Genomic DNA, 230,686 nt, shown 5'->3' on the forward strand with positions numbered 1-230,686 from the left:
CGACGCGCCTACGGCGGCGTACACCAGGCGGCCCACCGTGCCGCCCAGGTCCGTCGCGGTGCCCGCGTAAGCGTGCAGCAGCGGCCAGTCGGCCCGCTGACTCACGCCCAGCGCGACCGCGTCGGTCGTGGTGCCGGTGGCCGCAAGCCCGTTCTCGGCGTCCGTCACGCCGAGATCGCCCAGCGCGGCCGTCTTGGCCTCCGTCGCCGTCATCACGGCGTTGACCATCGCCGCCGGCGTCAGCCGCCCGTCCACGGCCAGCAGCACATTGATCGTTCCCGGCGTCCACGAAGCCGGGAACGTCGTCCGCCGAACGCCGGCCCGCGCGGCGTTCGACGCCCCCGCCGTCGCGCAGCAGAAGACGGCGAAATCGTCGCCACGCTCCTCCGCCACCGCCGCGTAGCGCATCGGCACCGCCGTCAGCAACCCGGCCGTTTCTTCGGCCGGGTACCCCCACTGCCCCAGCAGATCCGCGATATCCCGGACCGGATCGTCGCAGCGGTAATGGCGGTCTACGTAGATGTTAACCATCCGGCGCAGCTTGCCAAAGCCGCCGCCGTATACCGCGCTGCTCAAACCGTCCATCGCCTGCGGCGCCTCCAGCATCAAATGCCGCTCCCCGAACTCCAACTTCAGGCCAGGCCAAACTTCGGAGGCATAAACCTCGCCCGGCTTCGCCACCATAAAAGGCATTTCCATCGTCATTTTCCCCTTCCTCCCCTTATCCTATCTCACGCTGATGAGGTTTCATTTATCCAGTTACGATTATCATGAAATTTACACAGGCCATGACCCAACCCCTGCCTCATGTATTCGAATTCCCCTTCAGCAAATCTCTCCGGTCATCGCCGCTGCCTAGCACAGCCTCCAGCTCCCGCAGCAGCTTGCTGCAGGCCGCTTCATCCTTCACCGCCAGCCGGATGTCCCGCTCCGTCAGTCCCGGGTACATCGCGCAGCTGCGCACCAGCACCCCGCGCCGCCCGAGCGCGGTCTGCATCGCTTCCGCCTTCCACGGCTCCGGCAGCCGAACGAGCAGAAAGTTCGCTTCCCCCGGCCAGGTTCGGCAGCCGAGCGTCGTCAGCTCGCCTATCAGCCGTTCACGCTGCCGCTTCACCAGCGCCAAAGTCGCCTGCTCGTACGAAACCTCCGCCCCCAGGCATACTTCCCCCGCCAGCAACGCCAACGTGTTGACGCTCCAGGTCACCTGCTTGTCCCGCATGCGCCGGGCCGTCTCGGGATGCGCGATTGCATACCCGAGCCGAAGCCCCGGGATCGCATAAAACTTCGTCATCGACCGGATCAAGACCAGATGCGGATACTTTCCAAGCTCCGGCAGCAGCGTCCGGCGCTCCGGTTCCGGAATAAAGTCGATAAACGCCTCATCCACCACCACATACGTGCCGTAACGCTCCCCGGCCGCGGCGAACCGCCGCAGCTCGTCCATGCCGTATTGCACCCCGTTCGGGTTGTTGGGCTGACCGATGAACGTCAAATCCGTCTCCCGGATCAACCGTTCTACTTCCTCCGGCGCAGCCTTATACGCCCCCTCCTCCGTTCCGAACACCGACCGCACCCGGGCGCCAAACTGCTCCGAGAGCGTCCGGTATTCGGAGAAGCAGGGCTCCACGATCCCAACCTTCTCCGGGGCGAGTCCAAGCAGCGCCAGCGCCATGTTTTCCGCCGCCCCGTTGCCGACAACGAGCGCCCCCTCCTCCACTTGCAGGCGGGAGGCCAATTGCGAGATCAGCTTGCGGTGCCCGGGATCCGGATACCGCACAATCCCCGGCAGCGCCTCCCGAAGCGCATCCAGCAACCCGGGCGGAGGCCCCAGCGGATTGATGTTCGCGCTAAAGTCCGTCCACTCCCCCGCCGCCACACCGTACCTGGCCGAAGCCGTCAACAGGTCGCCGCCGTGGCCGTAAACTTCCAACTCCATGACCGATCCCTCTTTTCTTCTGTTCCATACAACCTTACGCGGATTCATCATCAATTCCAAAAAAGTTCAGGTGTCCCCATTATCTGTTCCCGCTCCCCTTCCGTCAATAAGGAGGGCAAACGTTCTTTTTCGGCAAAAAAACCTGCTGCCCCTTTGGTTTCGACACCAATTGGTTTACAATAAAATGAGAGGCGTGCAGGACTACATACCGGGGCCTGAGAATCAGGCTGCCGACCGCAAACAGGAGGATGGAGAACCATGCTGTTTATCGATAACGAAGGCATTACCGATGCGTCCGTCAATCTGGCCATCGAAGAATATGCCCTGAGACATTTGCCGCTGGAGGACGACAGCTATTTGCTGTTTTATATTAACGCTCCTTCCATCATTATCGGCAAGCACCAGAACACGATCGAAGAAATCAATCAGGAATACGTCAAGGAGAACGGCGTACAGGTGGTGCGTCGTCTATCCGGGGGCGGTGCAGTGTACCACGACTTGGGGAACCTGAACTTCAGCTTCATCACCAAGGATGACGGCGAGTCGTTCCATAACTTCCGCAAGTTCACCGAGCCGGTGGTGCAAGCTTTGAAATCGCTGGGCGTGAACGCGGAATTGACCGGACGCAACGACCTTCAAGTCGGGGAGCAGAAAATTTCCGGCAACGCCCAATTTGCCACGCGCGGCCGCATGTTCAGCCACGGTACGCTGATGTTCAATCTGAACCTTGACAACGTACAGGCCTCGCTGCATGCCAATCCGGAGAAATTCAAATCCAAGAGCACCAAATCCGTGCGCAGCCGGGTCGCCAACATCATCGACTTCCTGGACCGCAAAATGACGATCGAGGAATTCCGCGCCGAGCTGCTGCGGCATATTTTTGGCATGGAGCCTCATGCGGTGCCCCAATATAAATTGACGGAAGCGGATTGGACGAAAATCCATGAAATTTCCGCGCAGCGCTATAAGAACTGGGATTGGAACTACGGTTTGTCGCCGGAGAGCAATGTCAAGCACGCGAAGAAGTTCCCGGTCGGCATTATCGACTTGCGCATGAATATCAAGGACGGCCATATCCAGGACATCAAAATTTACGGCGATTTCTTTGGCGTCGGCGACGTGGTCGATATCGAAGATAAGCTGAGAGGCGCGAAATACGAGGAAACGGCGGTTAGGGAAGCGCTCGCCGCCATCGATATCAAGCATTACTTTGGCAATTTGGAGCTGGACGACTTTATCGGATTGGTATTCCTTGAAGAATAACGAGGCGGCGCTATCTTGGAAAAAACCTCCCGTGAACCGGATCCGTCTGGCCGATTTAGGGCTTTTGTCCGTGGCTTTCATGTGGTGGGGCTGCACCTTCCTGATCGTACAGCATGTCGTGCGGGTGCTCCCGCCCTGGCCTTTAACGGCATTCGCTTTATCAGAGCGGCGCTGCTCCTGGCATTGATCATTTCCGTATTTTATCGGCGGGAAGGGAAGCTGTTATCCTCATTGTGCATCCTGGGCGACATGCTGCTGGCGGAATTGAAATCCGCCGGATAGAGAGAGATTTTCAACCTCAAAGGAGAGAAACCATGTATAAACTGATTGCCATCGACATCGATGACACCTTGATCAATGACGACAAGGAAGTGACACCTGCGACGCAGCAGGCATTAGAGCAAGCGGTGGCCCAAGGGGTGGTCGTAACCCTGGCTACCGGCCGCGCCTACGCATCGGCCCAAGCGATCGCCCGTCAGACCGGGCTGAACGTGCCGATCATTACGTACCAGGGGGCGCTCGTCAAGAACCTGATGGACGAAAAAGTGCTCTACGAGCGTTACGTCCCGATGGATGCAGCGCGCAAGCTGTTCGAATACTGCATCGAACGCAACCTGCACCTGCAAACGTATATCGACGACAAGCTGTACGCCCGCGAGGAGAATCAGAAGCTGATCGACTACACCACGCTGAACCGGACGCGGTATTACGTGGAGCCGGATTTCGCCAAGCTGGTGGCCCAACTGACCCCGAAAATGCTGATCATCGACGAGCCCGATTACCTGGACCAAATCGCGCCGGAGATACGCGAGCTGCTGGGGGACGGCGTTCATATTACCAAATCCAAGCCGAACTTTCTGGAAATCATGCATGCGGAAGGCACGAAAGGCCACGCCCTGCGATTCCTGGCGGCCCATTTCGGCTGCGACTTATCGCAAACGATCGCCATCGGCGATTCGTGGAACGATCATGAGATGCTGGAGGCTGCCGGCCTGGGCGTAGCGATGGGCAATGCCATCCCGGCCTTGAAGGAGATCGCCGACTTCATCACGCTGAGCAACAATGAGGATGGCGTGAAGCACGTGATCGACAAGTTTGTATTGAAGGTTTAGCGCGAAAAAAGACTAACCGGAGCTCTTCCAGTTAGTCTTTTTGCATATACTCGATTTTTCGCATATAAATTGCCGCTTACGGCCCAATCTGCGAATTCTATTCGATTTTTCATATAGAATCAGGGCATTTGCGCCCGGTTGGGGCGAATAAGCACGAAATTTCATATATATGGGGTCCAAGTGACCCAACATGGGTGAAATGTATTCGAATTTTCGCATACATTCGGCAGAAAGTACTCCCCATAGATCCCGCTTCGGAACCGCTCGCTCGGAGATCCGCTCGAACATCCGCTCGGTACTCTCCTTAATCCTCGGCTTGGAAGTCCAACCGGACATCCGATCACACATCTGCTCGAGTGCTCCCTCGGACGCCATCCTCCGCCATTATTCCCCCGCCTGCAGCGGCACCCTCATGCCCGTCGCGGCAAACGCCACGCCCTCCGGCAATCCGTAATCACGGCGAAGGTCGATGTCGTGCGACAGATGCGTAAACAGCGTCCGCGCCGGGCGGATTTCGCGCAGCAGCTCCAGCGCCTCCCTCACATCGTACACCGAACGGGTCGCAAACTCCGCCTGCTCATGATAGAAGCTCGTGCCCAACACGAGCAGATCGAGGCCGTGCAACGGCTGTTTTTGTTCCTCAGGCAAAGCGATCGAATCCGAGCAGTAAGCCCAGGTGAAGCCGTTTTTCTCCAGGCGGTAGGCATACGAAAATCCGTTTTTGCCGTGGAACACCTTCCACGCACGGATTTGCCACCCGGCCAGCCGAATCCCCTCGTCGCCAACAGCATGCAAGTCCAAATGGCCGCCCAGCCACGGATACTGCCGGATGATCGTCTCCAGCACCTCCTGCGGCGCGTAGAGCTGCCCCCTTCTGCCCAGCCAGCGGCAGGCGTCTGCCCATTCGGGCAATCCCCCGATATGATCGAAATGAGCATGCGTGACCAGGATCCGCTCCGCAAACCGTTGTCCCCGCCGCTCCATGCCGGACCGCCAATCCGGTCCGCAATCGATCAGGAAGCCCCCTTCCTTGCTCTCGACCGCAACCAGAGCACGATACCTCCGGTTCACACCGCCGGTGCTCCGCGCTTCCCCGCATATCTCACAATCGCAATACACCCTTGGAACCCCCATGGCGTCCCCGGTACCGATAAATTCAAGTTGATCCATTCCGAAAAGTCTCCCTCCCGACAAGCTGCCTATCTAGCTGCCTATCTAGCCGCCTATCTATAAGTTACGAAATCTCCCGCCATCCAACTGCATCCAGTCTGGAGGTAGACCCTACTTCTGCGAGATATACTTACCGCCCCAGCAAATCCAACGAGATAGAGTTCAGGGCCCTGTCGAGATCCGGCGCGCCATAGGCCGGTTCGATCGTCAATTCCAGGCTGTCGCCATACCCCAGCGTCTTGTCCTTGACATAGAGATGCGCCCGATTGGCGTGATATTGCAGCAATCCCAGACTGTCGCGAGCGCCCTCCTTCACGATCCAGACGCGAATCGTCTGCCCTCTGTCCGGAACGAGCCCGCCAACCAGCATCAGCATCTCCCGGGTGGCGGCATTGTACCATACCCTCCCGTTCTCCGGCTCCCTACGGCCCATGGCGAGAGGGTAAGAGATCGTATCCGGCTTGAACAGCACCGGCAGCGCCTCCGGTTCATACGTTTGTACATAGCGGTCCCAGCCAGCTGCGGGTTGATTCAGGCGATCGATCGCAACCCCCATGCCGATCAGCACCATAAGAGCTGCGGCCAGCGACACCGTCCATTTCCAACGAGCCGTCAGCAGCCGCAACGCCCGGCGTTGCCATCCGATTCTTCTTACCCGGCGCCGCAAGCTGCGCCGAATCCGCTCGGAAGGTACGGCCTCTGTCCACAGACCGCCCCGCTGCAAGGTGGGACCGGAAGGTTCGGACGTAGGCATCTGCAAGCGCGATACTCCCTGCCCTTGCGCTGGCGTCAGCGGTTGCCTCCATGCCGACTCACTGAGGGCTGCTCCCCCGGGGCTGTCCGACACCTCCGTCAGCGGTTCGTGTTCGCTGCCGATCCCCAGGACATCGCTCCAATACGACTTCTGCTCCGCACAAATCGTACAGGTGTCCAGATGCATTGCCATTTCGGTTCGCTTGGGTTCCGGGTGCTGGCCCAGCAGCCAATCGATCCACTCCTGTTCAGAATACATCCGAACGCACAGGTTCTCTTGTCCCGCACCGCCAACCTTGCGATCACGATCACCGGCTTGCCCGATCATGCTCGTTCCCTCCTTCCAGCGGTTCTCCCCAGCCTTGCTTCTCCAACTGCTTACGCAAATTCGTTAATCCATAACGCACCCAAGACTTGACGGTACCGATCGGCACGCTCCAAGCCTCCGCCATTTCACGCTGGGTCTGCAGAGTGAAATAGGAGCCCATAATCGCCTTCTTCTGCGACTCCGGCAATGCATAAATCGCCGTACGGAGCGCCTCCCGTTCCAACCGCGATAACGCCTCGTTTTCGCCGGAGCCGACTTCATCCACCGTATCTCTGTGCAGCGCCTCGTCGCCCGGATAGTGCAGCCGCGCTTTGCGCCGCAGGCGATCCAGGCTGCGGCTGCGGGTCATCACCGCCAGCCAGGCTTTGATTGAGCCGCGGGACGGATCGTAGTCCCGCCCCCGCCGCAGCACCTCCAAGAATACTTCATGGCAAATATCCTCGGCCTCCATCCGCTCCCCTACCAGACGGCCGGCCACCTGCATGACAAAGGGAGAATAACAGGCATAAAACGCATCGAACGCTTGCACCGAACCGTCGCACATTTCATTCAATTGCCTGGTCATCTCTTCATTTTGCAGGTCCATGTTTGTCCCTCCCGCAAAATTTCTCCTCTTCTTACCTCCCGTTTTATCAGAAATAATTTCGATTGAAAACCCCCAAAAAAATTTTTGACCGGATAAATCCAAGATGGCGTTTCATGCGTACCCTTGATGAACATCCATATTTCATAGGGGGTATAAGAGATGCGTCAAACCTATCGAAAAGCGGCGTTCCTGCTGCTCATTCTGGTCACAGCCTTAGGCGGGGCTCTATCTGGAGGGGGCAGCGCCTCGGCGGCGGGCTCACTGGAGCTCTACACGCCATACTTAGAATGGTCCGCCGCACCGGGCGAATCCGTGTCTTATACGATCGATCTCGTCAATCATGGCGGTAGTACGGCTTCGGCCAACCTCTCTTTGGAGACGCAAAGCAAGGATTGGAAATACGAATTGACCGCAGGCGGACGCGAGGTGTCGCGACTGGCCGTAAAGGCTGGGGAGACCCAAACTTTCAATCTCGACCTGGACGTCCCTCTGCAAATCAATAAAGGTCGGTACGTATTTAACCTCAAAGCGGATGATGCCACATTACCGCTCGTCGTCAACGTTTCGGAACAGGGCACTTTCAAAACCGAGCTGACGTTGGACCAGTCCAACATGGAAGGGCATTCGGATTCCACTTTCACGTACAGCGCAGTGCTGCGGAATCGAACAACGCAGAAGCAGACCTATGCTTTCAGCGCCCAAGCCGAACAGGGCTGGGACGTTCGCTTTAAAGCCGACGGCAACAGCGTGACTTCGGTCGAAGTGGAGCCTAATGCCGAGAAGAACGTTACCCTTGAAGTCAAACCGCCGGAGCAAATCAAGGCCGGCACGTACGAAATTCCGATTGCAGCAACAAGCGGCGATACGACGGCGAACGCCAAAATCGAGGCCGTTGTGACCGGGACGTACGACATGAAGTTTTCCACGACCGATGACCGGCTTAGCACAGACGTTGGAGCCGGCTCCGAGCGCAAGTTGACCTTTGTCATCCAAAATACCGGTTCGGCCGAGCTCCAGGATCTTTCGTTCTCCTCGTCCGCCCCGACGGATTGGGAGGTATCCTTTGAACCTTCGTCGATCACGACACTTGCGCCGGGTGAGAGCAAGCAGGTTCAAGCCACGATCAAGTCGAGCAAGAAGTCGCTTCCCGGGGACTACGTGGTCAGCCTGACCGCTTCCTCCTCGAACAAAAGCGCCAACGCCGATCTGCGCGTTACTGTGAAATCGTCTGTATTATGGGGATGGGTGGGGGTTCTCATCATACTGGCCGTCTGCGGGGGCATCTATTACCTGTTCCGGAAATACGGGAGAAGATAATCCATGATGAGCGAAATCGGCATGACTCCCACCCCATCGGCTGCTGGCGAAGGTGCCGTCGTTGAACTGGTTCAATTGACAAAAAAATACGGGGAAGCTACGGCCGTTGATCATCTGAATTTGAGCATCGCCCGCGGGGAGATATTCGGTTTACTGGGCCCCAACGGCGCGGGGAAAACCACAACCATCCTGATGATGCTGGGGTTGACCGAGCCGACTTCAGGACTGGCGAGAATTTGCGGCTTCGACCCGACGCGCGAGGCGCTCAAGGTGAAGCGGAAGGTTGGTTATCTGCCCGACGATGTCGGATTCTATGAGGATCGGACGGCGCTGGATAATCTTGTGTACACGGCAAGGCTGAACGGCGTATCGGAACAAGAGGCCTTGCAGCGTGCCAAAGCCCTGCTGGAGAAAACCGGGCTGGCCGACAATGCCGGCAAAAAGGTCGGGGCGTTCTCCCGCGGGATGCGGCAGCGCCTGGGCCTGGCCGATGTGCTCATCAAAAACCCGGAGGTCATCATCCTTGACGAGCCTACGCTCGGGATCGACCCCGAAGGGGTGCGAGAGCTGCTTGCCCTCATCTCCTCGCTGAGCCGCGATGAGAAGCTAACCGTGCTGCTGTCCTCGCATCATCTACATCAGGTGCAGCAGATCTGCGATCGCGTTGGCTTGTTCGTCCAAGGCCGGTTGATCGCCTGCGGCGACATCCGGTCGCTGTCCAAACAGCTGGATGCCGACGGCAACGTTTACGTCGAGGTGGGTGCCAAGGGCTGGACCGATGAGTTGGCCCGGCATCTCTCAAGTTTGGACGGTGTCCGCGACATCCGTTACCCGAATCAAGGGGACGATGAGCTGGAACAAGGCGTGACCGCAACGGTCGTTTGCGAGCGCGACCTCACCGCCCAGATCGCGGAGGCCGTCATTCATGGAGACGCGGAGCTCGTGTACATCCGCCGGAAGGAATACGGATTGGACGACATCTATCATCGCTATTTCGAGAGAAGGGGTGAGCAATGATGCAGCCTAATAAAGCAGCTGACAGGCGTTCGCTGAGGGAGCTGCTGCGCCTGAACGAATGGCGGAAGCGAGCAGCCAAGCTATGGGCGGAGCTGCGTCCCGCCTCTGAAGGGGACCGGCCTCGGGAACGCTCCTCTACCTCCTTTTGGGTGATGGTGCAGAAGGAGATCGGGGATCACTTAAGCAGTTGGCGCTTCGGGATCCTGATGGGCATCATCGTGCTGGCCTGCATCGGCTCGATTTATTCGGCCGTTTCGGCAATTCGGTCAGGCGGCAGCACGGCGGACGGCGGAGCGGGAGACATGTTCCTGTTCCTGAAAATGTATACTTTAACCAGCTCCGCCCTCGCGGTTCCCTCCTTTGCCACGTTCCTGTCCTGGCTCGGACCGCTGATCGGGATCACCTTAGGTTTCGACGCTGTCAACTCGGAACGGAATAAAGGGACGTTGGGCCGCTTGTTGTCACAGCCGATTTACCGCGACGATTTTATCAAGGCAAAGTTTGTGTCCGCTTTGGCGGTTATCGCTGTCGTCGTATTTTCGCTGGGCCTGCTGGTGATGGGGCTGGGCTTGTTTACGATCGGCTATCCGCCGACGCCGGAGGAATTTGCCCGCATTCTGATCTTTCTGCTGATTGCGGTGGTCTATATCGGCTTCTGGCTCTGCCTGTCGATCCTGTTCTCCATCTGCTTCCGGCAGGCGGCGACGTCGGCGTTGTCGTCTATCGCCATTTGGCTGTTCTTCACGATCTTCTACAGCATGATCATCAACATGATCGACAGCGCGACCGCCGTATCGCAAATGGCTTCGCCGGAGGCGCAGCTGCGGCAGATGAACCTCGTGCTGACGCTCAACCGCTTGTCCCCAACGGAGTTGTTCTCGGAGACGATCTCGACGATGCTCTCCCCCGGCGTTCGCGCCTTGGGGCCGCTGACGATGGACCAGCTCGTCGGAGCGATCGCAAGCCCGCTGTCGCTGGGTCAAAGCCTGCTGCTGGTCTGGCCGCAGCTGACCGGCCTGCTGGCCGCCACGATGATCTGCTTCGGCCTGTCCTACATCCTGTTCATGCGCCAGGAAGTCCGGTCGAGAGCCTAATTGCAAAGAAGCCGCTGAACGGTTTGTCAGCGGCTTCTTTTGATTTTCACTCAAATAACGGTACTTTTGGGCCTTATTTCGCTCTGAACGTCCCTTTTCGAGGAAATAAGGCCCTTTTAGGGTCTTATTTTCGCCGAACGGCCCTTCTGAGCGGGTAAATCGGCTCACTACCGGAGAATAAGGCCATTTTATACCGCTATTTGTCAGGTAATTCGGCTTTACCGGAAAATAGCGGTACTTTTTACCCTAAAGCCCCCTCCCCACCAAATCGCCGTGGATCCTGACCTTCATCGCCGGCTGGAACAGCTTCCTGCGGGTCCGCCGGGTTCGCCGGGTACCCCTCTCTCCGGCTCCCTTTACACGATTATCCCGTATGTTCAGGTTACAGCGTAAAGCGGCTGCAGCACAGGCTGCAGCACAGGCTGCAGCACACATGGGCCCCATGAACTTCCGAGGCTGCGTCCCCCCCACAGAGGAAGGTGCAACCTTGATTCCCGAGGAAGCGATATTATTCACTTTCAACAATCTCCCCACAGACTCCTGAACTAAAGGGATAATCGTGAAAAGAGGCCGAACCGGACATATCCCTCCTGTATTAAATGATCACGCTCAGCGGGTTGCGCTTCAACGGATTTTCGAGAATCCAGCTCCGCTCTTGATCGAAGAGATAAGCGCGGTGCACCAGGACGCGAACCTCCTGGCCAGCCTTCAAGGTCTCCTTCTCCAGCGAGCGGAACGTTGTCAGCGTATGTCCGCCAACCTCCACTTCTACCAGCCACTCACTGCCGCGGAAATGCAGGTGCTTCACCACGCCGGGGGCGGTTGCGGACAACAGCGTAAATTCGTGTTCGGTGCCCACCTCGATATATTCCGGACGAACCAAGGCTTTCGTGTCCGGCCCTCCGCTTTCCTCCTCGAAGCCCTTCAGGTCGGCGGCATGCTCTACCAGCGTCGACTGCCCGATGAACGAGGCCACGAACGGCGTCTCCGGCTCCTTATAAATATCCCAGGGCGTCCCTTTTTGCTCCAGCCGCCCCTGATTAATGATCATAATCTCGTCGGCCACCTCGATCGCCTCATCCTGGTCATGGGTCACAAAAATCGAGGTGATCCCCACCCGCTCGATCAACTCGCGCAGCCACGAACGCAGCTCCTGACGAATCTTGGCATCGATGGCGGCAAACGGCTCATCCAGCAGCAGCAGCTGCGGCTGCGGCGCCAATGCTCGGGCAAAGGCAACCCGTTGGCGCTGCCCCCCCGACAGCTGATGCGGATAGCGGTTCTCGAACCCCCGCAAGCCGGTCAGCTCGACCAACTTCATCACTCGCTCCCGAATCTCCGCCTTGGACACCTTCTTCACTTGCAGACCAAAGGCAATATTATCGAATACGGTCATATGCTTAAAGAGGGCATAACTTTGAAAAACAAACCCGATCCCGCGATCCTGCGGCGCCAGCTCGTTGACGCGCTGCCCATGAAACAGAATCTCCCCGTGATCCGGCTGCTCCAGACCGGCGAGCATGCGAAGGATCGATGTTTTGCCGCCGCCGCTTGGCCCCAACAAGCCGATTAATTGCCCCTTCTCGATGCCAAAACTAACATTCTGGACGGCATGGAAGCTGCCAAAATGCTTATCCAAATTCCGCACTTCTACATGCATGCCAAACCACTCATCCTTTCCGGTTTCGAAAGCCCCAGTCAAGAAAATATTATTTATTCTGATGAATTTACTTGGAATTGTTTATACGAATAGATTATCAAACCGTAAGCCTTCCGTCAATCTGAAAACAAGCAGGAGCCAAGCGGTATTTTCGATATTTTCGGTTTTTTTTCACTGCACAATGAGCGAAAACCGGCCTGCCCCGATCGTCTGAATACGGGATGGCCGGTTTTGTCAATTAGTGTTATAAAGTATTGATGCTATGATGGTGTAATTGGATAAAGCGTAAAGTGAAAACAAAAACGCCTTATGACGTTATGCGGTAAATACTGTGGCTTAACATTTTGACGTGCGCGACAGCGGCCGGCTTAATCTCTTCAAAGGTCAGCCGATCCTGGATGTAGTAAGAGATAAATCCATGCATACCCAAAAACATACTGAGCGGAAGAGACGGATTATTCTCCAGCGGGTGCCTCTCCTCCTGCAGAAAACTGCGGATGATGGACTCGAACATATTGAAGCATTTGGCCTGTTCGCTGCGACAGTATGCCAATATTTCCTCATCCCTGAGCATAAACATGATTTCGTATTGATGCGGATGATCCAAGCCGAATTTGATAAATTCCAGCATGAGCTGCTCCGCTTTGGTCAGCCCGTCGGTTGGCGGCCGTTTGGTCACTTGCTCGCACAGATGGGTCAGGGACTCGAAGTCTTTTACCACGATGGCGTAAAACAACTCGGCCTTTTCCTTGAAGTGATAATAAAGCGAGCCGTGACTGTATCCCAAATGCTGACCGATGCTCCTCATGGAAATCCCGCGATACCCTTTGGTGATGAACAAATGCCGGGCCGCTTCCATAATTCTTTCTCTCGACAACTCCTGATCAACTGCTCTTCTTGCCATAGGCATTATTCCCCTTCAATAAAATAAACCTGTTCACCTTCCGTCATCACGGCCTGCCCTCCCGTCAGATCGGTCATCCAATCCTTGAAGGCCTGCGCCTCCGGATGAAGCGGCAGACAGCATAGAGTCACCTTATCCGCAAACCCCGTATCTCCCGTACGGATGCCGCGGTTGCGCAGTTCATTCTCCACTTTACCCAGCCAGGTGTAATCCAGCTCCACGAACACTTCCTGATGAAGCACGCGGGTAATGGCTTCCCCCGCTTCGATTGCGGCAACGGCTCCGTCTGTATAAGCGCGGATCAAGCCGCCCGCCCCCAGCATAATGCCCCCGAAATACCGGGTTACGACGATCGCGACGTTCTTGAGGCCCTGGTTTTTGATCACCTCCAAAATCGGCTTGCCGGCTGTTCCGCTTGGCTCCCCGTCGTCCGATTGCTTCTGGATTTCATCCCGTTCCCCGATCATGTACGCGGAACAGTTATGCGTGGCGTTCCAGTGCTTCTTCTTGATCTCCTCGATAAACTGAAGCGCATCGGCTTCGGTTGACACCGGCTTCACGTGTCCGATAAACCTTGACTTCTTGATGACGATTTCCTGTTCTCCGGCTTGCCTGACCGTCTTGTACTTTTCCAGCATATGAGACCATCCTTATGAATGTGCCAAGAAGCAGCTCCTCCGGTAGTTCCGGCGAACTGCTTCCTGGCAAACTAACTTGAACGAAATGGGCCTGCCCTTATTCGGAGAGGCGGGCTTCCAGTTCGGCCTTTTCTTTCTCGTAGCCCGGCTTGCCGAGCAGCGCGAACATGTTCTTCTTGTAAGCTTCAACGCCCGGTTGATCGAATGGGTTAACGCCTAGCAGGTAACCGCTGATGCCGCAGGCTTTTTCAAAGAAATAAACCAGATAACCAAAGGAATACGGCGTCATATCCGGCACATTCACAACCAGGTTAGGTACTTGGCCGTCGGTATGCGCCAGCAGAGTGCCTTGGAACGCTTTCTTGTTGACGAAGTCGAGCGTTTTGCCAGCCAGGAAGTTCAGGCCGTCCAGATCCGCAGGATCGGATTCGATCGTGATGTGACTAGGCACCTCGGTCACTTGGATGACCGTTTCGAAAATGTTCCGGTTACCCTCCTGGATGAATTGCCCCATGGAGTGCAGGTCGGTGGAGAAATCGACCGAAGCCGGGTAGATCCCTTTGTAATCCTTGCCTTCGCTTTCGCCAAACAGCTGCTTCCACCATTCGGATACGTAATGCAGGGAAGGCTCGTAGTTGACGAGGATTTCCGTCACTTTGCCTTTGCGATACAATGCGTTGCGGACAGCTGCGTATTGGTAGCTGGCGTTCTCGGCGAGGTTCGGGTTGCTGAATTCCTTCGCCGCGTCGGCCGCACCTTGCATCATTTCTTCAATATTAATCCCGGCGGTCGCAATCGGCAACAGACCCACGGCGGTCAAGACGGAATAACGTCCGCCCACGTCGTCCGGAATGACAAACGTTTCGTAACCTTCCTCGGTGGACAGCTTCTTTAGCGCCCCTTTGGCTTTGTCGGTCGTCGCATAAATCCGTTTACGCGCCTCTTCCTTGCCGTATTTCTTCTCCAGTGCCGCACGGAAAATACGGAAAGCAATGGCCGGTTCCGTCGTCGTTCCCGACTTCGAAATCACGTTCACGGAGAAGTCCTTGCCTTCGATCAGCTCAAGCAGATGATTCACGTAGGTCGAGCTGATGTTGTTGCCGGCGAAGTAAATTTCCGGCGTCTTACGCTTGTCCTTCGGCAACAGGTTGTAGAAGGAATGGGACAGCGATTCGATTGCGGCGCGCGCGCCCAGGTAGGAACCGCCGATCCCGATGACGATCAGGACGTCGGAATCGCTCTGAATCTTGGCTGCCGCTTTCTGGATGCGGGCGAATTCTTCTTTATCATAGTCCGTCGGCAGGTTGATCCAACCCAAGAAGTCGGAGCCTGCGCCGGTGCCTTTATGTAGCTGTTCATGAGCCGCGCGAATCGGCTCCGCCAAATAATCGACCTCATGCTGCCCGATGAATTGCAGGGCTTTGCTGTAGTCAAACGTCACTTTTTTGGACATTGCTGAAACTCTCCTCCGTCTAATATTTATCACACTGACCTATCCAAGAGGAAACGTTCAAATGCTGCTGTTTGGTAAAAAAAACCGGTCTGAACGCCGCCTCAAACAACTTAAAACTAGGATACTGTAAATTCCCGGCAATGACAAGGGCACAATATACACGTTTCCACGCGCCGTGCTAAAATAATTAAATGATGTTCAATTCTTTTGGAAGATGGTGACGAACTTGAAAAATATCGGATTTATCGGCCTCGGGACGATGGGGGCACCGATGGCCTCGAACCTGCTGAAGGCAGGATACCCCGTGACCGTGTTTAACCGAACCGCATCCAAAACAGCGCCCCTTGCCGAGCAGGGAGCCGCCACGGCATCTTCGCCGAGAGAAGCCGCCGCTTCGGCGGACGTCGTCATCACGATGGTCAGCAATGATGCGTCCATCGCTGAAGTGTACGAAGGCGCGGACGGCCTATTAGCCGGCATCCGGCCCGGAACCGCCGTGATCGACTGCTCGACCATCTCGCCGGCGCTCGTCAAGCGGCTGGCCGCGCAGATCACCGCGCTTGGAGGCGCGTTCCTTGACGCCCCGGTCACCGGCAGTTCGCCGGCCGCGATCGACGGAACCCTCGTATTTATGATAGGCGGCGCTGCCGACGCGCTGGAGCAGGTCATGGACTTGTTCGATACGATGGGCAAAAAAGTGCTGCACATGGGCGACAACGGCAGCGGCGCCATCGCGAAGCTGGCCCACAACACGATCGTCGGCATCAACAACCTGGCGCTGGCTGAAGGGTTTGCCATCGCCGCCAGATCGGGTTTGCCGGCCGAGCGCTTCCTGGAGCTCGTGCAGCTCGGTTCCGCCGGCAGCAAGGCCGCAGAGCTCAAGGGTCGCAAAATCATCGAGCATGATTTCACGAACCAGTTCTCGCTGGCGCTGATGCTGAAGGATCTGAAGCTCGCGTCCGCGCTGACCGACGGCTCGGGCATTCCGGCGCCGATGCTGAGCTTGGCCAAGAGCCTGTTCCAGGCGGGGGAAACCCAAGGCTTCGGCGATGAGGATCTCTCCTCGATCGTCAAAGTATATGAAGCCTGGATCGGCAAGCAAATCGGCGAGTAAGCGAAAGCGGACGCCGCGGAGAAATGAACATAAAGGCAGGTACAGCGAAGGTGAATCGCTGATACCTGCCTTTTTGGATTGGCCAAGAGGCCGCCGCGCCTTAAGCTCCCGCCCCGTAAGAGCAGCAGTAGTCGGTGACGCTGCGTACCTCCAGCTTGAAGGAAGACTTGGCGGGAACGGTAAACGTTCCGCGCCCGCTGATTTCCCGCCACAGCGTTTCGCCCGGAAGCAGCACCTTCAGGTCTCCGGACAAAATGTCCATCACTTCCAGCGAATCCGTGCCAAATTCATATTCCCCGGGGAGCATGATCCCCAGCGTCAGCTTGCTTCCATCCGGAAGCCAGACGGTCCGGCTCGTGACTTTGCCGTCGAAATAAATGTTGGCTTGCTTCTCTACGGTCACGTTTTGCAATTGCTGTGTCACGTTCCCCTCTCCCCGCTAAAGGTTGTTCAAAAAGTCGTCTTTTGAAAAATTTACTTCAATTGGGCTTTCACGTGGCTAACCACGTTCTCAACTGTAAAGCCGTACTCTTCGATCACTTTGTCGCCAGGTGCGGATGCCCCGAATTTGTCGATGGCGATGATCGAACCTTTCTCGCCGACAAAACGCTCCCAGCCGAACGGATGCGCCATTTCTACGGCAACGCGGGCTTTGACATCCGGCAGGATGACCGAATCCTTGTACGCCTGATCCTGCTTGTCGAACAGATCCCAACTTGGCAAGCTGATGACGCGAACCTGGATGCCTTCCTCAGCCAAAGCCGCTTGCGCTTTCACCGCGAGCTGCACTTCGGAGCCAGTGGCAATAATCTGCGCAACCGGTTTGCCGTCCTTCGCATCGGAGACGACGTAACCGCCGCGCTTCACGCCTTCGCGGGCCGCTTCCGCTGTTTTCTCCAGAATCGGCAGGTTTTGACGAGTCAGCACCAGCGCGACCGGGTTCGATTTATTTTCCACCGCATATGCCCAGGCCGCCGACGTTTCGTTGCCGTCCGCCGGACGGATGACCGTCAAGCCCGGAATGATACGCAGGGAAGCCAGCTGTTCGATCGGCTCGTGAGTTGGGCCGTCTTCGCCGACCGCGATGCTGTCATGCGTCAATACGTAAGTCACCGGCAGCTTCATCAACGCAGACAAACGTACAGCCGGACGCAAGTAGTCGGTGAATACGAAGAACGTACCGCCGAATACTTTCAAACCGCCGTGCAGCATGATGCCGTTCATCGCTGCTGCCATGCCGAACTCGCGCACGCCGAAGTACAGGTTGCGGCCGTCGCGGGTTTCCGGCGTATACATCGCCAGGTCGTTCAAATGCGTCATCGTCGAGCTCTCCAGGTCGGCGGAGCCGCCCAGCAACTGAGGTACGTTCGGTGCAAGACCGTTGAGCGCATTGCCGGAAGCTACGCGCGTAGATACCGCTTTGTCCGTTGCGCTGTATTTCGGCAGCTTCGCATCCCAATCGGAAGGCAAATCGCCGGCGATGGCCCGTTCGAATTGCGTAGCCAGCTCGGGATATTGCGCCTTATATTTATTGAACGTTTCTTGCCAAGCTTGATAAGCGGCAATCCCGCGTTCTTTGACTTTGGCAAAATGCTCGCGCACTTCTTGCGGAACATAGAAATCCTCTTCATAAACCCATTTGTAGTTCTCTTTGGTCAGCTTCGCTTCCTCCGCACCCAGCGGGGAGCCGTGCGTACCGCCGTGGCCGCCTTTGCCTTGCTTGTTCGGGCTGCCGTAGCCGATAATCGTCTTCACTTCGATCAGGGTCGGACGTTCGGTGTCGCGTTTCGCTTCTTCGAGCGCTGCTTCAATCGCCGCCAGATCGTTGCCGTCTTCCACGCGCAGCGTTTGCCAGCCGTAAGCTTCGAAGCGTTGACGCACGTTCTCCGAGAAGCTGAGGTTCAGTTTGCCGTCCAGCGAGATATCGTTGGAGTCATACAGGAAAATCAATTTGCCGAGCTTCAGGTGGCCGGCAAGCGAGGCCGCTTCACTGGCAACGCCCTCCATCAGGTCGCCGTCGCCGCAAATTCCGTACGTGTAGTGGTCGATCACTTTCAGATCGCCTTTATTATAAGTCGCTGCCAGTTGAGTTTCCGCAAGCGCCATGCCCACGGCCATCGCCAAACCTTGGCCAAGCGGACCCGTTGTGGCATCAACGCCGGCAGTGTGGCCGAACTCCGGATGACCCGGGGTTTTGCTGCCCCATTGGCGGAATTGTTTAATTTCCTCCATCGGGAGATCATAACCGGACAGGTGCAGCAAGCTGTACAGCAGCATGGAGCCGTGGCCCGCGGACAAGACGAACCGGTCGCGGTTGATCCAGGTTGGTTCGTCCGGGTTATGGTTCATCGTTTTGGCGAACAATTGATAGCCCATCGGAGCCGAACCCATCGGCATGCCCGGATGGCCGGATTTCGCCTTCTCGATCGCATCGATCGCCAGCGTACGAATGGTGGTGATCGAGAGATTGTCGATCGTATTGTTGTCTGCAAGTGGCATTCGTGTTTCCTCCTTATTATGAAAAAATCATTGAAAACCATGAAACTTTTAACGTTCCGATTACAAAACAATCACTTTGAAAAAATCATTTTGACTTTATCTATTGTAGCACTTCCTACTCCCCATTTCCATACCATTATTCCATTATTCCATTATTCCCAACCGGAAGTATATTCAGGACTTGCCCGAGATGGAAAAGGTGTTTTTCGAATATTTTGAGCAAAACCATTTCCCCGCCCGCATGACCTCCACCACGGAGTTTATCGACGGCGACTGCCTGTTGATGATCGACGGAGTCGCTTACCGGGGAGCCGAATAAAATCAAAAACCGGCATCACCCTGACGCGTCGTCCGGGATGCCGGTTTATTCTTGGAGTGCAGTCGATTAAGGCCGGTTAGTTGAACACGACCGTCTTATTTTGATGCACCAAAATGCGGTCTTCGATATGCCATTTCACAGCCCGGGCCAATACGACCCGCTCGATGGTCCGCCCGATTCGCTTCAGCTCGTTCACGTCATCGCGGTGGCTGACGCGCTGCACGTCCTGCTCGATGATCGGCCCGCCATCCAACTCCTCGGTGACGTAATGCGCGGTGGCCCCAATGATCTTGACTCCGCGGTCATACGCTTGCGCATACGGCTTGCCCCCCACGAACGCCGGCAAGAACGAGTGATGAATGTTGATCAAGCGGTTGCGGTACGGCTCGATCAGTGCCGGGGATACAATTTGCATGTATCTTGCCAGCACGATCAAATCGACGTTGCCGCCGACGATCTCCAGCTGCTTTTGTTCGGCTTCGCGTTTCGTCTCCGGAGTAACTGGGATATGATAATACGGAATTCCAAACGATTCGACGTATTCTTTCATATCCGGATGATTGCTCACGACCATGGAAATTTCGGCGTCCAGGTCCCCGGCTTGCCACTGCCACAACAGCTCGACCAGGCAATGGTCCTCCTTGGATACGAAGATCGCCAGCTTCTTCTTCCGGCTTAGCTGATAGAGATTCCACTGCATCTGGAACTGCGAGGCGATCGCTTCAAAGTCGCTTCTTAATCCCGCAATTCGCCCATCCAGTCCATCCAGATCGAATTCCACCCGCATAAAAAACATGCCGCCCTCCGGGTCCATCGTATACTGGTCCGATTGCACGATATTCGCTCCATGCTCATGCAGGAAGCGGGATACCGCGGCGACGATCCCCGGCCCGTCCGGGCAGGAAATCAGCATGCGCGCGCGGTTGCTCTCATAAGGTTTGGCGGGTTGTCCCCCCGTTTTGATGTGCATATCCATTTCTCTTCCATTCCCCTTGCCGAATGATGATGTCTTTGTTATTTCCCCGCGCCGGCGAACCAGGCTACCAGGCGTTGGTTCACCTGCTCTTCCGTCAACTCCGGGAACAGGCTGGCTTCCATCGCGAGGTCATACAGCCGTTCCATCGGCTCGCGCGGATCGGCCTTTTTGGCTTTGGCGTCATTCTTGAGCAGATTCCACGTATCCAGCACGAAGGAACGGGAGTCTATATCCTGTTTGGTGAAAAAATCACCCAATCGCTCCACATCGCTCAGGAATCCTTCACCGAACCGCTCGACAACATTCCCGCGCAGCAGCGCAATTTCCACTTCATACATCGGACGTTGGGTTTTCGCATCTTTCCCGACCCAAGGCGTCTCCAGAATGAACGGCCGGCCTTGCAGTGCCTCGTGATGCACAACGCGATGGATGGCATCGAACCCGATCCAGCCGGAGCCGATCGGCGTATGGCGGTCTTTTGCCGCACCTGCCGGGTTCTTGCTGTCATTGATATGAACGACTTCAATTCGCTTCAATCCGATCGTATCGTCGAATTTCTTCAGGACGCCGTCCAGATCGTTCACGATATCATACCCGGCATCATGGATATGACAAGTATCGAGGCAGATGGTCAGGCGCTCGTTGTGCTGGACTTTATCGATGATCTGAGCGATTTCTTCGAAGCTGCGCCCGATCTCCGTTCCTTTGCCGGCCATCGTTTCCAGCGCAATGCATACCTCGGTTTCGCTCGTTCCGTTCAGCACTTCGTTCAGGCCCTCCGCAATGCGGTTTACCCCGTACTCGGCATCCTTATCCGTAAAAGCGCCGGGATGCAGCACGATATTGCGCACGCCTAGCGCGTGGGTCCGGCGGATTTCCTCCTGCAGGAAGTCGACGGCCAACTGGTACGTGTTGGATTTGTATGAACCCAGGTTAATAATGTAAGGCGCGTGGACGACGATTTCGCCGATCCCGGCTTGCGCCATCGCCGCTTTGCCTTCTTCAATATTCATCGATTCGATCGGTTTACGCCGCGTATTTTGCGGTGCCCCGGTGTATATCATGAAGGAGCTGGAGCCGTAGGTTACCGCCTCGGCCGTAGCGCTGGGCAGACCCTTGTCCGAGAACGAAACATGGGAACCAATTTTCAGCAAGATGTTTTCCCCCTTTTAGACATTAAATCGCTAAACAAACCTATTTTAGCTTGAATGCTGAAATAAATAAAGAAATAAGGTATAATTTTAGCTGATTCTCTTGAATTTGAAAGATTCAATTTCTTCTATCATAATATCTGAATTTTTAACGAAAAGCGAAATCTGTTCCGAGGTGATGAATTGTGCTGCAAACTACCGTTTACATACTGACCGCTCAAGGGCCAAATCGCTGGTTTATGAACAGCATTGCCTTCTGGGGCTTCGTGCTGCTTGGCATGATGGCGATCGGCGGCTTCTTTATGTTCCGCAAATTTTTGAAAGTGCTCCCGAAGGCGGACGGCATGTCGAAGCTGGACTGGCAGAACCATTGGGTCGAGCAAAGCCGCCATCTCTGGACGGACGAAGCCAAAGCGTTCCTCGACCGGCTGGTTGAGCCTGTGCCCGGCCCGTTCCGGGATATCGCCAAGCATTCGATCGCCGCGGAGATCGGCAAAATCGCGCTGCAGGAGAAAGCTTCCGAAGTCACGCAGGAACACTGCATCCGAGGTTATATCGTTGCCACGCCGAAACGCGACAACAAGTTCCTCGTCAAGTTTCTGGAGAAGAACCAGATCGATTACCGTCCTTATCAGCATTTGATGAATAAGTAAGTTCTTTCGCGCATGGATGACATCCAGCTCCCTTGTCCTACACTAGGTAGCTGGATGTTTTACGTAAAGGAGATTGCGGTGACATGAAGACGGCTATCTTCGGGGGATCGGGATTTATCGGCCGGGCGTTGGCCCGGTTTTGGCTGGACCAAGGGTATGAAGTGATGATTGTCACGCGAGGGGATGCCGGGAGACATCGTTGGCTGCGAGACGCGGCGGCTTCCGAGGTTCGGCTTACGTCCGTAACGTGGACGGAGTTGGAGAGGAATCCCTCGCGGCTGGAAGGGATTTCGACGATCGTAAACCTGGCCGGAACGACGTTGAATCAGCGGTGGTCGAAGCAGGCCAAACGACGGATCCTGGAGTCCCGGCTGGAATCAACCCGTGCGGTTGCCCGCGCCGTTGAGCGGATGAGTCAGAAGCCGGAGGTCGTCTTGCAGGGCTCTGCAGTTGGAATCTATGGGACCTCGTTCACGAACACGTTTGACGAGAACTCGGCCGTTCTCTCCCCTCCCTCCGACTTTCTCGCCGAAGTGACGGCAGCCTGGGAGCAAGCGGCGGACCGGGAGTTCCGCGGCGTTCGGCTGGTTAAGCTTCGCACCGGGGTCGTGCTGGGGCAACGCGGAGGCGCTTATCCGTTGATGCGCCTCCCCTATCGGCTTGGCATCGGCGGCAGCCTCGGCAGCGGCAAGCAATGGGTCCCTTGGATTCATCTCCGGGATATGGTGAGGCTGATCGATTACTGCGCAACGCATCCAGAGGTCCACGGCCCGGTGAACGCGGTGAGTCCGCAGCCGGTGACGAACGAAGCGTTTGGCCGTACGGTATGCCGTATCCATCACCGCCCCTTCTGGCTGCCTTTGCCCGCTCCCGTACTCCGAACCGCGTTAGGCAAGATGTCGCTGTTGCTCCTCGAAGGTCAGAAGGTCGTTCCTCGAGTTATGCTTGACGCCGGATTCACTTTCACTTTCCCCGATTTGAATTCGGCCGTCGCCGATTTGAAATAAAAAAGCTCGGAGACTGGAATTCCATGGAAATCCAACTCTCCGGGCTTTTGTCTTTATTGTCATTTGCGCATTCAGATCCGCGATTTCGTCAATAGATACAAGAAATAAGGCGCCCCGATGATGGCCACAACGATCCCCGTCGGGATCTCGGCCGGCTGCAAGATCCAGCGGCCCAGCGTATCCCCCAGGATAACGAGCAGCCCCCCCGCCAGCGCGGAGGCTGGAAGCAAGTACTCGTGCTTGGGTCCGACCAAACGGCGGGCCAAATGCGGTGCGATCAGTCCGACGAAGGAGATGCCGCCGCCTACGGCGACGCAGGAGCCGGTTAATCCAACCGCCGCCGCCAGAAGGCCAAGACGCGAACGTTCCAGCGGGGTGCCAAGGCCCGTTGCGGTCTGATCGCCCAGGTTCAGCACATTCAAAGCGCGAGCCTTCAGGAACACATAAGGCAGCAACACGATCAGCCAAGGCAGCAGAGCCAGGACATATTTCCACGACGTTCCCCAGATATTCCCGACCAGCCAGATTTGCAGCATCTGGAAGTTCTCCGGACGCAGCCGAAGCTGCAGCACAATCATGGCGGCATTGATGCCGGCGGCCACCGCAATCCCGACCAGCACCATTCGGATCGGGAGCAAGCCGTAATTTCTCTTATAAGAGAGCACATAAATCAAGGTCGCCGCTCCAGCCGCACCAAGCAACGCCAGTACGGGCATCAGATACACGGGCGCACTGGCCGTTGTCGGATAAAACGAAATAAACAACGTTACCGCCAGGCCTGCTCCGGCATTGATGCCAAGCACCCCGGGATCGGCCAATGGGTTGCGGGAGATCCCCTGGAAGATGGCGCCCGCGACCGCCATCCCCATCCCGATCAGCACGGAGATCACGATCCGCGGCAACCGAAAATCGTATAGAATCAACTCTTGCTTATCCGTCCCGAAACCGATCAGCGTCTTGAAGACATCCAGCGGTGAGAGTCGGATAAATCCGGTATTCATGCTAAAGATAAATACCGCGAGAATGAGCAGCGCAAACACGGTCATGACGAGATAAGCCCTACGGGCTCTTTGCCGCAAATGCAACGGGGCTTCGATGCGGTTCATTCCAATCCCCCCTTCTGCTTCATGGCGAGGTAGAGGAAGAACGGCACCCCGATGACAGCGATTAATGCACCGATCGGTGTTTCATGCGGCGGATGGACCATCCGTGCGAGAATATCCGCGAACACCATCAGCAAACTGCCGAGGATGGCCGAAGAAGGAATCACCCAACGGTAATCGACCCCGACGAGGAAACGAGCGACGTGCGGGACCATTAAGCCGACGAACCCGATCGCACCAACGATCGAAACGGCGCTGCCGGCTAAGACCAGCACAATGATCATGCCCAGCGTCTTGATTAATCCTGTTCTCTGGCCTAGACCGGTGGCCACTTCTTCCCCAAGGCTCAGCAGGGTAATGGACTTCGACAGCAGTAAGGCGCAAAGCAGCCCCGCGAACACCCAGGGGGAGACCAGCTTGATCTGCAGCCAGTTGGCGCCGGCGATCGCACCGGCATACCAGAAGGCAAGATCCTGTCCGATCTTGAAATAGATCGCGATCCCTTCGCTGATCGCCGTCAACAGCATGCTGACGGCCGCACCCGCCAAGGTGAGCCTAACCGGAGACATGCCTCCCTTGGTCAGGGAGCCAATGCCGAATACAAGCCCGGCTCCCAGTCCGGCGCCAATAAACGAATAAAACATCGTAAGCAGGAATGAAGTCCCCGGCATCAGCGCAAAACAGAGGGCCAAGGCCAGGCCAGCGCCGGCGTTCAGTCCGAGCAAGCCGGAATCGGCCATCGGGTTGCGGGTCATCCCCTGCATGATCGCTCCGGCCACCGCCAGCGCTGCGCCGATCAAAGCAGCCGCCAGAGCGCGCGGGAGCCGCAGCTCCAGAATGATTTGATGCTGGGTTAGCTCCGGCTGAAAATGGAACAATGCATCCCAGACCGTTGCAAGTTTAATATCCGCCGCCCCTACGGAAATCGATAGACAGACGGCAAACAGCAGCAGCGCCGCGCCGCCGAACAGGATCAAGGTTGCCGCAATCGGACGGGAGCGGAAGCGGGGTTTGGTAGATTGGGTTAATGCAGACATGTCGAGAACCATCCTTTAATCATTTTTGCAGTTGATCAGTGCCTGTGAGATGTAATTGAGAATCATTCTCGTTTATTATACCTGCTTTTCCCGTGAGAATCTACGCCTAGTTCAAATTTGATTGATAATGGCCATCCAACCTCATCGTCGAACTCCCGACAACCTCCGAAGTCAAGCGGCATCCGCACCGAGCTTAAAGCTTGTTTCCGCTAAAATGAACACATCATCTGCCTGCAGCGGATACTCTTTATAAGGCGCCACATTTTCTCCGTTCAGCCGGGTTCCGTTCTTCGAACCGAGGTCCTTTAATACACAACCCTGCGAAGTAACCAATATCTCCACATGGGCACGGGAGACACCTGCAGTACTCTCCACATATTGGGCAATGTCCTCGGAACGACCGATCACGAAGCTGCCCGGTGTCAGCGGAATCCGCTCCGTCGCGCCGCCGGCGGGTTCAGAACGATCCAAGTAATAACGCGGGACACGGTCGGGAAGCGGGTTGTCCTTTCCCTGCAACATAGACCGGCTCAGCAGCATCGTCGGCGGCGATATCTCCGCTTCAGATGCGGGAGCGGGATCAGGAATTCCCGCAACGCTCGGCTCCAGCCTCGGATTCAAACGCTCCGAGACGTCAGGATATCTGTTCGATAATGCGGCACCCACTTCCCGCCCCTCGGATAAGCCCAGCAGTCCCGAAACTCCGAGCAGCTCCGGAGCTTCCTCCGGTAGGGTTGGGCTTCCTTCTTCCAGGTTGGCGGAACCGCTGCGAAGCTTGCGCCACAACATGAATCCACCTGCCCCTAACAGCGCTGTAATCGCCGCACAAAGCGCTAATCCCAAGGCGCCGGTACGATCAAAGTAGAGCAGCTTCCAGCACAAAGCATCCACAAGGAGGAAGCTGAGCACAAGGTAGGTCGTTTTCAGCGACGGTTTGTTCGGCATCGTCTCCTCGTCCAGACCGGGCCACTTCTCCCGTATTTCAGGGAGCTCTGGGGATTCGGCGCTCGCCCATGCCCCTGCCGCCGCCGGTTCTCGTGACGGTAAATATTCCTTCACGACAGCCGAGCGAGGAGTCCTTCCCAGTAGTTCCGAAGATCGTGATTCCGGAAGCCTCGAAGCGGAATGCCGTGGTGACGGCTCGTTTCCAGCGGAATGCCCCTCCCTTGCCGCTTCTTGCATCCCCGGCTTGGCATCCGGATCGTCCGACAACAAACGCAGCAGCATTTTCTTAAGCTCTCCCAAAGAAAAGAGCTCGTCTCCGCACAGCCTAACCAATTGCGGAATTCCTTCCCCCTCGACCCGGGCGACGCAGGTCAGCAGCCGGGTAATCAGCGATAAGAGCGCCTGGGATAGCGAGGTGGCGGACGGAGCTATTTTCCAAGGGATATAAGTAAAATACAACGTCCCGCTGGACAAAGGCTCTTCCACAAAAATATGCGCCTCATCCAGCAAATAACAAGACGGCGATAGCATATACCTCTTGCTGTCCTCAAGAACACCCACAATCTGGAGCAAAATCCCATAAAATTCCGGCATGCTGATCCGATCGCTGCGAAGACATTGTGAGAGCATTCTCTTTCCGGTGATGTCGTAATGCAAGCTGATTCGATAATCGATTTCGCAGATGTCGAGCCGCAGCAAATTCGGCACCGCCACCGCCGTCAGCATGGAGCGCTGGACGCGGTTCAAATCTTCGGGCCGCAGCCCCTCCTTGTCCTCCAGGATCATGAAGGTCCCGCCGTCCCTGACAAAATCAGCAACCAGCTCCGGCATATCACGCCCTCCCCTTCGTTACATATAATAGATCGCCAGCATGGCTCCCGGCATTACGGCCAACATGAACGGAAACTGCAGTTGACCTTTGGCCACCGTCTTAAGGGGAGCCGTAGTGCGCAATACGGCCGCTCCAAGCATACCGCCTGCGATCCGGCGCAGACGGATTCCGGTTTCCCGGCGCCAAATCAGAAGAATAACGCCAATGCACCCTGCAGCCAAGATGGAATACATCATCGTCGATAAGGTCAGGCCGATGCCCATCCAGGCCCCAATTCCTGCAAACAGCTTCACATCGCCGCCTCCGACTGCGCGCAGCAAATACAGGACAAACATCAGCCCAAATCCCGCCGCTGCCCCACCCGCAGCAAACCACGCTCCCCTCCATCCCTCCATCAACAGGTGATAGGAGAGTCCGGAGCACATCCCCGTAATGGTGATGACATTAGGGATTTTCATCGTTCGCAGATCTGTGACAAACGCCGCAAGCAGCATCAAATAACATCCCCATATCGCGATCATCGATCCTTGATTCCCCTTTCTATTCCGAATGCGGACTGGCCACCTCGAACACATCTGTCGTCTTCAAACCTTCCTCTGTCTCAATCACGAAACTCCACGTCCCCGGCGTGGTGTTTCCTCCAACCAACCAGGTCCAGGAGATCCTGCCTTGACTGTCTGCCGTCGCTTCTCCCAAATATTTAGCCTGGCTGACCCCGCTTTTGTAATAAACGGTCAGTTTGGCGCTTGTCCCCGGAGCGACCTGCGCCAGGATCGTCGCCCGATGCCCGGCGTACGCCGGATCAGGCTTGGCGGTCACAACCGCCGCTTGCCCCGTTTGCCCCTGACCGCTTCCGGTCCCAGGATTCAGCTCTCCGGTATCGCCGATCCACAGCCGCTCCTCCGCTCTCGTTTGCAGCACCAGTTGCCGTCCGGTAAACGGAACCTTTAGCGGCAGCTCGTAACTCAATTCCAGCCCGAAATAAGGATGTTTGCCTGTCTTCAAATCCGGAACTGTGACGCGGCTGACGTGCAAGCGTTCTTCCTCCAGCAAGGTTCCTTGCAGAAAAGGACCCAGCAGCGGCTTGATCAACGGGTCCAGGACGGCCTCCGTCGCATTTGCCTTTATCTCCTGTAGCGGTTCCTCGCCTTTCCTCGCGGCATCGGTCACCCATGTCGACAGAGGCGCCGGCAAGGTAGCGGCATATTGTTCCGCCCATTCCGCCAGCGACAGGGAGGGCATCCGCCAGGAGAACGGGCCGTTTCCCGAACCCTTCCCATTGCTGCCGGCTCCCCCCTCCTCGTGCTGAACCGCGGGAACTTGGCCCGCCTCCGCCGTTGGAGTCTGCGTCTCTTGCCGCCCGCTGCTCTGCGCCTCGACCGCCAACGCCACCGGGTAGATGTGTGCGGAGATTTGCTTAACGGCATTCGCTGCCGCCGCATGCATTTGACCGGACAGCAGTGTCATATGGACGAGAAAAATAAACCAGAATACGACCATCACGAATACGGGAGTGATCAGAGCAGCCTCAAGGGTCATGCTTCCCTCCGATTCCCTCTCCCGCAAACTGCGGGCCTTCAATCGCTCAATAGGAAAAGTCCGCTTGTTTGACAGCATAATACCGGCTTCCTTCCACGTTTCCCTTCAATACGCCGGCCTTCCCCAGCGCTTTACATACTCCGGGCAAGAACCATAACGGCAACGCCACCGTCACCTCTCCCTTGACGTAAGTGGCCCGCTCTGCCGGATCGATTCCGGTATTCATCGCAATGACGGCCAGCATGCGTGACAACCGTTTCTCGCTGCGGCCATGCAGCAGCAGGAATAACCGAAGGTGGTCCCGATACGTCAGATCAACCTTGAGATAGTCGCTTAACGGGATTTTCCCGTCTCGGGTTAATGCAATCATATCCTGCAGCGCATGCTGCGTTCCGTAGAGCAGTGCGGAGGCAAACACCAGCAGCGGGTTCCCTTTTGCCGCATGCTTGCCAAAGCCCTCCATCGTCCGAATCGCCAGCCGCATGGCAAAAATCTCCCCGAACGCAGCGGCGATGTTCCCCCCGGGGTTGTGCGCCCCGTACAGAATATACTCGACCTCTTGATGCTCCGGAGCCAGTTGCTCGCGGATCGCTTCCAGCTTATCGTCTAAGCCTTTGCCTTCAAGCAGGCCGTTCAGGACGCTAACATCCAGGAATCGAAAATAACTGGAGACGTATTCCATTTGGAAGACGGAATCCGACATCCCGCCCATCATCCCCGCCAGACCGCCGTACAAACCGTCCATGCCGGCCATGGACGCCCGCCCCGCCTCGCTCGGATCATCATGAATTGCGACGGCGACCGATGCCTCATCGGCAACCGATTGGTTAAAAGCGCGATTCGCTTCCATCTTCGTTTCCAACTGATCAAATTGAGTTTGCTGCTCCTTCAAGCCCTTCTTGAGCTGTTCCATCTCCCGAATCCATCCGGCTGCCTCCTTCAGCTTGGCGCTTGCCGCTTGTTCCGCCGCTTTCCGCTCCTTGTCGGAAGCGCGGTGGGCCTCCAGCCTGCGGGCACTCGCTTCCAGGACATTGCCTGGGCCGGGGACGACAAATTGCCGCAGATAGGTGTCGCATGCCCGGGCGGTGCTGCTCACGCCCGAGGTGAAGGAACTGGACGAGGCGGTTGCCGACAATACAGAACCGCTTTGCGCCAGCAGTGAGCTTCCGACGCTTCGGAGTTCGGCAAACGCCGCCGACTGTCGGTCGATATCCGCGGCGAATCCGGCAAACAACTCCTCGGACAACAGCAGGGAATCCGCTTGGGCACGGAGATCGGCCATCACTTCGCCCCCGCCGACAGGATCGGAGCTGCCGCTCGCGGTGCGCGTCCCGGCGGATACTTCGTTATAGCCCGCCTGTTCCGGGCGCTGCTTCGCCTCGGCGATCGTCTGCCGCATCTGCTCATTGATCCGCTGCGCTTCGTCAAGGAGGATCCGCGCCTGTGGCAGCTGCGACGCATGCTTCTGCTCCGCGCTGCGTTGATCGCACTCCAATTGGGTGAAGAGCCGCCCTGACTCGGAGCGGTAGCGGCTGATTTCCGCTGTATACATCCGATCTTCGGGTTCCTTGCCCGCATCCGCCTCAACGTAGCTGACATAATCGGAATACCCGGCTGCGGCATCGCCCAGCGACGAGAGGCTGCCGCTCCAGGCTCCGCCTGAAGTTACGCCGCTTCCCGCCGACAGGACATTCGCGATAGGCTCCACCCTTCGGGCTGCTTGCCGCTGCTGCTCCAGAAGTTCGTCCAGCTTGGCCTCCCTTTGATCGTACAGCTTCTGCAATTTCCCCAACAGATCTACCGTATTCGAAGCTTCCTTCATCACCCCGGCCATCGGCTTGAAGCGATTTAACAGCTCGATGGCAACGGCGATGGGTGCCCGGTATTTCATTTGTTCACGAATCTGCTGCTCGAACACCGAATAAGTTCCAATGGGACGCAGCAATTCGACGGAAGAGGAGTCCAATCGAGCCGCCAGCAGAGGCAACCTTTCGCTTCGCTGAGCGAGCTCGAACTGGTCCTGGAGCACCTTGGACATGATATAGCTCCCGTCGGTTTGTCCATAAGCAAACAGGCCGTACCGCTTCGCCAACTCGCGGTCATAAGCGGACAAAACCGATCTTGATGCGGCATGCGCCAGGGTTTCCGCTTGGGCCTGCAGCGCGAACATTCGGGCAAAATCGATAAATAGAGCTACGAAGGCAAATACCGCAGCAAAGATGACGATGAAAAATACCGTAACCGCACCTTGCTCCGCACGTTTCCGTTGAAACACTGAATCTTTCGCCCCCTCTCCGCCCTGCGGCTATTTACCAAATCGCTTTAGCGCTTCCTGCGCCTCCTGCTTGTTCATCCCCCCGGCAGCCCCGCTGCTTCGGAATTTCTCACCGTAATAACGCGCAAGCTCGACGGTCCGGATCCATTCCACCGGCTCAACGATATAAGCTTCTGCGCGCCCGTTCTGATTGACATTATCTAACCAACCCTCCAGGGGCGCCAGCGGGATGAGCCGATTCAGAGCTACACTTACCTTGCGCAACAGCAGTCGGTTGTCGTAGCGGAGTTCCCCGCGAATTCCCTCAGGTATTTCACTCCCCGTTCGGCTCAGCTTCTGATACGGGAGCGACTGCCCCGCCTCCCCGGCACCCGCCGGCAAATCCAGTCGGGCGGTGCCGCCTTCGCCGCTTCGGTCAAAAATGACCTGCAGCATCCCGTCGTCCCCCATTCGCCAATAGAGGGAATCGCGCTCCTCTTCGGCAAAAGCCCCGGTGATGACATCCCGCTGGCTGTTATCCCAGGTATAAGCGGTTCGTTCGGCAGCGACGGCGGCAACCTGCCCTAACAACGTTTGCTGGTAAAGGTAGAGGCAGAAGAAAAGGAGAATCAGCACCGTGTAAAATATCAACGGGAGCACCAAAGAAGCTTCCAGCGTAAAGGCCCCTCGTTGATCTTGCAACGAACCCATTCCTAGTTCCCGTCCATGAAATCTTCCGTCTTTGACTTGGCCTTCCCGAGCAAGCTCTCGATGATGGCTTTCAATTGGCTGCGGAAAATTACGGCAATAATGACGATCACCGCGATGATCAGGATCATTTCAAGCATTCCAAGCCCTTCTTCATTCCGCCAAAACCCTTTGATTTCCTTACGTAATACAGTTAACATGTGGACTCCTCCTCAAGTTGAGTTATAAATTCATCATCATAAATGCCGGTGCCCCCACCAGGATGAGTATGGCCATGAACAGCAATACCATGGGAAACACCAGCTTAGACGAAGCCTGCTCGCCCAGCGTCTTGCCGACGGCCTTGCGTTTCTCCCACAACGAATGGGACAAGTCCCGCAAGGCCAAGGCAAAATCCTGCCCGCCGCGGCGGTAGTTTAGCAGAACCGACGTCGTAAAGGCCGATACTTCCTGAATTCCGCAGCGTTTGCTGAACCCTTCCATCGCTTGCTGAAACGAATCGCCCCCTTCCCACTCCTTCTGCATCTGCAGCAGCTCCCGGTATAACGGATGACTGGCCTGCTCCCGCTTGCGCTCCAGACACAGCTTGATCGCCTGCTGGACCGTGGAGCCCGCGCCAACCAATAACACGATCTTGTTCAGCAGCTCCGGCAGCTCCAGCAAGATAGCCTGCTCCCGCCGCTGCACCTTGCGGGCAAGGTCGTTAAGCAGCGCCATCGGCATCAGTACGGCCAGCAGGCCGCCGATTACCAGACCGGCAGCGCCATTGCTTAGCAGCGTCATCAAGCATCCAAAGAGGAGAAACAGATAACCGTACGTGAGCGCCTCTGCCAACCATAACAGCGCCATTTCACCGCTGCGCCGGGGGCCGCCGATCTTCTGCACGGCGCGCTGGACCTTAAAGAAGAAGCCGGGGAATCGCTGCGATACCTTCACTCGCTCCAGAAGCAGCAGCATCGGCGGCGAGAGGCGGACGAGCCTTAAACCATCCATCGTCAGTCCTGCATCCCTGCGATGATGCGGACGGGATTGTTGATAGGCGTAAAGCCAGCCTCCGCCTAATGCGAATAACAGTACGCCCGATAACAACTGGTATAAATCCACTCCGCTACCTCCCCCTTATCCCTTATATCCGAATATCGATAATCTTGAGCATCAGCCAGGCACAGACCGCATATAACGCCAAAGCAATGGCTGAGATCAACAACCCGGCTCCTTGATGCAGCGGACGCATATAATCCGGTGAGGTCGTCTGCATAAATACGAGAAACAGAACGGGGGCCGCCAGCATCGCCTTGGCTTCGAACCGCTTCTGGGCGATCATCACGCTGATTTCCTGACTGATCTCCAGCTTCTCGCCGATAAGGCTGGAGGTCCGCCGGACGACTTCCACCAGGTCTCCGCCGGAACGCTTGCAAGTCGTAAACACATCTGCAAAATTGTCGATATCCTCCAGCGCAGCCCGGCGGCTGAAATCCAGCAAGGCTTCCTCAACCGGCTGGCCGTAATCCATACGGGCGCAGATCACGGCAAGCTCCCGCATGACATCGTTGTCCCCATCCGGGTACAGGAGCTTTAAATCGTCGACCGCCTCGCGGAATCCGTTCTCCACTGAGCGGCCAGCCGCCAGGGAGGAAGACAATGAGTAAAGCGCCTGCTTGAAATGCACGCTCAAGTTCTCCCTTCTCCGGCGAAGCAAATACCTGCTCCAATATTTCGGCGTATACATGCCGGCCAGGGACAGGAGGAGCGCCACCGGAACAACCCGGAAGAAGATATACCCTAAAGCAAAAAAAGCCGCGCCTCCAACCAACATACAGATCCCCTTCTGCCGCAGGGACAAGGGATATACCCGATAGTCCGCCAGCTGAACCGGTGGATCCGCGGCCCTCAGCCTATCTTTCCAGCGCTGTAAATCGGCCTTCTCTTTCAGCAACAAACCCGCATCTCCTCCTTATCCATCAGGGGATCGACAATCCGGCCATCCGCAACTTATCCGTATGGATGAGCCCGCCCCCACTGCTCTGCAGGGCACCAACGATCCGGCCGTTCTGCTCCCCGTCTTCCCGAAACGTATACAGCGGCCGAAGCACCACCTCCCCTTCCTGCATACCTGCGACTTCGGAGATCTCCATCACCCGGCGCGAACGGTCGCGCAGACGTGACAAATGCACAAACACATCGATGGAAGAGGCAATCTGCTGCCGCACGACCGGAAGCGGTAATTCGGCTCCGCTCAGCACCATCGTCTCCAGCCGGCTGATCATATCCGCCGTACTGTTCGCATGCCCGGTCGAGAGACTCCTATCATTGATATTGTGTATATCATTTTCTTGATTAAATTGACCTCCACAATACCCATGATGGGGAACTATCATGGGTTTTGTGGTATTAAAAAAAGCCTCAGCTATTTAGCTGAAGCTTTTTTTATGTGCGTTATACTTTCATATGATTTGCTTGCCTCTTTTGTGTTGAATTGGTTTCCCGCACGACCATGCAAAAACAGGGCCGTACAGCAAAACTGAGGCCCCGTCCTGCACTTCTATTTTTGGCGACTGATTGTATTAACAGCATCATTTATTTTTTTGCTGACAAACGACTTTGTGAACGAACTCTCAGAGATCTTTTCCCACTCTGGAGCGCAGGATCTTAAAAAATTGAACTCATCTTCGTTCAAGTCTCTTAACTGCTCATCCTTGTAACGATCAATAAGTTTAAAAGACTGATAAAGTTGTATGGTTCTTATAACCAAAATACTGTTTGTTCTTAATAACTCCTTTTTTGCCACATCATACTCACTAAATTTTAGTTCCTTAGTAAAATACACTATTGTACCTTCTGTTTTAAATACTTGATATCCTTTATCAAGATATGTCTTGAGATACCTCACCTTTTTAGCGTTATATGATATTTCATCACTCAAAAAGGCATGAATGGCATCGATTGCTAGATCATTCCTCTCTTGTAACGCTTGGGATGAGGCCTCCTGCTGCGCATTTATTTGCATTTTTGTAGCAAAATAAGAAGCTGCACCACCGATTACTGCCCCTAAAAGCGCCCCTATAAACCCTATCCAGTCATTCATAAAAAGCCCCCATTATTTATAATGCTCATCAACTTTCGACAAATTGGGGTAATTTCCTGCAAATATGTGTTTGAAAAATAATAAGCCATCCTTTAAGAGACACTTCGATTTTCATGTATTAACCCCTCTCTATTTCATATTTTGTGTCATATCAGTAACCGGATTGTTCATTTACTGATTATTTCATCTTTATAGAAGATAGTTCGACATCTGATTTCAAATAAACTTTCATATCGAATCTACGATATAGGGAATTTCAAAATGAAAGGAGTGATCCCTATATGAATATGATTCGAAAAATCGAAATCAAAGTTTTTCTGATTCTCTCAAATCACTGGCTTTTTTGGCTGATTTGGGACAAGCAGGTAGAAATCATGCGTTTAATGTCCAATACAATTGCACCTTTCATAATGTAAGCCCAAACTGGGCTTATTACATATTTTTTTGTCAATTATGCAGTTATAAAGTAATCAACCAAACTGTTCCATGTCTTTAATCATGTAATCAAGACGATTCGAAACAAATTGTTTACTCGTTGCCCCTTTCTGGCATAACTGTCCATATGGACTATCCACGGAATACCGATCTATTAGAAACGATTCTGCCCATTCACCAAAATGCTCTTCTGTCCACCCTTGCTCAATGGCATGATCAACAACTTGAAACAGGCTTCCAACATGAACCTTTTTTAACACTTTACGCTTTGATTGATCCCAATTTCTGAATGCTGCGTCCATATAGTCAATTTTCTGTTCAATAAGTTCCACAATATGGGCTTGAACCTCATCCAAACCGGATATAAATTTATTCAGACTGGCTCCCCCAAAATCAATATCCTGCTTTGTCGCTGAAGCAATGAATTGCCAAATTAGCTGTTCGTCCACATACCGATTGCGATCCGCCTTGGTAAAAGCAATTTTCTCGAAGAATAAATGCTGTCCCAACTCTTGTACAGCTTCGCGCACAGCAGGACTCACTTTGACTCTAGTCTTCTCTGTTGAGGTCAACGGAACCGACTGATTCACCCGATAAAACATCTCTTCCACTTCTTCAAAGGTACATTCTCGAAATTCTGTTACCGTGAAATTGTATGTGAGAAACTCAAACTGCGTATCAGAAGATAGTTCTTCAAATTTCTTCCCAGCAATGATTTCTCCATTGAAATCAGCAGTTCCCTTACTGAGCTTGTAGTCACCGACAGCAAAGAAGAAAAGAGATTCAAGGCGTTGTCGCCCATCAATGACCCAAATATATCCGTCTCCGTTATCCCAGACCAGAATGTTTGGCACGTAGCGATCTCGAATAACAGAATCAACCAGATATGAACGACGATCATTTTTCCAGACGCTATTACGTTGAAACGGAAGATCAAAACGAATTCGATCCCGCATATTCAAAAGGCTTTTTGTTGTACGTTGAATACTTGATCTTTTCATATTTAAATAACCCTCCCTAAAATAAAGAACAGGACAGAAATAATCTGCCCTGCTCACCTCAAATTTCAAACGCCTGATATACCGACTCATCTTCAAAAGTTGATGCTCTTACAATCCGATCTGAAAAACCTTCTACTCCTTGAATAGACTCCCTTCCAAGCAGTAAAGATAAGACTGAAAATCCCTTCCTGTGCTTCAATTCATTCCACGACTGTAGAAAATGCTCATTCACATGTGACTCACCATCTGTTACAAACACAATATCCGCTTTATTAAAACGGCTCTGTTGGATGATTTGACTGGCCTCATAAAGCGGAGGCTCAAAGCTTGTTCCTCCACCCAAAAAAATAGTGGCAAGCTGTATCATATCCTGAACGGAAATTTTTCCACGCTCATAGATTATTGGGGCAGCAGCATGTGAAGAAAAGGGAATCCATGCAAAATCTCTTCTTTGCTTACGGGCAATACTCATCAAGGCAAGAGCAAATCCTTTGGAGATGGTATCTTGTCCACTCATACTTCCGGATTGATCTAGACACAAGATGATTGGCCCCTTACCAAGCTGCTCAGGCCCTTTTGTATCATATTGAAGCGTTTGACCCTCGACATAACGCCGTAGGAAATCCATTTTAGTTATTGGGCTGGCATAACTGCCAAGTTCCATCGGCAGTAGCTGCTCTACACTATTCCCTTGCTTGATGCCATTACGGTTAACGGCATCCTTATGCTTCGAACGCTGCTTCCGATTAGCAATCACTTTCATACGACCAGCCCACCTTGCAATGTCCTTCATCTTTCTATCGTGGCTCAACCTTTCAGCTAGAATGAGTTGATCTTTCAACGGAACTTTTTTCAGTTCACTATCGCCACTTCCTGCCTGCATACCCCCCAAAAGAGATTTTACATTCTCCTTGGCTTCTGTTGCTTCTTGTGCAGCCTTCACCAGCATCTTAGATAGTTCATTGCCACTTTGATTCAAGGCGGATGATAACGCTGCTGACGCTTCTTGTGAGGCTCCTGGTTTTCCATTCATGTAGTTTTGCAGCGCATCCGCTAAGTCCTGATCCCTTTGCGCTTGTTCCTTCACCCAGCCAAGAACAGTCTCACTATACTTCGTCGTGCCAAGTGCAGCGGCCAGATCATCCAGACGAGTAAACTCACGAAACTCCTGATAGCCTTCGTCTGACATGACTCGTTCCATAAGTTGATGGTTCATCTCTAGCCCTTCTGGAACCTCTTCCAGCAACTCAGGCTTCATTTTAAATAGACCTGCCCACATGTCACCCATTAAAGGCTGGAAAGAGGGAAATATATTACTTCCCTCTTTACCAACTTCTTTGAGCTTTTCAGACATCTCCAAGAGTTGCCCAAAACGTCTCCGATCATATGAATCAGTGTTTAAAACAGAACCTTTAATCTCCTTCATCTTCTACACTCCCAACACTTGGGATGCGATATCAGTTAACGACTTCTGGACAAGAGCAACAGCTTGCTCAACTTCTGTCCGGTTCGGATTATCCTTCTGTAGCTTTTTAAGTTCACTGACTAAGCTCTTAAGCTTTTTCGTGCTTTCTACAGCCATATCTGTAGAGTTGTTGGACTGTTCAAGTCCCTTCAAAATATCATCAGCTTCAATTTCAATCTCTTCAACACGTGTCTTCACCGCATCCTGAGCATGATTGCGAACGATCTTTGCGACCTTATCACGCTGCTCTGGCTTCTCCCACAGACTATGTTTAAGAATTATTAGATCTTCAAGTTCTGCGTAATCTCTGCCAGCCAATACAGCTTTAGCACGAATCACGGCTAGTACTTGCTTGAAACGCCGATCTGAAGGACGAATACCTTCATCCATCAACTCGCGTCTGATCTTACTCAGCGCTTCGAAAACTTCATCAGGAATAGTGACCGTATCACTGAAGAACTGGAGTTCAAATAATTCATCAATGCTCATGTCGGCTGTAGATGGTGCAGAACCTTTCAGCATCGAAATAAAGGATTGATCTTCACCTATATAGTCCACTTCATATCGGAGCAAGAAACGATCAAACAATGCCTCTAGTCCTTCACCTTCTTCGGGATATTCATTTGAACTTCCGATTAAGGACATTAAGGGAACCTGTGCCGGGGCGCCATCGTTGTAGAACACTCGTTCATTGATGAGAGTCAGCAATGCATTCAAAATTGCACTGTTGGCCTTGAATATCTCATCAAGAAATGAAGTGTGAGCTTCCGGCAGCTTTCCTGTCGTATTCCGTTTGTACACGCCTTGTTCCAGTTCCTTAAGCGAAACAGGGCCGAATAATTCCTCCGGTGTACTAAAGCGGGTCAGCAGCCATTGAAAATAATTTGCTCCTGTTATTCGTTTCGTCAGATCACTTACAAGGGCGCTCTTTCCAGTTCCAGGCGGCCCGATCAACAAAGCATGCTGACGGGCGATCATTGCTACCATCAGCCCTTCTATCACCTCTTCACGCTCAGCATATTGATTATTTAATGCCAACTGGATATCCTTAATTTTCATTTAGATCCCTCCATTTTAGATATAACAAAAAGAGCCGATTCTTCTTTATAAAGAAGTCATCAGCTCTTCGTTTTATAAATCCTCAGTTACTGCCTAAACACTCCTGTTTTAATCAGCCATATTTGTAAGGGCATCCGTAATCTTTTTACGGATAAGCGCAACGTATGTTTTCATCTCTTGCAAATCCCCAGTAACAATCGCCTCGTAATCTTTCACATTGGATACAACCGCCTTAGCATCCTCAAGGATGGCCTTTAGCTCATTCTTCTTAAGCTGATTAGTTACCCCATTTTCACATGCAGCAAGAGTGCCGCGAAGATGATCTAAAAGCTTCCGTGTAACCATGTTTTTCATATCCATGGTGTTCATTACGGGAACCTTCTCCGCTTCCCCTTTTTCAAGAGATGAAACGAATTGAACCAATGCATCCAAGTTGCCTTCAAACTGTGCCGGTATGAAGTACACGCCGCCAGATGGTCTGACTGGGGTGGGTGACATGCTCTTTAAGACGCTGGTTATAAGCGTGCGTAGTGTAGTGGATCCATAATTGTTTCGATAAATTTCAAACTGCAACGCAGCATTATTAACTAGTTGCTGCGCCATTGATGAAATATAGCTGGTCTCTACTGTCTCCGTTTTTCGATCTAATACCAGCGCTCCTACGTCTGGAACATATTTTAATCTTCTACCTTTTGTATCCTTGGTTTCGCAAACTAGGTTTCGTTGAACGAAAGTGCTGGTAGAAGCCACCTCTCGGAACATGTAGTTTTCATAGACTCCGGGTGATACTTCACGCTTGAATTTTTCGCTTGTAGCTCTTCTGAAGGCATCCGGGAGTCGGATATCCTTCGGCATCCAACCAGCCCCTAATCCAGAATCAACAAGCTTTTGTTTTAGCTCATCCGGGGTAATCAGCATGTTGGATAGAGAATTCCAGGTTAAAAATCCAATCGTGTTGTCTTTACTGGATGGTACAGCAACTACATCCTTTAAAATGGTACTCATAAGAAAAAACCTCCTCATTTTTTAATAAAAAAAGACCAATTCCTAAAAAATTAAAAGTAAGGAACCAGCCTTTGCTTAACATTTAATTTGGTTAATGGCCTACGCCCGAAATACTTTCTCATTCAAATCAGAGATAATGAGGCTATTTTTCATCTGCTGTGTCAGACTAGCCATTTCGGTTATAAGTTAAGTGAATTCGGATTGAACACAATTTCCTTTTCTAAATAATTTGAACATGGGTTCATTCATCCTCTCATTTTTATTAAAAAGCAAAAAAAGCCGATCCCTGCACAGAATAATCCATGCAAAAATCGGCTTTTAAAAACAGTATCCAAATTTCTAAAGGCGCATGTGAATGCGTAAAATAAAACTTTTATCAGAGCCTTTCGGTACTCTTCAATCCTTTTCTTCTGCAAACGGAAGTGACGGATCAAGTGAAATTGTCCTGCATTTTTCCTCTCTTCATATCTGGAATTTCCAAATAGAAGCTTACAGGGGAGGTAATAAAACTACTTGTCCTTTCGGGACAACAAGCTCTTGTCTCCAGCAAAATTGGGAGTATAGAGGTACATATAATTACAAAATTATTATAACATTCGCCCTTCAGAAATACAATCGTATGTTCGCTAGAAAGTCCACTGAAACCAATATCAGTTATTACTTTTATAATGTATCACGCCTGATGATTAACCACTAAATGGTAGAAAAAGAGCCCGTAACTCGATAAAATGATTATACCCCTACAAACGCAACCTAAAGGTGAGGTAACAACGCCATGAAAAAGTCTATCACGATCCAGTTTACCCTTCAATGTAAGCGTCAAACTGCCCCCACCTTCAATCAGCAGAAGATGCGTGAGACAATGAAGATAACCGAAATCACAAGGAGGTTGTCTCATGACGACAAGCGAACAGCTGCGACAGCAGTGGTACGCACGCATCGCCGAGTACCGGGCCAGCGGCCTAACCCTGAAAGCTTGGTGTGCGTCCAATGGCTGTAAGGTCGATCAAATGAAATATTGGATCTTCAAATCTTAAAACGCGAATCTTCCGTCGCGACATCTTCCGTTGCGCTTTCTGCGGCGGCGCGCTTCATCCCACTGGCCGTGACGGATAATGAAGCAACAAGTCCTTCGCTCATCCTCCGCGTTGGCCCGGCACAGATCGAGCTTCACGCCGGTTTCGACCCCAGTTGCTCCGCGAAGTCGTGCAAGCGCTGGCGGGGGCTGCGCCATGCTGACGATCCCGAATCCCGAGAACGTTTATTTGGCTTGCGGCCCCATAGATTTGCGCAAGTCCATCGACTCCCTCGCCGCGCTCGTGCAGTAGGGCTTCGGCCTGGATCCGTTCTCGCCCAGCCTCTTTGTGTTTTGCAACCGCCAGCGCAACAAGCTCAAAATGTTGCTCTGGGATCACAACGGCTTCTGGCTGTTGTATCGGCGGATCGAGCGCGGAACGTTTCAATGGCCGACCGGCCACGAGGGAACGGTCACCGTTTCCAGCCGCGAGCTGCACTGGCTACTGGACGGGTTGGCGCTGGAACAACGTAAAGCGCATCCGATGGTTCGGGCCAAGACTGTCATTTAGCAAAAAGCGTAAGAACCAGCGTGAAGTCAAGCTGGAGGGCCTGCGCACCGAGCGGGTGGAGTATCGTCTCCCGGAGGAGGAGCAAATGTGCGCCTGCTGCGGGGGCGCAATGCACGAGATGAGCACCGAAGTCCGGCGCGAGCTGAAGGTCATCCCGGCCGAAGTGAACATGTTCGCTATGTCTACGGTTGCCGCCACTGCGAGCGCAATGGCATCGAGACGCCGATCGTCACGGCGTCGATGCCTCGTCCCGTCCAGCCGGGCAGCCTTACCTCGCCTTCTAGCGTGGCGTACATCATGAGCCAGAAGTATGTGGAAGGGATGCCGCTCTACCGTCAGGAACAGCACTGGGCCCGTTTCGGCGTTCAGTTGTCCCGGCAGACGATGGCCAACTGGATGCTTCACGGCGCTCAGTGGCTGGGTCACGTGTACGAACGGATGAAGGCGCATCTGCTGCAGCAGGACATCGTCTACGCTGACGAGACGACGCTGCAAGTGCTGCGGGAGCCCGGACGAACAGCGGAGCAGAAATCGTACTTGTGGCAGTACCGAACCGGCCCATGGAGTCCGGCGATCGTCCTGTACGAATACCAGCCGACGCGGGCAGGTGAGAATCCGAAGCGCTTCCTGTCGGGCTTCACCGGTTACCTGCATACGGACGGATACGACAGCTATGATAAAGTCGCTGGCGTGACGCGCGTTGGCTGTTGGGCGCACGCCCGGCGCAAGTTTGTTGAGGCGGTCCAGACGCTGCCGAAGAACGTGCCGGCGGCCGGCACAGCGGCGCAAGAGGGATTGGACTTTGGCATGGCTACAGGAGCAACAACCAAGGATGCTGCCCAAAAGTCTGACCGGGGCGGCCATCACCTATTGCCTGAATCAGTGGGAACGGTTGAAGGGCTATATCTTGGACGGACGACTGGAGATCGACAACAATCGAAGCGAGCGTGCCATTAAGCCGTTCGTCATCGGGCGGAAGAACTGGCTGTTCGCCAACACGCCGCGGGGCGCCCAAGCGAGCGCAACAATCTACAGCCTTGTAGAGACAGCCAAAGAAAATCGGTTGCATCCGTTCTATTATCTGACGTACCTGCTGGAGAAGCTGCCGCAGTTATCCAATCCACAAGATCCCGAGGCGCTGGATATGCTGCTTCCCTGGTCGCCATCGCTACCTATCATCTGCCGCGTGTTTTCTTCTACCAAATAGGATAACGAAATCCCCATCTGATCGCTAGGTGGGGACTATTTGACGCTTACCAATAAACAGGCTACATATTCAGAGAAGATCCCCTGTTACAATATTTTGATCGGTGTAAATCCTTTGAGCAGAATTCCTAATAAGTACAGTGTTTTCAGTAAGGATTGCAAGGAGATCAAGCGTATTAATAAATCTTTTAATAAATTCGGTAGCGCAGCGAGGATTAAGGAATTGTGTAACTCTAGTGTTAAGAGATTTTGTGATGAACGAGATCACAGTTTCTTTGCAATGGAATACAACATTGGTCAGGCGCTCGATATCGAGTGGGAAATGCTCTTGTGGGGTATCTATAGGAATCCTTGATCGTTTTATTTGAAAAGGGGGTATTCGATGGCGAGTATTAACGAACTCATAGATGCCATAGTTCAGGTACTACTTGAGGAAAAGGCATACGACATACCGACTGTTTGCACTAAATATGGATTGGAAAGCGGAGATGAGTCTGAGGCGTTTAGCAGTAGAAGGGTTTACGTCCAAAAGAGGCTCAAAGGTAAGGATCAATTATTCCTCTTGGACTTAGCTAAGCGGATTATAAACGACTACGGCTCAAAGGCAAACTCATTATCAAAGTTGGTTCTTCGACTTAATCCAACGGGACTTTATACAATCAGTGAGATCACAAGGCGAAATATCATGGATGAACTCCATGCCAGAAATAATATCCCAGGTAAATACGAATTGGTCGACTTCTTGAATCGGGTATGGGATTTGGACAGCATGCCTTCAACTGATTCCCGCTTTAAGACTGCTTCAGGTGATATATGGCAACATATGATCAACAATTCAGACTGGGATGAAGTCTACTTATATGAGAAGTACTTAGAGCTAATGATAGCGCCAGATGATGTGTTTATTAAATTCTTGGAACAGGTCGTACATCCATTGGTTCGACAGCAAGACGAGCAGGATGAATACATTGAATTCATCAATAAGCATTTAGGAAATGATGGATATAAGTTTAGTCTGGCGGACAATATTTCAGGGTTTCCAGTTTACCGTATCGATAAAGTGCTTGATGGGGTAAAAGGTAATGTGAAAAATTTGATATTCGCCGCGGTGGGTCAGAAGCCTGAAATTGTAATTAGTGACTCGATCAATAACGACATAAGAATTGTAAAGCATGAAAAAAATTGCTTAGTCTACGACCGCACTATTCCGAATACAGGTCTGTATTGGGCTGACCTAGTATCGTGGTGGGCTGAAATGAATGGGGTATCAGAGCCAAATTTAGAGACCGAAAAACAGCTCTATGTGCGTTTATTTCAAACATTATCTTCTCCACCAGAGAAGCTGCTATTTAAGAGTTACTTTAAATGTTTTAAGGATTTGTTCGATAAGAACTTCCCTGCACTAATACCTCAAGTCTATTTACATTATGATCCCTACACGATAAAACAGCGAGCAGGAAAAGCGTATTTACCAAGACAGCGTATGGACTTTCTCCTACTGTTTTCAAACAAGCAGCGTATTGTACTTGAAGTAGATGGAAAGCAACATTATTCTGATGAAGATACATCAAGTCCCAAAAAGTACGCCGAGATGGTGCAAGCCGACAGGGAATTAAAACTCAATGGGTATGAGGTCTATCGATTCGGCGGGTATGAATTGATGGACGAGGAAGCGGGAGCAAAGATCGTTAAAGAGTTCTTCGAAGGACTGTTCAAAAAGCATGCGGTTAAGCCATCATAACTTTCAATGCAAAATGACCCCCATCGATAAATCTTGAAATTAGTTAACCGGCATTGAGTAATGGATAAGCAATGAATTGATACGAAATTCAATAGAAGTGGCTATCCTAGATGGGTAGTCAATCTTTCTTTTCCCGAACGTGTTTTTTGTCGATTCGTACTTTTGGAGCAGGAGTTAAGACCTTTGTTGGTGAATTTTTACAAATGCTAGTGAATTCAAGGTTTGGAGTGATTGATCGATATGACATCGGAGATACAATGTCCGTTATGCGGATATTATGCAGTACTAGAAAGAGACGGTTCTGAGGTATACCAGATAAATTGTCCGAGTTGCGGTGAGTTTAATATTACCCAAGATTGCTTTGATGATTTACCAGCTGAACGTAAACTTCAGCCGCAGTTGATGAAGGTTTCGGCATTTATCCGATCCCGAGCTATCAATAAAGATCCTATACCCACATTATTCATTGATGATCCAGGCGATCATTCCGAGGGGTATTCGATTCAACAAATCATTGACCAGTTCCCATCCATTACAGATCGTAAGTGGAAAGCCCTGAGTAATCTTAAAGGACTTTCAAAATATTTTGGCGATGCAGTTTTGATCGAAACCAAAGACTACCCTGTTTTCTACCCTGAGGTAAATCATGAACAGCCTTGCCTAATGATGATGAAAACATTGGTCGGTGAAGGTCTGGTTACAGGTGACGCAAAGTTCCCAACTCATCTCACAGTAACGGTAAAAGGTGTATCCCAGCTAGAAGCTCAAGCTTCTTCTACAGCACCAGTAGTTACCCTTCCAGCACCTAAGGCTCCTGTAATTGAAGAGCCAACTCAAGTTGCTGTTCAACCGAGTAAATTGGAGGGGCTTCACCCAAGAGTGCTGGAGGTCGCCCAAAAGCTTTTCCAAGATGGACATTTCCGTTCAGCTGTCCTCGATACGTATGTAGCATTGGATAATGATGTTCAAAGGAAGAGCCGTCTTACCGCTACAGGTAAAGCTTTAATGGATAATGCATTTTCTAAAAATAGTCCTGTTCTAAAGTTAAGTGATGCTCCAGACGCGCAATTAGGTGCGATGTTACTATTTTCGGGAGCAATTATGGGAGTTCGGAATGTCTTAGCGCATGATCAAAAGGCAAATCCATCAGAACAAGAAGCATTAGAGCTGCTTCACTTTGCTTCGACTCTGTTCAGGAGACTAGACCAAGCGGTGAATGTTGAAGCAGAGAAGCTTATGGTTGAAATTTCTCAGCTTTCGTTTAAGCTTGACGGTAAAGCATCCTATTCGAACAGCGCCCAAATTAGGAAGTACCTTGCTCCTTCAAGGGAGTATGTTGACAGTGGGTTGCATAGGATATGTTTCGAGAAGATCCTTATGTTAATTAGAAGCGGATACTTCAATGACCAAAATGCGGGTATCGATTTGTTACTGGAGTGGGATGAAACACTTCTCGACCATGTAACCGATGATGATCATATTGAATTAATCACTTACATTTATAAGGCAGCTGGTGGCTCATATCCGTCGAACTCTGCTGTAGATTTGATTAAAGGTGGCTTTAAGCCAATAGCGAGGAGTCTTAAGTTATTTCAGAAGCATTTACTTTCTAGCCCTGAGTTATTTCATGAGATATTGGAGAAGATTTGGTGGAAGGACGCCTTTTTCAGATCGATCGCAACATATGCTGATATAGAGTTTCTGGACGCATTCCTCAATAAAGTAGTCGATAGAGAGTTTGTGTTAAATCGATCTGACTTGAATAATCTGAGTTATGAGTTGAATCACGTAGGAAGAACGGGGATTAGAGAACTAACTGACAAGATCGACAAGATGAACAAGGAATCTTAATATTGTAGCAAGAAGTCACTAGAGAGATATATTCCACAGCTGTCGTGAAAATCGGCAGCTATTTCTTTTGTAATGGATGCTTTATTGTCGTTAAGGCAGCTTGAGGTCTTTATTTAATCCCAATCTTCGACTCATATATTCAATCACATCTGTGAATCACATATCTCCAATTACTTATGCAAATGCTTCCAGTTCAGTATAATGAGCTTATGACAATATTCTAAGGGGGTTAACCGGATGAAAGCATCACAGGACTTTATCAAGCAATTGGAGTTATTGTATGAACAGTATGAGCAAGAAGTAACGGAGAAGCTGAAAGCGGGTATTCTTAAAGATACCACCGCTAAGACATACCTAACCCATTCAAGCAACTTTGTCAGATGGTGTAGAAATGATTTTGTGCCTGGGGACAGAAATAAGTAGTGTAGCCGTGTTAGCCGCGGCAGACTAACAATATGCTGTTAGCCATGCCAAATCATCTGCAGATTACAGAACCATATGCAATGATATGGAAAATACGGGATAAGGGGGTATCACAATGCCTGTTCCAGATAAGAAAATTGTCGTTAGCAAGTTGGAGAAAAAGTACGGCTGTTCCTTCTCTATGATTAAGGGGAAGAAAATTATGTATCAGGGAATTGTGGATGAAGAACAAATCGTAGTTTGCACGAAAATGCCTTCTCGGCGATTATTGGGGTGTTTTAAAATGTCAAGAGGAATGTTTGTTCGCACTCCTGTTTTGGGGGTGAAACAATAAAAGACCTTGGCCAAGGGCCAGGGACTGACCCCCGTTTGTGAGACAGGGATCAAAACACCTTATTTACTATACAGCCAGTTGCCGAAATTCAATCGGTGACTGGTTGTTTAGTTTCGCTTGAATACGAATTGAGTTATAGTAATGGATGTACTCTTGTACCGTTTGTACAACGATTGCAGTCGTCGTACGAGTGAGATTATCTAGGTAGAACGTTTCAGACTTTAGAGTGGAATGAAACGATTCGATGAGGGCATTATCAGCGGGTGTACCCTTACGGGACATGCTCATGGTAATGCCCTTTTCCCTGATTGCTTTCTGATAGTCGTTAGACGTATAAACGGAGCCCTGGTCGCTGTGTAGCATCGCTCCGTTCACTTCAGGCAGTTGCTCTAGCGTGTCCAAGACGAACTGAACATCTTGCTTATCTCCAATACTGTAGGCGACAACTTCGCCGTTGTACAGGTCTAAAATGCTCGACAAGTACATCATGGTGCTGCCGTAAGGTAGATACGTAATATCGGTAACTAGCTTTTGCAGGGGCTGTTCTGCATGAAATTGCCGCTTCAGTAGATGTTCTGCTACGTGCGCAGGTTGTCCCGTATGCTTCCGTTTCTTTACCTTCACACGGCATTGCCAACCGTGCTTTTGCATGATCTGTTGTACGCGCTTGTGATTGACGGTCTCATGGCGCCGTAACTCAGCGGTGATCTTCCGGTACCCATAACGAAAACGATGTTTCTCACACAGCTCCTGGACGCGTGAGACAAGCGTGTCAGGCGTTGTAGGTAGTCCTTGCTTCTTCCAGCGATAGTACGTAGACCGTGGCAAGCCGATCCACACACAGGCCTGCTGTACTGTGGTTAAGCTTCGAATACTTTCCATCCATGGAATTACAACTTCAGGCGACAGCTCCTCTCCAACTCCTTGAACTTTTTTAACACTTCTATCTGTTGCTTAAGGAAGCGATTTTCTGTTTGTAATTTCTTAATCTCAGATTCGTACTCCGGTCCTTTGCCATAACTGTATTGCTTGCCGACAGGCTGCTCAAGGCGGTGTAATTCACCCGCTCGATACCAACGCATCCACGTTTTCAATTGCGTTACATTCCTTATGTTAAGTTGCTCCATGACCTCCTTAACGGGCACATTTGCTAATCTCATCTCGATAGCCTTCATTTTGATTTCAATGGGATAGCTTACTCTAGTTGCCAACGCAAAAACACCTCCAAAGTTGTCCCTATCATCATAAGATGTTTTGGGATTCTCTTGAAGGTGTTTTGATTTGTCTTACGTTAGGGGGTCAGTCCCCCAAAGCCGGTGCGGAGTTTTTAATTCCGAGAGGCTATATTTATAGTGGGAGGTGATTTGATGCAATCTTTGACTGTTAAGATTCGCATTTTTCCAAGTTGTCCTGACGATTTACGGAGACTTGGAAAAGAATATATCCGTGTCGTCAATCAACTAACCGAACATGCCCAACAGATTGGCAAGTTTCCAAAAGTCACTACAAAGGACATCGTATGTTCTCTTCCTTCTGCGGTCTGTAATCAAGCCATTCGAGATGCTAGAAGTGTTTTCAGCAGAAGCAAGAAACTTGGAGTGCGACCAATTCTAAAAAAGCCCGTTTATTTTGTTAACAACCAAAATTACACAGTTACCGATAATACGGTGTCTTTTCCCATCATCGTTGATGGTAAGACAAAGAAGACAACATTTCTTGCTACTCCAACGAATCGAGACATGAAGCTGTTAGCGAAAGCTAAACTTGGGCTGATGCGAATCGTTGAAAAATCGGGAAAATGGTACGCTCAAATATCGTTAGAAGCTCCAACAACCGAATCGAATGGTGAATGCATGATGGGGATTGATCTCGGTCTAAAAGTTCCTGCTGTTGCGGTTACTTCCACAGGAAAAACTCGATTCTTCGGTAACGGGAGAATGATTAAGTATGTTCGTAGAAAATACCAATCTCGCCGAAGAAAATTAGGTGAACTCAAAAAGTTGACTGCTATTCGTAAACTGGGCAATAAGGAAAGCCGTTGGATGCGAGATCAAAACCATAAGATTAGTCGTCAAATTGTCAATACAGCCATTCAAGAAGGCGTGTCGGTCATCAAGCTTGAACGACTGGAGAATATTCGCAAGACGGCAAGAACAAGCCGTAAAAACGCAAATAATCTGCATAGTTGGACGTTCTATCAACTGCAACAATTTATCGCCTACAAAGCCAATCTTGTAGGCATAAGGGTTGTGGAGGTTGACCCTGCTTACACTTCCCAAACATGCCCTGCCTGTGGGAGAAACAATAAAGTTAAAGATCGGAGATACGAATGTTCATGCGGATTCAACGCTCATCGCGATCGGGTTGGAGCCATCAATATCATGCGTCAACCTGTGGCAGATGGTAACAGTCTGCCAGCCTAAGATGCTATATGCACTGTCTTAGGACGGGCTGATGAGACAGCCCTGAACTTGGGGAACTACGGATAGCAGAAATGCACTTCCAACTACCACCCAAGAATCCCGCTGATACCGAAGGTATCAGATTGCGGCTTTAGCCGTGGGAGTCTCAAACCGGGATAGGTCATCCGGATGAGGTTTGCCCCACATATTTCCGGAGTATACAACCATCGAATGATAAGGTGGATGTGAAAAGATGAGGTCGGCTCCAGTAGGAATATCGTCCGTTAGTGCATTCCATCCACCAAATTGAGGATTCAAATCCAAGGAATTGAGCGGATACCTTTAGATTTAGCCACATCCGCTCCTGTACCCCCACCGGCGAAGACTTCAACAAAGCGCTTTGGCTGGTAATAATCCAACAAATCGGCGATTAAAGTTTCCTCGATATTTGCTGCTTCCATACGGACCACGGTTAGGGTAAGAAACAATACTGCTGTTCATTCTCCATTCCCCTCTCATGTGAAAAAAGCAGCTCTCCAATTCCATGGAAAGCTGCTTTCATCTTTGAATTATCTATTCTCTACGACTATTTTCATTCCAGCGACTTTGTCACCCTTCGAATCTGCAACCATAAAAGAAGGGGTACAGACCATGTCCACATTATGCACAATTGATTTCTGAGCAATAGCTACAGCTTTCACAGCCTTACTGATGGCGTTATCTCCTACGGCTTGCAGTTCGATCACGCCACACTTGCGAATTACATTTGCGATTCGCTGGGCTGCGTCAACTGGATTGGAATGAGTAGAAATTCTGCAAATAGTAATCATAGAGCTAGAATAAAAAGTGGACACTAAGTCGACAGGGGGGGTAAGTCATAACTTCTCTCGCCGCTTCTATGAAAGACAACAGGATGGGTGAAAGCCACTTGTCTTTATGCCACAACATCTGTGTATACACACGCAGATCGGGAATTTGCCAGGGAAGGGCAACAAGTTCACCGCGCTCTACCTCGGCTTCCGTTACGATTTCTGGGAGAAAAGCTATACCGATTCCCGAAATGGCGCATTGTTTAATGGCTTCTGCACTTTGAAACTCTAAATACGTAATGCTGTCAATGCCCTCTTTCTCAAATGACCGGTCAAACATGGTTCTATAAGGACAGCCTTTTTCATTCGTCAGGAACACTTCTCCGTGAAAATCCTCCAGCTGCAGCTCCTTTTGCCTAGCAAGCGGGTGATCCGGAGCAGCAAACAGGCGGAAGGTTTCTTCCAGCAGCGGTTCTACGGCAAGTCCGCTCGAGCGAATGGGCTCGTCAAGCATGAAGACGATATCTGAGTTCCCCTCAAAAAGCGATTGTTTGAGCTCTTGATTGGGAACGGAGCGGAAGATCAGACGAACGCTGGGATGCTGCGAACGAAAGTGCCGAAAGACAGCAGGAAGCCGGTACGCACAAATAACCTCATTGGCACTTATCGTCAGAGTACCGCTTAAAGACTCGTTATCATGAACAACGCTGCGTGCTTCGTCCAATTTGTCCAGAACGCTCCGGGCATGTATCAAAAAACGTTTACCCGCTGCGGTGAGAACCAACTGCTTGCCCAAGCGGTCAAAGAGACGAACATCCAGCTCCTCCTCCAAGGCTTTTATTTGCATGGTAACGTTAGAGGGTACGTAGTTCAGCACCTCTGCGGCCCGAGTGAAATTTAAGGTTGACGCAACCGTACAAAACGTATTCAGTTGACGCAGCTCCATTTATCGATCCCCCATACCTTCAAAATTATTGAATACTATTGTGAATTATGTTCACTTTCCCTGAGAGTATCACGACTCTATACTAAACACAAGAAATCACATCTGACCTTGAACATGTGGTTTCATTTAGAAGGGAGGCCTCTAGGATGGATTATGAAATTTTTAATTTGGGTGATGTCACCATGCAATCAGGAGTGATTTTGCCGAACGCTTTTCTAGCATATAAGACTTATGGGACACTAAATGCACAAAAAGATAATGTTATCGTCTATCCGACTGCATTTGGTGACCAGCATACTCAGAATGAATGGCTGATTGGCAGCGGAATGGCCCTGGATCCGGACAAATATTTTATTATCGTTCCCAATCTACTGGGCAACGGGTTATCTTCATCTCCCAGCAACACAGCCCCTCCGTTTGACCGAGCTCATTTTCCCAAGGTAACCCTCTATGACAACGTTAGTTTCCAGCATCGGCTGGTGACCGAACAATTTGGCATTCAAAAGATCGCACTCGTAGTGGGCTGGTCCATGGGCGGCATTCAAGCCTTTCAGTGGGGGGCAAGTTACCCGGAGATGGTGGAACGAATTGCGCCTTTCGCGGGAATTGCCAAAACTTGGCCTCATACTTTTGTGGTGCTGGACAGTCTGAAGGCCGCGCTACTGGCAGGAGTAGGCTTTGATTCAAGCAAGCTAAACCAGCTGACTTCCGAAGACATGCGCGCCGTTGGCCGGGTTTATGCCGGATGGGGACTGTCGCAGGCGTTTTATAGGGAGGAGCTGTACCGGGAGTTAGGCTTTGACTCCTTGGAGGCCTTTGTGACCGAGGTCTGGGAACATAGCTTCATGAAGATGGATCCGCATAATGTACTGGCCATGTTAGAAACAGGCCAGCATGCAGATATTAGTGCGAACCCTTCATACAACGGGGATTTTGAGAAGGCGCTTAAAAGCATTAAAGCCCTAGCCTGCATCATGCCGGGGAGCACGGACCTCTTCTGCTCAGCCGACGATAATGCATACGAAGCCAAGTTTATGCCTAATGCCGACTTTAAGCCAATTCCGTCCATCTGGGGCCATTTTGCCGGCCGTGGAATCAACAGTGCGGATAATCTGTTTATTGATGATAACCTGAAACGCTTGTTAGCCCTTAGCCCTCACGAATAAATGATCATTGACTGGGCTCTAGCTGAGGGGACTGTCTGCTGAATAACTTCCTGAAGAGCAGAGCAGTGAGCTTCGTTCCTCAGGAAGTTTGTTTGTTGCAGCTAATCGCCACCCGGAATAATCACGGCTGCTGCAGGGCCGCCAGCTGCTAAGCCTAATGCTGAACCTACTTGACGGAATAACAGACAGTTTAGAATAAGTCCCTTGGCTTAGATTTTCCTTTTTCTTCAGCCCATTCATATAAGCATCCAGCTTATATACACCACAGAGTCTTTGTCGTGTTATACTGCCCGTTCAGCACCACCGTGTGAGTCTAAAACTTAATTTCACAGTCTACAACTTATTTTTCCTAGTCTAATACTTTATTTTTCAGTCCATCATCCCGATTCCTGACCCATCATTTCACGAATTAAACCAGACCCTCCAGGCTCCTGCATTCGACAAGTTTCCGAATATGCAAAAGAAGAGCTCTCGATTCACCATTAAGGTATATCGAGAGCTCTTCTTCGCGACATCGATGCGGTCGAGAGGACAATGGTATCAATCTAACGCAGCACAATCTTGTTCAATGCCGTTTGTATATCTTCCTTTCATGCTTTTCCCAAACGGTTTAATAAAATAAACCATTCTCATAAAAACAGTTTTTCTTCAAAGAACTACCGTCATTTTCTTAGCAATCTCAGATAATTTTTGGTTTTTTAAAAAGTCCTCCATTTTCTCTTCAGCCGATACCATCACCTTCTGAACTAAACACTCTGATCCATGATTCATTTCACAGTCGAATAAGGAGGCGGAGCCTTCAATGGCATGAATCACGTCGAGAAACGAGATTTCTTCCCAATTCCGTTTTAAGCGATATCCACCATTGGCTCCTGAAGTCGATTCAATCATTCCTGCCTTGACCAGCTTGGTAAGGATTTTGGATAAATACGTTGGAGAAACCTCTTGTCTCTCCGCCAATTGCTGTACGCCGATAAGTTTGTTCGGCGGGAATGCGGCAAGAAAGAGCATCGTATGAAGAGCATAGTTTGTCGCTTTAGAAAATTTCATAACGTGATGTTCACCTCAATTATGGACTTTATGTGCCCATAATAACTTTTTATATTGGCTTATGTCAAATATCGCCTCCCTTATTACTCCTTTATTCGTTGTAACTGGCAACACTCCAAGACCTACGATTCCACTGAACCTTTACCATATGGAACAAAGAAAGTAAGAAGAAAACCACTCGCTGCAACGAGGGCTAGTGACCAAAACGCGGCTTGAATTCCTTGATGCATATTGATCGGAAAAGAGAATGAGCTATAATCTGCGGTAATTGTCACCAGGGTGATGAGCAGTGCCCCGCCCATTGACATGCCCAATGTACGTATGGCCGTGGTCATCGGCGAAGCGTAATTCATCATCGAATTCGGCAAGCTCGCCATGGCAAAAGCAGTAATTGGGGTCATCATAAAACCGACCCCGGTCATAAGCAACGCATATAACCCTACCAACAGACCATACGGAGCGTGAATCGATAGCGCTATCGTTAATAGAGCCGTTACGGCGGCTATCCCGAAGAAGCCGATCCGAATCAAATAGCGACCGCCATAACGGTCGTAGATTTTACCCGATACCACTCCGGACACCCCCATCAGCAATGCACCTGGGAGCAGCATTAGCCCCGATTCTCTAGGCAGTAGTCCCCTGACATTTTGTGCATATATCGGGAGCAGCAGTTCCACCCCGGCCATCACAATGAACAGGACTACGCCTATAATCGATGCATAAGTAAATCTCGGGTAACGAAATACGTTGAAATCAAGCAAAGGGACGGCCAGTTTGAATTGGCGCTTCACAAACAGAAACGACAGTGCGAATCCCACGATAAGGAAGGTCAGCGCAAGCTGAATCCCTTTTCCCTGATCGCTAAGGATACTAAATCCATACAACAGACTGCCGAAGCCCAAACTTGAATAAAGAATCGATCTCCAGTCCAATTTCGCTTTATGCGTATCCCAAACGTTTTCCAAGCAATAATAGGCGACAAACAGGTTCGCGATCGCTATGGGCGCCACCCCATAGAATAAGATTCTCCAAGAATGATGTTGAATCACGAAGCCGGAAATCGTCGGCCCCAGTGCAGGGGCGAGTCCCACAATGAGACTGGCCAGTCCCATCGCTGCCCCGAGTTTTTCCTTTGGGAACACTAGGATAATCGTATTCAGGAACACCGGTACCAGCAATCCGGCGCCAATCCCCTGAATAATTCGTCCGCTTAGGATCAATGTGAAGTCGACGGAGAAGCCGGCAATTAGCGTCCCTGTCGTAAAGGCCCCAGCGGATGCGAAAAACAGGGTTCGCGTCGAGTATTTTCCGATCAGGAATCCCGTCACAGGGATGACAATTCCAGAAACCAGAAGATAGACGGTGATCAGCCATTGCGCCCGATTAACCTGGATTCCAAGGTCAAGCATCATTTGTGGCAAAGCCGTGTTCAGCATGGTTTGCATGAGTTGTGCCAAAAAATTCGCGACGATTAGAGATGCGACAATGATTACAGGTTTTCTTTTCATAACGTTCCTCAATTTACTACGACCACTCCTTCTGTCTGAACCAGCCCATGAAATGTAGAATCTGTTGCGTGTAGAAATGCCATGAATATAATCATCCCTTAACAGTTTGTAGATATTACAGATATTTTTTATCCATTATACAGTTAAAGAAATTACTTATGGGGAAATTCTTGGACACCGGTGTACATGCTCTGATCCTTCAATTGAATAAGCACCTTGCCAAAACGCCCACCCTGCTGGATGACCACCTTATCCGTCGGATAAGTCCGTTCCAAATAATCGGCTACGATATTCCTGTTCTGGTCATCCGCAGGCAAACCGAAAATTCTCAGCCATTCCATAACCTCCTGGAGCGCCGTTTCTCTAGATACCTCCGTGGTTTTCATTTCCCGGGTTACGAGCGACTCATAGGAATACCCTTTGAGATACAGCAAATGGAGCAAATAAGCCATCTCCAAATGTTCCGTTTTCATGGGCTGATCAGTGACCAGAGGCCAAATCTCTTTTATCAGACTGTGCTCCCTGGAGCCGACAGACAGGCTGATATAGCAATACTGTCGTGCGCAGCTCAGCACTTTCTCCACACTGTCCCAATCGACAATAACCGGGCACATGGAGACAAATACGAAATCAAAGGCTTTTTCCCACCCCTTTGCTTGAATATCAATGTCTTCAAAAGGCTCAGCCACAATCTCTACATTCCCGTTCTTTAATCCCGTTATATTACTTTTCAATAGCTCAACTAATGGAAGACTAGGCTCCACAGAAGTAACACTAGCCCCTCTCTCCGCAAATGGCACTGTAAATCCGCCTGAGGCCGCTCCAATGTCTAATATGGAGGTATCTTTAAATGTCACACCCTGCCCTTCCAGCCAATTCATTATCCGTTTTGTTCTTCGCCTGCCTTCTTCGTTAAACGCCTGCTCGTTAAATGACTTTGCCCTGTGGTCAAAAGTGTGTGCTGGATCAATTCCGGCTTTTTTCATTTTGCTGACTGCTGTATCTGGATCACTCTTCCAAGCCTTTTCCCAAACGGCATCATTAAAAAAATCGTTCGTCATAATCCTCCTCATCCCTTTCTGTAATATGTAACCATTTCAATTATGACTTTTGAAAAAATGCCCTTCTCTCTAAGAAACTATTTCCCCATACATCCACTGCCCGCCGCTGTAATCGCTTGACGATATTTGTGATCTTGAACATCGCCGCAAGCAAAGACACCCGGAATATTCGTCTCAGCAGACCCCGGATTCACAATAATGTAGCCATACTCATCGGTAGAAATTCAGCGCCAAAGCGTTTCGCCTGCATCCGCATATTGTCCATCAATTCAGGCCCCACTTGCTAAAGCGATACATGTCGGCTTTTGTGTGTTGATTTATTTGGAGGCAACAAGCTGCTGCAGGGCACCTTTCGGCAATATGCCTAATTCTTTATATAGAGGCTGTCCATCTTTGAATATAATGGTTGTCGGTATGCTCATAATCTGAAATTGTGAAGAGATTACCGGATTTTCGTCTACATTAACTTTAACGACTTTAATGGAATCATTTGCTTCCTTTTCAAACTCCTCTAATACAGGTGCAAACATTCTGCATGGACCGCACCAAGCAGCCCAAAAATTCACTACTGTTATACCTTCCGTTTGCACCATCTCTTTAAAAGTAGAATCTTTCGCATGTTGAATAGCCATCGTGATCTTCCTTTCAATTAAATATACTATGGATATATAATATCTTTAATTTGTCATAAGATGGGTCTTGTAATCTTGTCCGGCGTTGTTGCCACTAAAAAATAGAACATCACCTCAAACGCATAATCAGTTGCTTGTGAATTTTCATAGTACTCCTCCATTTCAAATTAAAGACTTTATGTATCTATGATAACTTTGTTTTGGATAAGATGCAAGTCAGTCTCATGAAAATTTAGCCAAACCAAGGCCAGTTGCATTCTTTTGGCCTGTGATCGAGCCAACAACAGCGGACAGGCTAGGGTCTTTTGCATCCTAGTCTGCCGCTGTTGCTCTTATCGGATCGGTATTAGTTTTCGTTAAAATTGATCGGCGCAATGCCTTCCGCTCGCCACACCGTGCCTCTTTTCTCGTACTCGAATAACTTTTCTACAGCATTTGCGATTTGGGGACCTAACTCACGATCAACCAAATACAAGGCCACATCAAGACCCGAAGTCACGCCTCCCCCGCTTACGAAGCGAGGACCATCTTCAACGACTCTTGCTTCAATCGGAATTGCACCGAGAGATCCTAACGCTTCCATGCCTATTTGATTGGTAACCGCATGTCTATCTTTCAACAAACCTCCCATCGCAGGCAGTAGTGTACCACCGCATACTGTAGCTACAATAACATCCTCATTGTTAAAAGCTTGTTTCAATTTTTCCGACAAGCCTGTCTTCATGGCCTTCTTTAATATATTTGGAATGGCATCTTCCGAATTTCCCGCTGGCTTGCCCGAAGCCCCAGGCACCAAAATGATTCCCGGACGCTTTGGGTCTAATGCAGCTTGCGCTTCGAGAGCGGGCCCGTTCAGACCGCTCGGGACAGAACGCTTGCCTTCTGCGGAAACCAATTCCACAGTAACTGCTCCTTTTGAGTACATTCCCGCAGCAGCGAATACTTCGTATGGTGCTAATGCGTCCAGCAGATCGAAACCATCGAACAAGACGATTTGAACATGCATCCTTTTGTCTTTGAATGGATCATTATTTTCTTTTGAATTCGCACTTGCTGTAGAGGTAACTAGACATAGAACTAGTACAAACGACATGAGTACTCCTATAATTTTTTTCATCCTACACTGCCTTTCTGGATCGATTGATATTTCTGATAATGATGTTAGGAATGATCAACAGCAGCACAATAGAGCCGTAAACGCCAATTGTATAGCTGGTAGCGTAAATGAGACCAAATCCCTGATAAAAAAGGGAGGTGATGAGATGAATTGTCATGTTCGTAAAACAAAAGGCGTAACTTCGGATCATCCAGTTCCGGTGCCGAATGATACGTTTCTTTTTGATTTGTACAAGCGCCATAATGGTGATAAACAGCCATATTATATTAAGAGCATTGAACCCCATACTGCTTATTTTTCCTCCAGTAGCATAAGGAGCCATATATCCGGAAGTAATCACGACAAGAAGGACGGATACTAAATAAACGTAGCCGTTTATACGGTGGAGCTTGCGGCTTTTTTCAAAGACGCGGTTGGAGAAGTTCAGCAACCCCGTCGCCATGGCGATGCAGGCAAACGCAACATGAACGTGCATAACGTTGATCCAGACTGGAAGATTTAGTTCGCGCTTCAGGCCGATTTTATGGCTTAAAAACGCCTTGGCTCCAGGATCGATAATAAAATTGGCCACCAAAGCGTAAAGGATAAATAGAATACTGATGCAGGCCAAAAGTCCGTATGTTATTTTCCATTCCTTCATGCGATCCATCCCCTCATTTTTATGACCAATTCGCATTTATGGGTTAGGTAACACGCTTGCCTGTTAATTTGGATGCAGGCAGTATGCCTGCCCTGGCAAATCCAATCATGTCATCTCCACGCACGATAACTTCGAATTTTAGATTTAACCGCATAGGTTTCGTGACGCGCAGCGACCAGGTAAGCTTATTGTCCTGAAGTAAGGGGTTTATAAACTCGACCGTCTCATCCCCTTGTGTGGCCTGGCCTTGGATCAACCCATTCCTTATGGAAATGGAGAGCTTGACCTCCAGTTTCCCAACAGGCGTAGCAATTGTCGTATCCCAATCCCCGTCGAATTCAGATTCTCCGGGTAATTTGATTTCCGAGGTATCATAAATCATCCCCGTATTGTTCGTCGCGATGTTCGTTTCTTCGTCGGTCTCTGCCTTGTGAGAGCTAGGCGCCCTTCCTTCTTCCCGCCAGACCGTTCCTCTCCGTTCATATTCGAACAGCTGCTCTACCGCGTGCGCGATACGCGGTCCAAGCTCGCGTTCCACCAGATACAGCGCTACATCGAGTCCCGAAGTAACGCCGCCGCTAGTAACCAGATCGCCGCTATCCACTACGCGTGCCGGGACGGGAATGGCTCCGGTTGCTCCAAGTACATTCATGCCCAGATGATGCGTTACCGCCGGTCTGCCCTCCAAGAGCCCCCCCATGGCCAGTAACAGGGAACCGCCGCAAACCGTGGCAACGATGATGTCTTTTTGCCCGAGTGCTCGCTCAATCAATCCAGCCAATTCCGTATTCAATGCCCAAGACAGAATGGCTGGGGGCGAATTCGGCCCATCTCCTTCGACGTCACCCGACGCGCCAGGTACGAGAATGATGCCCGTACGTTCCGGGTTCAGTCTGCCGCTCGCTTCAATTTTTAACCCGTTGATGCCGCTGGTGACGATTCTCGGCCCTTCAGCGGTGACGAATTCTACGCTTAACGCGTTTTCAGCATACATTGCCGCGGCACAAAAAACCTCGTAAGGCGCAATGGCATCCAGAAGGTCAAAGCCATCAAAAAGCACGACTTGAACCGTTAACATCCACAAACCTCCTCATATTCAAAGTCAGTAGATTGATCCTCGAACCTGCGGATCGTATCAGGGAAAAATTATTTTGTCAGAAAATCCTTCAGCCTGTGATATTCCTTCTCGTCGATCTCACCACTAGCCATCCGGCCTTTTAGAATCAATGTGATGTCACGGTCTTTTTGATTGGAAACTCTGTAGCGATGATTAATCGCATAAATTCGAACTACCATAAAAGAAAAAAGTGTAAGACAAAATAGAGCACCGAATGGAAAAAATGAGAAACTTCCGTATTCCAAGTTTATGTCAACCTCCTTCATCCGTTTTTGCGTAGAACGGGCCCTAACTCGCGATATTTGCTGTCCGACTCGGCAAGAAGTATCGTAACAAACGAGTATCTCAAATGAAGTTGTATAAAGGTCACAAAACAATAAACAAATCATCACAAATTAGGTGGTTCTGTTTGTTGCATGGGGTTAAATGATAAACTAGTTTTCAAAGGTGGGATATCATGAGTGAAATCAGTACCATACTGGTTGTTGACGATGATCAAAGCATTGTCGAACTATTGAGCGACTTTTTAGAGTATGAAAATTTTCGCGTTATAACCGCTTGTGATTCTGTTCAAGCTTGGACTTTGTTTGAGCGGAATTCCATTCATTGTATTGTTCTTGACATCATGATGCCGGGGCAAAACGGGTTTGAGTTATGTCGCCGGATTCGTGAGAAGAGTAATGTTCCGATCCTTTTCTTGAGCGCACGCAGCGACGATGTAGACAAGATTCGTGGCTTGACGCTCGGCGGCGATGATTATATCGTAAAAACCGCTTCACCTGGCGAGATCGTAGCCAGGATAAAAGCTGTACTACGGCGTTCTGTTTCCCAACTGCAAATGAGTGAGAGAATCTTGGATTTTGGCCGCATCAAGCTAAATCTATCCACAAGAGAAGTATTCGTGGATGGGAAGAGTGTAGTGCTCACCCCGAGGGAATATGAATTATTGCGATTATTTGCCGAACACCCTAGGCATGTTTTTTCATATGAACAGATACTTTCGAAATTTTGGAATGGGGTAGGTGACAGGCATACGATTCGGGTGCACATCGGTCGACTTCGCGAAAAAATTGAATCCGATCCGAACCATCCTCAATACCTAGTCAACGTATGGGGAATAGGGTATCGCTTCGAGGGAGGTTAAGATGAGAACACTTCGTATTCGTTCGTTTACTATACTGCTTTTCTTTTTCTTAATGTTAGTGCCGTGGATCTTTTATGTGACAACACACTTCATAGAGACAAAAACGCTCAGCTTCGCAAAAAACGGAGCTCAAGCCGAGATTCTGCAAGGACAATGGATCGAGAAGATCGTACAGCTGATCGAAACCAATTCGGACAATTGGAGGGATCCGAATTGGCAAAACCAATTGCATCATGAGTTGCAACAAGCGAAAATGGAAGCGGCTATTCTATCTGCATCAGATCAAGAAATTTACCGTTCTAATCCGCAGAGCCATGGCATATTGCCTTCTACCGAACGGTTCTCCATTATAGAGGACGGTCATTTACTTGGAAAGGTCATTATTTATCTTCCGAAGTCAAATGCGGCTAAGTTCATTTCGATATTTACCGGGCTATTGTTAGCTTTTTTTATTGTCGGTGTTGAAATGCGAAGGTTTCTTCTTAAGCCTCTCGAAAAGATGAGCTTTGCAGCTAGAAAAATCGCTGCAGGAGATTGGGACGTAGAGTTGCCTAAATCCTATATCACCGAAATCTCTGAGGTACGCGATGCATTCGAAGTGATGGTGAATGGAATGCAAAAAGCTTTTCAAATACAAGCAGAATTGGAAGAAGAGCGCCGATTCGTCATTACAGCTGTCGCTCATGATTTGCGTACCCCGTTGTTCGCTTTACGAGGTTACTTGGATGGTCTGGAACAAGGCATTGCCCAATCCCCGGATAAAATAACCAAATATTTGGCCGTTTGTAAGGAAAAATCGGCGCAATTGGACCGGTTGGTAGAGGACCTTTTCACATTTACAAAGATGGAGCATGTGCAGATGGATCTTCATAATCAGAAGATTGATTTTAAACTCATCATCCTGAAATCGATTGACAGTTTAAGTCCGCTAGCTCGCCAAAAGAACATCTCGATTTCGACCCATATTGAAGACGACTGCTTCATTAACGGTGATGTGCATTTATTGGAACGAGCGATGAACAATTTGTTGGATAATGCCGTCAGACACACACCCTCGTATGGTGAAATTGTTGTTCAATGTTATAAAGAAGGTAACAAAATAAAGTTTATGATCCGTGATACAGGCCCGGGCTTCTCCTCGGAAGAACTACAACGAGTTTTTGAACCTCTATATCGTGGTGAAGCATCTAGAAATCGTTCAACTGGAGGTAGCGGATTAGGCTTGACCATTTCACAAAGAATTGTAAGGCTACACGGAGGTGAACTTTCCGCAGGTAACCATTCGGAAGGTGGAGCGCTGCTAACGGGTTGGATACCTGTAACTAATCCAAGCTAAAATCGAAGAACGAACGTTACCGGACAATTTTCCTAATCACAATAAGGAAACATCCCCTGAAGTTCTTTGCTTTGTGGGATAGCGCCAGCGGATAAAAGGCATACCTCAAATACCCTGATTGGAAAGCCATGATACCAAAAGAATTACAATTAGCCATGGAGCCTCTGTCTTGGACGCAGTTCCCGCTCATGTTATAATAACTTGAACAACACGAATCGTTCCCGAAAGGTTGAGATTTCCTGCCATCGGTAATGACCATTGCAATGAAGCTCTTGGGAAAAGATCCTGAGAGCTTTTCATTGTAGATGAACAGAAAAGGAGAAATAAACATGCTTCGGAAATCAGCATTGATTGTGTATCTGATCATTTCTTTCGGTTGGACATGGGGGTGTTGGATTTCAGCTTATTGGTGGAGCAGATCGACAGACCATTTTTTACGAACGGATATGACGATTTTTCATCTTGCCGGCAATTTTTCCCTGGTTCAACTGTTATTCGCACTAGGCGTGTTCGGCCCCTTGCTCGGATTCCTTGCGATCCGTACCCGTGAGGGAGTTATACTGTTCAGACGTCCGGATCGAGCTGATATCCGTTTCGCATTATCTATTCCGATCGTGATCGCAATTCCGACGTTCGTACTCAGCATCCTGCTCAGCAGTTTGGCGGATGCAACCTGGCAAGCGGTTGCGTTATCCGTAATCGGATATTTCATTTCAAATGTGCTGACAAGCGGAACCGAGGAGTTTGGTTGGCGCGGATATCTGTATCCTTATTTGAAGACGAGGGAACAAGATTTCTGGCGCGCTGCATGGAAGGGGGGCTTCATCTGGGCATTATGGCATTATCCGCTGCTCTTTATTTTGTATGCGGACGCGGGGCTGGCTGTTCTTGTGCCTTCTCTGATTGGATTTACAGCGTCCATCGTCGCCATGAACTATATCACGAATTTTATCTTTGAACGATCAGGCTCCATCCTGCTTGTGATGGTGTTGCATGCCTTGAACAATACGGTCAGTTTTACTTTGATCAGTCTGTACCCGGAAACACCGTTCACGATTGTGAGCAGTCTGATGGCGTGGGCGGTTGTCGGATACTTGGAGAAAACATGGACAACTGGCGGCTGGCCGAGGACGAGTGAATGAACAGATCAATATAGTGGTAATCTGGCAAGATAACTACTGCATGATATCCCGTTTCAGTCATTCGGCGTCCATTTAGCCGTACAGTGGTGAGAGCGTGAAACGCCGCGTTGATCATGCGCCACAAGGAAAACCGCCCAAAACCAGGTCAATAGCGGCGTATGGGATTTATGCATAATGGTGCCAGCGGTCACCGAAGCCTGATGCTTGCAGCGCGTACATGGATACAGCTTGCGGTGTTCCAGAAAGTAAAACGCATCGTGCGCGCATTTGGGACATCGAAAGCCGTTCGGCCAGCGGCTCTGGAACAGATGCTCGCGGCATACGTCATCCGAATGAAACTTCTCTTGAAATCTCTTTAACGTCATCGCTTCTTGTTGGGCCATGACAACCACTCCCGAACATTCGTTTGTACCCAGTATATCGAACGAACGTTCACATGTGAAGGGTTTGCTGAAGCAACTTGATATTCAAATTATTCTATTGTGCCGTCAGGATTTGTGGACCTTCAGCCGTGATGGCGATCGTATGCTCGTATTGGGCGGCAAGCTTGCGGTCCAGCGTCCGCGCGGTCCAGCCGTCCGGATCGATTGTCATGTAATAGGTGCCTTCGGTGATCATGGGCTCGATCGTGAACACCATGCCTTCCTTAATGCGGAGACCTTTGCCGGGATTGCCGATATGCATATAAGTCGGCTCCTCGTGCAGGTCACGACCGATGCCATGGGCGAGAAGGTCGCGCACGACGCCGAAGCCGTGCGACTCCGCATGCCGCTGGATCACACTTGTCACGTCACCGAGCCGATTGCCGGGCTGCGCCTGCGCGATGCCGAGGTCAAGGCATTCCTTCGTGACGCGCATCAACTTCTCGGCCGTAGGCGAGATCTTCCCGACCGCATAGCTCCAGGCCGAATCGCCGAGCCAGCCGTCGAGCTCGGCGACCGTGTCGATCGTCACGATATCGCCTTCCTCAAGTGGCTTATCGCTAGGAAATCCATGCGCGATCACGTCGTTGACGGAGGCGCACGTCGCATATGGATAGCCCTTGTAGCCCTTCTCGTATGGCTTGGCGCCATGCTTCAAAATAATGTCCTCGAATATGCGATCAATCTCGTTCGTCGTGATGCCCGGTTTGATGAGCGGGGCGATCGTGCGATGGCATTCGGCCACCACTTGGCATGCCTTGCGGATGGCCTCAATTTCATGCTTGCTTTTTAGGATAATCATGTTCGTATCAGGACTCCTTCGTAATAGCTTGCATTGCGAGCTGGGCGATTCGATCGACGTCCAACCCGGAAGCGCCCGTATAGTAGCGTAGCCCGCTGCAGCCGACCAGCACGACAAGCATATAGTCGACGCTGTCGTCTTTGCGCCGGGCGATCGATTGGAGCGGGACGTACAAACGTTCCATGAATCGTCTCTTGGCGAGGTGCCGATCCTTCTCAGGCAAGCCTGCATAATGTTCCGCCGCCATTTTGTAGACGAGATATGCGCGGGCATCCGACTGCCACAGCCGGAGCAACGCCTTGCAATACGTCAACAACTGTTTGTCATCCGAGCGGCCGCCGTTGGCGTGCGCCCATTCTGCCAAGGCTTGCTCGCATCGCTCGAAGCCGCTATCCAGCACATCTTCGATTAATAAATGTCGGTTGGGGTAATAATGGTATACCGTGCCGTAACCGAGTTTGGCCTCGCGGGCGATGTCGCGAATATCAAAGCTGCCTCCCGTGCGGAAGTAGGCGTGCGCGGCGGCGTCCAGGATCTGTTCTCTGCGCTGTATGCGGATCAGCTCATTTTGTTCTTTGGTACGGGGGCACATGGACGAATGAACCTCCTTGTTTAGACCTGCAAATTTGTCGATGAAAATATAATAACGCATGGGGCGAGGAGATGCAAATATTCAGGCGGCAGTAGCAGCATTAAGTTCCTCACGGATAACGATCGTTGAACTTTGCTCAGCTGCGAATCTCGAAAAGCGAGCCCCATGTAGAGAAAGGGATCTCGCTTTATTTAACGATGATTTTGTCTTTCGTTGTGTCATAAAAGCGAGGCAGCAAGTTGTACAGATCAGGGCGTTTTTGGACTCATATTAAAGTCGACCGGCGCAATACCTTCCGCGTTCCACACCGTACCTCTTTTCTCGTACCCAAATAACTTTTCTACGGCATTAGCGACTTGGGGCCCTGATTCGGGCTTGCTGAACGATTTTTATCCCGCGCTTCATTCAGCAAATTCAGATCGGTCGGATACGCCACATCCGCCGGGGCGCAGGTGGCGTCCACCAACAGTGTCCCTTGATTCGGTTGTTCTGGCGTTTCCGACGCCACGGTGGAATCGATGGCCTCATCGGTCTCAAGTTCGGACGCTTCCGGTGGCGCCGCCGCTCACGTTGCTTGGATCGTTGTCATCGTCTCTCATTTCCTTCGCGCCCTCGGTGGCGATGATCTCGTTCAGCTCGGCCAGCACATCCGTCAGACGTTTGCGGAAATGCGTCATCATGGAATGGTGGAACGGCGGCTTCATGACAAATCCGGACAAACCGATGAAGTATTGCATATAGGGATTCTCGCTGATCGACGCCAGGGTTTCTCTATCGGTCAACTGCATGCGCTCCTGAATGATCAGCGCGCCGAGCCCATCCGCAGGCTGATCGTTTGCTGACCGCGGAAGGTGTCTTTGAAGAAACGATCGTATTTCTGTTCAGCCGCCGCCCACGACACCAACTGAGCCAACTGAACCCAGCGATTCCCTTCATCCAGTTTTCCGCCGAAGGGAAGAAAGAAATCATCAGGCAGGATCAATTGATTGTCGAGATGCGCGGTCGGCTTGAACATTTTCATCGCTCCTTCTGCAAGGATTTTGGGCTGTTTTCCGAAGATTCCTTTGCATATGATTTCGACATACAAATCCCGAATCCCTTGTGCTTAATCGACCGAACCCCATAATACTGGAGGTAGTCTTCTTTTTCAAAGTTCAATATAATTCATTACAGGAATAGCTCCTTTGAATGGTCTCGTCTTTAGTATTGCAATACTTAATTCATTGATGGTATAATTTAGTTGGCTTTTGGCAGCGAAAGAAGGTGATGAATTGATTGAATCGTTCTGGAATATCTGTCTGCTCCATGATATATCAACACGTGATCAGTTGCTTCGCGAAGCCATTCGAGTGAAACGGACGCAACAACTTCTGGAACAACAACAGTTGGCCGAAACGGAGCTAATGACAGAACCTGAGAAGCTGTTTCAGTGGATGAAGGAACGAGCCTTAGACAAAGAATTAGGCCATTTTCCCGGCGATCGGGATTTATTTTATAAATTATACCATGCAGGCAAGGACATGGACTTGTTGGAATACGCCATGCTAACCATCCAACAAGATCGGGTTACAGGGAGCATTGTCGTCCATCCGGGAATCGTCGAGCGGTTTGTCGATCAGTGTGAGCGACATGGTTGCACGAACATTCTGTTTGCAGAAGCTGAAAAGTATATCAAAGGACTCATCGAAACGAAATGTTACCATCGACCATGGACCATCACATTGTTAACGGAAAACTACATCGTAGGCAGATTGTTCAGAACGTATTTCGAGTCCTATTCCAATATCCGCATCGTGCAAGGGTCCATCTATCAGCCGCTGCCCGCAGAACATCAATTCGACGCGATCCTGGCGATGCCGAATTTCGGGATGAAAATGAACGATGTCGATGTCGCGGTTCGGGAATCCGAGGGCGCGGCGGCCAGCTACCTGCTTCCACTCTTGCAAGACGACGGGAGATTGAGCTTGACCTTGCCCGCGCGAATGCTGTTTCAATCCGGCGCGATCGCCAGCTGGCGGAAGCAAATGAATGAACAGGCGCCGGTGCAAACGATCTATTCGCTTCCGGACGGCTTGTTTCGTCCCTACACTTCCATCAAGACCTGTCAGGTTGACTTCGGCAAAGCACCTGTAGAAGAAGTGATCCTCGGGCGGCTCCATATGGAGAAGTCAAAGCTTGTGGCGGAACGGGAGATTGCCATCCATCCCGACCGGTTCCGAGAGCTGGATTATTGGCGAATTGAACTGCTGCTGGATGAAGATCAGGATACACTTCGTTCCTTCCGACAGGCGGCAACCCCGAAGGTGAAGCTGCGCGATGTGGCAGACATTTTTCGGGGAAAATCGATTCTTAGGCAGGATCTAAAGCCTGGGAACATTAAGGTGCTGAATATATCCAATCTGGATGACGGCGAAGTGCGATTGGATCAGCTTGAAACGATTGACGAGAAAGAGCGGAAAGTGAAGCGTTACGAGATTCTCCCGGGTGACCTGGTCATGACATGCCGCGGCACCGTGAACAAGCTGGCTGTATTTCCGGAGGCTCAAGGGATGGTCATCGCTTCCTCGAATATGATCGTGATCCGATTCAAGTCGGCCATCAAGAGCCATTTTGCCAAAATGTTTCTGGAAAGCCCTGTCGGAACAGCCCTTATTCAAAGCTTCCAGCGGGGGACGACTGTAATGAATCTGAACCCGGCGGATGTGGCGGAAATGGAATTGCCTCTGGTACCGGAAGATAAGCAGCACGAGTTAATAGAGCAATATATACGGGAAAAAGAACGATATAAAGAAGTTGTTCGGGAAGCGACGAATCGCTGGGAACAAGTGAAGAGCCAGTTATACGAGGAACTCTACTGAGGAGGAATTAGGATCATGGCAACAGCGAACATTGGATTCGAGGAAAAATTATGGAGCATGGCCGATAAACTGCGCGGCAGTATGGATGCAGCGGAGTATAAGCATGTAGCTCTCGGCCTGCTTTTTCTGAAATATGTGTCGGATGCATTTGAAGAAAAATATGAAGCATTGAAAAATGAACCGTATGCCGATCCGGAGGACCGGGACGAATACGTGGCAGAAAATATATTCTGGGTACCGAAAGAAGCGCGCTGGAGCCATATCAAGGATAACGCGAAAAAGCCGGAAATCGGGCAGATCATTGATAATGCGATGATTGCCATCGAGAAGGAAAATCCATCGCTGAAAGGCGTGCTGCCGAAAGATTACGCCCGCCCGGCGCTCGATAAAACCCGTCTTGGCGAAGTGATCGATTTGTTCTCGTTCAAAGTCGGCGATGAAGAAAGCCGTTCGAAGGATGTACTGGGGCGGGTATATGAGTATTTCCTTAGCAAATTCGCCAGCGCGGAAGGCAAGAACGGCGGGGAATTCTATACCCCGAACAGCGTTGTGCGCCTGCTCGTCGAGATGATCCAGCCGTTCAAGGGCCGCGTATATGACCCCTGCTGCGGGTCCGGCGGCATGTTTGTTCAGAGCGAGAAGTTTGTAGAGGAGCATCAGGGGCGCATTGGCGATATCGCGGTGTACGGGCAGGAGTCGAATCCGACGACGTGGAAGTTGTGCAAAATGAACCTCGCCATTCGCGGCATCGACGGCAACCTTGGGGAGCATCATGCAGATACGTTCCATAACGATTTACATAAAAATCTGAAGGCCGATTACATCTTGGCGAATCCGCCATTCAATATCAGCGACTGGGGCGGTGAACGGCTGACAGAGGATGCTCGTTGGACGTATGGGGTACCTCCAGTTGGAAATGCCAACTATGCGTGGATTCAGCATATTGTGAACAAACTAGCGCCCAGCGGCGTTGCAGGCTTTGTACTTGCGAACGGCTCCATGTCGACTAGTACGACGGCGGAGTTCGAGATTCGCAGCAAGCTGGTTAATACCGATCTGGTTGACTGCATCGTGACCTTGCCGGGGCAATTGTTCTATTCTACGCAAATTCCGGTTTGTCTTTGGTTCATTGCCAAAAATAAAGCGCCAAAGGGCCTTCGGGACCGCCGTGGTGAAATCCTGTTTATCGATGCTCGCAAAATGGGCCATATGGTGGATCGGACACATCGCGAGTTGAGTACGGAGGATATCCGGAAGATCGCCGATACGTACCACGCATGGTGGGGACAGATGGATGCTGGACAGTATGAAGATGTGAAAGGTTTCTGCAAAGCGGCGAAACTTGCAGAGGTACAAGAGCACGAGTATATCCTGACACCTGGGCGTTATGTAGGCATCGAAGATGTGGAAGAAGACGGAGAACCGTTCGAGGATAAAATGGCACGGCTGACATCGGAGCTGGCGGAGCAGTTCGCCAAGTCCCGGCAATTGGAGGACGAGATTCGCAAGCGGCTTGGGGGGATCGGGTTTGAGTTTTGAACTGAAAAAATATAAACTTGCTGAAATTGCTGATGTTCAGACTGGTCCCTTTGGTAGTCAATTGCATAAAGATGATTACGTGCCCCATGGTACCCCGATAATCACCGTTGAGCACCTAGGGGAGAATTTTACTATTCACGAGAACACCCCCAAAGTTTCAAATGATGATGCGTTAAGATTATCGAAGTACAGCCTCTGCGAAGGTGACATCGTTTTTAGTCGTGTTGGGTCTGTTGACAGAAGAGCTTATGTTTCAAAAAAAGAACATGGCTGGCTCTTTTCTGGAAGATGTCTAAGAGTTCGGGTTAACAAAAAGGATAAGATCGACCCTAAATATTTATCTTACTATTTTGGTCTTGAAAGCTTTAGAGAGTATGTTCGTAGCATAGCAGTAGGTGCAACAATGCCTTCACTAAACACTAAAATCATGTCTAGTCTTGAGATTCAAGCACCGGAATTAAATGTGCAGGTGGCAATCTCCAAACTTTTATCATCCCTTGACAAAAAAATCGAGCTCAACAACGCCATCAACAAAAACCTTGAAGAAATGGCTCAAGCCCTTTTTAAGCGGTGGTTTGTGGACTTCGAGTTTCCAAATGAAAACGGCGAACCGTATAAGTCAAGCGGCGGCGAGTTTGAGGAAAGTGAGTTGGGGTTGATTCCGAGGGGATGGAGGGTTGGGAGAGCAACCGATATATTCGATGTACAGAGTGGAGGTACACCGAAAACGAGTACATCCGAATATTGGAATGGTGAAATCCCCTTCTTTACTCCAAAAGATTGTTCGAACTCCTTTTATGTAATCGAAACAGAGAAAACCATTACTGAAGATGGGTTGAACAATTGCAACAGCAAGTTGTACAAAACTGATACTGTTTTTATTACCGCAAGGGGAACGGTTGGAAAAGTCGCACTCGCAGGTAGAGACATGGCAATGAACCAATCCTGCTATGCCCTTGTCGCTAAAAGTGGTTATACCCAGAAGTACGTCTTTCATCTGACACAACAACTTATTAATGCTTTGCGAAAAAGTGCCAGTGGAGCCGTATTTGATGCAATAACAGTTTCAACTTTTCAAAATTTGAAAACTATTCTGCCAGATATTGAACTGGTAAGACATTTTGATGGACTAGTCAATGGACTCTATTCATTGTTACTTGAAAAGGCAAATGAAACCCAAACTTTACGGCAACTCCGCGACACCCTTCTCCCCAAACTCATGTCCGGCGAGATCCGTGTCCCTGTCGAGCGGGATAACAGCGCTACCGATCTGCCTAAGGTTGCGGAGAGCAATGCAATCTATCAACCCTAATCCAAAGGAGGTGCAACGATGGCCTACTATACGACGTCCTACACCGAAAGCGACCTTGAACAGGCCGCGCTGGAATGGTTCGAAGAACTGAACTACGAGAAAGCTTACGGTCCGGATATTTCTCCCGAAGGGGAGTACCCCGAACGGCAATTTTACCATGACGTCATCCTGAAAGACCGGCTGCGCGAGGCGCTTATTCGCATCAACAAGCATGTGCCGCGCGAAGCCATCGAGGAAGCGATTCGGGTCGTTGAAGTGCCGCGCAGTCCCAGCTTGTTGATCAATAACAAGGCGTTCCAGAAGATGATTACCGATGGAATCGATGTGCAGTATCAAGCCGCCAACGGCGAATATCCGACAGAGAAAGTATGGCTGTTCGACACCGACCCGGACCGGATCGACAACAACGACTTTCTGGTCGTCAACCAGTTTACCGTCGTTGAAAATCAGGGAGAGAAGCGCCCGGATATCGTCGTGTTCGTAAATGGATTGCCGATCGCCGTATTTGAATTGAAAAGCGCCTCCAACGAAGAAGTCGGGATCAGCGATGCCTACAATCAGATGCAGACGTATAAAGGAGCGATACCGTCCCTGTTCACGTACAACTCGTTCCTGGTCATCAGTGACGGTGTGAATGCGCGGGTAGGCACGTTGACCGCCAATGAAGATCGGTTTATGATGTGGCGCACGATCGACGGCGATGACGTGGCGCCCTCCTCCCTGCCCCAGCTTGAAGTGCTTGTGAAAGGGATGTTCGAGAAAAGTCGGTTGCTCGACATTATCAAGCATTTCGTGCTGTTTCAGACCGATGGGGAGCATCTGTTCAAAATATTGGCGGGATACCACCAATACCATGCCACCAACAAGGCAATTGCAAGTACGGAACGTGCGACGATGGACGAAGGTGATCGCAAAATCGGCGTCATCTGGCATACGCAAGGCTCCGGTAAAAGCTTGTCCATGGTTTTCTACGCGGGAAAACTTGTTCTGACGCTGAACAACCCGACGATCGTCGTGGTGACGGACCGGAACGATCTGGACGATCAGTTGTTCAGCACGTTCAGCAAGTCGAAGGACTTGCTCAGGCAAACGCCTCAGCAAGCGGAAAATCGGACTCATTTGCGTGAGCTTTTGTCGGTGGAGTCGGGCGGGATCATTTTCACAACGGTTCACAAGTTCACTCCTGATGAAAATGAAGACAAGTATCCTGTACTTACGGAACGCCGCAATGTGATCGTGATCGCAGACGAGGCGCATCGCAGCCAGTACGGGTTTCAGGCGGAAATGGTCGCCGGGGAAGACGAAGCGGCCATTAAGTATGGCTACGCCAAGTATATGCGCGATGCGTTGCCGAACGCTTCTTATATTGGCTTTACCGGAACGCCGGTCGAACTGACAGACAAAAATACGCCTGCCGTTTTCGGTGACTACATCGATATTTACGATATGACCCGAGCCGTAGAAGACGGAACCACGGTCAGAATTTATTATGAAAGCCGCATTGCCCGCCTGGATTTGTCGGAGGCGGAGCGCCCGGTCATTGACAGCGAGTATGAGGATATTACGGAGTACCAGGAGTACACGCAGCGGGAGCGTCTGAAGTCGCGTTGGGCCAGGCTTGAAGCGTTGGCCGGTGCAGAGAAACGGGTCAGGAAAGTCGCGCAGGATGTCGTCGAACATTTCGAGCAACGGCAGAAAGCCGGCTTCGGCAAAGCGATGATTGTTGTGATGTCGCGGCGGATCGCCATCGATATGTACAGAGCGATTGTTGCACTCCGGCCGGATTGGCACAGCGATGATGATAACGAAGGCAAAATCAAAATCGTCATGACCGGAAGTTCCAGCGATCCGGAGGAGTGGCAACCGTTTATCGGCAACAAGCGGCGACGCGAACATCTCGCGAAGCGGATGAAAGATGTGAACGATCCGCTTCAGATCGTCATTGTCCGTGATATGTGGCTGACCGGTTTTGACGTGCCGAGCATGAATACGATGTACATCGACAAGCCGATGAAAGGCCATAATCTGATGCAGGCGATCGCCCGCGTGAATCGGGTATTCCGCGACAAGCCGGGCGGTCTGATCGTCGATTATATCGGAATTGCGGACTTGCTGAAATCGGCGCTTCAACAATATACGGAAAATGACCGAAAAACTGCTGGTATCGATACAGACCAAGCCGTTGACTTTATGCTGGAAAGGCTGCAGCTCATCCGCGAATTGCTTCATGGGTATGACTACAGTAAATTCGCTTCGGAGAAAGCAGCTGAACGGATGAAGGCCATTGTTGAGACGGTCGATTACGTACTTGGATTAGGTGAAGAGAGCAAGCGGAACTTCCTGAATTGGACGACGGAATTGGCAAGAGCCTTCTCGCTCTGCGCGACGACTCCCGCCGCGGAGGAAGTCAATGTCGAAATCAGTTTCTTCAAAGCGGTTAAATCTGGTATAATTAAGCTGATAACAGACGAAAACAAGAGAAAAACGACGAAAGAACTCGATGCCGAGTTGAATCAGCTCATTTCGAAATCGGTCGTATCCGATGAAGTTGTCGATATTCTGGAAGCTGTAGGCTTGCAGAAACCGAACATTGCGATACTTTCGGATGAGTTTCTGGAACATGTGCGCGGGTTGAAGCAGAAAAATCTGGCTGTGGAACTTCTCCGCAGGCTGCTTCAGGGGAAAGTGAAGGCCGTTTCCCGAACCAGTATTATGCAATCGAAGAAATTTTCCGAGATGCTGGAGGAAGCCATTCGGAAATACAACAACCGCACCATCGAGACGACGCAGGTTATCGAAGAACTGATCCAGATGGCCAAAGAAATGAACGCAGCCGTCAAGCGCGGCGAAGATCTCGGTCTGATCAAGGAAGAGCTGGCTTTCTATGATGCGCTCGCTTCGAATGAATCGGCCAAGGAACTGATGGGAGATCTGATGCTGAAGCAGATCGCACATGAACTGACCCAAGCGATCAAAAGCAACATCAAAGTCGACTGGACGCTTCGTGAGAATGTACGTGCTCAGATGCGAATTACCGTCAAGCGGCTGTTGAAGAAATACGGTTACCCGCCGGATCTGGAAAAGATGGCCATTGATCTGGTGCTTCAGCAAGCTGAATTGATGGCACAGGCGGAGATGGAAGAGTTTACATATTAACGGATAACAAAGGCGCAGGACATCAAGTTTCAAGTTTGACTGTTTCTGCGCCATTTTTTTTGAGAATATCCCCATTGATCTGTGTCCGAATGTACACTTCCCGAGAAAGTCCCGTTTTTTCACTGCAATGGCTCCGTCCATTGAGCAGCCTTTGATAGCTTATCCTTACACAGAGAATAACTTGAGTTAATTACTTCACTACCACCCGCTGGTTTTCATCTTCATAAGCGAAGCCAAGCTCAATAGCACTTTGAATCCCCGATTTAATCGACTTCTCCAGAGCATTCCCGGATCTGGCGTATCCGAGCGCCTTAACGACTTGTTTCGTTATCTCATTATATGGAAGACTAATTTGAGAAGACAGAATGGATTTCACGGCAACCGCTACTTCTTCCGGCGGTAAATCCTCGGCCATTCGCCGCTGAGCGTCATCTGTGGCTACCCTGTAAATGCCATACTCGGATGGTTTTATTCCCTCTGGCCAGAAGAAGGTTATTCCGTTCACTTCCGTATGTTCAGGTTGTATCTTCATCAACAACTCTGTAAACCTCTGATCCAATCGTGCCCCAAGTCGGGTAATGCCCCATGCGTGTAAAATGCGTTTTGTAAGCAAACTCCGGCTAATAGGTCCCTCTTCTTGAATGACCTTTCGGATTTGATCCAAAAGGAGCTCGGTCGATTCTGGGGAATGAAACCAATCCGCCCCTAAAGAAACAGCGTCCAGAACGCAGACATGGTAAGGCTGCACCTCTTTCGGTTTCTGAGGCTGTGCAGGTTGAACATGTTGATCCTTATCCATGCTTATCGGAGGATTCTGTGAACGATCAAATGTCACTTGTTCATGAGTCGCTGCCGCTTCAGCTTGGGACTGAACCCGTAGCTTCCTGACCTCTCTTCCTCGCTTAACAGCCTCCACAATACGGCTCACTACGGCTTCTCTATTGTCCCACCAATCCGGACTCCACACCCTCATCAAATTCCAGCCAAGCTGCTTAAGCACTTCTTCCCGCAGAATATTACGATCCCGGGCAGATTCTGCATTTTGATACATCGGTCCGTCAAGGAGAATCCCTAATGCATAATGACCGGATTCAGGGTCCAATACCGCTAAATCAATGCGATATCCCGATGCCCCGACATAGAGATCTGCCTGGTATCCGCGCTTTTTCAATTCAGCGGCCAGACTTCGGTGAACATGCGAAACCTGAAGTGCTTGAGATGACGCCTCGCTTGCAGGCAAGATCCGTTTTCCTTTCTCCGCATACTCAAGGAACGCTTTTAAGCCTAGTACACCTTCGCTGCTGATCCTGCTCGCATTCAGGTGATGGGCGTGCAGTGTTGAGAAGACCAGCATTTCATACCTGGCTCTTGATACGGCAACATTTAACCGTCTCCAACCTCCCTGCCGGTTTAATGGACCAAAATTTAGGCTTACCTTACCGTTTGAGTCAGGCCCATATCCTACTGAGAACAAAATAACATCCCGTTCATCCCCTTGAACATTCTCAAGGTTTTTGATGAATAGGGGTTCCGGCATTTGCGTCATCAGCATTTCCACTTCCGGTTCTTGCTTCAGTACATCTTCAAGCATATCCTCAATCAAGGTTTGCTGAATGGAGCTAAACGTGACAACCCCCAAGCTCTGTTGGCGCAAGACCGGATCCTTGATGCGGCGGACAATCTCAGCAACGACAGCCTCACCCTCGGCTTGATTCTGTTTCGTACGTCCCCGATCATAATATCCTTCGACAGGGCACCATCTCACACTCGAAACGGGTTCATCCGGAGATGGGAAGGTCATTAACTTATTTTCATAGTAATGAGCGTTACTGAAAGCGATCAGGCTTTCATGCCGGCTGCGATAATGCCAGATCAGATGTCGCTCCGGCATTCCAAGCGCCAAACAATCATCCAATATGCTCTCCATGTCTTGCAGTGCCGGTTCCTCTTCCTCCGTTTCCTGACGACTCTTCGAAAAGAAGCTCGTTGGTGGCAGCTGTTTCGGATCACCTACGATAACAGACTGTTGTCCCCGTGCCAATGCCCCAACCGCTTGTGCCGTTGGTACCTGAGAGGCTTCGTCAAATATCACCATATCGAATGAGGATCGTTCAGGATCGAGGTACTGCGCTACAGAAATCGGACTCATCAACATGCAGGGCACTAATCGCGGCAGCAAATTCGGAATCTGTTCAAACAGCTTACGAATCGACATATTTCTACCGCCGCTGCGAATCGCCCGCTGAAGAATGCCAACTTCAGAGCTTTGCGATGCTTCCTGCGTCATTTGAGGAACCCTCGAAGAAAGCCTGGCCACAATTTCTTGTTGAGTCAGTCTCATATACTCCTCGTCGGCTTCCTTGAAACGAAGAAGAGTCTCTTCAAATACATTGCCGGAGAATGACACGAATTGCTCATCACGCGCAATGATGTAATTCGCTATTTTTTTATAGAGTCCACGTTCAAAAGCGTCCTTCAACTGACCATTAGATAGACGCCCTTCTTCGTATGGAATGACAAGTGGCAGAAGTCCTTGCTCCTCCGCCTGCAATCGTACTCTTCGCCACGTACACCAATCTCTCAGTACATCCAGATAGGATATCCAACCATTTGCTTTTTCCAGGAGATATTCGTGCCAGTCCAAATCTTGTGACTGATGGGCCATGCGCTCAAAGTCAATCTGTAACAGATCGCGGAGTTCCTTCTCCTGATTCTTCACTTGTTCATGACTACGGAATACAGACTGCATCGATTTGTTCAAAGCAGCATTCCCACGAAGATCAACCATAAAATCTGCAATCTGTGTTCTTGCGTGATAAGCATCGGTAGTATTTTCAAACCAAGCCGTTAACGCTGCATGCAATCGATTCAGCCACTCGCAAGTCTCCATGATGTCGTCCCACTTGCCTTCGTCATCCCAGATCAGCGAGGAACCAAGGAATGGTGTGGCTTCCTCCCTTGCCCGATTTAACTTCTGTTCCTCTTCCTGCAGGGAAATGATATCCCGCAAGTGAGATTTGACATCCTGCCTGGCTATCCCTTGACCGGGAACCGTCATTTTCTTCAGCATATTAAAAATGCGATTTTGCCCAGCCCATTTCGGAAGGAACCATTTCAGCTCCAAACTATCCCAAGTAGATAACATCATTTGGGCATCTAAACGATGAGCCTCTGAAATGAACAATTTGGAAACCTTACCTCTAATCTCGTCTCGGCGTTTGCCCTGAAGTGCTGCGGCCTTTAGCCTTTCGACTGATTCTTCGACATTGATCTCTTGCATGAGAGCAGGTTTAATATCCGGTACACGGCTAGCCAGCTCACACAACTGTGCAAGTATGGAGATTTTGTCTTGAGTCATCGGAAGAACTCCAAGCTTGAAATGCTTCAGCGCTTCATTCATCGCTTTCTGACGTCCCTCAAGCTCTACAATGTAGCTCTTTATTAATACTTCTGCGTTTGCCTTCAGTTCCTGTGTATAGGATGTAACCTTAGAGTCCGCCCAAGGGTGCGTGCCCGGGTTGCCAATCGCAGTCCCGGCTGCGATTAATTGAGCAACCGTGTCATTCCATGCAACCAGGGTGTCCGGGTTCAGTCCTTCAATTGCTGCGTCATTGAACGTAACGACATCCGGTGCTTCACCCGCCCTCTCATACTCCGATATCGCTTCAAATAAAGATAAGCCAAAAGCATATTTTCGATGAAGGGCTTTTACATAACCGTTTAACGTCTCTCTCAACTGGAACAAACGATCTGCTTGTCTTTTCCAGGACTCGCCAGACTGGATCCGTTGCACATCAATCACATGGCTTAATTGGTCAAGGACTGCTCGCTTTGTGCTTTTGTTAGAGTGAAGTTCCAGGCAAAAAGGGCCCAATCCGATTTGTTCTAATCTTCGCTGAACAACAGACAGCGCTGCCATCTTCTCCGCTACGAACAGCACTTTTTTTCCATCGGCCAGAGCACCAGCAATCATATTCGTAATCGTCTGAGACTTCCCGGTTCCTGGAGGGCCGTGCAGCACAAAGCTTTGCCCCTTAAGCGCCGCGCGAATGGCCGACAATTGTGAAGAATCCGCACTGACCGGAATCAACGAATGAGCCGGATGCTCTTCATCGAGCGGCTCGAGCTTGATTTCCACCGATTCCTTTAGCTGTAGTTGTCCCTGAATAAGGCTTGCCACCACCTGATTCTCCGCCAATTGATCAGCTCTCGTGCGAATGTCATTCCACATTACAAATTGCCCAAACGAAAACAACCCGAGATTAGCCGTCTCCTCGATGTCAAAGCGGGATACTTGAATTAATGCATGTCTAATAACGTTAAAGATTTGTTTCAAGGCAATGCCTTTCTCATCCCTCGGAAGTGGATCCAGACCATCAATGCCAATACCGAAATCCTGCCTTAGCATCTCCAGCAGTGTAATGTTAATCTGAGGCTCTTCATCCCTCGCCCGAATGACATATCCTTGTCGTGAAGATTTTCGCAAAATATCTACAGGAATCAGCACAATCGGGGCATACCGGGGAAGTTCGCTAACCGGTGATTCATACCATTTCAAGAGACCCAAAGCAAGAAAAAGCGTGTTAGCCCCATTCTCTTCCAATGAAGTTCGGGCAGAACGGTAAATATGTACAATTCTTTTCTCCAGGTCCTGAGCATTCAAATCGGCTCTCAGCCGTCTCCGGACGAATTCCTCCTGTAACAATTTAACAATGGGGTGATTGGTATTCACACTTTGATACAAGCTGGCGTTTCGCCCGTTATCCTCCCAGTCATTGGGCCTTGCCAACAGTTGAAATTCATCGCCATCAGCCAGCGCATCTTCCAAATCTCCCAACTGGGCAGAAATGACCGGAATACACGATTTGGTCAAGCGAAAATTGAGCAGTGAATTACGAAGCGTCAAATCCAGCAGCTTACGCTCCCATTGCTTTTGCCTCGTTGCCGGATGCAACGAATCAACTTCCAACGGTTTTTCCAACACCTCCAGCAGTTCCGGAGCAGCACTTTCATAGCTCTTCGTGTCACGTGTCTCCTCAATGACCCATCCATTTGTCGCTTTCGTACGCAGTGGTAAAGGTCGTATGGCTGCTGCACGTGCTCTTCGAATATCGACCAGGCCATCGAATGAATCTGGATCTCGCAGATGCTCCTCGGCTAGCATAGCCGCTTGGTCAAATGGAATCCGATCCCCTTTCACCATAGCCGTAGACTCAACCACACAGATTTCATTTATTCCCGCTGCGAGCCTTTTCGTTAATAACGATATATCATCTTGAACCGTTTCCGAGAACGTCTCTTCTACAAGCCAGACTCCGGCAAACGCATGCCCTGTCGTGAAAATGATCAGAGGATGTAGACCCACAGCCTCCATACAAGCAGCATATAACATGGAAAGATCCAGACAATTTCCCAGTCCATGCGTGAAAATGGTCTCGGGAAGACGAATACGCTGACCGATTAACTCAAAACTAGGAGGAGCTACACAGTAGGAAATCTCGCGATTCTGCAAAGCCGAGTAGATCGCAGCCGCCTGCATACGTACCCGATTGGGATCCTTACTCTGATAAGCGGTAAACGAAGGGCTTCCTGACCATTGCTCCAGAATGGTGCCCGCCTCCCGTACGATCTCGGCCACTTGATGATGATTCGGCGTGACAAAAGCAGCGGTCATCTCAGGCAATACGGCAAGCCCACTCCATTCATCAAAGGCAAGGACGGAAATCGAGCCGCGCTGCTTGAACAATTCGGTGTCATTCTGCCATACCGTCAATGTCAATGTACCTGATATACGTTCCGACAAATCCCCCAAAAATGAGGTCGACATATGTAAATCAATCATCCCCATGTCCAAGGATTGCCCTGCTGGAAGTATGTCCAAATCCCTCTTCCATTCATATGCAAATTGCGGCTCAGATTCTAGCTTCACCGTAATTCCCTTGATATCTTCACCCGTTGTATTCGTTAAGATGATGCTCTTCATAACAGGAACATAGTTCTGCTGCATAGCGTAGTTCACGGTTTCACTGTACGACCATTCGCATGAGATTCTGTTCTCCACTTTCACATCCTCCTATAATTCTTGTCTTGTTTCTCAGTACTGCAGACCTATATTGATTTCCATTTAGTTCTATAATAGCACTAAATAATGGGTGAATCTGTTTTTTTCGACATGAAAACACGGGAAAATAAAAAAATGATCCTGAAGTTCGAAAGTATCGCTTCTTGAAAATATGTAATTTCTATCTAATTTTCAGTTAACTCATGTGATTTATCTGATTAAAATAAGAAAAACGCCTGGCGTCCTTTTAAGTTCGTTCAACTGAGTTCATACGTGTAAAATGGCCGGGTGTGGGAGAAAAACTTATACCCGGCTATTTTCTTACATCGCTAATCCTGTACTCGTAACCATGAATTCCCTCGTAATATTCCGGGTACATGCCTCCTCCACATTCTTCGCAGCTGAATTGCGGAGGTACGGTTGGATCTCCATCATCCATCGCATCGAAATTTCGAACGACATTCAGCGGAATCTCTTCTGTTGTATGACATTGAAGACAGATGTAGGTTACTTTCGCTTTGCTATGCAGCCCGCTTTGCGGCTTTTTCTTTTTCTTCGCTACCTTTCGTTTCTTTGACACCGGCGACATCCCGTATCATCCTCTCCAGACATGCCTTTGAGGTGGAGCACACCGCGTACTTCACCTTCAACTTCCCATCCTCAAGGCAGGCTTCTCCCTTGTATTCGTAATAACTTTCGCATTTTGGGCAACATGGCGGCTTCCCCGTCTGCTCCTTGATCCGTTCACTCCACGTTCTGCGTTTTAATATCCGCTTTGCCTTGACAATCCATCTTCTCGCGGCTTTTTGCCACTCACTGACTAACTTCTTGCACAGGCTCTTGATCCGCCGCGAATAAACCCCGTAGTAACGGATCGTTTTGAAGTTTTCATCCGGAATATGCCGCACAAGTCTACCCATAAATTCTTCTACCGAAATCGTCTCGGTCTTCTCTTCCCCGTCATTCTTATCCCGGTAACGAAATGTCACCTTTTCTCCGTCATACGCTTCGATCCGGCTAACCGCTATCGCTGGTCTTCTCATGTATCGCCCGATATACCCGAGTTGCTGCTTGACGTTCCCTTTCTGTTTCGGAGCATGCACATAAAAGCCTTCTCCGTTCTCGCAGTAAGCTTTTTGCAAACGGGACTGCACTTGCTTTTTCTCTTGTTCACTTAACTTTCGTCGAATCAGCTTCAAAACAACCGTCTGCCATTGCTTACGCAGCATCTCGAACGGAATAAAATCGTATGTTTTCCACTCGCCGGTCTTCTTCATTCCTCCCATCGTTACAAGCATATGTACATGAGGATTGAAGTTAAGCCGTGCCCCAAACGTATGCAACCCGGCTACGATTCCGGGAGTTACCTTATGTTTCTTCTCAAAATGTTCTTTGACTAAGCGTACCGCTTCATCCATAAATTCTTTGAGTAATTTTGCCCGATGGAGCAGAAAGATTTCCCGTAATCCTTCGTCGATCGTGAAGACGACATGGCGGTGGTTGACTTGGAATACATCTTGTTCCAGGAGACGTGCCCATTCCTCTGTTTCTCCGCATGAACAGGTCGTACAGAATCTTCCTTTACAACGATACGGAACGAGCCGTAGGTCATGACATCCTTCACATACCATCAGCTTAAAACCGTTTCTGGGATCCCCGCATCGACGGAATTTCTCTACTTCTTTCCGCACATTGGCACGCAGCTTGCCACCATGTTTTGCCACAAACCGATCCCAGTGCCCTCGCTCATCAAAGAAGATTCGTTTCAAGATGTTCGTCTCCATATCCTAACCTTACCAAAAACAGAAATAAGGCGGAAGACCTGCTTCCACCTCGAAATTTTATAAACCTGAATTTCGAAAGCCCGTCTTTACAGTAAACATGCTGCAAATCCGCGTAGACAGAGTTGTAAACTATTGAGAGAATTCCCAAACGATTCGATGGAATCCGTCTTCGTTGAATAGTCGTCCCCCCTCCCCACAGAGCGGGCTAGCGGGATTTCCAAGTAAAGTTTTACCAGTTATCATTCCAAGACGGCGATTCTCTCTTCTATTCGTTTCCATGCGTGTCGGTTGGAAAAGTCTTTCATCAGCTTGAGGACGACCGAGCGACTGTGCCGAATAATCGTCGCCGCGCAATGAAAGAATTCCAAACGGAATCGGGCGATCGTATACCCGATATGCATCGGTTCGCAAACGTTGCGTTTAAAGTGCTCGAACAAATTATAGGCCAGCAGCTTAATCAGCAAATCCAATTCATTTGCTTTGAAATCGCCGGTTGCAATCCGATCGATGGAAAAGCTTTGTTTCGCTTCTTTGATGTAATTTTCCATACAGCAGCGTTGATTGTAGAAGCGCAACAGATCTATCGGTTCCCACTCCAGATTGGTTACAATTGCTTCGTACGTCCAGTCCGAATCGAATACGATCCGGCCTTGCCCATCATCGAAGATTTGCGCTTTGCGAATCACCGCCACACGGCGTGACGTTTCCCAGGAGGTCGCCTTGTAAATCAACGTGATGCCTTCGATGATCCAGTCTTCGTCGACATAGCGCGTCCAATAGCGGCAGGCCTGCACTTCTCTGGCGAGCCGCTGAGTCCACTTTAGCTTGCCGACGTAGCCGACTCCCTTGTTCTCCCACAAGCTGTAAAAGTGTTCGCCGCCAAAGCCTTTGTCAAATCGGGCGTATTTCACGCGGCGATCGCCAAGGAGTTCAAAGGTTTGCTCCAGAAACGCGGCGGCATCTGTAGATGAGTGAGTGTTGCCCGGCCGAAGCGTCGCATTCAGATTCAGCCGTGTCTGCCCTTCGAAGACCAGCAACGGGTGGTAGCTGTTCCGTCCCGGCTTGTGCGGGTTGGTTCCTTTGGCTGCGCCTTCTTGATTGCCGTACACGGTTTCCACCGATGAATCCAAATCGAGAATCAAGCCGACAGGCAAGGCGGGACGAAGGATCTCCTGATTCAGTGCCCGTAGCTCGGCTGGCAGCGTCGGACAGGTTCGGCCCCATCGAACCAATTCCTTGTATAACAAACTATGATGGGGACAGCGACCGCCGAGAAAACGGCGTAACAGGACGTCTTGCTGCAATTTGCGAAAGTGGAAGATCCGCTCACATCCGAGCATCCATCCTATGATGAGATACAACACAATGCGCTGAATAGGGAAAACCGCATTGATCGCTTTGCCGCCGGAGAGATATCTCATCGCCTCCGAAAGCTTGATTTTTTCAAGGTAGGCCAGAAATATGTTAACACCGCCAAAACTCGTGGCGTTATTCAGCGAAAATTCGCTCTTGATCTTGCTCATGATTGTGGTAGACTTCACCTTAAGGGTGCTCCTCTCTTGGGATGATGTTGTCTTCGCAAACACCATTATACCAAGGATCTGGGGCACTTTTCATGTTTTCAAAGAGTTGTACTTTCGAAATTCAGGTTTAGTAGTTTTATGGAAAATATAAGGCTTATTAAACAGTGAAATTTGTCGCTCTTCTGTAGAAAAGATGAATGTACTTGAGGGGGGCATGTAAATACCACTTCGTTTTATCAGTGAGACAATCGGAGCCAGTGTTGTTTGGGATAAGTCTAATTGGACAGTAGATATTAATGTAGACAAGTTTGTGTCATGTTAAGATCATAAGCCTGTGGACGAAATGGATGCCACAGGCTTATCAATTTTTTATGAAAAGTGCGTAGAAAGTATTTTAATTTCATTAGCTACTTGAAGCATTCATACCCATCTTTCCATCCTTGCGCAAAGTTTTCACCGTAACTGTACTCAAAACTTCAGGAGGGGCTGCAAGCAACAACGCAGCTACCCACCGTTCCTTACCATCCCTCTTCAAAAGCTCATTTAAAAAGCGATCCTTGGCTGTCATATCATGCCCTGCTCCTTTAAAGAAACATATCCTTCCGTTCCGATAACAACATGATCCAGGACATCGATGCCAATTATTTCACCGGCTTGTATTAGTCTTTCGGTCAATTTCTTATCTTCAGAACTAGGAGCAGGATCACCTGAAGGGTGATTATGCACACAAATAATGGATGCAGCTCCTTTAATGATTGCAGGTTTAAAGACTTCACGAGGATGCACGATTGCAGAATTTAACGTACCGATAGAGATAACCTCTTTAGACAAAATTCGGTTCTTTGTATTTAAAATAAGGATCATAAAATGTTCCTTATCTAATCCAACTAAATCGGTAGCCACAGCCTGAAAAACATCGGCTGGTGTATGGATATAGTGATCTTTCTCCCCCTCCATTACTTTTCGAATCAGTTCAAGCAACTTCTCAGCCTGTTTGCGTCTTCTAGGTGGCAAAGCATTCAACTGAGATTCCATCACCATAAAATCTTTCATTTTTACTCCTTCCCGTTTACCCCGAGCCGCCTTACGGCGGTGTCGGAAATAAACACCGCCGTTTAACGCCGGGCGAGAGGCGAAATTATTTATAACTATCTCGAACCATAATTTACTCTGAGAACTAAAGATGCAATTAGACTTTTCTCGAATCGAAACGCTTCGTTTCTTTCAACGTGCCATATTGGGACAAAGTAGCTTCATCCCAGCCGAGCTTCTTAATCGAAGTAGCCGGAAGACTAAGGAACTCCCAAGCATTCTTTCCTTCTGCTGTAATCGCTACGGCCAGTTCCTTCAAACTATCGGCTCCAAACTGCCAAGAAGTCGAAATGCTGTATCCCCAAACTTTGTCTCCTGCATGAAGCGGCCCATTATCATCAACATAAGCCTTTAAATTTTCTTTCATTTTCTTCAGCGCTGCTTCAGTACGTTCTATTTCCAGTGCCAACTCGATTGCTTTTTCCTCTGTCAACTTCTCAATTACTCCTGTAGTCATTTAATACACTCTCCTCATTTTTGGCCTGCTTAATAAAATAAAAAGAAAAAAGACGAACAAATCCCCTGAAGGAAATTGTTCGTCTTTTTTAAATTATACAGTCAAACAAACATTGAACTTGCTACACGCAATACACTTTCTAAATCAGTGGATTGCAATGTACCTATCTTCACTTTTAAAAATGTCTTATGAAAAGAAGTTAGCTTAGAAACACGAATACACGAAGCGCGATCCAAGCCAGCGTCTTCCCAATAATCTATAACAACATCATAATCATTTCGAGGACGCGCACTGGTGATCGGCGCTAAAATAATAACATCGTCCGATTCATTTAGCATATCGTTTGAAATGATAATTACAGGTCTCATTTTATATTGAGTTGGATCTTCATAGTACGAAAACTTAGCCACCCAAATATCTCCACGACAATACCTAGTCCCGATACTTCTCGTCATAAACATCGTCCTCAGTATTTTCAAACCACCACTCATAGCCTGGTCCTAATACAGTGACATCTTTCGGAATAGGTGCACTTTTCTTAGCAACGTTGCCCGTGTTCTCCACTGACTTTTCCTCCTTGTTCATGACGATCCTCCTTCCGCTCGGTATTGTTAAGCTCATTGTAACCAAACGGAAGGAGAACATCAATGTATCAGTAATTAAATGTGGCAATCCACTACGACCAGATAGTGGTTAGGATTAGAGGATTTAATAAACGTTTCATAGTATGACTTGTTGAAATTGCGCGCTTCTTCTGGCGTTTCAGAACCCATACCAAACCATCCCATATCCCCTTTGGCATGCCACTCTCCATCCGGTGTAATCACCGCGTAGGTTGAAAAACTCAACATTTCACGAATATAAGATTGCTTATCTCCGTATCTTTCAAAGATATATTCCGGACGGTAAAGGCTTTTTCCAGCCAGCATTTCTTCCCAAGCTTTAGTTGCCTCAGCCACCATAATTTCGAATTTTGGTGCAAGAGATGCTGGTACTTGATACCCCTCAACCTCTACGGTGAGGCCCTCATGATCGGTTTGCTCAATAAAGAAGATATCCTTAATTTGAGCAGCATCCGCTCGTTCTCCCGACTTCAGCAAAAGTGAACCTGACCATCTGCCACCAATGGAATACCAGTCCCATTTAGCATTAGGATTCTCCCAGTAACCGTACTTTCCTGTTTCTTCATCACGTGATGTGTATCCTCCGTATTCGACCATGAAATCATCAAAAGAAGGATACACTTCCGTATGCCGAATCTGAACTCGTTTTAAGTGACCCGGCACTTCATATCCGATTACACTGCCACTTGGAGTTACTTTTCTGAACACCTTATCATATGGCGATACGATACGCCCGTCTTCCAATTGAATTCGTTCTGAAGACTCATTTTCATAAATCTTGCGGTACTCTTCTTCAACATCATGAAATTCCAGATACTCTTTCGGACAATCTCCCATGTAGTTTTCTTGATAAGGAGCCAGCAAATCCTCAACTTTATCCAATGACTCTGTAATCACCGCAACTGTAAAATGACTCATTTATATCATCCTCTCAACTTAATTCTTCGAATTTTGATAACACTCCAGCACAAACGGACAATGCTTACATTGGCTGCCTGGAGTAGGCGGAAACAAAGAAGAAGCCATATCCGGGAATGATTCCAGACAAGACTTCTTCATTTCAATTTCTTCCGCCAAACCACGCGCCCATTCTCTAGCTTCATTGGCATCAGACTCGTTATATACAAACGATTCTGCTTTCCTGAAGCGTAGAAAGTACAATGTCCCCATGACTTGCCGGAGTCCTCTCATTTTCATAATTGCCCAAGCATATAATGCAAGCTGCCTTGTATCATTTGCTCGGTACGGCCGCCAATTCGATTTCCAATCCCAAAATCGTTCCTCTTCCAGAAGATCAATGTAGCCTTGAAGTTGAATACCGTCTCCAAGTGGAAGTACAAAATGAACTTCCGTTTGTCCCCTGACTTCCGGAGCACGCTGCACCAATGAAGCAATCTCTTCATAAGTCACTTCGGGATGAAAATCTGATTCAATAATTGCCTCTATAATGGCTTCATGCTCAGATACTCCATTGATCTTTAGCTCAATCGCTTTATGAACTGCTTTTCCAAGAGCTAGTGGTTTAGTAACTGGCTCTTTTTTACCTAAAATGTACTTTTGGTAAAATCGATAAGGGCAAGTTTCATAAAGCGAGAGCCGGGAATAAGAGTACAGCATTAGAATGGCAAATCGTCATCAGAGATGTTCCATCCATCTCCGGCTGAATTGGTCCCTTGATTATTTGTCGAATTTTGACGACCATTACCGGTTTGAGAAGTCCCGTTAGATGTGTTAGTAAGGAATTGAACATACTGTCCAACCACCTCCGTTACATATACACGACGGCCTTCATTGTTCTCATAGTTACGAACCTGAATTCGGCCCGTAATTGCAACCTGGTGGCCTTTCTTCACATAGTTAGCTACATTTTCAGCGACTGCCTTCCATACTACAACAGGAATGAAGTCTGCTTCGCGTTCTCCATTTTGATTCGTGAAGGGACGATCTACAGCCAATGTGAATTGTGCCACTGCTACACCAGAAGGTGTATAACGTAGCTCAGGGTCCTTTGTCAGTCTTCCGATTAATACCGCTTGGTTCAAGCTCATCTTTTATCCTCCGTCTTCATGCCTGCCCTTTCAGGTTCAGGACTTACAGATTTAAAATTGCAGACAGATCTTTCAGCGTCTTCCGTCCACTTAGGACGTACTGAACAAGAATAAATTTGGAGCACATCGTCCAATAAGGGAGCTTCAATTTCTTTCTCGCGTTGTCGGATACGCTCAATGTACTTTTGATATTTAAAGTTCTTTATCCCGATGATCAGCCAGAGATAAGCGCCTTGCCGTTCTGTTTCCAGAAACTCATTCCACTGCTCCCAAAGAAGATCCATAGAACGCATGTAATAGGCAAAATCTCTTTCTCTCATTAGCTTCCAATTAGGCTCTTTGCCTCCTGTGTGTTGCCTCAATAACTTTCGTTGATTTCGGCTGAGTCGTTCAGCTGGATGCACAATTTTCCGCTTACGATATCTCTGCCGGACCTGTTCTTCCGGAACTCCCTCCAAAAGAGAAATAAAGCGAAGTACTCCCCCACTCTCCCCACAAAACCAACATTTGAACACCTGGTCTTTGGTGTTGAGAGAAAGGTAGTATCTTCGCTTTTTTCCCGGTTTAGAATCCTCATGGCAAAATGGACATTTACAGAGAACTTCCTCCCTCGATTGAGAGGAAGGCTTAATAATAAGTCCGTTCTGGTCTGCAACGTCCAGAATGTCAGGAAGCATGGTCGATCACTGCCCTTAATTGTTCTTCTTGGCTAGGTGGAAGTTGTATCTGCTCCCACTCCGACGAAAGAACAATTTTGCGCGTAACCGTGTGAATCTGCTTTTTAGGTTCCCACCACTGCCAACGCTCGTAAGCTTCCGCAGCCATTTGAACATGCTTGCATTGCTTGTGTCCAAAATGACATGCAGGGCAGTCATGCGTAATAATCAAATCGTTGTAATGAGGCTCCACTTTCACGAGATACACACCGTTTTGCTTACTGGATGGGAACGCACAGATTAGCGCCTTCCCATCCGTAAAGGTCGTCAGACTCATGCAGCTTCACCTACTAACTGAATCGATTTCACAATTTTGAAGCCATTGCTCATTTCAAAATCAATTTTAAATTGCGTATTGTTTGAAATCGCATTGACCTGATCAAGCGTTTCTGCTGTATTAGCAAGCACAATGGATTCTTCACCAGTACCCACATTGACTACTTTCAACTTGGCGAATGTTACTCCACCCGGAGAGGTTCCTGTTGCCATATCCAGCATCTTGTATACTTCTCCTGAGTTCTTTTGATTCAAGCTTGAAGGCATTCCACCCGAATTATTTTTCTTACCTTTATTTTCAATAGTCTTTGAATCAGGATTGGACGGAGCGCTATCAGAAGACGACTTTTTCTGAATTTGATTGTTCGTTTGAGCAAGCTCACCCACTTCAATCCGTTCAGCACCTTCAATGGTTTCAATCTCACTTTCGTCCATCATTCCAAGGCCGGATAGTGACAGAGTTACCCGCCGCTTCGCTTTTGTTTCTGCTTTCATAATGGCATTAGCAAGTTCGTCTGCTGTCAAAGGGAGAATATTTCCTGTAGGGACTTTGCATCTACGCATCTCGTCCCAGATCTTCTCCTCTTTCATTAAGGAAACAGCACCTATGGATTCATCAGCACGACCGTCTTGAGTCGTTCCACGAGCTGTCACACAGTAAACATCACCAATGCGTTCACGGCTGGTTATTGTGATACTGATTTTGTGAATTTTACGAAGCTGATCCGTAGCATCGCGCTTAGCATAAAGCACTAACTTTCCATCCAGTTTCAGATAATCAAACGGCTTGGTGAGGGGATTAAGTCCAACGCTCTCACAAACTTTCGTGTAGTAGATCAAACGTTCCTCAGGTTTCAATGAAGAAAGATCACCTTGAACTACTACCTTTTCCATAATCGACAAGTCCATTTTTTAACCTCCACCCGTCAATTGACGCCTGTGCTGTTTATACCCGCACAGAAAGGTAAAATAAAAAACGTCCTTCCTCTATCAGGAACTACGTTTGTTCACCATTTTTACTGTTGTTTGCTTCAATCTACATGGGTATTTTAAGGATCACGACAGTGTCATGAAGTTGATTTACTGTCAGAAAGGGATGTCCTAATATTCCGCCCCTCCTGCCGTTCATTTGCTTTTTGGTAATTCCCCCGCTTACTCAATATGCTATTGGAAAATGGGAATCTGATTTTTATTAAAGTGTATAGCTCTTCACAAGCTCATCCAGATCACTCCAGATTTGTTGGAGCCTCACTTTGAGCATTCCATCTGTTTCGACACAGGCGTCATCCAATAACGATAGAGCCTCCTCAAGCATCCCTTTAACTCGGTCAAAGGCTTCTGCTTCAGCCTGAATAAGACTTTGCTCTAAAGAGCTATGCTCATTTCTGGATTTCTCCCACATTAGCTTCAACTTCGTCCATTCGCTCTCATTAGGCAGAACCAGCTTATGACGTGAAACTAATGAATCTTGCCGCTTGCCCTTTTTAAACCAGTGTTTAAACACGCTTCGATCACCCTTTCATTTTTTTGAGAAAATAAAAAAAGCCGATCTCTGCACAGAATAATCCATGCAAAAATCGGCTTTAATTCACATTATCAGTACATTAAATTACACATGCGCGTGCGGCTGAAGCTTTATCAGAGCCTTTCGGTACTCTTCTTCCCTTGTTCTCAGCACAGGAGATGTCGGGTTATTTGCTTTATCCTACTTTATCCTCAGCTATAAAGCTTTGTAGGGGAGGTACAACAATTATCGCCTATACAGGCAACTCTTCTCTCCGGCAAATGGGAGTGTAGAGGTAAATATAATTACAGGAATATTATAGCATTGTGATTTTCGAAATGCAATCATACGTTCTCATACTATCCAGCTGCAATTTCCTGATCTTCATCTTCTTTCAGTACCGGTTTCAGTTCTACCTCAGATCCGCGGATCTCACTGTCGATTTTGAAAGCTACCTCCGGATGCTCCTTTAAAAACTGCTTGGCATTCTCCCTGCCTTGCCCTAAACGATCACCGGCATAAGAAAACCACGAGCCTGACTTTTCAATCACATTCAGTTCAACTCCGAGATCAAGAAGGGTTGCTTCTTTCGAAATGCCTTCACCATACATCATATCAACCTCAATTTGCTTAAACGGCGGTGCAACCTTATTCTTAACGACCTTAATACGAGTCCGGCTCCCCACCGTCTCATTACCTAATTTGATTGTCTCCATACGACGTACATCAAGACGAACCGATGAATAGAATTTCAACGCACGGCCCCCAGGAGTTACTTCCGGACTTCCAAAGGATACACCGACTTTCTCCCGGAGTTGATTAATAAAAATAGCGATCGTCTTGGATTTACTAAGCGAACCGGATAATTTTCGCATCGCTTGAGACATGAGCCGGGCTTGAAGTCCTACATGAGAATCCCCCATCTCTCCCTCGATCTCTGCTTTAGGAACAAGGGCCGCTACGGAATCAACAACCAAAATTTCTACCGCTCCGGTTCGTACTAAGGCATCTGCAATTTCCAGCGCCTGTTCACCGGTATCGGGCTGGGACAACAGTAATTCATCAATGTTTACGCCTAAATTCTTAGCGTAAAGAGGATCAAGTGCATGTTCCGCGTCAATGAAGGCAGCTTGTCCGCCCAGCTTCTGAACCTCTGCAATTGCATGAAGCGCCACTGTTGTTTTACCGGAGGATTCTGGACCATAAACCTCAATAATTCGTCCTCTTGGAAAACCTCCTACACCTAAAGCTATATCAAGAGCAAGATTGCCGCTCGAAACGGTTTCAACTTGGACATGGGACGCCTCCCCTAATTTCATGACAGCCCCTTTCCCATAAGACTTCTCAATTTCCTTTAAAGCCTTTTCTAGTGCCGCATGTCTGTTTTCTTGGTTGTCCATAGTCTAAAACTCCCTCCTATAATGCGAATGTATGTTCCTACTTATAGGAACAATTTACCATACATATGTTCGCATTTCAATAGGGAAGGAGAATTTTACCAAGACATTTACTTATTTACCCATTCTCCCTTGATCTGCCTGTAGAAACGATAATCTTGTTTCAGGTCAGTGTCCAGTAGTAACTTCGCTTCCTTCAAAAGTTCATTCAACGGCATAACTGCTTCAAGAGATTCTGATATTGCGATAATGGGATACGACGAGTGCCGTAATGAAGCATGCAAGTGACTGGTATCACCACGGATCACCAATACATTTCTGGATTCCGCTCCAATCTCAACCCTCCCCGTAAAGGGATAAGGAGCGGCATGAATTTGAAACGCTTTTTGTTTATCCCGCATGGCACAGCAAAACTGAAAAAACACTAAATGGGACAAAATCTGTTCCAATGTCCATGTCCTCCAGAACTCATGTGACCATTCCAAGTTGAGTAATTGCGCAGCTCGCGGGCCAATCGTATAGACGGGTATCGTATTCTTGTTCTTGAGAAGTAGGTGCTGAATCAGCTTCTTCTCAGCTAACATGCGCCGAATCTGATGCCGCTTCCATTGGAATAAACGGCCCATTTGTACACTTCCCATACAGCCGATTAAACCAAGCGATCTGAGACCATCTGCTTCGGTAGCAGCTCGTAATGGAGCATATCCCGGTACAAGCTCCTCCGGAAATGAAGCAGGTTTAAACGTCCATTCATGTGTAATCGAGAATGGTGATGTTTTCATACAAAGCTCCTTTCTAAAACTGAAGTAAGGAAAGAGGCGAGAATCGCCCCTTTCACTTTTTTGGAATAATCCGTCCATAAATCCGTTCTTGCTTTGGATCAACCCCGCGGACCCGAATATAGACTGTGTCGCCCCGCTTCACTTTTCCAAACCGGATATGCGGAACCAGAGCATCGACTCCGCGCTCAAGATTAACGAAAATGCCGTACTCCATTACACCGGATACCTTACCTTTGTAGGTTCCTTTGGATACATATCGTTTTACGCAATCCGGCCATGGACTTTTCTCTGTTGCCTTCTTGCTAACCTTCACGATTTTATTTTCTTTATCCAGTTCTACCACCTTTACTTTGAGGTGATCCCCGGCGGTAACTTCTTCACGAAGATCATCTACCCATCCATAACCATATTCCTGAACCGGCAGTTCCGTTGTAATACCGCCAATATCCAGCATCAATACCTTGGGAGTAACATTACGTACTACCGCTGTAATTACCGCATCTTGCTCCAGCCATTTCCACGTCAAACCTTCCATATGTTCCAGGGCTGCTTGACGGGATGCGATGAAGGTATCTCCATCACGATCATAGCTCAGGATTTTAAAGGCAACTGGTTCTCCAAGTAAACGCCGAAATTCATGGGCATCCTTCGTACCAGAGAAATCCTGTGGGATATATCCTCTGACTCCACCGACTAATACCACGCCACACAGCTTGTTAAGCTTTGGCTCAAGACCAATTAGTTCAGCTTGCAATACAAGATCATTCTGCCGGGCACTATAAATCTGTGCCCAGCCTTCATCATAGCTGCTCTGCTCCAACTTTTCCTCGTTATAACCTTCAATCAACACTTTCTTTAACTCTTCACTCATGTTCATTACCTCCATAAATTTGTTTTTGGATGTTTTTGGATATTTGAAAAACCTCAACACAATTAGCGCTGAGGTTCTTACTCAAATGGATCTTCTTCTGTGTTTGTCGTTGTGTAATCGAAATCATCTTCGTCTACATACGGTTCATCTTGGATAGGGTCAGATATAAATTTCAAACGAGAAGTAAAAGTTTCTTGATTAGGCTGCGCATCGAATGCCACATTTCCATGTTCAAGTTTAGCGCCCCTGCTCTTGATTACGGCACCAAATCCTCTCCACCATCGCCGCTTTACTTCCCATTCCCGCCGCTCTTTCCAGTCCCTCGGAACAAATGAACCTTTGCCTATTTTCGGCGGTAAAGGTGTGCCATCGTCCAGCAGCTTCGCCACGTAATGGAATTTGGGTAGTCCATCCATCATCTGCGTGTAAAAAATACGGTCTTCTTCTTTTTCCGTGTCCCGGTAGTTCTCCGGCAAAAAGTTAGGGAGTAATAATTGCTGTTTAAATGTGCTTTGACGCATTATGATTTGTTTCTTCCCAAATTCCCGACTAAATTCAACAGCATCTTGATAAGATAGACCGCCAAAAGCGATTTTGTTTCGGCAACTCGTCATAATGGATTGCTTCATGGCCTTAGCATTGATCTTGCCAGATTCGACTTCTAGCTGTCCCAGAGACTGGATAGCAAATATTCCGGCTGTTCGATATTCGGCTGCAATGGATAAGAACAACTCCACATCAGGATTAATATATCGGGAATACTCATCCACGATCATAAAATGCGGTACGCGCGTGCGCTCTGTGCCCGGCCTGCGGAATGTTCCGCTCTGCAAATGCATCACGACGAACTGACCAAAGGCATCCCCGGCTTTCCGCAATTTGCCCATGGCCGTATTTACAGCTAATACACCGCCAGAAGCAAAATGCTTGTCCATGTCGAAATCGGATTGTCCGGTCAAGATTGGCTCCAAATGCCGGTTAGACGTTAAGTTCTCAAGCTGGGCGCGAAGCCCGATAACAAATTGCTGGTATTTTTCTTTTTGCGCTCCAAGCAGTTCCGATTGGAAAAACTGAACCAGATCAGATTCACCCTCTTTAAAACGAAGTTCCTGTACCTTATCCTCCAACAACCGTTGATCTCGCATCGTTCGGAGTACATCGCCCAGGTTAACATCATCCAGGTAAAGACGTTTTAAAAGCTTGGTAATATTCCGTCCGGCTAGCTCCTGCACTGTAGCAAAAAATGCTTCCTGTTTCCCGAACATAGATTTAAGGACAGTAACCGTAGCTTCTGCTACGTCGTCCTCGTCGCCTTTCATCACCGGAAACCGCGCGCTATGAGTTATTGTGGGATCAACATGGACACAGGGCATATCCATCTCACCGCACATTTCTACTACCATTGCCGCAACATCACCTTTAGGCTCCACAACAGAAAGTCCTAGTGGAACCCCCTTCTTCTTCAGAAGCAGCAACTGATAAATCATTGGCTTGAGTAAAGTGGCTGTCTTTCCACAGCGGGTAGGGCCAACAACAAGCATATGCGTGAACATATCACTGCCTCCCCATTGAATCATGCTCTCACCTTCCTTTCTATTGATTAATTTATTCAATAATTGTGGTATAATAGATTGCAAAGGGGGGTGATTTCCTTGCTTTGCACGATGAAGATCAAACTGTTGACGGATAGTGAACAACATCGAAAGTTATTGGACACCATGAAACGATTCAATGAAGCGTGTAACTACATCAGCAAAGTTTCTTTTGAATCCAAAACGTTCGGTAAAATTGGTATCCAAAAGCTTTGTTATTACGACGTCCGCGAGCGCTTCGGTCTGTCGGCGCAGTTGGTTGTCCGCTCTATCGGAAAGGTTGCAGAAAGTTACAAAACTGAACGCAAGTCCGTCCATGCCTTCCGCGAATTTGGGGCCGTCGTGTATGACCAGCGTATTCTGTCCTTCAAAGGGCTGGAGTACGCATCTATACTTACACTTGAAGGACGCATTGACGTCCCTATGATTATTAGCGCCTACCACAAAGGCGTATTGCAGGGCCGCAGGGTTCGCGGGCAAGCCGACTTGATTTTACAAGACGGATCATTTTATCTCCTCCTTGTGGTTGATTTGCCGGACGGAACACCGTTTGAGCCAGAAGGCGTAATTGGCGTTGACCTTGGTATTGCGAATATCGCTGTTGATTCCACGAGCGAAGTATTTTCTGGTTCAAAGGTTAACAGCATTCGCGCTCGTCATCGTCGTTTGCGAAAGAAACTGCAAGCGAAAGGCACCAAATCTGCTAAACGCTTGCTTAAAAAGCGTCGCCGCAAAGAACAGCGTTTTGTACGCGATATAAACCACTGCATTTCCAAGAAGATTGTTGAGAAAGCCAAAGGCACTCGGTCTATGATTGCTCTCGAAGACCTCAAAGGTATTCGGGAACGGACGGAGAAGACGGTTAAAAAGGCTCAGCGTGCGAAACATTCTTCTTGGGCGTTCTATCAGCTTCGCCAGTTTATCGAGTACAAGGCTAGACTGGCTGGTGTACCAGTGGTTTTGGTTGATCCGCGCAACACATCCCGAACATGTCCGGAATGCGGACTGATCGACAAAAAGAACCGAGCGACCAGAGATACATTCCATTGTCAATGCTGTGGGTACGCTGCTCCAGCCGACAATGTGGCTGCTCGTATCATTGCGAGCAGGGCTACTGTCATATAGCCAAACGCGGCAGATTTATTCTAGCTGCAAGCTCACGGCTTTAGCCGTGTGGTTTATGACCTCAATCCTTCATAGGTATTTCTTCACCCAAATTCAGCCGAATCTCTGTCTTGGAGGAAATAAATAGACGTTTAAAACTTTTCCAACGATCGGCTGCCGTAGGTTTGACATGGACAAGTTGTTGCTTGCTCACATTGCCTCGACGGTTTTTCAAATTGTGTTCGAGTCTGCAATTGGCAAAAGTAAGGAACGAGGACAAAATGAGTGCTGCTATAAAGGCTGTGTGCACGGTTCCTGTTATCGAAAACGGAAAGGATAGAGTCGCTATAATCTCCTCTTTCAGTCTGAGACACAACGCTATCCCAATCCAAAGCAGGCTGGTGAAGAAGTAAATTAGCTTATTCTCCCGTTCTAACACCCAACCGTATAAATAGATGATTAAACCGACGATGCTAAGTGACCAAGGAATAAATAACGGCCAACCCGGTAAGCGCCAATACAAATAAGCCCACCCGCCAAGAGTGAGCAATAAGCTTACGAATCTGATCATGGCATATAAGTTTCCTTTCAAATCTTCGTTCAAATGAATTCAAAGGGAATTCTTTGAAATACCCACAATATCCACATGTGCTGCGGTTGATAACTCCTGCTTGTAGTGTTCAACTTCCTCCTCATAACAAAAAAGAAGGACTCTTCGTCCTACTGTCTGGCTTACACCTATGGAGTAGTTGGTTAAACATCGTTTCAAAGTCATCATGTTCATCGTCAGGAGTTCGATGACATAGGGGTCTTTCCACGGACCAATCCGTTCTTTTTGCACCAGTCCGTATTCAAATCCGTATTTGCTGGAATGGCCAACTTCTTTCAGTTCTCCGTATGGTTCAAGCAATTTCTGTAGCTTTAAAAACGTGTTTGTCAGGATGTATTCCCTCGTGATTTGAATCCCCCACTCATTGAACGGCAGCAAGTGAACCGGGATACCACCTGTAACTAAATTTAGCTTCTCACTCATGGTTTCAAAAGCATGTTTAACGGACTCGCTCTTGTAATAAACCAGGAATCCTCGCAGTTTCATGTGCTTTTTGATCTCGTTGATGATCTTGATTAACGTTTGTTCCCTGGCATCGGGCATTAGGATGTAGATCATATAATCCCCTTTGTCACTTCTGAACCCACCGACCGTTAGATTACCACGGTTGAGATTGTATTTGCGCTTGATCTGGCGAGAGTCCATATACGGCACTTCGGGGATCTGCACGAATAGCTCGTTCGCATCGGTAATGTACTGCCGTTGTTGAATTGACAGCCCCAAATCCCTTGCTCGATAGTTCTTGCTGTCCAATAAGCCACGTTCTATTAACAAATCCATTCCCGCTTCGGTTAATCGAACATACGCCGCCGTAACTGTTCGACCTGCGGTTCTCTTACCGTACACATTCGTAGTTATGAGTCCTTCCTTCTTCATGATATATAACCGTTTATGTGCGTACTTCTCACTGGCAAAATGCTTCATCGTAATTTGCTTCTTCGTCATTTCCCGTAATTCATACAGTTCCTGCAATATACTCAGGTCTCGGTCTGTCCATTCACGTTGTCTTGGCATGTTTACCTCCTTTCTGCTGGAAATTCACTGCCCCGCTTTCTAAGGCACATCGTCTTGTCAGGGACGGTTTATGGGTTAATGAACGGGAGGCGTAGGACGGGGTGCTCAGAGTCTAACGCTCAACTGCGTTTCGCGGTAGCCTCTTCCCACCTTTCCGCTCCAGCCTTGATTTCTTATCGGGTACAATCCAATATCCAGCACTTATTTCTAAGAAGTTCTTTCTGAAAATAACGGGTTCAACTCATAGGGGGTGTTTATCGGGTTCAAACATACCCGAAAAATCATGGCCGGCCCGATACTTTTCACGAATATTTTCAATCATTTTCATAGCATTTTGGGAAGGTGTAACAAAGACTTGAACATGGTTTTTACGCTTCACATCCAAGAATCCCGATTCCATAATTTCTATTTCCTTCCACGAATCATCTTTGATCAATCCAGCATATCGAATCGCGTTTATTATTGCGCTACGGTTACGATTGTCTAGGTCACGAATCAATAAATCCTCAAAAAAATGACAGATATAAATAAAGGCCGAACTCAGAACAGGAGTTTCTGTTTGGGAAGCCGCTACTGCTTCCATTGTGGCCTGAATAGTAGCTTGAGTGTAGTAGTCCTTAATTTGATTGCCGTAATACTTGTCTTTCAGATAAAGCGGCAGCATCCCTTGATACGAGAAATGATAAACTGGATTATCTCCCAGCATGTACGTTCTATAGATACATGGTGGATACGCCTTCGGATCAGGAGAGGTACTTTCTGGCAGCATCGTCCTCCATTCTGATAAAGCCGTTCCTAATTTGAAAGAAAGCTCTACTGCCTGTTTGTACATCTCCTCCAACTCTTCAGTTCTTTTTCGAGTACGCTGCTCCCAAAACGACATCTGATTCACTCTCCATTTTGGTACTAAATTGTATGTGCATCACTTATCACTTTTATCTGCCGCATTATCTGCTGCACATAGGCACATCTGAAGCGTATCACTTCAGGCTGTTTAAAAAATCAAAGGGATCGGATTTCTCTTGGGCTGTTTTTGGTGCAGGTTCTTCTTCAAGCAACGCCTCCAGATCAACTACCGCTTTCTTATCCCTAGACTTGACTCGTGCTAGCGCCTCTGCAATGGTATCCGTCTTCTGGCTACGTTCTTCCGCTCTGCGCTCCAGTTCGGCCAGCTCTTCCGTCAGTGTTTTCACGCTATCGGGAAAATTCAACCCTGCAAACACACTATAGACTGTTACTTGCCCAGGCTGATCTCCAACATAGGTAGCCACAGGGTTCTCATCCAAAATAGGAGTACTCTCTTTCAGGAATGATTGAATCTGCTCCACAAAAGCATGAGTGAACAAGCGCTTTGCCGTAGAACTATCGGCTACAATACTAATTGCGCTGCTTGTTGCGTCCTGAAGATCGTAACCGGCTGACAACTCTCCGTTTAGCACACTTTGCTTGATCGCTTCCATATATGTTACTGGAGAAGCCAGGTCAACAGACTGAGCGGAAAGAATGCACTTACCGATGTGTAAGCAGCCACCTGTCTTAAGCATGTTCAACCATTCCGAAGCATCAAAGTGATAGCTACCATATGGCTTGTAGCTGGCTGTGACAGTGTTCAGATCGTGGAGCAGCCGTGCCACATGGCGATTACATGAATTCATGAAATCCTCCACACTCTGATTTTTATTCAAGCCAGTTTGGAACAGCTTTTCATTGTCCACTACAACAATAGCTCCTAAGCCTTGCATAGCCCGCTTAATCACTTGCAGACGTTGCAAGGCATTGTCTAGAACCTTCCGGCCCTCGTCTCGACGTGGCAACGTAAGCAACAAACCAAAGCGTCCTGCAAAGCCCTTTCCGTGAAGCAGGCGAATAGCTTCAATAACCGCACCTGTTCCTGTACCGCCGCCTAAACCACAGCAGATGAAAATGTAATCCCGGTCATTAAAGTAGCTCTGCACAGTCTCTGTAATAGTTTCCTTGTGAACATTGAATGCTTCCTGCCCAAGCTGAATATCCCGACCTACTCCACGTTCAAATCCTGGCAGCTTGATTTTCTTGATATTTGGATAATCTGGCAGTTTGAGAAGATCCATCTCATTACTGTTGATCAACAAGGCCGTATAAGGACGCTGCTCACTTTTGGCAGATAACCGCATTCCAGCACATGCATGAGCAATAGAAGTACCTCCCATCCCTAACCCCAGAAATCCATACTTCAAACTGATATTCATTGCTCCGCTCCCTTTCGTTTGATTCGTTCTTGCATCAGCTTATATTGCCTATAGTTGAGTAGTTCTTCCCCTAACGGGGATAATGTGTATCGTTTGGATTTTGCTACTTCAGCTACCTTGACCAGCGATGCTCCCTCTAACATCGCTGCTGCTTCATCCAGCAAATGCCTTGATCTAATCGGCAATTTTTCTTGCCCCGCATCAGGATGTATCTGTTTGTACAAGGCGTTGGTTACATCCCTTAGCTGCTCCTTCTGTACAGGTCGTTCTGCCATCCTGAGAGCTGCCAACATCCACATCATGTTTTCGTTCTCAGCGGTAGCCGATAGTAGCGCATCCAAAATGGCTTCTCTGCTCATCAAGATTGTTCACCTCCCTTCACCTATTAGCAAAAACCAAAAAAGCCTCTACCCGAAGGCAGAGGCTATTGAACGGTATTTGTTCATCTTCTTATCAATCTTCTACGTTGCTCTTCTAACATTTTACGCATGGTTTGCTCTACTACACGATCTTTTTCATCTACTAAGAAATACATCCAAAGTTCTTCTATTGTATCTGCATCCAACATGGGTAACAATTTATTCCACCAAAGTAAAACACTCATGTCATCAGACCAATCCGGTTCAGGTAACATTTTGCGTTTTAATACTACATCTCTTAAATGTTGGAAGTAATATCGTTTTAAATATCGGTCTGACAGCGTAAGTTTTTTACCGGATTGCTCTTTATATTTCAGGATACTGAGTTGTAATTCATCCTTTTTGGCTTCAATACTCTGCTCCATCTGTTCCAGCATAGCGTACTCTTCAAGTAATCTTTTCATTTCATTATCATGTAAAGGCTCGTTCAGACTCTTTTCTTCCTTACTCATCAATTGAGCACGTAATTGAGCATTGATAAGTCTGGCTTCAGCATTCATCCGTTGTATTTTAAGCTTTTCGTGCTGTAAGTACAGGTTTTCTGCATTATCTTTTAAATCGTTTAACCCATCAAATATTGACGTTTCTAAAATACTCATTTTTTTCTCCTCTCCGTTAATCCTGCCGCCAATGGCGGTGTAGGATTAACACCGCCATTTTACGCCAGGCGAAGGGCGAAATTTATTTTTGTAAAAATAGAAAAAGCCAATGATTACAGAGGTTTCCTGTACATCGACTTTCAAAAAACAAAATATCAGATATTTATAAGTTTTCGACTTACGAACGAGCCTTTGCCGAACGTTCAACCTTCATTTTAGCGATGGCTTCACTGATGGTTCTGTCACGTTCTAGATTGTCACCAGGAACCGACGAGACAACATAGTGTCCATCAGTTAAACGGCGAGCTGCTTCATCAATACTCTCCTCTGGATACTTCATTCTTTCCATGATCATCACCTCTTATCTTAAGTATAACATAACCAGTTTTCTGGCGTTATCTTCATTAATAATCATTCGACCACTGCCTATAGGCGTTGCCAGCATATTTCGAGCATAATAGGCAATCAAATGTGTCTTAGCATCAAATGCTACAAACCCCTCTAAGCCAAGATCAATGCTACGTTGACATGCAAAGGCAACTAAAGTCTCTCCTACAAAATCGAATATCTTGTCAAAGCGATTATGAGGTGCGCTTTCGATCAAATGAATATACACATGATCTACTCTTCGTTCCAACGCAATGACTCCTTGTATGTCATTATTCCCTCGAATTACTAATTTGTATAATTCTACGTTCTGGTAACTAAAATAAATACTCCAATTAAATGCCTGATCCCAGCTTTTCATACCTCGTTTTACATCTACAGGTTGCAAGGGAAGAAAGTCAACCGGATACAGTTCTCCACTTTTGACGTGCAACAGCAAATGAATTACCTCCTCAGATAACTCATCAAACAAATACGAATGGCGCACACTCCTTTCATTAAATATAAAAAGCCGATCTCTACACGGAAGATCCATGCAAAAATCGGCTTTATAAACTAAAATCAGAATTTCCATAGGTGCATATAAAAGCACAGATAAATCTTTTATCAGAGCCTTTCGGTACCCTTCTTCCCTTGTTCTAAGCAAATGTAGATTTCGGGAAATAATATACTGTCCTACTTTTTCCTCGGCTTGAAAGCCTGTAGGTGAGGCATTACACTTATTTGTCCCTAAGGGACTAAACTCTTGTCTCCAGCAAAATCGGGAGTATAGAGGTAAAAAATAATTACAAGTGTATTATAGCATTAGAAACTTGAAAGTGCAATCATATGTTCCCATAATAGAATGCTTTCTTTTTTTTACTAACTCATATTCCTCCAATTATAAATAGAAAATATGCCATTAAATAGAACGGTGCTAATGGAAGTTTTTCCATTTCACCAGCCCATTTGAAAATTATAGCAAATAGACAAGCAAACGTGAGCATAATCATTAGAAACAACATTGCTTGCTGCCAGCCAAGAGCCATACCTACGGCTGCCATTAGCTTAATATCTCCACCGCCGAATGAATCAGTTTTTAAGACAGCAAATATATAAAGCAAGCCTGCTCCAATTAAAACACCTAGCAAGTAATAATAAAAAGGTTGTTCATTATGGAATAGCCGAAATATAAGGAAATATCCAATCCCTATACCACTCAACCAATCAGGTATGATTCTATATCGCAAATCTGTATACGTAGCTATTCCTAGAATAATTAATAGCAGAATCGACTCCAGTAAATTGTTCATGCTCTTCCTCCTAACCCTCTACTAATAGAAAAAGCAGCCTCCGAAGAGACTGCTGATGTTTGTTCATGCTATAATTGAAGATGCAACAGAAAGGCTATATGGGCGGTCGGCTAACCTCTCGGAAGGGAGGTGATGCCATGGAAGTTAAAGACGCTTTAACAATTATGATCGGTTTCAGTTCGCTAATTATCGCGCTACTGACGCTGGTAGTTACAATTGTTTTAGCGATCCTTAACCAAAAGAAATAGACCGCCCCTCCTGAGAAAAGGTTTCGGTCTTATTTCTTAATAAGCATTATCTTTTCTTAATGCCGAACCGCCCTTAAAAGCGGCTGTTGCAGGGGACGGTTACCGCCGCCCCTTTCTTATTTTTATTATAAATCTGAAATTACATACATGCAATGCCCTTATTTGTACCACTCCGATGTATCTCGCTTCGTCTGCCAATCATCATACATGCTACCGTAAATGGTTATTTTCTTGATGATGCAAGAGGATAAGTCATTCTGTCCAGCGTGCATGGCTACAATTTTAAACGTATACTCTCCATCCGGGGCTTTGACATCCGTATAGAATTTTCGTTCATAGATGTCAAGAAACTTCGATTTGAAATGTTCTTCTGGAAGCTCCCATGTTGCTGTTTTATCATTTCCACTTGTCTTAACTAGACCAATGCTGGTCACATAATCACCGTTGGTGTCCCAAATATAGACCCTAACCTCAGTAGGCCCTTTTAGCTCACCCCCAATGGGTTTAGCCGTCCCTTCTAAGCCTTTAGGGACTTTGGTTTCCCAATCTGTGGTGTATTTTGTCGTTGCTTTGATCTCTACACCATAACCGGCACGCGTAACCTCATTTGGATTCAAGCCATTTTCCTCAGCCCAAGGAATGATTTCCCACGAACCTCGGCTTTCACGATCTGATTCCTTCTCTTCTTCCGGCTTCCAAGGCGGGGCTGTAGGAATTCCCTGCTTTGTATTCAGTTCAGCCGAAACGGTAAGCTTTTCATTATAGGTTACTTTTCGATTCTCCCAAATCGGGTCGCTGTAATCCGTGTAGCTTTCCGTAGAAGTATGTCGTTTACCTTCTGAGTCCGTCCAAGACACCGTTCTGGTCTTGGTTGGATAGCCTGTAATCAATGGATATGTCACATCCCACGTTGCCTCCGGCTTCGTGGTATCACAATAAGCATCGCCGCCATTCTTGGTTACAGAGCAACCAGTAACGGCTACGTTATTAGAACGATCTTTATCTTGTTTTTCCTTCTCGGGGTCTACATGAACGCTTAAGGTATGGATACCCGTATTTCCTGTCCACTTGAAGCCGCCTACAGTAATCGGCGTATTAGCAGGCATGTTCTTTCTGGTTTCATAGATGGTCTTCTTGCCATCTTCCATGAAGCGTATCAGGACATTGGAAACATCCGTAGTCCCTACATTCTTCACCTTTGCTGTCACGGTAGACGATTGACCTACAGTCAGCGCCGATGGGCTGGCGGTAATGGATTGGGCGATCAGATCGTTCGCCGCCCCCTTGCGCTCGATCGTCCAGCCACCTTTGATCTCGTTATTATGGTACGCCTCATTCGGTGATTCCAGCGCTCTGTCTGGATGATTTGGGTTGTTTATCGTGACATCAGCTTTGATGTAATATGTGCCTGGATCATCGCTGATCTCGATCTTGCCAAGCATATAACTGTACTCTTTCCCTACAGTGAATTGCTCTGGCAAATCCTTGTACATGGACGAGAGGTTAAAGTTGGTAGAAACCGCACCGCCGATAGTAACCTTGGCTGTCATTGGCATTCCACGTTCACTTGCATAGTCACCGGAGATAATGTCTTCATCGCCGTCATAACGGAACTTGACCCAAAGCTGACCACCTTCAGTTAGCGTGAGCTTGGTCGGAACATAGTCCATATTGATATCATCTGCCAGTGTCACACTCTCTATCTGAGTACGTCCGTAGCCATCGTCCACGATAATGTCTACCTCATTTCCAAGTACACGTGACAGCTCTTTACTGGCGATCTTAACGGTATTGCTGTACTCTGTATCGGTTGTGGTGATTGATGTAAGCTTCACACGCTTAGTCATGTCAGGGAATGCACCTTTGGGCAACGCATATACATCAACTTGGCGCAGACTGTTATTAACCCCAGCAGTTGTGAAGCTTACTGTTAGTTCCTCGCCTTTCGTGACTTTCAAGATAGGCCAAGCAGTAACATTGAAATAGGCATGGCCTTTGCCATCAACCTTTTGGGTGCGGTCAAACTGGACACCCATTCGGCTGACGATACCAGAGGTGCGCAGAAACCTGTAATTCCATTCCAAAACATAGTAGTAATCATGATCAGAATCATAATCCGTTCCGCGTACAGTAAAAGTATCTCGAAAGTACTGTTGTTGCTTCTTAGATACATTCATGTTACCTGACCATACAGCATCGAATAGTTCACCTACAGCAGCCTTACTTTTGTATGTTAGGCCAAAGCCGTTTTTATCCGAGAACTCAGGATCTCCCGGTTTTTCTTTTACCGCGAATACATCGTAGTTATCTATAGTTTTCTTTTGACCGTTTGCAAAATTAAAAACAGCTTGCCATTGATAAAGTTTCCAGAGGTTATCTTTTGCATCTCTACCCAATGCCGGAACAAACCCCACAAAACTATCTCCGGTTTTACCGTATTCCCATAATCCAAAGGCGTCATTTACATGCTTTTGTAACATTGGGATTCCAGCAGCGTAGACTATTGTTGATATCAGCATACTTATTAGTAGTATTACAATGCTTACTTTTTTCTTCATTCACATTCTCCTCTACCAAAAACTGAAAAGAAAAAGAGCCTACGACTTTTAATCGCAGACTCAAAATGTAAATTGAATCGTTTAGCTTATTCTAATTTCTGTGCAAGCTTCTGTACTTCGGTCAATGGCGCCGCAGAACCATCACCAGTATTTACTACAATGGCATCGTTGACATTACTGAACAATGCCTCCAAATCTTCGTTTCCACTACTATCTAAACTTATCATATATCCTTCTTTTTCATCTCTGCCCGGATATATTTTTGTAAGCATGATGTATCCCTTCCCTTTTCCAATATCAAAGGAATACGTTTTCCCAGGAACAAATTTAGTATTCCCCGCATATCCTTGCGCTCCTTGTGGAAGGGTAAAAGTCAGCTTTCCATTCTCGACCTTCATATTATCAATAAACAACTCTTTTGCTAGCTCTGTATATCCAGCCTTCCACTTAAAGTCCGTGCTGTACATGTTATCATCACTCGGAACCGGATCTGGATCGGTCACTTCTTTTCCTGTACTAATGCTAACCAACTTATTGCTTTGATTCCAATTAACTGTGGCGCCAAGTGCTTCACTGACAAAGCGAAGCGGTACAAACACCCGGGAACCTTGAAGCCGGGCTGGTACATCCAATTTAACGATTGTGTCTCCAACCAATACGATATCGGAATTAACCGGCATGCGAATCATCTTTCCGTTGAGTTCAACGTAAACCACTCGCTCTACCCGACTACCTGTTGTCTCCTTTTTATAGTCAACTTTTGCACCTAATGCCTCAGATACAAAACGGATTGGGATCAACACTCTATTGTTTTCAAAATAAGGCTTTTCGTCCGGAAACTTTACTGTCTTCCCGTCAACCTGCACGGTTACATTTACTTTAGCTGCTGATACAGAGGATACAGCAAAACTAAATACCATAAGTACACTCATCAATATTAAATATACTCTCTTTTTCAAAATCATCATCTCCCTTTCACATTTAGGGGCATACGCATACCCTATTGATTTCTAAAAAACTCCGAATACACAACATAGATTCCATTATAATCCAAACGACAATATCACTCAATTACCTTCAATTAATTCTCCCTCCTCTATATTGAAGCCTCTATAAAATGCGAAAAGCTCCACCGGACCTAAGCCAGTGGAGCCTAAAGATTTGTCATTTGTAAATGTCGCCGCGTATTTCAATCCACGCACTCACAAGGAGTGCGACGATTGCTTCTTTATGGTAAGTCAACCTGTAGCCCGAATTCACGCTTAGCTTCCTCCCCTGAAACAAACTCAGTCAAAGCTTTTAGTTGTCTCAGTTCTTCGTCGCTCAACGGTTCATTATCTGGTTCCAACCTGCTTATTTCATCCCAACCCATTTTATTCTCAGAACGGTCAATTAGGTATCGAAGGAAATCATATGCAGTGTTCTGATCTTGCTCATTCAGATGATCAATCAATTTGTACAAATCCCTTTACGAGCCACCGTAGTCCTATCATTTCATTACTTAACATCTCGCTCATTGTATCATCATTTGGTCACTAAAAGAAAATACCCTCCAAAAATGAGGATATCTAAAATGTAAAATAATTCCATATTTTGATTTACAGCTTCGCTACTAGTTTAATTCTATTGTATACCTTGTGACGAGAAAATGCAAGATCGTTTGTTCGCATATTAGAACCGAGATGATTGTGAACATAATATCCGTGTATATGGTACATGCTGAAGTGAATAATATAAATTGGTGAATAACATCAGCGTGGCTAGATGACATGCCTTCCCCCTGTTGTAAATAGGTCGTTTTTACAACGGGGAACGACCAGTTGGGGCAGGACCAACATGTTATTCACCCCTTCTTTTTCTGTATCTTTGACGACTTATTATTGATTTTGTACGATAGGCAGGGTTGTTTTTAAAAAACGCCTCGTTAAGTCTTTGAGTTTCTTTATAATCCATTTCCTTAAAGATGGCTGCATTCGCAACCAGTCGTTTTATCATAACTTTAAGTATGGGCTCCTTAGCAGCATCATTCATTTTTATCGCAGCATTTACAAAATCGTTAGCACTTCCCTCAAACTCTAATGCAAAAAGTTTTTGTAATTCATATAGATGGTTAGTCTCGCATCTTTCCGGGTAAATAGCAATATAATTAAATGTGTGCTCCTTAACAGCTTGTTTCATTGATACTTTGTATAACTCCAATAAGAAAGACATAGCTATCCACTGAAGACCCTGAACAAGATCCTTAGTTTTAGCAGGCTTTTGTTTAATATATTGCTTATCAGAATGGTATTTGAAATAGTTTACATAATTCTCAGCTTCTTCATCTATTTTAGTAACCCAAACATGGAATATCTTATTAGGTAATTCATAGATTTGCTTAACAAAGTTTTCCTTTTCCTCTTTTCTCATCAGATGTTCAAAAATTGGGAGACATCTTGCAACAATAGATAACAATTGGATTGCTCTTATCAATTTATTTCCAAACTCTTCTGCTTCCTCTTCGGAATAATCATATATATTTAATACCTCAATTTCGCTCAGCGCTGATTTCTCATCCTTAATTACAGACTTTTGGTGTTGTGTAGTCGCATCAGCAGCAGGAAGCTCTACTTTATGATCTTTACTCCACTTCATAAAGTCAGGGATGTTATCTAATCTGAATTCGATCCAACTTTCGGTAAAATTATTAGCCATTTCTAATATGAATCTAAGAATACGAACATTATCAGTGATCAAGGTTAAGAACAATAATATGTCACCGTTCATCCCGAAACAAGCATTCTTAATGATGTATTGTAAATCTTTATCATTACCTGTTTCGTGATATTGAATATTTAGATGACGTGCTACAAAAAAAGCTATATAACTATTATTGGAAAATACATATGAATTTTCATCATCAACTAGAGGCGTTAATATCTGTGATTTTATAAACAAATCAAGTGCTTCATTTACATTTACATTAGTACCATATTCTTGGTTATAGTTTTCAATACATCTAAAGATCATTTCGCTTGGTATTGGATATTGTTTTTGAAAATGAACATTATATGCTATTGCCGATAACAACATAAATGCTTTTTCAACGGAAATTTTCGTCTTGAATCTACTAAGTGCATTTACCAAATTAGCCTCAAATACCTTACTAAAAATATTTGTAGTTCGTGAAGCAGCGTCTCCAACATTCTTACAATAATACGACACATATTTTAAAATAAAATCGGGATCCAGTCTGATAAGTCTTTTCTGAGAGTTTACTGTATCAGAAATGCTACGCACTATTTTATTTTTTAATGTAGGTTCTGTTATATGACAAGCCACTGATTTTTCTATTAATTCATTTCTCTTGTCTGCATAAAACAATGTTAATTCATATTTGAAAATGGAATCAGATGTTTTCAAAAATTCTTTCATTTGCTCAATAACATCTAAGTTGTAGTTTTTTTTCGAGGAAAAAATAAAATAAGAAAACTCATTTTGTACTGCCTCAATTAGTCTTTCAAAATGATCCGGCACAAGAAGATCTACATCATCAATTATAAACACCTTTTTTTCAGTAGGTATCTGCTGGAATCTTTGAAAATCAGATGGATTTTCACCGTAAATATCCTCGAAGCAGTTTTTCAAAATTCGTCTAGGATTTCCCTTCAAATTCTCTGTACCGCAAAACACCGGCGTATATCCTTTTTCGGATAAAGATAGAAACAACCATTTTAATAGCGTAGTTTTCCCAGTATTATACTGGCCATAAATCATTACTTTCTTCTTAACTAATATCTCATTTACGAATTCTTCATCTGTTAAGAATTCATTACTTTGGCCAGTCGATAATTCAGCGCTTTCAATCCGTGGAAATACAAAGTATTTTGTAAAGTCATTAGACGATTCTTGTTTGATATCATTAAGCAGTTTTAAACGATAATCTGAACTCATAACAAGTGTTCGTTCTTTAGATGGTTTATTAATAAGTTTATAATCGTTCCCAAAAGTAACTTCATATTGTCTTTGTTGCTGATTCCATTTGTAGTTTTTCAAGGAATAGTTATGCTCTTTCTCTCCATCTCCTTTTACACTTAATTTTCCAATTAGGAATTCACTGTTGCTCCAATCTCTCCTTTCACTTAAACAACCTCCAGCATGTAAAAGTGCCCCTCCTCCATGTTGATTGGATACCACTGAAGCACCCTGATAATGCTTATGACCATAAAAAATCAAGCTGCTTTTAGTATAAAGAACATTTTCCAACTCTTGCATTGTTGGATCAAGAAACCAATCAGTTGGATGATGCATTACAGTAAGAACGAAATCAGCCCCAGTAGGATTGTTTATGCTCTGAATAACATCCGGTGGAAGATAATGGAGCCCCTTATCTTCTTCCAAAGTAGAGAATATAGCACTGTTTAGCAAATTAACTTCTACAGTAAAGTTTGTATCTAGTTTATACAATTTCTGACAGTATAACTTGTTTTCTAAAAATAAATTATTGCGCTTTGCGAAATTGAAGAAATGAGTTTGACGCTGCAATTCAACATCAATCTGTTTAGTGTATCCACCACTCCTACTCAATTCAACAAGATCACTAGTACGAAGTGGAGAATCTGACATGTCAACATCATGATTTCCTGGAACCACCAAGATGTTTATCTTATGATGATAATCACATTCATCTTTTATAAGGCTTATCAGTCTTCCAACCATTTTGTAAGCAACATCGTATTCATTAGCTTTACCTGAATTAGCTACATCACCAGATAATATTAAAAATATTGACTCAAACGGTTTGTGGGATCTGACTGCATCGATAATCTTCTTCAAATGAAAATGATTTAAACTAAATTTACTTTCCAGATGAATGTCACTCAAATGTAAAAATAATATGTTCAAAGAAATTCTCTCCTTAACATTTTTTTTGCACTAATATTTTCAATCAATATTTGCTTGATATACAATAGCTATATCTCTTTAAGAAGAGTGCTAGGTACACTTTCACCAAAACATTATCATTCGCTTCTAAATCAGATTTACTGGAATGTTCTCCCCCCCGTTGCCCGTTGCAGAAAATTTTAGAAGTATTTAATAAATATAGTCATCATTACGATGAAAATGACTGCTGCTACAACAATTAATAGAATTATTTTACCTTTCCCGTTACTCTTTGATCCAATATAATGGCTCACTGTTTCCTTGTCTGATATATATGGTGTTCTTTGCTCACGAACCACATATCTAGTCTCATTCCTGTATTGCCCCAACTTATCAACTAGAAACTGTGCTGCCTTAGTCGGAGTTGTTTCACAGCGATCCGCTACCTGGTCAGCAAGTGTAAAATTGCTCGTATGTCCTAAGCCGGTAATTACTGGTATTGGGGAATTATAAATTTCCTGTAAGACCTCAATGCTATCAAACACAAGAAAGTCAGTATCCCTACCTCCGCCGCGAACGAGCATTACCACATCACAACCAGATTCTGATGCTTCAAATATTCCTGCAGCAATACTCTTGGGATTGTTAAGTTTCACTTCATATAAGCTGTACACAACACCTTGCCGCCTTTTTAATACTTCCTCTACATCATGAATTGCCTTTGATTGGGCTGAGGTAACTAGAGCCACGTGGCATTCCTGCCTTCCCAAAAAAGAAGAAAAATCATCTTTGTACTTATTCAGGTACTGACTTTCAATAAGTTCTCTTGAAGCAGCCTGCTGCTGCATTGTCCTAAAACTGCTCCCAAATACTTCAATCTGCTGTGGTTTAAATTGTAGAGCACCAAACTTCTCTGAGTAACCGACTTCAAAGTGACCAGTGAATATGTAGGTTTTCTCACGCTCAAGTTCATTAGCAAGTTGTTCTGCCACCTTCATTTGAATCTCTGTACCATCTTCATCAAAAACAGTAACAAAGCTTGTCCCATACCTACCCTCATTAATAAACTTAACCTCAGCAACAATGGTATACCTTCGTTGCTCTAAGGAATTTCCAACGATATTCCTGATTTCTTTCAGTTCTCTCTTATATGCCTCTGATAGGTTGTCCTTAGATAAAAGAGAATTACTCATTTCTGTATCTACTCCAATTCATGTATGCTCACCAAGAAAACATATCCTACCAAAAATCAACATTATCTGACGCTCAGTATGTATTTTCGCCATAAGGAACCATTTTCCTGCTGTTTTAATGAGTCTATATACCTATTTTTAGACCTCGAGACTATCTCAATGAGATGATAGAAAGTTAATCAATAAAACATCCAAAAAGAAGGACTTCATGCAAATATATGGAATGAAGTTACAGGGAGGTGAAATAATGCTGACTTACATAGCTAAGGCAATAAAGGAGAACAAAGAAGTTATCCTTACACTCAAAGACAATTCCAAAATTTCGGGACTACCAAGTTGGGGGGAGGATCGCAGTAGAATTAAGATTAAATCAGATGAACGGTCAATCTGGATACCGTTAAATGAAATCGTGCATGTTACAACCATAATTAACTTCTGCACTACATCTGATACATATGCTACAAAAGAAGCTTCAAACTAATGTCTGGATACATCTTCCTTTATTTGATAGACTTAGGTCAAAAGGATCATTCACGGAGGATGATTATGAAGAAGAAACTCACATCATTATTCTTGCTATTAGCATTGATTGTTTCATTCATTCCGGCAGGGGCTGACGCTCATCCAGGAAGAACCGATTCCAAAGGCGGGCATACTTGCAGAACAAACTGTGCCAAATGGGGCCTTGAAGATGGGGAATATCATTATCATAACTCGGATGGAACGATAAAACGGACAAATACTACAAATGAAGCCAAAAGCACTACAACTCAAAAGAAAGAGACACCTACCAAGAAAACAGATTCAAAGGCTGCTGAAATTGTATTACCCAAGAAACAAGCAAGCGGAACCTTACAGGTATACTTTTTGGACGTAGGCCAAGGGGATTCCACATTAATAGTAACCCCCAAGCATCAATACATATTGATTGATGCTGGAAATAACGATCAGGGAAAAAATGTGGTGAAGTACCTGACTCACCTTGGTGTTAAAACCCTTGATGTAATGATTGCTACTCATCCAGATGCAGATCATATCGGAGGTCTTGACGATGTACTGAAGGCATTCGATGTAAAGGAGGTATATGCCCCTAAAGTGAGTCATAACACAGTGACTTTCGAGGACTTTCTCACTGCGGTAAAGAATGAAGGACGTACTATCAAGACAGCGAAAGCTGGAGTTTCTCTTGAACTTGAAGGAATAAATGCTGAATTCCTCTCTCCTATTAATGATTACGGGGATGAGCTAAACGATTGGAGCGCTGTACTGAAGGTAACTTATAAGGAAACAAGCTTTCTATTTGCTGGAGACGCAGAATATTCGGCTGAGAAAGACATGTTGGCTGGAAACAGCAATCTAAAGGCAGATGTTCTAAAAGTAGGACATCATGGTTCAAAAACATCAACGAGCAAGGCTTTTGCTGATGCTGTTAGTCCCAGATATGCGATCATTTCAGTTGGAAAGAACAACTATGGCCATCCAGATTCGGGCATCCTAGCTAGGATAAAAAATATAAATGCTGTAGCCTACAGAACCGATAAACAAGGCACTATTACAGCGGTGAGTGATGGTAAAAAGATTACATTTGTTACAACAAAACAATTGAAATAAGGAGCCGATTCACTGGCTCCTTTTTCTTCATCTACTTTTGCGATGTCATTTATGGTCGCTTAACTTGTATATATACTGTTGGCAACATTTCAATCCACGCACCTGTGTAAGGTGCGACAAGCACCGCTTCAATAAGAGGTCTCCCCATTACTGAAGCGGTGCTTCCGCTTTTGAAGTATTCGATTGATGTAGTAGCCAATTATTGATCAGATGTCAACTAATCCAGTATGCCCAATGCACGATAGATTAGTGCAGCACATTCAGCCCGCGTCAAGTCGCGCTTTGGCTTAAACGTCTGATCTGGATAACCGGTTATAACTCGTTCAGTAGAGAGAGCAGCTACCTCCGGTTTCGCCCACCAAGCAATTAACTTCGCGTCTTTATAGTTGGCTTGAGCCGCGGGGACATTGCCTTGATATGCCGCATTAGCGATCATCTTAGCCGCTTGCTCCCGTGTGATTGGGTCTAATGGCCGGAACTCCTTCGCGCTGATCCCTTTGGCGACGCCATTTAGCACAGCGGCGGATAGTTCTGGTGCATACCACGCCGTCCGTTGTACGTCCTCAAAGGTAAGGGCTGCATCAGAGGCTTCTTGTAACTCCAAAGCTCGTACGAGCATTGAAGCAAACTCCACGCGAGTCACTTGGCGGTCCGGTTCAAAACTTGTTTCGGATACCCCTTTGACAATTCCCTTTTCGTAAAGGGCAAGAATTTCGTCCTTAGCAAAGCTCTGGTCAATGTCCTGAAAGCCTGGCTGGCTCGTACCAGTTTGGGAATCACTCCCTGTATTCGGAAGCGTAGATTCGTTCTCATCTACAGGTGTCTCCGGTTTCAATGGGCTGCTTCCACCACCTGATCCACCAGATGATGGTACAGGTAGTGTCTGGCTGGTTGCCGATTTAGGCTCTGTTTTATCCCCAGCACTATTTTCCGTCCACACCTTAAAGGTATAACTTTCGTTGGGCGTGAGATTTCGAACAGTGAAGGTTTTGTCCTTCCCACGATGTAACTCTTTACCATTCAGCGTATAGACGAAGGTTTCGTTTACAAGTTGACTATCAATCTTAATTGTCAACGTCTGCTGTGTAGGGTCAACAACCGACACAGCAAAGTCAGAGGACGGCAGCGTTACAAACGGTGGAATCGGGGCTGCTTGACCTTCTCCAGCATCGTTAATCGGGATGATTATCCAATCATTGTATTCCTTCGCACTTTCCAGGCCTCCGATCTCTTTGGCCGTTTCCGGGGCTGTGATAATGCCAATAACATTGCCATCACCATCGACGACCTTGTACTGATCAGCACCTTCAACTGGATCGACAACGATCACTACAGAGTGCTCGCCTCGGTCTCCAACAGTGATTGGTTGACTCGATTCCGGATCGTTCGGATCGATTCCCCATTCTGCCGGAAGAGTGCGTTGCGTGAAGCTGGATTTTTTACCTTCGCCAGTCTCATTCACGGCGGATACGTAAACAGTGTGAGTGGAGCCAGGCTTCAGATTTGTGATAGTGTAACTAGTTTCTTTTGTCTCTCCAATGATTTCATCCTGCTCGTTGTGAACTACATACTTCGTTGCGCTAAAGACCTCGTCCCAAGCCAAGGTAAACTGAGTGGCTTGAACATTGTTTATCCGCACATCGGGGCTGGCTGGCAATGTTAATAACGTCTCAGCAGCAGCCTCCCCATACCCCGAAGCATTACCGGCTTGCACCTTCAGCTGATAAGTTTCCCCAGCCCGTAAGTCGCTGAGCGAAATGTCAGTCCCAGATGTCTCAAAATACACGTCATCCGTTACTGTAACTTTGTATTTATCCGCTCCTGTTACTGGCTGCCAACTAAGCTTCGCCGTTGTATCGGAAATGTCTGTAATCAATAATTCACCCGGTTTGTCAGGCAAAGTGCGGACTGTTACTCTGTTGGCTACGCCAGTACCGCTCCGGTTTTCAGCGTAGACTTCAAATGTGTATTCAGTGCCTGAATTAAGAGAATCGATTTCAAATTGCTTTGTTTCAGGAGCCAATTCCTTTTCCTTCACTCCGTTCACCAGCACCACATATTTCTCAGCACCACGAACCGTATCAATTGAAAAGTTGACCACATCTTTACCAATCTCATCGACAGTAATCTTCGTCTTGCCCGGAAGCGTCAAAACCCCATTAAGATAAGCGATATCACCGAACCCAGATTCATTCTTAGCTGAAATCGAGTAATCATACTCTGTTCCGCTTTTCAGACCGGTGTCAGTAAAGGATAGATCAGACCCGCTATATCGACTTACTGCATCACGCAGCACTTCATACAGCGCTGCGGTTGGCGATGCCGTCCATGACAACTCCACTTCTGTTTCTCTGATCTGAACGGATTGGAATTCGCCCGGAGCTGCTGGAAGAGATAAAAAGCCAAGTACACTACTCTGACCAGCGCCACTTGCATTATGAGCAGTTACAATTACAGTATACTGCTTGCCTCCCTCTAGTCCTGTTACTTGATGTGTTCCAGCGGTGTTAAGCTCCTCCTCATAAACAATATCAGATCCCTCTTTGATAGTGAGTTGGTAGCTTACAGCGGACTCAACATCATCAAACGAGACATTGACCTTCCCACTGTTATTTGGCACAAATGATACCTTCAAACCATCAACAGGAGCCGGAAGAGTGAGCACTTCAAACTGATCACTCCATTCCGTCGTCCCTACATAATTAGTCGATTTAATGCGGTATTTATAAGTTGTTCCAGCAGCCAAACCATCTTCTCTAATACGGTCTGTCGGATAATCCAACGTCCAAGATTGTCCAGTTACAGTGTTCTCAATTTCGTAACGATATCCACCGCCAAATGAACCGCTTGGCAGTGACCATCCGATTTCAGCCCAATCATCCCCGACTGAGTTCAAATGTAGTGTGGGAGTTACTGGTTGCTTCTGATATTGATACGGCCCGGATACTGTAGTTACTTCATTTCCTGCTAAATCTGCTGCTTTTGTATGAAGATACCATTCACCTTCGCCGGGAATGCTCAACTGTAATTGATCAGAGTCAGCTGTTTCCCAACTAGTAGGAGCCGATTGGGAGTTACTTAACTTATACTTTCGCTCATTTACGTTAAGGCCAGAGAGTTGATCCGACCACCGAAAAGTCAAGCTTATTGGATAACTGGTCCACTCCTGCTTTTCTGGTGCGGTTGAAATAATCGGTGCTGTCTTATCAAGAATGATGGTGCCGGTATAGGTTATCTTGTCGATTCCCTCATGACCGTCATCTGCTTGAATTGAAATGCCGGTATACATACCTTCTGGAATCTCACTTGTTGACCACTCCAACTGCCAATCCCCCGAAGCAGTTACACTTGTTGAATTAGTGATACCTGCCAATGCAGCGGTAATCCTAACCGAATCTCCGTCTGAATCACTGACTGTGCCTTTGAGTCTAATCTTACTTGCAGACTGATTCGCCGTAATATCAGAGGAATCCACCGTAAGCACCGGGAACATATTAGATGTGGACTTTCGGACATACCAATAACCATCTGAATGAATTCCGTTATCCGGGTATGTTCCCTCTTTATCTACGACATTTGATTGTACTAACGCCCCCCTAGTAGGTACATCAACACTGTTGACATATTTGTTATATACCTTGATATAAGTACCTGTACGAGTTAATTCCCCTGGTGGCTGATAGTAAGTAATATCCCATCGTCTTAAGTAGTGAATATTTTGGTTATCTACTGTCGCGTACAAAGTATATAATTTATCATCTCGACTTGTGTAAATGTAACTTTCCTTCCCCGGTACTGTGTACCTGCCACTAATCGGGTCAAAGTTATACGTTATTGGCCCAGTCCATATAAAACCATATTTAAGATCTTCATCACCCTCATAAACCCAATCAGTCTCTATATAATTATGAGTTTTTGATACAGTATACTTATCCCAAAAAAATAGGGGTGTTTTGTCTATAGTCAGAGAGCCATTGTAACTAGTTGTTACTACACCGCCACGCCCATCATCTGCTGTTATCATAATGTTCGAGGAAGTTCCTGTGGCTGAAAACTCCGCCGTCCGCCAGGTTAATGACCAATTTTTAGCCGATGAAGTATTCGAAACGAAAACTTGCTTTTGAACGCCATTGATTGTTGCTCTTATTGAAAGAGTATCATTATCCGAATCAACTGCCGTACCGGCGATAGTAAATGTGTCAAACCCAGATTTCAAATTTATACTTTTATTTCCGGATTGAATCACATCAATTTGAGGCAAAGAGTTAGGAACTTCTGCACCTTTTACATACCAGAAACCATCCGAATGGATACCATCATTGGGATAAGTACCATCGATAGCTTTTATATCTGAGGCTACCAATGTCCCGCGTGTTTTAGGAGGGTTGGTTGTTAGTTGATATACACTGTAACTTGATCCCTCGTTAGATGATTCGTATGGTTTATAGAACTCGATTCGGACTGGGGTATAATAAACATTATCCCTGTAATAGGCGGTGTTAGAGTATCTGGAATTTAGTCCTCCGCCCCATCCATATACATTGAAATTTCCCGATCCATCCACTGATATATAACCATACCCGTCTTTCCAATAATCATTGTAGATCCTGTAATAGGCTTCATTTGAGTGCAACCAATCACCGCTGTAGACACCTGAATCTATCCAAGACTTGTACACCTGCCCTGATGCAGTACCATCATTGATAAGTGACCACCCGGCTGTGTTTACATTGTACTTATTGTAGTAATAATAAACGGCTGCATCACTCTTTCCAGCTCCAACGAAAGTCATCCCCGAAAGTACGATTGCAAACGAGAATATCAAGTACGCTACCTTCTTAAACCAATTCACCTTATATCCCTCCTGCCTTCTGCTCAGTCAAAAATTAATAACCTCCTAATCATTGTGTAGGAGGTTCTGTGTCCGTAGGAACAGGGTTAAACTTTTGTTCTTCTACTTCTTGATTGTTGAGATTCATTTCACCACTGATCTCCACGCCAGTCGGAGTAAAATAAATTTCTCCTTCTTCCTGATACTTAATCAGTGCTGCTGCCACATCTGGATTAGTAGTCTCTACGACGGCAATGGCTGGGATCGGATTCTGATTCCCCGATCCTTCCCTCTGAGGTTCATAACCGTTCTGGTTCTGTCTATCTTTAATGAGTAGACCTTTAAGCAAAGGATCATCAGCAGGAGTGACCAACTCGGATGGCTGTCGATCTTGTCCCTTGATGTACACATAAGCATCAACTATAGTTCCCGGCTTAATCATGTCGCCAGCACTCTTAACCTGGTCCGTCTTGACACCAACAAACATTGCTCCGTCTTTTAATTCAAGACTCTCTCCAAATTTGCTTTCCTTAGCTGGGATAAGCATCGACTTGGGAACTGGTATTCCTTTAGGAATTCCAACCTCAGTTGTTACCCAAGATTCGCCTTCCAGCTCCTTCAAATCCCGGATAGCATCATCTGGAATTTCACTCTTTACAACATTGCGTTGTACGAGCTTACCTTTCACCAGACTATACGGAGTTAAATTATCTGCTGCTACATAAACCAATTCCGTTGTCACCTGCTTATTGACGATGCTGCTCTGAATAGCAACGGCTACTCCAGCCAAAATTAAGGCGACAAATACGATGAGCAATCGTCGTGTGGCCTTATTCCATAATTTTTTCAAAATACATTTCACTCCCTGTTACTTAAATTCTCCAAGATAAGGTGTGTGGCGCTTGATAGTTAATGGATAAGAATTAAATCCTAAAATCCTACCCGCAACGAGTTTCACACGAGTATCAAACTGAGCTTCAATTCTTGGCACTTTTGATGCTGTGTTCAGGTAGGAAATTGTTGTCACCAAGTGACTATTCGAAAAAAAATCATTGGTTAGGTCGGTGTTTAGTTTCAAATTAGTTTTCAAAATGTTATGAACCGTTCTTTGAGCTATAGATTCATTTAGTTCCAACCTCCCTCTCTGGTGCTCTATTTCTTCGACACCAGCAATAATCGCTCCATCAAGCGCTTGTTCCACAGCCTTCTCAATTTTGATATGGGCGTTGTAGACTACCAGAAAATCAGTGAGAAAAAACAAAGCAAAGGCGCCGAATAATATCAGCGCCAGATTTCGGAACATATTAGATCACTTCCCTGTCATCGGAAGAATGTACGAGCTAAACCATCTTGCTTTACGCGTATCGGGAGCTTTACCGTCTTTCCCAGCGGTTTTAGACCGATGCATTCATATTCCATACTAGCCTCAACCTCAACGGTATTTCCTCTTTCCACAAGTTTCGGAGTAGCCGTGAGAGTTACTCTAGCCGGATCAATACCAGTCTTTTGAATAAGCCTATTGAACTGCTCGCGATTCGCACTATCGTAACCATTCTCGGCCTTGATAACTTCAAGCAACTCATTTGTAGCAACAGTCAATTTCTGCTGCTGTACGATGTAACCGTACAGGTCGATACCAAGATAGAGAAAAATGGCTGCGACCAGCGTGAAAAACATGAGTGGAATGGAACCTACAGCTCCACGGTTATTCCTGAGCGGAGCTAGCCATGTTTTAAGCACCGAACTTCTCTCCCCTCCCGTGGCTTTTTTTGGTATTAATCATTAAGAAAGGTTGTCAAGTTTCCCTGTGATGGATTGCCAGAAAGTAGGGAGCCAGCCTTTGATCAAGCCCCATACAACCACAATAGCAAGTACAGCTAACAGGGCGTAACCCAAAATTTCTACGATTGAAGCCCCCTGTTGATTTTGTAAAGGTCTTGCCAGTCTGAGTACAACTGTTTCAGTACGAACTACCAACTTCTCAGCCACACCATTTTTCCAAGTTACCACTTTGTTCATAAATCTTTTCATTCCAATTACCTCCTGAATTTTATAAGTTTTGAATTTGTGAAAAAATATCAATAAAAGCAATAATGACGGCTGCAAAAGCGTGAAGAGCCACCAGAATATATAGCGTCTTAATCTTCTCTGGCTGGCTACGGGTGACTTCCTTTAGCGCAGCAAGCCGGAGTTTCCGGAGATCCCCCTTAATGCTGTCGAAGTACTTCTTGGCTTCTCCGTAACCGCTATTAATCCCAATCTTTACCGCAGCAGCAAAGTCCCGCATGACGGGAACATCGGTTTCAGCTGCAAACAAATCTACGGCATCGGTGAGTTTCATAATGCGGATGTTGGCATTGAGCCGTGCCAGCATTTTCTTCATCCGGGGACCACTCGTTTCCTCCAGCCTCTGAATTGTCGTCATGAATGACTTACCTGTTTCGAGAGCGATCATCATTTTGCTTATGAGCTGCGGCAAATCCCTTGTGATCTCTTCCTGCCTGCGCTTATAGGCCTTGGTTATTTCACCAAGTTGCGCAAAAAAGAACACAGCTACTGCCAACGGTATGGCTAAAAACAGAACTGGAAGATCGAGCAGAAAAGGAAGCACTAAAAAAGGAAGGCTCCCGGCAAGCGATTTAACCGCTTTGTCAGCAAGCTCTTCCTCAAAGGTGTTTTCTTTTCCAAGCAGATTGTACATCCGACGAAGCTTCCCATTAAAAATTGGCAGCCGAAGATTGAGTAACTTCGGCATGAGCCTTTCTGCAAACATAACCGTGATTGGGTCCATTTTCAGTTGCCGTAACTCTCTGTGATTTTTCTGAAGTAACGCTGCCTGATTCGCATAGCGCTTTTCCATATCGAAACTGGGCAACAAAACTTTTAATGCCAGTCCGGAAATAATCATGACGGACAGAAACAGCAAGATATTAGATACAATCAATGGACATCCCCCCTTTTTAAACTTTGTCGAGATTAAGCGACAGGTAATCGTCGCCTTTTCCTATAGAAAACAGCGTTGCGGCTGCAAAGGAAACTATATAAATCTGACCATGCAAAGTATTTAAAAAGACATTTGCATTGCCATTGTTCATAAAGGACATCATGACTGGCATCATCCACGCCATACCGATGACAGTAAAGAGCTGTTTTCGTTTGCTTTTAGCTTCAATGTCCAGTTCCTGAATCTGAGTGATATCCTCTCCAATCTCATCCACGGTTTCCTTCAAACTATCCAATGACTGAGGATGAAATCCTTCCATCTGAGCCATTCTGAGCTTATCCAAGAAGTCTTCCATCTTTCTGATCTTCAGTTCACTTAACATCTCTTCAAAAACTCGATCAATCGGAAGCCCCACGCGTAATTGATTTGATGCTTTTTCGAAGATCGGCTTAGTCACACCGTCCATATCAAGCACTGCATTTTCTAATGCTTTCTGGACGTTCGGAAAATCAGTTAGCTTGCTGATAAAAAGACGCAAGTTTGAAGGAAGATCGAACAGGACGTTTTGTCTGATTTTTCGTTTCACTTTCAGGACAATCGTTCTTGGCAATGTAAAAGACAATACGGCTCCCAAGGCAATAAAAAAGTAGTTTCCTGTGAACAAGGCAATCAAGCCGATCAAACCAACGGAAAACATAACCAGGAAAGCGAACTCCCGAAAGGTGAGTGACCACCCAACCGTCTCCGCTTCCTTACGCACCTGCTCATAACCAAGAAACTTGGAGAGTGTGAATCCCTTACCTGCATTGGCATTAGGAATGACCAGTAGCAATGTTACAAGAGACAAAGCAAAAAAGTAAATGAAACTGACCCATAATGACATTACTCACTCCTCCTCACACCAACGAGATATTGTTTCTTCAGGAGCGCCTTCGGCAATCAGTTTTCGTTTTAGCTTTGTCAGCTTTCCCGTCTGATTAAATCGACGATGAACTGGATCATATTGAAATATTGGTTGAATGATAGGCTTATCACCTTCAAAACCAATCAATTCACCAATTTCAGATACCACCCTTTTCCCAGTACTCGCTTCATATTTCTGAAACAAAATCAGGTCAAAAGACATGACGATCTGTGATGCAGTCATAGGATTATTTCCTGAAAGTTGTAAAAACCGCACAGCAGCCTCTTCTGTTCCATTAGCATGTATCGTTAGGTGGACAATATGTCCTGTGTTCGCAGCCACAAGGGCTTGGCTGGCAGCAAATTCATCCCGTACCTCACCGATCAAAATAACATCGGGATTTTGCCGAAGGCTCGTTTTTACAAGTTTCGGAATTGGATAAGCTTTTCGCTCATCCTCATGTTCCTTTACAATTACGGAAGCAATATTGGGATAATCCTGATAGCTAAGCTTAGCTTTGAGTAACATTTCTTCGGAATCCTCAATACAGAAAAATCGGGTCAATGGATCGTAGTACTGTGGGAAGCGTATGAGTTGAGTTGTCTTCCCGCTATTCGTTCCGCCCGCGATAATGCAGTTTACCCCATAGGGGAGAACATCCTTAAGGAATTCGGATATTTCCCTTGACAGGTTGCCATAAGAAATACATTCATCGTCTGAAAATACATCTGGCGGAAATTTGCGAATAGAGATGATTGGGCTGTGGGTACTGACCCCTCCCCTAGTCACATCCATAATTACATTGATACGGAATCCGCGATAATTCGCGTCAATAACAGGCTCATTTGCAGTAAGCGTCTTACCAATTGGCATTAGCATTTTATCAATGGTCTGATAAATATGATCGTTATCACGAAAACGGATTTCGGTCATATGCACAGGAAACCCATTTCGCTCTACGATCACTTCTGCGGGACCGTTAATCTCAATACTGCTAATTGCCGGATCATCTAGTGCCGGCTGCAACACGCCCATCTCCGTAATTTCAGTACGGATATAGTCAATAACTTCGCCAATATCCATGCTAAATTTCAAGTCTCGCTGATCCCGGATAAAGTCTGAGATATGGTATTTGACCCTGTTCCGTGCTTGCTCATCAATGATTGCCCGGACAAACTCATCATTGTAGTTTGTGATAAGGTATTGCTGCGTCCGCTCCAGCAAAGTCTTTAGGTTTTCGTCGTCCGTCTTGCTGCGAGTACTGGTTGCCTTAATTTCAGGCCGACGGTACTGTACGAACTCTGCCGGATTGATCAACCCGATAGCCATTCTCTTCACCCTCCCATCTTGCAAATAGTTGTTCTGGACGGCTTAGAATAGGTTCTTCTTTAAAGTCACCATTTCTAAACTCATTGCTAAATAAATTGATACGCTGTACGTTATAATCTTGTCTCAGAGCTTTGTAGGTTGCATAGGAGCGAATAATTTCAACAGGCTCATTCATGCCGAGCACTACATGATCTGCTTCCCGTAATGCGAAGAAAGTCATTGGATGAATCAATTGACCTTGTAACACCACAAAGATGTAGTGATAGCCTGACAAATGAACTTTTAAATACGCTGGCAATTCACTCAATGTCGCCTCTTGTTGAAGCTTAATCAGTGTTGGACTGTCCGGCTTACTTTTGGGCTGAATCAGTAATCCATCAAACCCATCAAAATGCTGCAAATACTGGTGAATCCCCTGCAACATGCCCCGATCATAGTCAATCAGTAATTGATCTACCGTTTGTCCATGCCCGAGTTCCGATACCCCCAACCGATAAGCGACTCGTGGTAGCCCAAGACACGGCAGCTCAACGACTACGGCCGTTTCTTCTCGCTTTTTGACATGACTCAACAGCTTTTCAAGCAGCAAAGATGCATCGCTTCCCGCCGGGTTCCACAGTGCGACCATAAGACCTTTTGCTGAGTTCGTTGCTTCTTTTTCTTTCTTCCTTCTAAACATCCGAAGCATTTCTCCTCTCCATGTATATTTAGGGGAGAATAGACGTTCCCCTCACACTTAATAAAAAAGCCTCCACTCCAAATTAAGAGTAGAGGCTTCAATTACTGTACAAACCATCGTTTTCTTTTTTCCTTGGGCCGTAGCCAACAAGCAAGTTCCCCTGAATCCGTAAATGGATTGGCTTCTAAAGGATTCATAATAGAGGTTATAGATGGTAACATCTCTCTAAATTCCTTGATCATGTCTTCATCTGCATAATTGATAATGAATGATGATTTTCTCAAGAGAACAGAGAGTTCATTTAAATGTTGAACAATATAATGCAAATCCCATGGTGCAGCCGACAGGGTAATGAATTGGAATTGAGAACGCAAAAATTCTTGCGCAGCCGAATTCATCACTAATCTTCCTTCGTTTTCATCCACCAATACACCAAGGTCAAGAATAACTGAGTCATATCCGAGCGTGTAGACTTCGGCTACATCAAATGGTGAACGATTAGGGAAGAAATCAATACCGTGTCGCTTGAACTTTAAACCGTCAAAATCTGTAGCAAAACTCACGATGTCTGATGGTCTGGGCTTATTTCTATATTCAACAAAAGCCGTTTTCAATCCCTTACTCGCTGTCTCATAGGCAATCTGGAGGGCTGTGTGTGTATTACCACTCCTACGTGCTAGTCCCCCAACTGCAACGATGTAGGGCTGGGATACATGATAGATCGGCAACTTCTCCGGTTGAGAATCGGTTTTGTTCTGCATATCCCTGCCTACATATTCCTGTTTTTCTTTTATAGTCACAGGACTCTCTATATGATCTGTTAACTCAGGGGCTTCTCTCTCATTGCTTTCATCATTTACCGGTACAGTTACTTTTTCAGCCCGTTTAAACCCCCTTGTCCAGTCGGATAACAGAGCCTGAACCTTCCCTTTATTCTTCTCTAAAGAGAATCCAACTTTCTTCTCGACTTTCTTTTGAGAAGACGCAGGTAATTCAGAATTAAAGCCAGGAATATCCGCCAATGTTTTTTTCGTTTGAATCCATTTTTGTATATCCTCTACTCCGAATTGTTCGGCGGCATAAACATCATATATACCGTACATCCCTAAACTTCTTTGCCACTCGCTATCTACTTCTGGCAAGATAACAATCAGTCTTGTATCTGGTACGCGCATGCGCACTTCCTTCAGGAAGTTCACACAGTCCTGTCTATGTACTACTCCTAGCCCTCCATCAACAATTGCAATTTCCGCATCTACCTGCCCTGCTGATGCAGCAACCGCAAACTGCTCAAGCGTTACATCCGTACCAGCAATAGAATAACCTTGTGCTTCTAAAGCTTCAGCAAGTGGCGTCAGAATGGACAAATCAAACACCAGGTGTAGTTTCACTGTTCGCTCCTCCCATCAAACAACCAATTCAAAATAGACATAACCCCGTCAAATATCTGCGGCCAGAAATTGATGATTAGATATCCAATAATGGATAAAAACAAGAGTAGAAAGGCAACTGAAAGCAGCTTTCTATAGAAGAGACCACCGATAAGCAAGATTAGGAAAATGCCAAGTGCAAGATATACATAAAAGTTACTTCCTGATTGAACGGCAGAAAAAAGCTCTTCCCCCTTTTCATTTAAGCGATTCCCCACTTCCTCAGGATCAAATGTCTTAGAATTGTCTTTGATCTCCTGAGTTATAGATGCTTCAATAGATGCATTATTTGAAGCAAAAGCCGTATTTAAAGGGACATGGCTGACCAGTAAAATAATCGCCATTAACAACGCCCGTACTTTTAATATCATCTGTACCCCTCCATTTTATAGCAAAACAAAAACAACCCCTGAATATAGAGGTTGTTGTTTTGGAATATTTTTACAATTAAAAGAATATAGCTTCGCTAAGGATACTATTATTTTATCTCGACTTTGGATAACCGTCAATCCCCTAATTTGGATAATTGTTCATAAATACTGGTTACGTTCCTAACCCAATTTGAACCGGTAGCATATACCCCGTTTGGATTTTCAGGATCGCTCAACCATGCGATAGGACTAACTGCAGATGGTTTCCCCCTCGAAAGCTTTACTATCGTCTTGGCTGCAATTATAGCAGCGTCCTTAGTGGTTAATTCAGCTCCCTTCCCCTCTTTCCAGCTTCCAAAGACATTCCAGGGATTCTTCACAATCTTATCCGCATACTTATTGCTTTTTGGAACAAAAGATTGTTCTGCTCCAGTGATAGCAATTAGCAAATAAGGATCAATTCCTTGAGCTTTTGCCGCATCATCAATCATGGTTAATATCTCTTTTGTAGCCAACATTGAATTTCGTTTGCCTAACCATTCAAGTAATACAGGTATATCCAAAGGGCGGTAAACCAATATATCGGATGATTCTTCATAACCGAAATAAACCAGCGGATTCACAGGCTCTCCATTTACCCGTACTTCAAAGTGCAAATGCGGTCCCGTTGAACCGCCAGTATTCCCCGACTCTGCAATCTCTTCCCCTGCCTTTACCGTTTGTCCTGATTCCACCTTAACCTTATTCAGATGATAGTACCGCGTCTCCATACCGCCATCATGTTGAATCATAACCGCATTACCTGCGGTGCCTAAGTAGTCAGCAAAGATCACTTTACCGGATTTCGCAGCATAAACAGGTGTACCAATCGGTACTCCAATATCAACGCCCGCGTGCAGTTTTATTAGTCCTGTGATTGGATGAACTCGGCTTCCAAAAGTTGATGTGATCTTACTTCCCTCTGTTGGCCAAACTATTTCCCCAATAACTGGAGACCAGCCAACTAGAGGATCTCCTTCGCCATCACCATCAGAAAGATATGAAAGCCAGTATTCTAAAAGAAAGTCCTGATCTTCTACTCTCTTTGCACCATGAGCAATAAGGATTTCTCTTAATGGCTCCCAATCTTCGCTGTACATCGGTTCAATCCGTTGTAATTTGTCTTGGGTTACAGTTGTCGTCAGATCACCGCATGGAGATGGGGAAGTTTCAGTTGTTGTTTCTGAATCATAAGTATAGACATAATCATTTTGAATCGTCTCTGCCTTTTTCAGAAGAAGAACGGGCTGACGTTCAGTCACTGTTGACTTTTCGTACGTAACCTCACCATCCTCATCTTCATTTCGAAGACAAACCTCTTTCACCGTAACAATCTCAGAACTTTTCCATGTGAACTTGGGGCGTACTTCTTTAAAAGTCTCCTCTGGTTTCAGCACTACTTCCTTGACGTTTTCATCTAAAAATGTGTTAAAAAAAGATGGATCGTTGAGTGAACGATCCACCTGAGCCAGCCACTGCCAATTCAATGCATAGGTTTGGACTTGAGATTCTTGCTCTGCTGTTAACTCTTCATGCCAGCGGTCAGCAATAGCCTGATACTCATCAAACAACTGTTCATCTGAGTCTTCTTTGGTACCATAGAAAAAACCAGATGTACGATCCTTGATTGTATCGAACGTCCCTATCACTGACTGCTTCGGAAGCTCAAAGATCATAAAATAGAGCAAAAACAGCAGTAGTGCAATCCCTCCAATAGCCAGTACATAAGGAAGGATAGCTTTCAATATCGGCTTTAATGCTTTGTTAAGGAGTACTCGTCCTCCTTGCTTTAGCATTTTTTCAATATCCATTCTTTCCCCCTAAACATAATAATTATAGTGCTTACCTCCAGTTGATGGAGACTTATCAGGCCCTGATTTTGGAGACGGAATATTTTCTCTTGAAGATGAATTTACAGTTTCACCATTCGCATTCTTGATTTTATTGGCATCCATGACCCCTCCTGTGACTTCTCCACCATCTGAAATAATGTTACCTTTAAAATTTTCACCGTTGGTTCTAACACCCCGGTTTACGGCAACATTTCCAGAAGCACTTCCGGATCCACGAGCACGAGTCGGCTCAGTCTCAGCAAAGTTGGACTTACCCTGTGTCTTTGTTCTATCCCCATCAAACTTCCCGCCATTTATAGCTATACCTTCGTTGATAACACCTACACCTTTTGCTTTTGTTCTAAAGGGCTGTTCAGGCTGTTCAGTTACAACAGTTAGCGAACGTTGCATAGGCTTTTCTTCATACGGCTGATCGGTCACAAGTATGGGTTCCTCTATAGCTTCCTCTCTACCGCTGTTAACCCAATCTGCGACCTTCTGTGCACCGGAGTAAGTTTTCTTGCCTAACCACATACCGCCTTTTCCTACCAACTGAGCACTTTTTCCAACTCCTCCTCCAACAGCCCCACCTACAAATGCTCCTTCTAATGGCTTACCCGCCATTAATCCAACTGTGGCTCCTAAAGCGGCCCCAACGCCTTTTGCTCCTTGATTTAGAGCAAATCCAGCAGCCTTCTTACTTATATTCGTCGCCCTATTTCTGAAACTCGGCTTTGCACCAGACATTACCCTAGATGATGAGCCGCTAGAAACAGCTCCTGCTGTACCAGCGGACGCAACATCACCAGAAGACGTATCGCCCATCAATTCAGATGAGCCGCCACCAGCCGACTGTGCTTTTCCCGATTTCTTTCCAGAAAACATTTTACCCATTGCAAGTAACGTACCAAAACCTAATGCTCGACCCATTTTGGTATCTGGTTGCTCTGTTCCCAAGAGACGTTGAACAAGATTTTGTATGGAGGAAAAGCCAAATAAGTACGCCACAATCACCCAATTAGATACACCATCGCTACTAAAATAGAGCAAGAAAAAAAATAGCCCTAATGCCAAAGCATGGGCAACGGGCAATATCATATTGGCAACAAATTGATCCCACCATGTTTGCAAAGCGTTGCGATAACGAGGAAACAAGGTCAACATACAGCATGCAACAAACGTTACTAGTAGGATCATTAGATTAATAGATCGCATGGTATAGTCATAGTTTAGTTTTGCTGTCATAAGCGCAGCCATCAGAACCAAAATGGAAACGATAAATCCCCGATAGCTAACCATATCATCATACCCAGCTTCACCTGTCCCCCAAATCGTATTGAGGAAGAGTCCTGGCTGAAGTCCGTAATCGACCATAACCGCCCAGATTAAATCCGTAAACCAGCTAACAATCGTAGCAACGAACTTCCACAAATACACACCAAATCTTAAAGATATTAGTCCAACAACAAAGGCTGTTGCATAATCTTTGGCCTTTGTTCTGCCTTCTCCAGTGTATCCGTGCCAGAGAAGTAAAAAAGCCATCAGTATAAGAGCAATAAAAATAGGATACGGTATAAAACGTTCCAAAGCAGTATAGATCGCGTCTATCGCATCCATCATTCCCTCGGAAAATACTCCAAGGTATAAACTTGATCGAAGGTCTTCCGTACCCCCCTGCAAGAACCCATCATTGGATGTTTCGGGATTTTTGCCGAATACCAGCAAAGTTACATCTTTCATATTAAATTTTTTTATCAAAAAATTAGCCGCTCCAATGAGGACATCAGAAAGGGTTCGCTCCATCAATCCCGGCTTGTTATCCTCGTCCGAATAATATTCCTCGACTTGCTTACCTATAATACCCTTTTCTTCGGCTGCAAAGGCAGGAGTTGCAAGGGCAAAACTGTGAACCAGCATTAGAAATAAACACGAAATGATCGTAATGCGGCGCAAGCTTATTCTCTCCCTTCCTATGCTGTTCCCTCAGCCCTAGTTCTTTCCTTGATATATCGTTTACGCTCCGCGTATAACGGATCGTTCGGGTCTGTGGTAAACAACATATGCTCATATGGGGATGCATCTACATGTACGATAGCCGATTGATTATCAACTTTGACGAGCATATCTCCCTTGCGAGCTTGATAAACAAGGAAGTCGGCTTCTCCTTCAGTTAACGCTAGTTTTCCGCGCACAGCATCAATATCCAGCGCCTCCTGAATGCCGATAATCTTAATCGGGCTGTTTTTAATGGCAGCCATTCCAGCTTGAGAGCGAGTAAACACCTCCAACCCCTGAGTAACAGGAACAATCCCTGTATTAGTGGCGCGTCCTTCACGAAACGCACTTTCTGCCCAAACAGCTCCAAAATCTTCGTCAAGAAATATATTCTGGCATTCTTCAATGATGAGGAGTTTCTTAACCTCTGGATGTTTCTTCGCCCAGCGTTCCATCATCCAGCGTTCAGTAACAAATAAACCGATAGGACGCATGATTTCTGGATCAAGGCGATTAATCGCAAAACCAAAGATTGGTGCATTCTTCAGTTCTACTGTAGAAGGACCATCAAAAATAGCGTATGAACTCATTTCACCCTTGCGGGTAAATGGTTGTAATAACTCACTCGCCTTTCTAATGGCTTCGCTTTTATGATTGCTCATCTTATCATACAGCCCAACTAGTTCAGGCATTGCTTTTCTTACTTTCCCAGTCCGAAAAATGCCATCTTGTACAATCTGATCCGTCGTGTACAGACTCTCAGGGTCTGTAGTTATCTCGTACTCCGCATACTGCTGTCTTATAGCTCGACCAATAAATACTTTCACTTCGCCGGTTAATACACTTCGGTCATAAACAGAAATCATTTTAAAGACTAATGCCTGTACAGAATTCGCCGCTTCTTCGATATCAACAAATCTTGTCCCGTCTGCAAGTTCTGTAATGTCAACATCATATGGATTGATACGATGCTTAGAATGCTCGTGGAGTTCAATAAATGGGCAGCCCAAAGCACGAAGAAAGTCGCCGTACTCTCCCTTCCAATCAATAATTCCAATTTGCCTTCTTAGATGTGAGGAACGATGTGTAACTAACATGGTCACAAACGTTTTCCCGGCACCAGAACGTCCAATGATGCACATATTATAATTCGCTAGTTCTGGATGCCAGTTGTCCAGCCACACCGGACGTCCCATACGATCTTTACCAATTACAACACCACTACGATGATTTAAGCTACCTCCACCCCATGGAAAAAGATCAGCCACGTTAGAGCTTTCCAATGATAGAATGTGCTCTTTTTGAACTGCCGTAGCTTCGGCAGTAGGTAATACGGATTGCAGCGCTGCAAGTTGTTGACCATCGGCTGATCGGAGATAGATCGACTTCCCAGCAAAGCGCTGAACAAGTGAGCGACACAGTTTCATGAGTTCTTTCCATTCAGGGGCGCTGACGATTACCTGAATAGACACTCGAAAACTTCGTTCAACATTCAATCGAATGCGTTTTTGTCGCTCTTTCAAGTCTGCAATTTCGTCTCTCATGGCATCAATCTTACGAACATCTTTTTCATCAGCCAAATCTGATAACAATCCTGCTATCCGTCTGCCGATCTCATCTAGTTCTCGATCATTTGATGACGGCTGAACATGGATCGCTAAGTCCACATCCCCTTTACCATGATCTGCTCGAATTAAGGAATCCAGCATCCCTGCCCAGGTATTGCCCGAAGAAATCTCAGCATAAAAACTACGAAAATATCGAGTTGGTGTAATTGTTCCACCGACTTCTACCGCATAGTCATCAAGCTTAATTTGGTTAGCACTTTTATCTTTCGGAATTGTTTCTCTAATAAATGAAGGGGCAGCGAAGTCAGCTCCACTAGCTTTCCCGGTATCAAGATGAGACTGGGTTTCATTTCCCAGCCCCTCACCTTTTTTATTCCTTTTTATAAAATTGAACACTTCCATTCCACCTTCTTATACCGCTAATTTATCTCCACAAACTTTACATGTACGGACAAGCTGACCGCTTAAATAGCTCAGTGAAAATCTTACACTCCCACAAGGACAAACTCCGGGCCTACTTGGAACTTGATCAATTTCATTTTGCCTGACCTTTTTAACGGCATCTGACCAGGTTCCTTTACGCATTTTGCAACTCTTCCTGTGTTAAAGAGTGCTTTGATCTTTTGAATGAATCTGATCGTATTGCATCAATCATCCGCGCTTGTGGAGCCAGCTCACGTTGTAAGGTTTGGTAGGTATAGTTCCATATTCCCGCCTTATCCAGACGCTGATATCGCATTCCTACTTGTTCACAGAAGCCATATAAGATGTTCTCTACCTCTTCTAATACTTGCAATGCCAGATCAGATTGCTCTTCTTCCGATAAGTTATTTTTCTTAGGAGCGGCTTTGTCCAAAATCGCATTCATTCTCCCTGCCCCTGCCACACCTGTCTCTGCCTTCAAAGGGTCGTATTCAAAAATAATATATCCGTGATAATTTCTGATCGTGCCTTGATCCAAACTCTCTATCAAATATTGTCTTACCAATCCTCCCGTTTTCTTCAGGTCAGGATATTCATCAGGAAGCTCTTGAACCGATTGTCCGTAAGCATCCGTATAATCCTTCATCTCAAACAGTTGGGATTGCGTGATAAATGTAACCGGTAATGAGATCGTGTTAATGAGGCCAAGAAAGTTAAGCCATACAGCTTTGTTTTCCTCAATCGAGGCATTATCCAGATTAATAGGTTCGACTTCAACTACTAAGCGATATTTATTGCCGTTTTGAGCAAGCCCATCCCATGTGATATTGGATTTATTCGCTCCGATTAGTTCCTGAACGGTAAGTGGTTTCTCTTTTTTTTGATAGTTCATAAAATAGAGCACTGCTGCCGCTAAAGCTAAAATGAGCATCAGGACCATATCATGCTCCTCCTTTCTTGTACAAATATCTTCTTCGACGCAATCTCAGTCGAAGTATCAGATAATAATATTTCCATACCGGGAGGTTAGTCCCGGTATGTTTGAAATAGCAAAGATACATGCAGAATAAGAACGGTATAGAATAGTGGAGCCTTGAATAGAACCAGTCTGTCCCAATGCGCGGAACCACCTTGGACATTTGAACAGACAAATACCCTCCAACTGTCCACCATGCCGCTTGACTGAGACTTAGGCCAATGCCAAAGATTGTAATGAACTTTTCTTTGATCGCACTTTTGTACGGTATCGGATGATATTGTCCCCACATAGCCAATTCCTCACAGTTTGGATAGGTCTATGCCAAATAATTTGAAGACCGCGCCCAAGATATCTTCTGTCCAAAACGACAAAACTAAGAAAGCAAGGAAAAACACAATTTTCCCTTTCGTCTCTCTTAAAGTGTCCGGGGAAAAACCTGCCCGGAAATAGCTGATAGCAAGCCACAGCCCGAAGATAATTGTGAGTGTCACAAAAATGCGCCGCGCCATATCAACCCCCGCAGTGGTTGATTCATCTACCTTTTTCTCCAAATTAGATACTTCGCTACCTTGGCTACCCTGAATTCTCTCCTTGATGCTCTGTGCATGTACTGAATTCTGAAGAGGGGTAGCACTGAACATAAACAATAAACCTGCCATCATAACAACTAAAATCTGCTTTAACCTTTTCAAGTGAATGACCTCCCTATTTGCATACTCCTACTCGTTTGTCTTTCCGGAACTCACTTACCGACCACGCAATACCATACTTTTTGCTAATCCAACCTGCAAACATGCAATCCCCTCCCTTCATATGTTCTCGATAAAAGCAAAAAAGCTCCCACAACAGTGTGTAGAAGCTTTTGATTATATTAAGCGATATAAAAATGACTATAACCACCTAGTACCATCCATGCTCCCCAAGCGGCAATTGCAATAGTCTCAACAAAAACAGGTGGGATTCCAAATAACGGAACACCACATTTCCAACGATGCGGCCATAGCAAGGCAACTTTGCCTGTTATTACATCCAACATCAGATGGGATACGTAACCAATTAAAAAAGGCCATTGCCAGCTTGAATGAATGCTAAGCAATAACCATACACAAATTCCAAAAATGATGCTGTGTGTCAATGTTCTCTTTCCAAAAGTAGCCTCTATGACACTCGGCAAAACAGGAATAAAACGCCCTAGTAAGCTGTTCTGACGATCTATATCCGGCAATAAGGATGATACCGCTACAACGGCAAGCTGGGCTGGAGAGTGGATGCCAAGCACCATTGCGGCAGTCACTCCACCAACTAGATGAGAAGCCCCATTCATACCGCTACACCCTCTGCCATCATCTGCAAGAATGCTTCAACCACTCTTGGATCAAACGCCTCTCCACTTTGTTCTTTAATATAATCTAGCGCTTTATCTACAGGCCACGCTGCCTTGTACGGCCTATTTGAACATAGGGCATCAAATACATCACATACCGCAACAATACGACCATACAGCGGGATTTCTTCGCCCATAAGACCGTGAGGATATCCTTGTCCGTCCCAACGCTCATGATGTGAAGCGACAATCTCCCTCGCCGCTTCAATCTCTTCGCCTGTATGTACAGATAGAATGGATAATCCGTACTCTACATGCCGTTGCATCAACTTACGTTCCTCTTCATTAAATTTTTCTTGTGAATCCAATAAGTACGTAGGAATAGCTATTTTACCAATGTCATGGTACAAAGCTCCCTGACCAATAAGGGAAACCTCATGTTCACCTAACCCCAACTGACGAGCCAGTGACATTGAAAGATGACTGACTCGTCTGGCATGATCACGATCAAGCATATTAAGCACGTTTTCTAAAATCAATCTTCTTCCCCCTCGAACAACTGTTTCAATTCATTTTCAAACCACTTGGCAGCCTCGCTTCCGGTATCCAAGAGCTTTTGTACAGATACCAATAGTCGTTGAGCCTTCTTTTGTTCCTGATCTTCATCTTGCTTAACAATGTTATTGGCTCCTTCCTGTTCTAAAATGACCTTGCGCAAATCCCTTGTACTCAGGGCTTCGTCATTTGCCTTCATCAATAAGGCAGCCGGTTCGCTTGAATGGCTAGCTACCCGATGGTGATACCAACTGAGTGAAGGGATACGAGATTCTGGAGTTGGGAATGTACGGTACACATGAACAAGTTCACGAATTTGCGCAGGGCTGATTCCAATTTGCGAAGACAAGAATTTTTGCTTGGCTCCAGCAGCTAGCATTGCATCCAGAAGCTGCCCTTTAGCAAACCTCGTTTCCTGTTCCTGTTCATCGATCTGAATATAGGCTTGCAGTAGTTCCTCTATTTTGGGCTGGGGAGCAAGCTGAGCTGGAGGCGGCTGATAGCTCAGTTTCAAGATATCCGCCACTTCCTCTGGTGTCAGCCCTTCACGTTTAGCGACGATTGTAATTAATTCATTTCTGTCCAAATTTCCGTCATGAAACAATCGGCGATGCCAACCACACAAATGAATCAGATTCTCCCTGCGATCATCTCCCCCAGATCCACGAGTGCGGATATGATGTGGCTCCCCCTCTGCTGGATGACTACAACGTTCTCCAGTAGCAGAGTCAATGTACTCACAGGTATGTCCAGATTCCTCACGTATGGTCTGGATGTTTTCTCTACTGCGAATTCGTTCAGACTTTGTTAATGTATTCATATGAACGATTCCTCCAGGCTATTTATTGAGTTAATGACAATATTGGAGAAGAGCGGCGCAAATCTATGGCCTGTAGCGCCACAAGGTATAGCTCTCTATCCCAAGAGCACAGACCCACGGATAAATCAAAATCACGACCATTCCAAAGGTTCAGGCCAAGCTCCAACAAGCATCTAGTTTGTCCGGTAAGCGGAGCTGTATCACCAGTTGTTTCCCCGCAATCTCTTCGTATGACAAAATTACACGGGTCAACTAAATAATCAAAATACCAGTCAAATGGCCCATGTACTTGTTTTTCCAAAGCGAAACATTTGAAAATTTCAGGATATGCTCCGATGTAACAAGCAGCGCAATAATCTCTTGCCTTTTTTACGTCAGGAAATTTCGCTGCAATACGTTGAAAATTAATTTTGTGTTGTTCGTTAGCAAAGTACATCCTTCCCACCCCTTTCCACTTTCCAGAAAGTTTGTCATTGATCAATGGCTCTCAGACTCGACAATTAGCTTCATGGCAGTTCTCTGCTTTCCTTCAATCATCACATCCACAAAAGCAGGGATACAAGTCAGATTGATACCTTGGGATGATACATACCCCCCTAGCTACAGCTACAGCTTTAAGCGCCTGGTTGACAGCTGCTGCACCAACGGCTTGTAATTCCAGCTTCACCTTTCCATCGCGGATGCCACCAGCCACAGCACCAGCTAGTGCATTTACCGAAGATTTTGAAGACACTTTAAATACATTTTCAGACATATTAAGTTCCTCCATTTGACTTTTTTAGAGTTTCCTCACTCTCTATAAAATACAAAAAGCCTCTGACCTGATTAACCAGTCAAAGGCTACCTAATTGTATTACATTAAATTTTCGAAACACTAATTTGATCAAATATGATATAATAATACTACTAATTATTTCTTTTTCCAGGCTCCGCTCCCGGAGTCCGTCTTGGTCTTGGTCCATAGTGATATCCCAGCGAAAATCATTAAAAAGGGAGTGGTTGTTATGAAAGAAATGTTTACGAGTCTCAAAGGTATCCTGATAGTTCTTCAAGTCATCACATTGTTCGTCAACATTGCAATCTTTAGTAACTCCATCGCTGGGGTGCCTGGAAAAGGAAGTAATTAACTGCTGAGTTAAATGTGTCATCAGTGCAAAAATAGGCTTTTAGATATTGGGCTGATAGGACTAGGGAGGGGATTGCTCCATATCTGCCTGAAACCACCATGCCTGCTCAGCGCTCCCCGTTCCTCCCCCTAGTGCCCCTCAGCCCATTCGCCAAAAGTGACACTCACCACAGCCGGTGCTTCAAAGACTGTTCATAGTGCGCACGCGCATGCTCTGAGATTTAAGGATCATCCTCCTCAACTTCAATCTCTTCCCATGTATAACTCACATTCTCCTTGATCCATTTTTGCACAGCTTCATCCAACGACGTCCTGACCTCTGTTTCTGTTGAGTTTGACGCTTCCCATGATATTTGCAGATCAACATCGTATGTATCTTCATCTAGCTCACCAAAGATAAATTGAATACGCACATCTTTTGTGATTATCATTCATCGTCTCCTTTTAGCAACTTAGCCCCTGAAATCCATGGTCACTGTAATTTATATAGATTAAGAAAGAAGACCACCCGCTGAAGTCAGGAAACCCTTGATACATAAGCATTTTTCAGCATTTTGGGGTGTCACCTTTTCGTGACACATGTGTCTCCTTTTGGTGACACCCCCTACTCACAGAACGCCTGCTTTTTGAATGATAATTATTTGATCCGCTTACTTTTTTGCATTTCCAAAAATTTTTTCCTCTTAACCAACTTCCCATATTGTCCATGCGGATCAACAACGGCTTTGATCGGCAATTTCACACCAGCCTTTTCCAAAACGTTGTAATGAATCATCAGTTGAACAATCCCGCTTTGAAGTTTATTTTTGTCTCCACAGCATATAATCTCTGGATTCAAGAAAAATGGCCGCCTTGTGACATGGCGGCCGTGAATTTTAAGTTCATGAATATTGGCAAACTCAAACATAATCCCCTTCTTAATTAAATCAGAAATCATCTCACTTGTCTTTTGCCGACTTCGCTTCAGATACGTTGCAATCTCCGACACGGAACAATATTGCCCCGATGTAGGATCAACAATAGCATTAACGTTCATTTTAAGCATAGGAGCCAGTGTAAAGATGAAGCTAAACTCAGCACTAGTTAAATATTGAGTCTGACATAAATAGGCTATATTTTCATCAATGGTTTGAGAGAATCTTGTTTGATTTACTGCTCTCTGCCTTTTGCGTACAATCATGAACCCTTGTTCATTGGCTTTGGCCTCTTCATCATTGACCTTACCTAGATCAATCTCAGTTCGCCTTTTCGCCTTCAATTCTGCCTGTTGAAGTGTCTGCTTTAACGCCCCAATCTTATCCATATACCTTCCTCTGCCCTGTAGGAATACTCTGCATATTACTCTCAATCCGCTCCCTTAGTGCTGTATTACGCTGTACCATCTTGTTGTTGCTTATAGCCTTACTAAGTGCCTTACGAGTTCCAATCATGACACAGACATCCTCAGCTCTCGTCAGGCCAGTATAGATCAGATTTCGAGCCAACATAACGTAATGGCTGGTAGAGACAGGCATAATAACTACAGGGGCTTGTCCACCTTGAGCCTTGTGTATGGTAATGGCATAGGCCAAGAGTAAGTCTTTTAATTCATGCTTACTATAGACCACTACTTTTCCTTGAAAATCACAGGCAAGCCCTATTTCATCCGTCAACTCGCCTTCTTCATCCTTTACTAAGGCTGTACCTATGACAACGCCAATATCACCATTTAAAACCTTTTTCTTATAGTCATTACGAATCTGAATAACCTTATCTCCTTGACGATATATACGCCCAACGGTCTTCATCTCGGCTTTATCTAATGCCGGAGGATTCACCGCCGCTTGGAGTGCATTATTCAGTTCCTCAGTGCCAATTACACCTTTCTTCATTGGGCTGAGAACTAGAATATCCTCTAACTTATGCCCCTTGTCCAAAAATCTCAGCACACTGAGCACAACCAGATGAGCAATCCGTTCAGGCTCAGGCTGCTCGATGAAAAAGAAATCGTCTTTATTTTTATCAATGACGACCTGTTCTCCATTATTTATGCGATGAGCATTCATAATGATTTGACTTTCTTGCGCCTGACGGAATATCTCTGTTAAACGAACATGAGGTATTCCTGCTGTAATCATGTCGTGCAGGACATTACCCGGCCCCACAGATGGGAGCTGATCGGTGTCTCCTATAAGGACCACTTTTGTATTTGGCCCGATTGCCTGAAATAGATGATAAGCCAATTGCAAGTCCTTCATCGACACTTCATCCGTGAAAATCAGGTCAAACGGCAACGGCATATCATCCCCATACTCTGGTTCTGCTCCTGGTCGGAAGCCAAGCATCATGTGAATAGTAGAAGAGATCATTCCCGTCAGTTCTCCAAGCTTACGAGCTGCACGGCCTGTAGGAGCACATAGCCCAACGGATGCTTCGGGATAGTGCTTTTTATATATGTCGATCATAGCCTTTACCACAGTTGTTTTGCCTGTGCCTGGATTTCCTGTAACAATTAGAATCTGCTGACGAAACATTTCTCTAATGGCTTCACGTTGCTTATCAGCCAAAACTATACCATGCTTCATCTGATACTGTTTGATTGAATTTTCTATAGAAGGCATAGCTCCGCCACTCCGGGTTGCCATGCAAGCCAGCTTATGAGCAAGTTTATTCTCATAGATATACAGGTGCTTCGGATAAATCTTATCTTCTTCCCATATTACTTGTTCATGAGCTGCCATTAACTGAAGTTCTGTTTCAATATCCTGTTCTGAAACGCCACTTAAAAGCTCTTTAGTCCGATCAATTAGATCCTGTTCAAAGACAAAGCAGTGACCACCCTTATAGCATGTCTCGTTAAGAACATGCTGTAACGCTGCATTTAAGCGATATGGCGAGTCTGTACTAATGCCTATTGTCATAGCTATCTCATCAGCCTTAAGAAACCCGATTAGATGAATCTCCGTGAGTCGATATGGATTACGCCGCACAATATCAACACACTCGTTCCCCCATTGCTTATACATTTTCGTTATAGTATCCGCAGAAATTCCGTAGGGCAACAGCGTCATCATAATCTGCTGAATTTCAAAATTGCTTTTAATGCTATCTGCAATTTTCACTGCACTTTTCGTGCCAATCCCCTTAATACCCATTAGACAAGCGGCACCTTCATGCATAATCCGTTCAAGCGTCTGATCACCAAGCTTCTGAACAATCAGCTCAGCCGTCTTCTTCCCGCATCCCTTCACAAATTTTGAACTGAGGAAGTAAACAATTTGATCTTTGGTTTTAGGTAGGGGCCGCTCCCAATGATCTACAGCAAATTGCAATCCATATTTCGGATGAGTCTCCCACTTACCAAAAACAGCAACTCGTTCGCCCTTATTAACTCCATACAGATTACCTTTGATAGCAAACGGCTCACCACCGTCTTCCGGTTGCCAACGAGCTATACCGAAGTTGTTCTCCTCGCTCAAGCTGCCGTTACGCGGATGAATAAAGTACACCACATGGCCTGTGCTCGTTTCTAGTAATGGTGCTTCCATCAGCTAACACCTGGCTCACGAAGATATTTAAACAATAAAGTTATCAATGATCGCGGTGATTGCAGCCATTTGCTTTGAAGATCAACAGAGTATATAATTTTGTCCAAAAAGGTTCTTGGAAAACTCACAATTTCTTTGTTATTTCTTACAAATGCTCGCACCCTTTCAGCCATTCGGTTCTTATGTTGCTGAATGCTTTTCAGTTCCCTTGCCACTACTCCAACCGGCTCTTCAGCCCCCTTTTCAAGCTGTTGTATCGCACTCATTGTGAGTTTGTGGATGGCTGAAATTGCAACATCCAAAGCTTTTAGTGCTTGTACGCGCTCTTCCTTAGTCTTGGCCATATTGACCTCATGCAGAGCATTCTTCATATTTTTCTCAACTTCATCGACTTGAACCTTTTCTTCCGTAGATCCAGGTGCCTCTTGTTCTTGAATAGGCACTGCAACTTCAACTTGTTGTTCCTCTGGCTCAAGCCCTAACATCTTTTGAAACTCTTCGGCTCCGATAACTTGTCCAGAGCCAGTAAATTGTTTTATTACTCCGGGGATACTCTTGATGAGATGCCACACATCGGCAGGTAAATGCGCCGAGCAATTATTTTCATCGACTGAGTAATTCATTTCAATAAAAATATAACCGGGCATAATAGCACGTTTAATCTCTTTTCCAAGCTTTCCCTGACCGAGCAATCGTCGAGTAGTTGTTGTAAATGTATGTACTGCCTTGATCCAATTTTGAGCGGATTCATTTCGAGCAAACGCCCACTCCATCAGCTTTTTAACATTGTTCTCTTTACCAGTCATAACCTGTATTGCAAATGCAGCTCCCATCAGAGTACCTCCTTCATCGTTTTACTCACTACATAGCTTTTTCTTGCTTTGCTTTTCGGCTAGCTTGAATCTCAGCAGCGTATTTGATATTTAAAGCTGCCAGCATTTTGTGCAGCTTATTCCAAGCTTTTTCAGATAAACCAGGGTTATATGGTTTTGAGATTTGCATTCTAATAATCGCCTCCAACAAAGTTTCTATAAAGAATACTTTTTTGAAATTATGTTTTCATTTAGTTTACTTTTGAGGTAAAAAAATATCATCAGGATACATATTAAAAAATGCTGCTATTTTTACTGCAAGATCATAGTAAAGTTTCCTTTTACCGTTCTCGATTTGCCAGTAGTAAACCTTACTTATCCCTACAGCATCAGCGACTTCCTGACAAGTTTTATTATTATTTTTTCTTATTTGCTTTAAAGTCAAGAGCACTATGCAGCACCTCCTTGAATAAACCATTAGTGAACTATACCCAGTATATGTTAGCGTTTAGTGAATTGTCAATGAATAATTTCTATTTAGTTAACTACATTGAAGTTAGCCGCTTGTTAACTTATTATTAAGTTAATTGAACTTGTTCTGGAGTGATTAAATTGTCTTTTCCCTATCGTTTAAAGCAACTTAGAAAAGAGCATAAGTGGACACAAGAAGAGCTAGGTGCAAAACTGAACCTAACTAAAGTTTCCATTTCAGGTTATGAAAATGGAAATAGAACTCCTGACATGGACACCCTCATAAAAATATCAAACGTCTTTAATGTGTCTATCGATTATCTCGTAGGAAAATCAGATGTACGTTCTGTTGATTCACCCATTATTTCCGGACAAGTCTTGAAGAATTCAATCACTAATTCTACAAAACCACCACTTCTTGAACAAATTTTTTTCGATGGTTTTTTAGAGGCTTCAAACGAAGAAAAGGAAGAAATTATTCGCTACTGGCATGAAGAAATCAAAAAGAAAAAGAAAGTACCTCCTACAGAAAAAGACACTGACGAATCCGCTTGGGATTTGAAAGATAAATAATTCTATAGCCCTTTAGGGCTTTTCTTTTACAGTTTAAACAGAACATACGTTCCGTTTAAACGTGTTTTCAAAGCTTAGAACACCATAATCACCAAGAAAAAGGACGATGTTTCATGAACTTAAACTTAGAGCAGCAAGTGAATAAACTCTTGAATTATCTCAATATCCACTACCCACACGAAATCGACATCGAAGCCATCGCTTATGCTTGTAAAGCCGAAGTCTTTCCAACTTCAATCCGCAGTCATTGTATCGCCCATCCCACAAAAATAGGATGGAGCGGTTTATATATCAACGATCAGTTATCTCTGCCTGAATGGCGACAGACCGTAGCCCATGAGTTGTGTCATCATGTTCTACATGTAGCCTCCCACTTAGAAATATCGAACTTACATATCCAGCGCCACGAAATACAAGCAGCACATTTCGCAGAGTATCTGCTTGTACCCCTTCACATGATCAATCATGACGATATTGCACACATCAATTACCTTGATGAAGGTATTCGCTGGATTGCTGAAGAATTTGTCGTTCCACTCGACTTAGCCAAAAATAGATGGGAAGCCTGGAATGCACAAAACATTAATGTTTAAGGAAGCGATGTATAAATGCGTGTTGCTATCTATATTCGTGTATCAACAGACATGCAAGCAGAAGAAGGTTTTAGCATTGAGGGGCAACGTAGTCGTTTAATCAGCTTTGCAGAATCACAGGATTGGGTCATACACGACTTTTACGTTGATGATGGCTATTCAGCAAAAGACTTAAAACGCCCAGATATGCAGCGTATGTTGGAAGATATGGAGAAGAAACTGTTTGATGTTGTTCTCGTTTACAAACTCGACCGCCTTACTCGTTCCGTAGGCGACCTACACTCCCTACTTAAAACATTTGATCTTTATGGCGTGAAGTTTAAGAGCGCTACAGAGATTTTTGAGACGACGACAGCAATGGGGAGGTTCTTTATCACCCTTGTCGGTGCAATGGCTGAGTGGGAGCGTGGGACGATCTCAGAGCGTGTACGCTTCGGAGTCGAGCAAATGGTTGCGGAGGGGCGACGTCCAGGTGGCGTAGTGCCCTATGGATACACGCAGGACGAGCAACTCATTCCTGAAGAGGCTGCACTGATTCGTGAAGTCAGAGATTTGTATATGAGTGGTAAAGGTTATAAATCTGTGGCTATGATTATGAATCGCTCGGGTAAGCTTCGAAGAGGGCGAGAGTGGACTGATGCTACCGTTGCCTACACATTAGAGAACCCATATTACGCAGGTATCATTAGGATTGGTTCAAAGACCCCTGCTGGTACATACGTTAACAGCAAACGAGATGAGAGGGTAAAGTGCGTATATGGTAAAGGATCACATGAACCTATTTTTACTCAAGAGGAGTATGAAGAACTCAAGAAATACATGAAACGGAAATCTCAAGGCGGATTCAGCAAAGTTGGTGAATACTGGTTTAGTGGCGTTTTACGTTGTGGTCGTTGTGGAGCAGCTATGTTTGGACGATTGACAACAAAAAGAACAACAACCAAAGGGATTGTCCGTACTCAATACTATATTTGCTCTAACCGTCATCACAGTAAGACGTGTGATCTCCCTATCTTTCGCCAGACACACATCGAACATTTGGTGTTCCAGTACATTAATCAAATTCAAGAAGATATGGAAAAACTTAATGAAGAGGCTATGAAAATATTTGCTGATGAAGGAAAAAAGAAAAGTGCAATCGACAGCGCCAAACGCGAGCTTTCAAAGGTAGCTGAACGTAGGGAAAAGTGGCAGTACATGTTTGTTGAAGGCTTGATTGGGAAGCAGGAAATCCGTAAGAGAATGGCTGAAGAGGATAAGCGTGAGAAGGAGATTCGCCAACGGATTGCACAAGAACAAAAGGCTTTTTCTGGCATACCTCGAATTGAAGAACTGGTTGGACTAGCAGAAGGCTGGGCGTATTTCGATGATCAAGAGAAAAAAGAAATTATTCATACTGTCTTTGATAAGATTGTAGTAAACACCGACTTACGAAAAATTAAAGGTGTGAAAAACAAGTTTTTTGATGCTTACATCCAAGAGATCTCGTTCAACTAACGACTCCATGTCTAATTCACTACCACAATACCCACGATGGACTGCCGTCATGGCCGGTATTCATCGCCTGCAGCATATCCAGCGCTTCTGCCCCCCGCACCTCCCCGACAACAATCCGATTGGGCCGCATCCGCAACGAGGATCGGATCAGGTCGCGCACGGTAATTTCGCCCTTCCCTTCCGTATTGGCATTCCGGGTTTCCAGCGACACCAGATTAGGCACCGTGACGATCTGCAGCTCGGCCGAATCCTCAATCGTGATCACCCTCTCGTCGGGGGGAATGAACTGGGATAAGGCGTTCAGGAACGTTGTTTTCCCCGAGCCCGTCCCGCCGCTGATAAAGATGTTGTATTTGCTCCGCACCAGCCGTTGCAGCAAATCTGCCGCTTCCTCGCTGATGGAGCCGATCGCTACCAGTTGCTCCATCGTCAGCGGACGTTCCGGAAATTTGCGGATCGTTATCGTCGGTCCCTTCAAAGCGATGGGAGGCAATACGATATTAACCCGCGAGCCGTCCCGAAGCCGGGCGTCCACGATGGGCGACGATTCGTTCACCACCCGGTTCACGCCGGACACGATCGATTGGATGATATCCTCCAGGCGTTCCCGGGATTCGAAGCGAACGGGCATTTGCTGAACCTGACCTTCTCGTTCGACAAAAACCTCCTCATGGCTGTTGATCATAATTTCCGTCACACTGCGGTCCTCCACGAGCGGTTGAAGCACATCCAGCCCGCGAAACGAATCGTACAGCCTGCGCACCCATCTGCGCTTCTCGGCTGCGGTTGCCTCGCGCAACCGCCGGTCCTCCAGCACGCGCCGCTCGATATACTCCAGCAGCTGGTCATCGTTCAGAACGGAGGTGACATCCAGTCCCTGACGAATTTCACTGCGCAGCGCTGCAAAGTCCGCTTCCTCCATCTCTTATCCCTCCATCGCCAGGGGAACCATCTCCTCGCCCTGAAGCTCTCGGCAGAGCCGAATGATATCGCGTTGGTAAAGCGGGGAATGCAGCAATTCCCCGTGTCGGCTGCCCTGGCTCCAGGCTGGAATATAAGATAACGTTGCCTGCAGCTTCAGCTCCGGCCTCGGTAAATCCGCCGACCGCTTGCCGGTGTACCGATTAAGCGCAAATCGGGACTTCCCGAGAAGCAAGCGGTAAACCTCGGGACGGGTGCGCTCCAGATGTGTCAGCCAACCCCCGGTCTTGCGCATCACCCCCCAGTCATCCGTGAGGATCCAGACAATGCGGTCCGCCCGCTCCATCACCGCTTCCGTCCGGCCATCCGGAAAGGAGTCCATATCAACGATCACCGCATCGTACAGTCCGCTGCCGGCGATATAGTCGAGTAACTCCGCCGTATCCTTGCGCTCCATCTCCAACAGCTCGTTGAGATTATCCGGAGGAACTAGCGTATCCCCTTGTAAGACCGGATGCCGGTAAGCATATGCGGAAATCGGAAACCGGGGCGGTTCCCGCCGATCATCCGCTGCCTTCAAGTCATACAGCAGCCGGGCCAGCCCCGACTGCCCCTCCCTTAATCCCTGCCCGGCAGATGGCAGTTCGCTGCTGATCGTCTCGAGGTTAAGGTAAAACACCTTCCCCCCTTCCGTTGCCAGCTGCCGGGCTAAATGGAGGGCAACCGTCGTCTTGCCGCAGCCTCCAACGCTGGAATAAACCCCGATGACCCGCGACTGCCCCCCAGGCCGCACCGTCTTCCCCATCCCTCCCCGAACGAGCTCGATCACCGCAGAGAGCAACTGATGCAGCGGCTGGTACTTCCCCACAGTCAGGCCGCCGGAATCCTGCGTTTCCCCGCCCTCCCCCAGCTTGATGAAGCAAAGTCCCGGCTGCTTCAAGGAATCCACCGTCTCAAGAAATGCCGGGTCACCCAATACCGCGTCAATCTCCCCGCCGGATTCCTGTACATATTGAGCCAAAGCCTCCTTCCGCCTGAACGCCGTCACCGTCACACGCCGGTCAAACTCGCTTGCATGCACATAGCGCAAAAAGGGGGCGATATACTCCTCCTCCTGCACGGCCAACACCAATTTGATCGGAACCACGATCCGCCCTCCTTCTAGGGAACGAAAACAAAAAAACACCGCCCAAAACCCGACATATAGTCGGATCATGGACGGTGCTACCGTTCCCGTATTCCTGAAATTTACAGTTAGAATATCACAGTTTTGGATATTGGGCAAGCCCTGTTTCTCGGCCTGTTGTTCTTCTGTGATAATGTCACCCTGTAACTGTTCTGAGATAATCACTATGGGACAGGAGACATTAACATTGACTAGAGCAGAATTAAAGAAGGTAGTTGTGGTGGAAAAAATCCTTGGGGGACATATGACGAATAAGGAAGGAGCAGCAGCCCTAGGGCTGACTGAACGGCAGGTGATTCGATTAAAGAAGAAGTATATCGCTGAGGGAGGAGCGCAAGGATTGGTTCATAAGAACCGGGGAAGGAAACCGATTCATGCCTTAGACAATGAACGAAAGAAACAGGTGACGGAATTATATCAGAAGAAGTATTACGGGAGTAATCATTGTCATTATGCCGAGTTATTGGAGGAACATGAAGGGATCCAATTGAGTGCTTCGAGTGTAAGAAGAATCCTCATGGATCAGGGAATCAAGCAGGCTAAACAAAGACGGCGTACAAAGGCTCATCAACCCCGTCTACGTAAAGCTCAGGCAGGCATGCTGTGGCAGATTGATGCGACTCCTTATGCTTGGCTTGAAGACCGAGCCCCTGCCTTTGCGCTGCACGCTGCCATTGACAATGCGACAGGAATTGTTGTTGGCGCTATGTTCCACAAGAACGAATGTCGCGAAGGTTACTCTCTTGTGATGCAGCAAGGCATCCAGAACTACGGCGTGCCGCTGGGTCTGTACAGTGATCGGCATACCATCTTCAGATCCCCTAACGAGAAACTTACGATAGAGCAGGAACTTGCAGGTGTGTCCAAGCCCCTCTCCAACTTTGGTAAGGCTATGTCAGACCTACATATCGAGCATATTCAGGCCGTTACACCTCAAGCGAAAGGACGTATAGAAAGACTCTGGAAAACGTTCCAGGATCGTCTGGTGATTGAACTGCGACTCCTGGGTGTAAAGTCGATGGATGAAGCAAATAGCGAGCTTCCCCTTTTACTTGACAAGCACAACAAAAAGTTTGCTGTCTTGCCGACAGAGGCTCAATCCGCTTATATCCCGGCGGATCCTTCCGTCAATCTTGAGCATATCTTTACCATTCGTGAACACCGCCAGATGGGTACCGGCAATACACTTTCGTACAACGGAAAGATCTATACCCTCGCAAAACCCGGTCCACTCCGACTCGATGCAAAATCCACTGTCGAAGTGCGTGAGACTTTAAATGGCGAGTTGCTGTTGTGGTACCAAGAGCAAGCCTTGCCCTTGAAAGTGACAGAAAAGCCTGGGCGAAAGGCTGAAGAGACAAAAAGGGCGAGTTCTGCGCAGCCCCGCAAACCCGCCCAAAACCATCCGTGGAAATCCACGTATGGCAGAAACCAAACAAAGCGTACCACAAAACAAAGCTCATTCCAAGATGCTATGTATTCGCAGCATAATAGCTATTCGGAGGTCTCCTGGTAGACAGGAGACTCCGACAAATAAAGTGACATTTTCATAGCACAGTTAAGATGACATTTTCACAGACGATTGACAGCCCTGTTTCTCGGCCTCATACATTCTCATTTAGATTAATGAATTTTTCGTATAAATTCGTGTTCTACCCATCACATTTTGTAGGTGAAATAATCCTATATTACCTAATTCTCGATTTTCTTAAATTCCCTCCTGAAATATATAAAGCCGACCTACTCTCTATGTCAACTGGTCGTCACCAGATTTTTCGTTCACGATAACGATCGCGGCAAGTAGCCACTCGTTGCGGACAATTTGCAGATAATTCCTGACAATATTAATGGTCGGGCTATTTATCTCAACAAATACTTTACCTTTCCATCTTCCTTATCGGGGAAGCGTATTAGCGAAGATAAATAAAGGTCAATCATGGTGATATCTGACCATAATCGACCTGTCTAGCATAACGGAATACCGTTATATAGGGTATAAAAGTAAAGCATTTGATGTGCGTACAGAGAGTTTGAGAAATCTTTATACAGGTATTTACTTTACATAATCTATCACTAATGTATAATATGGAAGAATAATATCATTTTTCCAAGGAGGATTTTGTAAATGAAACGTCGCCTAAAAACAGCAGTGTTGGTACCTATTATGTTATTATCGATCACCGGTTCCGTTTTTGCTGAAGATGCAGTGATTACGAACAATGGTGAAAGAGAATCTCTAAGTCCTAATGTTCGTCTTTCTGCTGGCTTAAAAAATTCTGTAACACCTGAAATTCTACCAAGTGAGTTGACCGTAGTTTCTCAAGACTTTGAAGTTCTTAATCAACAAAAGAATGTTACAGTTTCAAGGGACTTTTCAGCAAATGAAACTATTCCCTCATCCATTGTATATTCAGAGGATAATGGAAGCCAAGGGAGATGGGGTGGGACCCTTTATAGAACAAATGACCCTGCACCAGTAGCACTCCCTGGAGGAGGGCTTAGAGTTTACTACAAAGGTACCGTTTATAAAGATATTGATTAAACATACAGGCTGTCGAGAAAGTCTCGACAGCCTGCTTTATGTATATTTATTTTAAGACGACACCGCGTTAATGTTGTATTATACAGGTAACTACTCATGAACGGAAGGTGTTTTGGAATGCTGAGATCTGAGAAAAACAACAAAGCTATGAATTCGTATCGATCGAGGAGTTGGTTCCGCAGGATCACTTGCTCCGGAAAGTGGATAAATATATTAACTTCTCCTTTATTGAAGACAAGGTTCGTCCTCTATATTCCGCAGATAACGGGCGGCCGGCCATCGATCCAGTTGTTCTGTTTAAAATGAGTTTCCTCGGTTATTTTTACGGCATTCGCTCGGAACGCCAGTTGGAGCGCGAGATTCAAACCAATGTCGCTTACCGCTGGTTTTTAAGTCTGGGTCTAACCGACAAAGTCCCGGATCACTCCACCATTAGCTGGAACCGGCATACTCGGTTTAAGGATACCGACATTTTTCAGGAGATTTTTGACGAAATCGTCCTTCAAGCCATTTCGCACAAAATGGTGGGTGGACGTGTACTCATTACGGATTCGACTCACGTCAAAGCCAATGCCAACAAACACCACTATACCAAGCAGGAAGTCCTGCAAAACACGAAAGACTACATAGACGAACTCAATGAGGCTGTGGCGGAGGACCGCAAAGCGCACGGAAAAAAGCTCTAAAAGCACGAGAGGAAGTGAACGAAACCAAGGAAATAAAAGTGAGCACCACCGACCCGGATAGCGACTATATGATTCGCGACGCAAACCGGAAGGGTTCTTCTATCTCGATCACCGGACGGTGGATCTGAAATACAACCTGATTACCGATGTCCATGTCACGCGGGAAATGTCCATGATTCGGTTCCGTATTTGTCCCGATTAGACCGCCAAAGAGAACGTTTGGATTCCAGGTTGAAGCTGTAGCCCTGGATTCGGGTTATTTGACAATGCCGATTTGCCGAGGTTTACAGAAGCGAAAGATTTTCTCCGTTATTGCTCACCGGAGATTTCATCCGAAGTAAGGTTTGTTTGCCAAATGGAAGTTTACTTACAAAGCTGAAAGTGACTCTTATACCCGCCCGGAAAAACACCAACTGATACCGAACAACCGACCGGAAGGGTTACCGGCAGTATGCGTCAGACCCGACGCATTGCAAGACTTGCCCGATGCTTGCCGATTGCACTCACTCCAGAAACCACCTGAAGGTACTGACTCGGCATGTCTGGGAAGACTGCAAAGATGAGGTCCGAAACAACCGGCTAAGCCGAGATGGCAAGCAGCTATACCGAAAACGAAAAGAAACGATTGAGCGAAGCTTCGCGGATTCTAAAGAGCTCCATGGGTTTCGCTATTGCCGTTTGCGTGGACTCTCAAACGTCAGGGAACAGGCGTTGATGACGGTCGCTGTGCAGAACATGAAGAAGATGGCGATCCACCTGGATCGCCTGGAAAAGGGGTCTGTCAAGAATTTTGTGTAAACACTCCTAGAGAAATCCTACATCCTACTTAAGGTAGATGAGGGCCGATGCGGTCGGGAAAGAAGACCGAGAGCTGAAGCAGGATCTGTCCCCAGTTTTGAACACGGCCTGTCCATTTGCGAGTAACGTCCATTGTCGCGAGGTAGAGCATTTTGAGCAAGGATTCATCCGTCGGGAAGATACTCTTTCCCTTCGTTACCTTGCGGAGCTGGCGGTGATAGCTCTCAATCATATTGGTCGTGTAGATCAGCTTTCGGATCTCCGGAGGGTACTTAAAGAACGTGGCAATCTCGTCCCAGTTCGTACGCCAAGAACGCACGATCAGCGGGTACCGGGATCCCCAGGTCTCTTCAAACCGGTCCAGCTCAACGAGGGCCATATCCTCCGTAGTAGCCTTGTAGATTGGCTTTAGATCAGCCGTTACTTTCTTTAGATCTTTGTACGAAACGTAGCGAGTGGAATTGCGGATTTGGTGAATCACGCACTTCTGAATCTCCGTCTTCGGAAAGCACGCCGAAATCGCCTGAGAGAAGCCCGTGAGGTTATCTACGCAGGTAATGAGAATGTCGCCCACGCCTCGGTTTCTGAGGTCGTTGAGCACGCTTAGCCAGAACTTCGAGGACTCATTCTCGCCAATCCACATGCCGAGGACGTCCTTGTTTCCATCGAGATCAATGCCGATGACCATGTAAGCTGCCTTGTTCACGATGGCGCCGTCTTGCTTGACCTTGAAGTGGATCGCGTCCATAAAGACAACGGCATACACGCCTTGTAACGGTCGATTCTGCCACTCTTTGATCAAGGGAATGAGTTTGTTCGTCACGTTCGAGATCATCGTCGGAGAGACCTCAGTCCCGTACAGATGGTTCAGGTGATCTTGAATGTCACGGGTGCTTACGCCCTTGGCGTACATCGCGATAATCGGGTCCTCAATGCCGGTTACGTTCGATGGATGCTTCTTCACGATCATCGGTTCAAACTCACCGTTGCGATCGCGAGGGACGCGAATCTCTTGCTCTCCGTACTCGCCGGTGATGGTCTTCTTGCTTTTTCCGTTACGGCTGTTGGGGGTTTGCTTGTTTGCTACGTCGTGCTTCTCGTAGCCCAACTCGTGGTCTAACTCCGCCTCCAACATCTCCTGCAATGTGTCGGCAAACAACTCTTTGAGAGCGGATTGAACGTCCGCCATTGTCTTCAGTTCGTTGTCCTTGATGAAGGCCTTGACTTGATCCTTGCTGAATTTCGGAGCCACTGTGCTCATCCTTTCAATCCAACCTTTCCTGTTAGTTTAATAGATAGATTGGAGAGTTTACACAGTTAATTTTACACACCCTGGATAAGCGGGGGTAACCCCCTCTTTTTTTGGTTTTCATGCAACTACGAATGAAAAAAGAGAAACCCAACGTCTCAAAGACGCGGGTTTCTCGACACTCTGACCTTGAAGGTAAGCACCTTCAAGGTTGGAATCATGCTGTTGATTATTGATACTTTATCATTTTTTCTGCTATAACCTTACATTCTTCGATGGACTTGGTAAATTCTTTGCCAAAGGAATTCTTGAAAATACTAAAAACTTCATCTGCTAATTCTTCAATTAAATTGAGTTTCCCCATTGCTTCAACTATTTTTTTTGATTCAAAATAGTACTCATCCTCTAACAATGGATATATTTCTACTGGATTCCACTCGTTAATTATTTTGATAATCTTATTCCCCATTGGCTACCTCCTTATTCTCCAAATAAAAGTTGAGACAGTGCCTTGTATGCATCGTCATACTTACTCTTGGGAATTACGGTTACAAGTGTTCCATCATTGGCAACGACAGCTGCTCCTTCCTTTGAAAAGAATAAATGCTTACTGCCATTATTCTGAGAAAGGGCCTTACCATTTTCAACCCAAGATTCAGCCATTTTCTTCGTCACACCACGTTCATTCATTCTTTCTAAAGCATGAGTAGAGACTTTTGACCAATCAATTTTAGTGCCGAGATTTTTCACGAGTGTTCCGGCTTTCCCGAAACTATCGCCAATTTTTACACCACTACCTATCCCCTTAGCACCACTTTTGGGACCGGTATACCTTCCACCTATGCCACCCGCCATTCCAAGAGCAAATAATGCGACATATTCTGCCTCTTTCGATTCAAAATACGCATCTACCCGTTGTTCTCTCGCCTAACTTGCAGTACCAGCATTATTGGTATAGGCACTCGTCCCCGTAACCAGACCGTATAAGTAACTATATTGATTTTCATCCATGAAGGATTCAAAATCGTCGCGATCCCAGATGAAATCTTTGTATACCCGATAATATTTATTCTTCGTGCTGAACCCTGATTTCTCCCGGGCCTCATCCAATAAGCTTACGAGCTCTAAGATACTGCAGATCCGTCACGTTATCCCAATACTCTCCCGAGTAACGGAAGACGTTCGGAACCGTCTCTTCTTCGGTTTCCGGGTTGCCCCAGATGTCGTAGGTGCAAGTGTTGAGTTGGTTGCCCTGGCTGTCGGTCAGGCCAACGACGTCACCGTGGTCATTGAGCTGGTAATACTGCACCTCGCCCGTGGCCTGGTCTACGCGAGACCGTAAACGTCCGCTCAGGTCGTAAAGATAAGTATACGTCACGCTTGGCGTGCCGCCGTTGACGTTGACCTCGGCGATTAGCTTGGCGTTCTCATCATAATAATACCGGGTTCGGTTACTTCACTATAGATTTATCTCTATACTAGGAAGAATGAGTCCTGCACATGCTCGCTATTTTTCAAAGAAAAACTTATCTTTGCTCATTAAGCTGACTTTCAGGAGAAATTACCTTACGGTCGGCTCTAATGGCTTCATTCTACGCTGGCTAGCCCCCTACAAAGAAAAAAACCTTGAAGGGCATGAAGCCAATCAAGGTTATACAACTCAATAACTATCCTCAAAAAGACAATTGAAAATGGTAACATCCTCTTCTTTTAACTCTAATGAGATATTTGGCACAACCACATTAAGAATTGTTTCGTCCAGGATTTGAATTCCATTATTATTTAAAATTTCTATAGTCCTTTTGCCAATTCGCTCTGTTTCATTATTAAGTGGAGAATATTCTTCATGTAGTTGTACAGCTCCATTACTGTAGTTGTACCTAACATATTTCACCACTGAATATGGAGCAATTGTTGAAATTAAAACCATGACCCCCGTTATCTCGTGCATTTCCTTTAAATAATCATTAAATTCATCGCTACCTATTCTAAAGTTTGGACTCAGCGATGATTGAATGAATTAAGAAAAGCATGTTGAATAACTAAAGTCAGTAAGATTGTCAATGAAAATCCGTTCTATCTCATCATTGAACTTACTAATCCAACACCCCTTATCAATATATTTCGCTAGAATATATTGAAAGTCACCTTTCCCATACAATCTGTTAATTGTATTTAGCAAAATTTCTTTCATATGCCCCTCCATTATTGTACAGGATAGCCGTGTATATTACCTTTTGAATCAATGTGAACTTTAACTCTAGTTTCTCCATTTGGTCCAACTGGCTTACCAAAATCATAAGTTTTTACACTTCCATCGGCTTTTACTGGAGTACCCTTCATCCATGCTTGCTGTGTTAACTGTACACCATTTTGGCCTGAAGGCCACTGCGACTTGGTTGAGACGTTATTCCCATGACCTGGAACATGCTTACCTTGCTTTCCTGCATCCACCTTAGGTGCCCCTTTTATACCTGCGTCAACCGTACCTTGACTCGGTAACTTACCAGAATAACCCGTCCCCTAAGTTGTAATCTTAAACTTGGGAATAAAGAAGGTGGCAATCGGGTTCTTCCAATTACCACCCATTATATCAGCTTGCTTGGCGTTCTGTTAGAGTTGCCGCCCGATACTCTGTTATGGGGGGACACTATGCCAATCCGGTTAAGATTAAAGGAAATCCTAGAAGCACAGGGTATCAGCCAACGTGAACTTGCACGAAGGATGAACATAAGACCAAGCACGGTCAGTCATCTTTGCTCCGATAAAGTTAATGCGGCATACTTCGATACGTTGGAGCAGATTTGCAGAACGCTTAACATCAGCCTGAACGAACTTCTTGTACTGGAAGATGACTAACCTTACCTGATAGAACGGCACAGGGGTTTATTGCTTCCTGCCATTGCTCCGCCGCTACTTCATTCAAATCAATAACATCCTGCGTTTTCATTTGTTCTTGAATCTTTTTGCGGTAATAAGGAGTCGTATCCTGCGGTAGAAGTTCGCCTTGCTGAATCTCCTGAACAAGTTGCCCCACCTTCGGGGCAAACTCGGACAAGTCCGTCAGCACAGCACATAGATATTTAGTGTTAAACTGCGGCGGATACTGGACTAGTGAATCAAGCGGTATCCTAACCCCCTTCGGAGCATATACAATCTCCATCCTCGTTTGCTCCCCTATAATTTCCTGCCGCCTTGTCTCCGACAACTGACGTTTCTTGTCGTACACCCGACAATAGCCGTTCTCCCTCCGTTGGTGTCCCCCGTTGTAGTAACGAGTTCCCCGAAATAGCCTTAGCTTGCGCCCTGTCAGTGACAAGGTAAACACATCCTTGATGTTGTAAGGAATGTCATATGCAACATCACACCGAACGAAAAGGACTTCCTTGGCTTTTGTCTGAATCTGCATCAACCAATCCTCGAAGTATGCCAATGACTCAGGGTACGCTTCGATTCGTAGAGTGTGCTTCCTAGACTTGGGGGCAAAAGCCAACTGATAGGAGATATGCAAGAAATGTTCTCCGGTATTGATGTTGATATGATAGATAAAACCCTTCTCCTTCGTATACATCCTGACTCCGTAGAAATGACATATTCGGAGCATGAAGGGATTGAAGAAATCCCAGTATACTCCTGTGAAGTCAATGACAATACGGTCAATGGATACAGTGACCCCGTTCATATGCCGCCCCTCCCGATTTTTTCATGAATTTCGGGCTATATTAGAGGGGCAGGTGGCTAGCCTTTAACACATGACCTTCCCGTTGTAGAATTTTCAGTTAAGTCCTGACAATATAGTTGTCGTGGTATCCTTGGATTTGTTGCGATGCTCTCGACACTATATCCATCGGGGTATCTATTCGCAAAGTTGCGTTTAATTTGAAAAAACCGCAAGAAAACGAAGATAACAAAAAACAGGTCAATCATGGTGGTATCTGACCATAATCGACCTGTTTGGCGTAACGCTATAGCGTTATTCAGGGTATAAAATTCAAGCATTGATGTGTGCGTACAAACGGAATGACGAAATTTTTATACGGGTATTACATGGGTCATATGTGTTATTGGTTGAATGATGGATTCATTCGGCACTGGGTAGCCCCGTCAAAAGAAAGGCGGTTAACTCGTAATGAGTAACCGCCCACACATCAATATAGCTTAGAAACTTTCGGTTCGTATGCGGCAATAATATCCACGATAGAATCAACTGCTAAGATAGAAAAGTGATGTACTTGCTCTGAGTCAGCTATACCGAAAGACTGTAATGATAGCCATTGAATGTATTCCGAATTTGTCACCTTGAAAAAAGTACGGTCTTTATAGAACTCAGTCCCGTATTGCTCATCAAGCTTGTTTATTGTACTTTGCCTAAAACTTTCATCAGTACTTCTATAGGCATGTACCGAATCCTCGAATAATATCTCCACTTTCTTAAACTCATCGTTAGCATCAGAAAGTAATATGCGGAATCCCTCAATAGTATCATTTATGGATTCAACATAATATTTTGATGTCACGTCATTTCCGACTTCCCAAATTCCCCAAGATTCTTCCAAGGTAGCCCTCCTTAATCATCATAACGTATTTTAGTTGATTTTTTCCCATCATAAATTTCAAGTGTAGGTCGTCCATCAGAACTTTTTTCTCGAACATTGACCGTTCTTCCATCAGGTAACTTCCCTACCTTGCCTCCCGGAATATCTTTTACTTCGGTTACACCCATGCTATTAAAATCATCTAATGCTTGGTTGTAGCCTCCTGACTTACCGTATTGTGTTGCTTTTCCTTTGGTAGCCCGACCGGGACTAGCCCCTTCCAATATATCATCTACAGATTTAATTGAGGAACTAGCACCATTTCCCGTCCCCTTAACAGGCTTTTTGACACCCACAGTTTTTTTGGGGCCTCTTCCTATCCCGCCCGTTATTAGCGCTATTATGCCATTTATAGTTCCTTGATCTTTCCGCCATTCACTATAATTTTTAAGTAACTCGCCCTTGGCCCAGTATGCTTGTTTCTCACTATTACCATAGGCACTGGTCTGGGTTAGCTTTCCGTATAAAAATTTAAATTGATTGTTATCCTCTTCATTATAAACGGGTTGAAAAATTGAACCTAATTTTGATCGATACAACCAATATAAATTACTATTAGGGGATGTATATTGCATAGCATCGTTAAGTAAAGACTCAACATCCAATACCGACTTATACTTTCCGCTCGGATCCGTATAAATCAGCGGATTATTCTCCACATACGTATACAAATTCAAGCTCTGCGGATTCGTAATTTCCCCTTCATACGTATCCTGACTCACAAACCGCCCAAGACTCGGGTTAAAATATCTCGCCCGCGCGTAAGAGAGACCGCTCGCGGCATCATAGCCGAGCCCCGTGTAGCCGAACAGGTATGCTTCCCATTGTAATAACGAGTGCCACTTTCGACTCGTCTTAGACATCGTAAACACGTCTTGGATAGGCGCAGGGATGTCATAAGCAACATCACATCGCACGAACAGCGCTTGCTTCGCATAGTCTCGGATTTGTTCGAGCCAATGACGGAAGTAAACAAGAGACTTCGGATAGGCTTCAATCCTCAGCGTGTTCTTCTGAGTTCTTGGAGCATAAATCAACTTGTAGGAGATATGCAGGAAGTGTTCTCCTGTATTGATTCTGATGCGGTATTGAAATCCTCTTTCCTCCACCGCCATCCCGACCCCGTAGAAGTGGCAGATACGTTTATGGAACTCATTGAAGAAATTCCAATGAACGCCTGTAAAATCTATGACAATGCGGTCAATGGATACAGTGATACCTTTCATGTGCCGCCCCCTCCCGATTTTTTTGATGAATTTCGGGCTTAATTAGAGGGGCAGGTGGCTAGCCTTTAACACATGATCTTCCCGCTGTGAAATGTTCAGTTAAGTCCTGACAATATAAGAGTCGGTCTATCCAAGTGATTAGATGTGATGCTCCCTACACCATATCCATTGGGGTATCTATTCGCAAAGTTGCATTAGATTTAAAAAACTGTGAGAAAACGAAGATAACAAAAAACAGGTCAATCATGGTGGTAACTGACCATAATCGACCTGTTTGATATAACGGAATACCGTTATTTAGGTGATAAAAATCAAGCATTTATGTGCGTACAAATGAAATGACGAAATCTTTATACGGGTATTACATGAGTTAGATGTGTTATTGGTTGAATGATGGATTCATTTCGGCACTGGGTAGCCCCCAACAAAAGAAGCGGTCGTCCTGTAAGGGACAACCGCAACTAATTTAATAAATATACAAATCAATATAAAACTCAGATTTAATATCATTAGCAAATTCAATAAACTTGCTGTTAAAGTACATTGAAGGTTTCTCGTTGTTTTCTACATTCACTATTATTGCAAATAAAAAATCCAAGTTATTCATAGCTTTTATTTCTTTTAAGGCTTGAGTTTTAGAACTTATTTGTTCTATTACTTTATCCAGTTGCTCATTAATATCTAAAGACTCTTCATATCCCGTACTGATAATCCAACAAGAATCTTTTTTAGTGATACTTTTTCCCTGTATAGCTTCTCCTTTTACCCAGTATTTGTGGGGATTCATTCCTAATTTTTTGGTCACTAGATTTGGATTTAATTCGTCGCCTGTAATGATAAATTCAACCATGACATTTGATTTATCCAAGTAAACAACACCTCATTATTTAATATATTCTGGAGTTGTCAAAAAAGTGCAGTTTGAAAACACACTCATGAGAACCCCATGATTAAGCTGCCTGTGACAGCATTCTTTCGCGATAAATAGTTGGGGGCCAGCCCCCTGGATTAGAGGTGTAGACCCTCTGTCTGTTGTAATAGACCATGATGTATCGGAAGATGACCGATTTAATATAGGCCATCGGGTATTGCTCGGTTTTGATCTTATATAGCTTTTCTTTCTTTAGCGTAGCAAAGAAGCTTTCCATTCTTGCGTTGTCATAGCAGCGCCCTGTGCCGCTCATGCTTTGAACGACATCTCGTTTAGCCAGACACGCTCGGAATGCCTGGCTCGTGAATTGGCTGCCCCGGTCGCTGTGATAAATCATTCCACGAGCATTTCTGGCCTTGCAGGCGTTCTCAAAAGCTTGGATGCAGAGTTCCTTGCGCATGTTGTCATCCATGGCCAGACCCACGATCTCCCATTGAAACAGTCCAATACGGCGGACACATACAGCTTACCGTCTAAACAAGGTACTTCTGTGATATCCGATAGCCACTTCTGGTTGGGGGCTGAGGCGCTGAAGTCTCTCTGGATCAGGTTCTCGCTCTTTTGAGCTGTAGCATCCTCACGTGTAATGCCGTTTGGATGACGCCTCACTTTCTTCAGCAGACCGTGCTTCTTCATGATGCGATAGACGGTGCTGTAGCTGGTCACGATCTCTTTTTGCGCTAGAGCCAGCATAATCCGCTGGGCACCGTAATTGCTGTTGTCTTCATATTCTTCGATGATTTCTTTGATTTTGACCAGAAGGCGTTCTTGCCGCTCTCGTTTGGGTGTGGGCTTCAGGCTGCGGTAATAGCCTGACTCGCTGACAGCAAGTACTTTGCACATCTCCTTGACGGTCCATCGATCCCGTCGTTCACGGATGTAACCATAGAGCTGGCATGCCTTTACCGCTTCCGGTCTTTTGCGAAAAAACCAAGTGCGTCCTTGAGAATCTCATTCGCGCGCCGCAACTCGCCTATTTCTCTTTCTAATTCGATTTCACGCGCAGTCTTATTGGCAGATGCATAAGCGCGGCCACTTCCGATATGCGCTCCATCACCGTGCAGGGTTCTTCGTTTCCTCCAGTCCTGCAAGGTGTGGTAGGCTACACCTAACTGCTCGGCGGCTTTCTTGGGCCCGATCTCATCGCTTAACCTTACCGCTTCTTCTTTGAATGCTTTGTCGTACCGATTCATTCTCGCTCATCCCCTCATTAGCTTTCATTTTATTTCATACGAGGGTGTTTTTCGACTGCATTTTTATCGTAGCACTCCAATGTACGGCCAGATTATAAAACAATCCATGCAAGATTCGATTGCCTTGCTCACTCTTCTTCTCCTTACCCTTCTTCTCACCTGAACTGAACTTCTTAGGTGCGACTCCTGCAAATCTTGCGAGTTTCTGGACTGGAAAAACGATGAACATCGCCGATTTCGGCTATGATCGACGAAGCATTCACCAGATCAATGCCGGGCATGGATTCTAATTTATAATCCAGTTGTTGCATGATCTGTTGCAGTTCATTTTCTACCTTCTTGATTTCTCGCTTCTTGAACCGCAAATCTCGCACATGGCTTTGAATCAGAAAGTTCCGTTGCTCCTGATAGTTTCGCTTGGTCTCACCATCTGCGGCTATGGACTGCAATATTTGCTCCGCTTTCCGAGTGGAACATGTGTTATGGCTGACTTGCCGCAGAAATAAAGCAAGCTCTTTCGCGCTTACATCATCTAGCATATACGGTGCAGGGTACTTGTGCCAGAATGCCAAAGCGCATTTGCCATCCAAATCACAAAAGAATTTATTGTAGCTTGGATAATGGTAACTCAATTGTGAATGAAGTTGATTTTTAATTATCGCATGAGACTTCATAAGTGTATTTCGTCTACCAACAAGTTGGCTAATCGTCCAATAAATATCTTGCGGATTTGCGTCCGGTAAGGTATCCAACTTTTGCAGCACAATCTTGGCTACGGCTTCTGCATCCCAACTGTCTGATTTTTGCGTTGTCGGATAGCTTTTTCGCTCCAAATAGGGCAGTGCTGGATTGACTTCCTTGACGATCTGTTTATGCTCCACTAGATATACGGCTAACGCTCTTCCATAACCACCTGTATCTTCAAGTCCATAGATAGGAGTCATTCCGTTCAAGCCACAGTTCTTCTCATAAGATTTCAAGCACTTGTTCACGTAGACGGTAAGTTCCTCGAAAACAGAGGGCTTATTTTCAAACTGAATTTCGCCCAATTTCTCATTCCAGCAATTAATGACGACTGCTGTATGTGTTCGTTTATGAAGATCGACTCCCACACAGTCGAGTCGGGCGAAAGTATTTTTACTGGAACAACAACAGGTATACCAGTTAAGAAACGATATTACTTTAACAGAATCGGCAATCATCTTCGTTAAGCATAAATTAAGTAGTGTTGATTTACACTTAATTCCAACCACAAAAAGAAACCTTGAAAGGCACGAAGCCAATCAAGGTTGCACAGTTATTCGATAATTCCAACGTTCTTAGCTACTAATCCCACTAATTTATTTTCTAAAAGTAAATAACTTAATCTATCCTGTGATATTTCTTGTTCAACCCTTTTCTCTTTCGTGAACCAAATAATAAATCCATTCTCAATCGGTTCAACAGTTACATCAGCATCAAATGATGTCACAATAAACGAAGGTGTGCCTTCATTCAACACTTTTGGCTGTTCATAAAATGAACCCTTTTCATCAAGAAGTTTTGGATAGATGCACTCTGCTTCACCAATCTGCCCTTTTTCATTCAGCCAAATGCAACACCCGTTTCCAAATTGAACTGGCTTGTTATCGTCGTTCATATTCTCCGTAATAATATTATAAGTTTTTACAGACGGAGTATACGTACATGAAACAGTGGAACCTTCATGATTCAAGTAAACTTCTTTTAGCAATAGCACTACATACACTCCTTTCCGACTTTATTTGAAGCTACCAGGCTGAACACCAACGATCTCTTTACTTGTTGGATTGACGTAGACCTTTGTACCAGTCGACGGATTGGTGTAAACCACGCTCCCCGGTTCACCCGGAGTAGGTTTTTTACTTAGTGCTGTTGTTATGTCATCAGGCATAATATCTTTGCGACCTGACTTAAAGAGACTGTTGTAGGCATGTTGATTCATCTTAAAATCTTGGCCATTGACTTTCACACCATTCTCCATCCAATTGTCAAATGCAGGGCGCCTAGTTGCTCTTAATTCAGCATCTCCTCCTGCACTGAAAATTTTAGTTTCTGCTTCTCTCGCACCCTGAGTTGTAATCTTAAACTTGGGCATAAAAAAGGCGACAACCGTTTTACCAATTGTCACCATTATATCAGCTTGCTTGGCGTTCCGTTAGAGGACTGGCCGCCCTATACTCGCTCTTGTTCTTCATCATACTGTAGATGATGTTTACGAGTCTTCTCATGACGCATATGAGGGCTTGCTTCTTCGTCTTGCCTTCAGACAGCTTCCGTTGGTAGAACTCGTACATGAGCGGATTACGCTGCCTCTTATTGCTTCCCTTAGCGACTTGGATTTGCTGAACGGCTAGGTTATGGAAGATGCTGTTCAGCACTCGGTTGCCTTGTCCACTCGCTTCATGCTTGCCCTTGCCGCCCGAACCAAAAAACTTCGGGGCAATTCCTGCAAAGCAAGCTAGCTTATCGGCATTGGCGAAACGGTTAATGTCCCCGATTTCTGCAATGAGTTCTGCCGCTGTTACAGTACTGATTCCGTCCATGGATTCTAGCTTGTAGTCGGTCATGGCTAACAAGTGCCGAAGCTGTTCCTCAATCTCCTTGATAAGTTCCCGACTTCTCCGCATGTCGTGAACCATATTGACGACTAAGAAATCTCGTTGCTCTTGAAGATTCCGCTTGGTTGCTCCGTCTTCGTTCACTAGTTCAAGAATCGCTGCTGCCTTACGGGTAGAGCAAGTATTATGACTTGCTTTGCGAAGGGATTCAGCTAGTTCTTCCGCCCCCACCGATGATAGATGATGCGGAGCGGGGTACTTTTCCCAAAAGGCTAGGGCAGCCTTTCCGTCGATGTCGCAGAAGAACTTCTTGTAAGATGGATAATGATAACTTAACTGCTGATGAAGCTGATTCTTGAGCATAGCGGCATGTTTGACGATAGAATTTCGCCTTGCCACCACTTGTCCGAGCGTCCAGTAAATGTCCTGCGGGTTCGCATCGGGCAGTTCGTCTAGTCTTGCAAGAAGCACTTTGGCGATGCAGTACGCATCCCAACTATCGCTCTTTTGCGTAGTCGCATTGCTCATACGCTCGCTATAAGAGAGAGCGGAATTGACTTCCTTAACGATTTGCTTGTTCTCGACAAGGTGAACGGCTATTGACCTGCCGTTCCCGCCCGTATCCTCCAAGCCATAGACAGGGGTCAAGCCTTTTGGCGTATGCTTCTTGACGAACTTCATCAGTTCATCGAACGCAGACGGTTTATTCTCGATTTGGATTTCGCCAAGACGCTCGTTCCAACAGTTAATGATGACTGCGGTATGCTGAGCCTTATGTAAATCCATTCCGACATAGATGTACGTTTGCTTATAGTGCTGTGACAAAAGGATTCACCCCTGTATACGGATTTGTATTTCTGTCTGACGGTGGGTAAAGAATGGGTGCAACCTCAGTTCGAGCGTTAATCTTTCGATTCGCAATGGTGCGCAAGCATCTCCATTCAATTCTCCGTCAAAGGATGGCTTGGTGTAAGCCCTCCGCTGATATATCTCCATAGCGATAAATACCGCTATAAAAATCACGTCTGTCCAAGATTCGTTTGACTTGCACTTTCGTAAACATGCTGCCTTGCTGTGTCGTAAAGCCTTCTTCGTTCAGGGATTCAGCAATTTGCGTTAGTGTCCATGAAGGATGCTGTTCCTTTAGCTGAAATACTCTACGAACGGTCATAGCTTGCTTCTCGTCCACTTGGATACACTTCTGACCTTTCTTAGCTTTGTATCCGAAGGTGGCTCGTCCTCCTGCATAGCCGCCCTGTTGGGCTTTCTTGCTCCGCCCCCGACCTAGCTTCAGGGCGATTTCGAGCCGTTGGTATTGGTCAAGCAGTTCCATCAAGCCGTTAATCAGGAAGTCATTCGGGTCTTTCTTGTGGATGCTGTAGGTGGGCTGCTCGATGCTCCGAACGTCCACCCCATGTTTCTTAAACTCTCGATGCACTAGCACTTTCACGATGTCAGAACGCCATAAACGGCTTGTGTTGAGCACGACAACGGCATCAATTCTGTGAGTGGATAGAGCAACCAACATGCTCTGAAAGCCGATTCTGTCCACCTCAAGGGCTTCTTCATCGACCTTTGCCCCACTGATACCTTCGTCACTGTATATGTGAATCAGATTCCATCCCTGCTCCTGACAATAGGAGCGGATTTCATCTTGTTGGTACGCTAGACTGTAACCGTCTTTTGCTTGTCCTTGCGTCGATACTCTGACGTAACCGATAACATTCACGCTGTTTCCTCCCCCGCCGTTACAGAAATTGTGATTATTGTAACGCTACGCCGCTACAACTCAATTATATATCGCATTACCGTTGCAGTAAATACGGTTACGATGCTATATTCTAAGAAATACTTAGTCTATCGCCGTAACGGTAATGCGATGCAAAAAGACGGGGGAATAGTAAATGCCTATCCGAGTACGATTGCAAGCCATATTAGATGAGCGGGGGATGTCTCAACGGGAACTAGCCCGATTGATGAACATCCGTCCGAATACGATAAGCCATCTCTGCTCCGACAATGTAAACTCAGCCTACTTCGACACGTTAGAGCAAATTTGCAGGACACTCAACATCAGCCTGAACGAACTTCTTGTATTGGAAGATGACTGACCTTACCGCATATCAAAGCACATGGAGCGGTCATTAAATCTGCCCAGTGTTGAGATGCTAAGGCATCGAAGTCAACTGGCTGTTGCAATGCCATCAGTTCTTTAATCGACGCTCGGTGATGCTTGCTCAGTTCATCAGGTGTCATTAAGCCATGCTGTATAGCCAATATCATGGCTCGTTTCTCCGCTCGAACGGCTTGCAAGTCAGTAATGACGCTACATGTGTAGAAGTCATTGAACTTGGGCGGGTATTGGATGATGTTCTCTAGCGGAATCTTCTCAGCAGGTCTGTAAACCAGTTCGACTCTCGTACAATCACCCTCTTCTTCCACCCCCTTACTGATTCGTTCAGCCCTCTTATCGTAATTACGGCAGAAGGCATGGGATTTGCTTTCATATTTCATCCCATAATATCGACTACCTTCGTAGATGTTCATATTCCGCCCCGTATTGGAAGCAATGAATACATTGCTCATCGGATACGGAAAGTCATATGCCAACTCGCATCGGGAGAAATGAACCTGCTGTGTGTGAGCGTAAAGGGCATCTATCAAACGTTGAAACTTAGCCAAGTGGTCAGGATGCGTTTCGATTTGAAGCGTGTACTTCCATGTTTTTTTCTGATACCAAGGTTGATACCTTAGATAAAGGTAAGCATTGCCTAGGACGAGATGCCAATGATATACGTACCCTCTGTGTTTGATGCAGGGCTTAATATCAAACCAGTCTCGGAATGACAATGCTATTCGGTTGTAGAAATCCACCGTTACGTTATGATACTCGACAGCAACTTTATCAATGGAAAGTTGTACGTTGTTCATGCGTTCCCCCACTGGCAAAACTTTTGACGGATTTGCCGCTTGTATTATAGGAATGAGGGAGTCGGTGGCTAGCCTTTACACATGACCTTCCCGTTGTAAAATGTTCTGTTGCGTCCTGACAGTATAAAAGTCGGGCTATCCCTCCGATTAGTTGCGATGACTTTTCGGCAGGCTGCCTTTCCAATGTCCCTATCGTGATGAAGTATTGTTCGGTTGCGATGGATTTTGGAAAAAACGCAAGAAAACGAAGATAACAAAAAACAGGTCAATCATGGTGGTATCTGACCATAATCGACCTGTTTGATGTATCGGCATAGCGATATTTAGGGTATAAAAGTAAAGCATTGACGTACGTACAACAAATTCATGAAATCTTTATATGGGTATTACATGGGTTAGATGTGTTATCGGTTGAATGATAGATTCATTCGGCACTGGGTAGCCCCGCCAAAAAGAAAACCTTGAAAGGCATGAAGCCAATCAAGGTTTAACCGTATACTACCCCGAATGAACCTCAAAACAAAAGTACCCAAAGGCTAAGTCGTCCTCCACTAATGCCATTTTCGATCTAGATATCTCCATTAGTTTCGGAATTAACACGTCTAAAAATTCCAAATATGCTTCTAGTGCCTTTTTGAAAGTAGATGCATCCTCATGTTTACACAATGGATATAAAACATGACCATACGTAACTTCCTCACTACTCATGTCTGTGTACTCTCTACCAACGCATGCCCCAATATGCTCTTTTAAATCGTTATCATCAAACTGATCTCTACATTCCATATAAAACATGTAGTCATCAAATTCAATTTGACGGTCTATCCTTTCGTTCACGTAAAAAGGAGTAAATCTAATATAGTTGGTTGTAGAATTTGATTCTATTATTTCACGAATCAATTTTTTCAAATTTGTAATTGTTGGATAGTACCTATATTTCCCGTTGTGGTAAGCAGTGTTATCATAAATAATTCCGTTTACGATTCCTTCTTTCTTCTCCATATGATCACCTCTACTTTGTTAGATCCATTTTCCAATCAGCTTTGTTTAAATCCGCCACTTGTATTACTTTGCCTGTCCCATTATCAACTGCTACATAATGAACATCATCAACATAGTATAGTGTAACATCATTTCCTGTGTATGGATTCTTCGATGTTCCTGTCTTTACTGGGTTGTTTCTCGCATCAGCAATAGAATCATTCGTCCACCCACGATCAGCTACTTGGTTTTTATACGCGGGTTTACTGAATTTATCGCTGAATGTGATATCTTTACCAGTTAGTTTAGCAGCAACATTCCCCGCACCCTTAACCCCATAGGACGTACCATAAATTCCGAGAGCGATTGAATCGATTTTAAAAAAGGTACTTGATAATTCAAAACTCATTTGATCTAACTGCCCTACCGTCAGCTTAGATAAATCTTGACCATCCTTTCGTAGTAAATATAACTTGGCGACGAGATAGGAACTATGACTTAAAGATGCTTCATCTAGTCGATCAAACGCTTTTGAACCGTTATACCACAATGATTGATATTGTTGCGCCTCATACAAAAGCTCGGTATGTTTCTCAAAATAAAAATTAGGAAGCTGTTGCCTTAATTCGCCTAATGTAAGTTCTGTTATACTTTTATTTCTAATTGGAGCTTGAAACCTTCCGTCAGTCCCAGCTCCCTCATATTGCTTGTACCCACTAGGATCAGTATATCTCAATGGGTTATTACTTACATACGTATACAAATTCAAGCTCTGCGGATTCGTAATTTCCCCTTCATACGTATCCTGACTCACAAACCGCCCGATTTCAGAGTCAAAATATCTCGCCCGCGCGTAAGAAAGACCGCTCGCGGCATCATAGCCGAGCCCCGTGTAGCCGAACAGGTTGTCCGGTCCCGGATAGTTCAAATCGAACTTCTCCGGTTCTCTCGGTGTGCCGAACTCGTCGTAATGATAGCGAAGCGCTACCTCTCCACTTCGGTTCAGCAAGGCTAGCGGGCTGCCCAGCATGTCGTTCAGATAGTACAAAGTTTCAGGCGCCGTGTTCGGTGCGGCTCCACTTGCCCCAGGAGTTGGCTCCCAGTCGGTGTTGCTGTCCGCACTCGGCAGATAGCTCATGCTGAGCCGTTCCCCGGCTGCTCCGTAAACGTAAGATTGCTCCCATTTCGTGCCGCTGGCATCTGTCGCATACAAAGGCTCCGGCCATGGACGGGTCAAGTCGTAGGTGAAATAGACTTCGCTCTGCTGCTTCTTGAATTGCGGTTCCCAGCCGCCACGCGATCCTGCCGGATGGCCGGATGGATAACGGTCTTGCCGGCTTCCGCTTCCGACGGATTCGCCCATATATACCCGGTTGTTGTCCCCGTCATACCGGTATACCGACTGGTCGCCCGCCGGGTTGATGTGACCAATCAGACGGTTTGCCGCATCCCATGTGTACGTCTCCAGCACGCCAGGTCCTGCAAGCGCCGCAGCCGTCACCGGGTCAAAAGCATCCGGTCCGTAGACTTGGTCCGTTACGCCGGACTGATCCGGTTCCAAGGGAGCCGGATCCATTTCAGTCGAGGCGGCCTGTGTTGCGTCCATCTGAGACGGGTCGTTGAGGGTTGGATCCAACAACTTCGGATAAGCGTCCGCCAATGGATTTACGGTATCCGGCACATCCGGTTTTCCCGTGATCTCCGGGAGCAGCGGGTCCGTGTCACCATTACCATAAACATCCTGCTGCACACTCTTGGGGGCGATGCGCATCATCGCCGCGGCGCGGTCGACGCCCTCTACCTGCAGCAGGTTGCCGCGTAAGTCATACGTGTAGTCTTTGAAGTCGGTCCCTTTTTCCCAGCGGGTCAGTTTGTTGGCCAGATCGTACGTATAACTCTCCACTTGCGGCACGCCCTGAACGGTCTGCGTCTTCTTAAGACGGTTGCCTGCCGCGTCATAGGTGTAGGAGACGGTCGAACCGTTCCTATTCTGAACTTCGATTAACCGGTTCAAAGCATCGTACGTGTAATCCTCAATGTCCGCCGGCTTTGGCTCATCCAGCGGCCGGTCTTCATCATTGCCTTGCTCCTGCCGTTCCTTGCGGGTGATGTTGCCTGCCGGATCGTACACATATTTCAGTTGCTCCAGCAGTTGCCCTCCGGCGTTGCGGTGCTCGATCCCGACCAATTGGCCGATTGGATCGTATTGATAGCTGCTCGTCTCCCCGCCCGGCAAGATCCGGCTGGTGACTTGGCCGTTTAAGTTATAGCCATAGCCGGTCTTCCGGCCTTGGCCGTCCGTAACCTGGGTGATCTGGCCCGCCTTGTCATAGTCATAGACCACGGAGGTGTTGTCCGGGTAAATGATTCGGCTGCGCTGGCCTGTTGTCGTCCACTCATAGCGGACGTTGCGGCCGCGCGGGTCGATCATTTCCGTCAGACGGCCCAACGCATCGTAGTTATACCGGGTCTGGCCTGTAGCGTCATCCATCGTCAAACGGCGATTGGCAAGGTCATAGCCGAATGTGACTTGCTGACCGTCCCCGTACCGGATTTCGGTTAACCGGTTCCGACGGTCATACTCGTACTGTGTTGTCGTATGGTCGGGAGCGATGACCGATTTTACGCTGCCGTTGCCGTCATAAGTCATGGACGTAGCTTCCTGCAGCGGGTTCACCGTGCTTTCCACCAATCCGCGTTTATTGTAACTGTAGCTTGTAACCGCGCCCAGCGGGTTCGTCTTGGTCAGCAGGTTGCCCAGCGCATCGTAAGTATAGGACGATGTGCCGCCTGCCGCGTCGGTAACTTCGGTCAGCCGCCCCAACGCATCATAGCTGAATTTCGTCGTTTGTCCCTTGGCATCCGTCAGTTCCGCCACTTGTCCGAGCGCGTTGTACGTATATTTGGTTTCATACCCCAGCGCATTGCGGATCAAGGTCGTACGGTCAAGCGCGTCATATTCGTAGGACGTAGCGTTTCCTTCGGCGTCCGTGTACGAGGTTAACCGCCCGCGGCCGTCTCGTACGGCGGAGGTTGCACGGGACAAAGGATCGACCGTGCCGCTTTCCAACCCGCGCTCATCATATTGGGTCGTCCAGGTACTGCCGTCCGGCAGCGTGGTCTCCACCCGATTCCCGGCGGCGTCATACGCATATTGGGTGATGTAACCCAAAGCATCCGTCTTCTCGATCATTCGGCCGGCCACGTCATAGTTGTACCAAGTGCTGTTGCCAAGCGCATCGGTTTCTTTGATAAGCCTTCCTGCCGCATCGTATTTATACTGTTTTACCGCTCCAAGTTCATCCTTGATCGTTAAAACCTGGCCCAGCGGATTATACGTGTACTCCGTCGTATTGCCTTCGGCATCCGTGATGGCGGCCACATTGCCATTGCCGTCATACGTGTAGGCAGTGCTGTTGCCGTCGGCATCCGTCATTTTGGCGACCCGGCCCATGCCGTCGTATTCATAACGGTTGACACCGCCGTTCCCGTCGCTCTCCTCCACGACATTTCCGGTCGCATCGTACACGTTTTCGCTAAGATGACCGAGCGGGTTGGTTACCGACGCCATTCGGTATACCTCATAGCCGTAAGACGTTTCCGAACCGGCCTCATCCTTGTAAGTCAAAAGATTGCCATTGTCATCATACGTCCATTCCGCCCGTTGCTGCAACGCGTCCTTGCTGGACTGGAGCCGATCCTTAGCGTCATAAGTGATTTCCTCAATCGTTCCTTCACTATCCCGGGTTAACGTAACGCGGTGAAGCTCGTCTCGCTCGATCTCCAAAACATACCCGGACGGATCCGTCACCGATTCCACAAATCCGGCCGCGTCAAGCGTATACCGGGTTGTTTTCCCGCGCTTGTCCGTCACTTGCGTCGGCACGCCGCGCGCGTCTCTTGCGATCTCCACACGATTACCGAGCGCATCCTCTTCAGCGGTCATATTCCCTGACGCATCATAGGTATACTTCACGGCTTGGCCGAGCGGATCCACAACCTCCTCCGGCAGGTTCAGATCATTATACCGGATCACCGTAGACTGCCGGTTTCCGTCGGCGACCAGCACCTTGTTGCCCCGGGCATCGTAGTTTGCCGTGGTTTTATAGCCGTTGCCGTCGGTGACAGCGGCCAGACGGTGACCCGCGTCATACTCATACTGCCAGTTGGAACCGTCCGGCAGCCGCAAATCGGACAGCAAAAACCGGTCTCCCCAGACGTAAGTCGTCGCATGGCCGAGCGCATCCGTACGCTTCGTTTCGCCGACCGTCAGGAGCGCGGCCGAAACGCCGGCAGACGTGGCAGTCGCTGTACTTGCAGTTGCAGCCTTCGCACGACTCATCCCGTCCGCTGTGACCATAGGCGGCGTTTCAGGATATGTCAAAATCGTCTTGCCGCTCCCGACGCCGACGCGAACTTTCGGCGTCTGGTTCGGCACCATATCGCCGCCGATGGCGAACACCCCGCCCGCGACGACGGACATTTGATTGTTGACATGGACATTGTCGCGGACGAACAAATCGCCGCCCGGGATGTTCAGATCGGCAAGCTGGTTGTTGGAGACAATTCCGCCCAGCGTCATCTCCTTGGCGATGTTCATGATGACTTTCGTATTGATCGACAGGTCGCCCCGGACGATCACGGTCTGCGCGTCCACCGTCAACTGGCCGCTGTTATACGTCAAAACTCCCGCATACAGCGTATCGTCGACTTTTACCGCCGAATCATTGTTCAAGTGAATCGTACCGTTCGCCCAAATGTTTCCGTAAGCCCCGCCCACTTGATAAGCGTTCAGCTTCAGCTTGGTATTGGCGTTAAGCCCCTGCTTCAAAATCAGCGTACCGTAAATGGTGACGGTGATGTCCTGATTCGTGTTGATTCCGTCCGCGATCAAAATCACCGGCTTGCTCGAGCTGCCGAAAGTCACGCTTTCTTCCACATTCAACTGCCCTGCCCGGACGATCACCGGACCGCTTCCCCCGCTTGCGGCGGAAATTTTCTTCTTCACGGCGTCGATGTCCCCTGCGGTTCCCGAGCCCGCCGCCGCTTCAAACGCATCCGCCTTGTTCTGTATGCCTGCCGCCAAACCATCCAGGTAGCTCGTAATGGCAGGCTTCAAACCCTCTACGATTTTATAAGGAGGCGCATTGCGCAAATTATGCATCGTTCCCGACAAAATCACGATGTCCGATTCGGGAATATCCCGCCCGTTGTTCGGGTTGATCGACACCGGACCGGTCGGCTGCTGCGGCTCCTCCGCTTCACGCACCACCGGAGCGACTTTCCCGCTGTATTCCGCCGTCTCCGTTGCGCCATAGAAATCGGTAAGGCTCGTCACCCGTTGATACGGGTCATACGTCACGCTCATGACCGCCGTTTGAGCGGGATCCGTTACCGACACCACATGATGGTTCCCATCATAGCCGAACTTCGTCACCGAACCGTCCACATCGGTAAAAGAAACCAGATCCCCGGCGCCGTCATACCCGTATGCCAGCTTCCGGCCCGTAGGATCGGTGACCGATTCCAGTTGGCCGCTTCCGTTATAGCTTAAAGTGAAGGACGCTCCGTCCGTCGTTACGCTTTGCAATAGCTCATTTTGATACGTTAGTGCAATCTCATTGCCGTTCAAATCCCGAATGGAAGCCAGCCGTCCGTTACCGTCAAACTGGTAGCTGAGGCCCTGCGGCGTCTTGAGGACATGTCCGCTTCCGCTTTGCTCCAAAATCCAGTCCGTTCCCGCCGGAGTCAAATACTTGCCGCCCGCCAACGGAACAAATTCAAAGCGCGCTCCGTCCGGCTGCATCAGTTCTTGCTTCCCATCAATCGGCGTGAGGCGCCATTCATAGGAATGGTGCCAGCCCAAGCCGCTCGCCCCGGTGTACGGGTCACGGCTCAGATAAGATAAGCCGAAGCTCAGCGGCATGAGCGCCTGCAATTCAAGTACATCGGTGGAATAGGCGAAGTCCCCCCGCGCCGGCTCCACCATCCCGCTCCAGGACGGATTGACGATGCGCAGCCGCTTTTGGATCGCCTCGGCCGTAAACTGCGCCAAATCCGCTTGGGTGATTTGCCCGGCCGTTTGCGGATGAATCAGCAGGATCGACGAACCGGACACGTTGTCGTCCTCTTTAACGGTACCCAGCCCGTTCCAGGCCGCTATCTCCTGTACCTTGGCATGAACGGATGCCGAGGAATCCGCCTTATAGTAATAACCGGCCAGTGCCCGCCAGGTGACCGGGAAACCCGGCATCGTGTAGCGCAGCGCTTCCTTGATCTCGGAATAGCTGGAATCTTGTCCGCCCCGGTGGCTGCGGGCGGCGATTTGAAGCAGTTGACCGGCGGGCAGATTCACCGCCTTGCTCCACTGCCCCTGCCCATTCACCGTAATTCCGGCCTGGCTGTCCACCAGCTTGCCGCTCGCGTCGCGCATTTCCAGACTGACCGTGGATCCGGCTTCAGCCGTCCCCTTGACCACCGTAGATCCGGAAGCGCCCGCTTCCAGCATGATCGAAGCCGGCGGCTTCGGCCGGGTGCCGTTCACGATCTCGAAACTGCCGATCTGACCGTAATACACGCCGATTCCGTTATAGTCGGCCGGAGATACGGCGATATAGTATTTTCCTTCCGGCAGGGGGACGCCCCCGATTTTTCCGTCCCACTCCACTTCGTGCACGATATACTCGCCTTGCGCATTCTTGGTGCGGTATTTGCCGCTCGCAATTAACTGACCGAGTTTGGGCGGTCCTCCGTTGATGCCGGGCGTACACAAGTTAATGTTGACTTCATGCTCCGCCTTGCCGCTGTCCGCGGCGCTGAAACTGAAGCTGATGACGGTCTTTTCTCCCAGATCCGTGTTGATCTCGCTCGGCGAGATGCGCAGGTTGGTCGAGGCGCTCGCCGTTGGGATGTTCAAGCCGGGAACCCATGGAACCGAGGTCACCAGCATTACGAGGACCAGCATGCTCAACAGCACGGCTTTGGGCCGAACGGCGCGCCATGATTGGAATAAGTTCTTCATTACGTTCATTGACCTGTATCTCTCCATTCCCTAAAATCTATGAAATTACAATTGTCCGAACCGCTCAAGCAATCTATAGATGACCACGGCGGCCTCCGCTCTCGTGGTGGTGGCGCGGGCGTTTATGGCGTCGCCGCTGCCCTCCACGAGCCGCAACGATACCGCTTGCTCCACGAGCGGCAAGGCCCATGCGCTGATGCTCTCACGATCCTTAAACCGGTCCAGTCCTTGGCCTTGAGCCTGGCTTTCTCCAAGGCGGTCTTGGGCTGCACGAACCAGCATCGCCATCATTTGTTCCCGGCTGAGCGCGTCTTCCGGCCGGAACAGCCCTTGATCGCCTTCCACTATGCCTGCGGCGACGGCGGCTTCCACCCAGCCGTAGCTCCATTTGCCGGAAGCGACGTCCCGGAAAGTCGGCTGCGCCGGGGTGATCGGCGGGATGCCAAGCGCGCCGGCCAGCATCTTGCTGAACTGGGCGCGGGTCAACATGTCCTTAGGCGCATAAGTATCTGCGCCCGTACCGTCCACGATGCCGCGGGAGGCCAGCACTTCGACTTCCTTCACGGCCCAATGGCCGGCGTTCACGTCATTGAAGCTCACTTTCCGCAGAAGAACGGCATACGTACCGGACAGGCCGATCGGGGTACGGACGTAACGTCCATTGAGTTCGCCGGTACTCCCGCCAACATAAGTCCAATACCCGAGCGAATCATCGTACCGGTAAATGCCCAGCTTCTCGCGGTGGTTCGTCCAATAAGTCTCATCTTCATAAGCCAGGGTAAGCTGCGCTTTTTTGCCGAATTCGGCGGCGGCCTGAATGTTCCATACCGCTCCGGCCGCTTCCAGCGCGCGTCCTTTCTCGTCTTTCAACGGATAGCCCGCTTTGTCTTTGTCCATCTCGGACACCGTCACTTCCGTCTCTTTGGCAAAAGTCCCCGGGCCCACTTCCAGCTTGACCCGGCCATCCTTGAGACTGAACGTCCCGCCTTCGGCTCCCACGACGAATTTGGCGGAAGCTAGCGCGGCCTTATTTCCGTCGTTCTGCGCACCGGAGTGGGATCCGGTTGAACCCGAACCCGGTGATGATCCCCCGCCCGTCACCGGTCCGGTGTTATTTTTGCTTAAGTCCAGTGAACCCAGCGAACCATCCGTCCCCGTGTAGAAAAGGCGGTCGCCGCTCAAACCTATGTATGTTTTGCCGGATCCGGCTTCACCCAGCGGGTATACTTTGGCCGTTGCCAGGTCTACCCCCTTCAACACCGCCTGTCCGCCTTCGTTCATCATGAAGACCGCCTGCGTATCTCCCACCGACATAAAGGCATATTCTTCGGCCTTGGCGCTCATCCCTGTCAGATCCTGCGGATCGGACATCCGGTTCTGAAGGGAAACCATCCCATACTTGCTTTCGAGTTGACTGTTCTTTTGTTTAAAAAGCACGTACTCGCCGTTCGTCACAAACCAATCGACGTAATGGCCTCCTCCCAGACTGACCAGGGGACGCTTCACGCCGCTGCTCAGCTCAATCATGCTGAGTCCGCCGTCACGGGCATTTTGATACACGACCCGTCCTTGGGTCAGCACCGGATAGCGCCCTTCGCCGAGCGAGGCTTCAGCCCCGGTGGCGGTATCATGATAAATCATCCGGCCGTATTTCTGGTTATCCGCCCAAACGACGCCATTCCCGCTTACGGAAGGATGGGCATATTCCCCGGCCTTGTTGTTCAGTTTCCGTTCAACCCCCGTGGTCAGGTCGTAGCTGTAAATGTCCCAATTGGCGGACGACGGGTCTTGCTCCCCTTTATCCGCCCAAACGATCGTCGTCCCGTTGATATAAGGCACATCCTTCGCCGTATTCCGGGTGGTGAGCGCCTTGATCTCACCGGTCGATTCGTCGCGGGCGTAAATCTGCCTCTCTCCGTCCGCCGCCGTATTCAACCAGACGACGGTTCCCCCGGACACGCTGGAATCCGACCGGCTTACTGCACCCGGTGCGGTCAAACTTTCTCCCGCAGCTTTAGCCGGGGCCGCGGCAGATCCGCCGAAGCTTCCCGCGAGGCAAATCGCCGCCCAGAGCAACCCTGCTCTCTTCCAGCTTCGCGGTTTTTTTCTCTTGCCATGTTCACCCATTCCTTCGTAATACCTCCCATCTTCATGAGACAAAGATCCTATTTCTATATCTTATGTCTTATAAGTGTTATCGGAATGATATATTGGAAAGAAAAGGACAGTTATGTTAAATAGTAAATTATACCCATTCGAATGTTTGTCAAAATTACTCAAAACCTTGAAAACAACCGGTTCTCCAAGCAGATACCGGAAAGCATGGGCATCCGTTGTAACAGAAAATATATGAAAAAAACCTCACCGCATGTAGCGATGAGGCCCTACTCAATTGGATCTTCTTTAGTAGTTTCGGAAACGTCATGATCTTCACCAATAATCGGCTGATCTAGCCCTGTTTCGCAGACAGCGGAATATCGGCAACGAGAAAGCTCGCTCGCTATCCCAAATTCAGACTGCCGAAAAGAACAAGTGAAAAATGAATACGAAAAATCGAATAGAATATGCCGTTATCGGCGATTTCAGCGGAATATATATGAAATTTCATGCTGATTTGCTGCTCCGGAAGGGGAAGGCTTGAAATCTGTACGAAAAACCGAATAGAATTCGCACCTAGGCATCGTTAGCAACGAATTGTATTCGAAAAATCGAATAGAATATGCCGTTGCCCTCACCGTTGCCGTCACCCCTCCAAACAAAGCTTGATCAGATCGTCCACATGAGCGGTAGCCAAGCATTCCACCGTGTCGGCGGCACCGTAATAAATTTTCACTTCCCCGTCCTCCTCCAGCACCATGCCGCCGGGGAAAATAACGTCATTACGGAAGCCGCCGTCCGTTTCATAGGGTGCTTCCGGCGCAAGCAGCGGCGATGCGCTCATGCCGAGGATCTTCCTCGGGTTGTCGAGATCCAGCAGCATAATACCGGCCGTATACCGCTTCTTCCAGGACGGCTCCCAGCCGTTCTTCCCTCTGGCCGGATCGATGTCCACCGCATGGAACGTGGTGAGCCAGCCTTTGCTCGTCTTCACGGGAGGTGCGGCCGGCCCGATCTTGTCATTGGCGAACGGCACCTGCTCCACCGCAAGCAGCAGATCAGAGCGGCCCCAATAGATTAGATCCGGCGACTCCGAGATCCAGGTGTCGAACCGGTCGACTCCGCCGCGGCTGTAGACGGTGAACGGCCGTTCCAGCCGGACGAAGTTGCCGCCGATGCGCTCCGGGAACAGTACCATATTTCGTAAGTCCGGCGTCGACAAGCTCAAGATTTCGAAGGACTCCAAATCGTCCGTGACCGCGATGCCTCCCCGGATCCCGTGGCGCGTATCTACGGCGAAGCACATGTAGCAGCGGCCGTCGATAACCGTCAGACGCGGATCGTAAGCGCGTACGATCTCTTCGTCTTGCAGCTTGAAGATCGGCTTCGGCCCCGCCGTCCAGTGAATGCCGTCGTCGCTGAAGGCGATGCCGAGATCCGTCGTATGACTCGGCTCGATCGTCTGCTTCTCCAGCGAACCGTAGTCGTTGCGGAATACCATACAATACCGGCCGCCGAACTTGGCGACGCCCGCGTTGAAGACGAGCGCGGTAGGATACGGCACGCGAGCCGCGTCCAGTACGGGATTGGCCGGATGGCGGCGAATGATCGGGCTGGACGCCAGCGCTCCAATCATAGGCCTATTTGTGGTGTTCATCGATTAGCATCCTCCTAAAAGTGTTGTGCGCGTTGCTCCAGGCAGCAGCTTCGAGCCAAACTCGCCTCGGAAGCATAGGCTTAGTAGTCTTGGTGCGTCATCGTCATGATGCGAGGGTACGGTCATTACATTGCGATTCCCCTCTAAACCAGGCGTCCGTATCCTGCGAACGGATCGTCAATCGTGATGCGGCCTGCCTGACAATCGCCGATACCGCTGTAGAGATCGGCCTTGCCGTCCGGGCGCATCACAATGCCCGAAGAGAAGACGCAGTCGATCAATTGCGGCGCTTTGGCAGGTCCCGGCGGATAGCAGGAGCGGCTTCCGATCAGATGAAGGTTAGTGGATTCTCGGGTTGTCGGATCGAAGACGAAGGCCATGTTCAGATACACCTTCACTTCCCCTCCGCGCTCATCCCGATCCGGGTAGCAAATGTGGCCGATGATGCCGATTTTACCGCTGTCGAGCAGATAGGCCTGGTTCACGCCCCCCCACTCGCCTTCCCCGAAGATGCCGTGAATGTACGGGGCGTTCCCGATAACCTCCGCCGTCAACTCTTCCAGCTGGTCAATGATCGTAAAGCCGATCATGGATTCGCTCCCGAATTTGCCCCTCATCTCGGCGTTGCGCGGACGCGAGAAGACGCCAATCCTGCCGTCCGCCAACGGAACAAGGCGAATATCCTTCATTTTGTCGGGGCCGGTAGTGAAGTAGTACAAATCATGAAGATCGGTGCCCCGGAAGAAATAGCCGAAAAACGTGCTGTATTTTCCGCTCTGATATTGCACATGAGTTCCGCCCATGACAAGCTCGTCACCGATTTCGCTGATGTAAGGGTCTTCCAGCGTATAGATCATGCTGTCTTTCACCAACGTCCATTCGTCCTGTCCCGTTTCCTCGAACAGGCGAACCCAAGAGCGGGCCCATTCCTCGCGGCGCTCTACGCGCCCGAACAAATACCGCTTCCCGTCCCGTTTGAAAGGAATCGAAATATTGTAGACATCAAAACCGTTCACGCCGTGAAATTTCAGAGTTGCGCTTTCATAGATCGTTTTTGCCGCTTCAAATTCCATTCTTCGCTGTTTCAGGGTCAAGGTTCTCCACACCTTCCTTTGGGTTTCGATTCGCTTATTTCAGAGACGCCTGATATTCCTGGAATTGCTTCTTGTATTCCGCGACGACTTGATCCAAACCGGCTTTTTTCATTTTTTCGAGCGCGGCCGGGAAGGCTTTATCGTATTCCTGAACCCCCATATAGATCGGAGTGATACTGGCCGAAGCTTCCGATAAAATATTGGTGTATTCGGTTCTTACATTTGTCGGGTCAAAAGTAAAGTTCGCCGCGACACTGTTGATCGCATCCGGATTCGGCTCAAACAGGACCTGGTTGTTCTCGGGAATGCTGCTCTCCAAGTCAAAGCGCATGAAGTTGACGTTGCCGTTTTGCGAATCGGATCCTCTATACCCCGGATTGTTATTGTTATTCGGATCTTTGATCGGCTTAAAGCCCTTCTCGCCGTCCTTGGTGTAGTGCTTGCCCTCGATGCCGTATTGGACCAGATCATAGTTCTCCTGGCTTGCCAGCATCCAATCCATGAATTTGACGGCCGCTTCCGGATGCTTGCTGTTCACCGGAACGGCATTTCCGTTCTTGAAGGCAAGCGGACGCAGGTATTCTTTCTCCGGGTTAAACCAAACGACGCCGATATCTTCCACGGTAGCTTCCGGATTGTACTTCTTGAGTCCGTTAAGGCTTCCGCCGGTCCCGAGACGCACAAACCATTCCCCGCTGTCCAGTTGCGCATCCACCTGCTCCTGCTTCATGATCAGGATATCGGGATTGGTAATTCCCTTCGTGTACAGTTCGCGCATGAACGCCGCGTCTTTCTTGAACTCTTCGGTTTCAATCCAGGACTTGATCTCGCCGTTTTGATTCACATAGAAGAATTTGTCCTTCACGGTGAACGGGAAAGTGTCATATGACCGATGCAGGATAGAGGTATGCAGGGAAATCGGGTCGAAGTCCGCCCGGGTGCCCAGATAAGGCTTGTTGCTTCCCTTCCAATTCTTCATGACCACCTCCCAAGCGCTGATCAATTCTGCCGGTGTGGTCGGTTCTACGAGTTGATTCTCTCTGAGAATGTCGCGGCGAATATTGAACTCGCCTTCACTCGCCATTTCAACCCAATACGTTGGAACGACATAATAGCTGCCGTCGATTTTTGCGCCGTCGAAAATATCTTCCGGAATATACCTCTTCAAGTTGGGTCCATACTTATCGATCGCCTCCGTGATATCCGCCAACGCGCCGCGGCTGTAATAACTCGAGAACGGCGTGCGGTCCTGCATGACGTGAAACAGGTCGAAATCCTCGCCTGTAGACAGCATCAGGTTCAACTTCTGATCCCACGCATCCCATGGAATATAGACCTTTTCCACTTCTACGCCTACTCCGTCCGCAGCCAACTTCTCATTGACTTTCTGGAACACTTCCTTGTAGTCCTTCGGCTCCGTACCGGGAACCAAATATTTGATTTTGACCGTTTCGCCAGACTTGCCGCCATTCTCTGACTTCGACCCTGAAGACGAGCCTTCCTTCTCGGCCGATCCGGAACCCCCGCCGCAGCCCGCCAATACTGAAAGGGCAAGCACCGCGGCGAATACAAATGCGAAATACTTTCTCATCATCATTTTGACCTCCTTAAGTTAGAATGTGACCTCCTACAATGCTGCTGTATCTATGTTAACCCCGCAGGGGAGGATCAGCCTTTGACTGAACCGATAACCAGGCCTTTCACGAAGTATTTCTGCAAATACGGATAGAGGAATACAATCGGCCCGATCGTCACGATCGCCGTTGCCATCTTAACCGACTCCGAAGGAAGCGTCATTTCGCTTGTTCCGGCCAGCATTGTCATCTCGTTCAGCATGCTGATCTCCGACTGCAGTTGCAGGAGCATAAATTGCAGCGGGTACAATTCCTTGTTATCGATCAACATGATCGCATTCCACCAGTTGTTCCAGTAGTCCAGTCCGTAGAAGAGCGCGATCGTCGCCAGGACCGGCTTGCATAACGGAAGATAGATCCGGTAAGCGATCGTAATATCGTTGGCCCCGTCCAGGGTCGCCGACTCTCGCAGCGAATCCGGAACCCCATTCATGAAATTGCGCACCAGGAAGAGGTTGAACGGGCTGAACAGCAGTGACGGAATGATCAGAGCGAGGATGTTGTTGGTCAATCCTAGCGACCGATTCATCAGATACCAGGGCACAATCCCGGCGGAGAAAATCATGGTGATAAAGAAATAGAGCGCCAGCCAGTTGCGGTATTTCACATTTTTGTTCGCCAGCGTGTAGCCGGCCATGGCAGTAATCAGAATCGCCAGCGCCGTGCCGACGATCGTGACGAAGATGGAAATGCCGTAGCTCCGTATCACCTGAGAGCCGCCCGTAAAGATCAGCTTATAGGCATACAGGGAGAACTTCTCCGGAAAAAGGCTGTAGCCATTCTTCAAGAGGGCATCTTCATCCGTGATCGAGATCATCAGCACCAGCAGCATCGGCAGCAAGCACAGCGCCGAATAAATCGCAATCAAAGCATACATTATCGCCTTGCTGATCGAAAACGCCTTCATTTCTATTCCTCCTAAAGGTTTCCTGCGGTAAGCGGCAGCCTGAACCGAATGGTTAATACAACGCGCCGTCTTTGAAAAATTTCCGGGTAATGGTATTTGTGCCGAAGACGAGGATAAACCCGACGATGGACTGGAACAGGCCGACGGCCATCGCTTCCGAAGGGTTGCCGATCTGGCGCAAAGAGCGGAAGACGTACGTATCGATGATATCCGTAGTCGAATACAAAGTGCCGTTGTCGCCGATCAAGGCGTAGATCATCCCGAAGTCGCCGTACATGATTTTACCGACCGAGAGCAGCGTCAGGATGACCACCGTAGGCATCATCAGCGGAATCGTAATGCGCATGCACATCTGCCACCGATTGGCCCCGTCAATCCCGGCCGCTTCATATAACGTCTCATCAATCCCGGTAATCGTAGCCAAATAAATAACGGCGCTCATCCCGGCTCCCTTCCATACATGCATCACGGTAAGAATCGCCGGCCATGTCTGCGGTTCGGTATACCAGTTGACCGAAGCAACGCCGAACTGGTTCAGCATTTGATTCACAATCCCCATATCCATTGAAAAAAACGCGTACAGCACATAACTAATCACGATCCAGGATATGAAGTTCGGAAACAGCATCATCGATTGGCTGATCTTGACGAACAGCTTCTTGCGCAGCTCGTTCAGGATCAGGGAAATCGCCAGCGCGGTCAGCGTGCCGAAAACGATAAAGAGCAAATTCAGAAAGATCGTGTTAAAGGTGACCGTAAACGCCTTGTTCGACCGAAAGAAGAATTCAAAGTTCTCTAATCCAACCCATTCGCTACGGAAGATCCCCTTCGTATAATTGAACCGCTGGAAAGCAATGAGCATATACGGATACGTCAAATACCCGAAAATAAACACGTATGCCATTGCAGGCAGAACCAGCAAATAGGATGTACCGTTTCTGCGAATGTCGGACAGTATGCCAAACCCCCGTCGCCGTTTCTTTTCCAATTTTCGTTCCTCCCATTTGGTATGCTTCTGCTCGATATCTCCTCCGCCGCTTCCGCCGCTGTTCACCGGCAGCCGAAGCTATGTTTCCAGATTAGTCGGAGCTCCGGGCGGCGTCTATTTTAAAATCCGGAGAACCCTTCCACAATGCAGCACAGGGCTTCCAAATAAACGAACTCGCTTTCATTTTTACGCGAAGGAGTACCTTTTCACCCGAATATGCTCTATAGTGAAGAGGTTACATTCGCAGCAAATGGGAGGAATTCTTCAATGCGGACCACCATGAATCGGCTTGCACGATACAAGGCATTTCAGAAACTTACCGTCTCATATTTCCTGCTCTTACTTCTAACCGTGAGCCTGCTGTCCGGCGTCCTCTTCTATCTCTTCTCCAGAAGCGCCGTCAAGGAGATCGACCGCAATTCCAAAGCCATGTTGTCCCAAGTCACTTACGCTTCGGACGTGGTCTATAACCAGGTCATGACCATCGGCAACGCGCTGCTCATCCAGCCGGAAATCAGTTCCTTTCTGAACGGTACGACGGAGGATAAGACCAATAATTATCTGATCTTTCGACAGATGTCCCAGATCGCAAGTGTGTATCCTTATATATACAGCGTTGGAATCTACCGGCCTTCTACGGGGACAACCGTCGATACGGCCAACCTTCCGTTCGACCCGTCGCTCAACGCGCTCGGCTCCGAGCGGTACATGGAGTTTTATCCGCGCAGTCTGACCGTTGCCGGCCGCAACAACGAAGCGCCGCTGCAGCTCCTAACCTTTCTGCTGTACCCGGGCTTCTCCTTTCGGACTTCCGACAACCCGCTCATCTATATCAATGTAGAAGAGCAGTCGATTCTGACGACGATCCGCAAGATCAGCAAAGCGGATGCCGCCAATAACGTTTTTGTTATCAACAATGAGGGCAAGGTGCTCTCCCACACCGATTCCAGCTTGTTCCTGGAAGATTTGTCCGGGGAGCGGTATGTGCAGCAAATTTTGAATCAGGACAAGCAGGAGAGCAGCTTCACCGCAACGATTCAGAATAAAAAGCACCTGGTCACTTATGTGAAATCGGAGGCCATGGACTGGTATTTTGTAAGCGTTTCCCCTTATTCCGGGCTGATCTCCAACATCGATCGGCTTCGCAACATTACGCTGCTTGTGACGGCCGGGATCGTGCTGGCAGGACTGCTGGTCTCGATATTCTTGACCCGGAGCATTTACAGGCCGCTATCGACGTTGTTTGAGAAGATCATGCCGGACACGGGTTCTCCATCCTCCGGTTCGCTGTTCATCGATGAATATAAAATGATGGCCGAAGTCTTCCATTCGTTGGAGGAAAGGGAGAAAACCATGCAATTCGTGCTCAATCGCTCTTCCCGAACGATCCGCGAGCATTATCTGCATTCCTTGCTCCGCGGCCATCCGCTGGAATATTCGGTTCCAAGCGAATTGATTCGGGATATCGATGAGAACGTGGCCGGACCCTACTTTTGCGTGCTGGTCTTCAAGGTCAACGAGCTGGAGCCGGCGAGAGAGGGAATGGAGGCGGCACAGCAACCGCTGCTGCGCTTCGCTCTGGGGAATATTGCGAAAGAGATGCTGGAGCCTATCGGGGCATGCGATTACCTGATTACGGAGGAGAACGAGGGCGTCGTGATTCTGCAATGCGAGATAAACCAAACGCCGGAGGAGCTCAAACCCGCCTTGCGCAACATTCAGAGCTTCCTGAACCGTTACTTCAAGGTGACGGTATCCATCGGCGTAGGGGATATCAGCTATGGCAGGAAGCATATCCCTGCGTCCTATACTTCGGCGCAGCAATATGTTAAATATCGGCTGATCTACGGGAAGGAATCGATTCTGGATGCCGTAGTGACGCGGCCCCACATGATGACGGGCTTGAGCTATCCGAGCGCCTACGAGAAGAAGCTGATCGATGCGGTGCAGTCCGGCAAGCCGGAGCCGATCCGGGAGGCCATCGGTCAATTCGTCGAACAAATCTCAAACGGCTCCATCAACCAGGTGATCACCTACAGCATCCAGCTCATGTTGTCTTTGCTTAAACACTTTGAGTATTTGCAGCATGTGCCGGATTCCAATTTCAACGAATATCTGGGCGCGGTGACCGATATTGAATCCGCTGAACACCTAACAGAAATCCAGGACATTTTCCATCGATATTGTTTCAATATCTGCGCTTTAATCGAAGAGAAGAATCTCTGGATGAACGCCCAGAAGCACAATGTAATCATTGAGAAGGTGCAGAATTACATTCAGGAGCATTATGCCGAGCCGAACTTATCTCTGGAGATGGTGTCCAACATCGCCGGCCTGTCGCCGAGCTATCTGGGAAAACTGTTCAAAAGTGCAACCCGGCAATCGTTCAGCGAATACCTGAATCACACCCGGTTGGAGAAAGCCAAGGATTTGCTGGCCTCCACTCATGAGACGGCAGCCAAAATCAGTGAGTCGGTAGGCATGTACAATATCACTTACTTCTCCACACTGTTCAAGAAAAAATATGGCTTGACTCCTTCCGCCTTCCGCGAGCAGGAGGCGATCAAAAGCCGGGAGAACGCTGGGGAGTAGATAGAAACTCCCCGCTGCTATCCCTCCTCCAGAAACCGCTCCTTCAGCTCCCGGGTCGGAACCAGGCAGGTCTCGTCCTTGCCGAACCACCGGTAACGATGCTTGGCGACGTATCGATACACCGCGTCCCGGAGTCCCCGCGGTACGAGGATGAAGGCATACAGCAGCGGCCAGGGATAACGCAGTCCTCTCGCAATACGTAAAGCCGCCGCCGATCGGGTATAATAATGGCCCTGTTCGATCAAAACGACGCTGTCCAGCGACTCCTCCTGAGACCCGGCAGTTTGCAGCAGACGGCTGCCGGCCTGCGACTGCAGGGAGGCAAAGCGGAACCGCCCGACCGGGTCCCGCTTAATGATAAATTTGACCGCCCCTTGGCATAAATGGCAGACGCCGTCGAACAAGATGACGTGTTCATTCCTTGGATCCGGTTTGCCTGGCATGTTTCAGCCCCTCCCCCCGTGGGTTGGACACCATTTCTTCATCTATAAGAAAGACCTTATACGAATCTTAAGAAAAAAGCACGGGAGGAGATCCCGTGCTTGCTGTCGCCAGCTGGCGAATGCGTATTACTCGGAAGCGAGCTTGTCGAGCCATTGCCCTTCTACCATCTGACGGTTGATTTCACCCGAAAATTTCTCCATGCATTGGCAAATGAAGTCTTTCCGGCAGACCGGACAAGGTGTCTTTTGCAGCCTGCTGACGTTGGTTAACCGCCATTCGGGATTACGGTGGTAAAACACGCGGCACGCCGTACCATCGGCCATGTTAACGATAAACTCATACAATCCGTCATTTTTGTTGCTGCCGGCCTTGGTTACATTTACAACATTCGGTCTGTAGGACATGTTATCACCCGTATTATCAAATTTCATTCCAGAGCGCAGCTCTTTTAGTACTTAGACATATTAATTAATTTTGATCGGCATGTCAACTTGAAAACCCGCCCAACTGGCCTGATCTGGCGCACTTTGTGCAAGATGTCTGTTAGAATGTGCATCTTTTCACCGCCCCATACCCCAAACATCGGCAAATATCCGATAGCGGATGCCTACACCCGATGAGCCGTCCTCATTCATTGGGCCTGCCGGGATCAAATAACATCGTGTTAAAAGACTCGGGCTCCAGTTCGAAGCCGTACATTCCCGTTCCGTCCGAAATCCGCACGGTTCTTGTCTCCTTGAACGGATTCGCCATCACCACGACGCGCTCGCCGTTTGGTGTCACGTAGCTGACCGCGTTGCCGAACCAGTGCCCTTGCTGGCCGATCCGCTTTGAGCCCGGCGTCACGAAATGCGAGAAATGTTTCATTACGTAATACTCGGGATTGAATACCGCCCTGTGTTGTTCCTTATCGACCGTGACCATCGAGTTCTGCTCCCAGCCCCACGTGCTTCGCCCCTTCGACTCAAGCACCATGTTCCAATAAATGTACGCGTTCACCCGGTTTGTGAAATAGTGCTGGAACAAATTAAATACGTATTGGGCATATTCCCAAGTGTTCGTGCCGTCGCCGCATTCGTTCTCGGTTTGCATGTACCGCAGTTCCGGATAGCTCAGGACGGTACGCTGGATCGCCCATTTTCCGGCCCACTGATAACCTACGCCCTTAATGTATTTATAAGCTTCAGGATCGCTTAACACCGTATGTGCATAAGCGTCGTGGTCGGTGACTTTCTTCTTCAGCCATTCGTCCCACGGTTCCGGCGCATTGATTGTGCCCAGCCAGATTTCCGTATCAAGTCCATGCCGTTCAAAGGCCGGTCCCAAATAATCGCGGATAAATTCTCGAAGCTGCTCGCCGGTCCAAACGCAGGAGGGAAACTTCTGATCAGCCACTATCTCGTTCTGGACATGGATCTGGTGGACCGTGATTCCCTCTTCCCGGTAGGCCTGCACGAACTTCACGAAATAAAGGGCGTAGGCTTCCAGAATTTCATGCTCCCAGCGCAGTGTTCCGTAATTATAAGCTTTCGGGAACTTCATCCAAGTCGGCGGGCTCCAAGGTGAGGCGAACAGTTTGAGTTCGGGATTCAACGCCAAGGCTTCCTTGATATAAGGAATCAGGTATTTCCGATCCCGTTCGATGGAGAAATGCTCCATCGCGTAGTCTCCATCCGTTTCATTGTGGCTGTACCACTCCAGGGCATAGTCGCTGGCTCCGATCGGAATCCGGCAAATGCTGAATTTCTGTTCCCCGTCCGGATGAAACAAGTTGAACAATACCCGCTTTCGTTCCTCCTCAGGAAGCAGATTTAACGCCACAACCCCGAGTTCATTAAAACATCCCCCAAACCCTTCCACGTTTTGATAAACGGCATCCGTCAGCGTCAACTCCGCCGTTCCCCCGTTTGTCAATAAATGAGGCAGACCTTTCTTTTCCCATGGCCGCCCCCTTGTGCTCGATATCCATCGTTTCGGTTGTAACATGAACTCCCTCCTTACACATGATTTATGCGACTGCTCAACCTTTCACGGCCCCTTCGGCAATTCCTTCCATAATGAACTTTTGGAAAAACGCGTAAATCATCACCACCGGAATCGCCGTGAGTACCAGCGAAGCCAGAATCAGCGACCACTCCTTGTTATACTCCCCGAACAACATGTTGGTGGACAGAATCAACGTATAGTTGTCTACGTCTGTCAGCATCATCAACGGCAGCAGGAAGTCGTTCCAAATCCACAGAAAGTCGAGAATCGCGATCGTTACGGTGATGGGCAGCAGCAGCGGCAAAATGATTCGGAAAAAGGTCTGGAATTCATTGCAGCCGTCGATCTGTCCGGACTCTTCCAGCTCCCGCGGGATCGACTTGACGAAACCGTGATACAGAAAAATGGCCATATTGACGCCAAGTCCGATATAGATCAGCGCCAGTCCGTAAGTGCTGCCCTGTACTTGCATGGTTTTGGCCATCCGGGTGAGCGGAATCATGATCGAATGAAAGGGCACGAGCATCGAGGCGACAAACAGCAGAAAAATGAAATTGCTTAATTTGCCCCGGGTTCGGGACAACTTATAGCCCGCCAAAGCGGAACAGAAGACAATTCCCCCGATCCCGATCACGGAAACAATCACCGAGTTCAGAGAACTGTTCAGGAGATTGATTTTCTCAAACGCTTGTGAGTAGTTTTCAAAGTGCAGTTTCGTTGGCAGGGCGACGAACGATTCGAACATTTCCGCTTGCGTCTTAAACGAATTGACGACCGCCATATAAATGGGGAAACAGGTGAACAGGGCGCCTACGGACAAAATCAACCCGATCAAGAGCGAATGGATTCTCTTCATTCTCATGCTTCCACCTCTTTTCTCTTCATGACGTTCATTTGGATTAGGGTAACGATTAATACGATGGCAAAAAGAATGAGCGACTTCGCGCTGGCGTATCCGTAGCGAAAGTTATTGGAGAACGCCTCTTCATAGATGTTCATTGTAATTACCTGCGTGCTTCGTCCCGGTCCGCCGCCGGTAAGTCCGTAAACTACGTCAAACACTTTGAATGCGCCGTTCAGCGTCAGGAAGAAGCAAATGGTCACGGCATGCGTAATCATCGGAAGGATCACGCTTCTTAACGTTTGGAACGAATTGGCTCCATCGATAATGGCCGCTTCCTTCAAACTCTGAGGCACGCCTTGCAGAGCCGCCAAATAAATAATCATCATATACCCGACCCCGTTCCACAGCGACACGATCAGGATGGAGTAAAAAGAAAATTTCGGATTGCCCAGCCAGGATTGGTCAAGAAAAGTGATCGCCGCTTTTTCGGCGAGCTGCGGAATCACTTGCGAAAAAACAAAGGTCCACATAAAGGAACTGATAATTAAACTGATCATATTCGGCATAAAGAATATCGTGCGAAAAAATCCTTTGCTCCGGGTCCGCGTCTCGATGAGCACGGCAAGGAGCAAGGCGATTACATTTTGCAACACAACCATGAATGCGACATATTTCAGCGTAAATAATAACGCATTAATGAAATCCGGGTCCTCCGTAAGCGCTTCGACGAGATTGGCAAATCCGATGAAGCTGTAATTCTGGTTCAAACCGTTCCAGTCCGTAAACGTGTAATACATTCCGCCGAATGTCGGGATGAGCAGAAAGATGGTATAAATAACGAGTGCCGGGGCTGTGAACGCCAGCAAAGAGATATACTTCTTAAAGAGCCTGGATGACGGCATGTTCTTCCTCCCCCTTTCGTTTGTCTATGAATTGAGAAGGAAGGAACTTCTCGTTCCTTCCTCAAGGACAGCCGGGTTACTTGTTGACCTTGTTAAACGATTTCCACGCTTTGTCGAGTGCCTTGAGCACATCGTCCTGCGAGATTTGCCCGGCGATATAGGATTGCAGCGCTTTGCCGGATTCGTCTTTTACCGCTGGCGGAATCCGTGGATCTTGATAGGATTTGCCCTCTTTTACATAAACCATCGCATCGTCAACCCAAGGATAGCTGCTGTAGTCGTGTACCGTGGCGAGCGGATTAAACTTCAGCGCCTGGAAGAATGCGCTGGAATCCTTGTCGTCCAGCACGTAGTTTACGAAATCAAGGGCCACTTCCTTATTTTTGCTCGTCTTGGATACGGCCAGCGAGGTGGACGTACTCAAGTTGATCATCGTAGCGTCGGGATTATCGTTGATCGGCAAAGCCGCTACGCCAAAACGCAGGTCGGGATTGGATTTCAAAATCGTCTCCGCGTACCAGGGGCCCTGTACCCACATCGCCGCCTTCCCCTGCGCAAACATCGCCGCACCATCGTCACCGCCTACCTCGAGACCGTTTTTGGTACCGTTCGCGTAAACCAAATCGATAATGTCGAACATCCCTTTCATTTCGGTGAAGGAACCTTGATCCTGGTTCATCCGCTCAATGAAATCCTGATTTTCCGTATTGACCAATTGACCTACGAAAAGCGGCAGGAATAACTGCGGAATCCAGGCCTCTTTGTCGGACAAAATAAACGGGGTGATGTTGTTTTGTTTCAGCTTTTCGACGACCGTCTTCATTTCCGACAGGGTCGTAGGGGGCGTCAGTCCCAGCTCCTCAAAAATCTGCTTGTTGTACAAATAACCCCAAGACAGTGTCTCGAGCGGAACCGCAACAATTTTCCCGTCTTCAGTCATGACCGAAGGCTTCACGCTCTCCAGCAGCTTGCCGACGAACGGTTGATCGGACAAATCCTCCAGATACCCGGCTTTATAAAATGGAGGGATTTCGTTGACCGCATGGATCGCGAATACGTCGGGTGCGTCGTTGGAAGCCAGTCTCGTTTTTAAAATTTGCGGGGCGGTGTCCGCCGGCGGCATTTCCAGTTGAACCGACACATCGATATTTTTCTCCGCTTTTTCTTTGGCCACGAAGGCATCGATGTACTTATCATAGTGTTCTTTCAAGCGAGGCTGAGCGATAAACATTTTCAAATTGACGGTTTTCCCGCCGGAGCTTTCGCCCCCTGCCGATTCGTTGTTTCCCGCCTGAATTCCGCCAGCCGCTCCGCAGCCAGCAAGCAAAGAGGCGATTAATGCGATTCCTGCTAGACCCTTCCAAATTTTCATATGAGTTGCCCCCCAGAACATTGGTTTTTGTTTACGCTTTCATTCTAATTTATTTGTGAAAGCGCTTCATTGGACAGGATTAGACTTTTCGATTGGATATTTTTAAACCTTGTGCTCCCTTTCTCGCCTCTCCCGGCGATATTCCGAAGTGCCTTTTAAACACCCGGTGAAAATAGGATACGTCCTCATATCCGATCAATTCGGCTACCCTCTTGATGGCGACTTCTTCGTCCGATTTCAGCCATTCCATCGCCTTATTCATTCTCGATTCCACGATATAATCCGTGACCGTTAAGCCGTATTCCTGCTTAAACGCCTTGCTCAAATACTCTTTGCTGACGAAAAACAGCTTGGCCAGCTGCTCCAGACCGATCGGTTCTGCGTAATGATGATCAAGATACGATTTGACTTCCCCCAAATGCAGCTTATTTTTATATTTCCGCTGCTTGATCAGTTCTTCCAGGGCGTTCACATAACACTCGGATATCAAACGGACCCCTTCCTGGAAGGAGTTTGGCATATCCGTAAGTTCAGCCCAGCGTTCCGTCTCGCCAGCCAGCGCGTTCGCCGCACAGAGCTCTCTCAAGTACAGCAAAGTATCTTTTACCAGATAGCGGATCGTTTCCGGCTTCAAGGCAGCTTCCAGCTCCGTATCGGATTGCAGTTCACGGCATACTTTCCGGAGTCCCTCGCCATTCAGATCATTAAAGTAAGAACCCAACCGCTTTTCGTAAGCGGCCCATCTCGAAGACAACTCCAGGTCGATTTCCTGCCGCCTCGTGCGTTGCCGAAGAGCTACGCAACATCTGGCCAACACCGCGTTCAGTTCCTGCGGGTCGATCGGCTTCAGCAAATAGTCGACCGCCTTATAACGAATCGCCTGCCTGGCGTAGTGAAAATCGTCGTACCCGCTTACCACGATGATCTGCTTGTAGGGAAAACGGTCGCTCATTTCCCGCATCAATTCTACTCCGTCGGCACCCGGCATGCGCATGTCGGTAATGATGATCTCAGGATTAAGCCGTTCGATCATCCGCATCGCTTCCAAACCGTCCTCTGCCTCCCCCACGACCTCCATACGGTGTTCGTCCCATCGGCCCAAATTTTTGATAATGTCCCGGTTCCACTCTTCGTCATCCACTATCAATACTTTGAACATGCCTTAACCCTCCTTTTGATCGGGAAGATGCAAAGCTACGCTGGTTCCTTTGCCCGCTTCACTATCTAGACTCACTTTGTAATCTGCCCCAAAATACATTTGGATCCGGGAGGCTACATTGATCAGTCCGATGCTTGTCCCCTTGGCCCATACTTGTTCCAGATCCCGGTTTAGCTGCAACCGCAGGCGATGAAGCTGCGCCGTTTCCATGCCCGCCCCATTGTCCCGGATTAGAACCAGTACGCCCCCGGAATCGGGACGGATCGTTACCTCCAGCCGCCACTCTCCGATTTTATGATCCAGCCCGTGAGCAAACGCATTTTCGACGATCGGCTGCAGCGTCAGTTTCGGGATTCGGCAGTCAAGCACATCTTCGTCGATGTTGAGCTCGTAATGGAGCCGTTTGCCGAAGCGCTGCTGCTGGATATTCATATAATGATTCAGATGTTCAAGCTCTGCCCGAAGCGTCGCTAGCGTATCCGGATCCCGCACAATATAACGGAACATTTCGCTAAGCGAACGAATGATACCGTAGCTCTCCGCCGTTTTTTGCGAGAAGGTCATTCCCCCGATCAGTTGCAGCGTATTTTGCAAGAAATGCGGGTTGATTTGCGATTGTAGCGCTTTAAGTTCCGCCGTTTTCTTTTCCAGGCGAATCCGGTACTCGGTATTAATGTGGTCCCTGATCCGCTGCGCCATGGTGGCGAAATTGGCTTCCAGGAGCCCGATTTCATCTTTGCGCCTGCTTCGGGGAATCATCTGCTCCTTGGTCAGATCGAGCTTCCGCATCGCCCGGGCCAAGCCGATGATCGGTTTGGTCGTTTTCCAGGCAAAATAAAAAGCAACTAAAGCGGATACGATCGTGGAGATCATCCCGACGATCAAACCATAGTTCATCGTCGCCCGGGCGCTTTCGTTGATCGTGGCGACCGGGATTATCTTCACCAATCTAAGGTCGACGGGATCCACCGTATTGTAAAAAACGAATTCCTGGTCCGTTCTGAATTGGCCCGGCCCGGCACCCTTGGAAGCTTGCAGCTCCGCCGTCACATCCGGAGAGATTTCGCCATCGCCGTACAGTATGCGGCCGCTCATGTCCGTAACGAACACGGATTGCTCCTTTCCTTCGCCAAGCAAACGGATCGTTTGATCGAAATAGGACCAGAGCACCTCCAGGGAGATATAGCCCAGCTTTTCCTGGTTTTCGAAGCGGTTGATGCTGCGAATCAAGCGAAATTTGCCGGGGTCCGACGAATCCGTCTCCACGATAAAATCTTTGTTCTCCCGCAGTAAGTCCCGGTAATCGCGCGGTATGCCGCTGATCTCTTCCACTTCGCTTTGCATCGAATTGATCGTAAACAACGTCCCGGTTTCATGCAGGTACATAACGACGCCGACCAGGTAATTTCCTCCGCTGTAATACACGCTATTCAGCGAATTAAAAACATTCTGCTGCGCGGCAAATTGGCTGGCCGGGGTTTCCGCTTCGGGCCGATTTAGATAATTGGCCAACCCCGGACTGATCTGGAGCGAATAGACCAAGTTGTTTAGTCTGGCAAACTGATCTCCCAAATAAATCCCCGTCCATTTCATATTGGAGAGATTGGTGCCGATCACTTGCTTCTCCATCGAAGCGCTGTTGTTCTCCGCTGCCAGTGCGGTAACGACGACAATGGGCACGATCGCGATCAAAATCATCGTCAAAATCAATTTATTGCGGATACTCGTTCTGAACGGGTCGATGACCCTCTGCCGCAGCCTGCCAAACATTCGCTCCCCCCCTGTGATGCCGCATATATAGTAGAAAACGCCTCGCGGATGCGGGAGGCGTCTATTTTATAGCAACTCGTTCTATAGCTTATTGTTCTTCAATAATGGTAAAGCCCCATGGCTCAAGCTGGAGGGGTTGCCCCGAGCTTATCGGCTGGCCCGAAAGAAGTTCAATCCCCTCACGATAACGATAGTCTAACGAAGCCGGCATTTCAGAATAGTTAAAATAATACCGGATCGTTTTGCCCAGCCCGTTAACCCCGGATTTTGTGATCAGCGGGAAGCGAATCTCTTGATCCGGTCCCCATAAACCCGCTTCCTTCACGGCATGCTCCAGGATTTTGCCCATAACCGCCTCGCTCGTCATACAACCGATATACACGGCCCGCCCTTTGCCGTACCCGTTTTGCGTGACCGCGGCATACTTCCCCCAATGCGGATGATCATAATAGGCAAGCACCTCCGCCGTCGATGGGGTGAGCAGCTCCATCCACGTGTGCACCTGGTTTTGGTCTTCACCGACCCGGAACGGATCGTCTTTTAACGTCACCCGTTTCGGCTCGACGAACATGTTGTACGAAATGCCGCAGGCTTTGCCGATGATTCCCGGTTGCCGTTCGGAACGGACCTTGACGTTTTGATCCGTAAATCCGCTCTTAAAAGTATAAACGATATGCCCACCTTCATATACAAACCGGTTTAACCTTTCCAGAAGTACATCGGAAGCCGTATAAAGCGCAGGAACGATAAGCAGATCATACCGTTCAAAATTCGTGGTCGCGGGAGACACGAAATCGCACTCAATGTTCATCCGGTACAGCTCATCATACATCATTCGAACGACATCATTGTACTTTTTCGCACTGAAAAAATTAAATTTGAACCACTCCATCGCCGTTAACGAGTCGTTACTGACCAGAATGGCGACTTTATTCTCCTTTTTCAGGTTTACCAAATGCGGGGACAAACGGGTAAAGTCCCGGCCGATCGTTCGGGCCTCCTCATAAACCGGGTTGGGTTCGAAGTCATGGCTGAGCAAGCCTTTCCAATAGGTTTCGAAGGAATTGTGGATCGAGTGCCAATGCCAATAGGCCACCATATTGGCTCCCGAAGCCAGATGGCTGAACGCCTGCAATCTTAACTGCCCCGGGTACGGGGTCCAATGGGGAAAAGCCTGCGCTTCCGTCTCGAGCACCAAATAATTCGTCCCTTTGGTGGATCGCGCCACATCGCCGCCAAAGGAAATTTCAATGCCCGTCAAATCGTCTTGCGATGGATGATAAATGTCCACCCCCGTGATATCGAAAGGACGGGAAGCCTCGAAATGGTCCACATCCGGCTGAATGCCGTAGGAATACCCCCGCCACTCAAAATCGAAATTTTGCGTGACAAACTGATCCGCTCGCTTGTACTCGTTAACAATGGATACTTGCCAGTTCAGGAAATCGGCGACCAGTTTCCGTTGGAATTTGGCAAACTCCGCTCCCAGGCTGCCATTGATCGTCCCGATGACGGACGGGAAGTCCTCCCAACTGTTGATCCGGTTGCTCCAATAGTCGAGCCCGAACGCCTTGTTCAATTCCTCCAGCGTTTTGAATTTGTCCCTAACGTATTTGACAAACAACAGTTGGACATTCGGACCCGCGGTATGATAATGCTTCGTTTCATTATCGGTTTGATACCCGATCACCGCCGGATGTTCGCTAACCCGGGAGATCAGTTTGCGGATGATGCGCTCCGCATAAAACAAATAAGTCGGGTTCGTGATGTCCATAATTTGACGCGCCCCATATTTGCCGGGTCCATTTGCCGTCGTTGCCAACACGTCCGGATGCTCCTTGACCATCCAGGTCGGTACGGCGTAAGTGGGCGTTCCGACAATGACATGGATTCCGGCCCGATGCATCGCATCAAGAACGCGATCTACCGAGGTGAAATCAAATACTCCGTTTTGCGGCTCATGCGTGCTCCAGGTCGATTCGGCGATCCGAGCCACGTTAATCCCCGCCTCTTTCATCATGCGGATATCTTCGTTCAGGCGATCGTAAGGCATGTATTCGTCATAATAAGCGACACCGTATAATATTTTGTCCATAAAGACCTCCCGGAGTTTCATCAAAATAGTAGGCAAATCCTTCAGGTGTAAAATTAATTCTAATGCAATTGTTTACGCTTTCATAGTATTAGAAAAATCCTTCCGCTTCACTGGACAAAATTAAACTCTTGCAGTGGAGTATTTTAAACTAGGTAGAGTTCCTTTTATTTTCCTCCAAACCTACAAAAAGCTCCTGAACCATCCATAAGGACAATTCAGGAGCTCTTCACTACTATTTAGGATGCGGTCGAGAGGACTCGAACCTCCACGGGCGTACGCCCACTACCCCCTCAAGATAGCGTGTCTGCCATTCCACCACGACCGCGATTGTAAAACAGCGTTCAAACGAACATGGATTATTATATCTTTGCGGTCATGAAAAGTAAAGTGGAATTATTTGTCCCTTCTGCCCGTCTTCAGCCTCCGATAGCGGATAAACTCTATGTATTCCCGAACGAAAGCCCGCTCGGACTCGGAAAGCGAGCTTACAAATGAGCCCCAGTCTTTCTCGGTGGAGACGTAATCCGCTCGTTGATCCTGCACGAATCCGGGCTGTTTCTCTCTCCCAGTCATCAACCAATCCAGGCTGACATCAAAAAAAGCGGCGATTTCAATTAACTTATTCGTGCTCGGCGTGGATTTGCCACGCTTCCAGTCCCCCAGGTTTCCGGTGCTGATCCCCAATTCGAGGCAAAACGCCTTTTTCGTCATTCCGGCATTCTTGATCAGCAGTTCAATACGCTCGTAGATCGACAACTTTTCTCCAACCTTCCTCAAAAACTATAATGACGCATTTAAGTAATTTGGCCATTGTGTAGTGACGTATATACGTATATAATAGAATGAAATACTGCGATACTGTATCATGCGTATTTTGGTTTAAAGAAAGGCCCTTGCCTGTGTAAAAGTACGCCTATATCTTAACACAGGGCCGGCAAGTACTTAATAGGTCGGAAAGACTGCCCTTATTTCATGACAGGAGCGCACCCGCTGTGAATGAGAATCCCCATTGGAAGGACCCCTTCCATTCTTTGAATCAAAGCGTGGCGATTTTAGACCCGAACGGGACGATCGTCTCCGTCAATCGGACCTGGATAACCCGGGCCGCGATTTTGGGCGTTGCTCCTTGTTGGGAGCACCCCGGATTTAATGTCTTTCATTTTTTTCAGCATGAGCCGCATCGCTTTACCTATTTTAACGTTCACCAGCTGCTGGAGCAATTTTCGCGGATCTTAAGCGGTGACCTCAAGATCTTCGAGTTTGAATTTAAGAGTCCAAGCCGCGATGAAGAGCTCTGGTTTCTCGCTGAAATCACCCCTTATGCCGAAGAGCCCTCCGCCCCGCCCCAAGGCATCGTGATCACCTGCACCGACATCACCCGGCTGAAACGACAGCAAATGCAAATGCAGCATGATTTGGCCCATATTCGCACGCTCCGGGGGCTGCTGCCGATTTGTGCGGTGTGCAAGAAAATTAAGGACGAAAGCGAGGTATGGAGCACGATCGAAGCTTACCTGATCAAGCATACCCATGCGGAGTTCACGCACGACATTTGTCCCGATTGCATTAGGGCCCTGTATCCCAAATACTCTTCAATTCTGGACCTGCCGCCTGAGCCGGAATAATCCAGGCAGGGGTTAGTGCAATGTTCTGTCGGCATGGTTCCGGGCAGAATCCTTACGGCGGGAACGCTGCCGGCTGATCTGCTGCCCTAACGTAGCGCCGGCCAAACCTCCGGCGATCAGGCCAACCCCGCCAAGCTCCAGCATCCCTGCCAGCGTAGCCAGTACCGCCCCGCAGCCTGCGGCGGCCATAAACGGCAGCGAACGTTCTCCGCCAGCAAGCAAAGCGATGAACAGCGCCGGCAACGCAAAGGTAAGCACCTCGGCCTGCTCCGCCGTGACGAAGTTGCCAAGCCCCGTGCCTGCTGCGGTTCCGGCAATCCAGGAACCGTAAATAGCCAAGGCGAAGGTTATATAATAGGAAGGCAGCAGTCTCTCCCCTTGTGCCGCCCGGCTTGAAGTCACCGCAAACCCTTCATCCGTAAGACCTATGGCCGCGAGCCATTTCCGGGACTCCCGCCAATCGGCCAAATATGGCCCCAGGGTTGCGCCATACAGAACATGACGCATGTTTAACAACAGCAATGTCGTGACTATCGTAACGGGAGCAGCGGCCGAAGCCAACATCCCAAGCAGCATAAACTGAGCTCCCCCCGAGAAGATCCACACCGAGCTGAACACCGCCAGTCCCCCAGGCAATCCGCCCGCCGAAGCAAGCACGCCGTAAGTCATGGATAATGGAAAATAAGCCAACATGATCGGGAGCGCATCCCGCAGAGCCATCTGTATTTCTTCCCTTCGATTCGACCGATCCACCCGGTTCATAAGTGCGCTATCCCCCTCTTGATTTGTCGCTTGTGCCCTCTACCCTAACCAGGCATGGAAGCCGGCATAGAACACCACGCCCGCAGCTACGGATAACAGAAGCCGCCGCGACCACCAAGCGAGGATCATCGTTGGAATGGCGGCAAACAGCATGGAATTATCCTCCAGCGGAATCCAATTCCCGTCTTCGAGCAGCAGCAGCGGTCCGATCAGCGCGCCGAGCACGGCAGGAGATACGTAGGACAGCCATTCTTTCGTCGTCTCGGACCATCGGACCCGGCTCCCTAAAACTAAGGAACCCGCCCGTAATAAATAAGTTCCTGCTCCAATCAGAATAATAATCCAAAGCGGGGTTGCCACGTCTTGATCTCTCCTTGACCTGAAATGCATTTCATACTCTATACTCAAAAAAAACAGACAACACCCATCAAACGATGGGCTAGGAGGAAACTATCCATGAAACTGATTGCCGTGGATCTGGACGGGACGCTGCTCACAGCGGACAGTCGTCCGAGTTCTCAAGGCTTGGACGCCATTTCGCATGCCGTAAGTAAAGGTCATATCGTCTCACTCTGTACCGGGCGGGCGAGCTTTGACGCCAGACATTTAACCGGAGAACTGTCCGTCCCGATCATCGCTTCCAATGGAGCGGAAGTATTCGACCGGGAAGGACAGCTGTTGCAGGAGACGCCAATCGACCCTGACACAGCCGCAGAAGCCATTCGTTATCTCTTGAAACATCACGTATATTTCGAAATCTTTTGCCCCGAAGCCATTTATTCCCCCTCCGACGGTGAGCAGAAGCTGCGGGCTGAGATGGATATTCTGGTCAGCGCCAATCCGGACACGGATCGGGAACGGCTTTGGGAGAGCGCCAAGATCCAATTCGTCCAATTTGGCTTCCGGGGAATCGATCACCCGCTGCAGCTGATCGAGCAAGGCCGTCCTGTATATAAACTCTTGGTCTGCACGTTCAACGAGGAGAAGCTGAACGAAATCACATTGCATTTCAACAACCAGCCGCAGGTGCACACCACTTCCTCCGCCAACCATATCGTGGAGATCATCGCGAAGGCAACCGATAAAGGAAATGCCTTGCGATTCCTGGCAGGCCACTTGGGCGTCGACATGTCCGATACCGTCGTCATCGGGGACAGCTATAATGACATCTCGATGTTTCAAGTGGCAGGAACCAAAATCGCCATGGGCAATGCCGTGGACGAGATCAAACAACTGGCGACGGCAACCACCCGTACCAATAACGATCACGGAGTTGCTTACGCGATTCGCCATTTGCTCGAAATCTGACTGAGGCAACCTCAGGGCAAGAAGAAAGAACCTTGCTAAACGCAAGGTTCTTTCCTTTCTGGGATGCGGTAGAGAGGACTCGAACCTCCACGGGCATACGCCCACTACCCCCTCAAGATAGCGTGTCTGCCATTCCACCACTACCGCATATTCAGTTAAATAAATGGTGACCCGTAGGGGATTCGAACCCCTGTTACCTCCGTGAAAGGGAGGTGTCTTAACCCCTTGACCAACGGGCCACAACATCAACGTCGCCTTGAGGCAGCGACAAAATTGAGTATAGCAAAAAGCGAAGCGCCTTGCAACCCTGAATTTTAGACTATGTTGTTCTTCTGTGATAATGTCACCCTATAACTGTTCTGAGATAATGTCACTATGGGACAGGAGACAGTGATAATGAACAGAGCGGAATTGAAGAAGGTTGTCGTGGTGGAGAAAATCATTAGCGGACATATGACGGACGAATGCGGAAGGGCAGTGACACTGGCTCACCGCAATCGCGAAGCAGATCCGCTAGCTCAAGCAGGAAATGAAAAAAGCGAGTCCTGCGTCGCCACGCCGTAAAAATTGGAGATAGGAAACGCTTTGACAAAAGACGCTCCCAACTCCAGCGCTTGCACCATTTCCGTGACGGTCGCGCAGCCTGGCGCAAACGGAATTCGGTATCTGTTGCACATGGTGGCAACCTCTTTGCTCAGATTGGGCGCGATCACAAACCTTGTGCCGGCCAGTATGGCCAGCCTCGCCGTTTCGCCGTCCAATACGGTGCCCGCGCACTCATCAGCAGCCGGCCTGCGAATCTCTCATAAAAGGCCTGTATGACTTCTCCGGCGTTGGGGAGTGTGTAGCGGATATCAAACATCCACGCCGCCCCCGCCAATCCGATTCATGCTGCTATTCCGCATCATCTGGAGCGTACTTCCCTTTCCAATTTTCGGACCATTCTTTAAAAGTAAGTCCGGTTATTTCCTCCAATGTTTTGCCGTCCCATGAATAAACGCTGCCTGTCAAATCCTCGAGATCCGGAAACGAATATCCGCCAATCACGCCTCCATCGGCAAGCATGACATAAACATTTGTTTTGGCTTTATACGTTTGCTCCAAAGGATGATTTGATACGGTAAATCCGTATATAGTTATCTCTTTGCCAAAATATTCGTCAGGTTCCGTAGTTTGAACCCCCCAACTTTGTTGATACGGTATTGTTCCGGTGCCTCCGTAAAGTTTGCTTTTGTCCAAAATGTACTTATGAACTTCACCCATGCGAGAAGTTACTTTATAACCTTGTTGTTCCACAAATTGCTCGGCTGTTTTTTCGTCACCATGAACCCCCGCGCCGCATCCAACAAGTATTAAAAATAGGAGTCCAACTATTGCTGTAATAGGAACAGATCTTTTCATTTCAACTTCTCCCTCAGAACGAATGTGAATTGACTTATATCTGATTAACGTGAACTTTGGAGAAGTTGTTGCAAAAAGAACCTCCCGGATGACCGGGAGGTTCTTCCTATCGATGTAATTCAAAACGGAGAGAGAGGGATTCGAACCCTCGCACCGCTTACGCAGTCTAACCCCTTAGCAGAGGGTCCCCTTATAGCCACTTGGGTATCTCTCCAAAAATGAAATGGCTCCCCGAACAGGACTCGAACCTGTGACAACTCGATTAACAGTCGAGTGCTCTACCGACTGAGCTATCGGGGAACGAAAATTAACGAGAACACCATTTAATTTATCACGCTTCCGCGGCGAAGTCAAGATTCGAAGCGCTTCCGAAGCGCTGCCTTCTTTCCCCAACCCGCTCTGGGGCAGAACCCCCCCGTTGGCATCCATAAGGACAAGCCACCCCAAAAAAGAATTGCATTCCGTTCGAAAAAAGATTATAAAATAAACATATCGTTAAAATAATTTTAACGTATAAATTTATTTTAAGGATAGGTGCCTATGAGCCAAGAAGTACGGGTTAAAAGTCAACCCTTTACCGGGTTTAGAGAATTGGCGATGTATAAATCGTTTATGTACCTATTGCTGGCGCGCGTCATTTCCCGCTTCGGGGATTCCGTGGATTCCATCGCCTACAGCTGGATGGTTTACATGCTCACCGGCTCCAAACTGATGATGGGCACCTTGTTTGCACTCAATTTTATTCCGAATCTTGCCTTTAGCTTTTTCGCCGGAACCCTGGTGGATCGCTGGTCCAAGAAGCATGTTGCGGCGCTCACCTATCTGGGGCGCGGCCTGATCGTCTGCTTCACGGCTTTTCTCTATTGGCAAGGCTGGCTGCTTCCCTGGCATCTATATGTACTGACGCTGCTCACCTCCACGCTGGAATGCTTCGCTTCTCCGGCTGAGTTGGCCCTGGTTCCTCAGTTGCTGCCCAAGGATCAATTGCTCAGCGGCAATTCCTTCAGCACCTCCGCTTCGCGGGCAGCCGAATTAGCGGGCATGGCGGCAGTCGGCGGCATCATCGCAGCCTTCGGTATCTCCACGGCCATTTTGATCGATGGATTAACTTTCACGCTTGCCGCTGGTTTCATCATGCTCATCCGGGGAACCGATCCGGCTGCACCTGCCTCCCCTCCCAACTCCGCCCGAGACAGCACCCGCTTTTTTCAAGACCTCAAGGAAGGGTTTCGATATCTCAAATCCAATCGACTGCTCATTACCATGGTCATCGCTGCGGCTTTTGTAAACTTCTGCTTGTCGCCGTTTAACGTGCTGAATACCGTCTATGTCGATGAAATCCTGCATTCGGGACCTACCGGCTTAAGCCTCATGGGGATGAGCCTGGTCTGCGGTACGATTGTCAGCGGATTATGGATTGGAAGAAGAGGCGCAGCTTATAAAAAAAGCACGCTCATCCTGACCGGTTACCTGCTGCTTGGTGCGAATTATGCGTTGATGTACTTGCCTGCGATCATACCGATTCAACCGCTTGGCCTGGCCACGCTGTTCTGTTTTGGCATCGGGTTGTCTGTTTCATTATGCAGCACGCCTTCCACTACCTATCTCATGGAAACTGTACCGAAGGAGCTGCTTGGCCGTGTCGGAGCGTTATACGGGATGGTCTGTACCTCCGCTATACCGGCGGGGAGCGCTCTGGCCGGAATCCTGGGGGAATGGGTGCAGGTCCAACTGCTGTATGTGGGCTTTGGGCTCCTTCTGCTGATTCCCGTCTTGTTGCTGCTCAAGCAGCGAAGCTTTATGGAAATCTGATCTCGCTATCGAGTTTACTTCATGCTTCATGCGTCATGCTTTGCGCATTTTCCAGGCCCAAGCTATACTTAAATCAATGATAATCAACTTCTGATGTTCGGGTAGGGGGCTTGCAGGGGTGAGTAACGCGATGGAATTGAAAACGCTGGAGGACATTCGGATCTACTCCGACCCGTATCGCCTTCAAATCCTGGATACATTCAAGCAATTGAATCATCCGGCGACGATGAAGGAAGTAGCGGATACGATGGGAGAGGTTCCGGCCAAGGTCTATTATCATGCCAAAAAGCTGGAGAGCATCGGTCTCCTGCAGCTCGCGGACACGAAGGTGATTAACGGGATTACCGCGAAGTATTATAAGCCCTTTGACGGCGCTATCCATATTAAGAAGAGCTATTTCGACGATTCGCTCAAGCAGGTCGCCTTGACGGAAACCGAGAAGCTGCTCAGCAATTTATATGACGAAAGCAAGAAACGGTTTTTGAAATCCTCTCGCTCCGAATCGTCTTCCGGGCAATTGAGCAGCGACCACGTGTATCTGACCCCGCAGGAAGCTGAAGAATTTCAGGAGTGGGTCACGGCTTTTCTCAAAAACCACCAGACCCGAACGTCCGAGGACAGCAAGCCGTACGAGATTTTTGTCACCCTGTCGAAAAGCAGCGAAACCGAGGATTGAAAATAAAAAAGAACCATCGTCTCCGTAAATGGAAGCGTGGTTCTTATATTTTTGCCGCTGGAGTTGTTCCTGCTTCGTTTTCGTCTTGCGGGTTCGCAAGTCCTGAAAGGCAAATGGGCTGCGGCTGAGTTCCGGGCTGCGTTTTCCTTCGCGGATGAGTTTTTGCCGCTGTTTTTTGGCTTGTGATTGGGCCATCTTCAAATCACTCCTTATGGGGTTTGAGTCAAGTATAGCACATCCTTAGCCTTCGGATAACGCATATAATCGAAGTCGACCGGCGCATTTGCCGCAGCGGTACCGGTTCGGGTCGACGCGGCGTTTCCGCAAGTACTCCATTCCGCAATCCGCGCATACCAGCTTGTAGCGGTGCGGCAAGGTTTTTCGCTGCTGACTTCCGGGCAAAGCATGGCAGTAGCGGCTCCCGCCGACTTTTTGGAGCAAGGCCTTAAAGTCAGCATCGCGATGCTGATACCCTCGTCCCGCCAGATGCAGGTGGTAATGGCACAATTCGTGCTTGATGATGCGCTCGACTTCCTCCTCCCCATAAGCCGCGAGCTGCGCGGGATTAATTTCGATATGATGGGTTTTCATAAAATAGCGTCCCCCGGTGGTTCTTAATCTGTTGTTAAACCGGGCTTGGTGCCGGAAAGGCACGCCGAAGGAACGCAGCGAAATTTGCTCGATCCAGGCTTGCAACTGCTCATCCGTCATCGTCCTCTCCCCTTCCTGCTGTCTCGCACACGGAATATCTGCTAGATTCATTACTTGAATTTTAACTTCTCCTTACGCTACACTGTCAAGTAGGATGGATAGAAAAGGAGAATCGCAAGCATGTCCCTAATGAGATACGTTATTTTACAGCAAGGCTCGAATCTGGTTTTCGTAGAAATGCCCCGCGACTATGCCTATCAACTCAGCGCCTTAAACCTGCGGCTGAACAAGGAAATCGACAAACTGACGGCTGCTGAAATTCCGTCCCTGCCGCGTGCAATTGCCGAATGCGACCAGCTCGATCTCCTCCAAGAATCGCTGAAGATCACAAGCGGTCTGGATTATATCAACGGACTGGAGTCTGCCTTTTCCGCAATCCGCGAGGAGAACTACCCCCTGATTTCGCTGCTCACCGAAATCCGCGCCCTCCAGGCTCAGCTGGAGCAGTGGTACGAGGAAGAAGGGGCGTAACTTCTAGGGGTGGAAAATAAAGCCGGCCAACTAGCTCCTCTCCGCAAGAGAGGCTGGTCGGGCCGGCTTTTTAGCTGGCCGGGCCCGCCCTGGCACCGCTCCGGCAAGGCCGGGTTGGCAGGGCCGGGTTCCCGTCCAATGGGGCCCGGTCCGCGTCGCTCTCCGCAAGTCCGTGTCCACTCCCCTTGTTCGCGTCGCTCTGCGCAAGTCCGTGTCCGCTTCTCTTGGTCGCGCCGCTCTAACGGAACGTACGGCCCTTATTCGCTCATTTCCCGGGGATTTCCCGCGCTAACGGAACGTAACGCCTCTATTTGCCGGTTTCGGCAGCCATTTCCCGGCTTCGGCCGCAAATAAGGTCTCCTCGTTCCGTTAGAATCGGATCATCCCCCAGGTCGGGCAAATAACGTCCCTAGGTTCCGTTAGAATGGCGGGAGCTGCGGCGGTGGGCCAATGTGTTGCAAACGCAACGAAATATTCCGTGTCCTTGGGAACGAAATGAACCGAGACTCAAACGGACAACGAGACGGGAACATCTGGGCAAGAGTCAAGCACGAGTCAGGCAAAAGCAAAGCAGAGTAAGGCAGAACCAGCAAAAGCCAGGCAAGTCCGGGCTAGAGCTAGGCAATAACCAGGCAGAGCCAGCCTAGAGCCAGGCAGAACCAGCTAGAGCCAGGCTAGAACTAGGCAGAGCCAGGCACAGCCAGACAGAGCCAGGCTAGAGCTAGGCAGAACCAGCTAGAGCCAGGCTAGAGCAAGACAAAGCCGGGCTAGAGCTAGGCTAGAGCCAGGCAGAGCCAGGCAGAGCCAGGCAGAGCCAGGCAAAGCCAGACAGAGCTAGGCAAAGCTAGGCAAAGCCAGGCAGAACCAGCAAGAGCTAGACAAGGGCCAGGCTAGAACCCGGCATCGGAGTAACGGATCGCCGGAATTTTCGGCTTCGAATTCGGGAGGACTTGCACGGAATGGGGGAATGCCCCATACCCTAACCATACCAATGGGTTACCGGAGGAGGGGATACGCTTGCCGAATTGGCTCAGCAATCAGATCATGCGTGCCTTTAACAAGAGAGACCGTCGTCAGATTCGTCTGCTCAATGATTGTTGGTTCTTCTACTATAGCCGCCGAACTACTCATACGGACAACACCAACTCGATGCAATAGCAGTTGCTCATAAACCCAAGGGGCGGCCCCGCAGCAGCACTTGCGCCTGCTTGGAACAGCCCCGAATTTCCACCTTTTGCGAGGGTCAAATATCCCCCATTCCATTAATCACTGCCGATGACCATCGCATAAAACTGCTCGTTCTGGACCACGAGTAGGCCCAGGGCGTCTGAAAGAAACAGGGATGACCCTCCCCAAGACGCAAGAAAAAGAGCCGTAACCGCGGGATATTCCGCAGCTTACGGCTCTTTTTTATCCCGGCCGCCTTACTGGGCCTTGACCTCAGCCGGACCTCGCATCGTCAAGCCAACCCGGCCTTTCTTGATGTCCACGTTCAGCACCCAGACGGTGACGTTGTCGCCGACGGAGACGACGTCCATCGGATGCTTCACGTACCCGTTGCTTAGCTGGGAGATGTGCACAAGTCCGTCGTTTTTGATCCCGATGTCGACAAAAGCGCCAAAGTCGATCACATTCCGCACGGTCCCTTGCAGCTCCATGCCTGGCACAAGATCCTCGATCTTCAGCACATCGGTGCGGAAGATCGGCAGCGGCAGCTCCTCGCGCGGGTCGCGTCCCGGGCGCTGCAAGCTTTCGAGAATATCGCGCAGCGTCGGAACGCCAACTTCCAGGCGCGGTGCCAGCTCGCTAGGCTCCAGCGCAGCTAGCTTCTCGTTCAGCTCCTTGGAACCAAGCTGATTCAGAGATACGCCGAGCTCGGTGAACAGTCGATTCACCACATCGTAAGACTCGGGGTGGATCGGCGTCTTGTCGAGCGGGTGCTCGCCTCCGTCGATCCGTAGGAAGCCGACGCATTGCTCGAACGTTTTGGCGCCAAGCCGCGGTACCTTCTGCAACTGCTTGCGGCTCTTAAAGCGCCCGTTCTCCTCGCGGAACTTGACGATGTTCTTCGCCGTCGTTGCATTCACGCCGGATACATAGGACAAGAGCGCCGGCGAAGCGGTGTTCACGTCCACGCCGACGTGGTTCACGGCCGATTCCACGACGTTCTTCAAGCTCTCGTCGAGATGCTTCTGGGACACGTCGTGCTGATATTGCCCGACGCCAATCGCCTTCGGCTCGATCTTGACCAGCTCCGCCAGCGGGTCCTGCAATCGCCGGGCGATGGACACCGCACTTCGCTCCGCGACGTCCAGATCCGGGAACTCCTCCTGCGCCAGCTTGGAAGCGGAATACACACTCGCGCCCGCCTCGTTGACGATCAGGTACGCCAGCTCGCGGTCTTTGCCCTTGCGTTCCGCGATGACCTCGGCAACGAACTGCTCCGTCTCCCGCGAAGCGGTACCGTTGCCGATGACGATCAGCTCGACGCTGTATTTGTCGATCAGCTCGTGGAACTTGGCCGCCGCTTCCCGCTTCTTGTTGTTCGGCGGCGTCGGATAAGTGACCGCCACCTCCAACAGCTTGCCGGTGTCGTCGACAACGGCGAGCTTGCAGCCGGTCCGGTAAGCCGGATCGACGCCAAGCACGTTCTTGCCGCGAACCGGCGGCTGCAGCAGCAAGCTGCGCAAATTGCCGGCGAAAATCGATATCGCCTGCGCTTCCGCTTTCTCCGTCAGCTCGCCGCGCACCTCCCGCTCGATCGACGGGGCGATCAGGCGTTTATAAGCGTCCTCGATCACCGCGCGCAGCACGTCTTCCGTCGCGGAACGTCCGCGAATGACCTGGCCGGCGATGTAACGGCAAATCGCTTCGGCGTCCACCTCGAGCGACACCTTCAACACGTTCTCCCGCTCGCCGCGGTTCATGGCGAGGATGCGGTGGGACGGCATTTTTTTCGCCGCTTCCCGGTAGTCGTAATACATCTCGTAGACGGATTCCTCTTCCGGCGTCTTCGCCTCGGACACCATCAGCCCGTGATCCATCGTATATTTGCGGACCCAGGCACGGGTGGCGGCTTCATCCGCAACCTGCTCGGCAACGATATCCATCGCCCCTTGCAGGGCCTCCTCGGCCGTTTCCACGCCGTCCTCGATCCCGGCCGCCGCCGTGAACTTCGCCGCTTCCGACAGCGGCTCTCCCTGCTTCGGCTGTGACAACAACCATTCCGCCAACGGCTCCAGTCCCTTCTCCTTGGCCACGCTCGCCCGGGTTTTCCGTTTCTGCCGGTAAGGCCGGTACAGGTCCTCCACTTCCTGCAGCTTCACCGCCTTGGCAATCGCGGCCGCCAGCTCGTCCGTCAGCTTGCCTTGCTCCTCGATGATCCGCACAACTTCCCGCTTCCGCTCTTCCAGATTGCGGAGATATTGCGTCCGCTCCTCGATGCTGCGAAGCTGGTTCTCGTCCAATTCCCCGGTCATTTCCTTCCGATATCGAGCGATAAACGGAATCGTGTTGCCTTCATCCAGCAGCCCGATCGTCGTCCGCACCTGCTTCAGAGCTAGCCCCAGCTCCTTGGCGATTTGAGCGATGATTCGTTCTTGCTCCCCCGCGTCGGCTCCCCCTTGTACCGCTGTTCCGTTCGTCTCCGTTTGCGCCATGGCAGAATCCCTCTTTCATTCAAAAATTGCGATTGTTTCTATTATCACAAACTTTTCGCGCCTTTTCCAGCTTGTCCAAACCGATACGCGCCAGAAAAAATGAAGAAACACCGCGCCCAAGGCCGCGGTGCTTCGTTCTCAGCTTAGTTTAAAAGGTGCTGTACGTTGAATCCCATGTAGCAAACATCAAAAGCGCAATAATGGCGAGCACGATAATAATACCGTACAGCGCCGTGCCGATGATGCCGCAAACGAGGCCGGCAACGCCGAGACCCTTGCCCTGCTCGCCCGTGCGTTTGATCTCTTTGAACGACAAGCTGGAGAACACGATCGCAACGATCCCCAGAATAAAGCCCACATAAGGAATCACGATTGATAAAATACCGAGCACCAGCGATGCGATCGATTTCCCGTTCGTCTTCGGCGGAGCCGCTGGCGGCGGGTATTGACCGAAAGTCGAATAGGAATAAGGTGTTTCAGACGGACGTTGATCCATGAAAAAGAAGTCCTCCCCAGAAAATGTTACATCTATTGTACTTGATCATACCCGATGATGCCATGAAATCTTTTACCGCCCGCTCGTTCCCGACCCGAATTCATTCAGAAAACTTTCAGCTGTGCTTCAGGTTGGCCTCATCTTCATCCTATAGAATAGGCCTGACTTGTTTAGCGGGCAAGTGCCGTACAAGCCCCAACGCATGCAGGCGAAATACATAAGCTGGAGGGATTCGATTGAACAAAAAGTGGTTGTGGATCGGGGCCGGAGGCGTGGTTGTCGTTGCCATCGCCCTCGTTTGGATCCTGACGATTCCGAACAAACCGAAGCAAGCTTCGGCGCCTGTTCTGAATACAACGCGGGTCAGCAAGGGCGACATCACCGTCAGCGTCTCCGGCTCGGGCTCCATCGTCTCAACGGAGAGCGAAAGCGTCCGTACGAAAGACGAGGGCAAAGTCAGTAAGGTCCATGTAAAGACGGGCGACGTTGTAAAAAAAGGCCAAGTCCTGCTTACTTTTGAAGGGACGGACATCACCGATAACCTCAAAGCGCAGCAATCCTCATTGGAATCGCAAAAATGGGATCTCACGGATCTGCAGGAGCAGTTCAAGCGGCAGGTGCAGGAAGGGGCTGACGAGCAAACGCTTAATGCGACGAAAAAATCAATCGCCAAGCAGGAGCTTGCCATCAGCAACACCGAGGCGGAGATCGCCAAGCTGCAAGAGGACAGAATTCCTCCCGATCCGTTAACGGCGCCAATTGACGGAACGGTTACCGCCGTGAACATCACGGCCGGCGAACAGGCCAAAGGCGGTACTGAGCTGTTCGTCATTAACGATTATCAGAAGCTGAGCGCGAAAATCCAGGTTGACGAACTGGATATCCCCAGCATCGAGGAAGGCATGAAAGCGACCGTGCAGGTCGACGCTCTGCCGGACCAGACCTTGGAAGGCGTCGTTTCCGACATCGCCGACGAAGGCGCGGCTTCAGGCGGCGTGTCGTTGTTCGACGTCACGATCGCGCTGAACGATTCCGCGGGCGTTCGGGTAGGCATGTCGGCGGAGGCGACGATCATCTCCGAAGAGAAGCAGGCGGTCCTGACCTTGCCGATCGAGGCGGTTCAGCAGCGGGGCGGCCGGTACTTCGTCCTGCTGCCGGGTGCAGGAACCGACGACGCAGACGCCGCGGGCGGGGCGGCCAACTTAGAGGCGGACGCTGCGAGCCGTCCGGGCACGGGCAGCGCCGGGGCGAGCGAGGCGCCTAGCGCAAGCGGCGGCGGGGCGGCTGGAGCAGCCAGCAGCACAATAGGCCGCATGCAAGCCGTGGAGGTCGGCGTGCATAACGAGACGCTGATCGAAATCGTCAGCGGGTTAACTGAAGGCCAGGAGGTTGTAATCCCGACCGTCATCAGCACGAACTCGGGCTCTGCGGCCCAGCAGCAGACGAGATTGCAGGGTGGATTCGACGGTGTCGAGTTTGGCGGCGGGGATGCCGGGTTTGGCAACGGCGGCGCCGGCTTCGGCGGGAGATCGGCACCCGGCGGAGGCGGCGCTGCCCCGACCGGCACCGGCAGATTCGGCGGCGGAGGTGGCAGATAATGTCCACGGCTACCGCCCCATTAATTGACGTGCAGAACCTCGGCCACGGCTACCGCATGGCCGGGGAGATGATGACCGTGCTTCGCGACATCAGCTTTCGGGTCGAGCATGGCGAATTCGTCGCCATCATCGGGCCGTCCGGCTCCGGCAAATCGACGCTGATGAATATGCTGGGCTGTCTGGATGTGGCGAACGAAGGGCTCTATCTGCTCGACGGCCAGGACGTTCGCAAGCTGTCCGACAACAAGCTGGCTGCGATCCGCAATGAGAAGATCGGGTTTATTTTTCAGCAGTTTAATCTGCTGCCCAAATTAACCGCCTACGAAAATGTCGAACTCCCGCTCATTTATCGCGGTGTCTCGCACAAGGAGCGGAAGAGGTCAGTCGAGGAGTCGCTCCGCTTGGTTGGCCTGGTCGACCGGATGCACCATCGCCCATCCGAATTGTCGGGCGGGCAGCAGCAACGCGTCGCAATCGCCCGGGCGATCGCCGGCGCGCCGCCGATGCTGCTCGCGGATGAACCAACCGGCGCCCTCGACAGCAGAACCGGCGTAGAGGTGATGGAGCAGATGAAGGAGCTGAACGCGCTGGGCCACACGATCATCCTCATCACCCATGATCTGTCCCTCGCCGAGCAGGCCAAACGGGTCATTCGCATTCAGGACGGACGGATCGTCGAAGATCGGGGGAACCCGGTATGAACCTGCTGCAGAGCACCAAAATGGCCTGGAAGAGCATCGCCGGCGCGAAAATCCGCTCTTTTCTCACGATGCTTGGCATTATTATCGGCGTCTCCTCTGTCATTACGCTCGTCTCGGTCGGGCAAGGCACCACGTCGCAAATCACCGACCAGCTCGAAGGGCTGGGGACCGACCTGCTTACGGTGAATATCATGGGCCGGGGCAGCGCAACCTCACTTTCTTTCGAGGAAGCGATGGCTCTCGGAGAAATCGAGGGAGTGAAGGCCGTGTCCCCTGTGATCAACGGCTCCGTGACCGCCAAGAAGGGCACGACCAACGACAGCCTTACTGTAGAAGGCATCGCGCCTTCGTACGAGGAGGTCCAGGACTTCCACGTCCAAGCCGGCCGATATATCATCGACATGGACAACGAATTCCGCATGAAGGTCGCGCTTATCGGCACCGAAGCGGCCGGTACCTTTTTTGGCACAGAGAACCCGGTCGGACAGACGATTCAGTTGAACGGCAGCAGCTTCAAAATCGTGGGTTTGCTGGAGTCCAAAGGCTCGAGCCTGACCGCCTCCAACGACAATAAGCTGCTGATCCCGATCGCTACGGCAGAGCGCTTCCTGCAAAGCCGCGGCGTGCGAACGATTACGGTACAAGTGGAGGACACGTCGCAGATCGAATCGGTCAAAACCTTGCTGGAAGCTGCCTTGGACAAAAAGTTCCAGAACGCCGACAACGCCTACAGTATCTTTAACTCGCAAGAAATGCTGGATACGTTAAATTCGACCACCCAGATGCTGTCGCTCGCGCTTGGCGGCATTGCCGGCATTTCGCTGCTCGTTGGCGGGATCGGAATCATGAACATCATGCTGGTCTCCGTCAGCGAACGGACCCGCGAGATCGGCGTACGCAAAGCGATCGGTGCAAAGAAACGCGATATCCTAATGCAATTTATGGTGGAATCGACGGCGCTCAGCGGTTTCGGCGGTTTGATCGGCATCGGATTGGGCTACGGAGCCAGCGCATTAATCGGCCGCTACTCGGCGCTGACGACGACCGTTTCGTTCCCGATCGTTCTGATCGCCTTCGGCTTCTCGCTGTTTATCGGCGTCGTCTTCGGGATGATTCCGGCCAACAAAGCGGCGAAGCTCCGCCCGATTTACGCGCTGCGGACCGATTAAGCCGTTCAAGACAACAAATGTGTTCGAAAAATCGAATAGAATTCACCCCATTCCCCGATTCCGGCGAGATCTATATGAAATTTCATACACAATGTCCCCTACGGGCGCCGGAATCGAATTTTCTATATGAAAAATCGAATAGAATCCACCATTACGCCCGTTATCAACATTATTTTATATGAAAAATCGAGTATATTCCGCCGCCCTCCATCAAACCGCACCTCACCCAAGCCCGTATCACGCCATACCAAGCCACACGCGCCTCACCAAACCGCATCCCCCACACCATCCCACCACACCATGCGGTGCGAGCCTCCCCCAACTCCTCCGCTAAAATGAAAAGTGCAAGCCGCCAGGGACCTCCCTTGCGCTTGCACTTTCCACTTTACTCCCAATGCTTAGTTCACGCCGTAAACCGATGCCATGCAATCGACGAACATCCGGTTGTATTCCTGCCGGGTCAAATCCCGGTTGCACTGAATATCGCGTCCCAGGAACTGGTACCAGGTGATCTCGACCTGATCCTTTTTGTACAGGAACCGGCCGTTCGTCAGTGAAAATTTGTCGTTCTCAAAAGGCACAACGTTTTCGTAATCCAGCTTGCTGCCTTGCTGCTCTGCCACGAACGTCGCCAGCAAAATCAACATTTTGAAGGGATCGTCATAGATTTCATATTGAGCGCTCAAACGGCAACCTCTCCTTCTCTCCATGATTACTCCTATCGTACTCGATTTGCCCGCGTTCGATGTAGCAAAATCATAAGATCCTATTATCAAAATTATCGGCAAAACAAACAACGCCCCGGAGCAAAGTCCGGAGCGCTTACCATCAGGCTGAACACGCATGAATTCGTTTAGGAATTCTCAAAAATCAATCAAACCGAGACTGATGAGCAGCGAATCGTTCACTTTCTTCATCGTCTCCTCGTCCAAATGCGTAATTTTATCCGTTAATCTTTGTTTGTCGATCGTTCGAATTTGCTCCAGCAAGATGACGGAATCTCTGTCAAATCCGTGGGTAGCCGCGTCAATCTCAACGTGGGTTGGCAACTTCGCCTTTTGGATTTGCGCCGTAATAGCGGCAACAATGGCCGTTGGGCTGAATCGATTTCCGATATCATTCTGGATGATAAGCACCGGTCTGACCCCGCCCTGCTCGGAACCTACCACAGGGGAGAGGTCTGCAAAAAAAACGTCGCCGCGCTTTACGATCAATGTTTACACCCCGCTTACTAGGCGGTCCAGAGTGATGTCTGCATCTTCTTCCGCGTGGAACGCTTCGGAGGCCATGGACAAATTGATTTTGGCCATCTCCATATAGCCGCGCTGCATCGATTCCCGGATGAATCGTTTCTTCCGCTCGTTCAGATACAGCTTCATGGCCTGCCTGATCAACTCGCTGCGGTTGGAATTCTCCATCGCCACGATTCCATCGACTTCCTGCAAAAGATGATCCGGCAAACTGATCATGATTCTTTTGGTGTTGTGCATATTGGCCATTTTAAAACTTCCACCCCCAAAACCTACTCGACCCTGTTTCCTGATATCAGTATAGCATTATTCAAGGAAATTTATACAAAAGAAATATATGCCGATAGTATATCAAGTATGCTGCATATCATTATAAACAAAAATGACAGTGCCGTACATATCTGATCATTTCCATCTTTAGTATTCGATAGACCCGGCATAAATTCCTTCCCTCAGGGTAAAGTTTTTGTTGAATTTTGTCTGCCGCACCATTCTGTCACAGCAGCGGGTTGAGCAGGAAGTCCGGTTCTCCCTTCCGTCTATAGACTCGGGGGACCCGATGGGCCAGCATGCAGATCAACTCGTAATGGATCGTTCCCATGGCGGATGCCAGCTCCCCGGCGGTCACTTCCTCGCCGGCTTGCCGACCGATGAGCACAACCTCTTCGCCGGCTTGAATTTCTTCGGCTTCCTCAGCCAAAGCTTGAAGCGATACCATACATTGGTCCATACAAATCACGCCTGCTACAGGAACGCGGCGGCCGCGTATCAGTACTTGTGCTTTGCCGTTCAGGAGACGCGAATACCCGTCGGCATACCCGATCGGCAGAGTCGCGATGCGCTCCTCCTGCCGGGTGACGTATTTCGCGCCGTAGCTGACGGCGGAATGAGGCGGCAGCGTCTTGACCCGTACCGTTTCGGTCTTCAAGGAGAGAACCGGGGTGAGCCGCACTTGATCGCGGCGGACCTCGTCGGACGGATACAAGCCGTACAAAGCGATGCCGATGCGAACCATTTGTACGGACAGTTCCGGCATATCGATGGCGATTGCGCTGTTCCCTGTATGTATGATCGGGATGCGAATTTCTTGCTCCCGCAGCGCGTCCACCACGCCCTGAAACCGGCGGAATTGTTCCAATGTATAGCTTTTGTCTTCCTCGTCCGCTGTGGCATAGTGGGTGAACAAGCCTTCCACTTCCACCTGCGGCGCTTGCGTGGCCTTGCGTATGAAGGCGACCGCCTCTTCTCCGGGCAGCAGTCCGACGCGACCCATGCCGGAATCGATTTTGATATGGACTTTCAGCTTATGCGGGAATTCGCCGGGATTCAAGGCTTCGATCGCCTCCAGCACTTCCATGCTGAATACGTTCAAGGTAATCTCCTGTTCCCACGCGGTGCGAACCCCGTGGGGCGGCGTATACCCGAGCACCAGAATCGGCAGCCGGATGCCGGCTCTCCGGAGCTCCAGCGCTTCATCCAGGAACGCAACGCTGAGGTAATCCGCGCCGATCCGTTCCAATTCCTTCGCTACAGGCACAGCGCCGTGCCCATAAGCATTAGCTTTTACACATGCCAGCATTTTCATGTCCGCCGGTTGTCTTCTCCGCAATTCCTCGAAATTGCTGCGCAGTGCGTCCAAATCAATTTCCGCACGGGTAGGTCGATACATTCCTTGCACTTTCGGGTCACCTTCTCCAAAGATTGAGAGTTCAAATATCTGAGCAATAATCTAATGGTAATGTTCATGGATGCGACTGTCAATTCTGCAAAAGAACCCAATTGCCGAGAAGGCCCGTACTCCTGTTTCAACCTCCATATAGAATAAAGAGGCGAATCGTCGGGCCCGTCGGGAGAACACTCCCGCCGGCANGGGGCCGTCGGGAGAAGCCTCCCGCCGGCACTGCCGCAATCCGCCTGTTCCTATTTTATTTACCGGTTTGGTCTTGCATCGAGGCAGCGATTTTGACCATTTCAGTCACCGGCAAATTCTCGCTCGTAATCCGGAATTCCAAACCGTCTACCGTCCAGGTGAGCGTCCGCAGCGCATCGCCGGTCAGAAGCCCCCACGTAAAGCCCATGTCGACCAGATCACCCGGCACAAGCGAAGCGCTGCGGTCCGGTGAACGCGTCTCCGACAACGTAAACTGATATGTACCGTCATACCGCAGCATTACGGTCGTCCGATCGGTGCCCTCCACAGCTTTGTCGTCCTGGTACAAGACGCCGTCCGGCAGGTAGGTCGGGATGATGACGCCAAAAGGTTCCGTCAAAGCCGGTGTAGCCGGTACGGTTGCCCCATCGGCCTCCCCGGAGGCCGGATCGCCGTTGGCGCCAGCAGCTTCATCGGTTGGCGTCTTCTCTACGAGCATGCCGTTCTCATCGACTTCCAGCAATGTGCCTTGAGAATCTTGGGCCGCCGTATCCAGGTTGTGCTGCATATCAAACGAGTTCTTGTCAAACTTGGCGTCAAAATCGAACTTATCGAATTTCACTTCGACAACGACCTTCGCTTCGGCGTCCGATACCTGGACTTGCTTCGGTGCGTAGTTGTCCTTGGCCAGCCAGATTTTTTGCCGCACTAAGGCGTGGGTGTTGTAATTGGCCGCCACCTCGAAAATGTAGCTCTCCTTGTCGCTTTCAAATTGCCGCGCGCTGTCGCTCAAGATGCTGCGGGCCAGCGTTTGATACAGATACACCTGCCCTTGATTCTCCGGCCAGTCGCTTTGGAAGCGGAAGCTCTTGTTGAGGCTTGGCGTCAGCACGAAGACCCCTTGTTCGTTGCGGAGGACGATTTGCGTGACGTCCTTTTGAGCATTGGTGAGCGCGATCCGGTAGAACGACGGGTTTTGGTACCAGACTTCTACCTTGTACTCCTGAGGCTTGTCACCCGTATAAAGCGTCATCGTGCCGGATCCCTGATAACTCTCCAACTGGGTAACCACTTTGTCCAAATCCTTGACGACGCCGTCGGCGTCCTTTTTCCCGCATGCAGCCAGCACGAAGCTTAAGGCTATCACGATGGTCAGCATCCACGTGAAACGGCGCATGAGATCATCCCCTCTGCAGTTTGATTTCCTAAACTGATACATGTCTATGAGGGAACTTGGCCGATTATGCAGACTAGCCCCTTGCCCGAGGGAGACAAGTTGCAAATGCAGGTTACCTTGCCGCAAATGCAGTTTACCGATGACGGTATTGCGTCTGCAAAAAACGGCGTGCTATGGTTAACTCACCAACCAAGCCTAAGGTTAAGCCCGCTTATCCAGGAACCCGAGGAGTGAATCCTTTGAAACTGATCATCGATCAATCCCGCGACTACGAGGATGTAGAAATTACAATTAAATGCAAGCAGATCGACGCGGATCTAGAGAAGCTGATCGCCCAGATTCGGTTGTACGGCTTCGCCATCATCGGCAAGAAGGACGGCGCCATCCATCCCTTGCGTCCGGAAGAGATCTACTATTTCGAATCCATCGACGACAAGACTTTTGCTTATTGCGAGAAAGAAGTCTTCGACTGCAGCCTGAAGCTCTATGAACTGGAGCAGCAGTTGGCGAAGGCCGATTTCGTGCGGATCAGCAAGAGCTGCATTATGAATATCGCGAAGCTGTCCAACGTCAGAGCCTTGATGAACGGGCGCTTCGAGGCTCGTCTCCAAAACGGGGAGAAACTGATCATCAACCGCCACTATGTTCCGGGATTTAAGGAGAAATTCAATTTTTAGGAGGGAAGATAATGACGAAATTAAAAGCCTACATCACGATAGACTGTATCTCGTTTACGTTTGTTATTTTGATATTCTCGGGTCTGTCCCTGCTTGATGTCCTCCCTCCCCTTACGACCCAGTTGGCCTTGCAAATGTTCGCCATGACGACGTGCGTCGCCTTCTTGATGACGCTCACCGACCGAATTGCCTGGAAGAGCCTGTGGTCATCCATCCTCATGGATATCGTGACCGTGTTGTTTTCGGTCTTTAGCATCGGCGGGCTGTTCCGCATCTTTCCGCTAAACGGCTTCAATATCGCGGTGATCGGCGGTATGTCGGTGGCGGTGTATTTTGCCGTATACGGCGTACTGATTCTTAAAGACCGCGTGGATGCGGATAAGATCAATCAGCAAATTCAAGCCAAGCAGAACCACCATTAAGAGTTGAAGCCGGAGGGGAGCAACTATGGGAAACATCATTGAGGTCAGCGGCCTGAAGAAATCATTTGGTTCACTGCAGGCCGTGGCAAAGGTAGATTTTACAGTGAAGGAAGGCAGCCTCTTTGCCTTTCTGGGACCTAACGGGGCGGGCAAATCGACGACGATCGATATCATTTCCACCCAGCTTCAGCCGGACGGCGGCGAGGTGATCATCAACGGGTACCGCTTGGGGCAGGACGATGACAACATTCGTTCCTCCATCGGCATCGTGTTCCAGGACAGCCTGCTGGATCCGCTGCTGACCGTAGAGGAGAATTTGCAGACGCGGGGCCGCTTGTACGGGAAGTCTCGCCCCGAGCTCAAAGCGGCGATCGAAGCCGCGGCCGAGACGGCGGGCGTCGCTGAATTTCTGAAACGGCCATACGGCAAATTGTCCGGCGGGCAGCGTCGGCGGGCGGATATCGCCCGGGCTTTAATCCATACGCCGAAGGTGTTGTTCCTCGATGAGCCAACAACCGGACTCGATCCGCAGACGCGCAAGCGGGTATGGGAGATGGTGCTGAAGTTGCAACGGGAGCAGGGCATGACGGTCTTCTTGACCACGCATTATATGGAAGAAGCCGCACAAGCCGATTTCATTACGATCATCGACCACGGCGAGGTGTTGGCTCAAGGTACCCCGCTGGAGCTGAAGAACCGGTACGCTTCCGATAGGTTGAAAATCAAACCGGTAAACAGCGCCGCGCTGGACGCTCTGCTGGAGGAGTTAGGACTTGCCTTCGACCGGGATGGCGCGGGCATCTATCACATTCCGCTAAATCACACCGTGGAGGCGCTGGGGATTCTTGACCGGTGCCGTGACAACATCGCCAACCTGGAAATCGTCAACGGCACGATGGACGATGTCTTCATTAACCTGACGGGAACGGAGGTCCGAAGCTGATGTTAAGCCTGGCAAACCGGAATTTGAAAATTTTCTTCAGGGACCGCGCCGCGGTATTATTTTCCCTGCTGGCCGTATTTATCATTCTGGGATTGTATGTCGTTTTCCTGGGGGACACGATTGCGGACAGTTTGCCGGTGATCGACGGCGTGTCGGTTCTGATCAACAGCTGGGTGCTGGCCGGCATTCTGGCCGTCACCTCCGTGACCTCGACGATGGGGGCTTTCGGGATCATGGTTGAGGACCGCTCGCGCAAAATCCTCAAGGATTTTACGTCCTCCCCCCTCCGCAGAAGCCGGCTGACCGGCGGTTATATCCTCAGCGCCTGCTGCGTAGGCGTCATCATGAGCGCAGTCACCTTTGTCCTGGGGGAGCTGTACATTCTGATGCTGGACGGGGAATTGCTGCCGCTGCTCAGTATTTTGAAGGTGCTTGGCCTGATCGTCTTGTCGGTGCTCGCCAGCAGCTCGATCATCTTCTTCATCACGACGTTTCTGCGCAGCCAGAACGCCTTCTCGGCAGCCAGTACGGTGATCGGGACGCTGATCGGCTTCCTGACCGGTATCTACGTGCCGATGGGCAGCCTGCCCGAGGCGGTGCAAGGGGTGATTAGAATCTTCCCGATCTCCCATGCCGGCGTGCTGATCCGCAGCGTGATGCTGGAGCATCCGATGGAGGTGTCCTTTAACGGCGCACCGGCCGGTGCACAAGCGGAGTTTGCGGAGAACATGGGCGTCGTGTATCATTTCGGCAGCTACCAGGTAGAGCCTTGGTTAAGCATCGTTATTTTGCTGGCGACCACAGTCTTGTTCTTCGGCTTGTCCCTGCTAAACGTATCGCGCAAAAGCAAATAATCAATGCTCCTCAACCGCGTTCGTGATCGAGTCCAAATGGGCTTTCAGTACGCGGTTGATTTTGTCCGGGTCAAGCCGCACCGGATCAAGCAAGGCATGCAGCGCAATGCCGTCGATCAGCGCGTAGAGCCGCTCTGTTTCCAGCTCCCGATCCGCCCCGGCATGCAGCAGGCCGTGTTGATCCATATACACGATCAACTGCTGCATCAAATCGTATAACCCGTCATGCTGTGCATCGAATTCCGCGGGTCTGTGTCTGAAATAGGCGGTAAACGCCATCCACACCTCCATTTCCGCCCGGGTCTCTTCGCGGGTAGGCACGACCTCCAGCAAGATCTTCAGAACTTTCTCCTGCGGCGGCAGCTCCAGCGCGGTGATTTCGATGATCCGCTCCGCCGCCTTCTCCTTCACCAGGTTCATCGCATAGAACAGCAGCTCTTCCTGAGAGCGAAAATCATGGCGCAGCGCGCCCGGCGACAGCCCCGCTTCTTGGGCGATATTGCGCACCGTCGCCCCTTCCATGCCCTGTTCTAAAATCACCCGCCAGGTTGCTTCGGCGATCCTCTGTTTTCTTTGTTCATGATCTACTCGTTTTGGCATGCTTTTAGTTTACCACCTCTATAGTCAAACACACAATTTATTTAATACAGTTGTGTTAATTAAAAACGGATGTTACAATACACTCGATCTTTTAAGTAAATCCATCCCTTGCAGGAGGTAAATATGAACTTAGTGGCCTGGATGATTGTCGCCTGTGAAATTGCCTTTTGGATTGTCATTCTCGCGGGCCTGGCCGTCCGCTATGGGCTCAAGCGGCCCAAGCTGGGGCTGGCGCTGTTAGCGCTGACCCCGGTGATTGACTTATTGCTGTTCGTTATCACCGGCGTGGATCTGTACAACGGCGCCGTAGCCACAACGGCCCATGGAATCGCAGCCGTTTATATCGGTGTTTCGATCGCCTTCGGCAAGAGCATGATCGACTGGGCTGACCGCTGGTTCCGCTACTTGATCGCCGGAGAGAAGGACGCCCGACCGCCGAAACGTTACGGTCTGGAGTATGCCAAGCACGAGCTGAAGGGCTTCCTTCGCCATTTGCTCGCTTTCGCGATTGGCGGAGCGCTCCTCCTCGGCATGATCACCTTCATCCATGATCCGAGCCGAACCGAAGCGTTGGGCGGGATTTTGCGTATCTGGTGCCTGGTGCTCGGGATCGACGGTCTTGTCATGCTCTCTGCGTTCATCTGGCCGAAGCAGCCGAAACACAAACCGGACCGGGCGTAAATGGCCCGATCCGGTTCCTAGCGATTATTGCGTTCAAACCTTCTTATTGGTCAGCCGGGCACTCCCGCCTCAGCCTCTCCGGCACTCGCCTCCCGTGCCGTTAAATGGCGGTTCGCCAGCAGCAGGAACGGGACGCCGAAGGCGGTCGTCAGCGCGATGACCCCAAAGATGAGCAGGGACTGCGAAGCGCCAAAGGCATCCAGCAGGAAGCCGCCGATCAGCGGCGCAAGCACGTTGCCTAATTGGTTGAAGCCAAACATGCCGAAGTACGTACCGCGCAGCGACGCCGGGGCGATGCGATCGACCAGCACGTCGGTCATCGTGAACATCAGCACCTCACCGATGGTAAAGAGAACGACGCCCAGCAGGAACGCCCAGACTGCGTGCACCGTGCCGAACAGCAGCAAGCTGCCGGAGACGAACAAATTGCCCGCGATCAGCGGCACAACCGGCGAGAAACGGCCGGCGAATTTGACGATCGGAAACTGCACCGCCAAGACGACAACCGCATTCAGTGACAGCATGTAGCCAAACAGCTTGGCCCCGTCTTGAAGGTCCGGCGACATCTCCAGGTATTGCGCCAGTGTGGAGCTGAAATGCCCGTATCCAAGGACGCAGAAGATCATGCCCAGCAGGACATACAGGAAGGTCCGATCCCGTCCGGTCACCTGCAGCGCGCCTTTCAGCGACAACCGCTCCCCGGCTCCCTGATCCGCGACGCCGATCTCCTTGTGCAGCATGAACTGGAATACGAGAACCAGCCCATAAATCAAATAGACCAGACCGGCGAAATAGAAGGCCATCCCCGAATCCGAAGCCCCCATTTGCAAACCAAGAATCGGCCCGACGACAACCCCGAGATTGATCGCAGCGTAACGCAGATTAAATACCAGCATCTTGCTCTCCTGCGGCGTAATATCGGCCAGCAGCGCCCGGGAGGTCGGCTCGAACAACGCCCGGCACAACCCGTTTAAGGCGTTCATAATAAAGAAGAGCCACACTTGGTTGGCGAGCCCAAAGCCGATGAATACGAGCACCCAGCCGAAAATGGAAATGTACAGCACGCTTTTGCGTCCGATGACGTCCGAGATGTATCCGCCGTAGAAGCTGGCGAACACCCCGATCAGCGAACTGACAGCAACGACGATTCCCGTCTCAGACGGGGATGCTCCAAGCGATTTGATCAGGTAGATGGATAAGAACGGGATGCTCATGGACGAAGCCATGCGTCCAAAGATCGTTCCCACAATGATGGTCCACGATAATGGATGAATATTCTTGAGGTGTGCGTTCATCTGTTTCGCCTTCTTCGTTCACGAGTTGTTCAAAACTATCTCCCTATTAAACCTGCGAAGTAAATAAATGTCAAGGTATGGTTGATGTTGCGTGGTCGATGTTGCGAATCCCGAATCCGGCCGGGTAAGGATTTCATTTCCTCGTCAGGGGAATTGGTGTAATATAAGTCCGTGTTGCAAATCCAAACATTCAATGGAATGAACTTATTGGTTTAGGGGGCTTTATTTACCGTGAAATCCGATTCTTCTACGCTGCAGAGAAAACTGCTGCCCCGTCACATCAGCTTTATGGCCATGGGCGGCGTCATCGGCACCGGTATCTTCAAAGGCAGTGCGGAGACCGTCAGCCTGGCCGGGCCGGGCGTCATCTTCTCATATGTCTTTGCGGGACTGCTGCTGCTTATCGTAATGGGGGCCATTGCCGAGATGGCGACCGTATATCCCGGCCGGAACATGAAGGACTTCATCCGCGAAGCGTTTGGCGAACGCATCTCCTTCATTCTGGGCTGGCTGTACTGCTTCATGTGGCTGGCCGTTTGCGTCATCGAAGTGATCGCAGCCGGCAGCTTCCTGCAGTTCTGGCTGCCTGACGTGCCGCTTTGGGCGCTCAGCTTGGCCAGTGCGGTCTTTATTCTTGCCGTCAACATGATGAGTGTGGCCGGTTACGGCGAATTCGAGTTTTGGCTTGCCGGGGTCAAGATTGCGATGATCGTCGTTTTCATCCTGCTTGGCGCGGCGATGTTGTTTGGCCTCCTCCCCGGGGCAGAAGCTCCGTTTCCGCGCAATTACCTCGACTATGGGGGCTTTTTTCCGAACGGATGGACGGCCATCTTCTCGGCGCTGCTGGTCGTCATGTTCTCCTACGGCGGTTCCGAGCTGATCGGACTGACCTTATCCGAAGCCAAGGACGCGGAAAAGGTGCTGCCGCGCGTGGTCAAGAGCTTTATTTTGCGCGTGGTGCTCTTCTATACCTTGCCGATCCTGATCATTTGCGGACTGATCCCGTGGAACAGCCTCAACGAGCAGACCAGCCCGTTCGTGCAGGTGCTGACGTCGGCAGGGCTGCAAGGTGCGGCGCATCTCATGAACTTCATCCTGATTACGGCCGTCTTGTCCGCGGCGAATTCCGGCATTTACGGCGCGACGCGGATGCTCCATTCGATGGCTGCCGGCGGCGAGGCGCCAGCCAAGCTGGCGCGGATTTCATCCAAGGGCGTGCCGGTCAACAGCTTGATCTTAAGCGGGATCGTCCTGATCCTCGGCTCCATGCTTGCCGTGTTGAATCAAGCCGGATTGTTCCGTCTGTTGATGGCCGTTCCCGGCTTTGTCGTGCTGCTCGTATGGATCACGATCTGCTTGTCGCAACTGAAGCTGCGCCGGCGTTATCCCACCGAGCCAAGCTTTAAGGTTTGGGGGTTCCCTTATGTTACGGCACTGGCCGTGGCCGGTCTGACCGTCATTGCGCTGCTGTTCCTGTTCGATGCTCAGAACCGCATCAGCATCGGGGTATGCCTGACGGTGCTGGTCCTGCTGATCGTCTGGTCGTTCGTGCGGTTCCGCTCGCGCCCCGGCGATCCCCGCTAGACGGAGCTGGATTCGGCCTTATGCCCTGCCTGGATTCCCCTGTTTATCCCCTTCCCTGCCCATGTTACAATGAGGGGAGAGGAGAGAAATTTGTTTTCTGGGGGAAACTATGGATCTTCAGGTTATTACCGAACTTGCACTGCATAAGCCAACACTGCGTCAGCGAATGGCACGCCGCATTCGGAACGCATACCGATACGATACCGCCTTCTGGCGATCCGCAGTTGCCGGCCCCTGGGGGGCCGGCATGTTCGCGTTTGGCCTGCTGGCGCTGGGCATGCCGACCGGGCTCGGAAGCCCGGTCGACCTGCTGCTGTTCCTGCTGGCGGGAACGCTCTGCCTATACCTGACCGCCCACGCCGCCGCGCTGGTGCTGGCCTTGATCGGCGTACCGATCCCCCGCTTGTTCACGGGGGCGGTTCTGTTCGATTTTGCCGCCGTTTTCGTTATATTCAACTATAACGAGGTCTCGATCCCCGCGGCTGCGGTGATTGCCGCAGGAATCAGCCTGGCGGGAGTCGCCGCCGGGCTGCTGGCCGGAGCGCTCGCCAGCCGGCGCCTCCGGCTGCGCCATAAGGCCGCAGCCGCTCTGACGGCGGCGCTGCTCGTTGCGGCCGCCGCGATCTGGCCGTTCGCGGCGGGGAATGACTCCGCCGTGCCGGCTTACCAAGGCGCGCAAAGCGCCGGGGTCGAGACAGCCGGCGGAGTCGATGAGGGCGGCGGGCTCGCGCTCGGCGGCGACGCCGAGGAAGCCCTCGCTGCGGCCGTGCCGAGCTTGGCCGATCAGCTTGACAGCCCCGCCGAACCCGGGCCTTACGCCGTGTCGACCTTCACCTACGGCAGCGGGAACGATGCCTGGCAGCCGGAATACGGCGAAGCGGTCGACGTCAAGTCCGAGTCGGTGGACGCCTCGGCTTATATCAAGAAGTGGTCGGTCTACCGGACCGCTTACTGGGGATTTAATCAGCGGGCATTGCCGCTGAACGGAAGAGTCTGGATGCCGGCGATGGCTGAGGGGGAATCCACCGGCGACAGCCAAAACCCGTTTCCGCTCGTGCTGATCGTTCACGGCAATCACCTGATGGAGGATTTCTCCGACGACGGTTACGCTTATCTCGGGGAACTGCTGGCCAGCCGCGGATTTATCACCGTGTCAATCGATGAGAATTTCCTGAATTACTCCGTGTGGACGGGGATTCCCGATAACGATATGAAGGTCCGGGCCTGGATTCTATTGAAGCATTTGCAGCAGCTCGGCGCTTTTGCCGATGAGCCCGGCAACCCGTTATACGGCAAAATCGACTTGGCCCGCATCGGACTGGTTGGCCATTCCCGCGGAGGGCAGGCGGTTGCGATGGCCGCAGCTTACAAGGATTGGTTCGGAAGCGACGCCGAACTGATCCAGAGTTTATCCGCCTTCCGGATTGAGGCGATCGCCGCTATAGCCCCAACCGACAAGAAGGTGGACGGGAAGGTCACCCATCTGAAGGATGTCAGCTACCTGACGCTGCAAGGCGCGCGCGACGGCGATGTCAGCGACTTCGACGGCGACCGCCAGTACATGCGGACGAGTTATTCGCCAGGCCAAGGCCGGTTCAAGGCTTCGCTGTACATCGAAGACGCCAACCACAGCCAGTTCAACAGCAGTTGGGGCGGCCGCGACGTCAGCTATCCGAAAGGGATCCTGCTCAGTCGGGACGGAATGTTGTCGCCTGCCGAACAGCGAAGCATCGCCAAAGTGTATCTCTCGGCCTTCTTCGAAGAGACGCTCCGCAGCAGGAGGTTCGGGGGCGGCGCGGTGCCGGTGTTCGCTTCGTCAGCATCTGCGGCATCTTCAGCGGTATCGTCACCGTCAGCGGCGGCCTCGGACGCCCCTTCCACAACCGGCGAGGCTTCCGTCACAACCTCCGCACCGGGCCGCTATCTCCCGTTGCTGCAGGATTACCGCACCGGATTGGCCTGGCTCCCGGACACCGCGTATTACAATCGGTTCGAGAGCAGCGCGTTTACCGCTTGGGCCCGTTACGATGAGGACTCGGACCGGGTAACGCTGCCCGGGGGCGGGAAAGCGGCGGCCAGCGGCCTAGCCTGGAAGGAAGAAGATGCGAGAAACCGGCAGAACGGGGTTAAGCCCTCCCGCGGAATCGTCCTGGAACGCCGGTTAAACGGCGGCGAGCCGTCTGCCTACGGATTAAGCTGGGAGCAAGGGGCTCCGCTGCCGAATAGCGGTCAGCCGGAGGGGCTGGCGTTTTCGCTGACCGACCGGAGTTATGAGCTGGAGGACGGCGTTACGCCCGATGCGGCGCTAGCCTCCGGTTCCGTAGCGATGGACATAGAGCTTATTGATGGCAACGGCATCTCCGTCCGGGTGCCGCTGGAACGATTCAGGGATGCCGAACCGCTTCCCGTTACCTCGTTTACGATCCACCCCTGGCTGGATCGCCACCTGTCGGGCGGCAAATACAAGCATCCGACGGAAGCCGTATTCCAGACGTACCGGCTGTCCCTGGCGGACTTCGCTGCCGCCAATCCGGACTTTGACCCGAACACCGGGATCCGGGGGCTGGCTTTCCGCCTAAGCGGCGGCTCCGCCAAGCTGATGCTGGACGATATCGGAGTCTACTGACGCGCACGATCGTACCTTGATTATCCCTCGTGCTGCCTTTGCACGATGATCCCTTTCAGTCAGAAGCCGGGGCTTGGAGTAAGGCCGCGGCTCTTCCCCGGTTCTCGGCGATCTGATCAAAGGGGATCCTCCTGCAAAACGTCCGTCCAGCCTGCGTCCCTCGAATTTTATCCTTTTCTGGCCGGATAACTAAAAAAATGGCCAGCCAGAAATTCTGGCTGACCTGATAAATTATTCCGTTTCCTTCGGGACCAGCTTGTAGATCTCTCCGCTTTCCATCGTATCGATCAGCCGGTCAAGCCATTCGTAATACTTCACGGTTTCTCTCATCTTGCGAACATCTTCCTCCAGCACCCGGCGCAGCGGTCCATCCGCCTCCTCCGCCATCGCTTTGGTCAATTCCTCAATCGAGCGGCGCAGCACCAGGATATTGCTCTCCACCGCTTTTCTCCATTTAATTGCGAAAAAGTCCGTAAACGTCTGATACCAATCGTATTCTACTTCATATAAGTCCTTGCGGGAGCCTTTCTCCCACACTTTATTGACCATTTTGAGATCCAACAGGGTGCGGACTCCCGTACTCATGCTGGTTTTGCTCATCTTCATTTCCATGCCCATCTCGTCAAGGGTCATCGGTTTGTCGGCAAAGAACAACAGCCCGTACAGGTGCCCCGTCGATAGGGAGACCCCGTATAAGTCCATGTTTCGGCCGATCGCCTCGATCACGCGCTTGCGTACCTTCATTAATAATGCCTGTTGCTCATCGGTGAGCTGGTCCAAGCTCATGCTTGCAACCTCCTATCCATTTGCAAAAAAACCTCTTCGGCTGTCACGCGCATCTCCGCGAAACCCCACGTGATCACGCGGCTCAACGCTTATTCTATCTTAAGAAAGTCAAGCCCAAAAGTAAAGAAGCAGCCTAGGTAGCATTTGGGAGGATTACGGAGTTATCTGGTGGTTCGTTACGTTCAGTTTTTTCTGTACGTTCCTTACGTACGGTTTTCGTCTTTGCGTTCCTTGAAAGGGATTTGTTACACTTACAACACGGATCGATGCGATACCGCCTCGCTTGATTATTTTCGTGCTGAGCGAAGTCGATATCGAAGGGGGAACTCAAGGATATAGAAAAGGAGTGAATCTATGAATCAGCAACCCTTATTGCAAGTACGTGAAGTCAGTAAATTATTTGGCCCGCATGCCGAGCAGGGCATTCCCTTATTGAAGCAAGGTTACTCCAAAGAACGTCTGCTTAAGGAAAAAGGCATTACCGTCGGCGTCGGACAGGTCAGCTTGGACATCCGGGAAGGCGAGATTTTCGTCATCATGGGTTTGTCCGGGAGCGGCAAATCGACGCTGGTTCGCATGCTCAATCGGTTAATTGAACCGACGGCCGGTGAAATCCTGCTGCATGGACGTGATCTTCGTAAAATGAACAAATCCGAACTCCGCGAGGTGCGGCGCAAATCCATCAGCATGGTGTTCCAGAAGTTCGCCTTATTCCCGCACCGAACTGTTCTGCAGAATGTGGAATACGGACTGGAAATTCAGAAGGTTGCGAAAAAAGATCGCCGCGACAAAGCGATGCAAGCGCTCGAGCTCGTTGGCCTGAAGGGCTGGGAGCTCAAAATGCCGGATCAGCTCAGCGGCGGCATGCAGCAGCGGGTTGGCTTGGCCCGCGCCCTCGCCAATGACCCGGAAATCCTGCTCATGGATGAAGCGTTTAGCGCGCTCGACCCGCTCATTCGCCGCGACATGCAAGACGAACTGTTGGAACTGCAAGAGAAGATGAAGAAGACGATCGTCTTCATTACCCATGATCTCGATGAAGCGCTGCGCCTCGGCGACCGGATCGCCTTGATGAAAGACGGCGCGCTCGTTCAAATCGGCACGCCGGAGGAAATGCTGATGAACCCGGCCAACCGCTATGTCGAGCGATTCATCGAGGACGTGGACCTGTCCAAGGTATTGACCGCGGCCCGCGTGATGCGCCGGCCGGAGAGCGTCACCCTGGATCGGGGGCCGCGGGTAGCCCTCGAATTAATGCGCGAACGGGGCATTTCCAATTTGTTCGTTATTGGCCGGGGCAAACGTCTGCTTGGCGTCATTACAGCTGAAGACGCCTCCCGCGCCGCCAAAGACGGAGCCGGCCTGGAGGAAATCCTGATTACAGACGGCCCGCGTGTGTCCCCGGACACAGTGTTGAGCGACTTATTTGAGGTTACCAGTTCATCCAAGGTACCGCTGGCGGTCGTAGACGAGCAGGAACGCCTGCTCGGCGTTATTGTGCGCGGGGCTGTACTCGGAGCTCTCGCCGGAGAAACGCATCACGAACCCAAGGAGGTGAATCCAGATGAAGTCCATACCGAAATTGCCGCTGGCCGATTGGATTGAATCGCTGGTCGATGCAATGGAACAGTCGCTCGGCGGGTTTTTCGACGGGTTGTCCACAGCGATCAAAGCGATCGTTGACTTGTTCGCCGGATTGTTTCTGCTGCCGCATCCCTTGCTCTTTATTGTCATCATCGGAATCCTTGCTTATTTGATCGGGAAATGGCAGCTGGCCCTGTTCACCGTTATCGGGTTCCTTCTGATTGATAACCTCGGTTATTGGAACGAAACCATGAACACGTTAGGTCTGGTGATCACGTCCGGATTAATCTCCATTCTGCTGGGGATTCCGATTGGAATCTGGAGTGCCTACAGCAAGGTGGTCCATCGGATCGTCTCACCGCTGCTGGATTTCATGCAGACGATGCCGGCGTTCGTCTATCTGCTGCCGGCTGTCACTTTCTTCAGCCTGGGTGTCGTGCCTGGGGTCATCGCTTCGGTGATCTTCGCCATCCCGCCAACCATTCGGCTCACCTATCTCGGGATTAAGCAGGTGTCCGGCGAGTTGACGGAAGCGGCTAACGCCTTCGGCTCGACGTCCTGGCAGAAGTTGTTCAAGGTCGAGCTGCCGCTCGCCATGCCTACGTTGATGGCCGGGGTGAACCAGACGATCATGCTGAGCTTGTCGATGGTCGTCATTGCCTCCATGATCGGGGCGCAAGGTATCGGGGCTACCGTCTACCGGGCGGTTACCCAACTGAAGATCGGGCAAGGGTTTGAGGCCGGTCTGGCCGTGGTCGTCCTGGCTATCGTGCTCGACCGCTTTACACAAAATTTGTTTAAATCCAAACCACAAAGGGGAGATTAAGATGAACATGAAGAAGACGAGGAAACTGATGGTGCTGGCTGGATTGGTGGGCGTATTGGCTTTGTCCGCCTGCGGGCAAGCGAACAATTCCACGGCCGGTGCCGGAAACAACGCGCCGGACTCTTCGGCGAACGGGGCGGGCAACGCTTCGACCGGAGCGGTAGGAGAGCAAGTCGACTACGAAATCATCGGCATCGATCCCGGCGCCGGGATTATGAAAGCGACAAGCCAGGCGATCGAAACCTACGGTTTGGAGAACTGGAAGCTCATTGAAGGCTCTGGTGCGGCCATGACCGCGATGCTGGATAAGGCGGTCAAATCCGAGAAACCGATCATTATTACCGGCTGGACACCGCACTGGATGTTCGCCAAATACGATCTGAAGTATCTGGAGGACCCGCAGAAGGTTTACGGCGAAGCAGAGGAAATCCATACGGTAGCTCGGAAAGGCTTGAAGGAAGACCATCCGACCGCCTATGAATTCCTCGACCGCTTCGAATGGACTTCGGATGAAATGGGAACGATCATGACCGCGATCCAGGAAGGCGAGGATCCGGCTGCGGCCGCCAAAGCCTGGGCAGATGCCAATCCGGACCGCGTCGATTCTTGGACTGAAGGCTTGACGCCGGTGGACGGCGATAAGCTCAAGCTGAGCTATGTCGCATGGGATTCGGAGATCGCCAGCACTAACTTGCTGGAGTACGTGCTCGAAACCAAACTCGGTTACGACGTCGAGTCGCTGCAAGTCGAAGCCGGCCCGATGTGGACCGGCGTCGCCAGCGGGGATGTCGATGCAACTGCCGCTGCCTGGTTGCCGCTCACCCATGCGGATTACTGGGACAAATACGGCGAACAGCTGGACGACCTCGGCGCCAACATGACCGGCGTCAAAACCGGCCTGGTCGTTCCGGTTTACATGAACATCAACTCGATTGAGGATTTGAAGTAATCTTGGGTCGACTCTCTGGATCAATTCTCTGTCTAACGGAACTCAGAGACCTTATTTATCCATTTCCCGGCTATTTCCCGCTGTAACGGAACCCAGTGACCTTATTTGGCTCTAATGCCAGCGAATGAGCTACCTTTACCCGAAATAAGGTCTTCTAGTTCCGTTATCAAGGGAGAACACCTATAAAGTGTAGAATAGCGTCTCCTGGTTCCGTTAACACTCACAACGTTATCAACGCAACGGAAGACCCGGGCTAAGTAAGTCCAAGATTCGATACCGAATCTCCAGCCCTGAAGTTACTTCGTGATCGGAAGATGACTTTGTGAACAACCTTGAAAGAATGGAAGAAGCCGCCCCTTATTCGGGACGGCTTCTTCATGTATATATCAATTAAGAAGAGGGAGTATCTAAAGAATACCACCGGTTCCTTAAAGGAACATTACGGAAACCTGAAGAACAGCTTAAAATTTCACTTCCAAATTCGTTTTCGTTGCAGCGCCTCCTGCACGTAACCATAGAAGGAAACCGGGCTCATCACCATTTGGTAGAATAGTACGTAGGCAATAAAGCCAAACAGGTTTTTGCGGATGCGCAGATTGAGTGAGCGAAACACCTGGCTCTGGTACCGATACAAAATAAAGTTCTGGATAAAGGTCAGCGGCAGCACCAGCAGCGTTGCCGGCCCGACGATCCAGAAGATGCCGAAAAAAGCGAGGACCAAACCCGGCAGCCAACAGAAGGTGTACACCAAATCCAAATACGGCATCAGTAAATTGCAGCCGGTTAAATATTTGGCGTAAACAGAGGGGTGGTTCCACGGTTTGAGCAATTTCAAGGCTTCGATCATGCCCCGAGCCCAGCGACTCCGCTGTCTTACGAGATGTCGGAACGATTCAGGAACCTCCGTAAAAGCGACGGCCATCGGTTCAAAATACACCCGCCAACGCCGGGCCAAAAACTTCCACGTCAGCACGATGTCCTCGCCGATCGCATCCGGCCACCCTTGAACGGAGCGCACGGCATCCGTTTTGTAGAGCGAAAAAGCTCCCTGCGCAACGAGCGTCCCTTGGAACATCCCTTGCAGTCTTTTTACGCTGGCTATTCCGAGGAAATAATCCCACTCCTGCAGCTTGGCCCAGAAATTACGGCGGCTGTTGCGAACGAGTACCGCTCCCGCGACCGCGCAAATATCCGGCGGCGCCGCTTCCAAGCGAGACACGATATGCTTGACCGCCAGCTTGTGCAGCAGTGTGTCCGCATCCAGCGTGATCATCAGTTCCGTCTCCACCAAGGGCAACGCAGCGTTGAGCGCATGGTTTTTGCCCGGCGTTTTCTCCTCAAGCACCAGCAGGTCCAAACCCAGCTCCCTGCCGGCAGCCATAGCCCGCTCCACCGTTTGATCCGAGCAATTGTTGTCGATCACGATGACCTTCAACTGCCCCGAGTACTCCTGATCGGCCAGATATGCCAGCGTGGTCCGTATCCCCCGCTCCTCATTGTAACAAGCGATCAGCACGGTCACCGGCCGCTCGGGGGAGCGTGCCGGGAGCGGCGGCTGCCGGTCCAACAGCAGGCTGACGACCATAAATGCGTTCATGTATCCGGGAATATACGAGATCCCCGCGATGATGAGAACCGCCACAGGCAAAGTAACATGCTTCGCAAAATCGTGCAGCCACGGCATCGATACCCCGATGGAAAAAAGCATCCACAGCCCTGCCGCCGCATGGCTGATCCAAAATTTCTGCCTCACCGAGACGTAAATGCGATTAGGGTCGTCATAGCTGCGGTTCATGTTGCTCTCCCTTATTGTTGAAATCAATCTGTTATATCAAGCAGATCACTTCATTATAGTGGGTGTCGGACAACCTGTAAATCACTTAACTCTTTAGGAAAATTTGAGAAATTTGTGATTTTCCCGAAAAACCGCTACGGTTCCCAGTTCCATAGGCCTTGTTTGCCGAGGGCAGGAATGGGCTCCGGGAACCAGCGCATCTCGGTCAACTCCCAAGCATATCGGCCTGGCGCAAAATCGCCGAACCGGTATTCCTGCCCGGCGGCTTCCAACCTTCTATCCCCTCCGCCCAGCCATGCCGTCTCCCCGTTGTCTTGCAGTACGGGGAGGCAATCATTCAACCGGCAGACGGCCACGATCGCGCCAACCGGCAGTTGGTCCGCAGACTTATAACCGTGCGATGCCAAAAGTGATCGAATCGGCTCCGTCTCGCAAACCTTCCGATCCACCTGCTTGCCGGCATGAATCCCAAGCTCACCGCGGTAATTCGTTCTCCAACTTCGCGTTTCCAACCGTTTGGCCCCAATCGCAATCAGCGTCGCCCAGGGTTGTCGTATCGTGATGCAGCGCATGATATCCTCCTCTTTCTCCCATGTTTTTCATTATATATGAATTTTCGGCGGATGTTTTCTAGTTCTTATTCTCATCAAGTTTACTAAGAAGTATAATGATTAAGATAGGGTCATGTTTAACCACGCTGAAAAAATAAGCAAAATCTCTCAGCCGATGGGAAAAGTACCAAGGGGTAATTTCGATGGAGTTTCAAGATCAAATCAGAGCATTAGCCAAAAGAGTGCAAAAGCTGAAGGAGAATATCCAAACCGAAGAAGCCACTAAAACATCGATTATCATGCCATTTTTTCAAACGCTTAACTACGATGTTTTTAACCCTGAAGAGTTTATTCCCGAGTTTACTGCAGACGTGGGCATCAAAAAGGGAGAAAAAGTAGACTACGCTATCATGAAAGACAAAAAGCCTATGATTCTGATTGAGGCAAAATCAATTCATGAAGAGTTGACCAAACACGACTCCCAACTATTTAGGTATTTCGGAACTACTGAAGCGAAGTTTGCGATCCTTACCAACGGAGTCATCTACAGGTTTTATACCGATCTTGAAGAACAGAATAAGATGGATGCAACTCCTTTCTTTGAATTTAATTTGTTTGATATCAGAGATCATCAATTAGCTGAATTGAGCAAATTCAAAAAAG

The 230,686-nt window shown here is 48.9% G+C and carries 214 protein-coding genes, 5 tRNA genes and 10 pseudogenes (1 of these 229 cut by a window edge); 62 read left to right on the plus strand and 167 right to left on the minus strand.

The genetic code is table 11. The annotated features are described in order from the left end of the window. On the minus strand, window positions 1-705 hold a 705-nt coding region (locus BN3795_RS21940), incomplete at its 3' end, for an adenosylcobinamide amidohydrolase (RefSeq protein WP_332835619.1). 100 nt (window positions 706-805) lie between these two features. Beyond that, complete coding sequence (locus BN3795_RS21945) at window positions 806-1,936, minus strand: pyridoxal phosphate-dependent aminotransferase (RefSeq protein WP_068786834.1); 1,131 nt, start codon at window positions 1,934-1,936, stop codon at window positions 806-808. Window positions 1,937-2,194: 258 nt separating this feature from the next. Between BN3795_RS21945 and BN3795_RS21950 the strand changes: the two genes are divergently transcribed. The 3 genes from BN3795_RS21950 to BN3795_RS21960 are packed head-to-tail and all read left to right on the plus strand — an operon-like array spanning window position 2,195 to window position 4,311. Further along, on the plus strand, window positions 2,195-3,199 hold the full coding sequence (locus tag BN3795_RS21950; protein ID WP_068786835.1) for a lipoate--protein ligase: 1,005 nt from the start codon (window positions 2,195-2,197) through the stop codon (window positions 3,197-3,199). Window positions 3,200-3,214: 15 nt separating this feature from the next. Continuing rightward, window positions 3,215-3,481 (plus strand): hypothetical protein, encoded by a 267-nt coding sequence (locus tag BN3795_RS21955; protein WP_068786836.1) that lies wholly within the window; start codon window positions 3,215-3,217, stop codon window positions 3,479-3,481. Between the two features lie 32 nt (window positions 3,482-3,513). After that, the gene (locus BN3795_RS21960; protein WP_068786837.1) at window positions 3,514-4,311 is read left to right on the plus strand and encodes a Cof-type HAD-IIB family hydrolase; all 798 of its coding nucleotides are present in this window, start codon (window positions 3,514-3,516) and stop codon (window positions 4,309-4,311) included. Between the two features lie 384 nt (window positions 4,312-4,695). Here BN3795_RS21960 and BN3795_RS21970 read toward each other — a convergent pair whose 3' ends face one another. From BN3795_RS21970 to BN3795_RS21980, 3 genes are all read right to left on the minus strand, one after another. Continuing rightward, window positions 4,696-5,481, minus strand: a complete 786-nt coding sequence (locus tag BN3795_RS21970) for an MBL fold metallo-hydrolase (protein WP_068786839.1) — start codon at window positions 5,479-5,481, stop codon at window positions 4,696-4,698. 130 nt (window positions 5,482-5,611) lie between these two features. Continuing rightward, entirely contained in the window at window positions 5,612-6,562 is a 951-nt protein-coding gene (locus tag BN3795_RS21975) for an anti-sigma factor (protein ID WP_068786840.1), read from the minus strand. Next, the gene (locus BN3795_RS21980) at window positions 6,543-7,148 is read right to left on the minus strand and encodes an RNA polymerase sigma factor (protein ID WP_068786841.1); all 606 of its coding nucleotides are present in this window, start codon (window positions 7,146-7,148) and stop codon (window positions 6,543-6,545) included. The genes BN3795_RS21975 and BN3795_RS21980 overlap by 20 nt, the downstream gene beginning before the upstream one ends. Window positions 7,149-7,307: 159 nt before the next feature. Between BN3795_RS21980 and BN3795_RS21985 the strand changes: the two genes are divergently transcribed. The 3 genes from BN3795_RS21985 to BN3795_RS21995 are packed head-to-tail and all read left to right on the plus strand — an operon-like array spanning window position 7,308 to window position 10,576. Beyond that, window positions 7,308-8,465 carry a COG1470 family protein gene (locus BN3795_RS21985; protein WP_068786842.1) on the plus strand — a complete coding sequence of 386 codons (1,158 nt, stop codon included), beginning with the start codon at window positions 7,308-7,310 and terminating at the stop codon, window positions 8,463-8,465. Window positions 8,466-8,468: 3 nt separating this feature from the next. Then, on the plus strand, window positions 8,469-9,482 hold the full coding sequence (locus tag BN3795_RS21990; protein ID WP_068786843.1) for an ABC transporter ATP-binding protein: 1,014 nt from the start codon (window positions 8,469-8,471) through the stop codon (window positions 9,480-9,482). After that, complete coding sequence (locus BN3795_RS21995) at window positions 9,479-10,576, plus strand: ABC transporter permease (RefSeq protein WP_110945304.1); 1,098 nt, start codon at window positions 9,479-9,481, stop codon at window positions 10,574-10,576. The genes BN3795_RS21990 and BN3795_RS21995 overlap by 4 nt, the downstream gene beginning before the upstream one ends. A 595-nt stretch (window positions 10,577-11,171) precedes the next feature. Here the strand turns inward: BN3795_RS21995 and BN3795_RS22005 are convergent. From BN3795_RS22005 to BN3795_RS22020, 4 genes are all read right to left on the minus strand, one after another. Further along, complete coding sequence (locus BN3795_RS22005) at window positions 11,172-12,236, minus strand: sulfate/molybdate ABC transporter ATP-binding protein (protein WP_068786845.1); 1,065 nt, start codon at window positions 12,234-12,236, stop codon at window positions 11,172-11,174. 307 nt (window positions 12,237-12,543) lie between these two features. Then, window positions 12,544-13,140, minus strand: a complete 597-nt coding sequence (locus tag BN3795_RS22010; protein WP_068786846.1) for a TetR/AcrR family transcriptional regulator — start codon at window positions 13,138-13,140, stop codon at window positions 12,544-12,546. 5 nt (window positions 13,141-13,145) lie between these two features. After that, the gene (locus tag BN3795_RS22015; protein WP_068786847.1) at window positions 13,146-13,778 is read right to left on the minus strand and encodes a YigZ family protein; all 633 of its coding nucleotides are present in this window, start codon (window positions 13,776-13,778) and stop codon (window positions 13,146-13,148) included. Between the two features lie 97 nt (window positions 13,779-13,875). Then, window positions 13,876-15,231 (minus strand): glucose-6-phosphate isomerase, encoded by a 1,356-nt coding sequence (locus BN3795_RS22020; protein WP_068786848.1) that lies wholly within the window; start codon window positions 15,229-15,231, stop codon window positions 13,876-13,878. A gap of 226 nt (window positions 15,232-15,457) precedes the next feature. Here BN3795_RS22020 and BN3795_RS22025 point away from each other — a divergent pair, with 226 nt between their 5' ends. Continuing rightward, window positions 15,458-16,345 carry an NAD(P)-dependent oxidoreductase gene (locus tag BN3795_RS22025; protein WP_068787030.1) on the plus strand — a complete coding sequence of 296 codons (888 nt, stop codon included), beginning with the start codon at window positions 15,458-15,460 and terminating at the stop codon, window positions 16,343-16,345. 100 nt (window positions 16,346-16,445) lie between these two features. On the opposite strand, the gene ppnP is transcribed toward BN3795_RS22025, so the two are convergent. Together ppnP and tkt are read right to left on the minus strand one after the other, a co-directional pair. After that, window positions 16,446-16,769 (minus strand): pyrimidine/purine nucleoside phosphorylase, encoded by a 324-nt coding sequence (gene ppnP / locus BN3795_RS22030; protein WP_068786849.1) that lies wholly within the window; start codon window positions 16,767-16,769, stop codon window positions 16,446-16,448. A gap of 50 nt (window positions 16,770-16,819) precedes the next feature. Beyond that, window positions 16,820-18,844 (minus strand): transketolase, encoded by a 2,025-nt coding sequence (tkt, locus tag BN3795_RS22035; protein WP_068786850.1) that lies wholly within the window; start codon window positions 18,842-18,844, stop codon window positions 16,820-16,822. A 190-nt stretch (window positions 18,845-19,034) separates the two neighbouring features. Between tkt and BN3795_RS26115 the strand changes: the two genes are divergently transcribed. After that, window positions 19,035-19,163, plus strand: coding sequence for a hypothetical protein (locus BN3795_RS26115; RefSeq protein ID WP_269800228.1), 129 nt, complete (start codon window positions 19,035-19,037; stop codon window positions 19,161-19,163). Window positions 19,164-19,239: 76 nt separating this feature from the next. On the opposite strand, the gene purU is transcribed toward BN3795_RS26115, so the two are convergent. Together purU and BN3795_RS22045 are read right to left on the minus strand one after the other, a co-directional pair. Then, window positions 19,240-20,139 carry a formyltetrahydrofolate deformylase gene (gene purU, locus BN3795_RS22040; protein WP_068786851.1) on the minus strand — a complete coding sequence of 300 codons (900 nt, stop codon included), beginning with the start codon at window positions 20,137-20,139 and terminating at the stop codon, window positions 19,240-19,242. A 38-nt stretch (window positions 20,140-20,177) separates the two neighbouring features. Continuing rightward, on the minus strand, window positions 20,178-21,293 hold the full coding sequence (locus tag BN3795_RS22045) for a deoxyribonuclease IV (protein WP_068786852.1): 1,116 nt from the start codon (window positions 21,291-21,293) through the stop codon (window positions 20,178-20,180). A 236-nt stretch (window positions 21,294-21,529) separates the two neighbouring features. On the opposite strand from BN3795_RS22045, the gene BN3795_RS22050 reads away from it, so the two are divergent. Together BN3795_RS22050 and BN3795_RS22055 are read left to right on the plus strand one after the other, a co-directional pair. Continuing rightward, window positions 21,530-21,943, plus strand: coding sequence for a DUF2621 domain-containing protein (locus tag BN3795_RS22050; protein ID WP_198524812.1), 414 nt, complete (start codon window positions 21,530-21,532; stop codon window positions 21,941-21,943). An 83-nt stretch (window positions 21,944-22,026) separates the two neighbouring features. After that, window positions 22,027-22,950 (plus strand): TIGR01777 family oxidoreductase, encoded by a 924-nt coding sequence (locus tag BN3795_RS22055; RefSeq protein ID WP_068786853.1) that lies wholly within the window; start codon window positions 22,027-22,029, stop codon window positions 22,948-22,950. Window positions 22,951-23,021: 71 nt separating this feature from the next. Here BN3795_RS22055 and BN3795_RS22060 read toward each other — a convergent pair whose 3' ends face one another. The 16 genes and pseudogenes from BN3795_RS22060 to BN3795_RS22135 all read right to left on the minus strand — a co-directional run bounded on the left by BN3795_RS22060 (window position 23,022) and on the right by BN3795_RS22135 (window position 39,418). Then, the gene (locus tag BN3795_RS22060; protein WP_068786854.1) at window positions 23,022-24,056 is read right to left on the minus strand and encodes a FecCD family ABC transporter permease; all 1,035 of its coding nucleotides are present in this window, start codon (window positions 24,054-24,056) and stop codon (window positions 23,022-23,024) included. Then, window positions 24,053-25,090, minus strand: a complete 1,038-nt coding sequence (locus tag BN3795_RS22065) for a FecCD family ABC transporter permease (protein ID WP_232730010.1) — start codon at window positions 25,088-25,090, stop codon at window positions 24,053-24,055. Before BN3795_RS22065 ends, BN3795_RS22060 begins: the two co-directional genes overlap by 4 nt. Before the next feature lie 171 nt (window positions 25,091-25,261). Beyond that, on the minus strand, window positions 25,262-26,866 hold the full coding sequence (locus BN3795_RS22070; protein WP_068786856.1) for a DUF6382 domain-containing protein: 1,605 nt from the start codon (window positions 26,864-26,866) through the stop codon (window positions 25,262-25,264). Between the two features lie 18 nt (window positions 26,867-26,884). Next, a complete protein-coding gene (locus BN3795_RS22075; RefSeq protein ID WP_068786857.1) occupies window positions 26,885-27,388 on the minus strand; it encodes an A24 family peptidase in 504 nt (167 codons plus the stop codon). Between the two features lie 19 nt (window positions 27,389-27,407). Continuing rightward, on the minus strand, window positions 27,408-28,484 hold the full coding sequence (locus BN3795_RS22080) for a TadE/TadG family type IV pilus assembly protein (RefSeq protein ID WP_068786858.1): 1,077 nt from the start codon (window positions 28,482-28,484) through the stop codon (window positions 27,408-27,410). Beyond that, entirely contained in the window at window positions 28,453-30,681 is a 2,229-nt protein-coding gene (locus BN3795_RS22085; RefSeq protein ID WP_068786859.1) for a TadE/TadG family type IV pilus assembly protein, read from the minus strand. Before BN3795_RS22085 ends, BN3795_RS22080 begins: the two co-directional genes overlap by 32 nt. 30 nt (window positions 30,682-30,711) lie before the next feature. Then, entirely contained in the window at window positions 30,712-31,371 is a 660-nt protein-coding gene (locus BN3795_RS22090) for a TadE/TadG family type IV pilus assembly protein (RefSeq protein ID WP_068786860.1), read from the minus strand. Window positions 31,372-31,373: 2 nt separating this feature from the next. Beyond that, window positions 31,374-31,568: a Flp1 family type IVb pilin gene (locus BN3795_RS22095; RefSeq protein WP_068786861.1), complete on the minus strand. Its 195-nt coding sequence runs from the start codon at window positions 31,566-31,568 to the stop codon at window positions 31,374-31,376. Between the two features lie 22 nt (window positions 31,569-31,590). Then, the gene (locus BN3795_RS22100; protein ID WP_110945305.1) at window positions 31,591-32,472 is read right to left on the minus strand and encodes a type II secretion system F family protein; all 882 of its coding nucleotides are present in this window, start codon (window positions 32,470-32,472) and stop codon (window positions 31,591-31,593) included. Window positions 32,473-32,494: 22 nt separating this feature from the next. Next, window positions 32,495-33,307 (minus strand): type II secretion system F family protein, encoded by an 813-nt coding sequence (locus BN3795_RS22105; RefSeq protein ID WP_068786862.1) that lies wholly within the window; start codon window positions 33,305-33,307, stop codon window positions 32,495-32,497. A 22-nt stretch (window positions 33,308-33,329) separates the two neighbouring features. After that, window positions 33,330-33,680: pseudogene (locus tag BN3795_RS22110) on the minus strand (CpaF family protein); the annotation flags it as partial. 230 nt (window positions 33,681-33,910) lie between these two features. Continuing rightward, window positions 33,911-34,453 (minus strand): hypothetical protein, encoded by a 543-nt coding sequence (locus BN3795_RS22115; RefSeq protein WP_068786864.1) that lies wholly within the window; start codon window positions 34,451-34,453, stop codon window positions 33,911-33,913. Between the two features lie 470 nt (window positions 34,454-34,923). Next, a complete protein-coding gene (locus BN3795_RS22120) occupies window positions 34,924-35,889 on the minus strand; it encodes a DUF262 domain-containing protein (RefSeq protein ID WP_068786865.1) in 966 nt (321 codons plus the stop codon). Between the two features lie 58 nt (window positions 35,890-35,947). Next, window positions 35,948-37,315 (minus strand): vWA domain-containing protein, encoded by a 1,368-nt coding sequence (locus BN3795_RS25255; RefSeq protein WP_110945307.1) that lies wholly within the window; start codon window positions 37,313-37,315, stop codon window positions 35,948-35,950. Window positions 37,316-37,318: 3 nt separating this feature from the next. After that, the gene (locus BN3795_RS22130) at window positions 37,319-38,413 is read right to left on the minus strand and encodes an AAA family ATPase (RefSeq protein ID WP_068786866.1); all 1,095 of its coding nucleotides are present in this window, start codon (window positions 38,411-38,413) and stop codon (window positions 37,319-37,321) included. 108 nt (window positions 38,414-38,521) lie between these two features. Continuing rightward, window positions 38,522-39,418, minus strand: coding sequence for a DUF6744 family protein (locus BN3795_RS22135; RefSeq protein ID WP_068786867.1), 897 nt, complete (start codon window positions 39,416-39,418; stop codon window positions 38,522-38,524). Window positions 39,419-40,314: 896 nt separating this feature from the next. Here BN3795_RS22135 and tnpA point away from each other — a divergent pair. From tnpA to BN3795_RS22175, 9 genes and pseudogenes are all read left to right on the plus strand, one after another. Then, on the plus strand, window positions 40,315-40,455 hold the full coding sequence (gene tnpA, locus BN3795_RS26020; RefSeq protein ID WP_232730011.1) for an IS66 family insertion sequence element accessory protein TnpA: 141 nt from the start codon (window positions 40,315-40,317) through the stop codon (window positions 40,453-40,455). 195 nt (window positions 40,456-40,650) lie between these two features. Beyond that, entirely contained in the window at window positions 40,651-40,746 is a 96-nt protein-coding gene (gene tnpB / locus BN3795_RS25260; RefSeq protein ID WP_143811809.1) for an IS66 family insertion sequence element accessory protein TnpB, read from the plus strand. Between the two features lie 9 nt (window positions 40,747-40,755). Then, window positions 40,756-41,004: an IS66 family insertion sequence element accessory protein TnpB gene (gene tnpB, locus BN3795_RS22145; protein ID WP_089545510.1), complete on the plus strand. Its 249-nt coding sequence runs from the start codon at window positions 40,756-40,758 to the stop codon at window positions 41,002-41,004. A 118-nt stretch (window positions 41,005-41,122) separates the two neighbouring features. After that, complete coding sequence (locus BN3795_RS26195; protein WP_332835621.1) at window positions 41,123-41,305, plus strand: hypothetical protein; 183 nt, start codon at window positions 41,123-41,125, stop codon at window positions 41,303-41,305. Further along, window positions 41,218-42,163: pseudogene (tnpC, locus tag BN3795_RS25265) on the plus strand (IS66 family transposase); the annotation flags it as partial. The gene BN3795_RS26195 and the pseudogene tnpC, both read left to right, overlap by 88 nt. 429 nt (window positions 42,164-42,592) lie before the next feature. Further along, window positions 42,593-43,951 (plus strand): AbiJ-related protein, encoded by a 1,359-nt coding sequence (locus BN3795_RS22160; protein WP_068786869.1) that lies wholly within the window; start codon window positions 42,593-42,595, stop codon window positions 43,949-43,951. A gap of 240 nt (window positions 43,952-44,191) precedes the next feature. Continuing rightward, window positions 44,192-45,802, plus strand: coding sequence for a TIGR02391 family protein (locus BN3795_RS22165; RefSeq protein ID WP_068786870.1), 1,611 nt, complete (start codon window positions 44,192-44,194; stop codon window positions 45,800-45,802). 237 nt (window positions 45,803-46,039) lie between these two features. Next, window positions 46,040-46,225: a hypothetical protein gene (locus BN3795_RS22170; RefSeq protein ID WP_068786871.1), complete on the plus strand. Its 186-nt coding sequence runs from the start codon at window positions 46,040-46,042 to the stop codon at window positions 46,223-46,225. Between the two features lie 115 nt (window positions 46,226-46,340). Next, window positions 46,341-46,559, plus strand: coding sequence for a hypothetical protein (locus BN3795_RS22175; protein WP_068786872.1), 219 nt, complete (start codon window positions 46,341-46,343; stop codon window positions 46,557-46,559). 66 nt (window positions 46,560-46,625) lie between these two features. On the opposite strand, the gene BN3795_RS22180 is transcribed toward BN3795_RS22175, so the two are convergent. Continuing rightward, window positions 46,626-47,770 (minus strand): IS3 family transposase gene (locus BN3795_RS22180; RefSeq protein WP_110945308.1). Its coding sequence is split into 2 segments (ribosomal slippage): window positions 46,626-47,497 and window positions 47,497-47,770, totalling 1,146 coding nucleotides; the frame shifts between segments, so codons are not numbered across the junction. A gap of 153 nt (window positions 47,771-47,923) precedes the next feature. Between BN3795_RS22180 and BN3795_RS22190 the strand changes: the two genes are divergently transcribed. Continuing rightward, window positions 47,924-48,982 (plus strand): RNA-guided endonuclease InsQ/TnpB family protein, encoded by a 1,059-nt coding sequence (locus BN3795_RS22190; protein ID WP_068786875.1) that lies wholly within the window; start codon window positions 47,924-47,926, stop codon window positions 48,980-48,982. Window positions 48,983-49,275: 293 nt separating this feature from the next. Here BN3795_RS22190 and BN3795_RS25700 read toward each other — a convergent pair whose 3' ends face one another. From BN3795_RS25700 to BN3795_RS22195, 3 genes are all read right to left on the minus strand, one after another. Beyond that, complete coding sequence (locus BN3795_RS25700) at window positions 49,276-49,422, minus strand: hypothetical protein (protein ID WP_198524796.1); 147 nt, start codon at window positions 49,420-49,422, stop codon at window positions 49,276-49,278. A 108-nt stretch (window positions 49,423-49,530) separates the two neighbouring features. Further along, window positions 49,531-49,791, minus strand: coding sequence for a stage V sporulation protein S (locus tag BN3795_RS26275; RefSeq protein WP_110945310.1), 261 nt, complete (start codon window positions 49,789-49,791; stop codon window positions 49,531-49,533). Between the two features lie 4 nt (window positions 49,792-49,795). After that, on the minus strand, window positions 49,796-50,716 hold the full coding sequence (locus tag BN3795_RS22195; protein ID WP_068786876.1) for a LysR family transcriptional regulator: 921 nt from the start codon (window positions 50,714-50,716) through the stop codon (window positions 49,796-49,798). A gap of 146 nt (window positions 50,717-50,862) precedes the next feature. Here BN3795_RS22195 and BN3795_RS22200 point away from each other — a divergent pair, with 146 nt between their 5' ends. After that, a complete protein-coding gene (locus BN3795_RS22200; RefSeq protein WP_068786877.1) occupies window positions 50,863-51,882 on the plus strand; it encodes an alpha/beta fold hydrolase in 1,020 nt (339 codons plus the stop codon). 648 nt (window positions 51,883-52,530) lie between these two features. Here the strand turns inward: BN3795_RS22200 and BN3795_RS22205 are convergent. The 8 genes and pseudogenes from BN3795_RS22205 to BN3795_RS22235 all read right to left on the minus strand — a co-directional run bounded on the left by BN3795_RS22205 (window position 52,531) and on the right by BN3795_RS22235 (window position 58,968). After that, window positions 52,531-52,932: an Rrf2 family transcriptional regulator gene (locus BN3795_RS22205; protein WP_036623450.1), complete on the minus strand. Its 402-nt coding sequence runs from the start codon at window positions 52,930-52,932 to the stop codon at window positions 52,531-52,533. Window positions 52,933-53,054: 122 nt separating this feature from the next. After that, the gene (locus BN3795_RS22210) at window positions 53,055-54,440 is read right to left on the minus strand and encodes a DHA2 family efflux MFS transporter permease subunit (RefSeq protein WP_036628256.1); all 1,386 of its coding nucleotides are present in this window, start codon (window positions 54,438-54,440) and stop codon (window positions 53,055-53,057) included. A gap of 152 nt (window positions 54,441-54,592) precedes the next feature. After that, window positions 54,593-55,501: a class I SAM-dependent methyltransferase gene (locus tag BN3795_RS22215; protein WP_068786878.1), complete on the minus strand. Its 909-nt coding sequence runs from the start codon at window positions 55,499-55,501 to the stop codon at window positions 54,593-54,595. A gap of 77 nt (window positions 55,502-55,578) precedes the next feature. Next, a pseudogene (locus BN3795_RS25280) lies at window positions 55,579-55,725 on the minus strand (FAD-dependent oxidoreductase); the annotation flags it as partial. A gap of 93 nt (window positions 55,726-55,818) precedes the next feature. Then, window positions 55,819-56,133 (minus strand): thioredoxin, encoded by a 315-nt coding sequence (gene trxA, locus BN3795_RS22220; RefSeq protein ID WP_068786879.1) that lies wholly within the window; start codon window positions 56,131-56,133, stop codon window positions 55,819-55,821. Window positions 56,134-56,479: 346 nt separating this feature from the next. Then, entirely contained in the window at window positions 56,480-57,250 is a 771-nt protein-coding gene (locus BN3795_RS22225) for a DJ-1/PfpI family protein (protein ID WP_068786880.1), read from the minus strand. A gap of 1 nt (window position 57,251) precedes the next feature. Further along, complete coding sequence (locus tag BN3795_RS22230; RefSeq protein ID WP_068779964.1) at window positions 57,252-57,890, minus strand: DUF2306 domain-containing protein; 639 nt, start codon at window positions 57,888-57,890, stop codon at window positions 57,252-57,254. Between the two features lie 43 nt (window positions 57,891-57,933). Then, the gene (locus BN3795_RS22235) at window positions 57,934-58,968 is read right to left on the minus strand and encodes a DJ-1/PfpI family protein (RefSeq protein WP_068786881.1); all 1,035 of its coding nucleotides are present in this window, start codon (window positions 58,966-58,968) and stop codon (window positions 57,934-57,936) included. A 496-nt stretch (window positions 58,969-59,464) separates the two neighbouring features. Between BN3795_RS22235 and BN3795_RS22245 the strand changes: the two genes are divergently transcribed. The 3 genes from BN3795_RS22245 (at window position 59,465) to BN3795_RS22255 (ending at window position 62,629) form a co-directional block, all read left to right on the plus strand. Continuing rightward, window positions 59,465-60,151, plus strand: coding sequence for a response regulator transcription factor (locus BN3795_RS22245; protein ID WP_068779963.1), 687 nt, complete (start codon window positions 59,465-59,467; stop codon window positions 60,149-60,151). A 1-nt stretch (window position 60,152) separates the two neighbouring features. Beyond that, window positions 60,153-61,487, plus strand: coding sequence for a sensor histidine kinase (locus BN3795_RS22250; RefSeq protein WP_068786882.1), 1,335 nt, complete (start codon window positions 60,153-60,155; stop codon window positions 61,485-61,487). A 329-nt stretch (window positions 61,488-61,816) separates the two neighbouring features. Next, window positions 61,817-62,629 carry a CPBP family intramembrane glutamic endopeptidase gene (locus BN3795_RS22255; RefSeq protein ID WP_068786883.1) on the plus strand — a complete coding sequence of 271 codons (813 nt, stop codon included), beginning with the start codon at window positions 61,817-61,819 and terminating at the stop codon, window positions 62,627-62,629. Between the two features lie 95 nt (window positions 62,630-62,724). On the opposite strand, the pseudogene BN3795_RS22260 reads toward BN3795_RS22255, so the two are convergent. The 5 genes and pseudogenes from BN3795_RS22260 to BN3795_RS25290 form a co-directional block, all read right to left on the minus strand. Further along, a pseudogene (locus tag BN3795_RS22260) lies at window positions 62,725-63,012 on the minus strand (transposase); the annotation flags it as partial. Between the two features lie 94 nt (window positions 63,013-63,106). Continuing rightward, entirely contained in the window at window positions 63,107-63,853 is a 747-nt protein-coding gene (gene map / locus BN3795_RS22265) for a type I methionyl aminopeptidase (protein ID WP_068786885.1), read from the minus strand. Window positions 63,854-63,860: 7 nt separating this feature from the next. Continuing rightward, window positions 63,861-64,445 (minus strand): TetR/AcrR family transcriptional regulator, encoded by a 585-nt coding sequence (locus BN3795_RS22270; RefSeq protein ID WP_068786886.1) that lies wholly within the window; start codon window positions 64,443-64,445, stop codon window positions 63,861-63,863. A 340-nt stretch (window positions 64,446-64,785) separates the two neighbouring features. Continuing rightward, a complete protein-coding gene (locus BN3795_RS26280; protein ID WP_408635065.1) occupies window positions 64,786-64,953 on the minus strand; it encodes a hypothetical protein in 168 nt (55 codons plus the stop codon). A gap of 76 nt (window positions 64,954-65,029) precedes the next feature. Continuing rightward, a pseudogene (locus tag BN3795_RS25290) lies at window positions 65,030-65,460 on the minus strand (transposase); the annotation flags it as partial. A gap of 256 nt (window positions 65,461-65,716) precedes the next feature. Here BN3795_RS25290 and BN3795_RS22285 point away from each other — a divergent pair. Genes BN3795_RS22285 through BN3795_RS22300 form a run of 4 tightly spaced genes read left to right on the plus strand, consistent with a single transcriptional unit; the run spans window position 65,717 to window position 73,310 of the window. Then, entirely contained in the window at window positions 65,717-67,303 is a 1,587-nt protein-coding gene (locus BN3795_RS22285; RefSeq protein WP_068786889.1) for a restriction endonuclease subunit S, read from the plus strand. A gap of 15 nt (window positions 67,304-67,318) precedes the next feature. After that, on the plus strand, window positions 67,319-68,842 hold the full coding sequence (locus BN3795_RS22290) for a class I SAM-dependent DNA methyltransferase (RefSeq protein ID WP_068786890.1): 1,524 nt from the start codon (window positions 67,319-67,321) through the stop codon (window positions 68,840-68,842). After that, entirely contained in the window at window positions 68,832-70,154 is a 1,323-nt protein-coding gene (locus BN3795_RS22295; RefSeq protein WP_232730012.1) for a restriction endonuclease subunit S, read from the plus strand. Before BN3795_RS22290 ends, BN3795_RS22295 begins: the two co-directional genes overlap by 11 nt. Before the next feature lie 18 nt (window positions 70,155-70,172). After that, entirely contained in the window at window positions 70,173-73,310 is a 3,138-nt protein-coding gene (locus BN3795_RS22300; protein WP_068786891.1) for a type I restriction endonuclease subunit R, read from the plus strand. Between the two features lie 190 nt (window positions 73,311-73,500). On the opposite strand, the gene BN3795_RS22305 is transcribed toward BN3795_RS22300, so the two are convergent. From BN3795_RS22305 to BN3795_RS22315, 3 genes are all read right to left on the minus strand, one after another. Beyond that, window positions 73,501-79,371: a DUF3320 domain-containing protein gene (locus BN3795_RS22305; protein WP_068786892.1), complete on the minus strand. Its 5,871-nt coding sequence runs from the start codon at window positions 79,369-79,371 to the stop codon at window positions 73,501-73,503. Window positions 79,372-79,892: 521 nt separating this feature from the next. Further along, entirely contained in the window at window positions 79,893-81,155 is a 1,263-nt protein-coding gene (locus tag BN3795_RS22310; protein WP_110945313.1) for an IS91 family transposase, read from the minus strand. A gap of 239 nt (window positions 81,156-81,394) precedes the next feature. Further along, a complete protein-coding gene (locus BN3795_RS22315; protein ID WP_416143361.1) occupies window positions 81,395-82,696 on the minus strand; it encodes an IS1380 family transposase in 1,302 nt (433 codons plus the stop codon). Window positions 82,697-82,898: 202 nt separating this feature from the next. Between BN3795_RS22315 and BN3795_RS26285 the strand changes: the two genes are divergently transcribed. Next, entirely contained in the window at window positions 82,899-83,000 is a 102-nt protein-coding gene (locus BN3795_RS26285) for a stalk domain-containing protein (RefSeq protein WP_110945333.1), read from the plus strand. A gap of 81 nt (window positions 83,001-83,081) precedes the next feature. On the opposite strand, the gene BN3795_RS25705 is transcribed toward BN3795_RS26285, so the two are convergent. The 16 genes from BN3795_RS25705 to BN3795_RS22385 all read right to left on the minus strand — a co-directional run bounded on the left by BN3795_RS25705 (window position 83,082) and on the right by BN3795_RS22385 (window position 94,021). Then, complete coding sequence (locus BN3795_RS25705) at window positions 83,082-83,246, minus strand: hypothetical protein (RefSeq protein WP_198524798.1); 165 nt, start codon at window positions 83,244-83,246, stop codon at window positions 83,082-83,084. Further along, window positions 83,243-83,731 carry a JAB domain-containing protein gene (locus BN3795_RS22320; protein WP_009226417.1) on the minus strand — a complete coding sequence of 163 codons (489 nt, stop codon included), beginning with the start codon at window positions 83,729-83,731 and terminating at the stop codon, window positions 83,243-83,245. Before BN3795_RS22320 ends, BN3795_RS25705 begins: the two co-directional genes overlap by 4 nt. 136 nt (window positions 83,732-83,867) lie before the next feature. Then, window positions 83,868-84,227 carry a hypothetical protein gene (locus tag BN3795_RS22325; RefSeq protein ID WP_068786894.1) on the minus strand — a complete coding sequence of 120 codons (360 nt, stop codon included), beginning with the start codon at window positions 84,225-84,227 and terminating at the stop codon, window positions 83,868-83,870. Window positions 84,228-84,328: 101 nt separating this feature from the next. After that, on the minus strand, window positions 84,329-84,718 hold the full coding sequence (locus tag BN3795_RS25305) for a type II toxin-antitoxin system PemK/MazF family toxin (RefSeq protein WP_110945314.1): 390 nt from the start codon (window positions 84,716-84,718) through the stop codon (window positions 84,329-84,331). Continuing rightward, window positions 84,660-84,812: a hypothetical protein gene (locus tag BN3795_RS25710; protein WP_009225497.1), complete on the minus strand. Its 153-nt coding sequence runs from the start codon at window positions 84,810-84,812 to the stop codon at window positions 84,660-84,662. Before BN3795_RS25710 ends, BN3795_RS25305 begins: the two co-directional genes overlap by 59 nt. 74 nt (window positions 84,813-84,886) lie before the next feature. Further along, window positions 84,887-85,768 carry a hypothetical protein gene (locus BN3795_RS22330; RefSeq protein ID WP_068786895.1) on the minus strand — a complete coding sequence of 294 codons (882 nt, stop codon included), beginning with the start codon at window positions 85,766-85,768 and terminating at the stop codon, window positions 84,887-84,889. An 18-nt stretch (window positions 85,769-85,786) separates the two neighbouring features. Further along, window positions 85,787-86,467, minus strand: coding sequence for a RecB family exonuclease (locus BN3795_RS22335; protein WP_009226413.1), 681 nt, complete (start codon window positions 86,465-86,467; stop codon window positions 85,787-85,789). Continuing rightward, a complete protein-coding gene (ssb, locus tag BN3795_RS22340) occupies window positions 86,467-86,898 on the minus strand; it encodes a single-stranded DNA-binding protein (protein ID WP_068786896.1) in 432 nt (143 codons plus the stop codon). Before ssb ends, BN3795_RS22335 begins: the two co-directional genes overlap by 1 nt. Beyond that, window positions 86,895-87,575, minus strand: coding sequence for a hypothetical protein (locus tag BN3795_RS25310; RefSeq protein ID WP_110945315.1), 681 nt, complete (start codon window positions 87,573-87,575; stop codon window positions 86,895-86,897). The genes ssb and BN3795_RS25310 overlap by 4 nt, the downstream gene beginning before the upstream one ends. Beyond that, the gene (locus tag BN3795_RS22355; RefSeq protein ID WP_110945316.1) at window positions 87,565-87,891 is read right to left on the minus strand and encodes a hypothetical protein; all 327 of its coding nucleotides are present in this window, start codon (window positions 87,889-87,891) and stop codon (window positions 87,565-87,567) included. The genes BN3795_RS25310 and BN3795_RS22355 overlap by 11 nt, the downstream gene beginning before the upstream one ends. Next, window positions 87,888-88,799 carry a hypothetical protein gene (locus BN3795_RS22360; protein WP_068786899.1) on the minus strand — a complete coding sequence of 304 codons (912 nt, stop codon included), beginning with the start codon at window positions 88,797-88,799 and terminating at the stop codon, window positions 87,888-87,890. The genes BN3795_RS22355 and BN3795_RS22360 overlap by 4 nt, the downstream gene beginning before the upstream one ends. Before the next feature lie 283 nt (window positions 88,800-89,082). Then, on the minus strand, window positions 89,083-89,394 hold the full coding sequence (locus BN3795_RS22365; protein WP_009225501.1) for a hypothetical protein: 312 nt from the start codon (window positions 89,392-89,394) through the stop codon (window positions 89,083-89,085). Window positions 89,395-89,753: 359 nt separating this feature from the next. After that, window positions 89,754-90,794 carry a recombinase RecA gene (gene recA / locus BN3795_RS22370; protein WP_068786900.1) on the minus strand — a complete coding sequence of 347 codons (1,041 nt, stop codon included), beginning with the start codon at window positions 90,792-90,794 and terminating at the stop codon, window positions 89,754-89,756. 107 nt (window positions 90,795-90,901) lie between these two features. Further along, window positions 90,902-91,573 carry a hypothetical protein gene (locus BN3795_RS22375; protein WP_198524800.1) on the minus strand — a complete coding sequence of 224 codons (672 nt, stop codon included), beginning with the start codon at window positions 91,571-91,573 and terminating at the stop codon, window positions 90,902-90,904. Window positions 91,574-91,625: 52 nt separating this feature from the next. Beyond that, window positions 91,626-92,444 (minus strand): S1 RNA-binding domain-containing protein, encoded by an 819-nt coding sequence (locus BN3795_RS22380; protein ID WP_232730013.1) that lies wholly within the window; start codon window positions 92,442-92,444, stop codon window positions 91,626-91,628. A 77-nt stretch (window positions 92,445-92,521) separates the two neighbouring features. Next, window positions 92,522-94,021, minus strand: coding sequence for a type IV secretory system conjugative DNA transfer family protein (locus BN3795_RS22385; protein ID WP_232730014.1), 1,500 nt, complete (start codon window positions 94,019-94,021; stop codon window positions 92,522-92,524). 66 nt (window positions 94,022-94,087) lie between these two features. On the opposite strand from BN3795_RS22385, the gene BN3795_RS22390 reads away from it, so the two are divergent. Further along, window positions 94,088-95,161: an RNA-guided endonuclease InsQ/TnpB family protein gene (locus tag BN3795_RS22390; RefSeq protein WP_249413056.1), complete on the plus strand. Its 1,074-nt coding sequence runs from the start codon at window positions 94,088-94,090 to the stop codon at window positions 95,159-95,161. Between the two features lie 61 nt (window positions 95,162-95,222). Here the strand turns inward: BN3795_RS22390 and BN3795_RS22395 are convergent, their stop codons facing one another. The 9 genes from BN3795_RS22395 to BN3795_RS22430 form a co-directional block, all read right to left on the minus strand. Continuing rightward, window positions 95,223-95,711: a hypothetical protein gene (locus tag BN3795_RS22395; protein WP_068786904.1), complete on the minus strand. Its 489-nt coding sequence runs from the start codon at window positions 95,709-95,711 to the stop codon at window positions 95,223-95,225. 39 nt (window positions 95,712-95,750) lie between these two features. Then, window positions 95,751-96,764 (minus strand): replication-relaxation family protein, encoded by a 1,014-nt coding sequence (locus tag BN3795_RS22400; protein WP_068786905.1) that lies wholly within the window; start codon window positions 96,762-96,764, stop codon window positions 95,751-95,753. Between the two features lie 241 nt (window positions 96,765-97,005). After that, complete coding sequence (locus BN3795_RS22405; RefSeq protein WP_068786906.1) at window positions 97,006-97,647, minus strand: hypothetical protein; 642 nt, start codon at window positions 97,645-97,647, stop codon at window positions 97,006-97,008. A gap of 97 nt (window positions 97,648-97,744) precedes the next feature. Beyond that, complete coding sequence (locus tag BN3795_RS22410) at window positions 97,745-98,992, minus strand: FtsZ/tubulin family protein (RefSeq protein WP_068786907.1); 1,248 nt, start codon at window positions 98,990-98,992, stop codon at window positions 97,745-97,747. Continuing rightward, on the minus strand, window positions 98,989-99,354 hold the full coding sequence (locus BN3795_RS22415) for a hypothetical protein (protein ID WP_198524801.1): 366 nt from the start codon (window positions 99,352-99,354) through the stop codon (window positions 98,989-98,991). The genes BN3795_RS22410 and BN3795_RS22415 overlap by 4 nt, the downstream gene beginning before the upstream one ends. A gap of 80 nt (window positions 99,355-99,434) precedes the next feature. Next, window positions 99,435-100,010, minus strand: coding sequence for a hypothetical protein (locus BN3795_RS22420; RefSeq protein ID WP_068786909.1), 576 nt, complete (start codon window positions 100,008-100,010; stop codon window positions 99,435-99,437). Between the two features lie 178 nt (window positions 100,011-100,188). Next, a complete protein-coding gene (locus tag BN3795_RS25715) occupies window positions 100,189-100,359 on the minus strand; it encodes a hypothetical protein (RefSeq protein WP_198524802.1) in 171 nt (56 codons plus the stop codon). A gap of 12 nt (window positions 100,360-100,371) precedes the next feature. Continuing rightward, window positions 100,372-100,836 carry a hypothetical protein gene (locus BN3795_RS22425; protein ID WP_068786910.1) on the minus strand — a complete coding sequence of 155 codons (465 nt, stop codon included), beginning with the start codon at window positions 100,834-100,836 and terminating at the stop codon, window positions 100,372-100,374. Between the two features lie 427 nt (window positions 100,837-101,263). Continuing rightward, window positions 101,264-101,689, minus strand: coding sequence for a prepilin peptidase (locus BN3795_RS22430; RefSeq protein ID WP_068786911.1), 426 nt, complete (start codon window positions 101,687-101,689; stop codon window positions 101,264-101,266). Between the two features lie 137 nt (window positions 101,690-101,826). Between BN3795_RS22430 and BN3795_RS25720 the strand changes: the two genes are divergently transcribed. Further along, window positions 101,827-101,937: a putative holin-like toxin gene (locus BN3795_RS25720; protein ID WP_197070091.1), complete on the plus strand. Its 111-nt coding sequence runs from the start codon at window positions 101,827-101,829 to the stop codon at window positions 101,935-101,937. Between the two features lie 158 nt (window positions 101,938-102,095). Here BN3795_RS25720 and BN3795_RS22435 read toward each other — a convergent pair whose 3' ends face one another. The 5 genes from BN3795_RS22435 to BN3795_RS22455 form a co-directional block, all read right to left on the minus strand. After that, window positions 102,096-104,495, minus strand: a complete 2,400-nt coding sequence (locus BN3795_RS22435) for a CARDB domain-containing protein (RefSeq protein WP_068786912.1) — start codon at window positions 104,493-104,495, stop codon at window positions 102,096-102,098. Window positions 104,496-104,581: 86 nt separating this feature from the next. Further along, window positions 104,582-105,460 (minus strand): copper amine oxidase N-terminal domain-containing protein, encoded by an 879-nt coding sequence (locus BN3795_RS22440; protein ID WP_408635062.1) that lies wholly within the window; start codon window positions 105,458-105,460, stop codon window positions 104,582-104,584. 263 nt (window positions 105,461-105,723) lie between these two features. Next, entirely contained in the window at window positions 105,724-105,948 is a 225-nt protein-coding gene (locus BN3795_RS22445; protein ID WP_232730016.1) for a hypothetical protein, read from the minus strand. Window positions 105,949-106,334: 386 nt separating this feature from the next. Next, window positions 106,335-109,379, minus strand: coding sequence for a metallophosphoesterase (locus BN3795_RS22450; RefSeq protein ID WP_068786914.1), 3,045 nt, complete (start codon window positions 109,377-109,379; stop codon window positions 106,335-106,337). 179 nt (window positions 109,380-109,558) lie between these two features. Continuing rightward, complete coding sequence (locus tag BN3795_RS22455; protein ID WP_068786915.1) at window positions 109,559-110,551, minus strand: exodeoxyribonuclease VII large subunit; 993 nt, start codon at window positions 110,549-110,551, stop codon at window positions 109,559-109,561. Between the two features lie 546 nt (window positions 110,552-111,097). Here BN3795_RS22455 and BN3795_RS22465 point away from each other — a divergent pair. After that, a complete protein-coding gene (locus BN3795_RS22465; RefSeq protein WP_068787036.1) occupies window positions 111,098-112,162 on the plus strand; it encodes an MBL fold metallo-hydrolase in 1,065 nt (354 codons plus the stop codon). A gap of 217 nt (window positions 112,163-112,379) precedes the next feature. Here BN3795_RS22465 and BN3795_RS22470 read toward each other — a convergent pair whose 3' ends face one another. From BN3795_RS22470 to BN3795_RS22585, 27 genes and pseudogenes are all read right to left on the minus strand, one after another. Then, a complete protein-coding gene (locus tag BN3795_RS22470) occupies window positions 112,380-117,014 on the minus strand; it encodes a fibronectin type III domain-containing protein (RefSeq protein WP_068786917.1) in 4,635 nt (1,544 codons plus the stop codon). 49 nt (window positions 117,015-117,063) lie between these two features. Further along, window positions 117,064-117,843 (minus strand): CpaB family protein, encoded by a 780-nt coding sequence (locus tag BN3795_RS22475; protein WP_068786918.1) that lies wholly within the window; start codon window positions 117,841-117,843, stop codon window positions 117,064-117,066. A gap of 18 nt (window positions 117,844-117,861) precedes the next feature. Continuing rightward, a complete protein-coding gene (locus BN3795_RS22480; RefSeq protein WP_009225522.1) occupies window positions 117,862-118,296 on the minus strand; it encodes a hypothetical protein in 435 nt (144 codons plus the stop codon). 17 nt (window positions 118,297-118,313) lie between these two features. Next, window positions 118,314-118,733, minus strand: coding sequence for a DUF4320 family protein (locus BN3795_RS22485; protein ID WP_068779934.1), 420 nt, complete (start codon window positions 118,731-118,733; stop codon window positions 118,314-118,316). Window positions 118,734-118,775: 42 nt separating this feature from the next. Next, entirely contained in the window at window positions 118,776-119,024 is a 249-nt protein-coding gene (locus tag BN3795_RS22490) for a hypothetical protein (RefSeq protein WP_036714855.1), read from the minus strand. Window positions 119,025-119,043: 19 nt separating this feature from the next. Next, window positions 119,044-119,937: a hypothetical protein gene (locus BN3795_RS22495; RefSeq protein WP_068779933.1), complete on the minus strand. Its 894-nt coding sequence runs from the start codon at window positions 119,935-119,937 to the stop codon at window positions 119,044-119,046. Window positions 119,938-119,953: 16 nt separating this feature from the next. Next, window positions 119,954-120,820: a type II secretion system F family protein gene (locus tag BN3795_RS22500; RefSeq protein ID WP_068786919.1), complete on the minus strand. Its 867-nt coding sequence runs from the start codon at window positions 120,818-120,820 to the stop codon at window positions 119,954-119,956. A gap of 3 nt (window positions 120,821-120,823) precedes the next feature. Continuing rightward, on the minus strand, window positions 120,824-122,170 hold the full coding sequence (locus tag BN3795_RS22505) for an ATPase, T2SS/T4P/T4SS family (protein ID WP_068786920.1): 1,347 nt from the start codon (window positions 122,168-122,170) through the stop codon (window positions 120,824-120,826). Next, window positions 122,118-122,849, minus strand: a complete 732-nt coding sequence (locus BN3795_RS22510; protein ID WP_068786921.1) for a hypothetical protein — start codon at window positions 122,847-122,849, stop codon at window positions 122,118-122,120. The genes BN3795_RS22505 and BN3795_RS22510 overlap by 53 nt, the downstream gene beginning before the upstream one ends. Window positions 122,850-122,950: 101 nt before the next feature. Next, the gene (locus BN3795_RS22515; RefSeq protein ID WP_068786922.1) at window positions 122,951-124,240 is read right to left on the minus strand and encodes a hypothetical protein; all 1,290 of its coding nucleotides are present in this window, start codon (window positions 124,238-124,240) and stop codon (window positions 122,951-122,953) included. After that, a complete protein-coding gene (locus BN3795_RS22520) occupies window positions 124,237-124,650 on the minus strand; it encodes a hypothetical protein (RefSeq protein WP_068786923.1) in 414 nt (137 codons plus the stop codon). The genes BN3795_RS22515 and BN3795_RS22520 overlap by 4 nt, the downstream gene beginning before the upstream one ends. Before the next feature lie 134 nt (window positions 124,651-124,784). After that, the gene (locus BN3795_RS22525; RefSeq protein ID WP_068786924.1) at window positions 124,785-126,500 is read right to left on the minus strand and encodes a M23 family metallopeptidase; all 1,716 of its coding nucleotides are present in this window, start codon (window positions 126,498-126,500) and stop codon (window positions 124,785-124,787) included. A 9-nt stretch (window positions 126,501-126,509) separates the two neighbouring features. After that, window positions 126,510-128,474, minus strand: coding sequence for a hypothetical protein (locus BN3795_RS22530; protein ID WP_068786925.1), 1,965 nt, complete (start codon window positions 128,472-128,474; stop codon window positions 126,510-126,512). Between the two features lie 17 nt (window positions 128,475-128,491). After that, entirely contained in the window at window positions 128,492-130,486 is a 1,995-nt protein-coding gene (locus tag BN3795_RS22535) for a VirB4 family type IV secretion system protein (protein ID WP_068786926.1), read from the minus strand. Window positions 130,487-130,661: 175 nt separating this feature from the next. Further along, entirely contained in the window at window positions 130,662-131,447 is a 786-nt protein-coding gene (locus BN3795_RS22540; RefSeq protein ID WP_068786927.1) for a hypothetical protein, read from the minus strand. A gap of 338 nt (window positions 131,448-131,785) precedes the next feature. Beyond that, entirely contained in the window at window positions 131,786-132,178 is a 393-nt protein-coding gene (locus tag BN3795_RS22545) for a hypothetical protein (RefSeq protein WP_068786928.1), read from the minus strand. 179 nt (window positions 132,179-132,357) lie between these two features. Next, window positions 132,358-132,810, minus strand: a complete 453-nt coding sequence (locus tag BN3795_RS25315; protein ID WP_110945318.1) for a metal-dependent hydrolase — start codon at window positions 132,808-132,810, stop codon at window positions 132,358-132,360. Further along, a complete protein-coding gene (locus BN3795_RS22550) occupies window positions 132,807-133,349 on the minus strand; it encodes an HD-GYP domain-containing protein (protein WP_068786929.1) in 543 nt (180 codons plus the stop codon). The genes BN3795_RS25315 and BN3795_RS22550 overlap by 4 nt, the downstream gene beginning before the upstream one ends. After that, complete coding sequence (locus BN3795_RS22555; RefSeq protein ID WP_198524803.1) at window positions 133,346-134,185, minus strand: HNH endonuclease; 840 nt, start codon at window positions 134,183-134,185, stop codon at window positions 133,346-133,348. The genes BN3795_RS22550 and BN3795_RS22555 overlap by 4 nt, the downstream gene beginning before the upstream one ends. Window positions 134,186-134,207: 22 nt before the next feature. Beyond that, window positions 134,208-134,621 carry a hypothetical protein gene (locus tag BN3795_RS25725; RefSeq protein ID WP_198524804.1) on the minus strand — a complete coding sequence of 138 codons (414 nt, stop codon included), beginning with the start codon at window positions 134,619-134,621 and terminating at the stop codon, window positions 134,208-134,210. 41 nt (window positions 134,622-134,662) lie between these two features. Then, window positions 134,663-134,939, minus strand: a pseudogene (locus tag BN3795_RS22560) (stage V sporulation protein S). A 593-nt stretch (window positions 134,940-135,532) separates the two neighbouring features. After that, window positions 135,533-135,742, minus strand: a complete 210-nt coding sequence (locus tag BN3795_RS22565; RefSeq protein WP_068786931.1) for a hypothetical protein — start codon at window positions 135,740-135,742, stop codon at window positions 135,533-135,535. 206 nt (window positions 135,743-135,948) lie between these two features. Continuing rightward, a complete protein-coding gene (locus tag BN3795_RS22570) occupies window positions 135,949-136,614 on the minus strand; it encodes a hypothetical protein (RefSeq protein WP_068786932.1) in 666 nt (221 codons plus the stop codon). Then, a complete protein-coding gene (recD2, locus tag BN3795_RS22575; RefSeq protein WP_068786933.1) occupies window positions 136,607-138,838 on the minus strand; it encodes an SF1B family DNA helicase RecD2 in 2,232 nt (743 codons plus the stop codon). The genes BN3795_RS22570 and recD2 overlap by 8 nt, the downstream gene beginning before the upstream one ends. Continuing rightward, window positions 138,838-139,671 carry a transcription termination/antitermination NusG family protein gene (locus BN3795_RS22580; RefSeq protein WP_068786934.1) on the minus strand — a complete coding sequence of 278 codons (834 nt, stop codon included), beginning with the start codon at window positions 139,669-139,671 and terminating at the stop codon, window positions 138,838-138,840. The genes recD2 and BN3795_RS22580 overlap by 1 nt, the downstream gene beginning before the upstream one ends. 28 nt (window positions 139,672-139,699) lie before the next feature. After that, window positions 139,700-139,840 carry a hypothetical protein gene (locus BN3795_RS25730; RefSeq protein WP_156124767.1) on the minus strand — a complete coding sequence of 47 codons (141 nt, stop codon included), beginning with the start codon at window positions 139,838-139,840 and terminating at the stop codon, window positions 139,700-139,702. Window positions 139,841-139,906: 66 nt separating this feature from the next. Beyond that, the gene (locus tag BN3795_RS22585) at window positions 139,907-140,101 is read right to left on the minus strand and encodes a helix-turn-helix transcriptional regulator (protein ID WP_009226489.1); all 195 of its coding nucleotides are present in this window, start codon (window positions 140,099-140,101) and stop codon (window positions 139,907-139,909) included. 161 nt (window positions 140,102-140,262) lie between these two features. On the opposite strand from BN3795_RS22585, the gene BN3795_RS22590 reads away from it, so the two are divergent. The 3 genes from BN3795_RS22590 (at window position 140,263) to BN3795_RS22600 (ending at window position 142,784) form a co-directional block, all read left to right on the plus strand. Beyond that, the gene (locus tag BN3795_RS22590) at window positions 140,263-140,694 is read left to right on the plus strand and encodes a helix-turn-helix domain-containing protein (protein WP_068786935.1); all 432 of its coding nucleotides are present in this window, start codon (window positions 140,263-140,265) and stop codon (window positions 140,692-140,694) included. Between the two features lie 113 nt (window positions 140,695-140,807). After that, window positions 140,808-141,287 carry an ImmA/IrrE family metallo-endopeptidase gene (locus tag BN3795_RS22595; protein WP_068786936.1) on the plus strand — a complete coding sequence of 160 codons (480 nt, stop codon included), beginning with the start codon at window positions 140,808-140,810 and terminating at the stop codon, window positions 141,285-141,287. 15 nt (window positions 141,288-141,302) lie between these two features. Then, window positions 141,303-142,784 (plus strand): recombinase family protein, encoded by a 1,482-nt coding sequence (locus BN3795_RS22600; RefSeq protein WP_009226486.1) that lies wholly within the window; start codon window positions 141,303-141,305, stop codon window positions 142,782-142,784. A gap of 34 nt (window positions 142,785-142,818) precedes the next feature. On the opposite strand, the pseudogene BN3795_RS22605 reads toward BN3795_RS22600, so the two are convergent. Beyond that, window positions 142,819-143,706 (minus strand): annotated as a pseudogene (locus BN3795_RS22605) (CpaF family protein); the annotation flags it as partial. Between the two features lie 3 nt (window positions 143,707-143,709). Next, window positions 143,710-144,852, minus strand: a complete 1,143-nt coding sequence (locus BN3795_RS22610; protein WP_068786937.1) for a P-loop NTPase family protein — start codon at window positions 144,850-144,852, stop codon at window positions 143,710-143,712. 226 nt (window positions 144,853-145,078) lie between these two features. Between BN3795_RS22610 and BN3795_RS22615 the strand changes: the two genes are divergently transcribed. From BN3795_RS22615 to BN3795_RS25320, 3 genes and pseudogenes are all read left to right on the plus strand, one after another. Next, the gene (locus BN3795_RS22615; protein ID WP_068786938.1) at window positions 145,079-146,407 is read left to right on the plus strand and encodes an ISNCY family transposase; all 1,329 of its coding nucleotides are present in this window, start codon (window positions 145,079-145,081) and stop codon (window positions 146,405-146,407) included. Between the two features lie 609 nt (window positions 146,408-147,016). Continuing rightward, window positions 147,017-147,433: a hypothetical protein gene (locus BN3795_RS25735; RefSeq protein WP_198524805.1), complete on the plus strand. Its 417-nt coding sequence runs from the start codon at window positions 147,017-147,019 to the stop codon at window positions 147,431-147,433. 161 nt (window positions 147,434-147,594) lie between these two features. Next, a pseudogene (locus tag BN3795_RS25320) lies at window positions 147,595-148,917 on the plus strand (IS1182 family transposase). Window positions 148,918-148,945: 28 nt separating this feature from the next. On the opposite strand, the gene BN3795_RS22630 reads toward BN3795_RS25320, so the two are convergent. The 6 genes from BN3795_RS22630 to BN3795_RS25330 all read right to left on the minus strand — a co-directional run bounded on the left by BN3795_RS22630 (window position 148,946) and on the right by BN3795_RS25330 (window position 152,620). Continuing rightward, window positions 148,946-150,178 carry an IS256 family transposase gene (locus tag BN3795_RS22630; RefSeq protein ID WP_068786940.1) on the minus strand — a complete coding sequence of 411 codons (1,233 nt, stop codon included), beginning with the start codon at window positions 150,176-150,178 and terminating at the stop codon, window positions 148,946-148,948. Window positions 150,179-150,395: 217 nt separating this feature from the next. Beyond that, a complete protein-coding gene (locus BN3795_RS22635; protein ID WP_068786941.1) occupies window positions 150,396-150,635 on the minus strand; it encodes a DUF1871 family protein in 240 nt (79 codons plus the stop codon). Between the two features lie 11 nt (window positions 150,636-150,646). Beyond that, window positions 150,647-150,916, minus strand: a complete 270-nt coding sequence (locus tag BN3795_RS22640) for a DUF4258 domain-containing protein (RefSeq protein ID WP_198524806.1) — start codon at window positions 150,914-150,916, stop codon at window positions 150,647-150,649. A gap of 352 nt (window positions 150,917-151,268) precedes the next feature. After that, entirely contained in the window at window positions 151,269-151,544 is a 276-nt protein-coding gene (locus BN3795_RS22650) for an RHS repeat-associated core domain-containing protein (protein WP_068786944.1), read from the minus strand. A 282-nt stretch (window positions 151,545-151,826) separates the two neighbouring features. Then, a complete protein-coding gene (locus tag BN3795_RS26030) occupies window positions 151,827-152,096 on the minus strand; it encodes a hypothetical protein (RefSeq protein WP_232730017.1) in 270 nt (89 codons plus the stop codon). Window positions 152,097-152,371: 275 nt separating this feature from the next. Then, window positions 152,372-152,620 carry a hypothetical protein gene (locus BN3795_RS25330; RefSeq protein ID WP_110945320.1) on the minus strand — a complete coding sequence of 83 codons (249 nt, stop codon included), beginning with the start codon at window positions 152,618-152,620 and terminating at the stop codon, window positions 152,372-152,374. Between the two features lie 198 nt (window positions 152,621-152,818). Between BN3795_RS25330 and BN3795_RS25335 the strand changes: the two genes are divergently transcribed. After that, on the plus strand, window positions 152,819-153,025 hold the full coding sequence (locus BN3795_RS25335; RefSeq protein ID WP_074048563.1) for a helix-turn-helix domain-containing protein: 207 nt from the start codon (window positions 152,819-152,821) through the stop codon (window positions 153,023-153,025). Here the strand turns inward: BN3795_RS25335 and BN3795_RS22655 are convergent. From BN3795_RS22655 to BN3795_RS22705, 12 genes and pseudogenes are all read right to left on the minus strand, one after another. Next, the gene (locus tag BN3795_RS22655; protein WP_068786945.1) at window positions 152,988-153,848 is read right to left on the minus strand and encodes a hypothetical protein; all 861 of its coding nucleotides are present in this window, start codon (window positions 153,846-153,848) and stop codon (window positions 152,988-152,990) included. The genes BN3795_RS25335 and BN3795_RS22655 overlap by 38 nt on opposite strands. A gap of 466 nt (window positions 153,849-154,314) precedes the next feature. Next, a complete protein-coding gene (locus tag BN3795_RS22660) occupies window positions 154,315-154,722 on the minus strand; it encodes a hypothetical protein (protein ID WP_068786946.1) in 408 nt (135 codons plus the stop codon). A gap of 11 nt (window positions 154,723-154,733) precedes the next feature. Continuing rightward, window positions 154,734-155,987: an RHS repeat-associated core domain-containing protein gene (locus BN3795_RS22665; RefSeq protein WP_068786947.1), complete on the minus strand. Its 1,254-nt coding sequence runs from the start codon at window positions 155,985-155,987 to the stop codon at window positions 154,734-154,736. A gap of 466 nt (window positions 155,988-156,453) precedes the next feature. Continuing rightward, window positions 156,454-156,855, minus strand: a complete 402-nt coding sequence (locus BN3795_RS22670; RefSeq protein ID WP_068786948.1) for a DUF4279 domain-containing protein — start codon at window positions 156,853-156,855, stop codon at window positions 156,454-156,456. Between the two features lie 82 nt (window positions 156,856-156,937). Then, window positions 156,938-157,330, minus strand: coding sequence for a DDE-type integrase/transposase/recombinase (locus BN3795_RS26290; RefSeq protein WP_110945321.1), 393 nt, complete (start codon window positions 157,328-157,330; stop codon window positions 156,938-156,940). Beyond that, complete coding sequence (locus BN3795_RS25345; RefSeq protein WP_110945322.1) at window positions 157,252-157,761, minus strand: IS3 family transposase; 510 nt, start codon at window positions 157,759-157,761, stop codon at window positions 157,252-157,254. Before BN3795_RS25345 ends, BN3795_RS26290 begins: the two co-directional genes overlap by 79 nt. Window positions 157,762-157,820: 59 nt before the next feature. Then, window positions 157,821-158,111, minus strand: a complete 291-nt coding sequence (locus BN3795_RS22680) for a transposase (RefSeq protein WP_068786949.1) — start codon at window positions 158,109-158,111, stop codon at window positions 157,821-157,823. Window positions 158,112-158,193: 82 nt separating this feature from the next. After that, a pseudogene (locus BN3795_RS22685) lies at window positions 158,194-159,223 on the minus strand (IS110 family RNA-guided transposase); the annotation flags it as partial. A gap of 185 nt (window positions 159,224-159,408) precedes the next feature. Next, entirely contained in the window at window positions 159,409-159,849 is a 441-nt protein-coding gene (locus BN3795_RS22690) for a hypothetical protein (RefSeq protein WP_068786950.1), read from the minus strand. A gap of 21 nt (window positions 159,850-159,870) precedes the next feature. Then, window positions 159,871-160,263: a hypothetical protein gene (locus BN3795_RS22695; RefSeq protein WP_068786951.1), complete on the minus strand. Its 393-nt coding sequence runs from the start codon at window positions 160,261-160,263 to the stop codon at window positions 159,871-159,873. A gap of 4 nt (window positions 160,264-160,267) precedes the next feature. After that, a complete protein-coding gene (locus tag BN3795_RS22700) occupies window positions 160,268-161,476 on the minus strand; it encodes an IS110 family RNA-guided transposase (RefSeq protein WP_068787037.1) in 1,209 nt (402 codons plus the stop codon). Between the two features lie 166 nt (window positions 161,477-161,642). Continuing rightward, complete coding sequence (locus BN3795_RS22705; protein ID WP_068786952.1) at window positions 161,643-162,419, minus strand: recombinase family protein; 777 nt, start codon at window positions 162,417-162,419, stop codon at window positions 161,643-161,645. A gap of 247 nt (window positions 162,420-162,666) precedes the next feature. Between BN3795_RS22705 and BN3795_RS25350 the strand changes: the two genes are divergently transcribed. Then, window positions 162,667-162,801 carry a helix-turn-helix domain-containing protein gene (locus tag BN3795_RS25350; RefSeq protein WP_408635063.1) on the plus strand — a complete coding sequence of 45 codons (135 nt, stop codon included), beginning with the start codon at window positions 162,667-162,669 and terminating at the stop codon, window positions 162,799-162,801. Here the strand turns inward: BN3795_RS25350 and BN3795_RS22710 are convergent. The 9 genes from BN3795_RS22710 to BN3795_RS22750 all read right to left on the minus strand — a co-directional run bounded on the left by BN3795_RS22710 (window position 162,764) and on the right by BN3795_RS22750 (window position 180,000). Continuing rightward, window positions 162,764-163,621, minus strand: coding sequence for a hypothetical protein (locus tag BN3795_RS22710; protein ID WP_068786953.1), 858 nt, complete (start codon window positions 163,619-163,621; stop codon window positions 162,764-162,766). The two genes, BN3795_RS25350 and BN3795_RS22710, sit on opposite strands and share 38 nt — an antisense overlap. A gap of 498 nt (window positions 163,622-164,119) precedes the next feature. Next, on the minus strand, window positions 164,120-164,623 hold the full coding sequence (locus BN3795_RS22715) for a hypothetical protein (protein ID WP_068786954.1): 504 nt from the start codon (window positions 164,621-164,623) through the stop codon (window positions 164,120-164,122). A 10-nt stretch (window positions 164,624-164,633) separates the two neighbouring features. Continuing rightward, entirely contained in the window at window positions 164,634-171,632 is a 6,999-nt protein-coding gene (locus BN3795_RS22720) for an RHS repeat-associated core domain-containing protein (RefSeq protein WP_068786955.1), read from the minus strand. 36 nt (window positions 171,633-171,668) lie between these two features. Beyond that, on the minus strand, window positions 171,669-173,750 hold the full coding sequence (locus BN3795_RS22725) for an S-layer homology domain-containing protein (protein WP_068786956.1): 2,082 nt from the start codon (window positions 173,748-173,750) through the stop codon (window positions 171,669-171,671). Window positions 173,751-174,366: 616 nt separating this feature from the next. Next, window positions 174,367-175,377, minus strand: coding sequence for a glycoside hydrolase family 130 protein (locus tag BN3795_RS22730; protein ID WP_068786957.1), 1,011 nt, complete (start codon window positions 175,375-175,377; stop codon window positions 174,367-174,369). Between the two features lie 143 nt (window positions 175,378-175,520). Further along, window positions 175,521-176,471 (minus strand): MTP-1 family protein, encoded by a 951-nt coding sequence (locus BN3795_RS22735; protein WP_068786958.1) that lies wholly within the window; start codon window positions 176,469-176,471, stop codon window positions 175,521-175,523. A 34-nt stretch (window positions 176,472-176,505) separates the two neighbouring features. After that, on the minus strand, window positions 176,506-178,065 hold the full coding sequence (locus BN3795_RS22740) for an extracellular solute-binding protein (protein WP_068786959.1): 1,560 nt from the start codon (window positions 178,063-178,065) through the stop codon (window positions 176,506-176,508). A gap of 74 nt (window positions 178,066-178,139) precedes the next feature. Beyond that, the gene (locus BN3795_RS22745) at window positions 178,140-179,012 is read right to left on the minus strand and encodes a carbohydrate ABC transporter permease (protein ID WP_068786960.1); all 873 of its coding nucleotides are present in this window, start codon (window positions 179,010-179,012) and stop codon (window positions 178,140-178,142) included. Between the two features lie 52 nt (window positions 179,013-179,064). Beyond that, the gene (locus BN3795_RS22750) at window positions 179,065-180,000 is read right to left on the minus strand and encodes an ABC transporter permease (protein ID WP_068787038.1); all 936 of its coding nucleotides are present in this window, start codon (window positions 179,998-180,000) and stop codon (window positions 179,065-179,067) included. A gap of 267 nt (window positions 180,001-180,267) precedes the next feature. Between BN3795_RS22750 and BN3795_RS22755 the strand changes: the two genes are divergently transcribed. After that, window positions 180,268-182,592 (plus strand): helix-turn-helix domain-containing protein, encoded by a 2,325-nt coding sequence (locus BN3795_RS22755; RefSeq protein WP_068786961.1) that lies wholly within the window; start codon window positions 180,268-180,270, stop codon window positions 182,590-182,592. Between the two features lie 17 nt (window positions 182,593-182,609). Here the strand turns inward: BN3795_RS22755 and BN3795_RS22760 are convergent, their stop codons facing one another. From BN3795_RS22760 to BN3795_RS22810, 11 genes are all read right to left on the minus strand, one after another. Next, window positions 182,610-183,035, minus strand: a complete 426-nt coding sequence (locus BN3795_RS22760) for a thiol-disulfide oxidoreductase DCC family protein (RefSeq protein WP_068786962.1) — start codon at window positions 183,033-183,035, stop codon at window positions 182,610-182,612. A gap of 126 nt (window positions 183,036-183,161) precedes the next feature. Further along, entirely contained in the window at window positions 183,162-183,440 is a 279-nt protein-coding gene (locus BN3795_RS22765) for a hypothetical protein (RefSeq protein WP_068787039.1), read from the minus strand. Between the two features lie 223 nt (window positions 183,441-183,663). Then, complete coding sequence (locus BN3795_RS22770; protein ID WP_068786963.1) at window positions 183,664-185,022, minus strand: glycoside hydrolase family 30 protein; 1,359 nt, start codon at window positions 185,020-185,022, stop codon at window positions 183,664-183,666. Window positions 185,023-185,056: 34 nt separating this feature from the next. Further along, window positions 185,057-185,884, minus strand: coding sequence for a carbohydrate ABC transporter permease (locus BN3795_RS22775; RefSeq protein WP_068786964.1), 828 nt, complete (start codon window positions 185,882-185,884; stop codon window positions 185,057-185,059). Beyond that, on the minus strand, window positions 185,881-186,768 hold the full coding sequence (locus BN3795_RS22780; protein WP_068786965.1) for a carbohydrate ABC transporter permease: 888 nt from the start codon (window positions 186,766-186,768) through the stop codon (window positions 185,881-185,883). The genes BN3795_RS22775 and BN3795_RS22780 overlap by 4 nt, the downstream gene beginning before the upstream one ends. A 76-nt stretch (window positions 186,769-186,844) precedes the next feature. Continuing rightward, entirely contained in the window at window positions 186,845-188,140 is a 1,296-nt protein-coding gene (locus BN3795_RS22785; RefSeq protein WP_068786966.1) for an ABC transporter substrate-binding protein, read from the minus strand. Window positions 188,141-188,219: 79 nt separating this feature from the next. After that, the gene (locus tag BN3795_RS22790; protein WP_068786967.1) at window positions 188,220-189,299 is read right to left on the minus strand and encodes a response regulator transcription factor; all 1,080 of its coding nucleotides are present in this window, start codon (window positions 189,297-189,299) and stop codon (window positions 188,220-188,222) included. Between the two features lie 3 nt (window positions 189,300-189,302). Further along, window positions 189,303-191,069: a sensor histidine kinase gene (locus BN3795_RS22795; RefSeq protein ID WP_068786968.1), complete on the minus strand. Its 1,767-nt coding sequence runs from the start codon at window positions 191,067-191,069 to the stop codon at window positions 189,303-189,305. A gap of 88 nt (window positions 191,070-191,157) precedes the next feature. Continuing rightward, window positions 191,158-193,164 carry a beta-galactosidase gene (locus BN3795_RS22800; RefSeq protein ID WP_068786969.1) on the minus strand — a complete coding sequence of 669 codons (2,007 nt, stop codon included), beginning with the start codon at window positions 193,162-193,164 and terminating at the stop codon, window positions 191,158-191,160. Between the two features lie 242 nt (window positions 193,165-193,406). Next, window positions 193,407-193,489 (minus strand) — tRNA-Leu (locus BN3795_RS22805). Between the two features lie 68 nt (window positions 193,490-193,557). Next, window positions 193,558-193,875 carry a helix-turn-helix domain-containing protein gene (locus BN3795_RS22810; protein WP_068787040.1) on the minus strand — a complete coding sequence of 106 codons (318 nt, stop codon included), beginning with the start codon at window positions 193,873-193,875 and terminating at the stop codon, window positions 193,558-193,560. Window positions 193,876-194,156: 281 nt separating this feature from the next. Here BN3795_RS22810 and BN3795_RS22815 point away from each other — a divergent pair, with 281 nt between their 5' ends. Continuing rightward, the gene (locus BN3795_RS22815) at window positions 194,157-194,789 is read left to right on the plus strand and encodes a PAS domain-containing protein (protein ID WP_068786970.1); all 633 of its coding nucleotides are present in this window, start codon (window positions 194,157-194,159) and stop codon (window positions 194,787-194,789) included. A gap of 12 nt (window positions 194,790-194,801) precedes the next feature. Here BN3795_RS22815 and BN3795_RS22820 read toward each other — a convergent pair whose 3' ends face one another. After that, window positions 194,802-195,551: an AzlC family ABC transporter permease gene (locus BN3795_RS22820; RefSeq protein ID WP_068786971.1), complete on the minus strand. Its 750-nt coding sequence runs from the start codon at window positions 195,549-195,551 to the stop codon at window positions 194,802-194,804. Window positions 195,552-195,590: 39 nt separating this feature from the next. After that, window positions 195,591-195,911 (minus strand): AzlD domain-containing protein, encoded by a 321-nt coding sequence (locus tag BN3795_RS22825; protein WP_232730018.1) that lies wholly within the window; start codon window positions 195,909-195,911, stop codon window positions 195,591-195,593. A gap of 96 nt (window positions 195,912-196,007) precedes the next feature. Between BN3795_RS22825 and BN3795_RS22830 the strand changes: the two genes are divergently transcribed. Continuing rightward, window positions 196,008-196,859, plus strand: coding sequence for a Cof-type HAD-IIB family hydrolase (locus tag BN3795_RS22830; protein ID WP_068786973.1), 852 nt, complete (start codon window positions 196,008-196,010; stop codon window positions 196,857-196,859). Between the two features lie 64 nt (window positions 196,860-196,923). Here the strand turns inward: BN3795_RS22830 and BN3795_RS22835 are convergent. Together BN3795_RS22835 and BN3795_RS22840 are read right to left on the minus strand one after the other, a co-directional pair. Continuing rightward, window positions 196,924-197,006: transfer RNA gene (locus tag BN3795_RS22835), tRNA-Leu, on the minus strand. A gap of 17 nt (window positions 197,007-197,023) precedes the next feature. Next, window positions 197,024-197,098, minus strand: a tRNA-Glu gene (locus tag BN3795_RS22840). A gap of 157 nt (window positions 197,099-197,255) precedes the next feature. Between BN3795_RS22840 and BN3795_RS25745 the strand changes: the two genes are divergently transcribed. Then, complete coding sequence (locus BN3795_RS25745) at window positions 197,256-197,423, plus strand: hypothetical protein (protein ID WP_198524810.1); 168 nt, start codon at window positions 197,256-197,258, stop codon at window positions 197,421-197,423. Here BN3795_RS25745 and BN3795_RS26295 read toward each other — a convergent pair. The 4 genes from BN3795_RS26295 to BN3795_RS22855 all read right to left on the minus strand — a co-directional run bounded on the left by BN3795_RS26295 (window position 197,378) and on the right by BN3795_RS22855 (window position 198,560). Further along, window positions 197,378-197,620 carry a beta/alpha barrel domain-containing protein gene (locus BN3795_RS26295; protein ID WP_232730019.1) on the minus strand — a complete coding sequence of 81 codons (243 nt, stop codon included), beginning with the start codon at window positions 197,618-197,620 and terminating at the stop codon, window positions 197,378-197,380. The two genes, BN3795_RS25745 and BN3795_RS26295, sit on opposite strands and share 46 nt — an antisense overlap. Before the next feature lie 133 nt (window positions 197,621-197,753). Continuing rightward, window positions 197,754-198,260: a hypothetical protein gene (locus tag BN3795_RS22845; RefSeq protein ID WP_068787041.1), complete on the minus strand. Its 507-nt coding sequence runs from the start codon at window positions 198,258-198,260 to the stop codon at window positions 197,754-197,756. A 125-nt stretch (window positions 198,261-198,385) separates the two neighbouring features. Then, window positions 198,386-198,474: transfer RNA gene (locus BN3795_RS22850), tRNA-Ser, on the minus strand. A 10-nt stretch (window positions 198,475-198,484) separates the two neighbouring features. Further along, window positions 198,485-198,560, minus strand: a tRNA-Asn gene (locus BN3795_RS22855). Window positions 198,561-198,800: 240 nt separating this feature from the next. Here BN3795_RS22855 and BN3795_RS22860 point away from each other — a divergent pair. Beyond that, a complete protein-coding gene (locus tag BN3795_RS22860; RefSeq protein WP_068786974.1) occupies window positions 198,801-200,072 on the plus strand; it encodes an MFS transporter in 1,272 nt (423 codons plus the stop codon). A gap of 118 nt (window positions 200,073-200,190) precedes the next feature. Further along, on the plus strand, window positions 200,191-200,748 hold the full coding sequence (locus BN3795_RS22865; protein WP_232730020.1) for a winged helix-turn-helix domain-containing protein: 558 nt from the start codon (window positions 200,191-200,193) through the stop codon (window positions 200,746-200,748). 240 nt (window positions 200,749-200,988) lie between these two features. Here BN3795_RS22865 and BN3795_RS22870 read toward each other — a convergent pair whose 3' ends face one another. Further along, window positions 200,989-201,459 carry a SprT family protein gene (locus tag BN3795_RS22870; protein WP_068786976.1) on the minus strand — a complete coding sequence of 157 codons (471 nt, stop codon included), beginning with the start codon at window positions 201,457-201,459 and terminating at the stop codon, window positions 200,989-200,991. A 120-nt stretch (window positions 201,460-201,579) separates the two neighbouring features. Here BN3795_RS22870 and BN3795_RS22875 point away from each other — a divergent pair, with 120 nt between their 5' ends. Together BN3795_RS22875 and cmpA are read left to right on the plus strand one after the other, a co-directional pair. Further along, window positions 201,580-201,930, plus strand: a complete 351-nt coding sequence (locus BN3795_RS22875) for a hydrolase/acyltransferase (RefSeq protein WP_068786977.1) — start codon at window positions 201,580-201,582, stop codon at window positions 201,928-201,930. Window positions 201,931-202,947: 1,017 nt separating this feature from the next. Further along, on the plus strand, window positions 202,948-203,088 hold the full coding sequence (gene cmpA, locus BN3795_RS25360) for a cortex morphogenetic protein CmpA (protein WP_110945328.1): 141 nt from the start codon (window positions 202,948-202,950) through the stop codon (window positions 203,086-203,088). A 266-nt stretch (window positions 203,089-203,354) separates the two neighbouring features. Here cmpA and BN3795_RS22880 read toward each other — a convergent pair whose 3' ends face one another. Both BN3795_RS22880 and BN3795_RS22885 read right to left on the minus strand, forming a co-directional pair. Further along, window positions 203,355-205,589 (minus strand): Tex family protein, encoded by a 2,235-nt coding sequence (locus BN3795_RS22880; protein ID WP_068786978.1) that lies wholly within the window; start codon window positions 205,587-205,589, stop codon window positions 203,355-203,357. A gap of 148 nt (window positions 205,590-205,737) precedes the next feature. Further along, complete coding sequence (locus BN3795_RS22885) at window positions 205,738-206,085, minus strand: DUF4190 domain-containing protein (protein ID WP_068786979.1); 348 nt, start codon at window positions 206,083-206,085, stop codon at window positions 205,738-205,740. Window positions 206,086-206,321: 236 nt separating this feature from the next. Between BN3795_RS22885 and BN3795_RS22890 the strand changes: the two genes are divergently transcribed. The 3 genes from BN3795_RS22890 to BN3795_RS22900 are packed head-to-tail and all read left to right on the plus strand — an operon-like array spanning window position 206,322 to window position 209,553. After that, window positions 206,322-207,683: an efflux RND transporter periplasmic adaptor subunit gene (locus BN3795_RS22890; protein WP_068786980.1), complete on the plus strand. Its 1,362-nt coding sequence runs from the start codon at window positions 206,322-206,324 to the stop codon at window positions 207,681-207,683. Then, a complete protein-coding gene (locus tag BN3795_RS22895) occupies window positions 207,683-208,384 on the plus strand; it encodes an ABC transporter ATP-binding protein (RefSeq protein WP_068786981.1) in 702 nt (233 codons plus the stop codon). The genes BN3795_RS22890 and BN3795_RS22895 overlap by 1 nt, the downstream gene beginning before the upstream one ends. Next, on the plus strand, window positions 208,381-209,553 hold the full coding sequence (locus BN3795_RS22900; RefSeq protein ID WP_068786982.1) for an ABC transporter permease: 1,173 nt from the start codon (window positions 208,381-208,383) through the stop codon (window positions 209,551-209,553). The genes BN3795_RS22895 and BN3795_RS22900 overlap by 4 nt, the downstream gene beginning before the upstream one ends. Window positions 209,554-209,951: 398 nt before the next feature. On the opposite strand, the gene BN3795_RS22905 is transcribed toward BN3795_RS22900, so the two are convergent. The 5 genes from BN3795_RS22905 to BN3795_RS22925 all read right to left on the minus strand — a co-directional run bounded on the left by BN3795_RS22905 (window position 209,952) and on the right by BN3795_RS22925 (window position 213,850). Further along, on the minus strand, window positions 209,952-210,239 hold the full coding sequence (locus BN3795_RS22905; RefSeq protein WP_068786983.1) for a hypothetical protein: 288 nt from the start codon (window positions 210,237-210,239) through the stop codon (window positions 209,952-209,954). A 177-nt stretch (window positions 210,240-210,416) separates the two neighbouring features. After that, entirely contained in the window at window positions 210,417-210,767 is a 351-nt protein-coding gene (locus BN3795_RS22910; RefSeq protein ID WP_009226461.1) for a type II toxin-antitoxin system PemK/MazF family toxin, read from the minus strand. A 3-nt stretch (window positions 210,768-210,770) separates the two neighbouring features. Further along, window positions 210,771-211,052 carry a CopG family ribbon-helix-helix protein gene (locus BN3795_RS22915; RefSeq protein ID WP_018750966.1) on the minus strand — a complete coding sequence of 94 codons (282 nt, stop codon included), beginning with the start codon at window positions 211,050-211,052 and terminating at the stop codon, window positions 210,771-210,773. A gap of 247 nt (window positions 211,053-211,299) precedes the next feature. After that, complete coding sequence (alr, locus tag BN3795_RS22920; RefSeq protein ID WP_068786984.1) at window positions 211,300-212,481, minus strand: alanine racemase; 1,182 nt, start codon at window positions 212,479-212,481, stop codon at window positions 211,300-211,302. A gap of 247 nt (window positions 212,482-212,728) precedes the next feature. Beyond that, the gene (locus tag BN3795_RS22925) at window positions 212,729-213,850 is read right to left on the minus strand and encodes a LolA family protein (protein ID WP_068786985.1); all 1,122 of its coding nucleotides are present in this window, start codon (window positions 213,848-213,850) and stop codon (window positions 212,729-212,731) included. Between the two features lie 239 nt (window positions 213,851-214,089). Between BN3795_RS22925 and BN3795_RS22930 the strand changes: the two genes are divergently transcribed. Genes BN3795_RS22930 through BN3795_RS22945 form a run of 4 tightly spaced genes read left to right on the plus strand, consistent with a single transcriptional unit; the run spans window position 214,090 to window position 216,746 of the window. Next, entirely contained in the window at window positions 214,090-214,527 is a 438-nt protein-coding gene (locus tag BN3795_RS22930) for a LytTR family DNA-binding domain-containing protein (RefSeq protein ID WP_068786986.1), read from the plus strand. A gap of 11 nt (window positions 214,528-214,538) precedes the next feature. Then, the gene (locus BN3795_RS22935; RefSeq protein WP_068786987.1) at window positions 214,539-214,949 is read left to right on the plus strand and encodes a DUF3021 family protein; all 411 of its coding nucleotides are present in this window, start codon (window positions 214,539-214,541) and stop codon (window positions 214,947-214,949) included. 25 nt (window positions 214,950-214,974) lie between these two features. Next, on the plus strand, window positions 214,975-215,892 hold the full coding sequence (locus BN3795_RS22940) for an ABC transporter ATP-binding protein (protein ID WP_068786988.1): 918 nt from the start codon (window positions 214,975-214,977) through the stop codon (window positions 215,890-215,892). After that, window positions 215,892-216,746 carry an ABC transporter permease gene (locus BN3795_RS22945; protein WP_068786989.1) on the plus strand — a complete coding sequence of 285 codons (855 nt, stop codon included), beginning with the start codon at window positions 215,892-215,894 and terminating at the stop codon, window positions 216,744-216,746. Before BN3795_RS22940 ends, BN3795_RS22945 begins: the two co-directional genes overlap by 1 nt. On the opposite strand, the gene BN3795_RS22950 is transcribed toward BN3795_RS22945, so the two are convergent. Then, on the minus strand, window positions 216,747-217,346 hold the full coding sequence (locus tag BN3795_RS22950) for a TetR/AcrR family transcriptional regulator (RefSeq protein ID WP_068786990.1): 600 nt from the start codon (window positions 217,344-217,346) through the stop codon (window positions 216,747-216,749). It abuts the gene before it with no gap. Window positions 217,347-217,469: 123 nt separating this feature from the next. Here BN3795_RS22950 and BN3795_RS22955 point away from each other — a divergent pair, with 123 nt between their 5' ends. Continuing rightward, entirely contained in the window at window positions 217,470-218,027 is a 558-nt protein-coding gene (locus tag BN3795_RS22955; RefSeq protein WP_068786991.1) for a hypothetical protein, read from the plus strand. 50 nt (window positions 218,028-218,077) lie between these two features. Here BN3795_RS22955 and BN3795_RS22960 read toward each other — a convergent pair whose 3' ends face one another. Then, complete coding sequence (locus BN3795_RS22960) at window positions 218,078-219,322, minus strand: MDR family MFS transporter (RefSeq protein WP_068786992.1); 1,245 nt, start codon at window positions 219,320-219,322, stop codon at window positions 218,078-218,080. Between the two features lie 231 nt (window positions 219,323-219,553). On the opposite strand from BN3795_RS22960, the gene BN3795_RS22965 reads away from it, so the two are divergent. Both BN3795_RS22965 and BN3795_RS22970 read left to right on the plus strand, forming a co-directional pair. Then, on the plus strand, window positions 219,554-220,906 hold the full coding sequence (locus tag BN3795_RS22965; protein ID WP_068786993.1) for an amino acid permease: 1,353 nt from the start codon (window positions 219,554-219,556) through the stop codon (window positions 220,904-220,906). Window positions 220,907-221,015: 109 nt separating this feature from the next. Then, window positions 221,016-223,532, plus strand: coding sequence for an alpha/beta hydrolase family protein (locus BN3795_RS22970; protein ID WP_068786994.1), 2,517 nt, complete (start codon window positions 221,016-221,018; stop codon window positions 223,530-223,532). Between the two features lie 231 nt (window positions 223,533-223,763). Here the strand turns inward: BN3795_RS22970 and BN3795_RS22975 are convergent, their stop codons facing one another. Continuing rightward, window positions 223,764-224,318: a GbsR/MarR family transcriptional regulator gene (locus tag BN3795_RS22975; RefSeq protein ID WP_068786995.1), complete on the minus strand. Its 555-nt coding sequence runs from the start codon at window positions 224,316-224,318 to the stop codon at window positions 223,764-223,766. A gap of 354 nt (window positions 224,319-224,672) precedes the next feature. Between BN3795_RS22975 and BN3795_RS22980 the strand changes: the two genes are divergently transcribed. The 3 genes and pseudogenes from BN3795_RS22980 to BN3795_RS22990 all read left to right on the plus strand — a co-directional run bounded on the left by BN3795_RS22980 (window position 224,673) and on the right by BN3795_RS22990 (window position 227,677). Continuing rightward, window positions 224,673-225,923: a quaternary amine ABC transporter ATP-binding protein gene (locus tag BN3795_RS22980; RefSeq protein ID WP_068786996.1), complete on the plus strand. Its 1,251-nt coding sequence runs from the start codon at window positions 224,673-224,675 to the stop codon at window positions 225,921-225,923. Continuing rightward, window positions 225,883-226,714, plus strand: a pseudogene (locus tag BN3795_RS22985) (ABC transporter permease); the annotation flags it as partial. The gene BN3795_RS22980 and the pseudogene BN3795_RS22985, both read left to right, overlap by 41 nt. 15 nt (window positions 226,715-226,729) lie before the next feature. Then, the gene (locus BN3795_RS22990; RefSeq protein ID WP_408635064.1) at window positions 226,730-227,677 is read left to right on the plus strand and encodes a glycine betaine ABC transporter substrate-binding protein; all 948 of its coding nucleotides are present in this window, start codon (window positions 226,730-226,732) and stop codon (window positions 227,675-227,677) included. Between the two features lie 469 nt (window positions 227,678-228,146). On the opposite strand, the gene BN3795_RS22995 is transcribed toward BN3795_RS22990, so the two are convergent. Both BN3795_RS22995 and BN3795_RS23000 read right to left on the minus strand, forming a co-directional pair. Continuing rightward, window positions 228,147-229,472: a glycosyltransferase family 2 protein gene (locus BN3795_RS22995; protein ID WP_068786998.1), complete on the minus strand. Its 1,326-nt coding sequence runs from the start codon at window positions 229,470-229,472 to the stop codon at window positions 228,147-228,149. A 134-nt stretch (window positions 229,473-229,606) separates the two neighbouring features. Continuing rightward, window positions 229,607-230,044 (minus strand): ASCH domain-containing protein, encoded by a 438-nt coding sequence (locus BN3795_RS23000; protein ID WP_068786999.1) that lies wholly within the window; start codon window positions 230,042-230,044, stop codon window positions 229,607-229,609. Window positions 230,045-230,226: 182 nt separating this feature from the next. Here BN3795_RS23000 and BN3795_RS23005 point away from each other — a divergent pair, with 182 nt between their 5' ends. Then, a protein-coding gene (locus tag BN3795_RS23005; RefSeq protein WP_110945331.1) for a type I restriction endonuclease crosses the window boundary here: on the plus strand, window positions 230,227-230,686 show its start. It continues 599 nt past the right edge of the window; 460 of the gene's 1,059 nt are visible here — the first part of the coding sequence; it begins with the start codon at window positions 230,227-230,229; its stop codon lies off the right edge, out of view.

This window comes from Paenibacillus phocaeensis (assembly GCF_900021165.1).
Taxonomy (GTDB): Bacteria; Bacillota; Bacilli; order Paenibacillales; family Paenibacillaceae; genus Fontibacillus; species Fontibacillus phocaensis.

Coding starts and splice junctions, on each gene's coding strand:
- BN3795_RS21945 (WP_068786834.1), bottom strand. CDS start 1,936: ATGGAGTTGGAAGTTTACGGCCACGGCGGCGACCTGTTGACGGCTTCG.
- BN3795_RS21950 (WP_068786835.1), top strand. CDS start 2,195: ATGCTGTTTATCGATAACGAAGGCATTACCGATGCGTCCGTCAATCTG.
- BN3795_RS21960 (WP_068786837.1), top strand. CDS start 3,514: ATGTATAAACTGATTGCCATCGACATCGATGACACCTTGATCAATGAC.
- BN3795_RS21970 (WP_068786839.1), bottom strand. CDS start 5,481: ATGGATCAACTTGAATTTATCGGTACCGGGGACGCCATGGGGGTTCCA.
- BN3795_RS21975 (WP_068786840.1), bottom strand. CDS start 6,562: ATGATCGGGCAAGCCGGTGATCGTGATCGCAAGGTTGGCGGTGCGGGA.
- BN3795_RS21980 (WP_068786841.1), bottom strand. CDS start 7,148: ATGGACCTGCAAAATGAAGAGATGACCAGGCAATTGAATGAAATGTGC.
- BN3795_RS21985 (WP_068786842.1), top strand. CDS start 7,308: ATGCGTCAAACCTATCGAAAAGCGGCGTTCCTGCTGCTCATTCTGGTC.
- BN3795_RS21990 (WP_068786843.1), top strand. CDS start 8,469: ATGATGAGCGAAATCGGCATGACTCCCACCCCATCGGCTGCTGGCGAA.
- BN3795_RS21995 (WP_110945304.1), top strand. CDS start 9,479: ATGATGCAGCCTAATAAAGCAGCTGACAGGCGTTCGCTGAGGGAGCTG.
- BN3795_RS22005 (WP_068786845.1), bottom strand. CDS start 12,236: ATGCATGTAGAAGTGCGGAATTTGGATAAGCATTTTGGCAGCTTCCAT.
- BN3795_RS22010 (WP_068786846.1), bottom strand. CDS start 13,140: ATGGCAAGAAGAGCAGTTGATCAGGAGTTGTCGAGAGAAAGAATTATG.
- BN3795_RS22015 (WP_068786847.1), bottom strand. CDS start 13,778: ATGCTGGAAAAGTACAAGACGGTCAGGCAAGCCGGAGAACAGGAAATC.
- BN3795_RS22020 (WP_068786848.1), bottom strand. CDS start 15,231: ATGTCCAAAAAAGTGACGTTTGACTACAGCAAAGCCCTGCAATTCATC.
- tkt (WP_068786850.1), bottom strand. CDS start 18,844: ATGCCACTTGCAGACAACAATACGATCGACAATCTCTCGATCACCACC.
- BN3795_RS26115 (WP_269800228.1), top strand. CDS start 19,035: ATGGAAAAGGTGTTTTTCGAATATTTTGAGCAAAACCATTTCCCCGCC.
- purU (WP_068786851.1), bottom strand. CDS start 20,139: ATGGATATGCACATCAAAACGGGGGGACAACCCGCCAAACCTTATGAG.
- BN3795_RS22050 (WP_198524812.1), top strand. CDS start 21,530: ATGAACAGCATTGCCTTCTGGGGCTTCGTGCTGCTTGGCATGATGGCG.
- BN3795_RS22055 (WP_068786853.1), top strand. CDS start 22,027: ATGAAGACGGCTATCTTCGGGGGATCGGGATTTATCGGCCGGGCGTTG.
- BN3795_RS22060 (WP_068786854.1), bottom strand. CDS start 24,056: ATGAACCGCATCGAAGCCCCGTTGCATTTGCGGCAAAGAGCCCGTAGG.
- BN3795_RS22065 (WP_232730010.1), bottom strand. CDS start 25,090: ATGTCTGCATTAACCCAATCTACCAAACCCCGCTTCCGCTCCCGTCCG.
- BN3795_RS22070 (WP_068786856.1), bottom strand. CDS start 26,866: ATGCCGGAGCTGGTTGCTGATTTTGTCAGGGACGGCGGGACCTTCATG.
- BN3795_RS22075 (WP_068786857.1), bottom strand. CDS start 27,388: ATGATCGCGATATGGGGATGTTATTTGATGCTGCTTGCGGCGTTTGTC.
- BN3795_RS22080 (WP_068786858.1), bottom strand. CDS start 28,484: ATGCTGTCAAACAAGCGGACTTTTCCTATTGAGCGATTGAAGGCCCGC.
- BN3795_RS22090 (WP_068786860.1), bottom strand. CDS start 31,371: ATGGGTTCGTTGCAAGATCAACGAGGGGCCTTTACGCTGGAAGCTTCT.
- BN3795_RS22095 (WP_068786861.1), bottom strand. CDS start 31,568: ATGTTAACTGTATTACGTAAGGAAATCAAAGGGTTTTGGCGGAATGAA.
- BN3795_RS22115 (WP_068786864.1), bottom strand. CDS start 34,453: ATGAATGACTGGATAGGGTTTATAGGGGCGCTTTTAGGGGCAGTAATC.
- BN3795_RS22120 (WP_068786865.1), bottom strand. CDS start 35,889: ATGAAAAGATCAAGTATTCAACGTACAACAAAAAGCCTTTTGAATATG.
- BN3795_RS25255 (WP_110945307.1), bottom strand. CDS start 37,315: ATGAAGGAGATTAAAGGTTCTGTTTTAAACACTGATTCATATGATCGG.
- BN3795_RS22130 (WP_068786866.1), bottom strand. CDS start 38,413: ATGAAAATTAAGGATATCCAGTTGGCATTAAATAATCAATATGCTGAG.
- BN3795_RS22135 (WP_068786867.1), bottom strand. CDS start 39,418: ATGAGTACCATTTTAAAGGATGTAGTTGCTGTACCATCCAGTAAAGAC.
- tnpA (WP_232730011.1), top strand. CDS start 40,315: ATGACGACAAGCGAACAGCTGCGACAGCAGTGGTACGCACGCATCGCC.
- tnpB (WP_143811809.1), top strand. CDS start 40,651: ATGCTGACGATCCCGAATCCCGAGAACGTTTATTTGGCTTGCGGCCCC.
- BN3795_RS26195 (WP_332835621.1), top strand. CDS start 41,123: ATGAGCACCGAAGTCCGGCGCGAGCTGAAGGTCATCCCGGCCGAAGTG.
- BN3795_RS22160 (WP_068786869.1), top strand. CDS start 42,593: ATGGCGAGTATTAACGAACTCATAGATGCCATAGTTCAGGTACTACTT.
- BN3795_RS22165 (WP_068786870.1), top strand. CDS start 44,192: ATGACATCGGAGATACAATGTCCGTTATGCGGATATTATGCAGTACTA.
- BN3795_RS22170 (WP_068786871.1), top strand. CDS start 46,040: ATGAAAGCATCACAGGACTTTATCAAGCAATTGGAGTTATTGTATGAA.
- BN3795_RS22175 (WP_068786872.1), top strand. CDS start 46,341: ATGCCTGTTCCAGATAAGAAAATTGTCGTTAGCAAGTTGGAGAAAAAG.
- BN3795_RS25700 (WP_198524796.1), bottom strand. CDS start 49,422: ATGGAAGCAGCAAATATCGAGGAAACTTTAATCGCCGATTTGTTGGAT.
- BN3795_RS26275 (WP_110945310.1), bottom strand. CDS start 49,791: ATGATTACTATTTGCAGAATTTCTACTCATTCCAATCCAGTTGACGCA.
- BN3795_RS22195 (WP_068786876.1), bottom strand. CDS start 50,716: ATGGAGCTGCGTCAACTGAATACGTTTTGTACGGTTGCGTCAACCTTA.
- BN3795_RS22200 (WP_068786877.1), top strand. CDS start 50,863: ATGGATTATGAAATTTTTAATTTGGGTGATGTCACCATGCAATCAGGA.
- BN3795_RS22205 (WP_036623450.1), bottom strand. CDS start 52,932: ATGAAATTTTCTAAAGCGACAAACTATGCTCTTCATACGATGCTCTTT.
- BN3795_RS22210 (WP_036628256.1), bottom strand. CDS start 54,440: ATGAAAAGAAAACCTGTAATCATTGTCGCATCTCTAATCGTCGCGAAT.
- BN3795_RS22215 (WP_068786878.1), bottom strand. CDS start 55,501: ATGACGAACGATTTTTTTAATGATGCCGTTTGGGAAAAGGCTTGGAAG.
- trxA (WP_068786879.1), bottom strand. CDS start 56,133: ATGGCTATTCAACATGCGAAAGATTCTACTTTTAAAGAGATGGTGCAA.
- BN3795_RS22225 (WP_068786880.1), bottom strand. CDS start 57,250: ATGAAAAAAATTATAGGAGTACTCATGTCGTTTGTACTAGTTCTATGT.
- BN3795_RS22230 (WP_068779964.1), bottom strand. CDS start 57,890: ATGAAGGAATGGAAAATAACATACGGACTTTTGGCCTGCATCAGTATT.
- BN3795_RS22235 (WP_068786881.1), bottom strand. CDS start 58,968: ATGTTAACGGTTCAAGTCGTGCTTTTTGATGGCTTTGACCTTCTGGAT.
- BN3795_RS22245 (WP_068779963.1), top strand. CDS start 59,465: ATGAGTGAAATCAGTACCATACTGGTTGTTGACGATGATCAAAGCATT.
- BN3795_RS22250 (WP_068786882.1), top strand. CDS start 60,153: ATGAGAACACTTCGTATTCGTTCGTTTACTATACTGCTTTTCTTTTTC.
- BN3795_RS22255 (WP_068786883.1), top strand. CDS start 61,817: ATGCTTCGGAAATCAGCATTGATTGTGTATCTGATCATTTCTTTCGGT.
- map (WP_068786885.1), bottom strand. CDS start 63,853: ATGATTATCCTAAAAAGCAAGCATGAAATTGAGGCCATCCGCAAGGCA.
- BN3795_RS22270 (WP_068786886.1), bottom strand. CDS start 64,445: ATGTGCCCCCGTACCAAAGAACAAAATGAGCTGATCCGCATACAGCGC.
- BN3795_RS22290 (WP_068786890.1), top strand. CDS start 67,319: ATGGCAACAGCGAACATTGGATTCGAGGAAAAATTATGGAGCATGGCC.
- BN3795_RS22300 (WP_068786891.1), top strand. CDS start 70,173: ATGGCCTACTATACGACGTCCTACACCGAAAGCGACCTTGAACAGGCC.
- BN3795_RS22310 (WP_110945313.1), bottom strand. CDS start 81,155: ATGGAGACGAACATCTTGAAACGAATCTTCTTTGATGAGCGAGGGCAC.
- BN3795_RS25705 (WP_198524798.1), bottom strand. CDS start 83,246: ATGACAGCCAAGGATCGCTTTTTAAATGAGCTTTTGAAGAGGGATGGT.
- BN3795_RS22320 (WP_009226417.1), bottom strand. CDS start 83,731: ATGAAAGATTTTATGGTGATGGAATCTCAGTTGAATGCTTTGCCACCT.
- BN3795_RS22325 (WP_068786894.1), bottom strand. CDS start 84,227: ATGACTACAGGAGTAATTGAGAAGTTGACAGAGGAAAAAGCAATCGAG.
- BN3795_RS25305 (WP_110945314.1), bottom strand. CDS start 84,718: ATGAGTGGTGGTTTGAAAATACTGAGGACGATGTTTATGACGAGAAGT.
- BN3795_RS25710 (WP_009225497.1), bottom strand. CDS start 84,812: ATGAACAAGGAGGAAAAGTCAGTGGAGAACACGGGCAACGTTGCTAAG.
- BN3795_RS22330 (WP_068786895.1), bottom strand. CDS start 85,768: ATGAGTCATTTTACAGTTGCGGTGATTACAGAGTCATTGGATAAAGTT.
- BN3795_RS22335 (WP_009226413.1), bottom strand. CDS start 86,467: ATGCTGTACTCTTATTCCCGGCTCTCGCTTTATGAAACTTGCCCTTAT.
- ssb (WP_068786896.1), bottom strand. CDS start 86,898: ATGAGCTTGAACCAAGCGGTATTAATCGGAAGACTGACAAAGGACCCT.
- BN3795_RS25310 (WP_110945315.1), bottom strand. CDS start 87,575: ATGCTTCCTGACATTCTGGACGTTGCAGACCAGAACGGACTTATTATT.
- BN3795_RS22355 (WP_110945316.1), bottom strand. CDS start 87,891: ATGAGTCTGACGACCTTTACGGATGGGAAGGCGCTAATCTGTGCGTTC.
- BN3795_RS22360 (WP_068786899.1), bottom strand. CDS start 88,799: ATGGACTTGTCGATTATGGAAAAGGTAGTAGTTCAAGGTGATCTTTCT.
- recA (WP_068786900.1), bottom strand. CDS start 90,794: ATGGACAACCAAGAAAACAGACATGCGGCACTAGAAAAGGCTTTAAAG.
- BN3795_RS22375 (WP_198524800.1), bottom strand. CDS start 91,573: ATGAAAACATCACCATTCTCGATTACACATGAATGGACGTTTAAACCT.
- BN3795_RS22380 (WP_232730013.1), bottom strand. CDS start 92,444: ATGAGTGAAGAGTTAAAGAAAGTGTTGATTGAAGGTTATAACGAGGAA.
- BN3795_RS22385 (WP_232730014.1), bottom strand. CDS start 94,021: ATGATTCAATGGGGAGGCAGTGATATGTTCACGCATATGCTTGTTGTT.
- BN3795_RS22395 (WP_068786904.1), bottom strand. CDS start 95,711: ATGATCAGATTCGTAAGCTTATTGCTCACTCTTGGCGGGTGGGCTTAT.
- BN3795_RS22400 (WP_068786905.1), bottom strand. CDS start 96,764: ATGCCAAGACAACGTGAATGGACAGACCGAGACCTGAGTATATTGCAG.
- BN3795_RS22405 (WP_068786906.1), bottom strand. CDS start 97,647: ATGTCGTTTTGGGAGCAGCGTACTCGAAAAAGAACTGAAGAGTTGGAG.
- BN3795_RS22410 (WP_068786907.1), bottom strand. CDS start 98,992: ATGAATATCAGTTTGAAGTATGGATTTCTGGGGTTAGGGATGGGAGGT.
- BN3795_RS22420 (WP_068786909.1), bottom strand. CDS start 100,010: ATGAGTATTTTAGAAACGTCAATATTTGATGGGTTAAACGATTTAAAA.
- BN3795_RS25715 (WP_198524802.1), bottom strand. CDS start 100,359: ATGGAAAGAATGAAGTATCCAGAGGAGAGTATTGATGAAGCAGCTCGC.
- BN3795_RS22430 (WP_068786911.1), bottom strand. CDS start 101,689: ATGAACAATTTACTGGAGTCGATTCTGCTATTAATTATTCTAGGAATA.
- BN3795_RS25720 (WP_197070091.1), top strand. CDS start 101,827: ATGGAAGTTAAAGACGCTTTAACAATTATGATCGGTTTCAGTTCGCTA.
- BN3795_RS22435 (WP_068786912.1), bottom strand. CDS start 104,495: ATGAAGAAAAAAGTAAGCATTGTAATACTACTAATAAGTATGCTGATA.
- BN3795_RS22440 (WP_408635062.1), bottom strand. CDS start 105,460: ATGATTTTGAAAAAGAGAGTATATTTAATATTGATGAGTGTACTTATG.
- BN3795_RS22455 (WP_068786915.1), bottom strand. CDS start 110,551: ATGAGTAATTCTCTTTTATCTAAGGACAACCTATCAGAGGCATATAAG.
- BN3795_RS22465 (WP_068787036.1), top strand. CDS start 111,098: ATGAAGAAGAAACTCACATCATTATTCTTGCTATTAGCATTGATTGTT.
- BN3795_RS22480 (WP_009225522.1), bottom strand. CDS start 118,296: ATGTTCCGAAATCTGGCGCTGATATTATTCGGCGCCTTTGCTTTGTTT.
- BN3795_RS22490 (WP_036714855.1), bottom strand. CDS start 119,024: ATGAAAAGATTTATGAACAAAGTGGTAACTTGGAAAAATGGTGTGGCT.
- BN3795_RS22500 (WP_068786919.1), bottom strand. CDS start 120,820: ATGTCATTATGGGTCAGTTTCATTTACTTTTTTGCTTTGTCTCTTGTA.
- BN3795_RS22505 (WP_068786920.1), bottom strand. CDS start 122,170: ATGGCTATCGGGTTGATCAATCCGGCAGAGTTCGTACAGTACCGTCGG.
- BN3795_RS22510 (WP_068786921.1), bottom strand. CDS start 122,849: ATGTTTAGAAGGAAGAAAGAAAAAGAAGCAACGAACTCAGCAAAAGGT.
- BN3795_RS22520 (WP_068786923.1), bottom strand. CDS start 124,650: ATGATATTAAAAGTACGGGCGTTGTTAATGGCGATTATTTTACTGGTC.
- BN3795_RS22525 (WP_068786924.1), bottom strand. CDS start 126,500: ATGGATATTGAAAAAATGCTAAAGCAAGGAGGACGAGTACTCCTTAAC.
- BN3795_RS22535 (WP_068786926.1), bottom strand. CDS start 130,486: ATGGAAGTGTTCAATTTTATAAAAAGGAATAAAAAAGGTGAGGGGCTG.
- BN3795_RS22540 (WP_068786927.1), bottom strand. CDS start 131,447: ATGGTCCTGATGCTCATTTTAGCTTTAGCGGCAGCAGTGCTCTATTTT.
- BN3795_RS25315 (WP_110945318.1), bottom strand. CDS start 132,810: ATGAATGGGGCTTCTCATCTAGTTGGTGGAGTGACTGCCGCAATGGTG.
- BN3795_RS22555 (WP_198524803.1), bottom strand. CDS start 134,185: ATGAATACATTAACAAAGTCTGAACGAATTCGCAGTAGAGAAAACATC.
- BN3795_RS25725 (WP_198524804.1), bottom strand. CDS start 134,621: ATGTACTTTGCTAACGAACAACACAAAATTAATTTTCAACGTATTGCA.
- BN3795_RS22565 (WP_068786931.1), bottom strand. CDS start 135,742: ATGATAATCACAAAAGATGTGCGTATTCAATTTATCTTTGGTGAGCTA.
- BN3795_RS22570 (WP_068786932.1), bottom strand. CDS start 136,614: ATGGATAAGATTGGGGCGTTAAAGCAGACACTTCAACAGGCAGAATTG.
- recD2 (WP_068786933.1), bottom strand. CDS start 138,838: ATGGAAGCACCATTACTAGAAACGAGCACAGGCCATGTGGTGTACTTT.
- BN3795_RS22580 (WP_068786934.1), bottom strand. CDS start 139,671: ATGGGAGCTGCATTTGCAATACAGGTTATGACTGGTAAAGAGAACAAT.
- BN3795_RS25730 (WP_156124767.1), bottom strand. CDS start 139,840: ATGCAAATCTCAAAACCATATAACCCTGGTTTATCTGAAAAAGCTTGG.
- BN3795_RS22595 (WP_068786936.1), top strand. CDS start 140,808: ATGAACTTAAACTTAGAGCAGCAAGTGAATAAACTCTTGAATTATCTC.
- BN3795_RS22600 (WP_009226486.1), top strand. CDS start 141,303: ATGCGTGTTGCTATCTATATTCGTGTATCAACAGACATGCAAGCAGAA.
- BN3795_RS25735 (WP_198524805.1), top strand. CDS start 147,017: ATGAAACGTCGCCTAAAAACAGCAGTGTTGGTACCTATTATGTTATTA.
- BN3795_RS22630 (WP_068786940.1), bottom strand. CDS start 150,178: ATGAGCACAGTGGCTCCGAAATTCAGCAAGGATCAAGTCAAGGCCTTC.
- BN3795_RS22635 (WP_068786941.1), bottom strand. CDS start 150,635: ATGGGGAATAAGATTATCAAAATAATTAACGAGTGGAATCCAGTAGAA.
- BN3795_RS26030 (WP_232730017.1), bottom strand. CDS start 152,096: ATGGTTTTAATTTCAACAATTGCTCCATATTCAGTGGTGAAATATGTT.
- BN3795_RS25335 (WP_074048563.1), top strand. CDS start 152,819: ATGCCAATCCGGTTAAGATTAAAGGAAATCCTAGAAGCACAGGGTATC.
- BN3795_RS22655 (WP_068786945.1), bottom strand. CDS start 153,848: ATGAACGGGGTCACTGTATCCATTGACCGTATTGTCATTGACTTCACA.
- BN3795_RS22665 (WP_068786947.1), bottom strand. CDS start 155,987: ATGAAAGGTATCACTGTATCCATTGACCGCATTGTCATAGATTTTACA.
- BN3795_RS26290 (WP_110945321.1), bottom strand. CDS start 157,330: ATGGATGACAACATGCGCAAGGAACTCTGCATCCAAGCTTTTGAGAAC.
- BN3795_RS25345 (WP_110945322.1), bottom strand. CDS start 157,761: ATGTGCAAAGTACTTGCTGTCAGCGAGTCAGGCTATTACCGCAGCCTG.
- BN3795_RS22680 (WP_068786949.1), bottom strand. CDS start 158,111: ATGAATCGGTACGACAAAGCATTCAAAGAAGAAGCGGTAAGGTTAAGC.
- BN3795_RS22695 (WP_068786951.1), bottom strand. CDS start 160,263: ATGGTGACAATTGGTAAAACGGTTGTCGCCTTTTTTATGCCCAAGTTT.
- BN3795_RS22700 (WP_068787037.1), bottom strand. CDS start 161,476: ATGGATTTACATAAGGCTCAGCATACCGCAGTCATCATTAACTGTTGG.
- BN3795_RS25350 (WP_408635063.1), top strand. CDS start 162,667: ATGAACATCCGTCCGAATACGATAAGCCATCTCTGCTCCGACAATGTA.
- BN3795_RS22710 (WP_068786953.1), bottom strand. CDS start 163,621: ATGAACAACGTACAACTTTCCATTGATAAAGTTGCTGTCGAGTATCAT.
- BN3795_RS22715 (WP_068786954.1), bottom strand. CDS start 164,623: ATGGAGAAGAAAGAAGGAATCGTAAACGGAATTATTTATGATAACACT.
- BN3795_RS22720 (WP_068786955.1), bottom strand. CDS start 171,632: ATGAACGTAATGAAGAACTTATTCCAATCATGGCGCGCCGTTCGGCCC.
- BN3795_RS22725 (WP_068786956.1), bottom strand. CDS start 173,750: ATGGGTGAACATGGCAAGAGAAAAAAACCGCGAAGCTGGAAGAGAGCA.
- BN3795_RS22730 (WP_068786957.1), bottom strand. CDS start 175,377: ATGAACACCACAAATAGGCCTATGATTGGAGCGCTGGCGTCCAGCCCG.
- BN3795_RS22740 (WP_068786959.1), bottom strand. CDS start 178,065: ATGATGAGAAAGTATTTCGCATTTGTATTCGCCGCGGTGCTTGCCCTT.
- BN3795_RS22745 (WP_068786960.1), bottom strand. CDS start 179,012: ATGAAGGCGTTTTCGATCAGCAAGGCGATAATGTATGCTTTGATTGCG.
- BN3795_RS22755 (WP_068786961.1), top strand. CDS start 180,268: ATGCGGACCACCATGAATCGGCTTGCACGATACAAGGCATTTCAGAAA.
- BN3795_RS22760 (WP_068786962.1), bottom strand. CDS start 183,035: ATGCCAGGCAAACCGGATCCAAGGAATGAACACGTCATCTTGTTCGAC.
- BN3795_RS22765 (WP_068787039.1), bottom strand. CDS start 183,440: ATGTCCTACAGACCGAATGTTGTAAATGTAACCAAGGCCGGCAGCAAC.
- BN3795_RS22770 (WP_068786963.1), bottom strand. CDS start 185,022: ATGTTACAACCGAAACGATGGATATCGAGCACAAGGGGGCGGCCATGG.
- BN3795_RS22775 (WP_068786964.1), bottom strand. CDS start 185,884: ATGAGAATGAAGAGAATCCATTCGCTCTTGATCGGGTTGATTTTGTCC.
- BN3795_RS22780 (WP_068786965.1), bottom strand. CDS start 186,768: ATGCCGTCATCCAGGCTCTTTAAGAAGTATATCTCTTTGCTGGCGTTC.
- BN3795_RS22785 (WP_068786966.1), bottom strand. CDS start 188,140: ATGAAAATTTGGAAGGGTCTAGCAGGAATCGCATTAATCGCCTCTTTG.
- BN3795_RS22790 (WP_068786967.1), bottom strand. CDS start 189,299: ATGTTCAAAGTATTGATAGTGGATGACGAAGAGTGGAACCGGGACATT.
- BN3795_RS22795 (WP_068786968.1), bottom strand. CDS start 191,069: ATGTTTGGCAGGCTGCGGCAGAGGGTCATCGACCCGTTCAGAACGAGT.
- BN3795_RS22800 (WP_068786969.1), bottom strand. CDS start 193,164: ATGGACAAAATATTATACGGTGTCGCTTATTATGACGAATACATGCCT.
- BN3795_RS22810 (WP_068787040.1), bottom strand. CDS start 193,875: ATGACGAAAAAGGCGTTTTGCCTCGAATTGGGGATCAGCACCGGAAAC.
- BN3795_RS22820 (WP_068786971.1), bottom strand. CDS start 195,551: ATGAACCGGGTGGATCGGTCGAATCGAAGGGAAGAAATACAGATGGCT.
- BN3795_RS22830 (WP_068786973.1), top strand. CDS start 196,008: ATGAAACTGATTGCCGTGGATCTGGACGGGACGCTGCTCACAGCGGAC.
- BN3795_RS25745 (WP_198524810.1), top strand. CDS start 197,256: ATGAACAGAGCGGAATTGAAGAAGGTTGTCGTGGTGGAGAAAATCATT.
- BN3795_RS22845 (WP_068787041.1), bottom strand. CDS start 198,260: ATGAAAAGATCTGTTCCTATTACAGCAATAGTTGGACTCCTATTTTTA.
- BN3795_RS22860 (WP_068786974.1), top strand. CDS start 198,801: ATGAGCCAAGAAGTACGGGTTAAAAGTCAACCCTTTACCGGGTTTAGA.
- BN3795_RS22870 (WP_068786976.1), bottom strand. CDS start 201,459: ATGACGGATGAGCAGTTGCAAGCCTGGATCGAGCAAATTTCGCTGCGT.
- BN3795_RS22875 (WP_068786977.1), top strand. CDS start 201,580: ATGTCCCTAATGAGATACGTTATTTTACAGCAAGGCTCGAATCTGGTT.
- BN3795_RS22880 (WP_068786978.1), bottom strand. CDS start 205,589: ATGGCGCAAACGGAGACGAACGGAACAGCGGTACAAGGGGGAGCCGAC.
- BN3795_RS22885 (WP_068786979.1), bottom strand. CDS start 206,085: ATGGATCAACGTCCGTCTGAAACACCTTATTCCTATTCGACTTTCGGT.
- BN3795_RS22895 (WP_068786981.1), top strand. CDS start 207,683: ATGTCCACGGCTACCGCCCCATTAATTGACGTGCAGAACCTCGGCCAC.
- BN3795_RS22900 (WP_068786982.1), top strand. CDS start 208,381: ATGAACCTGCTGCAGAGCACCAAAATGGCCTGGAAGAGCATCGCCGGC.
- BN3795_RS22915 (WP_018750966.1), bottom strand. CDS start 211,052: ATGGCCAATATGCACAACACCAAAAGAATCATGATCAGTTTGCCGGAT.
- BN3795_RS22925 (WP_068786985.1), bottom strand. CDS start 213,850: ATGCGCCGTTTCACGTGGATGCTGACCATCGTGATAGCCTTAAGCTTC.
- BN3795_RS22935 (WP_068786987.1), top strand. CDS start 214,539: ATGACGAAATTAAAAGCCTACATCACGATAGACTGTATCTCGTTTACG.
- BN3795_RS22940 (WP_068786988.1), top strand. CDS start 214,975: ATGGGAAACATCATTGAGGTCAGCGGCCTGAAGAAATCATTTGGTTCA.
- BN3795_RS22945 (WP_068786989.1), top strand. CDS start 215,892: ATGTTAAGCCTGGCAAACCGGAATTTGAAAATTTTCTTCAGGGACCGC.
- BN3795_RS22950 (WP_068786990.1), bottom strand. CDS start 217,346: ATGCCAAAACGAGTAGATCATGAACAAAGAAAACAGAGGATCGCCGAA.
- BN3795_RS22955 (WP_068786991.1), top strand. CDS start 217,470: ATGAACTTAGTGGCCTGGATGATTGTCGCCTGTGAAATTGCCTTTTGG.
- BN3795_RS22960 (WP_068786992.1), bottom strand. CDS start 219,322: ATGAACGCACACCTCAAGAATATTCATCCATTATCGTGGACCATCATT.
- BN3795_RS22970 (WP_068786994.1), top strand. CDS start 221,016: ATGGATCTTCAGGTTATTACCGAACTTGCACTGCATAAGCCAACACTG.
- BN3795_RS22975 (WP_068786995.1), bottom strand. CDS start 224,318: ATGAGCTTGGACCAGCTCACCGATGAGCAACAGGCATTATTAATGAAG.
- BN3795_RS22980 (WP_068786996.1), top strand. CDS start 224,673: ATGAATCAGCAACCCTTATTGCAAGTACGTGAAGTCAGTAAATTATTT.
- BN3795_RS22990 (WP_408635064.1), top strand. CDS start 226,730: ATGAACATGAAGAAGACGAGGAAACTGATGGTGCTGGCTGGATTGGTG.
- BN3795_RS22995 (WP_068786998.1), bottom strand. CDS start 229,472: ATGAACCGCAGCTATGACGACCCTAATCGCATTTACGTCTCGGTGAGG.
- BN3795_RS23000 (WP_068786999.1), bottom strand. CDS start 230,044: ATGCGCTGCATCACGATACGACAACCCTGGGCGACGCTGATTGCGATT.